Here is a 169,813-nt window from a genome sequence, read left to right as displayed (position 1 = left end):
GACTAGATTTTTTTGCTTCTTTTTTCATCAATGGAAAAAAGAATTAAAGATTTGTTTCATTATGAGAAGTAATAGAGATTCCCGCCTGCGCGGGAATGACAGTTTGGTTTGAAAGATTGTTTCATCCCGATACTTCGGGATTCGTAATGACGTTGGGTTCATATTATTTGTCATTAATAACTTCCCGGTGTTGAACTTGTTTCATCAATGGAAAAAAGAATGAAAGAGAACATTCTTTATAAATAGAATGAGATTCCCGCCTGCGCGGGAATGACAGGGAAAATGAGAGATTACTTCGTTACTAAATCCAGTATAGTATAAACTTCGCAATGATGTTTGGCTCTTATGACTAATTTCGATACTACTATGCTTAAATACCCTATACTCATGGTTTTAATAATGAAATCAGGTTGATTTTTTTACAATTTTGATGTGCACACTACCATAATTTACTTTCTATCAAATGTTTAGTGCGAAAGGGGGAATCTGAAAAACCTATTTTAAAAGAGTAGGAATCATTAAAAAACGACTACAAATGAGTATAAAATCTTTAAATGTTACTGTTGCTAATAATTTGAATGCTATAGTAAAAGACGGAAAAAATGTGAATGCAGTATTAACTTTCTATCCTGATGATGCATTGGAAGCATCAACTCCTCAAATTGGTGGAGGACAAAGCTACAATTTGCCGAAAGGCTTAGAATTTAATACAGATAATCCAAAAATGAGAATTCATCTTCACGCAAATCGATTTGGTGATATGGATGTTTTTAAGGAAATACCTGTTAATGCGAAAGAATTATACATTAATCTTCAAGGAACTTATAACGGTGAAGCCGATATAGAGTGTAATTTTAGCTAGTAAAGTTTATTTAAATGAAAAGCTGTTCTATTGAGCAGCTTTTTTTCGTAATTCATAGAATTTTCTAAATCTCGGGATTTTCAATGATGAGATTCCCGCCTTCGCGGGAATGACAGTGAGAACGAGAGATTGCTTCATCCCGAAACCTCGGGATTCGCAATGACGACATTCGTTTTACTCTTCATTACGAGGCTTGTGTCAAATATAATTTGACAACATGACGAAGTAATCTGTTCTTCAAAAAAAGGATTGCTTCATCCCGAAGTTTCGGGAGTTTCGAACTCCCTTTATAGGAATTAAAAAGATTCCCGCCTGCGCGGGAATGACAGTTTGGTTTGAGAGATTACTTCTTCCCTAAACCTCGGGATTCGCAATGACGGACTTGTCACATTGAGTTAAATTATGAGCAACAACGTGAAACATAATTTTGTATCGAGATGTGGTTTAGAACTTACAATTGGTTCTCGATACTCCCCGAAGCTTCGGGGTTCTCTCATTATCATTCAAGAAATTCACTCGAACTGACAAGTGAGTCCAAATTCTATTAAAACTGCTAATCAGGTTCTATCATAGAACAGTCAAAAATTATCATTCATGACCTCGAACGCTACTTCCATGATTAATTTACTTATAACCATGGCATTAAAAATAAAAGCTGCCGTTTAATTCATGATTTTTGATATGTACAATACACATTTGGCTGAAATGCTTGGTGTTTGTATGCTACTAGAATAATGTTTTAATAACGTATTTCTATTCTTCAAAACGCTAATGCTCTTCTTACGTTCGTTGGATTTTGAAGTAATAAAATCAATAACCATCTAACACATCCTTTCATTATGAAACACGAAAAATCTACATCAAAAGAACCGCAAAAATCTTCGGTAAGACCTTACAGAGAATGGGAGCCTGGACTTCCTAAAGGCGGTGAGTATAACGGAGCGCAATTTGGACTTTTATCAAAGCTCCACGGAACTTGGGTTAACTGGAAAGGCGGCCCAACAGGTTTGCATACAACACCGATGCCATCGCCAGGAACTTCTTCGGAAACAGTATTCGGAGTGTTCCATTTTAAATCTCAAGAATATAGAGAGCAACTTAAATTTACTCAAGTAAACGCTCCAGTTCGAAATAGAGGTGGATCAAACGAACAGTTTAATGCTGCAGTTAAATACGAAACCGCCATTATTGACAATCAAAATTTACTACAACACTTTGAAGACGGAATGTACCTTTGGCTTGGTGATAATATAATGCCTTGGAGTGAAGACAGTCCTTACCAACACCCACCAAACTTATTTAAACATCCATCTGATGAACAATCGGTAAAGGAAGATGGTGCAGAACCTGTTATGGGTCCAGGAGAATTAGGGCCTCAATTTATTCCGCCATACACAATTTCACGTTCAGGTGTTATTCCTCACGGAACAACAATACATATAACGGGTAATGCGCAACCACCAGTTGAAGGTAAAGCTCCGCATATTGCAGATTTGTGGGAACAACAATATTTGTCTGTATCTCCGACTATGGGAATTAATCCTGAAAAAGATCTTATTGCAGGATCTCGTCAAAAACCAGAATGGACAAAACTTCCTCGTGAAGCCCAAAATCCAGAAGGTGGACCAAGAGAAAGCGGAGTAAACAGTGGACGAGCGTACTTTGAAAAAATATTTAATTACGATAAGTATGGTGCAGAATTTCCATATACAGTTCAGCCAAACTTGAAGTTAATTGATGCTAACAAAGACCTAAAATTTAAAAAATACCAACTTATTGAACTAGACTCATTCCACGATACTGGTGTTCAAGGTGGAACCATCAATAATGTGATGATTCATCGTTATTGTAAAGTTACAAGAATGCGTTTCCGTATGTGGTTGGAAGAAGTTTATGACGAAGATTTTGGTGGTATTATTGAGCAATTGCAATATGAGCAAATTGTTGATTTTGAATTTATGTTTGGATCTGATGGAGGAACCACAAAATGGCCTCATATTCAGGTAAACACCTTACGAAGATTAAAAGACATTCCAGAAGATAGAAGATTACCAGGAATAATTATTCCATCGGAATCAGATCATAAAGTAAAAGGTGGTCCGGCTCCTATTGTTTGTCCAATGGGTCATTCAAAATAAATCAAAAAGCTCAACCTTAATAATTTACTACGGTTGGGCTTTTCTTACATCAACTCTTAATCATTAAACATGAAATCAATACCAAATAAAACAGATATACTTATTGTCGGTGCTGGAGTTTCAGGACTCTATGCTGCTTGGCGTTTATTAAAACAAGATTCTTCGAGAACAGTAACTATAGTAGAGCGACTTAACAGAACAGGAGGTCGTTTAGATACTGATTTAGTGAAAATTAACGATGATATAAATGAAACTGTTGTTGTAAAAGATGAAGAAGGTGGAATGCGTTTTACGTACGAAATGGAAGAACTAATGTCATTATTTTATGGACTTAAACTATGTAACCAAATAGTTGATTTTCCTATGACCACCAATCGTTTTTTTGTTCGTGGACGCAGTTTTACTGCAGATGAAGCTGCAGCTAATAACAATGCTATTTGGAGTGAGTTATACAACCTTGCACCAGCTGAACAAAACCAAAGCCCAGGAACTATATTAAACGTAATTTACAATCGCATTTTAAAAGCTAATAAAATAGATCGTGCTCCGGCAAATCCAACGCCTGAGTTTTGGCAAAAATTCCGACTTAACTTTACATGGAAAGGAGTAAAATTAAATCAATGGCAAATGGGCGGTTTATTAAGTGACATGGGATATACGAAAGAATGTATTTCTATGTTGGTTGATACCGTCGGATTTCAAGCTCCATTTTTATCGACTGTAAATGCGGGAGAAGCATGGCAAATTCTTGAAGATTTCCCGAAAAACCCACATTACAAAACATTCAAATTTGGATTTAGCACGCTAATTAATGCCTTACAAAAAGAGGTAGAAAATATGGGTGGTCAGATTTTTCTCAACACAAACTTAAACCAAATATCTTCCTCGAAAGAAGGAGGTTATGAGCTAGTGTTAAGTGAAGCTATTTCTAACAGCAAGAATACTTTTGAATCTTTAAAAGAAGAAAAGAAAACAACTATAAAAGCTTCAAAAGTAATTTTAGCCATTGCGAGTAAAGCAATGCAAAATGTTTTCTTAAACTCGCCGGTATTAAACAATGCGAAAAATGCAGCCCAAATCTGGGAAGATATTCACTCTGTAGTTAATATGCGTTTGATGAAAATCAACTTATATTTTGACAAACCTTGGTGGAAAAACGGCGAAACAGGTCAACCAGAAATTACTTTTGGTCCTTCTTTTACCGATCTTCCTATTAATGCAGTATATCCTTTTTATCCAGTAAACGGACCTTCTGATAATGAACCTGCTGCTCTTACTATTTATTGTGACTATAATAACACGAATTATTGGCAAGGTTTACAAAATGTAGGACCATTATTTGATTCCGAATTACAACGAGAACATAGTAAAGAACCGCAAACTTTATTTGCCGCCTCTCAAGAAGTGGTAAATGAAGCTTTAAAGCAATTTAAGTTGTTGTTTAAAACTCATTATGTTCCAGATCCTGTATTAACAAGTTATCGAAACTGGGATGGTGAAGATAATTTTGGATATGCGTATCATCAATGGGCTTTAAATGCCGACGATAAAAAGGTTATTGAACGAATGACAAAATTAATAGACGATGAGGAAATTTATACCTGTAATGAGTCATGGTCGGACATGCAAGGTTGGGTTAATGGTTCGTTGCGTTCTACTGATTTAGTACTTGCAAATTTTGGATTGAACAAAATAAATGAAGAGTATTTGGGATGCCCAAATCCTGATGCTTAAGCTTAACCATGTCTCAACGAAGTTCGTTGATGGGATTGTTGTAAAACAAATAGTTTGCTTCATTTGATTTGCAATGACGAAATTGTTACTTTAAAATACATTAATAAAAAAGCTGTCCGATTGGACAGCTTTTCTTTGGTTGATACTATTATACAATATGTGGTGTGTCGGTTATACATCCTCTTCCATTCCATGCACATTGCGGACTAGCAATACATTCTTGCTCCGTTTTTCCCGGGCAAGTGTTAAAAAACACTCCAAATCCTCCTGAAACCTTTTGTTGTTCTTGTTTACTTAATGTTTTTCCTAAATTTAAAATTGATTTTTTCATTTCATCTTTTATTTAAATGATACTTTAATTGAATATTTTAGAGTTTGTCAATAGCGCTGCATTATTTTTTTGGAGGTTCTTCTTCTCCACATGGAACACAGTTTGGAATTCCGTTTGAGTAGCCAGACAAACATAAGTCTCCTGAACAAGTTTTCCTGCTTCCGTTAATTGATTTTAGTGCTTTTTTATCAAGTACTATTCCTAAGTTTTTTAAATTATTCATAATTAAAAGTGTTTATGTTATTATTATTTCTTCACTGAAAAAAATTGTACAAAAAGTTGCTTTTTTATATAGTTCAGATGAGTTTGATATCAATTCGAAAACGTAAAAAAAGCGAACTAAATCCTGCTATATTATAATCCGCATGGATGTACATCCCCAAAAATTCCAGGTGCGCATGTTCCGTTATAACACAAGTATCCATACGAGCTATTATGCTTGTAATTACAACAGTCACTATCCGTTCGACATCTTAAAGAAGCTCCCCCTCCATGAACAGCTCTTTGTGCAGTTCTGTCTAATACTTTTCCTAAGTTTAAAATTGTTTTTTTCATATGTAAATGTTTTAATCAGTGGTTATATTCACTGCGATTTTGAAATGAATTTAGTCTGAAAAAAACAGGTATTAGAGTCAAATTCAAATTTGTAAGCGATTACTTCATAAACGATTTGTATTTAGCTACTTTTTAACACTTCACTTTACAAAAATTAGTAACTTTAGGAATATTTTATGTTTTATGAAAAAGGGAATTTGGTTGTTTATACTGCTGATGATAATTGTTGCTTGTGAAAAAGAGAATAAATCGTTTACCTCTCAACCACCCGATTTTTTCTATAAAAAAACTAAACAAGGTTTATCGAAAGATTCTTTAACGCATTACCTCGGTATTTTAAAAGAAATTCCAACTGAGCAGCTTTCCGATTCTTTGCAGGCTGAATATGCTTACATGACTTCCCGGTTTTATGACCGCTTACAGAATTACGATGCTTCCATTGAACAATTGATATTTGCCACTTCATTTACCGAAGAAAAAATAAAAAACAATAGAGAGATTCGTTTTTTCCGAGCTTTAAAAGAAACATATCTTCGACGAAAAAATGATTATTTAAATGCTGCTGGAGTTAATGAAAAGATGCACAAATTGCTCGACAGTTCTGACTATAAAAATAAGGCGTATGTGTTTCACTTTAATCAGCGTATTCAAACTGCTTTGGGGAAACCAGAAAAAGCTTTGTCGGCAAACAGAAAGAGTAAAAATCTGTTTTTAAAAGCAAAAGATACTACCAATTATTTAATAGCAACACTTGATGGTGCATCAATTTTAACTAGCTTGTCTAGAAATGAAGAAGCCGAACAGGAATTAAACAAGGTAGTGCCATTTAAGCGTTTATTATCTGCTGATATGGTATATCACCTTTACAGTTCACAAGGTTATACTTATAATAGTAAAAAAGAATATATCAAAGCTTTAAATGCTTATAAAAAAGCATTGTTATACGCTAAACAATTAAATCCTAGAACAGGTTTACAACGCGTTGCTCATTCGTATTTGAATATTGGTGTGATGTATTCGAAGTTGAATGATTTACCGAAATCAAAAGTGTATATCGATTCGGTTTTTCATAAAGGCATACAACATTTACGATTTACCGATCAACAAGAAGCATTGCGCACAAATCTTGAAATTTCTTATAAAGAAAGCGATAATTTTGATGCCGTTTCTTCTCGAATAGATTCACTCTTTTCATTTTTACAAAAAAGCAGTGATAAAAGAATTAATAGTGAACTTCAAGTTTTAAAAGAATCGTTTAAAAAAGAACGCAATTTACAAGTAGAGAAAAATGAGGCTGAAGTAAAAAGTTTAAAATTTCAACGTAATCAATATATCTTAATCGCATTACTTTTAATAGTGATTGTTTTGACTGTTTTAATTCTTAATTTTTATAGACAAAGGCGTTTTAAAATAGAAAAACAAAACTTCTTGTTACAACAACGATTATTGCGCTCACAAATGAATCCTCACTTCGTATTCAATAGCCTAAGTATGATTAAACAAAGTGTGGAAAACAATCAAAATCAATACGCAAAATACATTGTTAAATTCTCTAGATTATTACGAACTATTTTTGATAATTCTACACAAGATTATGTAGCTCTTGAAGATGAGCTTCAATCCATTGAAGATTATATCGAATTACAACAATTCAGATTCCCAAATCGTTTTGACTATACCATAGAAAATAAAATTTCATCGGAAAACGAATTATTAATTCCACCGATGTTATTGCAACCTTTCGTAGAAAATGCCGTCATACATGCGTTTGGGAAACTCAAAGAAAAAGGGAATTTATACATTGAGCTTTCTAAACAGCCAGATTTTATTACCTGTATTGTTGAAGATAATGGTGTAGGAATGAATAAAAACGATCTTAAAAAGAATTCTTCTATGTATTTGATTGATCAGTTTTTATTTAAAATGACTGGGAAAAAATTGATTATTACAAATCAAGAAGGAGCGATAGGCACTAAAATAGAAATTAAAATTCCTTATAAAGAATTGTAGATTATGCTAAGAGGATTGATTATAGAAGACGAACAGCACGTAAGAGAAGAATTACAAAAGTTATTAGTTAAAAACTTTGGTAATCACATAACAATTGTTGGAGAAGCTGCTTCGGTCAAAGAAGGTGTAAAATCGGTTTTAGCCCATTCTCCTGATTTAGTTTTTCTTGATGTGGATTTGGGAGATGGTTCTAGCTTTGAAATTCTAGAAATGCTTCCGAACATAAACTTCGATATTATTTTTGTAACGGGTTATGATTCACACGCTATCAAAGCGATTAAATTGGGCGCGCTAGATTATCTTTTAAAACCCATTGACGAAGATGAGTTTGTAGAAGCAGTTACCAAAGCAATTGAGCAAAAACAAGAAAAAATAAACAAGTCCAATTTAGTAGATATTGCCCGTAATTACTACAAAAACAATGAGCATACTAAAATTGTAATTAAGACTATAGAAGCGCAACATATCCTAAATTTTGAAGATATTATTTTTTGTAAATCTGAAGGTAATTACACTACTTTTTACACAATGGATGAACAAGTTATGGTATCAAAACCTATGAAAAAAATTCAAGCTTTGTTAGATGAGCGTATGTTCATAAAATGCCATCAATCGTACTTAGTAAATACAACCTACATTTCTAAATATTTGAATGATGGTTTTTTAGTAACTAAAAATGGTCATCAAATACCTGTAGCTACAAGAAGAAAAGACGAAGTTTTGAAGTTACTTTTTTAAACGGTAAACAAATTTGAAATAGTTGTACGCGAATTTGAACTCTTTTCTTTTCACCCAAAAATCAATGTTATTTTTATTCTCAACCTAAAAATTAAAGTAATATGAAGAATGTAAAATTAGTTATGCTAAGCTTGTTACTAGTTTTCTTGTCTTGTAGTGACGAAAAAGAAAACTTGCATGTCTTGGAATCACATGAAAAAGAAACGTTACATAGTGTGCGTGCAAAAGGGGGTGATAAAATAACATCAAATAATACTCCTTATTCTTTAAACGAAGAAGAAAACATGATGTATATGACCTCTTATCTTATCGGATTAACATTATTACAAGATCAAGCAGCAAGAGATTACTTTTATCAAGAACTAACGGGAAAACCGCTAAAAATTAGTTTAAGAGCTTTGTTAGATGGTACAGACAATCCATTTGAAATAGCTTTTAGAGCTCGTTATTATATTTATAATTGGAATACAGATCCAAAAGGAGAGCCAACTCCTCCTATCTCTTCTGCTGTACCGGATCCTTTAGAAAGAGATTATGCAGTGTTACACATGGGATATTTCACCTATTTCCATTTAATTTCTAACACCTATGATTGGGATATCCACTTACCTAACAAAAGTCTATTATTTAATTATTTCAACTTCAATCAATACTTAAACGATAAAGAATATATCATCAATTTATGGGATATGGATACTGGTTTATACGATGATGGTTTAAAAATGTCCAACGGAACTAAAACTTTTATTCCAAGTGGTTTTGACTACTCACAAGAGTTGAACAACTTATTAATTTTAACCTTACGAAATGCTGGCTCTTATTCCATATAGCTAATTATGTAAGAGAACTCATATAACCGTCTTTTTTAAAAAAGGCGGTTTTATTTTTTTACCTTAAAAATCCCAAATAGTTCATTTCCTTGTCTGGGTGGAATAGAATTATAGCATGGTTCAAAAGTTTGAACTTTAAAATATGATGAGAAGTAACTCAAATATTCTTGCATATTACCACCAAAAGGTCTGTTTTCCATATCTCCCGTTAGTGGAAAATTAAACCATAACCCTACTAGCTTTCCATTTGGTTTTAACAGTTCGTGCATCTTTTTTGCGTAGGCCTTTCTTGTTTCTGGTAATGGTGGAAACGAACAGAAAAAAGTTTGCTCTAAAATTAAATCGAACTGACCTTCAAATTCAAAAAAATCGTTCTCATGTAATTGTTCTAAAGGAAACTTCGGGTTTCTCTTGGCAAAAGCTGTTAAGGGTTCATTGGCTATGTCCAACACATGAACATTTGTAAATCCGTTATTGAATAAGTATTCAGCTTCATAAGAGTTTCCTGCACCAGGAATTAGTATTTTAAGACTCCTATCCGTTATCTGGTCGATATAATTCTGTAACGGAGGAGATGGTGCTCCTAAATCCCATCCAGTATTGTTTTCGTTATATCGTTGCGACCAATATTCTTTTGTTGTACTCACGTTGTTTAGTTTTTAATAGGTGATTCTTCATCTTGAGTTACCATTGGTCCTAATTTTTTTCCTCCTAGCAAATGCATGTGTAAATGAAAAACTGATTGACCAGAATCTTCGTTGATATTCATCGACAATCTATAGCCTGTTTCAGCAATTCCTTTTTCTTTAGCGAGCTTCTTTGCTATTAAAAACATCTTTCCTAAAACTAATGTATCTTCTTCAGTAACATCATTTATCGTCGGAATCTCTTTTTTAGGCACGATTAACAAATGAACAGGTGCTTGTAGTCTATTTGGTACAAAAGCAATAATATCGTCGTCCTCATAAGCTATATCGGCAGGAAGTTCTCTGTTTATAATTTTAGTAAAAACAGAACCTGCTGCTAATTTTTTCGCTTTCTTCTTTTGGTATTCTGCACTTTGGGCTGGTAACATAAATGATGTTATTAAGAATACAACAAATAAGATGTTTTTAAAATTCATTGGAAATAGATAAGTGTTTGTAAGTGATTTCAATTTAGAAATTATCGGATAAACTAAGTCATACATTATTGTTAAATATCTTTGTAAATAAAAAATCCAGTGAAGCTAACTTCACTGGATTTATATATTGTATTGAGTTTCCTTCTACGAGAAAACTTCAACTTTTAATTAGTCATTGATAATCCAAGACACATAATAAGTTTGTCCGATTTGACCAGTTCCTGGTGCAACAAAGTACTCGTCTCCGAATAAGTTTGTTCCTCCAATTTTGAATCTAGATTTAATTGATGGAATTCTATAGTTTAATTGCGCATCAATTACTGTTCTTGAATCAACATCTCCTTTTACAAATGTAGATACCCATCTGTATTTATCTAGCCATCTTCCGCTTACATTAAACCCAAAGTTTTTGAATACGTTTTCATTTCCTAACTGTGCTTTGAATGTATGCTTTGGTGTGTTAAAGTTTGGCTCGAAAAGACCTAAATCTTTATCATCAAAAGAGAAGTTAATATAATCATAACTTAATCCTAAATCAAAACGATTAAACACTTTTGTATTCACCGCAATACTTGCTCCGTAAGAATTTACCACAGATTTACTATTTGTAACAATGTTAAACTCTTGTAAGTTAGAATTTAATGCTTCTGCATCTAAAACTAAAATATTTGTGTCAGGATCGATAAATCCGTTAGCAACGTTTGGATCTTGTAACTGAGCAGCTGTTACTGGAGTATTTCCAAAAGGAAGTACTTTACCAGCTGTAGGAGTTAAAATATCCTGGAAGAATACAAAATCATTGTGGATACTGTAGAAACCGTTTACATCGATACTGATGTTATTTGTATCGGTAATTGGAAACATACTTCTATATCCTAATTCAATTGTTCTTACTTCTTCTGGTACAATAGCTGTATATGTTGACTTTTGGTAAAGTGGTCCTTGATAGTTTGTATCATCAGGGAATACCGTACGAGTTAATAATGAGTTGTTCATTACATCATCTCCTGTAATTCCTTGTACATCTAAAGTATTTAAGTTACTCCAAGCTGTTCCTAAGTTAATTTTTCTACCAGGTTGGTTGAATAAATACTGCTCTTGAATTGTAGGGTTTCTAAAACCTGTTTGATAAGATGCTCTAATAATATGGTTTTTATCTGACCCTAATGCATAGTTTACAGCAAAACGAGGTGAGTAATTTCCATCGAAGTTTTGAGACTTATCGTAACGAACAGATGCCGTTAACTTTAATCTTTCATCAAAGAATTTCTTTTGAATCTGAGAGTAAAAACCATATTCTTCTACACTAATAGTTTGATTTGCATCATTAAAAATAGTTCCGTTTGAATCAGGATTATATTGTCTATATGATCCACCTACTTGAATATCTGCCCAATCATTAACTAAACTTCTGAAGTTATAGTTACCATCTGCATGAACATAAGAACTTCTATCAAAAATTCTACTTCCTCCTTCAGTAATTAAAGTTGCTCTTACATCATCAAAAGCTTGTCTAAATTCAGATGTTCCAGGTTGTAATCCAAAACTATCAGCATACTCTCTTGCAGCTTCTAAGATTGAAATATCTCCTGTTATATTGTTCCAATCGACTCCGTTATTACTTAAACCAAGTAAATAATCAACACCCCAGCTACCAACTAAATTATTCTGTTGAGATCTAGCTGTAAGTACTGCTCCTGTAGCATCTATGTTATAACTATTACCAGCATCATTTCTTGTATGGTATGCTCTTACATAGAAGTTTTCTCCTTTTACTTCAAATTTAGATTGACCTATAGAATAATCTCTTTGTGCATATCTAGAATCATTTCCTTGTAATAAGCTATTTCCTCTAGCCATTCTAGTTGTAAAGATTAACTCTAATCTTTCATCTTCAAAAGGTCTGTAATGAAAAGATGCTGAAAACTTTAAGTTTTTAGATTTTTCATCTACTAATAAATCTCTTTCCGCATAACCAGTTCTGTACACTAAAGCATCTTGTGGTAATAACACATTAAAGAAATTAATTCCTATGTTTTGGACACTAATACTGTTATTAAATTCATCTCCATAAGTATTAATTCCATTGTAGTTTAATGGGTTATTAATACTACCCTCAGCGATTTCTCCTGTATCAATTAATTTATTTCTAGTATCATTCGCTAACCACTCGTGTGCTTCGAAGTAAGAAAAGTTTACTTTCGCTGCAAAATCTTCACCGAATTTGTATGCCATTCTAGCTGCAAAGTCATAAAATTTATTTGTTCCAGCTAATTCTTGATTGGTAACACCTGATTTAAACATAGTGCTGATTCCAGTAAAGTCAAATGGATTTTTAGTGTTCATTAATAACACACCATTATAGGCATTCGCCCCATATAATGCAGAAGATGCACCTGGTAAAATTTCAACATTATTAATATCTAATTCAGAAACACCTGATAGGTTACCCGCACTAAAGTTTAATGCTGGAGCAGCAGTATCCATTCCATCAACCATTTGCACAAATCTCGAGTTTGAGAAGTCAGAGAAACCTCTAGTGTTTACAGATTTAAATCCGTAACCTAATTCTCTAGATTGAACTCCTTTTAAATTCACTAATCCATCGTAAAAAGAATTAGCCGATGTTTTTCTGATATCCGTTAAACCGAAACGCTCAATGGTTACTGGCGATTCAATAATTCTTTCCGGAACTCTCGATGCAGAAATTACTACTTGATCTAAAAGAAAATTTTCTTTTAAAATTACATTTACTTTTTGGTTCGCTCTTGTAATTTCAACTGTTTCTGTTTGATGACCAAAAGCCGAAACTGTGATTGTCTGTGGGAAATTACCATTAATTGTAATAGTAAACTCTCCGTTGTCATTTGATGCAGTTGTTTCTGAACCACTTACAATTTTAGCTCCATAAAAAGGCTCTAAATACTCATTGTAAACTACACCATTAATTTTTACCTGTGCAAAATTTGCAATAGCACTCAAGGTAAAAACAATTACTAATAATTGTTTTTTAAACATTTTGGATTGTTGTTTAGGGATTGTAAATTATTATTCTTCTAATGAAAAGTTAATTGGGAAACCGTACTTAACAGCAACAGGCTTTCCGTCTTTTTTAGCTGGAGTAAAGCTTGTTAATTGCGTTACCACGCGTTTAGCTTCTTCATCTAAGATTTCCGCATTTTCAGGTCCTAATGTTTTAATGTTTCTAACATCTCCATTAGAATCAATAATAAAACGAACCCACACTTCACCTTGAACCATGTTTGCAACGGCTTCAGCTGGGTATCTGAAATGCTTTTGGATATGCTTAATCATTTCTTCATTAAAACAATCAACCATGTCTCCTTTCTTAGCTTTTTTACATCCAGTAAATAAAGGTAATTCATCTACTGTTGTAAATCTTTCTGCTTTTCTAACTTCCTCTAAAGACATGCTGTTTGTTAAAGCTGCAATGTCGGTAGCGGCACTTTTTTTCTTTAAAGAAAGTGAACTAGAAATACTAGGAGTTGTTTCGATTTCCGAAACTCCAGAAGTATTTAACGAAGTTGAACTAGCAACTGCTTGCTTTTTCTTTACTGCTTGTCTTTTCTTTAAAAATCTTTTAGAAGCAGATACTCTTACTGTAATCTGTCTAGATCTTTTACTTTTTCCTTTTTTCGAAGGTTTAATTGAGCATTTAGTAATACTAATGCTGTTAAGGTCTTCAACTGCGTTCTCTTTTGGAGTATCACAAGTTTCTTGACCAAATAGGTTTAGGGAGGCTAACAATACGACTACTAGTACTTTTATTTTCATATTCTATAAATTAATGCGTAGTTGTTAGTTTTGGGTTAAATTTTCGACTGCAAAAGTACTATATTTTTGAATATCTTTTACTTTTTAAGTTTTTTTTAACAAAAAAAAGGCTAGTACATTGGCTAGCCCTTATTCTGTCTATGTTTTTGACTATTAATTATTTATAGTCCAAGAGATATAATACTGAGATCCTATGATACCTGCTCCTGGTACAGTGGTGTAATTTTCTCCTGTTAGGTTTGTTCCACCCAATTTAATCTGAGATTTTAATTTTGGAATACCTAGACTTAATTGAGCATCTAAAACAAGTCTGTCTTCCACTATTGCATCAATAAATCTCGATTGATACAAGAACTCATCTTGCCATCTTGCATTTATTCCAAAACCAAAGTTCTTGAATAATCTTTCATGTCCTAACTGCAGCTTCACCTGATGCTTAGGAGTATTAAATGATGGTTTAAAGTCGATATTATCTGCATCTACTTTAAAATCAGAGAATGTATAGCTTCCTCCAAAATCGAATCCTCCTAATATTTTTGTTGAGAATCCAGCAGCAAAACCATAAGTATCAATTTTTGAGCTTGTATTTGTTCTTAAGATATAGCGCAGCATATCGTTTCTCACAACTGCCGTTGATGCCTCAGTTCCTGGAGTAGAATCTGGAGTTGCAGGATTGTCAACATCTCCATAAAAAGGAGCAAATACTTCTTTTGTTGTAATAAAGTCTTCATGGAAATTGTAGTAACCTACAAGGTCAAATTCAAAAAGTTTTCCTGCTAAATCTACTGCTCCCCTGTAACCTAATTCAAATGACTGCACTGTTTCTGGTCGTAAAACCTCTAACTCTGCTTTTTGTAACAAACTCAAATCTGGTGCATTACCTAATCTTACATCTGCTAAAAACGCATCTACTGATTCTGCTGTAAATGAGTTATTAAATGCGTTTTCACCTGTTAATGTTGCAGATATTGTAGGGTTCGAACGATATGGAGTTACTGTTACTTCTCTTGTTAAATTTTCTTCTACTGTTCCTAAAAACACTCTATCTCCCAGTTGTAATCCTAAATACTGATCTTGCGAAGTTGGGTTACGGAAGGCTGTTTGGAAACCGATTCTAAAGTTATGATCTCTTCTTTCTCCTACAGCATAAGAAAGTGTTGCTCTCGGTGAAAACTTACCTTCAAAGTTTCTTGCTTTATCAAAACGAGCTGTTGCAGTAAGTTTTAATCGATCGTCATTAAATGTTTTCTGAATCTGAGTATATATACCATACAAACGATGTCTAATTACTCCATCATCATCAGTATAAACTTGACCTTGAGAATCTAATGCAAAACTTCTAAAACTTCCTCCTATTTGAATATTTGCAAAATCAATATAATCTGACAGGTTTAAGTTAGCATCTGCATGATAATATCCTGTTTGGTCTATTAATTTCGCACCTCCGTTACTTAACGTAGTGTTTTTTGCTCTGTTTAAACTAGCCTCATATTCAGGTGTTCCTGGTAAAAATCTTCCTGTTTCTGCAACTTGTCGAGCAAAAGCGTGAGCTTGTTCATTTGTTGCTCCGGTAAATACAGATGCCAAATATGCCACACCATATTCTCCGAAATACGTAGCATGATCTTTCCAATCATTCGCCACATAAATACCTGCAAGTCTTGTATCTGTTGTTTGTCCCGCATCATTTTCCGAATAATAACCTCTAACGAAATAGTTTTTACCCTTTACCTCTACCTTATATTGTTGCATAAAACCTTGACGTTGGTCGTATCGGTTACTAGCATGAATTACATTGTCTGATAAATGGAATTTCGAAGCTAAAATTATCTCAGCTGATTCTTTTCCCCATGGTCTTACATGTAAAGCTCCATCAAAAGTTAAGAATTTCGTTCTGTAATTATTTAAATCCTCTTCTCTATAACCTACTCTTGAAACGTTAACATTGTCAACATTTAACCAACTTCCTGCTGGAATTGGTTGACCGTTTGGTAATAATTGGCCTCTATTTTCAAGACTTCTAATAATATCTCTTAGGTTAAACCCAATTTCATCACCGTATACATTTACACCATCATAACCTACATCATCTGCATGACTAAATCCATCTTTGATAACACCTCCTTGACCAGTAGTATTTCTATAATCTCTGGCGTACCAATCCTCACCATTAGTATAAACAACGTTCGCTTTCGCCGCAAAGTGCTCGCTAAATTTATATGCCATTCTTGCTCCAACATCATAAAAGGCATAAGCTCCTCTATCATCTTGCGTAGTCGCACCAGATTTAAAGTAAGTACTTACTCCAGCATCATCAAAAGGATTCTTACTTGTCATTAATAAGATACCATTAAATGCATTGGCACCATATAAAGCAGAAGCTGCACCCGGAAGAATCTCGACATTTTTAACATCAAGCTCGTTCAAACCAAATAAATTTCCGAATGAATATTCGAATACAGGAATAGAACTTTCGGCACCATCAACTAATTGTACAAATCTGTTATTAAGGGTGTTTCCAAAACCTCTGTTTGAAGTAATGATCTTTGTAGAAAAACTATTACCTAAAACATCAATTCCTTTTAAGTTACCCAAACTTTCGTAGAAATTAGGAGATGCTGTTCTTTTGATATACTTACCATCAATTCTTTCAATGGTTACTGGCGATTCCATAACTCGTTCAGGAGTTCTAGAAGCCGAAATAACAACCTGATCTAATACAAATGCTTCTTTCAAGATAACATTTAAATCGTCAGATGCACTGGTTACCTCAACAACTTCTCTCTGAAACCCAACAGAAGACACATTTAGTGTAACTGGAAACTTTTTAACATTAATAGTAAACTCACCATCTATGTTAGATGTTACCGATTTTCCTTCACTTGATGTAATAGTTGCACCTGGAAACGGTTCCAAATACTCATCAAATACTAACCCTGACAATTTGTTTTGTGCCACGAGTGTTAAATTTACTGCGCAGAAGAACAGTAGAAGTAATTTTCTAACCATAATAACTAGTTTGATTAATTGATTTTTGCTTTCTTAAAGTAAGAAAAATTTAATTATCTTCCAAAGAGAAGTTAATTGGGAAGCCATATTTTACAGAAGTAGGCTTTCCATTTTTAACTCCCGGGATAAATTTTGGCAAGTTAGAAACTACACGAATAGCTTCATCATTTAATATTTTCGCTCCTTTTGGACCAAGTGCTTTTATATTGGTTACATTACCATCTTTGTCAATTATAAAACGTACCCATACTTCACCTTGCACTTTGTTTACCAATGCGTCATCTGGATACCTAAAATGCTCCTGAATATGCTTCATCATTGCATTGTTAAAGCAATCTAGCTGATCATCTCCTTCCTCTCCTTTACAAGAAGGAAATAAAGGAATATCATTTACAGTACTAAATTTTTCAGCACTTCTTACCTCTTCTTTTGATAACGTATTTGTAAGTGCTGCTAGATTTGTTTTTAAGGCCACAGTTTTAGAAATACTGGTAGACTCATTGGTACTCGATAATCCAGAAGTACTTAAATTACTGGCACCAGCTACTAGCTTTTTTCTTTTCTTTAAAAAACGTCTTTTCGGAGCAGATACCCTTACAGATATTTGTCTAGCTCTCTTATCCTTTGACTTTTCTGATGGTTTTATAGTACACTTAGTAATACTATTTAAATCTTCAACTGCATCTTCCGGTGTTTCACAAGTGTCCTTTTGTGCATATAAATTAACTGATAAACCAATCAATGCAAAAACTATAAATTTTTTCATAATTTGGGGAATGACTCCTTGCATCAAAAAATTCTATACAAGGGAATTAAATATCAACTTTACACTAAATATGTTCCGAAGCAAAATTAGCAAAAAATCTACTACGAAATTTTAGCTATTGTTTTTTTGCTTTTTTTTAACTGTTTTCAATAAATTATTAACAATTATAGTGCCAGATAAATAGTATTAATACAAAAAATTGTTGTAAGGAAAGATTTTGGTGTGAATTTTAATTACCTCATCGTAAACCTTCTCCTTAAATTCTTCAATATTTGTTTTCTCTCCAGCAGAGATAAAACATACTTTATCACTTAAATCGTTAACCCATTTATGCTTCCAGTCGTCTAATGTAAAATGAGCTTTAGTCTTTTCTGTAACTAAATCATCTTCATCTATTGTCTCACAAATATAGGCGTCAATTTTGTTGAAGACCATGATTGTAGGCTTATTAGCGCTGTTTATTTCGACCAAAATATCGTTTACTGACGATATATGGTCTTCGAAGTTGGGGTGAGATATATCAACTACATGTATAATAAGGTCAGCTTCTCTTACCTCATCTAAGGTAGATTTGAACGATTCAACCAACTGTGTAGGAAGTTTTCTGATAAAACCAACCGTATCGGTAAGTAAAAAAGGAATATTCTTTATAACCACTTTACGCACAGTTGTATCTAATGTAGCAAACAATTTGTTTTCAGCAAAAACATCACTCTTACTAATTAGATTCATTAAGGTAGATTTACCCACATTTGTATAACCAACTAACGCAACTCTAACCATTTTACCTCTGTTTTTTCTTTGAACAGACATTTGTTTGTCAATAGTTGCGAGTTTCTTTTTTAGTAAGGTGATTTTATCGCGGATGATACGTCTATCGGTTTCTATTTCTGTTTCACCGGGACCTCTCATACCAATACCTCCTTTTTGTTTGTCAAGGTGTGTCCACATTCTTGTTAAGCGCGGCAATAAATATTGGTATTGAGCAAGTTCAACTTGTGTTTTCGCAGAACTAGTTTGTGCTCTTCCAGCAAATATATCTAGGATTAAATTGGTTCTATCAAGAATTTTACAATCTAAAACTCTCTCTATATTTCTTAATTGCGCAGGTGACAACTCATCATCAAAAATAGCTGTTCCTACATTGTTTGCGTCAATATAATTTTTTACATCTTCTAACTTACCTGATCCTAAAAAAGTCTTAGGATTTGGTTTGTCTAGTTTTTGTAAAAATCTTTTTACAGGAACACCTCCAGCAGTTATTGTTAAAAACTCTAATTCATCTAAATACTCCTCTGCCTTCTCTTCGTTTTGTAATTGAGTAATAACTCCAATTAACACTGCTTTTTCAGAAATTGCTTCTCTTGTTTCTATCATACGTCACAAAAGTACAAATTATAAGAATTGAAAAGGAAGTAATATGTTATAATAAGGAATTAATTCTTGGTACATTGGTACACAAATGCAGGAGGAATATTAATTGCTTCAAATTGAACAGACACATTCTTCTTACCAAATACCTTCTTCAAGTTTTTTAAATAATTTAATGAATATTGGAACTGAATATACTTACCTCCTTCTTTTAGAATTTCATGAGATTTATCTAAAATACTCATTGAAATTTCTTTTGGGATAATTGATAATGGAAGGCTAGAAACAACATAATCTGCTTCACTGAATGAAAGTTTTTGTATTTCCTTTTTGACATTTTCTGCAGAAACTTTCAGTACAATTAACTGAGGATGATTAATTTTTTGCAATTCATTATAGAAGTTTTCATTTATTTCAAAGCAAATTAATGTGGTATTTGGATTAATTTTTTGAAGTAAATGCTTTGTTATAGCACCGTTACCAGGACCGAGTTCGACTATAACATTTGCTGATGCAAAATCAATACCTTTTAACATCCTATCAGCTAAAAATCTTGAGCTTGGTGCTATGGTACCAGATGTCTTGGCAGTAGCAATCGCTTCTTTAAAAAAATTAAACTTTTTCCCCAAAAAAAATGATCTATTTGTATATTTATAAAAAATTGCTTCGCAAATATGCGTATTTTTAAAGACTTTTTAAGGGTATTTTTCCCTAATTTATGTGTTGGATGCTCCAACGAGCTACTTTATTCAGAAACTATTCTGTGTAATTTCTGTAGTAACGATTTACCTATTTTAAAAATAGACGACTACACAGATAATATTGTTACAAGTTCTTTTTACGGCAGAATTCCGATTGAAAAATCAGTTTCTTTTCTCTTGTTTCACAAAAAGAATTTGGTACAAAAATTAATTCATGAATTAAAATATAAAAACCGAGAAGATATTGGAGAGTATTTAGGAAATTCCTTTGTGAACAGTATTCAAGAGGGACAATTCATGAGAGATATTGACTACATTATTCCTGTGCCAATTCATTCAAAAAAACTAAAAAAGAGAGGCTACAATCAAGTTATGAGTTTCTGTGAAAGTCTTAGTTCTGAGTTTAACATTCCTATACAAAATGAGATATTAGTTCGATTAACAAACACAAAATCTCAAACTTCTAAAACAAGACTAGCAAGAGCCGAAACCATTGGTGGCGACTTTTATTTACAAAACAAAAGTTTATTGGAAAACAAACACATCTTGTTGGTTGATGACGTAATTACGACGGGAGCAACTATAGAGGCATGTTGTAAAGAATTGTTAAAAACTGAAAAATTAAAAATAAGTGTTTTAAGTATTGCGTTTACAGAAAATACATAGCTCGTTTTTTACTACTTTTGAACTTACTTAAAATACATTTCTTGTGAGGTTTTTTAAATACTTGTTTTTATTATCATTCATTTTAGTTGCGCAGAGTTGTGCGAGAAAAGGTACTCCCAACGGAGGTCCAAAAGATGAAGATGCTCCAATTATGGTAATTGCAAAGCCTGCATATGAGAGCCTTAATTTTAAAGGAGATAATATTAGAATTTATTTTGACGAGTATGTTGTACTTCGCGATTTAAATAAAAAACTAATCATTTCTCCTCCTTTTAAAACTCCTGCTCTAATTACACCACAAGGAACTCCGAGTAAGTATATAAACATCAAAATTTTGGACACTTTAAAAGAAAATACTACGTATACTTTTAATTTTGGGGATGCTGTTCAAGACAACAATGAAAATAATAAAATCGAGAATTTTAAATATGTTTTTTCTACAGGAGATTTTATTGACTCTTTAACTGTAAAAGGTTCTGTAATTGATGCTTTGGCTAAGAAAAAGGATAAAAATTATAATATACTTTTATACAAAATTGATTCAACCTACAACGACTCAATTATTTACAAAAGAAAGCCTGATTATGTAACCAAAACTTTTGATTCTATAAACTTTAATTTTACTAATATTAGTGAAGGAAAATATAAAGTTTTTGCCTTAGAAGAAGAAACTTCAAATTATCTATTCAACTCAAAAACAGATCGTATCGGTTTTCTTGAAGGTGAAATTTCCTTACCAAAAGACAGTATTATTAGCAAATCTTTGGTGCTTTTCAGTGAGAATCAACCTTATGAATTTAAAAGAGGTAAAGAAATTAAAAAGGGGAAAATTCAGTTTGGTTTTACTGGAAAACAAAAAAACATTAAGGTTCAATTAATATCTGATGTTCCGAAAGATTTTTCTTATTTCACCAAGCTTACCAAAGAGAAAGATTCTTTGAATTTTTGGCATACTCCAATTGAACTTGACTCATTAAATTTTATAATTACCAATGATAAGAGCATTGATACAACTCGCGTCTTATTAAGAAAAAAACAAATTGATTCACTTTCTGTTTCTACGAATATTAAGAGTAGAAGTTTACACTTCAAAGACACTCTTAAATTAACAACCAATACTCCAATTGCGAGTTTTGATAAAGAAAAGTTTAAACTTACAGTTGCAGACTCAATTGATTTAGATTTTGAAGTTAAAAAACTAGACTTTGATCAGCTTGCCGTTTTATTTGACATGAAAACGCAATCTAAATATAAATTAAAAGTGTATCCGAAGGGTATCGAGGATTTATATAAAACACAAACAAAAGACACCTTAAATTACCTTTTTATTACCAAACAAGTGGAAGATTATGGTGCAATAGCAATTGATATTCAAAAAGAAGTTGAAAAACCTCTAATTGTGCAATTACTAGCCAATGACAAGGTGGAAAAAAGTGTTTACATTACATCATCTCAAAAAATAGAGTTTAAGCTCTTAGACCCTCAGAAATACACCTTAAAGGTTATTGTTGATGAAAATGAAAATGGAGTATGGGATACTGGTAATTATTTATTGAAAAAGCAACCTGAAAGAATTGTCTATTACGAAGAAGTCTTAGAATTACGAGCCAATTGGGTTATTAATGAAACGATGACAATAAAAAAAGAGAGTCCCTAAACTCTCTTTCGTTTTACCTTCTCCTATTTCTCAATCTTTTAAAGAGAGAAATCTAGAGAAAGTTCGTACGATAAAGGAACCGTTATACCTTTTTTCTTTGCTGGTGTAAACTTTGGAAGTTTAAGTATTAAATTCTTGGTATAATTTCCTAATATTTTATCTTGATTTTCATCAATTACTTCTTCAATTTTAATCTTTCCATCTTTATCAAAAAGAAATTTAACTGTAATTTTACCTGTAATATTTTCATCTATCGCTTCTTCTGGGTATTCAAAATTATTTTGAATATGTTTTGCTATTTCACCTTTAAAACATTTAAGAATTGAGATGTCATTTATTCCATTACAAGTATCAAAAACAGGAATAAAATCTACTTCGGTAAGTCTAAAAGCAGACGAACTTAGTCTATCTGTAACAAGTTTACTTGATGGAATGCTAGATTTAGTGTATGTTTTTAAACCTTTTGCATCTAATTCACTAACGGCTTTTACAGCCTCCTTCGCTTTTGTTATTGAGACAACGTCTGGTTTTCTTTTTCGGAGAAACCTGTTATTATCATGACTCAATTTTAAAAAGATTTGGCGTTCAGGCTTATCTTTCGCTTCAAGTTTGTTGTTAATAGCCTTACATTTATCAATAGTATTTAAATCTTCTACTACTACAACTTTGGAAGTACAGGTGTTATTTGTTTGTGCGGTTATGATGTTTACTAAAAACAAGTAAACTAACAATCTTAAGGGGGTTTTCATTTTCGGGGGGGATGTTAAATTGTTGTTTAGTTATTTGGTAAATACTTAAGTCGTATTTTAAAATCTAATATTTCCTTCTATCTAATACGTTTTTTATTTGGTTAAAGAGAAAAATCTAATTGAAACTCGTAAGATGCAGCAACAGCTTTACCATCTTTTTGAGCTGCCTCAAGTTTAGGTAACTTTGATATCAGTTCTACACTATAATCTGTTAGTGTTTTAATATTATTTGCATCAGTGGCAATAACATTTACCACTTTACCTTCTTTATTTATGGTGAATTTTACAGTAACTTTTCCAGTAGTTCCATCTTCTATTGCTTCTTCTGGGTATTCAAAATTTTCTTGAATGAACTTACTAATTCCAGATTTGAAACATTTATTTGATGATTTTTTACCGTTAACCTTACAACTTGAAAAAACCGGAACTCTATCAACTTTATCAAACGTAAAAACAGAGGTGTTTTCAACTTTCTTTTCTGATTTTACCTTAACCGGCTTAGAAACCACTTTCTCCTCCAAAGGAATATCAGTAGTTATTTCTTTTCTTTTAATTAGGAAACGTGTTTTGTCTAATGAAGACGCTTCTGGTGTTATTGTAGTAGGTTTTTCAACTGTTTTTTTCTTGTAAACAATTTCTACTTCAATGTTTTTAGAAGAGTTCTTGCTTTTTTTAATTTTAACAGTATGGTCGTTGTCGCTCTGGCCAAAAGCCGAATTAATCATAAATAAACTAAAGAGCAACCATGTAACTTTTTTCATTTCTGAGGGGATTAAAAGTTTTTGGTCTTTATAATATTGGGAATACTAAGATACTAAAAAAAATAAAATTTTAACATTTTTGTTGTTTAAAAATCAACATTTTAAACTAAATCAGACAAAACATTAGGAATAATCACTTGTTGACCTTCGCCCAAGTGTCTCTTAATCCTACCGTTTTATTGAAAACTAAATTTTCTTTTGAACTATCATCATCAACATTAAAATATCCTAATCTTTGAAATTGGAAACGATCTCCAATCTTAGCTTCTTTTAGACTTGGCTCAACAAAAGCTTGAATTTTTTCAAGAGAATTAGGATTTAAAAACTCCATAAAGTCTTTGTCTTTGTATGAATCAGGAGCTTCATCAGAGAATAATCTATCATAGACTCTAACTTCTGCTTCAACAGCATGTTTCATAGAAACCCAATGTAATGTTCCTTTTACTTTTCTCTTACTTTCTTCTGTTCCACTTCCAGATTTACTTAAAGGATCGTATGTACAATGAATCTCAGTGATGTTTCCATCTTCATCTTTTACACAACTCTCTCCTTTAATAATATAAGCGTTCTTTAAACGAACTTCTTTGCCTAGTGCTAGTCTAAAGTACTTTCGGTTAGCTTCTTCTTTAAAATCGTCTCTCTCAATGTATAATTCACGAGAAAAAGGCACTTCCCTTGTTCCTGCATCCATTTCTGGATTATTTTCCGCAATTAATACTTCTTCTTCTCCTTCAGGATAATTTGTGATTACAAGTTTGACAGGATTTAAAACTGCCATTACTCTATTTGCAGTTTTATTTAAATCTTCACGTATTTTAAACTCTAAAAGTGCTACATCAATAACATTCTCTCTTTTAGAAACACCCACAGTTTCTATAAAATTACGAATTGAAGCAGGTGTGTAACCTCTTCTTCGCAAACCAGAAATAGTTGGCATTCTTGGATCGTCCCATCCAGAAACAATACCTTCTTCCACTAACTTTAAAAGTTTTCGTTTACTCATGATTGTATAACTCAAGTTTAAACGAGAAAACTCTCTTTGCTTTGGCATTAAAGGATAAGCTTCTTTACTAAATTCGTAAACATTATCTCTAAACCAGTTATACAAATCTCGGTGAGGCTTGAACTCCAAAGAACATAAAGAATGTGAGATTTGCTCTATATAATCACTTTCACCATGTGTCCAGTCATACATTGGATATATCACCCAATCAGTACCAGTTCTATGATGTGCTTTTTTTAAAATTCTATACATGATTGGATCACGTAGCAACATGTTTGGGGAAGTCATATCGATTTTAGCACGTAAAACATGAGCGCCTTCATCAAATTCACCTTCCTTCATTCTTGTGAATAAATCAAGGTTTTCCTCAATACTTCTATCTCTAAATGGGCTAGCAACTCCAGGTTCTGTAGGTGTTCCTTTTTGTTCCGCCATTGCTTCAGAAGTTTGGCTATCGACATAAGCTTTTCCATCTTTAATAAGTTGAACTGCCCAATCGTATAACTGCTGAAAATAATCAGAAGAATAACACTCATTTTCCCATTGATATCCTAACCAAGCAACGTCTTTCTTAATAGCATCAACATACTCTTGCTCTTCTTTTGCTGGGTTTGTATCATCGAAACGTAAGTTTACTGGAGCATTATACTTTTCTCCTAAACCAAAACTAATCCCGATTGCTTTTGTATGACCAATATGAAGATATCCATTAGGCTCTGGTGGAAAACGAAAACGTAAATTTTCATTTTTCATTCCATTAGCTAAATCTTCTTCAATGATTTGCTCTATAAAGTTTAGTGATTTCTTTTCTTCTGACATGTTCACTTTTAATTTACACGCAAAAGTAATTATTTTAAAAAGAAAAAAGCAGTGAAAAACATTCCGTTTTTCACTGCTTAAATAATATCTTTAAAAATAGATTATTCTATCGAAAATGTATTGTTCAAAGGGTTAACATCTGCCATTAAACCACTTTTATCAATTCTTACAGACTTAACCGTTTTGTTTGCTGTGAATGTATAGGTTGGATATGCCCATCCCCAATCTTTAAGCACCATTGCATTTGTAGGTTTTGCTCCACGCATAATTTCTAAAGGAATGTAAAAAGACTCTGTTGAACCATCCGTATATTCTACTTCAAGATCCATCGGCATCGGCATTGCACCGATTCTTTCTAAGGTAATTTCTTTGTTCTTTACTTCTTTTACGCCGTAGTCAATAGTATGTGTTGTCTGAGTCCATTCATTCAAATACCAATCTAAATGAATTCCAGAAACTCTCTCTGCACTTCTTTTGATGTCGTTTGGCGTTGGATGTTTAAATGCAAAATCGTTGTAATATTTCTTTAAAGTTTTAGCTACATTGTCTGCTCCAATAATATACTCTAACTGACTTAAAAATATATTCCCTTTACTATAACTACCTATTCCATAGGCAAAGTTTGTTTCGTATCTATCAGCGTGAGTAGAAAGTGGTTTCTCTTTACCAGATTTTACTAGATATACATATCCCCTGTAAGAACCTGTATGAGGATTCTCACTACCTTGTTCTAAAATAACATTCTCCGCTTTATTAGAAATATATGTTGTAAACCCTTCGTCCATCCATGGGTGTTTGCTTTCATTTGTTGCCAATAAAAATTGAAACCAAGTATGTGCTAATTCATGAGCCGTAACTCCAAATAGACTTCCCCATTTTCTTTTTCCTGTAATTAAAGTACATTGCGCATATTCCATTCCGCCATCTCCTCCTTGAATTACACTATATTGCTTATACGGATATGGACCAATATTTTCACTGAAATATTTCATAAGTTCAGCTGTTTTAGGCTGTAATTTTTTCCAATTTTCAATGTACTGAGCATCTAATGTTTTCTTGTACAAGAAATGTAAATCGATTCCGTTTTCCATTTTAAAAACATCGTGTTGATATTCTGGATCAGCTGCCCAAGTAAAATCATGTATGTTTTTACCAACGAAATTCCACGATAATTTATCTCCTTTAGGAAGTTTTAAGCTCTTTTCCTTGTTTTCATATCCATGTCCTACTTCTTGTGGGTTTTGAAGTGTTCCTGTACCTCCAACGACGTAGTTTTTATCAATATGCAAAGTAACATCAAAATCACCCCAAACGCCATGAAACTCTCTCGCGATGTATGGAGGAGTGTGCCATCCTTCAAAATCATATTCAGCCATTTTAGGATACCACTGTGTCATAGACAGCGCCACACCTTCTTTGCTATTTCTTCCTGAACGTCGAATTTGTAAAGGAACTTGAGCATCAAAATCCATTACGAACGTCACTTTTTTCCCAGGTTTAATAGGCTTTACTAAAGTTACCTCTAAAATTGTTCCTACGGTTTCATAACGTACGTTTGTCCCGTCTTGAGTAAGTGAGTTTACTTTGATATATCCAACCTCTGATGGACTTAACTTTGCAATTCTACTTTCTACAACAGGATTATCTTCAGTTCCAGATCGGTTCACCATTCTTCCATCTGGATCATCAATTGTGTGCAAACGCGCATCCATTTGAGAGTTTGGTTGAAAAGCATTGAAGTATAAATGATAAAACACCTTGTCTAACTCATCGGGAGAGTTATTTGTGTACACTAATTTTTGCTTTCCTTTATACTGATATGTTTTTACATCCATATCAATATCCATTGTATAGTCAACTCTTTGTTGCCAATAATTCTTTTGGTTTCCAGAATTCTGGGCTATGCTTCCACAAGACAATAAAAGCATACTACTTACTAAAAAAATTACTCTTTTCATTTTTTATAATTTAATCAAAAAAAGAGCATTTAATAATGCTCTTTTTTGTTTGTTCATTTTATTGATTATTTACCATTTACCAATCTGTCAGCCATACGTAATGCATTGTATGCATTTACAACACGACCTGAAACTGATAAATCCGAAAACGGCACTAATTCTCCTTTACCTCCTGGTTTAAGAACTTTAAAGTCTATTTTAGTACCTGAATTCATTAAAATTCTTTTTACCTGACTCGCCGTTAATTCTGGATAGTAAGAACGAATTAATGCAGCAACACCAGCCACGGCAGGAGAAGCCATAGAAGTTCCACTTTTCTTACCGTACTCACTATCTGGAGTAGTTGAATATATTGCTACCCCTGGAGCAAAAACATCTACATTAACCTTACCATAATTTGTAAAACTTGCTGGTAATTCTTTGTTATAGTTAGCACTCATTGCCCCAATAGTAATAAAGTTATCTGCAACTTCATTAATCCCATCAGGTGTGTCATTTGGGAATGATTTATCCACATCAATGTTCTCGCTTGAATTTCCTGCAGCGTTTACAATTAACACATCTTTTTCAGCTGCATATTTAATTGCATCATAAATCCATTCTTTATTCGGTGAAAAACCTTTACCGAAACTCGTGTTAATTACTTTCGCACCGTTATCAACTGCATAACGTATCCCTAAAGCGACGTCTTTATCATACTCATCACCATTTGAAACAGAACGAACCGCCATTAATTTCACGTTAGTAGCTACTCCATCGATTCCTTTTCCATTATCTCTTTTAGCACCAACAATCCCAGTAACGTGTGTTCCGTGAGACTCTTCTTTTACAGTATGACCAATATTACCATCACCATATCCAGGCTTGTCATTTATGTCATAAGCATTATCACCAACTACTTTTCTATAATCAGTTTTTAAATTATCACCGTTAATCGTTTTAATAGATTTTTCTATTTCATCTCTTAGAGCCTTTTCCATCGATTCCATTGTCATGCCATTTGCCTCAACAAAATTCAATGCAAAACCTATGGCTTGTTTAAGCTCATTGTTTTCTGTTTTAATAGATCTTATATCGTCAAAAGTATACGTTTCTTTCTTAAAATGATTATCTAATGCGTTTTTTGAAAAAACCACGCCTGATAAAAAGTTTTCATATCTGGCTTTGGTCTTTTTTGCTTTAGTCACCTGCTTTTCTTGATACTTTTTTACTTCAGACAGTGTTTCTTCATCTGCAATAGAAGGATTCATTAAAATACGCTCATACTCCAAGTGTTCTTCATATGACTTCCCTAAAAAGTTCCATCCGTTGATATCATCAACATATCCGTTTTTATCATCATCAATTCCGTTTCCAGGAATTTCATCTTCGTTTACCCAAGCAACATCTTTTAAATCTTCGTGCTTTAAATCAGTACCACTATCAACAACTCCTACAATAACCTCAACTCCCTTTTTTCCTTTTAAAAACTCGTATGCTTTGTACACACTCATTCCAGGAATAGTATCAGTAGCTAAGTCATAATGTTGCCAATTTTTACCTTCTTCTTCTGTTAACTCAGCTTTTTTCGCTGGAAGATCAATTACTACATTTGGCCCTTGTGGCACTTCCTTCTTTGCAATATTTCCTGCTGTAGAACAACTTGCTAATGCAACTGCTACAGTTGAATATAAAATTGGTTTTATTAATTTCATGTTTGTTAATTAAATATGTCTGTAAATTTGTAAGTTTCTTTTAATCGCACACCTTTTTCAGTGTGTTTTACTGTGATAACCTCATTGTGAGCATCGTGCTCTAAGAAGAGGAAAAATTCTTTATCCGCTGCTTCTGTTAAAAAAGCCTCCTTTTCTTTTAGGGTTAGTAAAGGTCTTGTATCGTAACCCATTACATACGGTAGTGGAATATGACCCGCCGTAGGTAGCAAATCCGCCATAAACACAAGTGTTTTCCCTTGATATTCGATTTTTGGCAACATTTGTTTTTCGGTATGGCCGTCTTTAAAGATTACATCAAAACCAACATAGTCTTTTGCGTTTAAATGTAGGAAGTTAAGTTGTCCGCTCTCTTCTATGGGTAAAATATTTTCTGAAAGAAATGATGCCTTTTCTCTTGCATTCGGATTTACTGCCCAATCCCAATGACGACTATTGCTCCAAAATCTAGCATTTTTAAAAGCCGGTTCAAAACCGGTTCTATCATTATTCCATTGAATGGCTCCACCACAATGATCGAAATGTAAATGAGTTAAAAACACATCGGTAATATCATCACGATGAAAACCGTATTTAGCTAGAGAAGCATCTAATGAAAAATCTCCATACAAGTAATAGTAACCAAAAAATTTATCGGATTGCTTGTTTCCAATTCCAGTGTCAATTAACGTTAATCGATCTCCGTCTTCAATGAGCATGCAACGCATTCCCATTTCAATCATGTTATTGGAATCTGCTGGATTTGTTCTTTCCCATAAAGACTTTGGGACTACACCGAACATTGCTCCACCATCAAGTTTAAAATTACCTGTTTCTATTGGATATATACGCATAGAAAACAAATATCTGAAATTTTAACCAAACTTGAAGTTAATAATTTGATAATAGTGAATCGTACTAAAAAAGGGTAGTCAAATTTGACTACCCTTTTTTTATTATTGAGTTTTTAACTCTAATTTATCTATCACTCCTCGTTCAATCGAAGTGAAAGTTACATTTTCGGTATCAAAATGTTTTTTTATGATTTGCTTTATTTCACTAGAATCAAAATTTTTACAAGAAAACAAATCTAAAGCAGCATAACCATGTTCCGGCCAAGTGTGAATACTCAAATGACTTTCTGAAAGCAAATACACTCCAGTTACTCCGTAAGGACTGAACTGCTTATAGCTTCTTGATAAAACAGTTACATTAACCGCATTGGAAATAGCATCCATAAACGGTTTAATTGTTTGTTCAAATTTTAATAATTCTGCTGGACAATCTTTAATTTCCCATAGTCCGTGATAACCTAATCCTTTCAAATTATTTTTCTTTAACGTTATTCACTAATTTCTTCTTTTTCTGCTCTTTTATTTATTTCTTCAATAAATTCATTAACATCCATCAATTTATATAAAGTTGTATAAGATTCACCCTCTTCTACTTGTACCATTGAAGGCAGCGACTCACGTGGCCCATAATCCCAAGTAACTGTGTTTACAAGGTCTTTAATAACTTTATAGTCTCCAACAAATTCAAAACCATAGAAGTTAACGGTATCTTTACTTCCAAAACCAAATTGAGCCATAGGATTGGATCCGTATACTTCTCCGTATTTTAGATATTGAGAGAATGTTGGGTTCAGCATGTAAACTGATTTTTGAAAATCATAATTTACGATACTGTCATTAGGTAATGTAATTTTTCTAGGACCTTTACCCATTTCAACCCAAACAACTTCTTTAGCAGGTACTTCTACAGTCAATGTATCAATCGATACAAGAATTGGTTTTTCTGATGGATTGTCTATTGCTACATCTACTTTAGGACTACAGCTAACCACTCCTAAAGCAATACTTAAAATCATAAATAACTTTTTCATAATGTACTATATTATATAATGAGACATGAACTCGGCATCTTCTGTAATAATTGGTTGTTCTTGACATCTTAAATTTATAGCCAAGGGTTTATCAGAAAAGAAGATACCTATTTGGTAATAATAATTTTCCAAATCTTTAGCTAAAGGAAGATATTCTTGATAAATCGTATTTTGATTTTTATAATCTCCTTTGCTTTGATAGGTGTTTTGTTTATTTTTAATTGTAATATTTTCACCAATCCTACCTAAAATTGGTTTTTCAACCCAAGATTCTGTGTTAGGATTGTTATTATATGTTTTAGCGATTACTTCATTTGGAAAAAAATCGGTTATAAATACTAAAAACTGTTTGTTCTGCCAAAGTGATGTATAAGGAGGATTTAATACAATTACCTTATCATTTCTTATCAAATGTGATAAGTCACTTAGAAGATCAGGTTCTTCATTGTAAATCCAATCCCATGGAAACATCTTAAAAAGGACATCAACAGGTTCGTATTCATCTCCAAATTGTATAAATACTCCATCATCACCAAAAATTACATTTGGTAAATCGGCATATCTTGGTGTAAATCCAGCTTTTCTTGCAGCATCAAGAATTATGTTACAGTTTAACTGATCTTCAATATAACCTAATGAAGTTGCTAAAAAAGTTGCATTTTCATGGGGGATTTTAGACCTTAATTCAGTTAACTTATTCACTAAACCTTGTTCTAACTCATTAAAATGCGTTTTTCCCTTCAGTTGTTGCATTTGCAAATCTTGCCACAACACAGTTTCAGGAAAAGTAGAACAGGTGTCAGCATTAAATTCAATTGTTTTAGCTCTTAAATTATCTAAACCTCCATTAATGTCGAACCTACCGATTAAAAAAGGATACTTCTCTTTGTTGTTCCAAGTATATTTGACTAAATCATACATTTCACTTGGAATTCCAAAAGAATTACCTCTTTCAAGATATAAAGACGTTGCCTTTTCAAATAAAGTGTAAGATTGAGAAGCAATAGTTTTATAGCTATTCACTTCTGCACTAAAAAAGCCAAAAAGTTCTTCAGTAAAAACATCTTCCTTAATGAACCAGTGCAATGGATGTGGAGCGTCTTTTTTCTTGATTCTTTTAATTTCGGTAAATCTACTATCCTCCATATGAACGGAATGATTTCCCTGAACCATAACCTCTAGAACGCATACCTGGTGATTTTACTCTTCTTGTACGTGCTGAAGACTTCATTTCATTTTGTAAACCTTGAGACTTTTGGAATGCTTTGTCGTCTGCATAATAACTTCTTGCACCAGAAGAACTAGGAACTCTATTGTTAAAATAAGAAGAAGCTAAAGAATAAAAAAGTAAACCTCTTAAAGGACTGTAAGATCTTGTTCCGCTAGAATGATCTTTTTCAATAGTTCTTAGACTAAGAGTGTCAGTAGAACCATTTAAGTTGTGAACAATAGCATAAGAGTCTTCTTTTTTCTCAATAAGTCTCTCATCTAAAATTTTGTACTTATTACCTGGGTCAACTTCTTTAACCTCAGTAACAGTTCCTTTAGTTGGTTCGTAAATAGTAACTTCAGTGGCATCTTTAATTCTTGGAGTACCATCTCCACCACAAGAAACTAATAAAGGTAACATGGCGATAGTAATTATCGAAGTAGTTTTTTTCATAGTCTTTTGAAATTCGTTAAACTTGCATGCAATATATATTTTATTTTTGAAAAAAAAACTATGAAAGTTAAAAACTACTTGATTTTAACCGTTATAATAGCGGGATTATGCTCTATTGTTTATGAATTGTTAGTGAGCGCAACAGCATCTTATTTTTTAGGGGATGGGGTAAAACAATTCTCTATTTTAATTGGTGTTTATTTATTTTCTATGGGAATAGGCGCTTATGGTTCCAAATTTTTCACGAAAAACTCATTAAAAACATTTATTTACCTAGAGTACATTTTAGGGCTTATAGGAGGGTTATCGGTTCCTATCTTGTATTTTTTGTTTGTAAAGGTTTCGCCGACGTCTTTTCAGTTTTATAGCATGTTTATTATTTTTTTAATTGGGCTTTTAACAGGAGCAGAAGTACCCTTATTAACTTTTGCTTTTGAAAACACCCAGGTAAAAGAAAAATTATCACTGATACTTTCATTAGATTATATTGGAGGACTCTTCGCAACATTATTATTCCCTTTTATACTACTACCTTTTGTAGGGCTATTTTATTCCTCTTTATTGTTTGGAATTATAAATATTCTTTTGGGCTTAATTGTAGCTTTATTTGTATTGAAATTAGAAAAGAAATTTATTTGGTGGGGAGTAGCATCTTGTGGCGTTTTACTAACCGTAGTTTTTTATGCTGGTAATTTGTTAAACATTTGGGAAAACAAAATATACAAACACCCTGTTGCATTTGAAAAACAAACTATTTATCAAAAAATGGTTTTAACAAAGAACAAACATAAAGATGTTCGTTTGTATTTAAATAGAGCGATTCAGTTTTCATCTTTAGACGAGCACCGATATCACGAATTGTTGGTTCATGTACCAATGTGTTATAAAAAAGATGTAAAGAACGTCTTGATTTTAGGAGGTGGAGAAAACTTAGCTAGTAGAGAGGTATTAAAGCATAGTCAAGTTGAAAGTATCGATGTTGTAGATATCGATCCAGATATTTTTAAACTAGCTCAAACAAATAGTGATTTGCTTGAAATAAATCAAGGAGCAGCAAATAATGAAAAGGTAAATTTAATCGCTAATGATGCGTTTAATTATTTATATCGAACTGAAAAAAGATACGATTTGATAATTGCAGATTTACCAGATCCTGCCAATGAAAGTATTGCGAGGTTATACTCGAAGGAGTTTTATTCATTAGTTAAAAGATGCCTAAAACCAGACGGAATATCGGTAACACAAGCAGGGGAAATATATTTTTCTAATAGAACTTTTTCATGTATTTACAATACGATAGGTAGTGTTTTTGATTACCAAAAAGAATATCAAGTTTATATTCCGTCATTTGGAAACTGGGGGTTTGTAATAGGAGCTAATACAGAGTTAGATAATTTATCAGCAGAAAAATTACCGTTAGAAAAACTTAAATTTTTAGATAAAAAAGAATTAAACTACGCACTAACCTTACCAAAGGATATAGAGATTCAAGAAACAAAAATTAATAAGTTAGACAAACCAATAATATTAAATTATTTCAGCGAAGATTGGCAACGTTGGAAAATTGAATTTGAAGCTGGTAGTGGTTCATTTTGAACATAAGCCCAAATTATTTAATGTTTATGTCGTCATTACTTCAAAATTAAAAACTTACTTCGCTATTTGTAAACATAAAACAACTAATAGCCCAAGCATTTATACTTGTAAAAACTCGAATGCGACAAACCGTATTTTTTAGAAAATCGGTTATGTATTTTACAGGTCTAATTTTTTAAACGGAAAAAAATAAACTTTAAGAAAACGATTTTATCTTTCTTTCTCTTTTTTCCTAAAAACAAAAAACCTCTTAAAATCAAATGATTAAAGAGGTTTTGAGGTGTCGAGCGGATTCGAACCGCTGTAGATGGTGTTGCAGACCACTGCCTAGCCACTCGGCCACGACACCTTAAGTGAGAGTGCAAATTTAATACTTTTCTTAGTTACGGCAAGTATTTTTTAATTTTTACGTTTTTTTGATAAAACTATAGTCACCTCTCCGACATTTCCTCCAATCGGAGGGTTTAGTTTTGAGACACTTACAGTTGCTTCATCAACTAAACTAATTTCTTTAAAAATTCGATTAATCATTCTTTTAGCAACATGTTCTAGCAACTTTGAACGAATTGCCATTTCCTCTTTAGCAATATTATTCAAATGAACATAGTCAACCGTATCACTTAAATCATCAGTTTCTGCAGACTTCATTAAATCTGCTTTTACCTCAATATCGACTCTATATTCTGAACCAATTCTTGCTTCCTCATCTAAACATCCATGATTGGTAAACAATCGAATGTCTGTCACTTTAATAATTCCCATTCAATCTACTTAATTTCAAAAGTCTGTTCTTCTCCTGCTAGTTTAACAGTGTACTTTCCTTTTGGTAAATACGTTACACCATTTTTAGCTTTCGAAATAATTACTTCTTTTTTTGCTTTTTTAAACTCTTTTAATCCTTTTTCGTTAAATGAAACATCAAACATTGCCTCATTGAATCCTCTCTCTGCATTTACTGTTAACGAGTTGACTTTGATATCATCACTGTAAATATCAATCGTAACTCTTCCGTTTTTATTTGCGTAAAAAGGAATTTTTAATTCTGGTGTGTTTGGCTCTAACCATTTGCTCCAAGAGTTACCCCAAAACCTTCCTTTTCTGATGTTCTCAATTGAAAACAACTCGTTCATATCATTCTTACGAATTCCTTTAGCGAATTCTTGTAAAGATTTAATACTTGCCTTGTATAAACTTCTTCCGTGAGTACCAACGATTAACTCCTTTGCTTCTGGTTGAATTACAACATCATGAACTGCAACATTTGGTAAATTCTTATGGAAAATTTCCCAAGAACTTCCTCCATTAAAAGAAGTATATAATCCATTATCAGTTCCGAGATACAAAATATTATGTCTTTCAGGATCTTCTTTAATTACATTTACTGGAGAAGCAGGTATTGTTTTCCCTATGTTTTCCCAAGTTTTACCGTAATCATTTGAAACATACACATACGAATTAAAATCATCCCATCTGTATCCGTTTAATGTAACATATACACGTTCTTTCTTATGTTTTGAAGCAATTACTCTACTTACCCATAAATCTTTTGGTAATGAATTAGAAATTACTTCCCAGCTTCCACCTCCGTTTTTAGTAATATGAACTAAACCATCGTCGGAACCTGTGTATATTAATCCAAATTGAAAAGGACTCTCACTGATTGTTGTTAATGTTCCATAAGCAACATTTCCTTTTTTACCTCCTTTTGTTAAATCATCAGAAATAGTCTCCCAATCATCTCCTTGATTTAAAGAACGATGCAATTTATTTCCTCCTAAATATAGGATATCTTGGTTGTGTTTTGACAGATGAATTGGTGTTTGCCAATTGAAACGATATGGACTTTCACCTAACACATGTTTTGGCTGAATATACGTTTGCTTTCCTGAAGCTCTATCAATTCTGAAGTAATTTCCAAATTGATAACCTGTATACACAATATTAGGGTTTCTATCATCTACCTGAACTTGCATACCATCACCACCCATAATTGATTCATATGGATTTTTTCCCGACTGTAACCAAGCTTTATTAATTTTTGCATTGTTATTTGCTGTCCAAACTCCGTTGTCTTGCAAACCTCCATAAACATTGTAAGACTTTTGATTATCCGCATAAACTGAATAAAACTGTCCAACTGGTGGTGTATTTAATTTTAACCAACTCTTTCCATCATCATAAGAAACATTTAAACCACCATCATTTCCATCAATTAAATGACCTTGAACTTTAGAATTCACCCATAAGGCTTGATGATCTGCATGTACATTTTCTCTACTGATAGATGTAAAAGTTTTTCCTCCATCTTTTGATTTTAAAATTGGAACTCCTAAAATATAAATCCCGTCTTTATCCTGAGGATCAACTCTAATTTCTCCAAAATAATATCCGTAAGAATAATATAAATCATCTAAATAACCGTCGTGAGTTTTTTTCCAAGATTTTCCTCCGTTCGTAGTTTTAAAAACCTCAGCTCCTACAACCGGAGTATCAAACAATAATGAATTTGCATCTTCTAAATATTTTGCTAAATCAATAGGTTTTACGGAACCTGCACGTACCATTTGCTTAACATTTTCAGCACGATACTTTTCTTGAAAACCATTCATTTTCAAATAAGAATTCAATTTTTTATCTGATAACGCTAAAAACGATTCTACTGACATTGTTTTGAAATCTTCTTTCGTTAATGCATTCGTAGATGACTTTTTCTTTCCTTCTTCCTTTCTTCTAAACTGACTATCATGTGAAGCATACACGGTATTTTCATCATAAACCGCTAATCCAATTCTACCAACACCATCTCCATGTGGAAATCCATTATTCTCAGAAATTTTCTTCCATGAATTTCCTCCGTCTTCAGATTTATAAATAGCTGAGTTTTTTCCATTTCCTTCAAAGTTCCATGCTTTACGTTCCCTTTCCCAAGAAGCCGCATACAGTACATTAAAATTATTTGGTGCATGTTGCAGATCTATAATTCCTGTATCTTCATTTATGAATAAAGTTCTTTTCCATGTTTTACCTCCATCGGTAGTTTTGTAAATTCCTCTCTCGTTATTTGAAGAGTATAAATGACCTAAAACACCAACAACTACTTCATCTGGATTATTCGGATTTATAAGTAATCTACCAATATGATGAGAATCGAACAAACCAACATTTTCCCAACTTTTTCCTCCATCAGTTGATTTCAAAATTCCAATTCCAGCATATGATGATCTTGAAGAATTGTTTTCACCTGTTCCAACCCAAATTGTATTACTTTTCCAATCAACAGCAATATCACCAATGTTTTGAGTATCGGTGGTATCCATAACTGGCGTAAACGTATTCCCGTTGTTCTCTGTATGCCATAATCCACCAGATGCATAACCAACATAAAACTCATTTGTGTTTTCTGGATTAACATCAATATCAACAACTCTTCCACTCATAATTGTAGGACCAATATTTGTAAATGGAATATTTTTAACTAGGGAGTTTTTAGTCATAACTCGCTTCTTTGCCAAAGCGTCTTTTACCACTTCAGACGAAGTCGCATTTTGTTGACCGTAAACTGTTGCACCCAAAAGCAGTAAAAAGGAAAGTGTTTTTTTCATTTGGTTTGATTTAAGTAATCTCAAAAATAAACAATAGTTTTCACCTGAAACTACTTTTTTGGTAATCACGAGTGTTCTAAAGTGTTAAAGTTTCAAGTTTTACTTAGGTTTTAATAATTATATTTAACCTGTAAATTTCGCTCTATATTTTAATTAGATTTGTAAAAAAAGCCACATGAACATTTTTATTCTTTCCGTCGGTGAACACGTTTATTCTACAAAACGTTTGTATGACGAAGCCGCCAAAAGAGGTCATGATGTGAGTATCATCAACCATATGAAATGTTCTATTAAGCTTAGTGGAGGGAAACGAGAAATTATCTATGATGGTGAAAATATTATTGACGAACCTGATATAATTATCCCAAGAATTGGGGCATCCGCAACGAGACATGGAGCTGCAGTTGTAAAGGAGTTTGAAATGAATGATGTTTTTAGTTCTGCTCGCTCTTTAGGAATTATAAGAGCTCAAAATAAAGTTCGTACACTACAAATAATGAATCGCAAAGGAATTCCTATTCCCGACACTTTATTTTCAGTAAACCCAGAAAACATCAAAGAACAAATTGAATTATTAGGCGGTGCACCGGTAATTATAAAACTGCAAGAAGGAACTCAAGGAATGGGAGTAATGTTGGCAGAAAGTAAAAAGTCTGCAAAATCAATTATTGATACTTTCTACAGAATGAACATGCATATTTTACTGCAAGAATTTGTGAAAGAAAGTAACAGCGAAGATATAAGAGTAATCGTCGCTGGAGATAAAGTAATTACTGCAATGAAACGAAAAGGGTTAGATGATGACTTTAGATCTAACATTCACAGAGGTGGTTCGGGTTCAAAAGTTGAATTAAGTAATCAAGAGAAAACCATGGCTATAAAAGCGGCAAATTATTTGGGATTGCCTATTGCTGGTGTTGATTTAATTAGATCGAAAAGAGGTCCGTTATTAATTGAAGTAAATTCTACTCCAGGTTTGCAAGGAGTTGAAGCCTATACAAGAGTTAATGTTGCAGAAGGAATTATTAAATATTTAGAGAAAAAATGTTCGACAAAGAATTCAAGAATGAAGAGGTAAGTATCAGAAGTGAAAAAATTGGTTTAGGAGAATCGAAGCTCATTAAAATTCCTGTTGACAGATTACCTACTGGAACTGTAATTGAAATTCCGGTATATGTTTTTAATGGAAAAGAATTAGGTCCCACAATTTTATTGCAAGGTGGTTTGCATGGTGACGAAACGAATAGTATTGAATTAGTTCGTAGAATGTTGATTGACAAATCGTATAAAATTCATCGAGGTTGTGTAATTGTCGTGCCGCTCTTAAACATCTTTGGTTTCTTAAGTTTTTCTCGTGAATTACATGGAAAAGATGTAAATCGAAGTTTTCCAGGTTCAAGAAAAGGTTCGTTGGCAAGCAGACTTGCCTATTATTTAATGAAAGAAATTACAAAGAATGTTGATTTCGCTATTGATTATCATACAGGAGGCGCACAACGTAGTAACTTTCCTCAAATAAGATACACTCCACAAGACGAAAGAGGTAAGAGTTTGGCAACTATTTTTAATGCACCTTTTAAATTCGGATCTAAAGTAATTCCTAAATCTTTTCGTAATGAATGTTTTAAACACAATATTCCAGTAATTGTTTATGAAGGAGGAGAATCTTTACGCTTAAATGAACGTGCCATAAATGAAGGTATCAATGGAACACTTCGAATTCTAAAATATTTCAATATGATAAATGAATCTATTGTAATACCTGATAATAATACTTCTATTGAAATCGAAAAACGAAGCTGGATTCGTGCAAAAGATGCGGGAATATTTAATTCAAAAGTTGAAAATGGAGCCGCAATTTTAAAAGGAGATATTCTTGGATTTATTATGGATACTTATGGTGAAACTAAGTTTCCTGTAAAAGCTCCGAAAGATGGATACGTCATCGCAAAAAATAACTTTCCTGTTGTAAATTTAGGAGATGCTCTTTTTCATATAGGTTCTTAGATTTGTGTTATTTGTTAATTTTTTGTTAATTTATTAACTAAATAACAAATTTTAAATCTAAAAATTATGGAATTAATTATTAGCTTACTTACAGGTGCCTTAGGTGGAAATATTGCTGGAGCTTTATTAAAAAAGTTCTCAATGGGTACATTATGGAATTCAGTTGTTGGAATTCTTGGTGGTGGTCTTGGAGCTCATTTATTAGGAATGCTTGGCTTGGATTTATCAGGTATCATTGGAAGCATTGCTGGAGGAACTGTTGGTGGTGGAGTATTAATGGCTATAATTGGAGTTATTAAAGGAGCAATGAAGAAATAAACAATCCAATTAATACAATTTAAAAGCGTCTATAATAAATGTTTAGGCGCTTTTCTCATTTACAAAAACTATAACCGTACCTTTGTGCCCTATTCAGAAATAAAACTTAATTTATTTCTATACACATATTTATGACATTCGAATCGTTAGGGTTAAAGAAAGAGCTATTAAAAGCAGTAGAGGAAAAAGGATATACAACCCCATCCCCAATACAAGAAAAAGCAATTCCAGTAATATTAGAAGGAAATGATGTTCTCGCATCCGCACAAACCGGAACTGGTAAAACAGCAGGTTTTACTTTACCAATATTACAAATAATTACAGACACTAAAAACCCTAAATTTAGGCCAATACGTGCATTAATACTAACTCCAACTAGAGAGTTAGCAGCACAAATTTATGATAATGTAAGAGATTACAGTAAACATATTAATATTCGATCGACTGTAATATTTGGAGGTGTAAAACCGCAAAAGCAGATTGCTGCCATTAGAAATGGAGTTGATGTTTTAGTCGCTACACCCGGAAGACTTTTAGATTTGCATGACCAAAAAGCGCTATCGTTAAAACGAGTTGATATTCTAATTCTTGATGAAGCGGATAGGATGTTGGATATGGGATTTGTTCGAGATATTAAAAAAATCATTGCTTTGCTGCCCAATCAAAGGCAAAACTTACTTTTCTCAGCTACTTTTTCTAAAGAAATAAAAAAATTAGCACAAGGAATTTTAACAAATCCTTCGTTAGTTGAAGCAGCGCCAGAAAATACAACTGCAGAAATGGTAACACAAAAGATTTATCGTGTTCCAAAAAGTAGAAAAGCAGCAATGGTTATTGAATTGATTTCAGAAGGAAAATGGGATCAAGTACTGATTTTCACCAGAACCAAACATGGTGCAAATAGGTTAGCTGAGAAACTTCAAAAGAAAGGTATTTCTTCGGCCGCAATACATGGAAATAAAAGTCAAGGTGCACGTACGAAAGCATTAAAAGGATTTAAAGAAAATAACATTCGTGTTTTAGTTGCTACTGATATTGCCGCACGAGGTTTAGATATTCCGCTATTACCACATGTTATCAATTATGAACTGCCTAATATTCCTGAAGATTATGTACACAGAATAGGAAGAACTGGTAGAGCTGGTGCAAGTGGAGAAGCAATTTCTTTAGTAAGTAGAGAAGAATTAGAATATGTAAAAAATATTGAGAAGTTATTACAGCAAAAATTAAAAATTGTTGAATTAGAAGGTTTCGATCTTACTCCGACGGAACAATCTCAACCAAAACAATCTTCACCAAAAAAAACTAAAGCATCTCAAAGCAATAAACCTAAAAGAAACTTTGGTCGTAAAAAGAAATCTAACGAGACTAAAGAAAACAATTCTAAATCAAGCAAAAACAGGAGAAATAATAATAAGAGAAGGTTTAAAAAAGGACCTAGAAAAGATAACGGATAATCTTTTTTAGATAATAATTAGGAATTCAAAGTAAACGAATATGCCTTAATTTGTAATATGAATTTAGAGGAATATCTAAAACATATCATAAATGACTCAAGCTTGTATAAAGCTTTACCTGAAGTATTGAACTCTTTTGAAAAAAAATCAATTCGAAAGAATGAATTATTCGTGGCGTCAGGAACGGTCTGCGAATACTTTTGTTACATTGAAAGTGGAGTTTTACAGCATTCTATTCAGGTTGGACTTGAAGAAAAAACGACCTATTTAGCTTTAAAAAATTCTTGTACTGTTGCTTTAAAAAGCTTTTTAAATCAAACTGTTTCAAGAAAGAACGTCAAAGCATTAACGGATTGTTCTTTGTGGGTAATTTCTGTGGATAAATTCAAATATCTTCTTGAAAAGAATACGGCATTTTTCATGTTTTATCATAAGCTCATCGAAAACCAAATTTTTAGAATCGATGATTATAGAATAGACTTGCTCACACTTTCACCGGAAGAACGTTATCAAAAATTACTTAAAAACGACCCTCAACTTCTGCAAAGTATTCCTCTTCATTATTTGGCTTCTTTTTTAGGAATTTCAACAAGACACATGAGTAGAATACGCAAAAACGTAAAATAAAGCCATTTGGCTACTTCTTGTAACTATTTCTTTAATTATTTTTGGAAAACACAAACATGTAAACGCCAAAATTAAATGAAATATTTACCAATAAACAAAGAACTATTTATAAAAAACAGAAAGAACTTCATGGCTCAAATGAAGCCAAATAGTTTAGCTGTATTTAATTCTAATGATATTTATCCAGTTAGTGCAGATTCTACACTTCCTTTTGAACAACACAGAGATATTTTCTTTTTAAGTGGTGTAGATCAAGAAGAAAGTATTTTAGTAGTTTTTCCAGACTGTCCTAAAGAAAGTTTAAGAGAAGTCTTATTCTTAAGAGAGACAAATGAGCATATCGCGGTTTGGGAAGGTGAAAAGTTAACTAAAGAAAAAGCTTTTGAAACTAGTGGAGTAAAAACTGTTTTCTGGTTACAAGATTTAGAAAAAGTATTGGCAGAAATGATGGCGTATGCTGATACTGTTTATATCAATACAAATGAGCATTATCGTGCAAATATTGAAACGGAAACTAGAGAAGCACGTTTTACAAAATGGTTACTAAATAAATACCCTGCACATTCTGTTGCTAAAAGTAATCCTATTTTACAACGCCTGCGTTCTGTAAAAGATCAAATTGAATTGGATTTAATTCAAAAAGCTTGTGATATTACAGAGAAGGGGTTCCGAAGAATTTTAAACTTTGTACAACCTGGAGTTTGGGAATATGAAATTGAAGCGGAGTTTTCTCATGAGTTTTTAAGAAATCGTTCTAAAGGGTTTGCTTATACTCCAATTATCGCCAGCGGAAGCAATGCCAACGTTTTACACTACATTGAAAATAACCAACAATGTAAAGCTGGTGAATTAATTTTACTAGATGTAGGTGCTGAATACGCAAATTACTCGAGTGATATGAGTAGAACAATTCCTGTTTCTGGTCGTTTTACGGACCGTCAAAGGGATGTATATAACGCGGTAAATCGTGTTAAAATTGACGCAACAAAAATGTTAGTTCCTGGCGCAGATTGGACGAAATATCATAAAGAAGTTGGAAAATTAATGACATCTGAATTGCTTGGTTTAGGATTATTAGACAAAGCCGATGTTCAAAATGAAAATCCAGATTGGCCAGCGTATAAGAAGTATTTCATGCACGGAACTTCTCATCATATGGGATTAGATACGCATGATTATGGATTATTACATGAACCAATGCAAGCGAACATGGTGTTTACTGTTGAACCAGGAATTTATTTGCCAGATGAAGGTTTTGGAATTCGTTTGGAAGACGATGTTGTAATTCAAGATAACGCAGAACCATTCAATTTAATGCGAAACATTCCTATCGAAGCAGAAGAAATTGAAGATATTATGAACAGTTAAATATCTTTTTTGTCAAGTCGAGCGCAGTCGAGACTTTATTCAAATATTATATTCACTTATTTCTTCTCGACTGCGCTCAAAGTGACATTCTAAAATAATTTCATACTTTTACCAAAATTGCACACTGAAAATCAAATTGCTATATATTCATGTCAACACATTTTGAACTGAACAATATCTTGTTTTTAGATATTGAAACGGTTCCTCAGTACGAACATTGGAATGATGTTCCCGAGGAAACACAACATTTATTTGAACTGAAAACTCAGTATCAACGAAAAGATGAATTTACACCAAAACAGTTTTACGAACGTGCCGGAATTTGGGCAGAATTCGGGAAAATCATCTGTATTTCTGTGGGATACTTTGTTGAAAAAGAAAACAATCTTCAACTACGAGTTACCTCTTTTGCAGGAAGTAATGAAAATGAAATTCTATTAGATTTTAAAGATTTATTAGACACGCATTTTAATCACAAAAAACACTTATTGTGCGCCCATAATGGTAAAGAGTTCGACTTTCCTTACATCGCTAGAAGAATGGTAATTAATGGAATTACATTACCGAAAAAACTCAATTTATTTGGAAAAAAACCATGGGAAGTTCCGCATTTAGACACCATGGAACTTTGGAAGTTTGGTGACTTTAAACATTATACTTCGTTAAGTTTACTTACGCATATTTTAGGGATTCCTTCTCCGAAACAGGATATTGATGGTAGTGAGGTCGCTAATGTATATTTTAAAGAAAAAGACATTACTAGAATTATTCGTTATTGCGAAAACGATACGATTGCTGTAGCGCAATTGCTTCTTAAATTCAATAATTTGCCTATTTTAGAAAAGAAAAATATACTTCAGGTAAGTCTACAACTTGAAAATAGCGATATAGACTAACTTATGTGGTATAGGTAAAACCCTAACTATTAATAATGAAGCCAAAATATCTAGTCGCTTTCGACCAAGGTACAACCAGTACTCGAACTATAATATTTGATGAAAAAGGACAAATAAAAGCCATTGCTCAAAAGGAATTAACGCAATATTATCCGAAATCAGGATGGGTTGAACATAATCCGAATGAAATTTTTAATGATCAAAAAGAAACGTTTCATGAAGCAGTAAAAAAATCAGGCATAAAACCTGAGGAAATCGCAGCTATTGGAATTACCAATCAACGTGAAACAACCGTAGTTTGGGATAAAGAAACTGGAGAACCTATTTATAATGCTATTGTTTGGTTAGATAAAAGAACCAAAGATATTTGTGATGATTTAAAGAATCGCGGTTTATCAAATTATGTAAAAGAACACACAGGTTTAGTTATCGATTCTTATTTTTCTGCGACAAAACTAAAATGGATTCTTGAAAATGTTGATGGAGCAAAAGAAAAGGCAAACGCAGGTAAACTTTGTTTTGGAACTGTTGATAGTTGGTTGATTTACAAATTCACTAATCATCAAAAACATGTTACCGACCATACCAATGCGTCTCGTACAATGATTTATGATATTAAAAATCTAAGTTGGGATGATACCTTACTAAAAGCTCTAGATATTCCAACTTCATTATTACCAGAAGTTCAAACCTCATCGTCACATTTTGGAGATATTGATTTCAACGGAACTGTCATTCCAATTTATGGCGTTGCAGGAGACCAACAAGCATCTTTATTTGGTCAGGGCGGTTTTAAAGCAGGAATTGCTAAAAACACGTATGGAACAGGATGTTTTATGCTACTAAACACAGGAACAAACCAAGTGCTTTCACAAAGTGGGTTACTCACAACATTAACTTGTAGTTTAGAATCTGAGGCTGTTCAATACGCATTAGAAGGAAGTATTTTCGTAGGAGGAGCTTCAATTCAATGGTTACGAGATCGCATGAATCTTATTGATAATGCTTCCGATACAGAAGCTATTTGTAATAGTATTCCTCCTTTAAAAAACATTTATGTTGTTCCTGCTTTTGCTGGATTAGGCGCACCTTATTGGGATGCAGATGCCAAAGGAAGCATCTATGGAATGACCTTAGATACTGGTAAAGAAGAAATCATCAAAGCCACAGTTGAAGCATTAGCGTATCAAACCAAAGATGTAATTACCGCTATGATGAAAGATAGTGGGAAAGAAATGATTTCACTTAAAGTAGATGGTGGTGCAAGTGCTAATAACTACTTAATGCAGTTTCAATCTGATATTTTAAATGTATCTGTTGATCGACCAAAAATGATTGAAGTTACCGCTTTTGGAGCTGCATTATTAGCTGGAATAAAAGCTGGTGTTTGGACTAAAGAAGATATTGAAACCATTAGAGAGGTTGATACTATTTTTACTACAAAAATGAAACCTAAAGTTCGTAAAAAGAAATATAAGGGATGGCTAAAAGCTATCGAACGAACGCAAACTTCAAAAAAGAAAAAAGCCAAACCCGATCCAATTCGTTTCTCAGTTTTGGATCGCGATAAACATTTGAAAAAGTTAAAGTCAGAGACTTTTGATTTATTGGTTATCGGAGGAGGAATTACAGGAGCTGGAATTGCATTAGATGCTTCTTCTAGAGGAATGAAAGTTTGTTTGGTTGAAAAAAACGACTTTGCCTCGGGAACAAGTAATAAATCTACAAAACTCATTCATGGTGGACTACGATACCTAAAACAATTAGAAATAGGATTGGTAAGAGAATCTGGTTCAGAACGTGCAATTGTACATAAACTTGCTCCGCATTTAGTAATTCCTGAAAAGATGTTATTGCCTTTGATTGAAGGCGGAACGTATGGAAAAATGATGACTGCCATTGGTTTAAAAGTCTATGATTTATTAGCAAATGTTGGTGGAGATGATGCTCGTAGAATGCTAGATAAAAAAGAAACCATGGAAAAAGAACCAATGCTAGATGACAAAATCACATTGGGTAGTGGATACTATGCTGAATATAGAACAGACGATGCTCGTTTAACAATTGAAATATTAAAGAAAGCTTCCGAATTTGGGGCAACAGTTGTGAATTACTGCGAAATGGATTCATTCGTTTATGATAAAGAAGGAAAAATTGAGCATGTTGAATGTATTGACATCAACACTGGGAAAAAGTTCAGTGTTAAAGCGAGAAATTATGTTTCTGCTGCAGGTCCGTGGGTGGATTTATTGCGTGAAAAAGATACTTCTAAAAACAATAAACATTTACACCTAACCAAAGGTGTTCATATTGTTTTTCCGCATGAAAAACTGCCAATTAAACAATCTGTTTATTTTGATGTTCCAGATGGAAGAATGGTTTTTGCCATTCCTCGAGGAAGATGCACTTATGTTGGAACTACCGACACCAATTATTCTGGGAATTTAGATCGTGTAGTTGCTACTAAAGAGGATGCAGAATATCTTCTGGAAGCTGTGAATAATACATTTCCTGATGTCGACTTAACAGTTAACGATATTGAATCTAATTGGGCAGGATTACGACCATTAATTCACGAAGAGGAAAAAGATCCTTCAGAACTCTCAAGAAAAGACGAGATTTTTATTTCTAAAAGCGGATTAATTTCAATTGCTGGAGGAAAGCTAACTGGTTACCGTAAAATGGCACATCGTGTTATTGATGCCGTGCTAAAAACCATGGATGAAAAACGAAGAAATTCTTATAAAAAATCACAAACTGAAAATATTTTATTGGTAAACCCAAGTATGCATTCAGTTGATGAAGTGGAAGCTTATCAAAAAGAATTAGAACAACAATTACGTGATTTAGGAATGGAAGATTCCTATTATGCTTGGCATTTGTGTACCACTTATGGAAAAAGAGCGAATACAATTTTAGAACGAACTTCTTATTTTGCTTCAGGAACTATTGAACAACGATTAATTCGTGCAGAATTATGGTATTGTATCAATTTTGAAATGACTAATAGTTTGGCTGATTTCTTTGTGCGTAGAACAGGTCGTTTGTATTTTAATATTAACAGTATCACGAAACATTTAGATGTTATTGTTAATGATTTTATCAAAAGTTTAGATTGGGATGAGAACCGAATCGCTGAAGAAAAGAATTTACTAAATCAGTTACTAGCGGATGCAACAACTTATTATGAGACAGAGTTTTAATTTACTTTTTATAACTTTAAAGTAAATGATATAAACATGAAAAATCTTGTACCTTACCTTGTTTTCTCAGGAAATTGCTTAGAAGCTTTAACTTTTTATACTGATGTTTTTCAGGGAGAAATTATCTCTACAACTACTTTTAAAAATGCTCCAATGCCCGTTCCATCTGAAGTAGAGCATCGTGTTTTTGATTCTGAATTTAAAGCTGAAGGAGTCCATTTTAAAGCTTCTGACGATTTACCTAACCATATGGTTACAAAAGGTACTAATATGTCCTTATTTGTGTCTTTTTCGAATAAAAAAGAAAGAAAAGATGTCTTTGATAAACTAGCAAAACAGGGAAAAGTATTATTCCCTTTAGACGATAATTTCGGAATGGTAAAAGATCAGTTCAACATTCAATGGATGTTAGTTAATGGAAAGTAAGTATACCGAAACCATAAAAACTTGGAATAAAGTAGCCAAATTGTATGAAGATAAATTTATGGATTTGGAACTTTATAACGATTCTTATCAAAAGTTTTGTGAATTACTTATTAACGAAAAACCTTCTGTTCTCGAGATTGGCTGTGGTCCTGGAAACATCACCAAACAACTTCTTAATTTAAAACCTCAGCTTTCAATATTAGCAACTGACGTCTCTGAAAATATGGTTGCCTTAGCAAAAAAGAACAATCCAACTACCAGAACTCAACTTCTTGATATTCCAAGTTTATCCGATTTAAATGAATCTTTTGACGATATCATTTGTGGTTTTACAATACCATATCTATCAAAAGATGACTTAGAAAAATTATGGAATGAATTCTACTTCAAACTCAATAAAAAAGGAATCATATACCTAAGTTTTGTTGACGGAGATTATACAAATTCAGGTTTTCAAACTAGTAGTTCCGGAGATAGGGTTTATTTTCACTATTACAAACCTAAGTTTATATCTCAACTATTAGTAAATCATAACTTCGTACTTCTTAAAGAACTATCTATTCAATATAAAAAATCAGATGGCGCCATAGAAATACATTCCATCCTTATAGCGCAAAAAGCATCGTAAGCTCTCCTTACTTTTTACTTATTTATAGGGATAAAACAAACCTCTTTTTACTAGTAATTTTGAACAACACTTGTTTCTGTTCTAATTCATTTTTTATCAATCTAAATTATGTTACAACATTAATCAACGTAACTCTTTAATGGAAAGAGCCTCTATTGAATGCGGACTAAAAACAAGTGAGTAATCATTAAAACTAACTTTAAATTTCAAAACGATGAAAGCCAAAATTTTAATTATTATCAGCGTAGTATGTTTTCTTCAAAGTTGCATAAAAAGTTCGCATTCAGAAAACCTGAGTTCTGAAAAAATTCAAAAAATAAAAGAATCAGAAGAATTTAATAGTTTATCTGAATCTGAAAAAAACCTTGTTTCTATGGATTTACAATCTTTAGAAACTAAGGAAAAGGTATCGAAAGAAAAAGCAGTTGATGCTTGGTATAATACCAAATGTAGAAGAGACGGGCGAGTTTGTTGTAGTCGATGCACAGCCAATGGTGATCCTAATAGATGTGCAAAAACACGTTTTTCTAATTGCAGTGTTTGTGGACATAGCAGAGGAAGTCACTATGCTCAAAGAAGGTAATATTTATTTGAAAATTGAGTATTACAATCAGTTACTTTACTAATGATTAAGAAACATTAATCAATTGTAATGCTCAATTTATACTTCAATTATATTTCTCCCATACCCAAAACAAAGCCATTTATACACTAATACACAAGTGTTAGGGTATTTTTTGATAAAACAAGAAGTGTTTTTAAGAACTTTAATGTGAATAATTAACCTCACATAAAATGGAAACACTAACTCTGAACAAAAAACACGAACCAGTTGTAACCTCTTTACAAGAACTTTTAGCAGATGATCCTGCAATGGCTGCTGCTTTAACTGCATCTTTGAATGTTGCTGTTGCTGCTGCTAAGAAAAATTTAAACTCAGATTTGTACAACGCAATTAACAATGAGTTTAAAGGAAACGGATGGCCAACTTCAATTAATGCGTATTTGGATTATTTAGATTTATATGTGAGAATGGTACCAAATGAACGTAACGATCCTGAATATCCTAATGCTTGGAAAAGTAATAATCAGCAAAATGGATACAATCAAAAGGTATATGATTTATTATGTCAATCTTATTGGTTAATTGATCAAAAAATTCCTGGTACAAATACCACGATGCAAAGCTTTGAAAAATTTGCAGCTTGGTTGGTAGATTTTGCTCAAGCTTGGGGAAGATTTTTAGACACACCAGCTTCTCTGACTAAGGAAAGTTTACACTCCTTTAAATATGATAGAATGTACAACTTCCCTTTATATGCTAAAAACGAAGCATCTTGGAAAACATTCAATCAATTCTTCTTTAGAGAATTTAACGATGCTGATCCTGATAGAGGAATTAGTCCTTTACGTCCTATCACTGCGCCACACGATAACAAAGTTGTTGTTTCTCCTGCAGATTGTACGTACAAGCAATTTTATCCAATCGATCAAGAAGGAAATGTAATTGGTCTTGAAGGAGATAAAAAACAATTAAAATTAAAAGGGACGCATACCATTGGAACCATTAGTGACTTATTACAAGATAGTCCATACGAAAACGACTTTAATGGTGGAACTTTCGTTCATTATTTCTTAAGTCCGTTTGATTATCACCGATTCCATACACCAGTTGCTGGAAAAGTTTTAGAAATAAGACCAATTGAAGGAAAAGTGTATTTAAATGTAGAATTAAAACCAGACGGACAATGGGACGCTCCAGATGGTGCTGGAGATGGTTATGAGTTTACACAAGCAAGAGGTTTAATAGTTATGGATGCTGGACCAGAAGTTGGTAAAGTTGCCATTCTACCTATTGGAATGTGCCAAGTTTCAGGTGTAAATATGTACGAAAATTTACAAGATGAGACTGTGGTAAAAGGTCAAGAATTTGGTAAGTTTAGATTCGGAGGTTCTGATATAATCATGTTATTCCAAAATCCACCAAAAGATCTTTACATGTATAAATACAGTCCTGGTCAAGAGCCAATTCATTTTCAATACGGACAAGCTTCGGTATTGTTTGATAAATAAAAAAACCTGTTCTCTTTAATCAATTATAAGCCTTCAAATATTTGATGGCTTATTTCTTTCATTCCATATTAAACCACATTTATGACTAAAAACATTTCGGTTATGAATTTCTTAACAAATAAACCCTTGTTTCTTAATAAATTTGATATATAATCAAACTTTAAAACAATGAAAACAAGAATCTTAACTCTGTATATCATCGTGCTATCAACTATATCATACGCACAACATGTTCCAAGTTTCAAAATCAAGGACAACCCTACGTTTGGTATGAAAGCAGAACCAAATAATAGTATTGAAAACGGAAAAAAAACATTCAATTACTATTTGACCTTAACCATGATTGAGAAATTAAAGCTCGAAAAAAAAGAAAAGAAATTCGATTCTATTAGCAAAAATGCGCTAATACAATTACATAATGAGGTAATTGGTGCTGTAAATCTCTCATCTGAACAAATAGATGCTTACGAAAAGCAATTAAAAAGCGCTCAAGATTCTTTAGCAATAATACAACCTAAACTTGATACCTTATCGAACAAATATCAAATGGAAGAATTGCAATTAAAGAAAGCTTCAATTCTAAGTTTTAATGCAAAAAGAGCTCGAGCATTTTTTGATATTTTACACGATAACCAAGGGAAGCGATTTAGTGTACTAAATAATACAGGCTTTACTATTGGAAATAACTCTGGATCTATTTATTCAGAATTGGTAAGTGGAAACCTTTCTGTTTTACGTGTAAGCTTGGGCGCTATGATTTCGAGTAGTTCTTCTGATAACCAAGATAATGCTCAGCAAGAAGAAGCTTATCAAAGATTAGTTTCAAATGGAGGAAATACAGTGTTAAATATTCAATATCCACTAGCATATATTCACTCAAGTAATAATCAATTTAATTTTATTTCGAGATTACAAGCAAAAGGAACTGCCGATTTTCCTGAATTCGGAACTACAACAGATGATTTTGCTGGAAGTGCTTCTTTTGGAATCGATTTTTATGCAGATGCTGCTTTAACAAATAATCAATTGCGTTTTTTTGGAACATTTAATTATAATCAGGTTTTTGGTACTGGAGAATTTTCAAAAAACTTGGGAATAGATAATTCTAATTTCACCTTTGGCCAACTAACTTTAGGATTGGTTTTTAATAATATTAAACTTTCATTTATTGTTGCTACCCTAAGTTCAGAGAGTAGTTTAGAAAACAAAAGTGTAGTAGCAGGAGGGCAGGTATTGCATTAATTACAAACAAAAAAACATAAATTATCAATTCGGTGAATGTACTTTACCGAATTGATGATTTAAATCTAAAGTTCTTCTTTATTCAAACTCAATTCTTTTACTAAAAAATCGAAACAAAGTTCTTCTAATCTTTTACCGTTTACTGTCGCATTCCAAGCACTGTGAGGTTGATTTTGTAATGGATAAAATTCATAATTTACTCCAGAATTGATATAGTTACCCCGCAATTTTTCAGCTTCAGCAAAATCTACTATAGCATCATTAGTTCCGTGGATAATAATAATAGGCGCATCATTGGCCCCGAAACGTTGTTTCCCATACAAATCATTTATCAAACTAGCTGTAACTCCACTTCCCCAAAAATCTAAAATTGCTCTAACTTTTACATCTTCTGTTGCATTAGTAGTTGTCAAAGTTGGATCTGTTGCTACCGAAATTTCGCTGTAATAATCCTCTGCTTCTGTTACACCTAACATAATTGCTGAAACTGCGCCGGCAGAGCCACCGCCAACTGAAACATAGTTAGAGTTTATTTTATAAGTTCCTAAGTTTGCAAATACCCAACGTAATGCTGCTTTTGCATCTCTACTTGCAGGATATAACGCATATGCTTGGTCTTTGTCAGCCACATTATTTGCATTCTCAATGTAGTTTACCCATTCTTGTGGAACCGTTCCTAAGTCATTTTGTAATCGATAATTAATCGAAAAAGCAACCCATCCTCGCGCCGCAAAATAATTGGCTAAGTAGGTCATTGAACCTGATTCTTTAGAACCTGATTTAAATCCACCACCATGAATAAGCATAATTGCAGGTCGATTATCTGATGAGTTTTTGGGAACGTATGCATCTAAAGTTAATTGCTTTACAACTGAATTCTGACTATTAATGCTTTCATGACTTAATCCTTCTGCATAAACAATATCTTTAGTAATCTCAACTTCATAAGTTGCTTCAGTTGTAATAATAGGGGCATTATTTTCCTGATTAGGAGTTTCATTAGTTTTAGATGAACTGCAGGCAGCTGAGAGTGCAACAAAAGTTAAAATGTATAGTAGTTTTTTCATGATTCGAATTTATAAAATTAAGACTTTAAAAGAGGGTAAAGGTTTAACGTGGAACATTTTAGCTTGAATATAGTTAAATTAAACACCACTAAATGTGACTTTTTAAAGTTTTATTCATCTAAAAATATAGAAGAATCGTAAATTTATAAGAACAAAAAAAATAAAGAATTATGTCTATATCTGATTTATATTCAAGCGGAAAACACAAACAAGAAATTGGACATTTTGCAAGTGTAGTAAAAATGGCTCTTATTGATAATACTATTACTGAAGGAGAACAAAAACTGTTAGATAGAACAGCAAAGAATTTAAACATAAGTGAAGAAGAATATAAAACTATTCTTAAAAACCCAAGTGCTTATCCATTAAATCCACCTGTTGGATACGATGAAAGTATTGAACGTTTATATCGTTTAACAAAAATGATATTTGCTGATGACGAAGTTAGCAAGGATCAGGTTATTCTTATGAGAAAAATTGCCACTGCCTTAAGCTTTCCTATGGATAATGTTGAAAAAGTATGTGATGAGGCTATCCATTTGGTTATGAATGATAATGATTTAGATGATTTCACCGAAGCAATCAAGAAAGTAAACGAAATATAAAAGACAATAAAATAAAATTTTACTAGTTTAGTACTTTAACTAATTCCCCTAATTATGGTTTTAAGAAGAACTATTCTAGTTTTATTTTTACTGTTTTTTTCATCAAAAATAATAGCGCAAGTTCAAGAGCAAAGTAGCCAATGGCAGTTTGGTCTTGGTTTTGGTATTGCTAAGTTTTCGGATGCAGACGCTGATTATATTGGTGATAAATATTTATTTCAAATTCCAAGATTAAACTTAACGATTCCAATCTCAGATAAGCTTTCTGTAGACGGGGCAATGTCTTTTAATACGTTTGATGTTGGTTTTATCAGTAATAATGTAAAGTATTTCTCTATGGATGGGTCTTTACGTTACAACTTCAAAGATTTAATAGACAAATTTGAACCATACGTTTTTATAGGTGGAAGCTTAGTTGACTCGGAAAGAAAAATGACCCCAACAATGAATATTGGAGCAGGAGCCACGTATTGGGTTACCGACAACATTGGTTTAAATGGTCAAGTTTATTACAAGCATTCTTTAGAAATATATGAAAGTATGCGATCGCATATTCAATTGACAGGGTCTATTGTTTTTGCTTTCGACGGATTATTCGGAAGTGCTGGTGGTGGAGTTAGTAGAAGAAAATCGTTGACTGGTGGTGCATGTTTTCATAATCCAAATGATTAGAAACTGTAAAGTAAACCATTTGTTAATACATATTGTTCCTTCGGAATTCCAATTACCGGAAACTCATCATATTGATAGGTAAAATTTGTAGTAAATCTTAAATTTTTAAATACTTCAAGAGCAATTGTAGTTTGGCTTGAAACTCTAAAATCTGAAAACATACTAAATCTTGGTTGAAAGTAGGTAGTACTAACAATCGAGATATTATTTTTAGGAGCTAAGCTCATTGAAAAATAAGAACTACTTCTCCAATGTCTATTATTTTCTTCTACTGTTGAAATTATATCTTCATGCTCATACATTACTAAACTACCCAAATAAAACTTGTAATCCTCGTTTTTAGACAATTTAAAGCGTAAGCCAGTTCCAATTAGACCTCTGAATCGAATTGCCGATATTTCATCGTTCTGAGACTGTAAAAATGCCTCCAGAGCGATTTTTTCATGAAATCTATAGTTATATCTGAAATGCTGAGCGCTTTTATTTACAAATTTATTAGAATTTGCTTCTCTAAAATCTAAATCATTTACAAATAACCATAAGTGCTTTTGTGTTTTATATTGAATACGAGTTCTATTCGAAATTCCAAAAATGGTGTTCTTATTTTTGATTAAATGTAAATCTAATCTCGTAAAACCAGACCAACCAATAGTGTCGGTAACTCGGCGTAAATTCTCAACATTAATTATTTGAGATTGAACTACGAATGGTAAAAATACTAGAGCAATAAAAATATACTTTCTCATGCTTTTTATTAACTTATTTTATGAAATGCTTGATAAAACTCTTCTTTTAATTGATTGATTTGCTCGGAACTGTACTTTCTTGAAAAGTGCACTGGAATTGCTTTTTTTACCTGAGCCTTTCTTGTAATTTTTCCTGATTGCTCCGCATAACTATGAAAATTTTTCAAAGCTAACTCTTTATCCTCATTCAAATAAAACGACTCAATCAAAACCGTTTCGCACAATTTGAAATGCGCTTCAATTTTATCGTGATTTTCTTTGCTTGGTGAATGATCCATAATAATTCCAACTGTATCACCTTTTTGAACCTCCAATAAATAAAACAAGTCTTTGGCAAGGTATGAGGTTTCTCCTACAACAATGTCAGTATTAAATTCTTGTTTTTCAAAAGCATCTTTTAATTCTTTTACCCATTTTCCTGGTTTGAAAGTAGCTTTACTTAAATCAATTTTTATCTTTTCTTTTTCCTCAAATTTATAAGCAACTGTGGGAATTTTATGATTCAATAATACAGCCGAAACTTCAAAGTCATCATTCTTATAAATAAACTCACTTCTTACCTCTGATTGCTTTTTCAATTCCCAAAGTGGAGGTTGAAATTCGAAAACCTCATATTCATTTTCAGATTTCAACTCGCGAACCTCATAAATAATAGACTTTTCTTCGATAAGGTTCCACGTATAACCTAATAACTTTGCTTGTACTTGTTTTGAGATTCCTTCTGGACCACAGATAATTACGCGTCTTTCAATTCCTATTTGATGACGAATAATATTATCAAAATTTATGAAGTGATCTATATGTGTGTGGCTGATAAAAACAGCCTTCGTGTTTTGTATTTCCTTTACGGATAATCCACTAGCTTCTCCACAATCGCACAAATAGTTCCACGTGTGATTATCCTTTTGAATTAGAATAGAAATATCTTCATCTTGCGAACTCTTAACTGTAGCCGTAAACATGTTTTCTTTTTCTTGGTTTCATTACAAAGAAACAAAAAATAAAGCGCTACTAAGAAATTCTCAGTAGCGCGTAATATATTTTCATTTTCAATTGAACTTAACCTAAGTTCGAAATTGCATTTTTTATTCTCTCGATGGTCGTTTCTTTACCAATCATTGTCATAATTTCAAATAAATCTGGACCAGCCAATTTTCCAACTAAGCTTAATCTTAAAGGCTGCATAACTTTACCAAAACCAATTTCTTTAGAAGTAATCCATCCTTTAATTTCAGTTTGTGCGTTTTCAATGGAAAAATCTTCAATTCCCTCAATCACAGAAACTAATTCCGTCATTAATTCTCCGGTATTTTCTTTCCATTGTTTCTTAGCCGCTTTTTCGTCGTAAGTTGTTGGATTCGTGAAGAAGAAATTAGACAATTCTGTTAAATCATTTACAAAATTTGCTCTTTCTTTAACTAAAGTAACCACTTTTATAATGTAATCTTTATCAGCTTCAACTCCATTTTTAGTAAGGATTGGTAAGAATAAATCTGTTAATTCTTCAGCTGATTTTTGTTGTAAATATTGTTGATTGAACCATTTTGCTTTGTCCGGACTAAACTTCGCTCCAGATTTACTTACTCTAGATAAATCAAATGCTTGCGTCAATTCTTCTAATGAGAATAATTCCTGCTCAGTACCAGGATTCCAACCTAATAAAGCTAATAAGTTTACAAAAGCTTCAGGGAAATATCCATCTTCTTTGTATCCACGTGAAACATCACCTGATTTTTCATTTGTATATTCCAATGGAAATACTGGAAATCCTAATTTATCCCCATCTCGTTTACTTAACTTTCCTTTACCAACTGGTTTTAAAATCAGTGATAAATGCGCAAATTTCGGCGCTTCCCAATCAAAAGCTTTGTAAAGTAACGTGTGCAATGGGAGAGAAGGTAGCCACTCTTCACCACGAATTACGTGTGAAATTTTCATTAAATGGTCATCTACGATGTTCGCCAAATGATATGTTGGCATTCCATCAGATTTAAATAAAACCTTATCATCCAACGTGTTAGTATCAATTTTAATAGTTCCACGAACTTCATCTTCTAAAATTAAAGTCTCATCTTGTGGAGTTTTAAAACGAACTACATATTTATCACCATTATCAATTCTTTCCTGAACTTCTTCTTTAGATAAAACCAATGAGTTAACTAACTTTCCTTTTTCGCGATTGTGCCAATTATAAATGAATGTTTTACCATTTGCCTCGTGATCTTTTCTATGTGCGTCTAACTCTTCAGCTGTATCAAACGCGTAATAAGCCCAACCATTTTCTAATAATTGGTCAGCGTATTGTTTGTATAAATGTTTTCTTTCCGATTGTCTGTAAGGTCCGTACTTTTCATTCTTTCCTGGTCCTTCATCAAAAGGAATATTACACCATTCTAAAGAATCGATGATATACTGTTCCGCATTAGCAACATAACGAGTTTGGTCGGTATCTTCAATACGTAACACAAAAGTTCCGTTGTGTTTTTTTGCAAATAAGTAGTTGTACAAAGCGGTTCTAACGCCTCCCATATGTAATGGTCCTGTTGGACTTGGTGCAAAACGCACTCTAACATTTTCAGACATTTCTAATTTTTTAAAGCGCAAAGATAGTTTTAAAACATTAAGAAAAAAACAGAAAGTAGGGCACAAAAAAAAGGTTTCTTGTGAAACCTTTTTAGATTTATTTAGGACAATTAATAATTAGAGCTTGTAATATAACCCTAATGATAATGCTGGAGATTTAGCTACGTTTCGCCCGTCGAATGCTCCCCCGAAACCGGCATTAACTCCAAAATTTTTATCGAATTCACCAATGAGCTTTACACCAAATGCAGCATAACTCTGATTATTAACGTATAAACCTGTTAATCTATTGTTTCGAGGATCAATAAAATCTCCATTTTGAAAAGATGCGACTCCATCTAAGAAACCAGCAACCCACAACCAATCCAATGCTTTATATCCTGCTTCACCACCAAGTTTAAATGCTGAACTATATTCATTTGTTCGAATATCAACTCCTGTAAACGCTTGTATATACCAGTCATTAAATCCACGACCAAGAATAATCGTTGGTGTAAATGTCCATGCATCATAACCAGTTCGTAAACCAGAATCGTCTTCATAAGTTCCAGTATTTGCTTCAACCAGTAATTGACCAGAAATCAACCATTTTTTATTATAAAAATTATGCTTTATTCCTACTTGTACATTACCTAAAGCGGTTTGTGAATCTTCCGTTGTAAATGGAGTAATTGTTGGGCTTGTAACTTCATTACTTGCAACCATTTTAAGAGGTAAATTGGCAATTAATGTTGTTTTATCTGATAATCCAAATTCTCCATAAAATTGTAAAGTATTGTCGTTGATCTTTCGTTCCGTATTGTATTCAGGATTTCCGAAAAGGGTAGAATAAGAAGGTATCGTTGTAAAGCTTAACTGTACGTAAGATTTTCCTTTTTTCTGGGTCCAAGGACTTTGTGAATAAGCGACTAATGAAACTGATAACAGTAAAAGGCAGGCTAGTTTTTTCATGTTTTTAATATTTCAGACTTAGTTTAATTAAAAAAGCAATCCTTACAAAAAAATGTAATTTTTTACAAAAAAACCATCCTTTTAAGGATGGTTCTATTTTTCTCTACATTATAAAAAGAGTTTCTAATGGAAAGAACCAATACAGCATTTACCTTGACGTAACGTTCCTATAGATGACTGTCCTTCCGGTGATGCAATTGAACAAGGTCCACCTTCTTCAAATCCAACAATTCCATCTAAAGGGCTTCCTGGATAATGATCATGACAACCTGTAATTAAGCAGTTTGAGCTTCCCCAGATTCCTCCGGTAATGTTTTTTTGATCTTTTTTTGATAAAACTTTAGTACTTGAAATGTTTAAGAATTTGGTTTTTATAATTTTTAGATTTTTATGATTAAACGATATTCGGGGTTGACTAAAAATAGCCAATATTTGTTTTAAAGGAACGAATTAGCTGTTTTTTAGCTAAGTTTTAACAATGCCTAATTCTTTTTAAAAAGAAACTGACTATTTCAAGTAGTTTTTATTACTTAATTTTACAGTAGAAGGCATTCATTATGAGTAATTTTTCTTTAATAGAGCAAAAACTTCAACAATTCAGTAAGAAGTTTTATACAAACGAACTAATAAAAGGTAGTATTCTATTTACTTCACTGGGTCTATTGTATTTATTAATTACACTATTTATCGAGTACTTTTTGTGGTTACGACCTACAGCCCGTACAATTTTGTTCTGGCTTTTTGTTATTGTTGAATTCACATTACTAGTGCGATTCATATTATTCCCGTTATCGAAATTATTTGGCTTAAGAGCAGGGATTTCGAAAGAAAAAGCATCTAAAATAATTGGTAATCACTTTCCTGAAGTTAAAGATAAACTACTGAATATCATTCAGTTAAAAGAAAATAAAACTCAATCAGAACTTCTTGCAGCAAGTATTGAACAAAAAGCAAATCAATTAGAACCAATTCCTTTTTCTAAAGCAATTAATTTCTCAGTTAACGTTAAATATTTAAAATATTTAGCGATTCCTCTACTCATTTGGGCAATTATTCTTTTCTCCGGAAATTCAAATAAAATTAACCAAAGTTTTGATAGGGTAGTCAATCACAGTATAGCATATCAGCCACCAGCTCCTTTCAGTTTTCATTTAACAGTTCCTAAATTAGAGGTAATTCAAGGAAAATCAATTACAGTTTACATCGAAACCAAAGGTGAAATTATTCCGGAAGAAGTAAAAATTAACTACAACAACGAAGAATATTATCTAGAAAATAACGGGGGTGGCCTTTTCTCTTACACTTTTGAGGAAGTAAAAGATCCTATAGAATTTTATGTTGAAGCAAACTCAATTACTTCAGGAAATTATCAAATTGATATTATTAAGACTCCAAATATTCAAAACATAAGCCTTTCATTAAACTATCCAAAGTATGTAAGTAAAAAAAATGAAGTGCTTCCGAACGCTACAAATATTACTGTTCCACAAGGAACAATTGTTAAATGGACTGTTAAAACAACTCAAACTAAAGAAGTTAAGTATATTCTAGATAACAAAAATCCTGTTTTATTCATTCAAGATAGTATAGATAAGTTCAGTTACAATAAACAGATATTACGAAATACAAATTACGCAATTAGTACTTCTAATGACGCTTTAAAAGATTATGAAAAACTCCAGTTCTCCATAAATACCATTCGTGATGAAGCTCCAACTATTTCAGTAAAATCGAATATTGACAGTATTTCAAGAGGACCTGCATATTTTGCTGGACAAATTGGCGATGACTATGGTTTTACCAAGCTAGAAATGATTTATTACGATATTCAAAATCCTACAAAGCAAGAAATTAAAAAAATTTCCATAACTAAAGAAAATGTGCAGAGTTTCTTCACATCATTTCCAAACGACATTCAACTAATAGAAGGTATAGAATATGAGATATATTTTAAAATTTATGATAATGACGGTATCAATGGTTCCAAAAACGCAGTAAGTAGAAAGTTTTCGTATCGTAAAAAAACTGAGGAGGAAATTGAGAACGAATTATTACAGGAGCAACAAAATTATTTGGAGAACATCCAAAACTCAATTGATAACCAAGAAAAGAATAAACAAGAATTAGAGAAAATTCAGTTTGATCTTCAAAATAAGAAGAAAATGAACTGGAATGATCAAAAGAAAATTGAAAATCTCATCAAACGTCAGGAGCAATATAAAAAAATGATGGAGCGTCAAACAGATAAACTTCAGGAAAGTTTCTCTGAGAAAAAAGAAAAAAATGAAAGCTTACAAAAGAAAAAAGAACAACTTCAAAAACGAATAGAAGAATTAAAGAAGTTGGAGAAACAAAAGAAGCTTCTTGATGAAATCAAAAAAATGGCTGAAAAACTTCAGAAAGAGGATTTATTAAAAAAGAGTAAGGAACTGGCACAACAAAATAAACAACAAGAAAAGAGTTTAGAACGAGTATTAGAATTAGCAAAGCGTTATTATGTTGAACAAAAAATGAATCAGATCTCCGATAAACTTGATAAACTTTCGAAAAAACAAGAAAATCTAACTGATAATAAAGAAGAAAAAAATAACGAGAAGAATGATTCAACTCAGCAAAAAGTAAAAGACAAGGAAAATAAAGAACTGCAAGAAAAACAAAATAAAATAAAAAAAGAATTTGACGATATTAAAAAAGATATTGATGATTTAAAAAAGGAAAATGAAAAACTAAAAGAACCTATGGAGATTCCGAAAATGGAGGAATTGCAAAAGGAAACTGATAATGAACTTAAGAATGCAGAAGAAAATTTAAAGAAGAACGACAAAGACAGTGCAAAACAAAATCAAAAAAAAGCATCTCAAAAAATGCAAGAAATGAGCAAAAAGATGCAACAATCTATGCAAATGATGAGTAGTGCCATGCAAGAAGAAAACATGGAAGACTTAAGAAGTGTTGTTGAAAATTTGATAACATTTTCATTTGACCAAGAAAAACTCATGGACTGGTATTCTAAATCTAGTTCATCTCATCCAGAGTTCGGAGAAAAAATTCGTAAACAAAATCAATTAAAAACATATTTTGAACATATCGATGATAGTCTGTATGTTTTATCAATGAGAGTTCCAGAGATTAGTTCAGAAATACAAGAGCATTTAGCTACTGCACATTACAATCTTGATTTGAGTTTAGAAAATTTTTCTGAAAGCAGATTTAGAAGAGGAACTTCAAATCAACGTTATGTTATGACCGCTAGTAATGAGCTCGTAAATATGTTGAGTAATACTTTAGATGCAATGCAAAATCCTCAACCTGGAAGTGGTTCAGGAAAAGGTAAAAAAGGTGAGTCATTTAGTTTACCAGATATTATTCAAAAACAAAAAGGATTATCTGAACAAATGAAACAAGGCATGCAACAGAAAGGCCAAGAAGGAAAACCAAATAATGGTAAAGATGGAAAGGAAGGAAAAAAAGATGGTAAACAAGGACAAAAAGGAGAAGGTAATCCTAATGAAGATTTAGATGGAGATCTCTATCAAATATATAAAGAACAGTCAAAATTAAGACAAGAACTAGAGAATGCAATCAAAGAAGGCGGTTTAAAAGATGGCAATGCTAAGAAAGCTTTAAAAGAAATGGAGCAATTAGAGAATGAAATTTTAGAACGTGGTTTTAATCAAAACACCTTACAAAGAATGCAAAGATTAAACTACGAATTATTAAAATTAGATAAAGCAACATTTGAACAGGGCAAAGAAAAGAAAAGAAAATCAAATACTAATATTATTGAATACAACAGAAATCGTGCAAAGGAAATTGAATTTAAAAAGCTTTACTATAATCAGAATGAAATATTGAACCGACAATCATTACCTTTGCGCAAAGATTACAAAAAGAAAGTTCAAGAATATTTTAATAATCAAAACGAAACAAAAAAATAATGATTGCTTTTAATTACGAAACTGATTTCACTATAGATAATGAAGAAGAGTTACAAAAATGGATTACTAGTTGCGCAGAAGAAGATGGATTTGAAATTGGAGAAATAAATTATATTTTCTGTGACGACGCCTATTTACATAAAATAAATGTAGAATTTTTACAGCACGACACACTTACAGATATCATTAGTTTTGATTACACTCTTGGAAAATTAATTGGAGGTGATATTTTTATTTCAATTCCTAGGGTAGAGGAAAATGCTAAAACATTTAACGTCTCTTTCAAAGAAGAATTACATCGAGTAATGATTCATGGTGTTTTACACTATATGGGATTTAAAGATAAGACCGATGACGAAAAACAATTAATGAGAGACAAAGAAAATAGTTGTTTAAAAACCGTAAATTTGTAGTCTGTTCCACGTGGAACAGACTTTTTTATTTTATATAAACAGTACTTATAACAATGAGTTTATTCACAACAACGTATGATGTCATCGTAGTAGGAGGAGGACACGCAGGAAGTGAGGCAGCAGCAGCCAGTGCCAACATGGGCGCAAAAACGTTATTGATTACAATGAATTTGCAAAACATTGCTCAAATGAGTTGTAACCCTGCTATGGGTGGAATAGCAAAAGGACAAATCGTTAGAGAAATTGACGCCCTTGGTGGATATAGTGGAATTGTAACTGATAAAACTGCAATCCAGTTTAAGATGTTAAATAAATCAAAAGGACCAGCAATGTGGAGTCCAAGAGCACAATCTGATAGAATGCAGTTCGCAGAGTGTTGGAGAACAATGTTGGAACAAACAGAGAATTTAGATTTTTATCAAGACTCTGTTAATGGTCTTATATTTGACGGAAATAAAATCACCGGAGTTAAAACAAACCTAGGATTAACAATTAAAGCTAAGACTGTAATTGTAACAGCAGGTACATTTTTAAATGGTTTAATTCATATCGGTGAAAAAACATTTGGTGGTGGTAGAGCAGGAGAAGGAGCATCAACTGGTATTACAGAAGATTTAGTAGAAAAAGGTTTCGAATCAGGTCGAATGAAAACAGGAACTCCACCAAGAGTCGATGGAAGATCTTTAGATTATAGCCAAATGACCGAACAACCAGGTGATGACAATCCTGAGAAATTTTCATACTTACCAATCACTCGACCACTAACTCAACAACGTTCTTGTTATTTAACATACACGAATCAAACAACTCATGATTTATTGAGAGAAGGTTTTGATCGCTCACCTATGTTTAATGGAAGAATCAAGTCTACAGGTCCGAGATATTGTCCATCAGTCGAAGATAAAATTAATCGTTTCGCTGAAAAAGATAGACATCAAATTTTTGTTGAACCAGAAGGTTGGAATACTGTAGAGATTTATGTTAATGGCTTCTCAACATCGCTACCTGAAGATATTCAAGATAAAGCAATACGTTCAATTCCTGGATTTGAGAATGTAAAATTCTTTAGATATGGTTACGCCATTGAATATGATTATTTTCCACCAACTCAATTAACACATTCCCTAGAAACTAAATTAATTGAAAACTTATTCTTCGCTGGTCAGATAAATGGAACTACCGGATATGAAGAAGCAGCTGCACAAGGTTTAATGGCCGGAATAAATGCTGCATTAAAAACACAGAATAGAGAACCATTTATATTAAAGAGAAGTGAAGCGTATATTGGAGTCCTAATAGATGATCTAATTACAAAAGGAACAGAAGAACCATATCGAATGTTTACTTCTAGAGCTGAGTATAGAACACTCCTTCGTCAAGATAATGCTGATTTAAGATTAACACCAAAATCTTTTAAACTAGGATTAGCATCTAAAGAACGAATGGAAAGAGTAGAAGCAAAGAAGAAAAATACTGAATCACTAATAGAGTATTTAAAAAATTTAAGTGTATCAAAAGAAGAAATCAACCCTGTACTAACGAGTAAAAATCTTACACCTATTTCTCAATCTATGAAATTATACAAGATTGCCGCAAGACCTCAATTAGTATTCAATGATTTATTATCTATTGAAAAACTAAACAATTATATCTACACAAACAATATCGATAATGAAATTATAGAACAAGTAGAAATTCATTTAAAATATTCAGGATATATCGAGAAAGAAAAGAGTAACGCCGATAAATTAAACAGATTGGAAAATGTTCCAATTCCATCTAATTTCGATTATACAAAGGTGAAATCTCTTTCATATGAAGCAAGAGAAAAACTTACAAAAATAAAACCTACGAGTATTTCACAAGCAAGTAGAATAAGTGGAGTTTCTCCAAGTGATGTCTCCGTTCTACTAGTTTATATGGGTAGATAAAATGACTATAAAAAAAACGTTCCATGTGGAACGTTTTTTTTATTTTCACCACTAAATTACCAAATGTTCCACGAGGAACATATTTAAATAATAATCTAATTGTTCCATGTGGAACATAAATTAACAAGAACTTGATTACGCAAGAAAATATAATAACTAACTCATCCGAATATATAATAACCGAGGATTATTCATTAACAGGAGAGAAGTTTCAATTGAAAAAGAACTCTGAATATGACATGTTAATTACAAATCCAATTCCTGATAATTTAGATAAATATTACGAATTTGATGAGTATATTTCTCATACCGATAGTACGAAATCTGTCATAGATAAAGTGTATCAAATTGTAAGAAACTTTACTCTCAAGAAAAAACTTAAACTTGTTAATTCATTAGTATCTGATTCAAAAAAAATATTAGATATTGGATGTGGTACAGGTGACTTTTTATCTGTTTGCCAAAATAATTCTTGGACCACAATTGGTGTTGAACCAAATAAAAAAGCTCGTGATATAGCTCAAACTAAAAACTTAGTTATAAAAGAAAAATTAGATGACATTGTCCAATTAAATGAAAACTTTGATATTATCACTTTATGGCATGTATTGGAACATGTTCCAAACTTAACAGAATATATTGAACAATTAAAAAATCTTCTGAACGATGATGGAACTCTTCTTATTGCAGTTCCAAACTTTAAAAGTTACGATGCAAAATATTATAAAGAGCATTGGGCAGCTTACGACGTACCAAGACACATTTGGCATTTTTCTAAAATCTCAATTCAAAAAATATTTGCATCATATAATCTAAAGCTCATTAAAACAATTCCAATGAAATTCGATTCATTTTATGTTTCATTACTTTCTGAAAAATATAAATCAGGTAAAATGAATCCTTTAAAAGCATTTTTTGTCGGTTTAACATCTAATAGAAAAGCAAAACAGACAAAAGAATACTCTTCCCATATATATTTACTTAAAAAAGCAATTTAATAAGGTATAATTAATTTATATCAAAAAGATATAATATCTACTTACTAAAAAAATAAAACCCTTTAAAACGTCGATTTTAAAGGGTTTTGAAATAAGATAAATTTATAAATTATAATTTTATTATATATTTTATTTATTTAGTAAATACACGCCAAAAATCGCTATCATAAAATAAACTGCTAATGTCATCGCTCCTGCATAATCTTTTGCCAAACGTTGACCTACTAATAAAAATATTAAACATAGAGCAGATAACTCTACACCCAATAATGCCAAATTAGTTTGATCAGTTGTTGCTAATTGAAATACTCCAACAAACATTAAAGCACCAGCCATTAATTCTAAAATAAGAATTACAGCCAATAACGGTGATACCATATTTTTCAATGGCGAACTTTTAAAGTGATCTTTAATAAAAGATAAATTTCCATTCCAATCTGTCACCTTATCAATACCTGATTGCAGAAAAGTAACAATTAAAAAAAGTAATAATAAAATTTCAGTTACGTGCTTTTGTATAAGTTCCATATAGTTGATTTAGTTTTAGTAAAATTAGTACTATTTGTAACAAATTAAAAAAATTGCGTCATATAAGTAACTATTAAAGTATATTTATATACAAATCAACATTAAAAAAATTAAACTATGTATTTATTACCATTAGCTATTTTCATTGGGGTAATCCTTTTGATTTCGGCATTCTTTATCGTAAAACAACAAACAGCAGCTGTAATTGAACGTTTCGGACGATTTCACAGTATTAGACACTCAGGGCTGCAATTAAAAATACCATTAGTAGACAGAATTGCTGGTAAATTGAGTTTGAAAATTCAACAGTTAGATGTCATCGTTGAAACAAAAACTTTAGATGATGTATTTGTTCGTTTAAAAGTTTCTGTTCAGTATAAAGTTATTAGAGATAAAGTGTATGAAGCATTTTACAAATTAGATTATCCACATGATCAAATTACAAGTTACGTATTTGACGTTGTTCGTGCGGAAGTACCAAAAATGAAATTAGATGACGTATTCGTTAAAAAAGATGATATCGCTATAGCTGTAAAAGCAGAATTAAATGATGCTATGATGGAATATGGTTATGATATTATTAAAACACTTGTAACAGACATTGATCCTGATGCTCAAGTAAAAGCCGCAATGAACCGTATTAACGCCTCTGAACGTGAGAAAATCGCTGCTCAATATGAAGGAGATGCACAACGTATTTTAATCGTAGAAAAGGCAAAAGCAGAAGCTGAAAGTAAACGATTACAAGGACAAGGTATTGCTGATCAAAGAAGAGAGATTGCAAGAGGTTTAGAAGAATCTGTAGAAGTTTTAAATAAAGTAGGTATCAACAGTCAAGAAGCTTCAGCATTAATAGTTGTAACGCAACATTATGATACTTTACAAGCAATTGGTGAGGAAACGAATAGTAACTTAATCTTACTTCCTAATTCACCTCAAGCTGGTAGCGACATGTTAAATAATATGGTTGCTTCATTTACGGCAAGTAATCAAATTGGTGAAGCTATGAAAGAAGCTAGAAACAAAAAGAATAATGAAGATAAATAGTATTCTTCATTACTTTATAAAAATAAAAAAACCGAGTAGTTTACTCGGTTTTTTTATTTATTCTTTTTTATCAGATGAATCTTCTTTGGTTGCATCTTTAAACTCTTTAATACCTGAACCTAATCCTTTCATTAATTCCGGTATTTTCTTACCACCAAATAATAAAAGTACTACTACTAATACAATTAATATCTGATATCCTCCTGGTATTCCTAAAAATATAGTTAATGCATTCATGTTTCAATAATTTGAGCTACAAAGATAGGAAAAACTTTAGTTTCGTTCTTCAACTGTACCACCAATAACCTTTTTTTCTGTAAAAAATTCTGGTTGCCCTTTATATAAAATAGTTCCTCCAAAAGTTACTTTAGCCTTTAAAGTTTCTCCAGCTAATATTTCAGCTTTCGATCCAGAACCTGCTTTTACATTCGTTACGTTCTCCGTTTCTAGGTTATATCCGTGATAAGTAGCACCTAGATCTAGCTTAATATCTTCATTTTTCGTCTTTCCGCTAAGTTTAATAACTCCACCTGAAGAAGATTTCACACTTAAATGCTTCGTATTAACAACCATGTTAACAAATGCACCTTCTTGAGCTTTTACTTCAATATGACCTTGTTCGATACTTTTACATGTTAAAGTAACACCCTCATTTGCATCAATAACAGAAATATCCTTATTGAAATATAAAACCACTTTTACTTTTCCATCAGCAGTAGTTTCAGGAAAACGCATCATAATCTTTAAGGTTTTTCCACCTTCTTTAACTTTAACCTTTTCTGCTTTTTCTCCAGTAATAATTAACTCCTGCTTATCAGACTGAATTAATTCTATATCGATACCATTGTAAACTTTTAATGTTTCAAAATCTCTTACTGATCTCTCAATTCTTTGTGCCGAACTAACAATAGTAAAAAACAAGATTGATATATAAATAAATCGTTTCATTCTAGATGGTTATATTAATTAAGTATTAACTAATAAATAAATTAAAAAGTATTTTAATAATGTTAAAATTACGAGTTGCGCTCTATTAGTACAAAATCTAAATGCTTACGCTCTAAATCCGTGTGTTTAACTTTTACAGTTACGTAGTCACCCAACTGAATCATAGCGTTCGTTGCTTGACCAATAACCGCATATTGTTTTTCATCGAATATGTAATAGTCATCTTTAATATCTCTAATTCTCACCATTCCTTCGCATTTATTAGCAAGTATCTCAACATAAATTCCCCATTCGGTTACTCCCGAAACAACACCTTCAAACTCTTCATCTTTATGGTCTTGCATAAACTTAACCTGCATATATTTAATAGAATCACGTTCTGCTTTTGCAGCCAATTCTTCCATCTTAGATGAATGTTTACATCGCTCTTCATATACTTCAACTTTTGGTGAATTTCCACCATCAAGATAATGCTGTAATAATCGATGTGTCATTACATCCGGATAACGACGAATTGGAGAAGTAAAATGACTATAATAATCAAATGCCAAACCATAATGACCAATATTCTGAGTAGTATATTCAGCTTTACTCATTGATCGTATAGCTAAAGTTTCTACCATATTAGCCTCTCCTTTACCGTGAACATCTTCTAATAATTTATTCAACGACTCTGAAGTAGATTCTCTAGTTTGTGTATCTATTTTGTAACCAAACTTGCTTATGATATTTTGAAGAGCAGCTAACTTTTCAACATCTGGTTCATCATGAACACGATAAATAAATGTCTTTTTAGTTGGTCTTCCACCTTTTGCTCGTCCAATAAATTCTGCAACCTTTCTATTAGCTAATAACATAAATTCTTCAATTAATTTATTAGCGTCTTTAGATTCTTTAAAATACACTCCAATAGGATTCGCTTCTTCATCTAAATTAAATCGTACTTCAACTTTATCAAAAGAAATAGCTCCAGCTTTCATACGTTTCTTACGCATTTTCTTAGCTAGTTCATCCATCTTTAAAATAGCCTGAACAATATCATCAGAAACTTCATATTCTTCTCCAGAAAGCGATACTTCACTTGGAATTACACTCTCTTTAGTTTCGATGATGACTTGCGCTTCTTCATAAGCAAAACGTTTATCAGAATAGGTTACAGTTCTTCCAAACCATTGATTTATAATGTTCGCTTTTTCATCCATTTCAAAAACTGCAGAAAATGTTAACTTCTCCTCATTCGGACGTAAAGAACACACTCCATTTGAAAGCATTTCTGGTAACATTGGAACAACTCTATCTACTAAATAAACAGAAGTCGCTCTATCATAAGCTTCATCATCTAAAATAGTTTTTGGTTGTACATAATGGGAAACATCAGCAATATGAATTCCGATTTCATAATTACCATTTTCTAATACTTTAAAAGACAATGCATCATCAAAATCTTTAGCTGTAATCGGATCAATTGTAAAAGTTAAGTCAGCTCTCATGTCTCTTCTTTTACTAATCTCTTCTTCTGTAATTTCTATTGGTAACTTCTTTGCTTCCTTCTCAACTTCCTCTGGAAATTCATAAGGTAAACCATACTCTAATAAAATAGAATGAATCTCAGTATCGTGTTCTCCAGGTCTCCCTAAACTCTCAACTATTTTACCAAAAGGATTTTTGGAGTTATCTGGCCAGTCTGTCATTTTTGCCAACACCTTATCACCATCTTTTGCTCCATTAATTTTTCCTCTGGAAATAAAAATATCAGCGTACATTTTTGGATTATCAGGTACAACAAAACCAAAGTTTTTACTCATTTGTAACGTACCAACAAACTCTTGTTTTGCTCTTTCTATGATTTCAACAACATCTGCCTCTAGTTTTTCAGACTTTCTTTTGTTATAAACATAAACACGAACTAAGTCGTTTTGTAAGGCTTTATTTAAGTTAACTGATGGTACAAAAATATCATCATCAAAATCTTCACAAATAAAATATCCATTACCGTTACTGGTTAAATCCATTGTTCCGATATGATATTTACGCTCTTCGTTTATTTTATACTTTCCTTTTTCTACTTGAACAATTTTATTATTAGCAGCTAATTCTCCCATCTTTTTAATAATCTGATTTTTACCATCAGTATCATTAATTCCATATCTATCTGCTATTTGTTTATAAGTAAAGCCTTTAGTTGCATCTTCATTTAGTACTTTAAAAATCTTACGAGTTAGATCTTTAATTACTTTTCCTTTTTTCTTATATATTTTCTTTTTTCTTGGCATAAAAAACTTGTTTGTTTTACAGGAAGCAAATTACAAAGAAATAAATTGATTCAATTTTTCTTAAAAAAAACTTAAAGAAAATGTAACATCTCTTAAAATTACTCGTCTTTACTATATACAAGCAATTACTTAACTTTGAAAAACTTACGCAAAATAATCATCTTATTCTTATTCATATTCCTAGCAGGAATAGTGATTACGGCCGTGAGTATTAACACTACACTCAACCAAAAACAGCCTTCAAAAAACTTGAAGACAAAACAGGATACTGTTTACTTACTAAAAAAGACTAAAAAATTAGCTTAGTTAAAAATTAGACTTCAAAAAGAAACGTTCGCACTTTTTTACAGTTATCAACACTTTATATTATTATATATTTTCTTCTTTAAAATTTAAAAAAAGAAATGTTGGTTATAATAGTGTGTTAATTTGTGGAATTGTTTTTTGTTTTCAAATTTTGATTTTTGACTTATTAAATATAATGAACAAATTATCCTTATAAATATGTATTGAAAATCAACTATTAAATAAGGTTATTAACAATTTTTATTAACAAGAGTTCACGTAATTTTATGGAAAGTTAATTTAATGTTCATTGTAAATAAATTGTAAATTTTATGTTGATAAATGTTCATTAAAAACTCAAAAAAAAAGTTGCATAATTCACCTACTCCGCTGTATTGAAAAAAAAACAAGAAATCGCAAATATTCTTTTTAGAATCTTATGATTAGTTCTTAACAATTTAGAAATATAGGTTAATAGTTTCGTTTGTAGTTATTTATGCTACTTTTCAAAAAAACGATTGTTAATTACTGTTGATAACCGTTAATAACTGTATTTTTGTGACCAATAACACAACACAAATCAACACATTATGACAATTGCGATAGGAAATGACCACGCTGGAACTGAATATAAGTTCGAAATCATTAAAATTTTAGAAGAGTTAGGTCATGAAGTAATCAATTTTGGAACGGATGATTCTAATAGTATGGATTATCCAGATACTATTCACCCAACAGCTGATGCAGTAGAATCAGGAAAAGCTTCTTTAGGTATTATTTTATGTGGAAGCGGTAATGGTGCTCAGATGACAGCTAATAAACATCAAGGAATTAGAGCTGCTTTATGTTGGAATAATGAATTAGTTGCTTTATCAAGACAACATAATAACGCAAATATTTTAACCATTCCAGCTCGCTTTGTTTCTTTACAACAAGCTATAGGTTTTGTAAAGATTTTCCTTTCAACAGAATTTGAAGGAGGTCGTCACCAAAATAGAGTTTCTAAAATTGCTTGTTCATAACACATGGAATTTATAGTTAAATCTTTTGATCAACTAACTACTTCAGAATTGTATGCAATTTTGCAATTACGTTCTGAAGTGTTTGTTGTTGAGCAAGATTGTGTGTATCAAGATATTGATGGAAAAGACCAAAAAGCATTACATGTTTTAGGATTTAAAAACAGTCAGCTAATTGCATACACGCGTTTATTTAAGCCTGCTGATTATTACGAACTTGCGAGTATAGGAAGGGTTATTGTAAAACAGAATGAACGTAAATATGGCTACGGTCATGATTTGATTCGTTTTTCAATTGATACAGTTGAAAAAGAGTTTTCAACAAAAACAATTAAGATTGGTGCACAAACCTATTTGAGGAAGTTTTACGAATCACATGGTTTTAAAAAAGTTGGTGAAGATTACATAGAAGACGGAATTCCACATATTTATATGATAAGAGAATAGTTTTTAAACTATATTCATTAAATCTTTAACTTCCACCACTCCACCAGATTCTAAATCATTTAATAAAACATTTCCAATTCGTACACGAACTAAACGTAAAGTTGGAAAACCAACAGCCGATGTCATTTTACGAACTTGTCGGTATTTTCCCTCTTGTAATGTTATTGAAATCCAAGATGTTGGTCCGTGACGTTCATCTCTAATTTTCATTGATCTATCTGGAAAATTCGGAGTTTCAATAATGTTAACTTTACAAGGTTTGGTCAAATATTTTTCACCTTTAATACCAATTTTAACTCCGTTTTGAAGTTGTTCAATTTCAGTAGCAGTAATGGCTCCATCAACTTGCACATAATATTCTTTTTCTACTTTACCTCTTGTGGTGATAAAATCACTTACTTTTCCGTCGGTTGTTAACAATAATAAACCTTCCGATTTTACATCTAATCTTCCAATTGCCATAGTACCTTCAGGGAAATCATGTAATTCTCCTAACATTTTCTTCCTTCTTTTTGTTTGATTGTTAATAAACTGAGAAAGGAATCCAAAAGGTTTATGAATTATAAAATGACGATGTTCTTTCATTGAAAAAAGTAAGATTACTTCACTAAAAATATGATGCAAGTATATAACTACTTTCTCAATAATGAAAAACTACCCATTTTTGATGTATTATCCTCGAATATTACTTTATACCAATAGGTATTAGAAGGCATTTTTTTTCCATTTGATAATCCATCCCAGCCTAGATTTTTTGGAATAGTAGCTATTAATAATCCAAAACGATTAAATATTTGAATAGATTGAATGGGTATATCGGATTTTATTTTCCAAAAATCATTAATTCCATCCTGATTTGGAGTAAAAAATGTCGGAAAATTTTGATTGATATTAACAGTACAAATGGTCACCTTAAAATTTGTTTCTCTAAAACAATTTGCGTCGTCTGAATCAATATTAAAAATATAGACGGTTTGAGATTCAGAAATCAAATCTCCAGGAAATAATTCATCTCCTTGCCCACCCGATTCTGTATAATATTTACCATGAGTTAAGCTAGGAAGCTCATAAGGTTCACATATTTCAATATTTTCTAAAGTATCGATTTCTGTTCCACATGTTAGATTATAACATTCTCTCTCAGTTTCAACGTAGAAAGAAGTAGCATCTTTATTCGTCCAGTTTGTAGTACTATAAGAAGCATTATCAACAAAAATACATTCTAGGTTGTTATTGGTTAAACTAATACTTTCAATAAGTGAATTATTCTCGTTACGTAAATCTAAAAAAGTTAGACCATTATTATCTAATTCTAGAAATTGTAAATATTCACTTCCGCTTAAATCTAAACTTTGAATTTTATTGTTTTTAATGGTAACAAAAGCTAAGAATGAATTATTGGTAGTATCTAATATTTCTATTTCGTTATCATCTATAAATAAATTTACAAGTAAAGTATTCCAAGAAATATCTAAGGTAGTAAGTTGATTATTTCTACACGACAATGTTTTTAATTTTGTAAGAGAGGAAATATCAATTTCTGTAAGGTTATTATTATTCACTTGTAAGTGTTCCAATCCTCTAAAATCTTCAATTCCTGTTAAATCGGAAATATTAAAATTTAATAGAAATAATTCATTAAGATCTTTAATATTATCAGTTGGTACAAAATCATCTAAAGGTGGAGTATCTAAACCTTTATCTATAAGTACTTGTTCGAAATTATCATCGGGAACATAAGTCATATTTTGAGCGTTTAGTATCGAAACAATAAACAATGATAATATGACTGTTATTTTTTTCACCTCAATAATAATAAGTTATCTAAGATAGGCATTATAAAGCTCATTAGAGCTTTAGTCTCTATAAACACCAAATAATTACAATTCAATTCAATAAAAAGAAATTTTATTGTTAATTACTTCTTCTAAATTGAGAGTAATTGAGTGTTTTTTAGTCTACTTTTTTCATAACTTAGCAGTTCTTATTTTGATAAATTTTTAGCTTAACTTATGGCAACAGATAAAGAAAAAGAAGCGAAACTAAAAGCGCTTCAACTTACTCTAGATAAATTAGACAAGTCCTATGGAAAAGGGACTGTAATGAAGTTAGGAGATAAAGTAATTGATGATGTAGATGCTATTTCTTCTGGATCTTTAGGATTAGATTTAGCTTTAGGAGTTGGAGGATATCCAAGAGGAAGAATCATTGAAATATACGGACCAGAATCTTCTGGTAAAACAACATTAACATTACATGCAATTGCAGAAGCTCAAAAAGCTGGAGGAATTGCTGCTTTTATTGATGCAGAGCACGCTTTTGATCGTTTTTATGCAGAAAGCTTAGGAATTGATGTAGATAACTTAATTATTTCTCAACCAGATCACGGAGAGCAAGCATTAGAAATTGCAGATAACCTAATTCGTTCAGGTGCAATTGATATTGTAGTTGTCGATTCGGTAGCAGCATTAACTCCAAAATCTGAGATTGAAGGAGAAATGGGAGATTCTAAAATGGGATTACACGCTCGTTTAATGTCTCAAGCATTACGTAAATTAACAGCTACTATTAGTAAAACAAATTGTACGGTAATTTTCATTAACCAGTTACGTGAAAAAATTGGTGTAATGTTCGGAAATCCTGAAACCACTACTGGTGGTAACGCATTAAAGTTTTATGCTTCTGTACGTTTAGATATCCGTAGAAGAACACAAATTAAAGATGGTGATCGCGTTATTGGGAACAGTACTAAGGTAAAAGTAGTTAAGAACAAAGTTGCTCCACCTTTCCAAACTGCCGAGTTTGATATTATGTATGGTGAGGGAGTTTCTAAAGTTGGTGAGATTTTAGACATCGGAGTTGAGTTAGGTATTGTTAAGAAAAGTGGATCTTGGTTTAGCTACGGAGACACAAAATTAGGTCAAGGTAGAGATGCAGTGAAAGGCTTAATTAAAGACAATCCTGAATTAATGGAAGAGTTAGAAACTAAGATTAAAGATGCCATCGAAAATCAAGAATAAACAGATATAATAATCTTGTTGTATATATAAACAGTTATAGGTTCTCCTGTAACTGTTTTTTATTTTTACAATGAAATATGATTTATATAAATTCTCAAATATCATTACAACCTATTCAGTTAGAAGATTCAAAACTATTATTTGAATTAATGCAACAGGTATATCCTTTAGCTTATGATTATTTCTGGGAAGATGCAGGGAATTGGTATGTGAATTCTCAGTATTCAAAAGAAAATATTCATAAAGAGTTAGCACAAAAAAATGCAGATTATTATTTTGTTGTCTACAAGGGAGAAATTGTTGGAAATTTTAGAATTATCTGGGATGAGTTTATTCCTGATTTTGAAGATAAATTAAAACCAGTAAAGCTTCACAGAGTGTATTTACATGCTAAAACACAAGGAAACGGTATTGGAAAAATGCTATTAACTTGGTTAGAAAAAGAAGCTATAAAAAAACAATATGAATTGATTTGGTTGGATGCTATGGATGAAAAACCACAAGCGTTTAACTTTTATAAAAAGTTAGGATACCAATATCATTCACATTGTTTTTTACCTTTTGACTTATTACATGATAAATACAGAAAAATGAGTCAATTGTATAAGAAGTTGGTTTAAACTCCAGTACTTCCAAATCCACCGGCTCCTCTTTCAGTTTCATTTAATTCAGAAACTTCTTGCCAATTTACGCGTTCGTGTTTTGCAATTACTAATTGAGCTATTCTTTCACCATCATTTATTGTAAAATCTTCATTAGATAGATTTACTAAAATCACACCGATTTCACCTCTGTAATCAGCATCAACAGTACCAGGAGCATTTAAAACTGTAATTCCTTTTTTAGCAGCTAAACCACTTCTTGGTCTTACTTGAGCTTCATATCCGTTTGGTAAAGCAATAAATAAACCTGTTTTAACAATTGTTCTTTCAAGTGGTTTTAAAACAATTGCTTCTTCAATATTCGCTCTTAAATCCATTCCAGCAGAACCTTCGGTTTCATAAGCTGGAGTTTGATGTTTTGACTTATTAATTATTTGAACTTTCATGGGGATAAATATCGTATAAAAATGTTATAACTTCTAAAAATTCCTGTCTCCAAAAAGTTTCGTTATGCTCTCCACCAGGTACAATTTTCGAGACTAAGTTCTCTTCAGGAAATCCACTTGTTAAAAGTAAATTGATTGTATTGTTAAAATCTTCTGTCATACCTTCTTTTTCTCCTAGTAAAAAGTACATTTTAACATCCGATACATTTCCTTTAGATGTTGTGAAAGGAATAACTTCTTTTGAAAACCAAAAAGATGGAGATAAAACACCTATTTTACCAAATGTTGAAGGATATTGAAGTCCTCCATAATAGGAAATTAAACCTCCTAAAGAACTACCTACTAATCCTGTGTTTTTTTGATCAGATTTTGTTCTGTAGGTTTTATCCACATAAGGTTTTAAAACTTGGGAAATAAATGTAATGTAAGTATCACCTTTTCCACCACCATATTTTTTATGAGTCCAAGGAGTATATTCATCAGTTCTTTTTTCTCCTCCATTTTCGGGTGCTACAACAATAAAACCTTTACCTGTTTTTTGATAAAGTGAGTTTAAAACTTCATCAATTCCCCATTCTCCAATAAAAGAAGTAGCGTCATCGAATAAATTCTGACCATCATGCATATAAATTACAGGATAATTTTTATCAGAATTTTCATAGTCCGGCGGTAAATACAACCAAACTTTTTTCGGTTTTGAACTTATTTCATTAATCATAAAAGTGGTATCTAAAACTCGAACATTTGTTGATTTTGTTGAGGTTGTAGCAGTACTGCTTTTTTTATCTTTAATTTTAGGTTTACAAGCAAAAAGACTAGTAATTATTAATATGATTAATATTTTTAAGACTTTCATTATGAGTAAATTTTATAGTATGTTTTAGAGTAAAGGAGAGTTTTTGGGTATTAAGTAATACTAAATTATTAATTTAGTATTTAATTATGTATGAAAAACAAACAAAATGAGTGATTTTTCTAAAATAGCTGTTCTTGGTGGTGGAAGTTGGGCAACAGCCATAGTAAAAATGCTTTGTGAGAATTGTGAAACTGTTGGTTGGTATATGAGAAGCATTTATGCCATAGAGCATATTAAACGTAATAAACACAATCCTAATTATTTAAGTTCTGCAGAACTGCACCCCGAACAATTAGATCTTTCAAATAATATAAATGAAATAGTAAAAAACTACGAGGTTTTAATTTTTGCTATACCTTCAGCATTTTTAAATACTGAATTAGAAAAACTTACAGAAAGTTTAGACAATAAAATCATCTTTTCTGCGATTAAAGGTATAGTTCCTGAATCTGGTTTAATTGTCGGAGAGCATTTTCATCAACATTATGATATTTCTTATGAAAATATTGGTGTTGTAGCCGGTCCTTGTCATGCTGAGGAAGTAGCAATGGAACGACTTTCTTATTTAACAATTGCTTGTCAAGATCAAGAGAAAGCAAAAGAGTTAAGTAAGTATATTAAAAGTAGATACATTAAAACAAAAGTATCAGACGATATTTTCGGTACTGAGTATGCAGCAATGCTGAAGAATATTTATGCCATAGCAGCAGGTATTGCTCATGGTTTAGGTTACGGAGATAATTTTCAATCGGTATTAATGAGTAACGCCATACGAGAAATGAAGCGTTATATTAAAAAGGTTCACCGAATGAAACGTAATATTAATAATTCTGTGTATCTGGGAGATTTACTGGTAACTGGTTACTCTATTTTTAGTAGAAATAGAATGTTCGGAAATATGATTGGTAAAGGTTATACAGTTAAATCAGCAATGTTAGAAATGAATATGGTTGCTGAAGGATATTACGCAACTAAAAGTGCCTATAAAATTAATAAAGAAAATGGTGCGAAAACGCCAATAATAGATGCAGTATATTCTATTTTATATGGAAAAAAAGAGGCGAAAGATGTGTTCGAGAAATTAACTAATATGTTAGACTAATTATTTCATTCTTAAAAGTATAAAAACCCTTCAAAATAATACTTTAAATGAAACTCAAACGACCTCTAACGCCTTAAGTTTTAAATTTTACAAAACTCGGGGCAAATGTAAGTTAAAATGAAAAACTGACAACATATAAAGGTTATTAAATTTTTTATTAAAAGTTAAATAAAAATTAACAACTTTTCATATTTTTACAACAAATAGTATATTTTTAAACAACCAAATGAAAACAATTCAAGAAGCTGTTGAAATTACTATCAGAAAAACCCCTTTCATTGAAGAAGCTCTTAACGAAAAATTAATTAATGTTTCATCTTTAGCTAGGGTTATTTTACCTGAAGTAGCACAGCAATTAAAAAAAGAAGTAAAAGTAGGTGCAGTTATGATGGCAATCAATAGATTGTCTCCTGTAAATGAACTTCGTATACGAAAAAATATAAAAAAATTAGCATTAAATCTCGGAGATGTAATTGTCCGTTCTGATTTATGCGATTTTACCTTTAAAAACACACCCACTCTATTTAAAAGAATCGCTAAAATATTAGATAAAGCTTCTGAGAATAATGATTTATTCTTAACGATTTCTCAAGGTATTTTTGAGACGAATATTGTGGCTAGTGTTATTCTACAACCATTTATTGTTGAGATTTTTGAAGATGAAATTTTAATAAATAACGTAACAGATTTAGCTTCAATTACCATTAAATTACCAAAAGAAAATTTAGAACAATCTGGTATTTATTATTTCATTTTAAAGCAATTTGCATGGGCAAATATTGCGGTACAAGAGGTAATTTCTACGACACATGAAATGACGATTGTAGTAAAAGAATCTGATGTGAATGAAACCTTTGGTATCCTAATGGATTTAAAGCTGAATTAACTGTATGAGTAAAGTAGATCCTTATGCATCGCTGAGATACAAAGAGTTCAACATTTTTTTACTAGTTCGCTTTTTATTGGTTTTTGCATGGTCAATGCAATTTATAATCATTGAATGGCAAGTGTATTCAATAACAAAAGATCCTTGGAGTTTAGGTTTAATAGGAGCTTTTGAGTTTGTTCCAGCGTTTACAATGGCTTTGTTTGCGGGGCATATTGTAGATCAAAAGGAAAAAAGAAATTTATTAGCTTTATGTATAGGTCTTTTTTCTTTAATTAGTCTAGGATTGTACTTTTTAACAAACCCCAATTTCGTTGAAAGTTGGAGCTCAAATAGTGTTTTATATTCAATTTATGCACTTGTGTTTTTTGGAGGTTTTTTACGTTCCTTTTTTGGTCCAACAATCTTTTCCTTAATAGCATTAATTGTTCCTAAAAAATTATACCCAAATGCTGCAACTTGGAGTAGTTCTACTTGGCAAATTGCATCAGTTTTAGGTCCAGCTTTTGCTGGTTTTACTATTTACAAAATTGGTGTAAATCTTTCATTATGTATTGTTTTTGCTTTGGTGATATTCTCATTTTTAATGGTATTCTTTATTAAGAAAAAACCAATTATGAATCCAAAGAAAAATGAACCTGTAGGCAGAAGTTTAAAAGAAGGAATTTCATTTGTATTTAAGACGAAATCTATATTAGGAGCTATAACTTTAGATATGATTTCAGTTCTATTTGGTGGTGCAATTGCTCTTTTACCAGTTTTTGCTCAAGATATTTTACAAGTAGGTTCCAAAGGATTCGGAATGTTGCGTGCTGCACCAGCAGTTGGAGCTTTTTTAACAATGTTAATTACAGCATATATTCCGGTAAGTAAAAATGCAGGAATGAAATTATTAGCCGCAATTTTTGGTTTTGGAGTTTGTATTATCATTTTTGGGTTGTCAGAAATATTTTGGATATCAATTGTAGCTTTATTCTTTAGTGGAGTTACAGATGGAGTTTCTATGGTTATTAGACAAACTATTTTACAATTAAAAACTCCCGATCATATGCGAGGAAGAGTTGCTTCTGTAAATTCAATGTTTGTTGGTTCTTCGAATGAATTAGGAGCTTTGGAAAGTGGAGTTACGGCTAAATTAATGGGTACAGTTACAGCTGTTGTATTTGGTGGAACAATGACACTGATAACAGTTATAACAACTGGAATATTAAATCCTACACTTAGAAAGCTTGACTTGACAGAAGATTTTCAAAATCAGGAAAAATAAAAAAGAATCCAAAAGCGGATTCTTTTCTTTTATATAAACGATCTTGTAATTAAGTTATATTAGTTCTCCTTCTATTATTAATTGGTTATTTCTTTATAGATAACCAGTTTTTATCTGCTTTTACTTTTAGTTCTTCAGGGTTTTCATCCAACCATAATTTTAGAGTATTTGTTCCCCAAGAATTGTAAAATAAGTATAATTTTCCGTCTCTAATTTCAAATGTTTTTGGGTTGATTCCTACTTTTTCGCCTTTCACTCCAATGGCATAAGCACAATATCCTCCATATTGCGGAATATACTTTTTTGGATTCGCCTTAAAGGTATTTAAGTTCTCGGTTGAAGAAAATTGAAAAACAACATCATCATAAGTGTAAGATAATTTTTTACTTCCTTTTACAGCCTTATTTGAGAAATAAGCCACAACATCATAGCCATTAGCAACAGCTCCTTTTTTAAGATTGTAGTTTTCTTCCTGAGAGAAAGCAGTAAGTGATATAAATAAAATAACTGCAGTAATAATACGGTTCATGTGTACATAATTTTCAATGTAGTCGAAACAAATAGTAAAAATTTACAGCACCATTAAATTGCAGCCTCTAATATCAGAGTTATCAAAACGACCAATAATTTCAAAGGAATTGTTTTTATGTACCTTTCCAAGGTCTTGTGTGGCAATGAACGAACAAGAATTGTAATTGGCTAAATCAATCACATTTATTCCACCTGTTTTTCCTTGTTTTTGAACAGATAATGGATCCTCAGTGTCACGAGTTAATATTTTCATCCAAGGCGGACAATCAAAAATTCCATTTCCATTCGAGTATCCTTGACTTAAAAGCTCCGTCATTCCGTATTCAGAATGAATATTTTCAACACCAAAACCATCAGAAAGTAATTGGTGTAATTCTTTTCTAATTAATTCTTTTCTTCTTCCTTTCATTCCACCAGTTTCCATAATAGTAGTATTCTGAAGATTAAAAGAATAATTTTCTACCATGTCAAGTAAAGCGAAAGAAACTCCGATCAGTAATGTTTTTTTACCACTTTTATCTAAAGTATTCAGTTTCTTCGATAGCTCGTCTATATTATTTAAATAAAATCCGCTTTCAGGATGTTTTGATTTTTTAATTAAATCATCCACCATGTACACTAAAGAAGAACCTTCTCTTTCTAGATAATTTGGTAATAAAGCCAAGATGATATAATCCTCAATATTTCCATAGAAATATTCAAAACCTTTTAGATAACTTTTTTCATAATATGACAGGTCTGTAATAAGGTGCTTACTTGTAACACTTCCTGTTGTTCCTGAGCTAGAAAAGGTCATTTTTATATCTTCCGAAGAAGAAAGAATTCGTTTCGATTTAAAAAATTGAATAGGTAAAAAAGGAATTTCCTCAACAGTTTTTATATCGCTTGGATGAATATATAGTAAGTCACAAAATGAGCGATACACAGGATTATTTTCAAACTGATGTTTAAATACCTGAAATGTCGCATCATTAAATTGTTCTTCGGATTGTATGTTAAAAATGGTGTTTTTCATTTTTCAAAAACAAAAATAAGAGTATTTCACGCAACCTTTTAAGAAATGTTTCATCTTAATAATAAATAGCAAAAAATAAAAGCAATGAAAACACTTTTAAAATTAGTAAGTTTTTTACTCTTAGTTAGCGCATGTACAAAGGATGAGGAATTAAATGAGTTTTGTGTATTAGAGAATCCTATTGAAGAGTTAGCATGGTTAAAGAATATTAAAACTGGTTTAGAGCAATCTGCATCAGATAATAAAGTAGAAATTTACGAATACAGTTATAAACAACAACGCGTTTTTTGGGTTGACACTTGTGTTGGATGTGCAGACAATTTAATTACAGTTTATAACTGTTCTGGAAATGTGATGTGTGAGTTTGGAGGTATTACTGGAGTTAATACTTGTATTGATTTCTCTAGTGAAGCAAGCGGCAAAAAATTACTTTGGAAGAATTATGACCAGGCTATTATTAATAAAGAATTGTACGATACTGTTAATACCGATAACTATGTAATTAATAATATTTTAATAGATGGAGATTTAATAAAAATTAATATTTCCTTCAGTGGATGCTCTCCAGACTCTGATAGCATTAAACTTATAGATTCTTCTGCAATTTTAGAATCTGCTCCTCCAAGAAGACTTTTAAAACTTGAGTTTCTTAAGAATGAAGCATGCTTGGCTCATTTTACGAGAGAGTTAGTTTTTGATATAAGTAATTTAAAAATTGGCTCCACTGGTGAATTGATTTTTCTATTTGAAGAGTGGAATGATGAAATAGTATATCAATATTAAATAAAATAAAACAAAATGAAAAGAGTATTTATAGCTTTAGTTGCATCGTTCATTGTATTTATGTCTTGTACTAAAAATGAGGATAATATCGATTTCAACCCGAATAATCTTTTATTAGGACATTGGAAATTTGAAACTTCTAAATACGGAGAAACAGTTTTTAAAAGAACTTCTTCTCTTCCCTCTGAAGAATATGGAGTATCCTTTTTGGAAGAAGGAAAATATATTGAAAGAACTTCTGGATTTTGTGCAACACCTCCCTTATCATACTGGAGTATTGAAGGTACTTACGAGGTAGAAAGTGAAATCATTAAAGTTCTGAAGGAACACTATCCAAACAGTTTTATTTGGAAAATAGAGTTACTTACAAATGAAAAATTGGTCGTAAGTTATGCTCAGTCAGACCAAGAAAAAGATTATGAAGACTTGATGGATTTGTTTACTGAAATTTATAATTTGGCGAACAGCGTAGATTGTACAGATGCTAATAATTGGTTAATTACACAGTACGGATCCAAAGCTTGTGGTGGTCCTCAAGGATATATAGCCTATCCAAATTCAATAGATGTAAATTTATTTCTAGAAAAAGTTAGTAATTACACTCAGAAAGAACATGAGTATAATATAAAATGGAGTATAGTTTCAACTTGTGATGTTGTGGCACAACCAAATGGAGTAGATTGTGAAAATGGAAAACCAGTATTAACTTATTAAAAGAAAAAGAAATTAAGTTAGAAAAACTCATACAACAGTGTAAGGAAAACAACCTTAAAGCACAATCTCAAGTTTATCAGCTTTTCGCTGGTAAACTTTTCGCATTGAGTTTAAAATATTCTAGAAATCAGCAAGATGCAGAGGATATTTTACAAGACAGTTTTTTAACTGTATTTAATAAAATTTACCAATATAAATTTAAAGGTTCTTTTGAGGGTTGGTTAAAGCGAATTGTAATTAATACAGCTTTACAGAAGTATAGAAAAGAACCTTCACTTTATTTGGTAAAAGAAGAAATAATCTTTGAGGAAGATGAGGTGGATTTTGACGAAAGTATTATTGGAGTGAATGATTTATTAGCAATGATTCAGGCATTGCCAGACCGATATAGATTAGTATTCAATTTATATGTTTTAGATAGTTTTTCTCATAAAGAGATTGCAGAAATGTTAAATATTACTGTGGGAACATCAAAATCTAATTTATCAAGAGCAAAACAAATATTGAAGGAAACAATTGAAAACAAAAAGGATAAACTAGAAAAGGCTTAATGATGGAAGACAAAAAAATAGAACGATTATTTCAAGAAAAATTAAAGGATTTTGAAGTAGAGCCTTCATCTTTTGTTTGGGATAATATTGAAAATAAATTAACAAATAAGAAGAAAAGAAGAGTGCTTCCTATTTGGTGGTTTACAAGTGGAATAGCATCTTTTATAATTCTAGGATTACTACTTTTTCCGAAAATTGATAAGGTTAATAATGATATTCAAACTGAGGTAAACTCTAATAAATCGAATGAAGTTATAAGCACAGATAATATTATAACTGAGGTAAAGATTCAAAATAAGTCAACTGAAAATAAAGAATTTATAAAAAATAAACCAACATCATCAAGTCAGCATAAATATACTGGGAGTCGTGAAAACTTAATGGTTAGTAAGAAAATTGAAATGTATGAGAGAAGGTTGGCTAAATCGACAGTTTCATTGAAGGGTTTACAAGTCGATAAAAAAATTGCTATGGAAAATGTTTTTACAGAATTGCTAGTTTTTAAAACACAAGATTTAGGAAAAGAGGATTTTATTGCCGAGATAAACAAAAAGGAAGATAATAACAAAGAAGATTTTGAAGATTCAAATTGGAGTATTTCTCCAGTTGTAGGAATTTTAAGTTCACAATCGTTTAGTAAATCATCATCAATTGATGCTGGTTTAAATGAAAATGAAATATCTAATCCTGGAACACTATCCTATGGAGTAAGTATTACCTTCGATATTAATGAAAAGTTGTCAATTAAATCAGGAATTCAATTTCAAAACATGAGTTACAACACAGAAAATGTTGGAATTGTTTCAAGCACAACGATCTCTAATAATTTAGAGAATATTGACTTTAATGGAACGGATAACTTCTTATATGTGAGTACTTCTGATCAAAGTTTTATAGAGGATTTAGGATTAACTTCATTTGGTACTATTAGCGAAGGAACGATAGAACAAGATATTAATTACATGGAGTTTCCTGTTGAATTAAAGTATAAGTTATTCACTTTTAGTAAATTTCAAACTAGTTTAATTTCAGGTTTTAGCACCTTATTTTTAACTGATAATTCAATTACGACTCGCACATCAACTTTCTCAAGAGAAATTGGTGAAGCAAATAATTTAAATAAGTTGAATTTTAGCGCGAATTTAGGTTTAGATGTGGAGTTTAATATTAATGAAAAAGTGAGGTTTAATATAAATCCAATGTTTAAAACTCAATTAAATACTTTTTCGGATAATTCTACCAATTTCAGACCTTATATTATTGGAGTGTATTCTGGTTTCAGGTATAATTTTTAAATTAGCATATCAACCATTAAATAACCTCAATGAAATATGTATTAGTTTTTTCTTTGATCTTAATGATGTCATGTGAACCACAGAAAGCTTCTTCAAATAAAGAAAACCCACTAGAAGATATCGCTTGGATTAAGGAATATATAGAAAACACTGAAAAAAGTCCTTTTCCTACAAAAGCCAAAATCACCCAATATAAATTTAACGGAGAAGTAGTGTATTTAGTAAACGGATGTGTGGATTGTACAGATGCACCATCAATTTTGTATAATAAAAAGAAAGAACAATTGTGTGTTTTTGGTGGTTTGATAGCAAACTCGAATAATTGTCCCGATTTTTTAGATAAAGCATCTGATAAAAAAGTTATCTGGAAAAGTTTTGACTAATTATGAATTTGACAGTTAGAGAAATAGAAGTAAAAGATATAGATTTGTTATTAGATTATTGGTATAATTCTAGTGATGAACATTTTTTAAAAATGGGTGCAGATTCCAGTAAACTTCCATCACGAAATGACTTTTATAATGCACTGGTTGAGCAAATAAAATCACCTTTTACAAAGAAAAAATCATATGCCGTAATTTGGGAAGAAGATGGTGTACCAATTGGCCATTCAAACGTGAATAATATTGATTTCGGTAAAGAAGCATTTATGCATTTACATGTCTGGAATATTGGCAGAAGAAAAAAAGGATTTGGAACAACGTTAGTTCAAAAATCCCTTCCTTTTTATTTTGAAAAGTTACAGTTAGAAACTTTGTATTGTCAACCTTATGCATTCAACCCTGCTCCTAATAAAACATTAGAGAATGTCGGTTTTGAATTTGTAAAAAAGTACACAACTATTCCTGGTTCAATAAATTTTGAACAAGAAGTAAATTTATGGAAAATGAGTCGTGAGCGTTTTCTATCAAAAGCTTAATTGAAAACAGATTTTTCTATTACTCTTTATAAATTTTAACTTCAACTTCTCCTTTATCATTCATAGAAGCTCTATACATGCCAGCTGTGTTAAATTCAAAAACCATATTTCCGTTTTTATCTACAGCAATAATACCACCAGTACCACCTAGTTTAGTTAGTTTATTTTGAATAACTTCTTTTGCTGCTTCTTTTAATGAAAGTCCTTTATAGTCCATTAAAGCAGAAATATCATGAGCTACTTGAGCTCTAATAAAATATTCTCCCCAGCCAGTAGATGAAACTCCACAAGTTGCATTATTTGCATAAGTTCCAGAACCAATAATTGGTGCATCACCAATTCTATTCCAACGTTTATTTGTCATTCCACCAGTTGAGGTTCCTGCGGTAATATTTCCATCTTTATCTAAAGCAACACAACCCACAGTTCCAAATTTAGAATCTTTAATTATAGGATCATAAAAAGCTGATTTTCCGTCATGGTCTAGCTCCGCTTTCATTTTTTCTTTTACCCGTTGTAATGATTTATATCTGTTTTCCGTAAAAAAGTATTTCGGATCTACAATTTCCACTCCTTGTTCTTTGGCAAATACTGAAGCTCCTTTACCTGAAAGCATAACATGTTCAGAGTTTTCCATTACTTTTCTTGCAAGAGTAATCGGATTTTTAATGTCAGTAACACCGGCTACAGAACCTGCATTTAAATCAATTCCGGTCATAATAGAAGCATCCAATTCATTTGTTTCTTCATGAGTAAATACCGCTCCTTTACCTGCATTAAATAAAGGTGAATTTTCTAAAATATGAATTGTTTGTTCTACGGCGTCGATACTTTTACCTCCATTTTTAAGAATATTATACCCAACTTTAATAGCCTCCTCTAGTTTTTCTTTATAGGCTTTTTCTTTTTCAGGAGTCATATTTTTCTTTAAAATTGTTCCAGCGCCACCATGAATAACAAGCGCAAACTCGTTTGTTTTTACATTTTCGGTAGTTTTAGCTTTCTCGGTATTGTCACAACTTAGGAAGGAAATTGTTGTAAAAAGCAGGAGATAGATAAGATTTTTCATAAAAAGTTTAATTTCAAACAAAAAACAAGTGATTTGTTTAATTTATTAATTTAGAATTATTTGTAAATTTGACTTTTCAATTTAAACAACTAAAACGTAAATACAAAATGGCAGATTTTGGTATTCAAGAAGCATTACAAACCCTTGGGTTAAAAGAAATAAACGAAGGAACATCAACAGGAACTAAGTGGTTCTCTAATGGAGAAATCATTGAAAGTTATTCACCAGTAGATGGAAAATTAATCGGAAAAGTAAAAGCATCTACTAAAGATGATTACGAAAGTGTAATGAAATCGGCAACAGAGGCTTTTAAATCTTGGAGAATTTTACCAGCTCCTCAAAGAGGAGAGATTGTTCGTCAATTTGGTGAGAAATTAAGAGAAAAGAAGGAAGCTTTAGGTAAATTAGTTTCTTATGAAATGGGTAAAAGCTACCAAGAAGGTCTAGGTGAGGTTCAAGAAATGATTGATATCTGTGATTTTGCTGTTGGTTTATCTCGTCAGCTACACGGTTTAACAATGCACTCTGAAAGACCAGGACACAGAATGTACGAACAATATCATCCATTAGGAGTTGTAGGAATTATTTCTGCATTTAACTTTCCGGTAGCAGTTTGGTCATGGAATACAGCTTTAGCTTGGATTTGTGGAGATGTTTGTGTTTGGAAGCCATCTGAGAAAACTCCATTATGTGGTGTAGCTTGTCAGAATATTATTGCAGAGGTATTAAAAGAAAATGATTTACCAGAAGGTATTTCTTGTTTAGTAAACGGAGATTACCAAGTAGGTGAGTACATTTCTAAAGATACAAGAGTTCCTTTAGTATCTGCAACAGGTTCTACTCGTATGGGTAAAATCGTAGCGAAAGAAGTTGCAGGTCGTTTAGGTAAGAGTTTATTAGAATTAGGAGGAAATAACGCAATTATTGTTACTCCGGATGCTGATATTAAAATGACTGTTATCGGTGCTGTTTTCGGCGCTGTTGGAACTGCTGGTCAACGTTGTACTTCTACACGTAGATTAATTGTTCACGAGTCTATGTATGACAAAGTAAAGAATGCTTTAGTAGATGCTTACAAGCAATTACGTATTGGAAATCCATTAGATGAGAACAACCACGTTGGTCCATTAATCGATACACAAGCTGTTGAAATGTATAAACAAGCATTAGAAAAGGTTGTTGCTGAAGGAGGAAATATTATTGTTGAAGGTGGAGTTTTAGAAGGAGAAGGATACGAAAGTGGATGTTATGTAAAGCCTGCAATTGCAGAAGCTGGAAACTATTATGACATCGTACAACACGAAACGTTTGCACCAGTATTATACTTATTAAAATATACAGGAGAAGTTGAAAATGCAATTGCTTTACAAAATGGAGTTGCACAAGGATTATCTTCTGCTATTATGACGAATAATTTACGTGAAGCTGAGCGTTTCTTATCTCATGCAGGATCTGATTGTGGTATTGCAAACGTAAACATCGGAACTTCTGGAGCTGAAATTGGAGGAGCATTCGGTGGTGAGAAAGAAACTGGTGGAGGTAGAGAATCAGGATCTGATGCTTGGAAAATTTATATGCGTCGCCAAACAAATACGATTAATTATACGACCGAGTTACCTTTAGCACAAGGAATTAAGTTCGATTTATAATTCGTAGTGAACTAAATAAAAAAAAGAGCCGCAATTTGCGGCTCTTTTTTGTGTGTCTACAGCCCCCCCGAACTATAAACGAAAAATCTAAATAACTTTAGATATATCTTAAAGATACATCGTACTTTTTAAGTTTTGAGACTATTGTCGATGAATGGAAGCTTTTTAAAGATGATTATTTATGAATTTGAGATAAGGTTTTAAAACGAAGTATTTTAAAAAAGATTGAGCCGCTGATAAGCGGCTCTTAACTCTTTGTGTTCACAGTCCCCCCGAACTATAAACGAAAAATCTAAATGAAACTTTTAGTTATATGATAAAGATACAAGTGTTTTCTCTAGATATAGTTCAATATCGACGAATGGAAGATTTTGTTAGTTGATTCTTTATTAACATAAGTTAATTAACATAGGTTAATCTACAAATCTTAGTATTTAAACAACATTATATGTTTGTTTATTTGTTTTAATTTAGATTTGCATTTGAAATTTATCATAATGAGTATCCTTTCATTTTTTAATAATTTATTTAGTGTTAGTAAAGAAACACAAGAAGAAATCATGAAAAAGTTTTTAGTAGTAGGTTTAGGTAATGTTGGTGAGAAATATAATAACACGCGTCATAATATTGGATTTAAGATTGCGGATGCATTGGTAAAAGAACATGAAGGCTCTTTTTCGACAGAAAAGTTAGGTGACTTAGCAAAACTAAAAATTAAGGGTAAAACTGTATTTGTCTTAAAACCTAATACTTATATGAATTTAAGTGGAAAGGCGGTTTTATATTGGATGAAGAAAGAGAATATTCTTATTGAAAATATTTTAGTTATTACAGACGATTTAAATATTGATTTTGGTAAAATAAGAATTAAAGCAAGAGGCAGTGCTGGAGGACACAATGGTTTAAAAGATATTCAAGACAAGCTAAATACAGGATCTTATCCACGTTTTAGATTCGGTGTAGGATCAGATTACCGAAAAGGAGGTCAGGTTGATTTTGTTTTAGGTACATGGAGTGATGATGAAGAAAGTGCTTTAATAGAAAGGATTCCTACTAGTATAAAAGCTGTTGAATCTTTTGTAAATGCTGGACTAGCAAATACCATGAATACTTTTAATGGGAAGTAATAGAAACTATTTACTAATTAAAGATTATCACTAGCAAACCACTCTGCGTAACTCGTATCTGTTTCCTGAAGTTTTATCGAATGAAGCTTGATGTTATCGGGTAATCTATTTTTAATTTTTTTAGCAAAATCGATCACCATCATTTCACTTGTAGGTTGATAATCGACCAGAATTACATCATGTCCACGGTCTTTGAGCTCTTTGGCTAATTCAATATGAGGTGTGTTTTTGTTGAAAACTGTAGCATGATCGAAAACATCTACGATTTCTTCTTTTACAATTTTTTTTAAATCACCAAAGTCAATAACCATTCCGTATTTAACATTCGAAGTGTCAGATATTGGTGTACCTACAACAGTAACAGAAAGTTTATAACTATGTCCGTGTACATTTTTACATTTTCCATCATAACCATATAAGGCATGCCCTGTTTCGAAATTAAATTGCTTGGTAATTCTAATTGTACTCATAATTAGAAGCAAAAGTAGATAAAATTGTATTACGTTTTAAAATAATAAATTATTTATTCCGCATAAAAAAGATGAGTGACTGGTTCAATTTCAATCACTCATCAATACAAAAGAATCCCCATTAGGATTGGTTACATAAAACCTGACAACATAAAAAATGTCTTCTATAAAGCTTACTCTTCAATTTCGATGTAAATTTTACTTTTAATAGTAAGCTTTTTATCTTGTAATCTAGCTTGAGAGAAAAACTCCTTCGCTATTTGTTGTTCGTTTAATAACTCATTAATTCTTCCACTATCATATTCACAAGCATCATTTTCATTTCCTTCGGTAATCGAAAGTCTTTTCAGTTTGTGGAAGTTAATTTTCACTTTAAGTACATCATTAATAATATTTGCTGCTTCACTAGCAGTAAACACATTGTCGATAAGGTTAATTTCTTGTTCTGTTTTTACTGCATCTAATGTGTGTACCATTTTCATAAGTCTATGTTTTAAATTGTGAATGTAAAGGTCTTACATCTTTTTTATTAATTTTTATTTATGTTACTTATTATATATATAACTTTTTATTATGATAAATTTATAACGCACAGATATAGAGGTATTCCTAATGTTATATTAAAAGGAAATGTAATCGCCAGTGCCATTGGAATGTATAAACTAGGATTTGCTTTTGGATTCGCGAGTTTCATTGCTGCGGGAACTGCGATGTAAGAAGCACTTGCGGCAAGAATTGCAAATAACAATCTGTTTCCTACTCCAGATATAAAGAAACTAGTTAAGAACGCCACTAAGCACCCATTTAATATTGGAATTACAATGGAAAAAACAAAAGCAAATCCACCCTTTTTTCTAAAGTCAGATAACTTCTTTCCACTCGTAATTCCCATATCAAGTAAAAACACAGCTAAAAAACCTTTAAATATGTCAGTAGTAAACGGCTTAATTCCTTCAGCTTGAGCTTCACTTGCAAGAAATCCAACAATTAAACTTCCTATGATTAATAATACGCTACCATTGGTAAGTGAATGATGTAGTACTTTTGTCACAGATATAGCATCGTTGTCCTTCTCTTTTTTATTGAAAATAGACATTAGTAAAAGTCCAATCATAATTGAAGGAGCTTCCATTAATGCCATAACAGCTACCATATGTCCGCTAAAAGGAATTTGTTCCATTTCTAAGAAAGAAATAGTTGTAACAAAAGTTACAGCGCTTACCGAACCGTAGGCAGCGGCAATAGCACCTGAATTTTCAATAGAAAACTTTAAACGCAAAACAAAATAGGTATATAAAGGAACTGCAATAGCTAAGAAAATTCCAAATACTAATGACCATAAAATTTCCATTGAAAAATCACTATGAGATAGTTCCTGTCCTCCTTTAAAACCAATTGACAATAGTAGGTATAAGGAAATAAATTTTGAAGAGTTTTCTGGAATGGTAAGATCGCTTTTTAGTTGAACGGCTAATATTCCTAGGAAAAAGAAGAGTAAAGCAGGGTTAGTTAAATTGTCTATTAATAAATGTAAATCCATTATTATTTATTGTTTTACCGATAAAAGATTAGATATTAAAGTCATTAAGATGATTCCTGCTGCTAGAAGCATTTCAGATAAAAAAAGAAGTTCATTCTTGAGAGAAAGCGAAATGAAGAATGAAAAAATCAGGATAAAACTCAGTGTGTTAGTGGTTTTTACAATTTTGTTATTTCTACTAGTTTTTAAATGAATTACTTTTGAAGACTTGTTACGTTTCATTTTAAAATTATTTTTTTTGCAAATATGTGAGCTATTATTCATATATTTTTATTTATATTTATAATCTATTATATAAACAATTGTTATGCATTATACACTTCATCAACTAGAAATCTTTCAAAAAATTGCCGAATTAAAGAGTGTTACCAAGGCATCAGAAGAATTATATTTAACTCAACCGGCTGTCTCGATTCAGTTAAAAAAATTCCAGGATCAGTTTCAAATACCTCTTTTTGAAGTGGTAGGAAGAAAACTATACATTACAGAGTTTGGTGAAGAAATTGCTATTGCCGCGGAAAAAATTTTAAGTGAAGTTTCTCAAATTAATTACAAGGCAATTTCTTTTCAAGGAGCCTTGGCTGGTAAGTTAAAAATAGCAATAGTTTCTACTGCAAAATATGCGATGCCTTATTTTTTAACTGGATATTTAAATAAACACAAGGGAGTTGATTTGGTTATGGATGTTACTAACAAATCAGAAGTTGTTCGTTCTTTAGAAAATAACGAAGTAGATTTTGCGATGGTTTCTACGATACCTAAGAACTTAAAAATTAATAGAATTCAATTAATGGAGAATAAGTTGTATTTAGTTGGAGGTAAGCAATACAAAGCCACTAAAAAGAACTTATCTATTAAAGAATTTGAACAACTACCATTAATTTATAGAGAACAAGGTTCAGCTACAAGAAATGCTATGGAACGCTTTATCGCTTCTCAGAAAATTTCTACGTACAAGAAAATGGAATTAAAATCTAACGAGGCGTTAAAACAAGCAGTAATTGCAGGTTTAGGATATTCAATAATGCCTTTAATTGGAATAAAAAACGAATTAAATAATGGAGATCTTCAAGTAATTCCAGTAAAAAACTTGCCTATTACCACCAATTGGAATCTGATTTGGTTAAAATCAAAAAACTTATCAAATGTGGCTAAAGAGCTCATCAGTTACATTAATGAAAGCAAAACTGATATTATGAATGAGCACTTTAATTGGTTTGATAAGTATTAACGAGTTAGTTTAGTTATCGTTTGTTTCTAATTTTATTGTAGAAGTATACCACAACAAGTACAACAGCTAATACAAGAAATAAATATTGATCCATTTTTAATTTAATTTTTTTTCAAAACATAAACTCTCTTCAACACCAGCATATTGACCATAGTTGTCTATGAGTTGATAGTTATTTTTTTTATATAGTTGAACCGCTTCAACTTGTCTAATTCCGGTTTCTAAAATACACCTTTCAAAAGATAATTCAACAGCCCATTTTTCAAGTTCTTTTAAAACCTTAGAAGCGATTCCTTTACCTCTAGATTTTTCCGAAGTAAACATTCGTTTAATTTCCATGGTTTTGGCATCAAATTGTTTTATCGCCCCACATGCAACAGGAATATCATCCATATAACCAACTATAACATATTTGATATTGTCTAAACCATTGTACTGGTTGTAAAAGTCATGATCATCGCCATCAGTAATAGCCAAAAAAGCATCGAGTTGTTTTACCAATTCGATAAAATCTTTGTTTTTAGAGTCTGTTCGTATTAAGGAAATCACTTTTTAAATTTTGCTAAGGCATTTTTTGTGAATTCAGATAGTACTAGTTTTCCAGAAGTTTCCGCTCGGTCAATTAGTAACGTATCCCAATGTTCTGTTCCTAACCATAAAGCTCTTTTCATTTCATCTAAAGCTTCAGGATTGTATGAAGCTAGCTTTTCAGCTAATAATACTACTTCTGTATCTAATTCAGAAATTGACTCAAAAACACGTGCATATAATCCTTTATCTTTTGCCCAATATGCGTTTTTCCAACTTGTTGCGTCTAATGTTAATTCTGCTAAACCGCTAACACCAACTTTACGTTCCACAGCTGGAGCAATTACAAAAGGTCCAATTCCAATTGTTAACTCAGAAAGTTTAATGGAAGCAGCTTCTGTTGCTAAAACATAATCACATGCTCCGGCTAAACCAACACCGCCGCCTACAACTTTTCCTTGTACACGCCCAATTACTAATTTTGAACATTTACGCATTGCGTTAATCACGTTGGCAAATCCTGAAAAGAAAGCTTTTCCGTCTTCTAAATTATCAATTGCTACCAACTCATCAAAAGAAGCTCCAGCGCAAAAGGCACGTTCTCCTTCAGATTTTAAAACGATAACTGAAACGTTAGTGTCATCAGAAAGTTTATCAAATTCTTTAGCTAATCTATCTAATAATTCACTTGGAAATGAATTACTTGCTGGATGACCAAATTCAATAGTTGCAACTTTATTATCAATTTTAGTATATAAACTTCCGTTGGGTCTTGTTGTTGTAGTCATTATTTAGTTGTTTGTTCAAAAATAGTGGTAATTTTAATTTTTGAGAAATTATGAAAGACGAAAACATAAAAATTAAGTCAATTCAAGGAGTTCCAAGTAAAGAAGTCTTGGATGATTTATTGATCTTGTACAGTTCTATTTTTGAAGATGCAATAGTCGATTTTTTTATGGAAAGGATTTCAACTAAAGAAGATGTAGTTTCAATAATTGTATATAAAAATGAAGTTCCTGTTGGATTTAAAATTGGATACCGATACAATGAAAGTACTTTTTACAGCTGGGTTGGTGGTGTTTTATCAAACCATAGAAAAGAAGGAATTGCTAAACAATTAGCAGCAGCACAAGAATCAATTGCGAAAGAAAAAGGGTATACCAAATTAAGAACAAAATCTATGAACAGGTTTAAACCTATGTTGATTTTAAATCTTAAAAATGGATTTGATATAGTTCAAGTGTATACCAATGAAAAAGGACAACAAAAGATTGTTTTTGAGAAGGAGATTTAATGTGTTTTCGTCAATGCTAAAAACTTCTTTCGAAATACAATAATCAAAGGTAAACCACGAGCTATTATCCAAGCAAAGAAAGCAATCCATATTGCATATAATTTATACTCTAAAGCATCAAAAAACAGCAGTGTTGGAATAAAGATTATACCAGTTGATACCAAAAGTAAATTACGCAGATATTTCATTTCTCCCATTCCTTTGAACATTCCATCGTAAATAAAAGCTAAGGAACAAAAAGGTTGCATTAAAAGGATTATCCAAAATGATTTGTAGAATGTATTTAGAACTTCAGTTTCTTGTGTAAAAATTCTTCCGATAGGTTCGTAGAAGAGCCCGCCAATTATAGCCATTAGCATACCTAATAAAAACCCGTATAACAGCAGTCTATTTCCTAACTGAACTAAAGTATCATAAGCTTTAGCACCTAATAATTTTCCTGATAAAATATTCCCTGCAGATGCATAACCATCAATAATAAATGCTCCCATTAACCAAATGTTTAAACCAATGGTATAAGCGGCAATATATTCGTTTCCGTAAGCAGTAGCATAGGAAGTACCAAAGTATAGAGCAGTATTTAACGCAATGGTTCTAACAAATAAATTTAAAACCATATTGATAAATCGAGGTACTTCATGATTAAATGGTAAACTGAATTTTAAAGAAATATTGGTTTTCTTGTATAAAAGAATTAAGGATAAAACAGCCATTACAACTTGTGCAATTACACTAGCATAAGCAGCTCCTTGAATGTGCATAGCTGGAATATAACCTTCTATTCCATAGACAAAAATTACATCCAAAACAATATTTATAATAGTTCCTACAATAGCAATAATCATGGGATAAAATGTGTTTTGTAAACCTCGAAATGTCCCGTAAACAGCAATAGTAAATAAGGTAAAAGGAAATCCAAAAACTCTGATTTTATAATACTCAACGGAGTAATCCAATACTTGTCCAGATGCATTATAGAATTGAAAAATTTCTTTTGCAAAAGGATAACTCAAAGCAAGAATTAGGATACTGGTTGATACAATAATTACAGTTGCTTGAGCAGGCAAGTTTTTGATGTCGTCTAACTTTTGAGCACCAACATATTGTGATACAATGGAAGAAATTCCGCTACGTGTTTGACCAAAAACCCAAATCAACATAGATAAAAAAGCACCTACAATTCCAATAGCGGCAATACTTTCGGTAGCGTTTTCAGGAATGTTTCCTATAATGGCCAAATCAGTTGTAGAAAGTAGTGGTTCTGCAACACCAGTAATTAATGCAGGAATTGCTAATTTATTGATATATTTAAAACTAATATCGTGTTGCATAATGGTCAACAAAAATAGGTATTATTGAAATTGAAAAATGAAATTGTAATAAATTGTTTTTATGTTAGAATCAATAGCTAATATTTTAGAATTCTTTAGCTCTATTGCTCTCGATATTCAAGAGTTTTTCTTTAGAAGAAAGAGAGAAAAAAGGAGAAGATTTGAGAAAGAAAATAACTTACCAAAAAAACGAATGATATCACCTTATCTGAGGTTTGACATATTATTGGGAGTTTGTTTGATTATATATATTATTGGAAAAGTGTTTGTAGTTCCGTCAATAGTATCTGAAAATAAAACGAACAAAAGGGCTACTGAAATTAAAGAACTATTAGAGAAAGAAAAAGAGGTATTTGGAAAATACCCGTTACAATTGTATATCATTAAAAGAGGAAATCCACTTAGAGAAAACTTATTAATTGATGGCTGGGGAACCCAGTTTAAGTATAAAATAGTAAACAATTCCTACAGTTTGATTTCAGCTGGAAAAGATAGAAAATTTGACACTAAAGACGATTTACAATTAAATTAAGCGCAATCTCCGCACTTTCCAGTTAAAAAGATGGTTGCATTTTCTATTGTGTGGTTTTCTACTTTCGGAATTGAAATTTCAACAGATAAACAAGTCACTTGTTTACAATTAGTACATTGAAAATGAGGATGAATGTCGTTATGATGATGTGAAGAACAACTAGTACATTTAGCATACCATTTAATCCCTTCTTTACCCATAAAAGAATGAATTATACCATCATTTTCTAAGCGATCTAAAACTCTATAAACCGTAGTTTTATTCATTTCTTGATCCAGCTGATTAACTAAATCCACAGCAGAAATTGCCGAAATTCCTGGCTCAAATAAACTTAATAATCTTTTTACTGCTTTTGTTTTTCTAACTACTCCCATAAATCAATAACGCAACTTTGTTGCAATTAAAAAATTAGTGTACTTTTGTTGTTTCAAAATACTAAATTAAGAAAATCAATGGTACTCAAGCAAAACTCAGATACGTTAGGAGCTTTATCAAGCGGTTTATGTTTGGTGCATTGTGTATTTACACCGTTTTTATTTGTTATTCAATCTCACGCTGCATGTTGTAATCATGAAGAGATTCCTTTATGGTGGAAAAGTATTGATGTTTTATTTTTAATAATTTCATTTTTTGCAATTCAAAAATCAGTGCAAACAACATCTAAAAAATGGATGAAGTATGCTTTGTGGATTACATTTACAATTTTGTTTTTTATTATTTTAAATGAGCACGTTCATCTTGTGGAATTACCAGAGGAAAGTATTTACCTTCCAGCAATAAGCCTGGTTTTTTTACATATATACAATAGTAAATATTGCCAATGCGCTAACAATACATGTTGTGCGACTAATTAAAAGATTAAGAAATGGAAAAACATGATCATATAGGAGATAACCATATTGCAACCAGTGTTGAAACACCTTTAGTGCCAAATGCTTTTGATAAATCTGACGATGATAAAATAGCAAATATTCAAGAGTATTTCACAAAAATTATGGAGGAGTTAGGTTTGGATTTGACAGATGATAGTCTTTCTGGAACGCCATATCGTTTTGCAAAAATGTATGTAAAAGAATTATTCTACGGTTTAAATCCGGCTAATAAACCAAAAGCTTCTACTTTTGAAAACAAGTATGGTTATGGCAAAATGTTAGTCGAACAAAATATTACCATTGATTCTTCATGCGAGCATCATTTTCTTCCAATTACGGGTTATGCTCACGTGGGTTACATTCCAAAAGATAGCGTTATCGGGCTTTCGAAAATCAACAGATTGGTAGATTATTATTCACACAGGCCACAAGTACAAGAGCGTTTATGTTTACAAATTCTCAAAGATTTACAAGAGACATTAGGTACTGAAGATGTGATTGTATTGGTAAATGCCAAGCATTTATGTGTTTCTTCTCGAGGAATTAAAGACAAAAATAGTTATACAACGACTATCGAGTACGGAGGAAGTTTTAATGATTTAGCCGTTCGTAACGAGTTCTTTAAAATTTGTGAGTTTGAAAATAGAGAGTAGATACTCCTGTCATTCCGAAGGAGTGAAATGCATGAAGGAATCTTTGGATTAAGATTAATATTAAGTAGGTCACTTCTTTCATTCTTCAATCACAATGACGTTTTAGAGTTTATTTCTTCACCAACATTCTCTTAATCTCATTTAGTTTCATTAATGCTTCAATCGGTGTTAAAGTATCAATATTTGTAGTTAAAATTTCTTCTCTGATGTCTTCTAATAAAGGATCATCTAATTGGAAGAAACTCATTTGCATCTCCTGATTTTGAACATCTTTTAAAGTCTCTTCAACTTCTTTATGTGAGTGACTTTCTTCTAGTTGTTTTAAAATTTTATTGGCCCTATGAATAACTTGATTTGGCATACCTGCAAGCTTTGCTACGTGAATTCCAAAACTATGATTACTTCCACCAGCAACCAACTTACGTAAGAATATAATACTATCTTTTAGCTCTTTAACAGAAACATTAAAGTTTTTTACACGTTCAAAAGTTGTTGTCATTTCATTTAACTCATGATAATGCGTTGCAAATAAGGTTTTTGCTTTTGCTGGGTGCTCATGTAAATATTCGGATATGGCCCAAGCAATTGAAATTCCGTCATAAGTAGATGTACCCCGACCAATTTCATCTAATAACACTAAACTACGATCTGAGATGTTATTTAAAATTGAAGCTGTTTCATTCATTTCTACCATGAATGTAGATTCCCCCATTGATATATTATCACTGGCACCAACTCTGGTAAATATTTTATCTACAATTCCAATTCGAGCTTGTTGCGCAGGAACGTAACTTCCCATTTGTGCTAATAATACAATCAATGCAGTCTGACGAAGAATTGCCGATTTACCCGACATGTTTGGTCCGGTAATCATGATGATTTGTTGCTGATTTCGATTTAAAACCACATCATTTGCAATATATTCTTCTCCGATTGGAAGTTGTTTTTCAATTACAGGATGACGACCATTTTTAATTTCAATATCTGTCGTTTCATCAACTGTTGGTCGAACATAATTATTGTCAATTGCCAGTTTAGCAAATGATAATAAACAATCTATTTTAGCAATAGTTTGTGCGTTTTCTTGAATTGGCTGAACAAAGTCAATAATATATTGTACCAATTTCCCAAACAATTCAACTTCCAAAGCCTGAATTTTTTCTTCAGCTCCTAGAATTTTTGTTTCGTATTCTTTTAGTTCTTCAGTGATATAACGTTCTGCGTTTACTAACGTTTGTTTTCTAATCCACTCTTCAGGAACCTTATCTTTATGAGTATTTCTTACTTCTATATAGTAACCAAAAACATTATTAAAGGCAATTTTTAATGTTGGAATTCCCGTTCGTTCCGTTTCACGAGCCAACATATTATCTAAATATTCTTTTCCAGAATTTGCGATACTTCTAAGCTCATCTAGTTCTTCTGAAACTCCACTTGCAATTGCATTTCCTTTATTAATATTTACAGGAGCATCTTCAAAAACAGTAGTGTTTATTTTTTCAATTAAACCCTCACAATTGTGTAATTGACTTCCAAGGATTTTAACTGCTGCGTTTTTAGTGTTTTCCGCAGCAGTTTTAATTGGTAAAATAGCTTTTAAAGAATTCTTAAGCAACACAACTTCTCTAGGTGATACTTTTCCTGTGGCTACTTTAGAAACCAACCGTTCGATATCAGAAATCTGTTTTAATTGATACGATACAGTTTCAAAGAAATCATCACTGTCAATTAAGAATTTAACCAATTCGTGACGATCTTTTATTTGTTCCAAATTTTTAAGTGGTAAAGCCAACCAACGTTTTAATAAACGTCCTCCCATTGGAGAAATCGTTTTATCAATAACATCAAGTAGTGAAACTGAGTTTACAGAATTTCCACCGTACAATTCTAAATTACGAACTGTAAAACGATCCATCCAAATGTAATTGTCTTCAGCAATTCTATTAATTCTTTGAATGTGTTCAATTCTGTTATGCTGTGTTTCCGATAAATAATACATAACAGCACCAGCCGCTACAACACCATAAGTAATATCTTCAACACCAAATCCTTTTAAGTTTTTTACTTTAAAATGTGAAGTTAAAGTTTCATAACCGTAGTCTTTTTGAAAGACCCAATCTTCTAAATAAAATGTATGAAAACGGTTAGTGAATTGTTCAAGAAAACGTTGTTTATATTGTTTTTGAACTAAAACCTCACTTGGCGAAAAGTTTTGTAATAATTTGTCAATGTAAGATTCATTTCCTTGTGCAACTAAAAACTCTCCTGTTGAAACATCTAAGAAAGAAACACCTAATTGCTTTTTGTCAAAATGAATAGCTGCTAGGAAATTATTGGTTTTCGATTGCAAAACTTCGTCGTTTAAAGAAACCCCTGGAGTGACCAATTCGGTAACGCCACGTTTTACAATTTTCTTAGTCATTTTTGGATCTTCTAATTGATCACAAATAGCAACACGATGTCCTGCTTTTACTAACTTTGGCAAATATGTATTTAAAGAATGATGAGGAAAACCAGCCAAAGCCGTTTCACTTTCGCTTCCATTTCCTCTTTTGGTTAAAACAATTCCTAAAACTTCTGATGCTTTTATAGCATCTTCTCCAAAGGTTTCATAAAAATCACCCACGCGAAATAGCAACATCGCATCCGGATATTTTGCTTTAATTCCGTTGTACTGTTGCATTAATGGAGTTACCTTTTTTGCCTTTGTTTTTGCCAAGTTTATAGATTTTAAGTTAGTTTTGCGAAGATAGAAAAAATACTCAGGGAACAGTTTTCAATTATCAGTTATCAATTAACAATTGCCCATAATTTATAACAAAATTAAAACTGTCATTCCGTACTTGATACGGAATCTTATTAATGAGATACTGAAACAAGTTCAGTATGACTCAAACTTGATATATAATGCGTAAATTAAAAAATAACGAATTAGGAAGAATTTCAGTAGATGAGTTCAAAGAAGCAGAAAAAACTCCAATAATTGTAGTACTTGATAACATTCGAAGTTTAAATAATGTAGGTTCAGTTTTTAGAACTTCTGACGCTTTTTTAATTGAGAAGATCTATTTGTGTGGAATTACCGCGACACCTCCAAATAAAGAAATTCATAAAACAGCTTTAGGTGCAACCGAATCGGTAAATTGGGAATATGTTGAAGATACGATACCTTTAATTCATAAACTTAAAGAAGACGGTGTAAAAGTATTTTCTATTGAACAGGCTGATAATAGTACAATGCTGGATGAACTTTCTGTTTCAAAAAAAGAAAAATATGCGGTTGTTTTTGGGAATGAGGTAAAAGGTGTTCAGCAAGAAGTAGTAACTGCTTCTGATAATTGTATTGAAATTCCTCAGTTAGGAACAAAACACTCCTTAAATATTTCCGTAAGTTGTGGTGTTGTTCTTTGGGATTTATTTGTAAAGTTGAGGAAATAGAAACCTCGTCATTACGAGGAGATACGACGAAATTGTCACGTCGAGTGAAATTATGAGTAACAAAGTGAATCATAAATTTTGTATTGAGACGTGGTTTTTTACTCAAAAAATAGTTCTCGATACTCCCCGAAGCCTCGGGGTTCTCTCATTGTCATTCGAGAAATTCACTCGAACGGACATTTAGGTAATTACACTCCACTATATACCATTCGCAATGACGTTTCAGAATGTTATTCTGGTGAAGGTGGGAGTTTCATTATGCGATGCTGAAACAAGTTCAGCATGACAAAACCCAATCTATAACGTCATTCTGTCCAGAAGCTTCAGGATATTTCAGAATCCCATTATAATTTAGCATCAACAGATTGTTTTATTTTTATTCGCAAAGACTTTTTACTACGTCATTCTCGCGTCTTGTGCTGAACTTGATTCAGTAAGGCGGGAATCTCATCAAGTGGCGAAAAAAAATGGATTCCCATTTTTCATGGGAATGACAACGTTGAATGATTCTGTCATTCCTGCGGAGGCAGGAATCTCATGATACAATGCTGATACACCAATTTTTCGGGACAGTATAACAATAAAATTAGTTTATAATTTCATTTTTAATTTGCTACAGAAAATAAAATCCTTCCAAAAACCTACTAAAAACAGGCTATTACTTACTAAATTTAAGTTAAAATGCTAAATTTTGTTTAAAAAATGTTTTAGATTTATCAAATATTGTGTTTTTAAATTAAAATGTTTAATTTAAGACATTGAATACATAAACATTAACAACAAAAAATTTTTACGATTATGAAAAAAATTACTTTTATCCAGAAAACAGAAATGATTAAATTCCCTGGAGGAGATTCTACTGACGATAACGGTGGCGGAATGACTGGTGGTGGAGGAAACGATGGTGGAGACGGAAAAAAATAATTAACAAAATAATATTTTTAAATTACAGCCTCTTTGTTCATATAAACTAAGGGGCTGTATTATTATTTTATGAGGCTTATTCTTTTGTATTTTGTAAGTTTTTTCTTTTGTATTGAGATTTGTCAATCACAAGAAGATTTATTGAATCTTGAAACTAGAGATAACCTTTTTAATAAAGGTAAAGAATCTTATTTTAAAAAAGATACCAACTCTCTTAAAAAAGTTTCGAAAGAAACGTACGCTATATTTAAAAAGTTTAATGATTCAATTAGTCTGGCAAAGTATTATCATTTTAAAGCTATGTTGAGTAAACTTAACTATTCTACAGATAGCGCTTTTTATTTTTACTACAAATCAAAAGAAATTTCAAAATCTTTAAATGACTCACTTGAAATAGGAAGAAGATTACTTAGTATTGCAAACTTACAAAGAGAAGCAAGGGATTATTTAGGCAGTGAAATAAGTTCAATAGAAGCTTTACAGTATTTAGAACCGATAAATTCATATAGATACATTGTGAACTTATACAATAACTTAGGATTGGTATCTGTAAATTTAGGTCAAGAAAAACAAGCATTAATTTATTATGAAAAAGCGATTGAGATTAATTCCTTAATTAAGGATCAAGAAAGAAAAGAAAGGTCTTATCTACATATAATTAACAATTTAGGTTTATTATATCAAACAAAAAGTCAACATAAAGAAGCAATTAATTATTTCAAAAAAGGGTTAAAATTTGATAGTATAAAAGAAAAATATGCTTTGCATTATGCATTGCTTCTAGAAAATTTAACCCACAGTAATGTAGAACTCAATAATAGAGATTTTGCAGTTAATCATTTTGATGAGGTAATTCGGATTAGACTTAAAGAAAAAGATTTAAGTAACTTAAGTATTACTCATAATTTAATGTCAGAATATTATATCCATATAAATAATATTTCTAAAGCAAAATTCCATGCAAATAAAGCGCTACAATATGCAAAACAAACGAACAATAATAGAAGGTGGTTAGAAGCCTTAAAAAATTTAGCTGATTTATCTTCAGGAAACAAATCTAAAGCATATTTGGAAGAATATATTTCATTAAACGATAGTTTATTTCAACAAGAACGTCGTTTAAAAAACCAGTTTGCTAAAATTCGTTATGAAACAGAGAAAACAGAGAAAGAGAATGAAAACCTTAAAATAGAAAACGAGAAAACCTTAGCGGAAGCAGAAGCTCAAAAGCAACGTGCTACTATTGGATTATTATTGTCGGGTATTAGTATTATGTTTTTATTGTCGAGTATTTCGTTTTTTAGATTTAGAAGAAAAAAGATTCTATTCTTGGCGCAATTACAAAAAATTGAAGCGCGCGAACAAGAAAGAAGACAAATAGCAAAATCATTACATGATGAAGTGGCTGGAGATTTGCGTTTACTGCATAGAAAGCTAGAAAACTCTTTGTTACTGGAAGAAGCTCAAAAATTAGAACTAGTAAAAGACAATGTTCGGAATTTATCTCACCAATTAAGCAGTGTAAGCTTCGAAGAGGTCCCGTTTAGAGATCAAATACTAAATTTGGTCAGCGACTATTTTTCTCCTGAGTTTATTATTAAAGTAAACGGATTAAAAGAAATCGATTGGTCTCAGGCAAACAATTCTATAAAAAGAATGTTGTATTTGAGTTTACGAGAATGTATTCAAAATTGTCAGAAGTATGCAGAAGCTTCTAAAATGACAATAAGTTTCTCAATACATAAAAAATCTGTACTTTTGGATGTAGTAGATAACGGTAAAGGTTTCGATACCACTACGCAAAAAAAGGGAATTGGACTATTAAACTTACAAGAACGTGTTCAAGAATTAAACGGAACATTAACCATTGAAAGTGAAGTAGGAAAAGGAACTCATATAATCATCCAAACACCGCTAAATGTCTGAGAAAATTAAAATACTTATCGCTGACGATCATCAATTAATTATAGAAGGTATTTTATCCTACATTAAAGACGTTGATAATCTAGATATAGAAACCACAAATTCTTGCGATGAAGCTTATTCAAAAATTAAAGTAGCACTTACAGAAACTCCTTTTCAAATTTTATTTACGGATTTAAGTTTTGATAATGCTACAGAGAATTCAAGAATTGATAGTGGAGAAAACTTAATTAAAACAATTAAGCAGGAAGATATACCTATTAAAGTTGGTGTAATTACTGGTCATTCTGAAACGAACAGAGTGTTTAATGTAATTCAGAATTTAAATCCGAATGCTTATTTATTAAAAGGAAAGTGTAATACAGCTGAGTTAACTTTTGCAATTGATAAAATGTTGTCTGGCGAAGTGTATTATACACACGAAATCCACCAAAAACTTTTAAAGAGAGCCTTGATAGACATTCAAATGGATGATGTGGCGATTCAAATTTTAAAAGAACTTCCAAAGCATCCAAAAATTAGTAATCTAGAAGGAATTATTACAAAAGAAGACGGTAGTTTACTTAAAATAAGATCTATAGAAAATAAACTAGCAAAATTAAGGACGGATCTTCAAGCAAATAACAATACAGATTTAGTATTAAAAGCGAAAGAGTTAGGTATATTAGATTAACTTTTGCGGAAAACCACATTTTACAATACAGATATCCCTTTTTCAGTATTCCTATTGTGTTTTACATTTGTATCACTTACATAACAAATTCTTTAGGGAAGAATTACTGAAAAGAGTAAAAGAAAGAAAAAGACCTCTTAGGCAAATAGCTTAAGAGGTTCTTTTTTTGCAATTAATTTTAAGCTACATAAAACCACATAGATCTTTGCGGATATCCCATTTCTAAAAACGATTTACTGCATTAGTTTTGTAATCAAATCAACCAAGTAATTCAATTTGGGGATGAGAATTACTTAAAGAGATTAATAACTATGAGCCTTTTAAACTTTTGTTTGAAAGGTTCTTCTTTTTACAAAGAACTTCAAAGATATTCAGGTTCATAAATCCACATTTGAAATTGCGGTAAACCCTTTTTTAGAAAATTTTTATTGAAATAGATTTGTCTTGATCAATCGAGTAATTCATTTGGGGGAAGGAATTACTTTTAGAGATTAGTAACCGTGAACCTCTCAAGCTTTTGTTTGAGAGGTTCTTTTTTATTGAGATTTAAGGTTTTGCATAAATCCACATTTGAAATTGCGGAAATCCCCTTTAGTAAAATGTGACTTTAATATACATTTGTATCAGTGATCATCCGCGGAAACAAAAGGGTGAAAACATTTTAGGGGATTATATGGCCTTCTAGGAATTTTTTCTAGAAGGTTTTTTTATGAGTTTAAATTAAGTTGTAATTGAATTGATTTTCTGTTACATTTGAGTATACTAACCATTAAACTACTTCATAATGAAAGGAAAAGAAGGAATTATCAACTTCATGGTAGTTGTTGCCTTATTAGGTTACATTATTTGTTCATTACTACTTTTTAAAGAGGCTTTTGAATTAAAAGGTCAAGAAGACCCAAAAACAAACCCAGCTCTAATGTATTTAGCTAGTGCGCTAACAGGACTTGTTGGTGGTATTGTTGCTGCTGCATTTGGTGTTAAAACCAAAGGAGATGGCGTTGAAACTTTAAATAGCTCAGGAAATCCAACATCATCTGGAAAATTAAAAATTCAAAGAGTTGGCGAATTTGCCATGGGAGCAAACGAGGAGAAAATTAAAGAAAAACTAGGAAACTTATATGCTTGGGCGTATATCTTAGTTGGGGTAACGTCAATTGTAATTTGGGCAGTTTTGAGTACAGATGCTACGCAGAGTATTACTACAAATGCAACCACTTTTATTGGAATGATGTTAGCTATCGTGAGTGCTTTTTTCAAAGAGTAACTTTATTATTTGCAGATTTTATTTTGTTTACCGAGAAATTGAATGTGTTTGTCTAAAAAAGTTTTAGATGAAAAGTTTCAGACGTTCTTTTGAAACGTAAAATTTTAAATTTGAACAGTATGAAAACAAAACACATTATTTTAGTTTTAAGTTTAATTGTATTCAACTCATGTATTGTTAAATCATTAAACCCATTTTACACAGATGAAGTTGTAGAGTTCTCTCAAGACTTTGTTGGTGAATGGAAAGATAATAACAAAGATGTTTGGAAAATAACCTCAATAAAACAAGAGTACATAAACCTTAAAAAAAGAGAAGGAAAAATTTCTAAAGAAGATGAAGCGTTTTTTAAAAAATATGAGCATTCATATTCTATAGAATACAGTGATAAGAACAAAAAGTCGTTGTTCATAGCAACACCTTTTAAACTAAAAAATCAACTTTTCTTGGATTTCATTCCCTATAGTGATCAAGGAAGCGAAATGAATAGTTTATTGCAAATTCATAACATTTATCCACATTCATTAGTAAAGTTAGATATTTTAAACACTAATGAAGTGAGCATTAAATGGTTTGATGAAAAGCGATTGAAAAAACTATTTACTGAGAAGAGAATAAAAATTAAACACCAAAAGATTGGTGTAATGAAAGAAGATATTTTACTCACTGCTACATCTGAAGAATTACAGCAATTCTTGAAGAAATATATGTCTTCTGATTCAGCAAAGAAATGGGAAACAGAAACTAAGTTTACATTAAAGAAAAGTTAATGAAGTTTGGTTTTAAATACAATACCCAAAACAATCATAGTATAGTTATTTTCAATACTATATTATGGTTGTTCTTTTTTAGTGTTTTATTAATGGTTTTTTCTGATTTTCCAATCGAGAAAATAGATGTCATTTATACACTGAGTTATTTAGTTACACTCGTATTACCAGTTAGTATCGCTATATATTATTTAAAACCAAAATATTTGGAAACAGGAAAAAATATTACTTTTTCAATCCTATTATTTTGTAATATCTTAGTCTTTTGTGTTTTAAATATTTTGTTTCATAACAAGATTATAGATGTACTATTTCCAGAATACTATTTTATTTCTTACGTAAATAGTTTTAAAACGATATTGTTGTTTTTTGGTGTGGTTGTTTTTGCTCTTATGGTAAAATTATTTGAAGATTGGATATATCTCAACCAAAGAGAAAAACTAATGTTAAAGCTGGAACTATCAACACTAAAAAATCAAATTAACCCTCATTTTTTATTTAATGCTTTGAATGTTGTTTATTCATTAGCAATTAATAAAAAAGAAGAAACTACAACGGCTATTTTGAATCTTTCGGATATTTTGAGATATGTAATATACGAGGTTGGTGATTCAAAAGTTTCTATTAAAAAAGAAATAGACCTTATAAACAGTTATATTGCTTTTGAAAAAAACAGGAGTGTATTAAATTCAAAAGTAGATTTTACATATACTGTCAAAAAAGAAATCGATGTGTATCCAATGATTTTACTTCCGCTTGTCGAAAATGCATTTAAGCATGGATTAAAAAGTGGTGTAGAACATCCTTATATTAAAATAAATTTAGATGCTAGTGAGAATGCTTTGTTTTTTGAAATAGAAAATAATTTTGCACCGATTACGAAAGAAGATAATTATTTCTCAGGAGTTGGACTGGAAAACGTGCGTAAACATTTGCAGTTATTATATACAAATACACATCAATTTACAATCAGCTCTACAAATAATGTGTATATAGTAACATTAAAAATCACCTTTTAATTATGAAGATAAACTGTATCATAATTGACGATGAACCTACATCTCAAGATGTACTAAAGAAATTTGTGTCAGACATTTCGTGGTTAGAAATAAAAGGTGTTTGTAATAATGCTATTGAAGCTATTGAAATAATTGAGAAAGAAAAGATTGATTTACTTTTTCTCGATATAAATATGCCTAAAATATCGGGACTCGATTTTTATAAATCATTAAATAATCCGCCATTAGTAATATTTACAACAGCGTATTCCGAGTATGCAGTTGATGGATTTAATCTAAATGCGGTAGATTATTTATTAAAGCCTTTTTCATTTGAAAGATTTTATCAATCTGTTCAAAAAGCTCGAAGCATTATCAACAAGAATAGCAATCAGATCGTTTTAAAATCAGATAAGAAGTTATTTTTGATTCAATATGATGACATATTATATATCGAATCTTTAGGAGATTACATTAAAGTTAATACTCAGAATCAAAGTTTGGTAGTTTATAAAACTATGAATACAATTATTGATTTGCTTCCTGATAATAAGTTTATGAGAGTTCATAAATCTTTTATAATTAATTTGGAAAAGATGAATTATATAGAAGGTAATCAGGTTGTTATTGAGGATTATAAAATTTCAATTGGGCAGAAATATAAGACTACATTCTTAGACAGAATTAAAAATATTAATTGATAAAAAAATGCACTCAAATAAGAGTGCATTTTTTCGTTTAAGTTTATATTATCTCAAGTTCCAAAACCAATCATTAGTTTTTAATAAGAAAGGCAAGTATCCTGAAATATGTTCACCAAGGGTATAATCAAAACTCACATTACCACCATTATTTCTATGTAAGTTATAATAATCATAAGCTTGATTTGTATAAACGGCATTATCAAGTTTTCCGTGAAACATTTTGAATTGACATCTGTTATTCCATGGTTTAATACTATTGTCTCTTAAAACTTTGAAAAAATTAGCATAATCTGAGTTTGCATCGTTCGGGTTTGCATTAATAAAATCACTCATTAATAATTTACTCGGAATATTTGGTAGAGCGAACTGTAATTTAAGTATGGAATTTGAACCATCATAGAGTGCTTTTATTTGGTTATAATTATCATAAGTTCCACCAGCAAATTTGTTTAATTGAATAATACGATCTTCACCTATAGAAATGAGGTTATTCTCTTTCATTCCATAATATGCGTAAGGAAAGAAAAACGGATGAGGGTGAAAACTTTCTGAACGAGCTTTTATGATAAATTTATCCAATAAAGCTGGTGTTCCTCCTGCTGATAAACCTTTTACTTTTTTAAGATTGTTAGTTTCTAAATATCGCGCAAATTGAACTGCAGAAAACGCTCCTTGAGAATACCCTTGAATTAATAGTTCGTCTTTTAATTTGTATCCCATATTTTCTAACTGACTAATTCCTGCTTTTAAAAAGTCATAATTAGAACGGTTGTGAGCATCTTTGTTTACAAACGGAGGAAAACAATCACCGTAAGAATCACCAAATCCTGGATAATCTGGAACGAAAACAGCAAACTTTCCTGTCCAAGCTTGAGCGATCATTGTTAATGGTACCAACTGATCAATCTCATCAGGAATACTAAAAATATTACTATAAGATACAGAGGCAGCTGATGAATTACTGGTGTAAGTAAATGGAGTTACAAAACGAACTCGATACGGAATTTTCTCTTTTTTAAACCATACAATGCGGTCTTTATATTTAGGAATTAACACAACACCCGAAATAGTAATTGAGCGACCAGAACCATCAGGATGAGGAGACTGTGTAGATATTTTATAAATATTTACATTGATTCCAGAATAAATTTTTTCAGAAGATCTTTCTGTTCGAATAAACTCTTCAGTTTTTAAACCATACTTTTTTCCTACCCTGTTATAAACTTCGTTTGGTGGTTGGAAGTTTTTTTCATTTACAGTTGAAATTAAATTTACTTCACTTAATTCTTGAGACAAGTCTTGATTGGTAATTTCATCATCAGAACAAGCGTAAAAAAAGCATAAGAAGATAATAGAAGCTGTGAGAAACAGCCCCTTTTGAAAGGGTTTTAATAGATTCATAATTTGAAAGGTTGAAATTTGTTACTTCGATAAAAATACTAAAAGAAAATTATTATAAACCAAAAATGTTAACAAAAAACTACTCTCTTTTACATCGCTACAGGAAAAACACTTATGAATAATTCGGAAAAATGCAGCTTAATTTGCGGCTATCCCCTTTTAAGAAACATGGATGCTATTATATATTTGCAGTGTTATTCTTTAATAACAAAATTTTTAGGGATTATTTTATATGTTAAAAAATGGGAAAGTTATTAATTAAAAAAGTTAAGCGAATTGTGAAGGGTATCGTTTTAACTTTAAGCGAATGGGGGAAAGCAGCAAGCTATGCGATTCAACATTAAAAAGATTTAACCAAATTTTAGAGCCATCAATTTTGATGGCTTTTTTTTGAGATAAAAAGAGGTTTCGGAAAATTACATTTTAAGTTGCGGATATCCCTTTTTTTCAAGAAGATAGCTAACATATCTTTGTAATGTAATTAACAAGATACTATTAACAAACAATATAAAAATATAGGGATTATGACAACATTATTACTTAACAAATTAGACAAGGCAGTAAAAACATTTTTAGTAACATTATCAGAATGTGCTAAAGGAGCAAGCTATGCAATACATCATTAAGAAAAATTAAAATTACGACTCTGAAAAAGCTACTTATTTAAGTAGCTTTTTTATTGGCTAAAATATTTAGGTTTTACGGAAAATTACATTTTAAGTTGCGGACATCCCTTTTTATTAACTGATTATCAGTAGTATATTTGTATATATAATTAAAAGACAACTAACAAACAATATTTAATAAAGGGGATTATGGGGGCTATATTAACTACTAGAATTAATCGAATTTTGAAGGGGATTATATTAGCTCTAATTGAATGTGGTAAAGGTGCAGGATATGCAATTCATCACTAAAAAGTTAATAGCCAAACTGAGAAAGCTGCTTTTATTAAGCAGCTTTTTTTATGAAATAAAAATTCGCTACGGAAAATTACATTTTAAGCTGCGGATATCCCTTTTTTTCAACTAGATAGGTGTTATATCTTTGTAATGTACTTAACAAGATACTACTAACTAACAATATAAATTATAGGGATTATGGGAAAAATATTACTTATCAAATTAGACAAAATTGTAAAAGCGTTTTTAAAGACTTTAGCAGAATGTGCAAAAGGTGCTAGCTATGCAATAAATCACTAAATAAATTTAAAATCACAATTTAGAAAAGCTGCTTTATTAAGCAGCTTTTTTTATAACTAATTTTTTGAGTTTCGGAAAATTGCATTCTAAGTTGCGGATATCCCTTTTTTTCAACAATATACCTGCTATATCTTTGTAGTATAAATATTAGATACTACTTACTAACAATAAAATATAGGGATTATGACAACATTATTACTTAACAAATTAGACAAAGCAGTAAAAACTTTTTTAGTAACATTAGCGGAGTGTGCAAAAGGCGCAAGCTATGCAATACACCACTAATTCACCCTCCGACACTAAATAAATATGAAGAGTTGCTTAATAGCAACTCTTTTTTATTTGAATGCATTTAGTCCTGTAATATCTAAACCTGTAATTAATAAATGAACATCGTGAGTTCCTTCGTAGGTTACTACACTTTCTAGGTTCATTGAGTGTCTCATGATTGAATATTCACCTGAAATACCCATAGCGCCTAGAACTTGTCTAGCTTCTCTAGCAATATCTAATGCCATAGCAACATTGTTTCTTTTCGCCATAGAAATTTGTGCAGACGTAGCCTTCCCTTCATTTTTAAGAACTCCTAATCTCCAAGCTAATAACTGAGCTTTTGTGATTTCTGTAATCATCTCAGCAAGTTTCTTTTGTTGAAGTTGAAACTGACCAATAGGTTTTCCAAATTGAGTTCGTTCTTTTGCGTAACGTAAAGCAGTATCGTAACAATCCATTGCAGCTCCGATTGCTCCCCAAGCAATTCCATATCGTGCATGATCTAAACATTTTAAAGGAGCACTTAATCCAGATTTGTTTGGAAGTAAATTTTCTTTAGGAACTTTTACATTATCAAATATCAATTCACCAGTAATAGAAGCTCTTAAAGACCATTTATTTTTAGTTTCTGGAGTAGAGAATCCTTCCATTCCACGTTCAACTATCAATCCATGAATTCTTCCTTCTTCATTTTTTGCCCAAACTACAGCAACATCACAAATTGGAGCATTAGAAATCCACATTTTTGAACCATTTAAAAGATAATGATCCCCCATATCTTTAAACTTGGTTTCCATTCCACCAGGATTTGACCCATGATTTGGTTCTGTTAAACCGAAGCTTCCAATCCATTCTCCCGAAGCTAATTTTGGAAGATATTTTTTCCGTTGTTCTTCATTTCCGTAGTTATAAATTGGTCCCATAACCAATGAAGTTTGAACAGAAGCTGTTGAACGAATTCCACTATCTCCACGTTCCAATTCTTGCATGATTAAACCGTACGAAATTTGATCTAAACCAGCACCGCCATATTCTTCAGGAATATAAGAACCAAAGGCTCCAACTTCTGCCAATCCATCAACTAAGGTTTGAGGAAATTCAGAACGTTGCGCATATTCTTCGATAATTGGTGACAGGTGTTTTTTCACCCAATCTCTAGCTGTATTTCGAACTAATTTATGTTCATCAGTTAAAAGATCATCTAATTGATAGTAATCGGGTGCTTGAAATAAGTCTGGTTTCATAAAAATGCTTTCCTCAAAAATAAGTAAAAAATCAAATGATAGCTTTAGTTTGCGTATGTTTGTATTAATGAAGTTTACACTAGGTAAAGAAGAAAGATTAAAAAGCAGAAAGCTAATAGGAAGACTATATACTGAAGGAGAAACAATTAAAAAATTTCCTTTAAGAATGGTTTATTTACAAACCGAACACACTTCAAATTATCCTGCTCAAGTAGGAGTTTCTGTTCCTAAAAGATTGTTTAAAAAAGCGGTTGATAGAAATAGAATTAAGCGTTTATTAAGAGAATCGTATCGTTTACAAAAGCAAATCGTTTATTCAGAAGTTGACAAACCTTATGTGTTTATGATTTCTTATCTTGCAAAAGAGGAGTGGGCATATGCAGATATTGAGGATAAAATGAGAAAATTATTAACTTTATTTATAGAAAAAACAACTAAAAATGAGGAATAAAAAAAACATTATCGTACTTGTTCTAGCTGTAGTTGTAGTTTCTTTTTCTTTTCAAGATCGTTTTTTTGAAATAGCGAAACAGATTCAGATTTATAACAATCTTTATAAAACGCTAAACATAAATTATATAGATGAATTAAATCAAGGTGACTTAACTTCAAAAGCAATTAATAACACTTTAGAGAACCTTGATCCGTATACTCGTTTTTATAATGAGCAACAGGTCGAAGATGCTAAGATCAGAAGAGAAGGAGAATATGGTGGAATCGGAATATCATCAAAATACATCAAAAAAGGAATTGTAATTGTTTCTATAAAAGAAGGATTTCCTGCAGATAAATCTGGATTAAAAGCAGGTGATATTATTACAGTCGTAAACAACCAAAAATTAGCAGAGTTAGAAAGAGAACAATTGTCGCAAATTTTAAAAGGAACACCAGGAACTCCTATCTCACTGAAAGTAGAGAGAGGAGATAAAACACTAGATTTCGGATTAAAGTTAGATAAGATTATCGATGATCCTGTTCCGTTTTATGATATGATAAATGAAGACACGGGTTATGTGATCCTTACAAGATTTACAGTGCGTAAAGCTACAGATGGTGTAAGAAATGCCATAAAAAAGTTACAGGAAAGAGGCATGAAGAAATTAGTTTTTGACTTACGTAGTAATCCTGGAGGATCTTTATTCGATGCGGTAAATATTACAAACCTTTTTATTCCAGCAGGAAAAAAAGTGGTAGATACTAGAGGAAAAACAAAGAAGAATTCTAGAACTTATAGAACTAGTCAAACACCGTTAGATACAGAAATGCCAGTAGTAGTATTAATTAATAGAAGGTCAGCTTCGGCTTCTGAAATCGTGTCTGGCGCTCTACAAGATTATGATCGTGCAGTTGTTATGGGGCAACGTTCTTTTGGAAAAGGTTTGGTACAACGTTATTTCGATTTGAGTTATGGAACCCAAATGAAAGCGACTATTTCTAAATATTATACTCCAAGTGGCAGATGTATTCAAGAATTGGATTATGCGAATCGAGATAAAAAAACAGGTAAGGTTCCTAAGTTTTCAGACAATATTGTAAACTCTTTTAAAACAACTAACGGAAGAATTGTTAAAGACGGTGGAGGTGTTACGCCTGATATTATTATTGAGACTTCAAATAGAACAGATGAAACTAAAAAGTTATTAAACTCTTTTGCGATTTTCAACTTTGCCACTAACTACGTTCGAAAGAATCGAAAACCAACTATTGATAATTTCTCATTTGGAAATTCTGAATTCAATTCGTTTAAGAATTATTTAAAATCCCAGGACACCACTTTTGTTAGCAAACAAGAAGATTTGTTTCAAAAAGCTTATGAATCAGTAAAAGACAGTAAAGAGATTTCTTCGGATTACAAGAAATTACTAGAAGGATTAGAGAATCAGAAAATAGAGGCGATATCTAAAAATAAAGATATAGTGATGTCGGAAATTGAAGATGAAATTTTAGAACAGTATTTCTATAAAAAAGGAGTGTATCAATATCACCTAAAAAATGATTCAACCATTAAAGAAGCGGTTGAGTTATTAAATGACCCGAGTCGTTACCAAAGAATTTTAGCAAACGGAAAGTAAACATATGAAAGTATATAAAGAGAGAACAAGAGCACAAGAATCAACAAACGCAATAGAAAGATTATACATTTCTATGCGCCATTTATTTAGTAGAGGTTTTTATAAACCAATGGGAGTTTCTGGAGAAACATTGCGTAAATCATTGTTATTATTACGTCCGGAAATTTATGGTTCTATTGCTGAAGAGAAATCCGAATTAAACGGATTAACATATATAATTGAACGTTTACCAGAAGGAATTGAAGAATGTCAGTTTATCAACTTAACTGCTGATGAAGGGTATAGAAATTCACATTTTAAATGTATAGTTCCTCCAAAGCGTAGAAGAAATTGTTATCGCATCGATAAAGATCAGATGAATATCGAAATTACTCGAGGAAGATCTGATATTTATGATATTCTAACACACCTTACTTTTTTATTCATTGAATCTCACAAGATCAAAGAAAGAGTATTACTTTCTGATACTGGAAAAACTACCAGAGAATGGTCAAACTTAGAAGAAGTAGTTGTAAATAATACAGCTTTATCAGATAAGGAAATAGATGTTTTAATGGTTCACCTTGGAAGTATTTTAGGTAGAACTTATGATGAGGTTTATCAATCATACAAGACATTTTCGACAGATGAAAATCCACATCGTTTCTTTCATTTAATTTATTGGTTAGGTAAACTGGCCATCAATGAAGAATTACACGATAAAAAGAGATCCATTCGATTTAGCTCTGTATTATCAGAAGAAATAGGAAGACACTATCATGGCGAGCGTTGGGCAAATGATATTAAAGAGGTTCTTTTAAAAGAAGATTTAATTACACGACCAATTCACATTATTAGTGCGAATATGCATAGTGTATTAAACTCGATTTACGCAAAAAAAGCTATTCCAAAAGAGGCTGAGAAAAATGTAGGGTTTTCATTGTTTGAACTGTTAAGCAATAGCAATAGCAAAACGTTACAAACGGCCGTTAAGAATTTCGCTTCTGAGAATGGATTGTTCTACATCAAAGATCAATCAGGAACCAATATCAATGTGCAAGTTATTGATACAGGAAAAATTTCTTTCGATTCAGAATTTATTGCAGATAAAAACAAAGATAATGCTCCGGTTATTATTGTAATGGATTATGCTTTTGGTGAGCAAGCTTATGAAACAATGGATGAATTGTTAAAACCTTACAAAGAAGGAACAAACATTCATCATTTAAATGTTGATTCAGTTTCTATTATGGGTAAAGCCGGAATTTTAGAAGGAGGAAAAGGAGATATTATGATTCCTACTTCACATATTTTCGAAGGAACGGCAGATAACTATCCATTTAAAAATGAGTTAGCAAAAGAAGATTTAGAAGGATTTGGCGTAAAAGTATTTGATGGTGCAATGGTAACTGTGCTAGGAACCTCACTTCAAAATAAGGACCTTTTAAAATTCTTCCATGATTCTACTTGGAACGTTATTGGATTAGAAATGGAAGGAGCTCATTACCAAAAAGCAATACAATCAGCTTCTAGAATTAGAGGTAATATCAGTGAAAATGTAAAAGTAAGATATGCGTATTATGCTTCGGATAATCCATTAGAAACAGGGGCAACATTAGCCTCAGGAGGTTTAGGAATGAGTGGTGTTACTCCTACCTATGCAATTACACAAAAGATACTTGAACAAATATTAAAATAAGTTAGGATGTCAAAGCAAGTAAAAGACAACGAAGAAGTTGATTTAGGCTCTTTATTTATAATAATAGGTAAGGCTTTTTCTAAAGTAGGAAATTTTATTGCTTCTATTTTTAAAGGATTATTTAATTTTTTGATTGAGACTCTTTTATTTCTGAAAAGTAATAGCATTAAGATTGGGATTGCAACTTTGATTGGTGTAATTATTGGATTTTTCTTCGAGTTTAAGTCTGAAACACTTTACGAGGCGAACCTTTTTGTAAAACCGAATTTTAGCAGTTCAAGACAGTTATATAATAACATCAATTTTTATAACGATTTGGTAAAACAGAAAGAGGTTGAACAAATAAAAACTATTTTCAATATTACCCTTGAGGAGGCCAAATCACTTAAAAAGTTTGAAATAAATCCAATAGTTAACGAGAATGATATTCTAAACTCTTATGACGATTTAATTCAATCAATTGATACATCTACTGTAAAGAGTTATTCATATACAAAGTTTAAAAATGCTTTTACTCAATTCGATTATAAAATTCATGAGATAACAGTTAATGCTACAAAAAACAATGTTTTCGCTAAATTGGATAAAGCTATTATTGAATCAATTGTAAACAACGATTATTTTAAAACACTTAAAAAAACCAACAAGAGTAATTTGTTAAGAACAGATTCATTGTTGAGAAGGAATCTACAACAGGCAGATTCTCTTTATTACATATACAAAGAGGTATTAATCGAAGAAGCGAAGAAACCAAATTCATCAACAAGTATAAATTTATCAGGAAATACTCCTACATCCAACAACAAAGAACAAGAGTTGTTTAATGCTAAGATGAGGTTGAATGATAATTTAATAGATGTAAACAAAGATCTTTCTGAAAAATCAGAAGTAATAAATATAGTCTCTAATTTTGAACCAATTGGACACAAAGTTAAAGCGATTCAAAAAAACAAGGCATTTCAATTCGGGTTGTTAGGTTTTGTTTTAATGATAATTGCGCTGCTTCTATTAAAGTTAAATTCTTACCTAGACTCATATAAAACGAAGAAGGAATCGCATTAAACCTTTACAAAGATTATTAAACCAAAGAAATGAAAAAAGTAGCGTTAATTACGGGAATTACAGGGCAAGATGGTGCATATTTAGCAGAGCTTTTATTAGAAAAAGGATATATAGTTCATGGTATAAAAAGAAGAGCGTCTAGTTTTAATACACAACGTATAGATCATTTATATCAAGATCCACATACAACAAATAGAAATCTAATTCTCCATTACGGAGATATGACAGATGGAACAAATCTTATAAGAATTCTACAGGAAGTACAGCCAGATGAGATTTATAATTTGGCAGCCATGAGTCACGTTCACGTTTCTTTTGAAACACCAGAATATACTGCTAATGTTGATGGTTTAGGTACCTTAAGGTTATTAGAAGCAATTCGAATTTTAAAACTTGAGAACAAAACAAAAATTTACCAAGCATCTACATCTGAACTTTATGGAAAAGTACAGGAAGTTCCGCAATCTGAAACAACTCCTTTTTATCCTAGAAGTCCGTATGGTGTTGCAAAAATGTATGCCTATTGGATTACCGTAAATTATAGAGAAGCTTATAATATTTTTGGTTGTAATGGAATCTTATTTAATCATGAGTCTCCCATTAGAGGAGAAACATTTGTAACTAGAAAAATTACCAGAGCAGTTTCAAAAATTGCACATGGTTTACAAGATAAATTATACCTAGGAAATTTAAACGCTCAAAGAGATTGGGGACATGCAAAGGATTATGTTCGTATGATGTGGATGATTTTACAAGCAGACAAACCTGAAGATTGGGTAATCGCTACAGGTAAAACAACTACGGTTAGAGATTTTGTGAGAATGGCCTTCAATGAAATAGGTGTTGAGTTATCTTTTGAAGGAGAAGGAAAGGATGAGAAAGGAATTGTTAAATCATGCAACAATCCGAATTTTAATTTAGAAATAGGAAAAGAAGTTGTTTGTATAGACCCTCATTATTATCGTCCTACTGAAGTTGATTTATTAATTGGAGACGCGTTAAAAGCAAAAGAAAAGTTAGGTTGGATTCCTGAATATAAACTAGAAGATATGGTAAAAGAAATGATGGAAAGTGATTTAAAGTTAATGGAAAGAGAAACCTATTTACAAAAAGGAGGGCACGATATTTTAAATAATTATGAATAAATCTTCTAAAATATTTGTAGCTGGCCACAGGGGTTTAGTAGGAAGTGCAATCGTTAAGAATCTTCGAGAAAAAGGATTTACAAATATTGTTACAAGAACCCATAAAGAACTTGATTTAACTAATCAGGAAGCTACTGCGGACTTTTTTGAAAAAGAACATCCAGAATATGTTTTTCTGGCAGCTGCAAAAGTGGGAGGTATTATTGCAAATAATACGTATAGAGCTGATTTTATTTATGCTAATCTAATGATTCAAAACAATGTTATTCATCAGAGTTATAAGCATAACGTTAAGAAACTTCTTTTCTTAGGAAGCACATGCATTTATCCAAAAAATGCACCACAGCCGTTAAAAGAAACCTCATTATTAACTGATGAGTTAGAATATACCAATGAACCGTATGCGATTGCCAAGATTGCCGGAATTAAAATGTGTGAAAGTTATAACTTACAATACGGAACGAATTTTATTTCGGTAATGCCAACAAATTTATATGGTCCGAATGATAATTTTGATCTGGAAAAATCACATGTATTACCGGCATTAATTAGAAAAATTCACTTGGCAAAGTTATTATCTGAAGGAAAAAACACAGAGGTTATTAGTAATTTAAATGTAAGTTCTATTGAAGAAGCCAAAAGCTACCTACAAGATTTTGGTGTAAGTGAAAATAGTGTTGAAATTTGGGGCTCAGGAAAACCAAAACGTGAATTTTTGTGGAGTGAAGATATGGCGGATGCTTGTGTTCACATTATGGAAAAAGTTGATTTTAAAGAAACGATTAAAGATTTTAAAGGAGACATTAAAAACACACATATAAATATTGGTACTGGTAAAGAAATCTCTATTAAAGAACTTGCTGAATTAATAAAACTAAAAATAGGTTACCAAGGAAAATTAGAATTTAATACTGAAAAACCTGATGGAACCATGAGAAAGGTTACGGATGTTTCTAAATTAAATAATTTAGGTTGGAAACATGCTGTTGAACTGAGTGAAGGAATAGATAAGATGTACAATTGGTACAAGAATCAGATGGTATGAATAGAAGAAATATCATCTTCAAAAATGTTTCTTTAAGCCTTATTTTTAAAACAGTAAATATGGGAGTAGTTTTTTTAACTATCCCAATTTTACTTGAGTATTTAGATAAAGAACAATACGGTGTTTGGGCAACGTTATTTTCATTGGTAAATATCATTTTTTTTGTTGACGGAGGAATTGGGAATGGTTTAAAAACCAAGCTTTCGGAAGCAATTAGCAAAAATCATATTGTACTAGCAAGACAATATATATCCACTGCATATTTTTCTATTTTTATAATAGCAATTGTCGTTTTTTTAATCGGTTTAATAGCTATATACAATATTAATCTTCAGAGTTTATTTAATACAACTTTAAATACAAATGAGTTAAGAATAGTGTTAACTTCGTTACTAAGTTTGGTAAGTTTAGGCTTCTTATTGAGTTTGTATAAGTCGCTCTTTTATGCTACACAAAAAGCAGCAAAGGTTGAGTTATCCATGCTTATTTATCAAGTACTAATATGTATTACCTTATTTTTATGTGTTAAGTTCTTTGAAAGAAGCTTGCTCTTTGTAGCATTAATCTATGGAATTTCAAATGTTTTAACAGGCCTTGTTTTTACAGTTTTATTCTTTAAAAGAAGAAAGGATTTGGTCCCTTCAATCAGATTTTTTTCGCGCTCAAAAATTAACGACTTATTGGCTTTAAGCATGGGCTTTTTTGTAATACAACTATGTATGATAGTCATTTTTACTACTGATAATTTGATTATTGCAAACCAAATTCATCCATCGGAAGTAACTAGTTACGATATTGTATATAAACTGTTCCAAGTATTAATAATGTTATCATTAATTGCGCAAGATCCACTATGGGCTTTATATACTGATGCATATCAAAAAGGTGACTATCATTGGATTAAGAAAACGATCTTTCGACTAAATAAGTTATTTCTACTTTTTTTAATAGTTCTTTTAGCTTTGTACTTTGTAGCTAACTCAATCATAAAAATTTGGACACAAAAAGATCTTGAAATCTCGCAATCGCTTTTGGTTTTAATGGCAGTTTTCGCTGGTATTCGAGTGTATGGCATTATTTACATGAACTTTTTAAATAGTATTGGAAAAATTAAAATACAAATGTGGTTGTATATTTTTGGTGCTCTTATAAATATTCCGATTTCTATTTATTTAGTGAATACTACTACATTAGGAAGCGGCGGAGTTATTTTAGGAACGTGTATAAGCATAGTAAGTTTATCTGTATTATTACCAATTCAAACCTTTAATATTTTAAAGCGAAATGAGATTAATTGAAATTATTAGAAAATTAATTAATCCTCTGGGTATGGATTTACAAATACATCCTACTCAAGATTTAAGAAGAAGATTAAAGTTATTTAATCATTTTGGTATTACTAAAATTTTAGATGTTGGAGCGAATGCAGGGCAATATGCTCAAGAGAATTTTAAACTAGGTTTTAAAGGGCATATAATTTCTTTTGAGCCGTTGAAAAATGTATATCAAGAACTAGAAAAAAAAGTTATTAAAAGTAGAAATTGGAACAGCTTTAATTATGCCTTAGGAGATGAGAATAAAGAAATAGAAATCAATGTTTCAGAAAATACCTTTAGTAGTTCAATTCTGGAAATTTTACCAAGTCATGTAGAAAGTGCTCCAAATTCAAAATTCATAAAAAAAGAAGATATTATTGTTAAAAAGCTTGATGATATTTATGAAGATTTAGTTGAAGAGAAAGAGGTAGTATTATTAAAAATAGACGTTCAAGGATTTGAAAAACAAGTTTTGGAAGGAGCAATAGAATCTTTAAAAAAGATCAAAGGAATACAAGTAGAAATGTCTGTAGAAGAGCTGTACCAAGGAGAAATGATTTTCTCTGAAATGATTTCTTACCTTAACGAAAAAGGATTTTCTTTACATAGTTTAGAAAATGGTTTTTATAACGAAAACACAGGGAAACTTTTGCAGGTTGACGGAATCTTTTTTAGAGAATAAAAAATGAACAAACAGTTATTAGCATCGGTAATTACAGTTAGTTTTAATAGTGAAAAAACTATTGAGGCGACAATCAAATCAGTATTAAATCAAAATACGACTGATTTTGAATACATTATTATTGATGGGAATTCTACTGATACAACTGTTGAAATTATAAAATCATACCAAGAAAAGTTTGGTGAAAAAGGAATAATCTATAAATGGATTAGTGAACCGGACAAAGGAATTTACGATGCTTTTAATAAAGGAGTCGAAAAAGCTAAAGGACAATGGATTTCTTTTTTAGGTTCTGATGATATGTATTTAGAGAATGCACTAAATCATTATTTTGAAGCATTAAATACTGTTTCTGAAACGACAGATTTCGTCCATTCCAACGTTAGTTTAGCGAATAGAAAGTTGTTTTCTGGAAAATGGAAATGGAGTGAATTTAAAAGGAGAATGACAATTCCGCATGTTGGAGCCTTTCACAATAAGAACTACTTCGAAAAGTATGGTTTATTCGACACAAGCTACAAAATTGCTGGTGATTATGAAGTTTTACTAAGAGCAAAAGAAAAATTAGAAACGTATTGGATGGATAAAACAACAGTTTTAATGTCTGATGGAGGTGTAAGTAATCTTCAAATTAAAAACACATACTTAGAAACTACTCGAGCAAAAATAGCGTCAGGAGGAGTAAGTGTTTTTATTGCCAAGTTCGATTACTATACATGGATGTTTAAGGGTTGGGTAAAAAAAATGATCTATGCGATTATTGGATAAATATTTAATATTCAGCAGTATTTTTGCACTCTTTACTGAAGATTTTTCTTTTCATTACGGAATAGATTTAAAGCTGTTTTATATAATACTATTATTAAACTTTGTCATTTTAGCTTTTACGAAAAGAATTACAATTCATAAAAACCTGCTTATTTTACTTGGTTTTTTTTTGATTCATGGTTTAGTGTTTTATTTATGGAGATTAAACCCAATTAAATCTCTGATTGCTCAACTAATAGGCGTTAGTATTTCTAGTATTTACTATTACAATTTTTTAAAGGAATATGGTAGTTCAAAATTGTTTAGAGTATATAGTCAGTTTTCATTCTACATTGCAATTTTAGCAATACCAATGTTTTATCTTGGTATTAATTCCTTTTCTCCATACAGATTAAATGGAATTCTATCTGAACCTGCACATTATGCAGCAATTATGTTACCAGCTACATATTATTTTTTTCGAGAAAGAAAGTATATTAAGCTTTTAGTAATAGTTCTAACAATCTTTTTATCTAGATCATCAATTGGTTTTATTGGTTTGGCTCTTATTTTGGTAGTACCGCTTTTAAAAGCAAAGTTTTTTATCAAGTATTCATGGATTGTGCTAGTACTACTTATTATAAGTGGCTTCTATTTAAAAAATGAATGGAATAAACCAGTTGATGAAAATAACGGGAATCAATTGGTTAGACGGTTAAAAGAAACTAATAAATCATTGCGGGCTGTAGCAACAGGAAAATTTGATAAGTATACCAATTTGAGTTCCTATGCTTTTTTAAGTAATAGTTTTATAACCAGACAAGTTTTTTTAAATAATCCTTTAGGAACCGGATTAGGAAGTTACCATCATGAATATGATAAGTATTATAGTGAATTAAGTCCGCCTGAATATCTTATCCAATTAAAGCAATCAAAAATTAACAGAACTGATGCTAACTCATTATTCCTAAGAATGGTGGCAGATTTTGGTTTGTTTTCTTTGTTGTTTTTTGGATACTTTTTTTATAGATTATTGAGAGTTTTTTCGGATGAAAATAAAGTGAAAGAGCAAAGCACTTCTTTTTATTTAATGGTAAAACTTATTAGAGAAGGACATTATTTTCCTCCCGAATTTTATTTCTTTTTATTAATTTTTTTAAAGGATTTTGATGAAGATACTGCACATAGTTGAAGATTTTTCTATTAAAAGTGGAGGCCTAAGAACTGTGGTTCTAAACTTAGACTTTTTCCTTAAACAAAATGGATTTGAGTCGTATATTCTTTCTTCTGACAAGGAGAAAGGAGATAATATCTTTACAGTGTCTTCAAACAATGGTTGGTTGTATTCAAAAGAATGGAAACATAAAATAAAAGAGATTGTAGACGCCTATAATATCAATGTAATTCATGTTCATGGAGTATGGTTATATCCACAACTAATAGGAGCTAAATTTGCGGTTAAAAACAATATTCCGTTAGTTCTTAGTTGTCACGGTATGTATCAACCTTGGTTGTGGAAGAAAGGAACACTTAAGAAAAAAATATATCTCAACTTAGTAAGTAAAAAATGGTTTAAAAAATCTAGTTTAATACATTCAATTACTTCCGATGAAACTCAAAATATTAAAAAGTATTTTCCAAAAAACAACTATTTTGAAATACCAAACCTGATTTCATTTACGGAAAATCAAAAGGTTCCTGAATTTGAAGAAAAGTACATTTTGTATTTAGGAAGATTGAACAAAACTAAAGGGATAGATTTATTATTAAAGGCCTTTGCTCAACTAAATCTAGAAGATGTAAGCTTAAAAATTGCTGGTGGTTTTAATGAGTATAAGCCAGAACTTGAAAAGTTAATAAATGAGTTAGGAATTCAACGGAAAGTAAACTTTTTAGGAGAGGTTAAAGGAAACGAGAAAACAACATTAATTCAAGAGGCTTGGGTAATGGCAAGTCCAACTTTTTCGGATGTTATTGGAATGGTGAATTTAGAAGCGGCGTTACATAAAACACCAATAATAACTACTTATAAAACAGGTTTACATAAAGATTGGAATACAAATGGAGGTTTTTTAATTAACCCGAATGTTAATGAACTAAAAGACAAACTTGAAGAAGCGATAAATTGGAGTGCAGAAAAACGTTTATTACACGGACAACAACTGTTTAACTTTGCGAAACAAAATTACTCATGGAATGAGCAGTTTTTTAAGTGGGAAAAACTTTATAATTCGATATTAAAACAAGAAAAAAAATGCTGAATAAAATAACAAAAGGTTGTTTCATATTACTCGCAACTATTCCTTTGTTAAAAGAGAATTTTAATTCAATGATTATTATTCTTTGTGTGCTTTTTACTTTAATAAGCTTTTTTACTAAAAAAGAAAAAGTAATGCCTAAAAAAAGCACATTTTTGCTTATGGCTCCTTTTTTTATGTTTTTGATTTATGAGATATTTTCAGGAAGCATGAATGATAAAACAATATCTAAATGTTTACCATTTCTAATATTCCCAATTATATACGACATAGGCTCTTCAAACCTTTCGATAGATAAAGATTTAAGAAGAAAAACACTATTCGCATTTCAAATAAGCACCTTGTTACAAAGCATAATTTATGTGGTGTTTTTTTTAATCAATAATCCAATTAATAAATTTTTCGCATCAGATAATAACATTCCTTTTTTTAGAGAATATGTAGCAGGTCATTATTGGTTTAATATACACCCAACCTATTTTAGTTCTTTTCTTTTAGTAAGCTTTACTGTTTCTTTAATTGCTCTATTTTACAACAAAGAGAAGAAGTTATTTGATATTATAAATAGCTTTTTAATGGTGTTTTTTATTCTTCTTTTTGCATCAAGAATGATATTTATTTTGATGCTTCTAACCTTTTTAGGTGTATTAGGTCTGAGAATTTTAAAAGCCAATAGAAAACAAAAAACAATTATAGTTTCTAGCTCAATTGTTATCGGGTTACTATTGATTTATCCTTTCCAAAAAATGCTAGGAAAACGATTAAAGGAAATAACAACTGAAATTAACAAACCCGTTTCTGGAGAGTATTATAACTCTACAAACACCAGAGTTGTGATTTTTCAATGTACATATAGCTTATTAAAAAATCTTCCGTTTTTTGGTTATGGAGATAGTCTTCAAAAAGAATTAGATACTTGTTATAAAGAGAATTACCCGAACAGTGTTTTTTATAAGAAACAACAGTTTAATACTCATAACTACTACTTACATCTTATTGGTTATGGAGGATGGTTGTTTTTTGTCGTTTTTATGTTATTTCTTTTCTATGTTTTCAAACGAATAAAAGGCTCAGTTTTGGGCATAATTTTAGTATTTCAATTTTTAATTATTAACCTAACAGAAAATTATTTATCAAGACATTACGGTATAGTTTTATTCTGTTTTATCACATCGTTACTTATCTTTACCGACGTAAAAAATAAGAAGATTACAGTTTGAAAAATATAACTATAATTACCCCTTTCTTTTTTCCTGAACCTATTTCTACTGGAAAGTTTAATACCGAAATGGCGATTGCTCTTAAAAAAAGAGGACATAATGTTCGTGTTTTATGTTTTCATCCGTTTTATCCTAGTTGGAAAATACAGAAAAGCACAGATAGTCTTGAAGGAGTTGAAATCATAAGAGGTGGAAGACTTTTAAAATTCACCAATAATGCAACAATTCGCAGGGTAATTTTAGAGCTGAGTTTTACGTTTTTCTTATTAAGAAACATATCGAAATTAAGAGGAAATACTGATATTGTCATTCCTGTTTTTCCTCCTAGCTTAGGGTTTTTAGCAGCAAAATTATTTCTTAAGAAAAGAACTAAAAAAGTAGGAATGGTTCATGATTTACAAGAAATCTATGCAAACCAAAAAACAAGCCTTGTAAGTACTATTATTTCTAAACTTATTCATATAGTAGAAAAAGGATGTTATAAATCTTGTGATACGTTAATTTTCTTATCTGAAGAAATGAAAAATACTGCGCAAGAAATATACAAACTGCCTTCTTCTAAACTAAAAGTACAGTACCCTTTTGTCACTATCAATTCAGAAAGTAAAACCAATGATTTAGAAGAAATATTACCTGGAAACTTTAAACATATTGTATATTCAGGAGCTTTAGGAGAAAAGCAACATCCAGAAGGTCTTTATGAGTTGTTTGATTCTTGTAGTAAAACGTTAACTGGAGTTATGTTTCATATTTTTTCTCAAGGAAACCATTTTGAATTATTAAAAGAAAAAAACAGAAATAACAAAATTCAATTTCACCCTCTAGTTCCAAAGAACAATATAGAAGAATTATATCAGAGGAGCCATATTCAAGTTGTACCTCAGCTTCCAGGAACTTCTAAAGGATCATTACCATCAAAATTACCAAACTTATTAGTTAGCGGTGTAAATGTATTATGTATTACAGATGAGGGAAGTGAAATACAAGAATTGTTTGAAAAAAATAACTTTAAAACAATTATAACATCTTGGGATACCGAAAAAATTAAGAATATATTTGAAAAGTTATTGCTAGAAGATAACAACAACGGCCATCAAATAGAAATAAGTAATCAGTTATTTCAGATGGACTCTATGATTGATAAAATATTAAATTAATAGAAGTATTGGTTACTAAGCTTTTTAAAAACACTACGGCTTTACTTATGTTAGTAGACTTGCTACTAATAAATATTGTTGTGTTTTTTGTTTTTGAAAAAGTACATCAAAGTTTACAATTCCATGCGTATATTTCTATTTTTTGGTTAATAACATCTGTTATTACCAACTATTACAAAGTATATCGATTTACCAATGTATATAGATTACTGAAGCTCACAGTAGTCCAGGCTCTTTTTTTTATACTTGGTTTTTTTGCCTATTTCGGAATTTTTAAAGAAGGAGAAATTGTAAACACTCAATTTAAAACCTTAGTGATTACTTTGGGTTCTTTAGCTTTAATTAAAGTAGCATTTTTTATTTTACAAAAAAAGATTAGACAATCTGGAAGTAATTTCAAAAGAGTCATCTTTTTTGAAAAAGATGATACGGCTAAAAAAATGATAAAGCTTTTTCAAAATAAATCAAGTTTAGGATATTCTTACTTAGGTTTCTTCTCAAGTAAGATCTCAGAAGACACAAACTATTTAGGAAATGAGGAAGACTTTTATGGTTATTTAAAGGTTGAAAAAGTAGATGAAGTTTATGCTACATTGTCTCATTTAAAAAAATCTCAACTTAAAAAATTGACCAAATATTCTAGTTTACATAACATTACTTTAAAGTTGATTCCAGACTCTAAAGAATTTTATAGTAAAAGTAGAAATGTTGAGTTTTATGATGAAACATTAAAAGTATTAAGTGTAAAAAAGCTTCCATTTGATTTACCAGAGAACAAGATTATTAAACGTGCTTTTGATATTATTTTCTCTTCATTTGTATGCTTATTTATTATTTCGTGGTTATACCCGATTTTATGGGTTTTAATTAAACTAGAGTCAAAAGGTCCCGCAATTTTTAAACAAGAAAGAGAGGGTTTTAATGGTGAAGAGTTTGTGTGTTATAAATTCAGATCTATGAGAATGAATAACCAGGCAGATAAAATTCACGCAACTAAAAATGATAGCAGAGTAACTAAAATTGGTAGTTTTCTCAGAAAAACAAGCTTGGATGAAATTCCGCAATTTTTTAATGTATTGTTAGGAAGTATGAGTGTAGTTGGTCCACGTCCTCATTTAGAGAGTTTAGCCATTGAATATCAAAAAGACGTAGATAACTATTTAGAAAGACACGCCGTAAAGCCTGGAATTACGGGATTGGCACAGATAAGTGGGTATCGAGGAGAGATTAAAAAGAAATCAGATATTAAAAATAGAGTGCGATTAGATATTTTTTACATCGAAAATTGGTCGTTTATGTTAGATGTGAAAATTGTTGTAAGCACAGTTCTAAGTATTTTTAAAGGAGATGAAAACGCATACTAATGCATCATAAGATTCAAATATCTGCCACCATTGTATTGTATAAAGAGCAAGAAGAAGTCTTACTTCGAGCTGTTCATTCTTTTCTAGGAACTTCATTAACCAAACATCTCTTTTTAGTTGATAATTCTCCGAAACCTTTATTAAATCGGTTTCTGCAAAATCATCCTGAAATTACCTATATTTTTAATGAGAAAAACCTAGGCTTTACCAAAGCACAGAACCTCATAATTCACCAAATTGAAGAGCACTCGAAATATCATTTAGTACTGAATCCAGATACTAACTTTACTTCAGAGATTTTGGAAGAATTGGTAAATGAGTTGGAGCGAAACGAAGAGGTAGCTCTTATTGCTCCTGCAGTAAAATTTCCTAATGGAAGCCATCAATATTCTGTTCGAAAATACCCTTCATTTTTTGATTTAATAATTAGAAAGTTCAATATTTATAAAAGTAGGATTCACAAAGGAGAGTATAGAAACATAGATTTATCGAAACCTTTTTATCCTGATGCAATTCATGGAAGTTTTTTGTTATTCAAAACCAAAGATTTTATAAATATTCAGGGATTCGATGAACGATATTTTATGTACTTAGAAGATATCGATATCTGCAAAAAGATAGATACATTGGGTAAGAAAAAATTATATTACCCAAAGGTTTATATTACTCATGTTCTTAGGAAAGAATCAGCTAAAAGCAGTAGGTTGTTTTTCTATCATTTCTCATCTGCAGTGAAGTATTTTTTAAAATGGTTATAGCTATATTTGCAGCTCAATAACACACAACACACACATGAATATTTTAGTTTTAGGTTCTGGAGGAAGAGAACATGCTTTTACACACAAGCTATTACAGAGTAAAAAAATCAATAAACTTTTTGTAGCTCCTGGAAATGCAGGAACAAATGAAATCGCAATAAATATTGAAATTAATCCAACGGATTTTAACGCGATAAAAAAAGTAGTACTAGAGCAAGATATTAACATGGTTGTAGTGGGACCAGAAGCTCCTTTAGTTGAAGGTGTACATGATTTCTTTTTAGCAGATGATGAGTTAAAATCAATCCCAGTTATTGGCCCTAAAAAAGACGGGGCTTTATTAGAAGGAAGTAAAGATTTTTCAAAGCAGTTCATGGAAAAACACAATATTCCAACTGCAAAGTACCAATCATTCACAAGCGAAACTTTAGAAGAAGGATATGCCTTTTTAGAAACCCTAAATCCACCGTTTGTTTTAAAAGCTGACGGATTAGCAGCAGGAAAAGGAGTGCTAATTTTAGATGATTTATCAGAAGCAAAAGCTGAGCTAAAAGAAATGCTTACAAATCAAAAATTCGGAGCAGCTTCTGCAACAGTTGTTATCGAGGAATTTTTAAAAGGAATTGAATTGTCTGTTTTTGTTTTAACAGATGGAAAAAATTATAAAGTATTACCATCAGCAAAAGATTATAAGCGAATTGGAGAAGGAGATACTGGTTTAAATACAGGAGGAATGGGAGCCATTTCGCCAGTTCCATTTGCAAATGATGATTTCCTATCTAAAGTTGAAGAACGAATTATAAAACCAACTGTAAACGGGTTACAAAAAGATGGCATTGATTATAGAGGTTTCATTTTTATTGGATTGATGAATGTAGCTGGAGATCCTTTTGTTATTGAATACAATGTTCGTATGGGAGACCCTGAAACAGAAGTTGTTTTGCCAAGAATCGAATCTGATTTATTAGAGTTATTTGAAGGAGTGGCGAATCAAAACCTTGAAGAAAAAAGCTTTAGTGTTACTGACAAAACAGCTACTACTGTAATGTTAGTTTCTGGCGGTTATCCTGAAGCGTATGAAAAAGGAAAAGAAATTGCAGGTTTAGAGAATGTTGAAGGTTCCTTAGTTTTTCATGCAGGAACAAAAAATGACGGGGATAAAATAGTTACAAATGGAGGACGTGTAATTGCGGTTACATCTTTTGGAGATACGATTGAAGAAGCATTAAAAATCTCGTATAACAATATCGATAAAATCTCATTTGAAAAAATCAACTACCGAAAGGATATTGGTTTTGATTTGAAAGCATAAATATAAAACAAAAGCTCCTTAGAATTCTAAGGAGCTTTTGTTTTATAAATTGTCAATTAGTGAGTTATACTCCCTCTAAAAATTATTTGGAAACTTTTTAAATTTTACCATTCCGAAAGTACTTGTTGTAGTCAATCCATACTTGTCGTACATCTGAATACTTTGTATATCTCCCCATCTAGAAGTATGAAATATTTTTCTCCAATTATTACCGTTGTCGGTACTTATATACCTAGATTTTAAATCTATATTATTAGTATTTGTAAGATATTGATGTAGAATAAATTGATCTCCTCCTAAATATTCAACAAAAATGTTATCATTGGTTGGAATCCCTAAATTATAGGCTGTCCAAGTCTTTCCATAATCTGTGCTTTTGTATATCTTTTGTTCAGCGCTGGAGTAAAAAGCACCATTGTTTTTATAAAATTTTGGTGTAATAAATGTGTTATCAAAATTGTTGTAATAATTGGTTTTACCACCAAAAGTAGTTTCACTCACTCCATCATCATTTATTCTGATAATATAATTTTGATTCTGAGGAGCAATTATTATAGAATTGTCATCTAAAACTTCGAAAGTATCGATTGTTTGACTTTGGTATACTGGGTTTAAATAAGATGTATTATTCAATTCAGGATATAAATTTTGTAGCGGTGTTACAACTTCATTTAAAACTTGAAACATTTCTCCTGAACTTGTCATTACATAGACTAAACTTTCTGAAATGAATTTAATTTTACTTATACCAGAGCTGTTAATATCTTCATGTTTAATACTGAACAAAAAACTTTTATTGTTTATATCTCCATTAAAAGAATAAATGTCATCAGCTAAACTATAATCAGTACTACTTAAAATATATCCTGAGTTTTCATCAGCATAGTAAATACGGTTATAGTTATCAGAATTATCAGAAGGTAAATTAACAATATTATTATAATTGTTGATTAGTTTGAATCTTCGATTAGTATTGTCATCGTAACAAAAGGCAATATTATCATTTAGTATTTGGGATACCTCGGAATATCGATAAATACTTCCGTTATTTTCGAATTTGTAAGGGATATAGCCAAACAAATTAAAGTTAATAGGTTCCGTATCAGAATTGAAATAAATAGTTGCTATCTCGTCATACAAAAAAGGGACAATAAATTTAATTTCCGTATCACTCTTAGAAATCACTTCTGGTTCTGTACTAAAAATAGGATCAATACTTTCATTATAAATACTAATTTTTCCTAGTTCATTTAGATTTGTTCCTTTAATTGTTAGGGTATCTCCTATAAAACTGTTATAAGAAGAAATGGAAAATTCAGGCTTTGGTTTTATTGTTTCTTCATTTGAGCAGCTGGAAATGAAAATAACAAATACTAAAAAGAAAAAGTAATACTTCTGATTCATAGATTTTTTTAAAACAAAGGTATAACAAAACCAACATAGAGAAGAATTTTAATATTATAAAATATGACGTTGTTTTTTGTTTCAAAAAGAATATTAAAAATCTAAATAATTCATAGTAACATTTACTCAAATTTAAGAACTTAAATAAGCACCTACAGTTAGGTTTAAGAAACTGTTTTTACTATAAAAAGCAAGGTTCAATCTATGCTTTCTGTTAAAGTATCGTTATAGTTATACTAAAATTCTAAAAGCAAAAAGATTAATTGTTAATGTTGTTATAAATTAAGTTAAACAAATAATAGAAAAACATGTTTAACGTATAAGATGAATAAAAAAATTATAATCAACCATATAGTTACGAAAAAGAAATGAAGCTACATCCCCACTTTTTTACAGGCGCTCTTTTATGTATAATCTTTATTTTGTTGCCCAGTAATCTAAACTCGCAAGCAAGTAAAGATTATAAGTTAGCACAATTGGTTATAAAACAATACTTCAAAAATAACGTTCCAAAATCGTATGTGCTTGTCTCAATTGAGAATAAAGAATATCTAATTATTGAAAAGAATAAACTTTTAAGCAGCAAGTCTAAAATTGATAATGACAATACTGTTTTAAATCGTGCTTTCAATCGGCATATTTATCATAAAAACTATATTAATTGGGATTCTGATTATGCTATTTTCAGAAATGCTTTTTCTGCAGGAAAACCAATGTATTTTTATTATCAAAGTGAAGATGGAACCTTGTATGGAGAAACAAATTTAAGTACCATTGTTCATCCAAATCCAATAGATGTTTCTGTTTTCGGATATGTATTAAATGAACTTTCAAACAATATAAATTAAAAGGAGTTTAAATAACAACAAAGTTATAGATCAGGAACTCTCATCTTTTATTTTTTTCATCATAATCGTATTTTTACAAATGTGAAATATGCAATTATTGACATAGAAACAGATGGTGGTGTAAAAATTACAGAGATAAGTATTTTTGTTTTTGATGGAGAACAGGTTGTAGACGAATTTACAACCCTGATAAATCCGGGAACTTTCATTCCAACATATATTACACGGCTTACAGGTATTAACAATTTCATGGTAAAAGATGCACCACGATTTGAAGAGGTTGCCAAACGAATTTACCAGATAACTGAAGGTTGTGTTTTTGTAGCTCACAACGTAAATTTTGATTATGGAATTATAGGTAAAGAATTCAAATCGTTAGGACTTACGTATCGCAGAAAAAAGTTATGTACAGTTCGTTTATCGCGAAAATTACTACCTGGTAAAAGATCTTATAGTCTTGGGAAATTGTGTATTTCTGAAGGAATAGAAATTAAAGCGCGACATAGGGCAAGAGGAGATGCTGAAGCAACGGTAATTTTATTCAAAAAACTATTAGCAATAGACAGTGCAAACGATTTTGAAGTAATTAATTCATTTTTAAATCCGCGCTCAAGAGAAGCAACATTACCGCCACTTTTACCTAAGAAAGTTTTTGATGGTTTATCAGAAAAGCATGGAGTCTATTATTTTTGGAATAAAGACAAGGAGGTAATTTATGTAGGAAAAGCGAATAATATAAAACAACGAGTTGTTAGTCATTTTCATGATAAAAAGAAACGTGAAATAGAAATGTGTTTAGCAACTGCAAACATAACTTTTACCGAAACGGGAAGTGAATTAATTGCCCTATTGGAGGAATCAGCAGAAATAAAAAGATTGTATCCAAAGTTTAATAGAGCTCAAAGAAGAACAGCATCAAATTATGGGCTGTTCAGTTATAAAGACCGAAAAGGAATAATGCATTTGGCTTGGAACAATGTAAAAATGATTAGTCAACCTTTAATGAAGTTTTACTCTGTTTCTCAAGCGAGAAGTTTCCTCGAGTATTTATGCAAAGAGTTTGAGTTATGTCCTAAATATTGTCATTTACAAACCAATGTAAGCAGTTGTTTTCATTATCAAATAAAGCAGTGCAAAGGAGTTTGTAGGGAAGAAGAAGACGTTGAAGAATATAACAATAGAGTACTAGAAGCGATAGCTTCAATTTCTTTTGAAACAGATAATTTTATTATTAAGGAAGAAGGAAAAACGAAAGATGAATTTAGTTACGCGTTAGTTTTAAATGGAGCATACGAAGGATACGGTTATATGCGTAAAACAGAAAATTCTATCACCTCAAAAGTATATTTAGAACACTTAAAACCGCAAAAAGATAATCAAGATATTCGACGTATTTTAAACTCTCATTTAAGAAAGAAACCAGAATCAATTTATTATTTAGAACATAAAGAATTAGGTAGCCTATTTTAAATATGAACAAGAATAAATTTACATTGCTTATGAAATACATAACTATTATTGTTTTTCTTATTTCCAGTAGTTTAACTTTTTCTCAATCAAGAGTAAGGGATAATTGCACTTCAACGTTTGAAAGTTTTTTTGAAAAGTTCTCGATTAATGAAAAGTTTCAAAAGGAAAACATAAAATATCCTTTAAAATTGACTTATGTTAAAGATTTAGAAACAAGTTCAATTGAAACCAAAGTTTATAAAAATCAAACTGAATGGAAGTTCATAGATTTCACTGAAGATTCAAAAGCTAAAGATAGAGAGTATGATCAATATGAAGTAATAATAGTAACAAGTAACCAGAAAAAATTATACAAACTAATTGGAATTGATAATGGAATTAATGTTGTGTATCAGTTTGAGAGAATAAAAGGATGTTGGAAATTAACTTTAATAAAAGATGAGTCAGCTTAATTTTTTAAGTAGCCTTTTCTAAAGTAAATGAAAACTCAGAACCTTCACCAAAAGTACTTTTAAGTAAAATGGTTTCGTTATGTGCTTCAATAATGTGCTTAACAATAGATAAACCTAAACCAGAACCACCTTGTTCTCTTGATCTACTTTGGTCGACCCTGTAAAAACGCTCAAACAGTCTAGGGATATGTTCTTGTTTAATTCCCTCACCGTTATCAATAATTTTAATAACGTACTTGTTTTCGTTATAAGCTTCTACAGAGGCTGTTGTAACTCCACCTGCTTTTCCATATTTAATGGAGTTTACAACTAAGTTAATTAGTACTTGCTCTATGCGTTCAACATCACCTTTTACAAAAATTGGGAATTCGTAAAGTTTATCAAAAACCAATTTTATATTCTTTTTCTTAGCTTTCATTTCAAACAAATCAAATACCGTTTGAATTAATTCCAGAATATTAAAAGGCTCAATTTTCATTTTCATTCCATCCGTTTCTAATTTGGCAATCATATCCAAATCTTTAACGATAGAAGTTAAACGTTCTACTCCTTTATTTGCTCGTTCTAAATATTTATCACGAATTACTTTATCTTCAGCAGCACCTTCAATTAAAGTTAAAATATATCCTTGAACAGTAAACAGAGGGGTTTTTAATTCGTGAGCAACATTTCCTAAAAAATCTCTACGAAAAGAATCTCTCTCAGTTAAGTTAGCAATTTCTTCTTTTTTATCTTCTACATAATCCTGAACGGTTTTAGTAAAAGCCTCGATGTCGGTTGTTACCTTATCGCGTTTTAAATCCTCAACATCTAGAATAGAAATATCTTTATATAGTTTTTTAACTCTTTGATAAATAAAGTGCTCCGCTCTGTATTGAATTACAAAGAATGAAATAATAAAAAGAATAATTCCAAAAATAATTATGGATACTAAACCAAGCGATTGGAAAAAGTATAGGTATGAAAAAACGGCAATAGTTACCGATAATATTGTTAAGTATAACGCTGATATAAATGCGTAATTATATGTCTTTTTTAGTTTTTTCATAAAAAGCAAGAATGCCCTTTAAGGGGCAAACTCATAAATAATAATATAAAAATTAACTGATTATTTGTCGGTGTCAAGCACAAACTTATAACCCACTCCTTTTACTGTTTTAAAGTAGTGATCGCCAATTTTTTCTCTTAGTTTTCGAATATGTACATCAATGGTTCTTCCTCCTACAACAACTTCATTTCCCCAAACGCTATCTAAAATAGTTTCCCTTTTAAACACTTTTCCAGGTTTTGAAGTCAATAAAGAGAATAACTCAAATTCTTTTCTTGGTAATGTAATTTTCTCTTCTCCTTTAAACACTACATACTCATCTCTATTAATAAGAATATCACCAATTTTAGTAGTTACTTCAGAAACAGTATCGGTTTTTAAACGTCTTAAAAGCGATTTAATTTTACTAACCAAAACCTTAGGTTTAATTGGTTTTGTAATGTAGTCATCAGCACCAGCGTCAAAACCAGCAACTTGAGAATAATCCTCTCCTCTAGCAGTTAAGAAAGAAATGATTACGTTTTCTAAAGGTTTAATATTTCTTATTTTTTCACAAGCTTCGATACCGTCCATTTCCGGCATCATTATATCTAACAAGATTAAATGAGGAGTAATTTTTCGCGCTATTTTAACACCTTCTGCTCCGTTAGTTGCTGTAAAAACCTGATAACCTTCTGATCTAAGATTGTAACCAACAATCTCTAAAATATCTGGTTCATCATCAACTAATAAAATCTTAATGTCGTTAGTATTCATAGGTTTAAATTTGATTTAAAATCAACCCAAAAGTAACGATTTAATAACAAAAATGGTTAATGGCACTTTAACTTAATGTTGATTTAATATTAATAATAATTTATTGAATCATTTTAAAAAAGAGATACTTAACAGTAAATTAATCTAAAAAAACTAACAATAAGTCAGATAATTCCCTAATTTTGAGAGCTTCTTTTAAATTAAATGAAAATATGAGAAAAAATTACTTTTTAAGTTTAACATTACTGTTTTTAATGAATACAGTATTTGGTCAAACTACACTTTTCCAAGAATCTTTTGAAACAGGAAATAGTGGTACTTCTTCTATAACTTGTAACGATGGTTCAGGAGATTTCTTTACAAGAACTGACGGTAGTGATATAGGTTCTTTCTATGAAGTATCTGGTCAAGATGGCAGCTTCTATTTTGCAGCTATGGACATAGATGCAACTGAATGTGGTGCTGGTAATGATATTCAAACGTTAACTTTTGATGATATTGATATTTCAGGTGCAACAAACTTGAATTTAGCTTTATTATTAGCAGAAGACCAACCTAGTGATACTAATTTTGATTGGGATGGTGGCGATTTATTTTACGTCGAGGTTGATTATGACAATTCTGGAAGTTTTACGAAAGTATTACAGTTTGCTACTAATGCAGCTTCAGGATTTAATGTTTCTGCACCAATGCAAGACACTGATTTTGATGGTATCGGTGATGGACAAGCTTTGACAGCTGCCTTTTCGGAATTTATTATTTCTCTAGGAACAGGTAATCTTATTGATGTTAGACTTGTTTTTGACGGCCTAGGTGCAGGTGATGAGGATATTGCAGTAGATAACATAAGACTGGTTGATGGTGCAATTACTTCACCACCAACATTGGCAATCTCGTCTCCATCCGATAATACTACTTTTTCTCCTGAAACTACTAGTGTTGATGTAGCACTTTCAGTTAATAACTTTAACGTAGCTGCTGGTGGAGCAGGAGATGGTTTTATTAAATACACCGTGAATTCTGGAACTCCTACAGATAAATTTGACACAACAGATATTGCATTAACATCATTAACTCCTGGTGCTTATGCAGTAACTGCGGAATTAGTTGATAATTCTGGAGCTTCATTAAATCCAGCTGTTTCTGCTACAGTTAACTTTACAATTGCTTCTTATACTCAAGTAGCAAATTTAGCTGCTGTTAGAGCTGGAACAGAGGGTGATTATTTTGAAGTTACTGGTGAGGTAATTCTTTCATACAATACTGGAAATAGTAGAAACCAAAGATATATCCAAGACGCTAGCGCAGGAATTTTAATTGATGATAGTGCTGGAACTATTACAACAACATACAATATATACGATGGAATCACAGGTTTGAAAGGTCAGTTAACTTCGTTTAATGATGTATCGCAATTTGTACCAGCGGAGGACCCAGGAACAGCTTCTTCAACGGGAAACACTATTACACCCGAAGTAGTTACTTTAGCTGATTTTGAAGCAAGTTGGGACAATTATGAATCAGAATTAATTACAATACAAAATGTTGTTTTTACTGATGGAGGAGCAACTTTTGCAGCTGGTCAAAATTATGAGATTACAAGTGGAGGTACTACCTCTACTTTTAGAACTAATTTTTCAAGTGCTGATTATATAGGAACTACAATACCATCAACTGGTGTTGATATGACTGTTTTAGGCGGAGAGTTTAGAGGAGACCCACAAGTTACAGCTATTGAATTAGCTGGTTTAGTTTTAGGATTAAAAGATAATAATATAGAAGGCTTCAGTGTTTATCCTAACCCAGTTGAAGGAAAAACATTTAAAATAACGACTTCTTCGTTTACAACTAAGTCGGTTCAAATTTTTAATGTTTTAGGGAAAAAGGTTTATACTACCGAAGTTAATGGACTAAACAATGATATTAGTGTTCCTTCTTTAAATGCAGGAATTTATATTTTAAAAGTTGTTGAGGAAGGTAAAACAGCTTCTAAAAAGTTACTTATTAAGTAATTTTTATCTTATAATAGAAAATTAAAAGAGCCTTTATTTTTATAAAGGCTCTTTTGTTTTTAAGACACTTTTCCAAACTAATGATATTTAACTTTTCTTAGAACTCTTATTACATCTTTGTATTTTATGTAAGTCGTTTTATCATCTAAGTTGCGAATATATTTTTTTGCTTTTTCTAGCTGTTCCTTTGCGTCTAAATATCCGTTTAAATAACAAATCAAATAATTATTTGGAAGCCTAGAAACGTCTTCATGCTCCGTAACAGACAATGGAATGTTATTTTCAATATTAGAAATGATATTGTTACTGCTTTCGTATATATGTTCGATAATATTACTATCGAAAACTGGAGGTTCAAACAAAAACTCTTTTATAAGTTCTAATTTTCCGTTGTTTTTAAAATGAATAATTGTTTTTTCCAGAGGATAACGAGCTTCTTTTTTCTCTAACCCCAATAATACATATTCAACAATAATAAAAGAATGATCATTTATTTTAATTTGAACTTCATCTAGGGCAGAGTAGAATAATTGTACTTGCTCATTTATTAACTCAATATCTACTCTCGAATAAAACTCTTCGTCGTTAATAATAGTTTTTTTTCCAGCCCAGCATAAAACAAACTGTTCTTTAAACACTTTATATTGTGGATTATATTCTTCTTTATGCCGATTGATAAAATCGAAAACACCATCTAATGTTAATTGAATATTATTACTAGCATTTTTTTCAATAGCTTCAACAATATCGCAATTTGTGTTTTTTAATTCGAAATCATCATTAATAGGAACCGAATTACTTCCTCTTCTATAAAATGTTGAACCTTTTGGATATTTCCAAGCTGTTTTAGCCAAACTAGAGGTTTTTTGATTTGGTAAAATAGTTACCAGGCCAACAACTTTATATCTTGGTAAACCAGGAAAAGGAATGTTTTCGTACTGAATTTTTGGAGGATTTATTAAGTAAGCATTTACTAAATTCTGAATTTTACTATCATCGAAAAAATCAACGCCCATGATTTCATTGTCTTCATCTCGAATACCTATTAAAATATAGGAATTATTATCAGGGTTCGAATTTGATAAAGCACAAACATGTTTTATAAATTTAGCTTTTCCTTCTTTAGAACTTAGCGTTAGTTTTTGCTTCTTATCATAAAAACTATTTTCATCATTATGAGAAAGAAGATTTTTAATAAGTAAGCGTTTGTTTACCATTTTAAGCTACTTTATGTCCTCTGCTAGCTTCATAAAGAATGAACCAATCTTGTAAATCTAATTGAATTTCTTTAGCAGCATTCGCAATTTTTATACGTTCTATATTCGAAGTTCCAACCACGGGAATTACATTGGCAGGATGTTTTAAAATCCAAGCTAACAATAATTGATCTTCTGTAGCATTATATTTTTCTAACATCGGTTGAAGAGCTTCTTTTATTCTTGAAGCTTGTTCGTTATCAAGTGAAAAGAATCCTCCAAGTGGACTCCAACTCATAGCTGTGATATTGTTTCTTAAAACATAATCTAAAGTAGCATTGTCAATTGCAGTGTTTTGAACCAGAGAAAATTCAAATTGATTACAAGTAATTGAAATTTCCTTTTGAATTAATTCCATTTGGCTGGGTAAAAAGTTCGATACACCAAAATCAATTATTTTGCCTTGTTTTTGTAATTGTGAAATTGCTTCTAAAATTTCATCCGCTTGCATCAATGGACTAGGTCGGTGAAGTAATAGGACATCTAAATAATCAGTTTGTAAATTTTTTAGAGATTGCTCAACACTCCAAATAATATATTCTTTCGAATAGTCGTAATGCTTAATTCGATTATCTCTATTTTCAGTTTTATACTGAATTCCACATTTTGAAATTAATTGAACTTGTTCACGTTTAATTCCGCTTTGTGAAAAAGCCTTTCCGAAAGCAGCTTCTGTAGTATAACCACCGTAAATATCTGCATGATCGAAAGTTGTATTACCTTGGTCAATACATAATTGGATAAGTTCATCCATTTCTTTGGTTGAAAAATCTTTTCCCCAAATTCCCCATGACATACAACCAATAATAATATCTGAAAGTTTAGTCTTCATTTTTATTAAGTAAAGTAGCACTTGCTTGTGCTGTAGGATAAACAATTAAATCTTCAATATTCACATGATAAGGTCTGGTAACTACAAAATGAATAATATCTGCAATATCTTCAGGTTGCAAAGCTTTATAACCCTGATATACTTTTTTCGCTCTGTCAGTATCTCCTTTAAAACGAACATCAGAAAATTCTGTTTCTACCAATCCAGGATGAATGGCACTAACGCGAATATTATATTGGTTTAAATCTAAACGCATTCCTTTATTTAAAGCGTTTACAGCGAACTTTGATGCGCAATATACATTTCCCTTGGCATACACCTCTTTTCCTGCAATAGAACCAACATTTACTATAAACCCGTTATTTCTTTCGATCATATTAGGAATAATTGCTTTTGAAACGTAAAGTAAACCTTTAACGTTCCCATCAATCATAGCATCCCAGTCATCAATACTTCCATCTTGAATAGTTGCTAATCCATGAGCATTTCCAGCATTATTAATAAGTATATCAATATCCTTAAATTCTTTAGGTAAGTTTTCAATAGCAGAAAAAACGTGTTCTTTAAAACGAACATCGAATTGTAATGTGTGAACTTCGGTAAGTTTCGAAAGCTCGTTTTTGATTTCTTGAAGTTTCTCTTCTCTACGACCACATAACACTAATCGTATTTTATTTTGAGCAAACAAATATGCCGTAGCTTTCCCTATTCCAGAGGTAGCTCCCGTAATAAAAGCAGTTAAAGACATGTGTAATTTTAGTTTTTTATAAAGGTATAGAAATTGACCTAATTGATGAAAAAAACTATTTGTTGAATCAACAATTTTCAGAAAAAAAACTTTTAATTGAAACAGGCATTTAGAAAAAATAGATGATACTAAACATAAAAACCTAGAGCAAGTCTAGGTTTTGTTTTTAATATTTTAAAGTGCAGAGACTAAAGCAAAAGTTGAATAGTAGTGCACTATTGTAATCATAATAATTACTATGCAAAAGTACAAATTTTTTTAGATATCTAAAAATAATACTTAGATGTCGAGATAATTTATCTTCTCTTTTATGATTTTTTTAAGGTTTTCATTTTTGTTAAACTTATCAAATGAACTTTTAGCTCTTGTTCTAAATCGTTTTGCCTATTAATAGAAATTTTACCTAGAAAATATAAAATAACTTTAATACTTGCATCTAATGAATTTCTATCCCCTTTATTGAATGTGATATCTGGTATTACTGATAATCCTTTTGGAGCCCTAAAGTCAAACATTATATCACCATGAGCACATAAGTTTCTAATTAATAATGTATTTGACATTAGATTGATGAATTTTTTAACATCCTTAACCCCATAAACATTTGATATTCTTGCTTTTATTCCTTCATCTTTAATGTTTTGATATATTGTTAATATAGTGCCAAAAGTGAAAAATTCAAGAGTTTTCCATGCTGGTGCATATTTATCATTTATATACTTCCTGTGATGCATTTTAATTGGTTTATTATTACTAATAAACTTTGGATTATAATACTTTTCGGGTTGAGAAACAAAAGAAGCCATCATTATTGCAGGATCAAAAAACCAAGTTGGTGAACCTTTAAATTTATTTGATACATAATAAATAATTTTAGCTCTGAAGTTTATCTCAATCCTATTGATATATCTAGATAATATATTTCTTAAATCTACATCTAAATAATACAATTTAATAATATCCGAAAATTTAGTTCCTTTTTGAAAATTATGTTTATCATCAATTTCAAAAGGATTCCAATAAAATCCTAAACGATAATAACCAATATCCAATAGAAATTCTTTTACTTTTTCTTCTGAATAATCTAATTCCATTCCTCGACTCTTCAAAAGCTCAATTTGTTCATTAAAATTAGTAGCAATTATACCCATAAGTTTAAATTTAGTAGGAACTTCATACTTTCAGATATCTAATTATTAATTTCAGGGAATCATAGCAATAATCTAAACACATGTGTTGAAGTCTAGTGTAAAGTTAATTAATTGATCTATAATGCGAAACTTTATTTTTAAACAAAAGGAAATAAATTGTCAATAAATAATATACTTTTTATGTAAACAGTATGTTATAAAAAAGAGAAAACCGCCTTCTGATGAGGCGGTTTCTTCAATTGGTTTTTTTAAAAAACCAACCAAAAATCAACTAACCAAACTTTATTTTAAAACTCTTCTATTTATCTTCTTTCTTTCTATTTTAGTACGTTTTCTTCCACTATTCCTTACAGCTGGTTTCGAGTTTGTTTCACCTCCTCTTAAATATTGGATAAATCCTCTTCCAGTGAAAACGTATGTTGTGTTACTATTTAAGTGAAATAACTCTATCGCTCCATCATTAATAACGCTTAATTCAAATTCCTCAGTATCTCCTCCATCATAATAAAGTGTTAAAAACTTTAAATCATCATAATCAATTATATCATCAATTTGATAGCTACCTACATAGTCCCAATTAATTAAATCAACATTTGTGCCAAAACTATCATGAGACGAATAAAACGTTGTATTGTTTTCTGGTGTAAATTGTAGGAAATGCTCACTGTCAAAAGGGTTTGCAGTTCCGTTTGCCGCGCCAGTTCTTTCCCATGCTACATACTCTTGTAAAAAGTATTCAATGTTGTCATAGAATAACATATCGTAATCGAAATTACTTCTTTGATATCCAACTAAAATATAACTAACATTACTTTGCAAATCGTTTAATCTAATTTCATTAGCTGAAATTTGAACAACTTCAAAACTATAGTTACCATCTAAGTCATGTCTTGTTTCTAAAACTCCATCATTAAAAGTTCTGTAACTACCAACATGAATTCCTAGTCCGTTTCCTGTATGTCCGATATCAACAATGTTATTGTTTGCGTATAATGCACCATTAAAAAATGATACTGTAAATGCTTTTGATAAATATGGTATCTCTGCAGTTCCTGTTGTTCTGTGGTAATCCACATACCATAAATCATATCCTCCTACAATTTCTTCAAGTGATACATAATTGTCTATAATTGGATCGTCATTTACAACAACACAAGAAGTGATTGAGACGGATATTATAAGTGCGAAAAGTAATTTTAATGTTTTCATATGTATCAGTTTTTATGGTTATGCTAAATACATTTCAAAATGCATGCCAAAATAAAAAAGCCGCTTAAATAGCGGCTTCCAGATATATTTATTAATAGTGTTATTGCATGATAATCGATTTTCCTTTTTTCACAGGACCAGCTTTAAAGTATTTTGTTTTATTTCCTTCTATGTAGCTAATAACTAGTTCATCACCTTTTAAAGTAAAAGGAATTTCTTTATCATCATTTGGCGCTGAATTTCCATATTCTTTTGTTGTATCACTATGCATTTGAATATCTTTAGGAACGGTTGAATTATAAAAAATTGCTGAAACAACTTTTTCTTTATTTTCTGTAAAGGTTCTAGTTTTTGCTTTTTTGTTTTGGTAATAAATGCTGTCAAATGTAATATCTGTATCAGCGGTATATACAATTTTAAGTTCTGTACCTCCTGGAGAACCTGGCATTCCTCCAACTCTTGAATAGGATGTGGTAGAAACTACGTTAAAAGGAGCTGTACTTTCTAATTTATAACTTGCACATTTTGTTAGTGTAATTAATAATATTGGAAGTGATATGATTTTAAAAAATTTCATGTCGGTAGTTTTTCTAATGAGTTTTCAACATTTATACCAAAGTACAAATTTATATGAAACCTTTTTTATAGTTTTAAATTATGAATCAATTAAGTTACTGGGAAATAAAACAGTGGTTTCAACAGGTAGATTTTACCATTGTAGGAAGTGGAATAGTAGGGTTGAATTGTGCTCTGAATTTAAAAAGCAAATATCCAAATGCTAAAGTTTTAGTTTTGGAAAAAGGAATGTTGCCTCAAGGAGCAAGTACAAAAAACGCAGGCTTCGCTTGTTTTGGAAGCCTATCGGAATTAATTGATGATTTAAATTCACATTCTGAAGAAGAAGTGGTAAACCTCGTAAAAAGAAGATGGGAAGGATTACAATTTTTACGTCAGAATTTAGGTGATATGAATATAGACTTTCAACAAAACAATGGATATGAATTATTTGATGACAGTCAATTATATGAGGAATGTTTATCTCGAAAAGAGGAGATTAATAAACTATTGAAACCTGTATTTAAAAATGATGTGTTCTCTGAATGTGAGAATGTTTTTCAGTTTGAAAACATTCAAGGAAACTATATAGTAAACAATTTTGAAGGTCAGATTGATACTGGAAAAATGATGTTTCATTTAGTAAAGAAATGTCAAGAGAATGGGGTTTCAATATTGAATAACACCACTGTTTTAAATTTTGAAGACGTAGGCAATCAAGTTACTATAGAAACTAAAGACGTAACCTTTACGACCAACAAACTATTGATAGCCACTAATGGCTTTTCCAAGCAATTAATTTCAGAAGAGGTTAAACCCGCTAGGGCGCAAGTGCTAATTACAAAACCGATTAAAAATTTACATATAAAAGGAACTTTCCATTTAGAAAAAGGATACTATTATTTCAGAAATATAGATAATAGAATTCTTTTTGGTGGTGGAAGAAATTTAGATTTTAAAGCCGAAGAAACTACGGAGTTTTCATTAACAGAATTAGTTCAAAATAAGCTTGAAGAATTATTAAGCACTACAATTTTACCAAATACAAATTTTGAAATCGAGCATAGATGGAGCGGAATTATGGGAGTTGGAAATCAGAAGAAGAGTATTGTAAAACCTATTTCTAACAATGTTTACTGTGGTGTTCGCTTAGGTGGAATGGGAGTTGCTATTGGAAGTTTAGTAGGGAAAGAATTAGCAGATCTTGTATGAGTGTAAAAAAACAACTTTTTGAAGAGTGTCAGTTGTATGTTGAAAAGCGCGAACAGACAATTCGTGAAATTATGACTTCAAACAAAAAAGCACTGCTTTCAGAAACAAAAAGTTCTGCTGGTGATAAACATGAAACTGGAAGGGCGATGTTACAATTAGAAATGGAAAAAGCAAGTCAGCAAATTGAGCTAGTGCAGCAAATGAAAGAAGTATTACATCGAATAAATATTGAGGACTCTTCTGATGTGGTTCGCTTAGGAAGTTTGGTTCATACAGATAAAGCAACCTATTATTTAAGTATTAGTATTGGTGCAGTTTCTGTTGAAAATAAAATGTACTTTGTAATTTCTAGTTCTTCACCAATCGGAAAATTACTTTTGGGAAAGAAAGTAAATGATGCAATTCATTTTAACGGACAGGAAATAACAATTACTCAGATATTTTAAATGTAAGGTAGATTTCTGAACCAATTGTTAATGCATCGGGGTGCGATAAGAATAAAACTTGATTATCCATCAATATTTCAATTAACCAAAAGCTTCCTTTGAAATAGTTTTTCTTAACAATAGCTTTTGTGTCAGAATTATCTGTTACCTTAATCTGATGAGGATACAATAGTTTTTTTTCACCATTAACTTTAATTTCATTAACATCGTCAAATAATGCCGCAACGTATTTATTTGACGGAAGCTGATAAAGCTCATTAGGTTTTCCTTCTGAAAGAATTGAATGATCTTTAATCACAATTAATTGATCTGAAAAAGAAAGTGCATCACTTCCATCATGAGTTGCCACAATACAAGCAATGTTTTTCTCCTTAAGATATTGAAATAATTTTCTTCGTAACGTATTTTTTTTAAAGTTATCAATTTGACTAAAAGGCTCGTCAAGTAATAATAATTCTGGCTCTTTTGCTAAAGCTCTTGCAATAGCAACTCTTTGTTGCTGTCCGCCGCTCAAGGTTTTTACTTTTACATTTGCGAACTTTTCCATTTCAATAACTTCAAGTAATTCTTGAGTTCGCTGTTTTGCTTCCTCAGGAAAAAAACGAGAAAGATGCTTTGAAATGTTTTCTGCAACCGTAGTAAAAGGCATTAATTCAAAATTTTGAGGAACGTATTTGAAGAATTCCATTCCGGGAATCAAATGGTATTCAGGACCTAAAATTTGATGGTCGTTCCAGAATAATGTGCCTTTATCAACATCGAGTAAACCATAAATAACTTTTAATAAAGTTGATTTACCGCAACCACTTTCCCCCATAACACTTAAATGCTCTCCAGGTTTTAACGAAAGACTTATATTATTAAGTGTTGGTTTATTCTTAGTGTAAGAAAAAGAAATGTTGTTTACTTTTAGCATAGGTGCAAAAATAAAAATAACCGACACTTTCGTATCGGCTATTTTAAAATATTGTTGAAATGTATTACCAGATTTTAACTCTGTCTTCTGGTTTTAAATACATGTTATCTCCTTCTTTAATACCGAAAGCTTCATAAAAAGCATCTACATTTCTTAAAGGAACATAAGCTCTAAAGTTTCCTGGAGCGTGAGGATCTGTTTTAATTTGATTCTTAATTGCTTCAGGACGTGCTTTAGTTCTCCAAATTGTTCCCCAAGAAAGGAAGAAACGTTGTTCAGGAGTAAATCCATCAATTTTACCAGGACGACCATTTTTCTCTAAGAAAATTTGTAATCCTTCGTAAGCAGCATTTACACCACCTAAGTCACCAATGTTTTCACCTAATGTGAAAGTTCCGTTTACATGAACATCATCAATAGCAACTAAATTATCATATTGTCCGATTAATGCTTTTCCTTCAGCGGCAAACTTTGCAGCATCTTCTTCAGACCACCAGTTATTTAAGTTTCCATCTCCATCGAAACGTGCACCCGAATCGTCAAAACTATGAGAAATTTCATGTCCAATTACAGCTCCAATTCCACCATAGTTAACCGCTTCATCAGCTTGATAGTTATAGAATGGAGGTTGTAAAATAGCCGCAGGGAAAACAATCTCGTTATTTACAGGATTAAAATATGCATTTACAGTTTGAGGAGACATTCCCCATTCTGTTCTATCAACAGGTTTTCCTAATTTTGCGATATCTTTTTCATAGTTCCATTTTGAAACATTAATCGCATTTTCGAAATAGCTACCACCTTCTTTTACTCCTTTTACTTGTAATGCAGAGTAGTCTTTCCATTTATCTGGATAGGCAATTTTAACTGTTAATTTGCTTAATTTTTCTAGAGCTTTTTGCTTTGTAGAATCGCTCATCCAAGTTAAACCATTGATACGCTTTTCAAATCCTAAAAGCACATTATCAATCATTTCTCTAGCTTTTTGTTTAGCTTCTGGTGGGAATTTTTTATCCACATATAGTTTTCCAATTGCTTCACCAATTGAACCATTTACAGAAGCTAAAGCTCTTTCGTTACGAGGTCTTTGCTCTTTTGCGCCTCTTAAATCTCTGCTATAGAACTCCCAGTTAGCAGTTTCTAAATCAGTAGATAATAATCCAGCAGCTCCGTTAATAGCATTCCAACGTAAAAGAGTTTTCATGTCTTCAACAGAACGTTCTGCAAATATTGTGTTGAATTCTTTGAAGTAATTTGGATCTGTTACAATGATTTTGTCTAGTACTTTACCACCGTTTTCTGTTTTTTCAGAATTTAAAACTCCAATTCCTTTTAAGTGTGCATTCCAATCAATAGCAGGAACTAAAGCCTGTAATTCTTCAACAGACATTGGGTTGTACATTTTTCTTGTATCACGTCTGTCTTCTTTAGTCATCATTGGTTTTGCTAAACTACTTTCGAAAGCCACAACAGTTGCTGCATTTTTGGTAGCTGTAGCTTCATCTTCTCCTAGTTTTTGGAACATCTTAGCTACAAAAGCTTCATATTTTTTAAGCTTTTCTTTTGTGTCCTCATCTTCATCAACATAGTAATCTCTAGATAATCCTAAACCACCAGAACCTAAGTAACCAGCATTTACTTTACTATCTTTTAAATCATTAAAAACTCCAAAACCGTAAAAAGCACCACCACCATAAGGAGCCATGTTGGTAATATAATCTTCTACATCTTTTTTAGTTTTGATTTCATCAATCTTAGCTAAATAAGGTTTTAGAGGATCGATACCTTGTTGGTTACGTGTAACAGTATCCATAATACTTTCGTAATAGTTTACTGCTTTTTGTTGATCGCTATCAATTTCGTTTCCTTGAGTGTCTTTAATTTTTGGAAAATTACCTTGTTCAATAGCTTCATTTAAAATTGCTAATACGTCGGCATCCGTTTTTTTACGTAGTTCTCCAAATCCTCCCCATCTTGTTCTATCAGCAGGAATTTCAGTTTTATCTAGCCAACTTCCGTTTACATATCTAAAGAAATCATCTGAGGGTTTAACAGATGTATCCATGTTTTCTAAAACAATTCCAGGGATTTTTTCAGCAGTTTCTGCTTTTTCTGTTTTACAGGCCATCATACCAATTGAGGCAATAGCACTACAAACCAGAGCTTTTTTAAGTGTGATCATGTTGAATTAATTTATTAAGGTTATTAAGGCTTAATTTTTTCAGTTTTAGGATTCGGTAAATCTTCGAATCCCATATTATATAACGTAAAACCGAAAATATCGGCATATTGTTCTATAGTTTTAGCAACAGGTGTACCTGCTCCGTGACCAGCATTTGTCTCTATTCTAATCAATACTGGGTTTTCTCCTTTTTGTTTGTCTTGAAGTTCCGCAGCAAACTTAAAACTGTGCGCAGGAACCACACGATCATCATGGTCTCCAGTTGTTACCATTGTTGCTGGATACTCAACTCCTTGTTTTACATTGTGGACAGGAGAGTACCCTTTTAAATATTCAAACATTTCTTTACTGTCTTGAGCTGTACCATAATCGTACGCCCATCCAGCTCCAGCAGTGAAAGTATGATAACGTAACATATCTAAAACACCCACAGCAGGTAAAGCTACTTTCATTAAATCTGGACGTTGAGTCATTGTTGCTCCTACTAAAAGTCCACCGTTTGAACCACCTCTGATAGCTAAAAAATCAGAAGAAGTATACTTATTGTTGATTAAGTATTCTGCTGCTGCAATGAAATCATCAAATACATTTTGCTTTTGCATTTTAGTTCCTGCAATATGCCATTCTTTACCGTATTCACCACCTCCACGTAAATTTGGAACTGCATAAACTCCGCCTTGTTCCATCCAAACAGCATTGGCAATACTAAAACTTGGAGTTAAACTGATGTTGAATCCTCCGTAACCATAAAGAATAGTTGGATTTTTTCCGTTTAATTCTAATCCTTTTTTATAGGTAATAATCATTGGAACTTTTGTTCCGTCTTTTGAATTATAAAACACCTGTTTACTTTCATAGTCATCTGAGTTAAAAGAAATGTTTGGTTTCCAATATAATTCATAAGTACCATCTTTAGGGTTGAACTTATAAGAAGAACTAGGTGTGTTATAATTAGTAAAAGAAAAATACAATTCTTCAGCTTCTTTTTTACCACCAAAACCACCAACAGATCCAACTCCTGGTAAATCAATTTCTCTAATTAAATTACCATCATAATCATATTGTAATACTTTTGATACTGCATCTATCATATACTCTGCGAAAAAATATCCAGAGCCTGTTGATGAACTTAGTACATTTTTGGTTTCAGGAATAAAATCTTTCCAGTTTTCTGGAGTTGGGTTAGATGCGTCAACAGTTACAACTTTTTTGTTTGGTGCATTTAAGTTTGTAACTAAGTATAATTTGGTTCCTTTGTTATCTGTTACATACGTATCACTATCAAAATTATCTAGAATAGTTATAAAAGGACTATTCGGTTGTGATAAATCTTTAATAAATAATTTGTTTCCAGAAGTAGAAGTAGAGGCAGATACAACTAAATACTTATCATCATCGGTTAGATAACCACCAACATATCGATGCTTTTCTTCAGGAGTTGCGCCAAAAATAACCTCATCAGTTTTTTGAGGTGTTCCTAGTTTGTGATAATATAATTTATGCTGATCTGTTTTTGCAGAAAGTTCACTTCCTTTAGGTTTATCATAACTAGAGTAATAAAAACCTTCATTTCCTTTCCAAGAAATTCCTGAAAACTTAACATCAACTAACGTATCTTCTTTGATTTCTTTAGATTCAACGTCCATAACAATTATTTTTCGCCAATCACTTCCACCTTCTGAAATTGCATACGCTACAGTTTTTCCGTCCTTAGAGAAACTTAGGCTGCTCATAGATGTTGTCCCGTCTTTTGAAAATGTGTTTGGATCTAGAAAAACTTCCTCTTCTCTTTCTTTACCTTTTCTATATACCACATAATGGTTTTGTAATCCATTGTTTTTATAGAAGTAGGTGTAGTCACCTTCTTTGAAAGGAACTCCTACTTTTTCGTAATTCCAAAGTTCAGATAACCTTTCTTTTAATTGAGCTCGATAAGGAATTTTATCCAGATAGTTAAAGGTAACTTCATTTTCTGCTTTTACCCAGTTTTCAGTTTCTTTACTTCTATCATCTTCCAACCATCTGTAGTTGTCTGTTATTTCAGTACCGAAATAGTTGTCTACGACAGGCTGTTTTGCTGTTTCAGGATAATTCAATGATATATTGTTTTTAGGAGATTCATTCTTACATGCGGTAAAAAGTATAACCGTAAGTGTAGATAAGATTAATTGTTTCATATTTATTTGGGTTAATCTTTTCAAAATTAGATTAAAAAAACAAAGAAATGTTACAATTTAAGATGATTTTAACATAAAAGAATAGATTTGTAATGTTTAGAAAATACAACGTCTAATAAATAAAAACATAGAAATAAAACAAATGACAGAATTATTAACAAAGAGTGAGTTCTTAGAAACAATATTTGACTATGAAAACAATAAGGAGTGGAGTCTTAAAAGTGAAGTTCCTGTACTAATTGATTTTTATGCAGATTGGTGCGGGCCTTGTAAGATGTTAGCTCCAGTATTAGAACAATTGAGCGAAGAGTATAAAGGAAAAGTAAAAATATATAAGGTAGACACGGAGGCTGAAAAAGAATTATCTGCTGTTTTTGGTATTAGAAGTATACCATCAATGTTATTTTGTCCTGTAGGTGAAGATCCTCAAATGGCACATGGAGCATTACCTAAAAATCAAATAGAACAGATAATAACGGATGTATTAAAAGTGTCTAAATAAGGCGAATTACTGTGTTATTAATAATTATTTAAGTAAATACATGCGGTTTATTTAATAATTGTTTACCAAACACACAAAAAAACGAACCATTTATACAAAATGTAATTGAGACATTTTAAGATGTATATATATTTGCTACGTACTTTTATGTATTCAACATTTACACAATCATAAATCGTAATATTGGGGATTATTCGAATTATGGAATCAAAAACGACGTTTCTCAGACGTCGTTTTTCTTTTTTTAAAGACTTTTTCAAATCTATTTTTTTAATAACAATTCTTGCTTTCTAGAATCCTAGTAAAATTAACTGCTACAGAATTATTTGGTTGTTTAAAAACCTGACAAACAAGCATTTAAACAATGTGTTTTTTTATGTTAAAAATTCATGACTTTTAGCTTTTTGTTAAAAACTTCAAGGAGTTTGTGGAAAAGTATAGCTTTATTTTAGACGTAAAATTTCCAATCTTTGTACTTCGCCCCCACAAGACAAAAAACACGTAATAAAATTATCAGATGGCTACTATTATAGAACCTATTTTACAAGAAAACAAGGACAGATTTGTTATTTTTCCAATTCAACATGATGACTTATGGGAATGGTATAAGAAACAACAAGCATGTTTTTGGACGGCTGAAGAGATAGATTTACACCAAGACTTAGACGATTGGAATAATAAACTTTCTGATGATGAACGTTATTTCATTAAACACATCTTAGCATTTTTTGCTGCATCTGATGGAATCGTTAATGAGAATTTAGCTGAAAACTTTGTAAATGAAGTACAATATAGTGAGGCTAAATTTTTCTATGGTTTCCAAATTATGATGGAGAACATTCACTCAGAAACGTATTCTTTATTAATTGATACATATATCAAGAATGATGATGAGAAAAACAAATTGTTTAAAGCAATTGAAGTTTTTCCTGCAATTAAAAAGAAAGCTGATTGGGCATTAAAATGGATTGAGTCAGATTCCTTTGCAGAAAGATTAATTGCTTTTGCAGCAGTTGAAGGAATTTTCTTTTCAGGATCATTCTGTTCAATTTTCTGGTTAAAGAAAAGAGGTTTATTACCAGGATTAACGTTCTCAAACGAATTAATTTCAAGAGATGAAGGAATGCACTGTGATTTTGCTGTGCATTTACACAATAATCACCTAAAAAATAAAGTTTCTAAAGAAAGGATTAAAGAAATTATTATTTCTGCTTTAGATATTGAAAGAGAATTTATTACTGAATCATTACCAGTTAGTTTAATTGGAATGAACGCTAAATTAATGACGCAGTATTTAGAGTTTGTTACCGATAGACTTTTATTAGAATTCGGTTGTGAGAAAGAATACAATGCAACAAATCCTTTTGATTTTATGGAGATGATTTCTCTAGAAGGAAAAACAAACTTCTTCGAGAAAAGAGTTTCTGAATACCAAAAGGCAGGAGTTAAATCAGGGGGAACAGGTTCAATCAGTTTTGATGCTGATTTTTAAGACCTATTAAACATATATAAATACATCAACTAAAATAATTAAAATCTCGAGGGAGTTTTTCCCTTGGGTGTAATCTATATAAAACCAAAATTCATATGTATGTAGTAAAAAGAGACGGGAGAAAAGAACCTGTGATGTTCGACAAGATCACAGAAAGAGTAAAAAAGATGTGTTACGGGTTAAACAGTATTGTTGATCCAGTTAAAGTTGCAATGCGTGTAATCGAAGGATTATACGACGGAGTTACCACTTCAGAGTTAGATAATTTAGCGGCTGAGGTTGCGGCAACAATGACTACTGCACATCCTGATTATGCTAAATTAGCAGCAAGAATAGCCGTCTCCAATTTACACAAAAACACGAAGAAGTCGTTTACTGAAACAATGACTGATTTATATGAATACGTAAATCCACGCACAGGAAAAAAAGCACCGTTACTTGCAGATGATGTATATGAGATCATCATGAAGAATGCTGATAAGTTAGATTCTACAATTATATATAGTAGAGATTTTAATTATGATTATTTTGGTTTTAAAACTTTAGAGCGTTCTTATTTATTAAAGTTAAACGGACAAATTGCTGAAAGACCACAACAAATGTTAATGCGTGTTTCTATTGGGATTCACAAAGAAGATATTGACGAAGCAATTGCTACATACGAGTTAATGAGTAAAAAATACTTTACTCACGCTACACCAACATTATTTAATTCTGGTACACCAAAACCACAAATGTCATCTTGTTTCTTATTACAAATGCAAGATGATAGTATTGATGGTATCTACAATACATTAAAGCAAACAGCAAAAATTTCTCAGTCTGCTGGAGGAATAGGATTGTCTATTCATAACATCCGTGCAACAGGAAGTTATATTGCTGGAACAAACGGAACATCAAATGGTATTGTTCCTATGTTACGCGTGTTTAATGACACTGCTCGTTATGTAGATCAAGGAGGAGGAAAGCGTAAAGGTTCTTTCGCAATGTATTTAGAGCCTTGGCATGCTGATATCTTTGATTTCTTAGATTTAAAGAAAAACCATGGTAAAGAAGAAATGCGTGCACGTGATTTATTCTATGCAATGTGGATTTCTGATTTATTCATGAAGCGTGTTCAAGAAGATGGAACTTGGACGTTAATGTGTCCACACGAGTGTCCTCATTTATATGATACCTACGGAGAAGAATTTGAGCGTTTATATACAAGCTACGAACAAGCTGGTAAAGGAAGAAAAACAATCAAAGCTCGTGATTTATGGGAGAAAATCTTAGAATCTCAAATTGAAACAGGTACACCGTACATGTTATATAAAGATGCTGCTAACCGTAAATCGAATCAAAAGAATTTAGGAACAATTCGTTCTTCAAATTTATGTACAGAGATTATGGAGTATACAGCAGAAGATGAGGTTGCTGTATGTAACTTAGCTTCTATTGCTATTCCAATGTTTGTTGCAGAAGATGAAAACGGAAATAAATTCTTCGATCACCAAAAGTTATTTGATGTAACAAAAAAGGTAATCAGAAACTTAGATACGGTTATTGATAGAAATTACTATCCTGTTGTTGAAGCTGAAAACTCTAACATGCGTCACCGTCCTGTTGGTTTAGGTATTCAAGGATTAGCGGATGCTTTTATCATGTTACGTTTACCGTTTACAAGTGAAGAGGCGAAGAAGTTAAATCAAGAGATTTTTGAAACATTATATTTTGCCTCTGTAACTTCTTCTATGGAAGTAGCAAAAGCAAAAGGAGCGTATTCAACTTACGAAGGTTCGCCAATGTCGCAAGGAGAATTCCAACACAATATGTGGGGAATTAATGATGATGAATTAAGTGGACGTTGGGATTGGAATGCATTACGTAAAGAAGTGAAGAAACATGGAGTTAGAAACTCGTTATTAGTTGCTCCAATGCCAACAGCTTCTACATCTCAAATTTTGGGAAACAACGAAGCATTTGAACCTTACACTTCTAATATTTATACTCGTAGAGTGTTATCTGGTGAGTTTATCGTTGTAAACAAACATTTATTAGAAGATTTAGTTGAATTAGGTTTGTGGAATAACGATATGAAAGAGGATATTATGCGTGCAAACGGATCTATTCAACATATTGATTCAATTCCACAAGATTTAAAAGAATTATATAGAACGGTTTGGGAAATGAGTATGAAAGATATTATCGATATGGCTCGCCATAGAGGATATTTTATCGATCAATCTCAATCGTTAAACTTATTCATGAAAGATCCTGACTTTGCAAAATTAACTTCAATGCACTTCTATGCATGGAAGAGTGGATTAAAAACGGGAATGTATTATTTACGTACAAAATCTGCAGTAAATGCAATTCAGTTTACTTTATCAAAAGACAAAAAACAGGAAGAAGACAAGCCAATGAGCCCAGAAGAGTTTAAGGCAATGGTTGAAGCTTCTAAAAATGCAGGACCAGATGACTGTTTGATGTGTGGTTCTTAATTAGAGTTAAATTAAAAGGGAAGAAAAGAGAGGTCGAAAGGCTTCTCTTTTTTGTTTTTTTATAAAATATTACTGATAAAAAATGTTAGATTAATTATCTAAATAAATAACGCATTACTAAAATAAAAATCCCGACAATACTTGCTAATGAAGAAGTAATTAGTGAAATCAATACTGTGTTATCTAATTTAAATTTTATTGCTTCAGAAAAACCAGCCCCAATAATAATTAAAAGAATAATAGACGTAAAGCTACTTAAAAATATAAACGTTCTATACGCATACTTTTTACGCTCTTCTCTATCTTGAATTCTGTCTGAAATTTCTTGTTGTGTAAGATCAATATTCATATCAATCTCATTAGCATCTATTCCAGATTTTTTAGAATCTCTAATTAAATCGTCTAAATCTGAATTATGCACTTTGTAAGTAATTTCTTAAGCTAGTTATAAATTTATCGTAGTATCTTTTAATAACTCTATTGTCTATAACACTATTTTTACCCTGGGCATACGCTAAACTCCAAGGAGTTCCTGGTCTATGAGTAGAAACGACTAAATCTTCAGCAGAACTATCTTTGTATAAATTCCATGTTAACTGAACTATTTTCCTATCATCATCTGATGTTAATTCTGGTTCAGAAGAATGCGCCCAATTACTATCTAGCGTTACAGATTTAGAAGTAATAGGGTCCGATTTAAAATGTTTAAACTCATGATAAATACTTGGTACAACAGGACCGTATTTCCAAGCTTCAATTTTATCATCCTCAAAAAGAGGTCTTTCTAACAAGGCTAAAGAAAGTCCATGAGCAATGTACATTAACTTTACTAACTTCATGTTAGTAATTTCAATGCCTTCTTCGTTTGAAAGTTTTATAAACTCGTTAGCTACTGAACTCGCCGTTCCCATACGTTCAATTATCTGATTATACAAAATATAGACAATTTTTTAAATTTTCAATTTCACTTTTTACAAAACTACCATTTTAATATTAAAAATCAAATAGTTAAAACGTAGTTTTATAATATAAAGTTAGCACTTTTATTCTTTTAAAACATAAGACAATAAATAAAAAGATTAAATAACTTTGCTACATATTGATTTGTAATTACAAAATTAGAAGATGAACTGGGAACAACTGCTTTCTTTAAAAAGATTTGGAGATACACAAAAAAGAGCTCGAGCAACACAAGATGAAACGAGATTAGGATTTGAAGTAGATTTCGATAGAATCATATTTTCATCAGCTTTTAGAAGTCTTCAAGACAAAACGCAAGTGATTCCTTTATCAAAAACAGATTTTGTTCATACCAGATTAACACATAGTTTAGAGGTTTCAGTGGTAGGAAGAACTTTAGGAAGAAGGGTTGGAAAAGTACTTTTAGACCGTCATCCTGAATTAAAGAGTTTAGGCTATACTTTTAATGATTTCGGTGCTATTGTTGCGGCAGCATGTTTAATGCATGATATAGGTAATCCACCTTTTGGGCATTCTGGAGAAAAGGCAATTGGCGAGTATTTTAAAACAGGAAAAGGAGTAAAGTATAAAGAACAACTAACTGAAAAAGAGTATCAAGATTTAGTTGATTTCGAAGGAAATGCAAACGGACTAAAAATAGTAACAGAAAGTAATGAGGGTACGCCTGGAGGTTTACGATTATCATATGCAACTTTGGGAGCTTTTATAAAGTATCCAAAAGAGAGCTTGCCAAAGAAACCTACATCACATATTTCCGATAAAAAATATGGTTTTTTCCAATCTGAAAAGAGAACTTTTTTAGATGTTGTTGAAGAGTTAGGAATGATAAAAAAAGACGCTGATAGCATTGCATATTTTCGTCATCCTTTGGCTTATTTAGTAGAAGCAGCAGATGATATTTGTTATACAATTATTGATTTTGAAGACGGAATTAATCTTGGTTTGATTGATGAAGAATATGCTTTAGAGTATATGATTAAATTAGTGAAGGACACTATAGATATCAAAAAATATCATTCATTAAAACACACAAAAGACAGAGTAAGTTATTTAAGAGCTTTGGCTATTGGAGTATTAATAAATGAAGCTGTCGATATATTTTTAACTCATGAAGAGGATATTTTAAAGGGTAGGTTTAACAAATCATTATTAGATAAGTGTAAATACGAAGCTCAAATGAATGACATCATAAAACTGAGTATTGAAAAAATATACCGAAGTAATGATGTAATTGAAAAGGAAGTAGCTGGATATAAAATTATAGCTGACTTATTAGATGTCTTTGTTACTGCTTTAAATAATAAGTACTCAGGAAATCAATCAAACTTTGATAGATTGGTTTTAAACTTACTTCCAGAAGAGTACAGGACATTAAAAGACGACCTTTACGAAAGAATTTTACAAACATGTAGTTATGTAGCGAGTCTTTCAGATGGTTATGCAATTCGTTTACACAAAAAGATTTCAGGAAATGTTATTTAAAAATGTAGCTGTCTTTTATAATTAAAAGACAACTACATAAGATAACAAAGTTTACCAAGAACTGGTAATTGGTGATCCTGCAGTATATGTTGTAATACTGCCATCACCGTTTTCATCCCACAAATATTTTACTAGTAAATTTGTATTATCAAAGAGTTCAATTTCTCCTGATTTGTTATCTAGATTAGCATCTAACTTGTACTTGAAATTTTGATTGTTTACTATCTCTGTTTTCACAGAAGATTTCTCGAACCACCATTTCGAAGTTAAATATACATTTCCATCTTGATCGTTTTTAAGTGTAAATGCTGCGTAAGTTTCATCTTTTAAAATATATCCACTTAACACTTCCCCTGAATATTCAGTACTATTTATAGAATATAAAAATGTATATCTGTCAGCTAATTCAGTGATGGTATACGTAATTGAAACATCTCCTTCTGACCAGGTAAATGTTTTAATTGCGTTAACAGCTGTATTTTTCGCACTACTATTAGAAGTTGAGGCATTATCTGGAATAGTTAAGTAATTAGAAAAAATAGCTCCATAATTTTTAATTGTATTAAACTGATTGGTTACGGTTAACGCATCGACATTTGAATTTTCTTTGAGAGCTTGTGGAATGTCGATTAGTTCAATCTTTTCCTGAAAAGGCTGCATTATTTCTGATAATGTATCTGAATTATCAATTATTTGTTCATCATTTTTACTACAAGAACTACTTATAATTAGTGCAGCTAACATTATGATAGAGAGTGATTTTTTCATGTTTTTATAATTTTGAATTACCATGTGAACTCATTTTCGTTTTCATCAATTTTTTTTCCGCTTCCATCGGAAAACCATTCATAACTGATACCTGAACTATAGGTGATTTTTCCAGACTTATCTAAAGTGTTTATTTGTAAGGTGCTTTTGGTTATAAAAAAAATCTCTATAGTAAGTTGATTTCCTGAAACCTCCCAGGTTAAAGAGCCTGAAGTATTACTCTGAGTGATGACTATAATTCCACTTTTTTGATCGATAGAAGTATTTCCTTTTAAAAAATCTAGTGACTGACTTCCCGCAGATATATTGTAAACAAATGAAAATTTATCAGCTTCCTTTTCAATAGTATAGTCAACCTCAACAGCATCTCCTAAAACAATATCTAACCAATTATATTGTTCTTTGTTATCAGTAATGGTTGAGGAAATGGTGTTTTTAGGAACCTCTAAATAACCAAGGACTTCATTGGTAATATCTTTAAAATCAGTAAGCCCAGAAACAACATTTTTGGCATTTTCATCTGAGTTTGTTAGTATCGCTTCTGGCAACATACTATTATTGATTTTTTCTTTCAAAGTCTCGTTAACCTTTTCATGTAATAGTTTATTTTCCTCTAAAATTTCGTTATCATCACTGCAAGCAGAAAACAATACCGAAATCATTAAGGCAAAAATGTAAATGATGTGTTTTTTCATGTGTTTTTATATTTAGTTTTTTTAGTTAATGTGATAAAAACAAAAAGGTTAACATTTTTATGAAAAAACCCAACTCTAAAAGAGCTGAGTACGATAGCAGAAACAGAACTTATTATAATTACTCTACTATTAATTTTTTTATGTAAGAAGTAGATGCTGTTTTAACTCTTACAATGTAAATACCACTGTTTAATTGGTTAATAGAAGTATTAAATTGATAATCTGAAACATCTTTTTTGAATACTAGTTGTCCGGCAATAGTATAGAGCGATACATTTTGTATTATGGACTTGTCTTTTGAAACTACAGTAATATCGTTTAAAGCTGGGTTAGGAAACAAATTGATATTATTGGAGTTTATTGGTATTTCATCTTGAACAGATAAAACACTGTTGTGTTTTAAAAACAAATAGGCTTTACTTGCTAAGTTAACACTTACACTTACTGTTTCATTTACTTCATCAAAAGCATAAGGAGTAATTTCTTGCCATGTGTCATTTTGGTAAATAAGAACTGAAATATCACTAGCATTGACCGTAGCATTTTGAAAAGCATTTTTATCAAAAGAAAGTTCAATATCAAAAGTATTTGTGTTTGCAGATGCTTCTAAACTATTGATGTTGTAAAAGACGTTTGCAACTCTTTGCTTATCTGCTGGATTTGGTAAGTTTGTGATTTCGTTTTGATAGATAGAAGACAAGGTATCTAACACTTGAATTTTCACTTTTTGAACATCAGTACTTACGGAATTTATGGTGGCGTTATATAGAACAGTATCATATTCTAATGAAGTAGTATTTGTTGCTAATGAACTTCTGTTCGCATTATTTGGAGTTAAAACATCGGCTCTTTTTTCAGCGTTTAAAGAATATAGTTTTCCGTCGTTGGTAGTAAATACAAAACCAGCATTGTAGGCGTAAAAATTATTCAAATTTAAATCGACACCTTCAGGAAAGGAGAACTCAATTGAGATGGGTAAATTTTCTTTCGGATCATAAGACAAAAGTTGATATCTCGAACTTCCTGATAGTGAATATTGCGCTAAGAAATACAGTTTGTCGTTGTTAATCTTTATATTTCCGAAGTTGTTTGCAAAAGCTGTGTTAAACGGTGGTAAATCGGCAAAATCTGTTTCGCTGGCTTGTCCATTCGTTTTGTATAAACGTATTGTTCCGTTACTAGTTTTTGAAAGTATAAACACCTCGTTTTCAAATTGAATAAACTTGAAAGAGTTTGATGTTTGTGTGTTAATTCCTAAATTTTCGTCAGCCGGAGCAGAGTGAAAAGATCCGCCAAAACTTCCCGTTTTATAGTATAAAATTTGCGAATTTATTTTACCTAAAATTAAAGAGGAAAATTCTGTATTAGAGTACGCTTTATAACCAAGTGAACCATCGTCTCCATTATAGATAGCGGTTTCTGTACTTCCAAAGTCAATATCTCCATTCGTGTAACATATAGCAGTAGGATAATTTCGTTCAACTGGTCCTGGTGTAACATTTGTATAAAAGCCATCTCTACCTGTAAAATAAATGTAATCTTTTAGCAGAAAATTATTTGGAGTTACTCCTTTAAAGGTAGTTGGTTTACTTACTCTATTTTGAGTTACACGAACATCTGTTAAAGCATCTATTTTATAAATATCTCTTTCGCCCAACACATTCGCAACAAAAAATACTTTTCCATTCCAATTAAAGAAATTAGCAGGTTTTGAGTTAAATAGCTCAGCATCTAATTTATACTCTCTAGATTCCGAATCTGCTGAGTTGGCAACAAAATGACGTAAAAGCAGCTTGTTATTTCCTCCTTCTGAGATGGTATCAATGGTAATAACACCGTCGTTAGCGACTAACTGAATATTTTTATTTCCACTTGGTTTTTCATTAGTAAATCTTCCATCTGGAATTAATAAAGTGCGTAAATCATTAAGTTTTGCAACATAGGTATCTTGTCCTGTTTGAAAAATCTTAGCATAAATATCTTTTCCTGCAGAGAAATTACCTTCTCCATATAAAGCATAATTGGCATTTGATATCGTTTCATGATATAAAGCTCTTTTATTCGCGCCAGGAGTTAAATCGATTCTAGTTTGATTGTCTCCGTTACTAATGTAAGTGCCATAAGTTCCCGTTGTACTGTTATCAACAAAAGTGTATAAAATATCATTATCATAAACAGCAACCGATTGTACAAAACCCGAACCTCCTCCAGCAGGTTCATCCACCAACTTCAATTGCCCGAATATTGGTAAAAAACCGAACAAACAAAAAACAAAATGAATTATAGTTGTTTTCATGTGGTTACATTTTAGATTGATTTGCTAAGAATTCAACTGTAACTTTAGTATGGATAGTTTTTTTAGAACCATCATCATTTGTAATTTCAAACGTGATGTTATCAGAAAATTTACCAGCTACTTTTCTTCTGTATTTAACAGTACTTTTTTTCCAAGGAGTTACTTGCGTAATTTGAGTAGTAGAGCAACCCGTAAAATCTCCATCAATTCTTTTATAAGTTTGATTGTTCTTTAAATCGATAAAATTTAAATGTCCACAACCTTCAGTATATTTTTTGGTAGTTTGATTTCCTACAGCTGCATCTCCCATGAAACCTCTAGAAATAGTATGAATTTGAATACCACTTTCCGAAACAATTTTTGAGGAGTTTAGAGTGCTAACTCCATCATGATAACCAACATTTATCTGACTCAAATAATCGCCTTTTGGAGGCATAAAAGTATGAGTTCCTTGAAAGGGTCCGCCTTCGAAAGTAATTTTAATATACGGTTTTTTCTTTGCTATATTTTCACTCGAACTTTCTGTTGTTGAAGTTGTTTTAGCTATTGATTCTGGTGCTTTGTCTTTTGGACAAGCGCTCAATATTAGTAGGGTGAATAAGTATATGATAGTTTTCATTTTAGAACATTGATTTGTAGTTAGCAGAATTAATTTTTACGTTTTTGTCTTTTTCAATTTTTGTCACTTTAACCATAGCCTTTTCCCCAGAATTAGATTCATAATCAAGCTCTAAAACAAAACCTTTTATTTTGGAATTTTTGGTCATTCCCAGTAAAGGAGCATAGTTTGATTTTATTGGGAATTTTTTTGTAACCCAAACCCTTGCAGATCCTCGTTCGTGCTTGTATAAGTATTCACTGCATATATAACCGAGAATGTTTTTGGTGTTTCCTGTTTTAACAAAATCGCCTTCTTTATTCGGAAGCTTATCGGTATTATCGAAATTCAAATCATCGACTTGTTTTTTAAATTTCATACCACCTACATCCATAAAAGAAATAGCACTAGAAGGTGTTATTACATTATAAATCTGATTGGTCTTATCTACGCTCATATGCATGCAAAAAACATCTGAATCTTCGTTGAAAAGAACATTGAATTCTGCTGTTTCATTAGTTTCATTTGAAACTTCTACGGTAACACTTCCTTTAAAAAAGTAATTGGATTTTGAACTCTTTGTTTTTGTAGCCTTCTTAGGTTTTTTTTCTAGAGCTTCATCTAAAGTTTTGTCTGTTTTTTCATCTACTTTATCCAGAACTTTATCTTCTGCTTTAGACTCAATTCTTTTTTTAATTTTTTTCCAAAATTGTCCATTTACTGTCGTAGGATAAGCAGTAAAAAGACCAATCCATACAGCGGTTGTTAATAGTTTTTTAGTAATCATAATAATATCTGTTTTATTACTTAATGGATATTATCATGATAGGTTAACATTTTTCAGAATTTTTTTTAATTCATGAATATAAAAGCCTACTACTTTTTACTTTTAATTCCTTTTTTAATCTTTTTGTAGCCTTTTTTCACATATTTTTTAAGTAAGTCTTTTAGATCTTTTTCGAAATCTGTTTCAGCTCCCAAATTGTTAATTTCTAAGGCAACTAAACGATATAATTCTGCTAAAAACATTCCATATAAAGCAACAATTCCCATTGCCATTCCACCTTTTGTAACTTTTACAACTTGATTTGTCCAAGCTTCCCAAACTTTTAAAGCCAGTTCCATACGTTCTTTTTTAACAATTGCTCCTCCACCAGACCCATCGGGTAAAATACCAAGTAAAGCTCCGGTAGACTTATTAATTTGCCAGTAAGAATTGGTAGTTAAACTTTCATCAATAAGTAAATGATAATAGTAGTCTTTAGAATATTGAAGAATCGGATACAAAGGATGTTTCTCATCAGCCCTAAACAGTTTTAAAGGTTTGGCTTTCAAATCTGAATAAGTACTGTTGTTAAAAATGTTGGCTTCTGATAAAGCTAATAGAATTGATTGCTCTAATGTTTTATGAAATGCTTCTTTTTTAGTTGGTGCAAATGTTCTTATATCGCTTGTTGGAAGCATATCAATTTTTCTGATGGAAGATTCCGTATTTATATTATAGTACTCAGAATACAAACAAGTTTGAAACCTGTTTTCGAAGGTTACTCGATGTAAGCTTACATCATCTTGAATACCAGTGAAAGTTGCAATTGCTTCTGAAGGTAAAGGCTGTGAGTTTTCTAATTTTTCTAATAGAGAATCAACGGTGTCATTTTCATTTAATACCAAAGGGACTTCTGAAAGATACGCTGATAAAGTATCGTCGAGTAAAACTGGAAAAGTGGGTTGATCAGCTTCTAAACATAAATAATGAGTTCCTAGTATATAACTTTTGAAGTCGTTTTTAAATTGTTTTAAATTATTGGAATTGCTTTCGTCTTTTCGAATATCAAAACCTACTAAATGTTGTTCAATACTTTTTGTGTCATATCCTTCTTTCCATTGAATTTTAAGAGATAGTCCAACAGGAAAACTGTGGTCTTTATAATTGTTTTCTTGATTTACAGTATACTCAAGAAGAACAGGTGTAACATCATTAGCAGTAATTCCGACTTCAACTTTGTGTTTAGAATCGTTACTTTTAGTTGACATGTTATAAGTCAAAGAGTACGGATATAAAGTGCTTTTTTGAACGGAAGAAATAATATTTGGAAGTGATTCATCAATAGCTGTAATAGGAGAAACTTTGTAGCCAGCTTTATAAAAGACATTTTTTACGGTAGCATCAGTTTGATTACTATAGCCATTTTCGACAAAAAAGTAATGAGTTGGAGTTCCCTGTAAAACTTCTAAAAGAGCGTTTGGGGTAACTTTCTCAAAAGCTTCTCCATCGCCAAAGCATAATACAGCATCATATTTTTCAATAGGAACAGTTACTAAATCTTGCAAAAACTCTGTACTAAAACTTACAACATTTATTTGTGTGGTTAAAGATTCATTTTCAAAGGATTTAGAAATCTTCTTTTTTATTTCTTCGGGAAATTCTAAGGAAGCATATGGTCTTGGCATACTAGCAGTAGCATCATAAAAAATTAAAATGGATACTACTGAAGTATTTTGAGTAATCATAGCTAGTTGATTATTTCCTTGGTCTTTAATAGAAAAACTGTTTCCTGAAAGTCCTAAAACAACATTTTCCTTTTCATCTAGTGGAGCAACTTTTACAGTTACTTCTGGAAAGTTATTCGCAACTACTTTAGCTTTGATCGATTTAACATTCGAGATTTTTGAGTCATCAATTGAATTCATTTTGATTCCGTTTACTCGTAAATCATCGTTGCTGTCTTTTTCAAAAGTATTTCCAAACATGTCAAAACCCTTACCTTGAAACGAATTGTTTTTTCGTTCTTCGGCAGTCATGTTTAAATCTCTAAGTGTTAAAAATGGCACAAATGAATTAATGTCGTTAACAATACTTTGCAATTGTTGTTTGGTGGAAATAGTAGGAGCAAACTGAATGGCAAGCTGTCTTCCAATAAGTGTTTCTAAATCCCATTCACCTTGCACTAAATCTACTGGGTTATTAAGGTTGTCATTGTAAGTAGCTTTTAAAGTTACACGAACTTGTTCGATATTGTTTTTAGCTGAAGTAGTTTCTAAATCAAATAGATGATGTTCATTTTTGGTTTTTGAAAATGCTTTGTACGATTTGTTTTCTAATAAGTTGAGGTCTTTAATCGTTTCTTTGTCTTGAATTCTAATTACAGGAATTTCAATTCCATCTGCAGCAAGCCAATCAAAATTTCGAATGTTTTCATAAGCGTTTTCAGGTAGTAATTTCAATAATTGATTTTTTAATTCAGCACTTTTTTCCTTGCTATTTTCTATATCAATAGTAAGCTCATCAACCACATGTTCTTTGAAGGTCTCTTCCCATTTGTCAAGATATTTTTGAGAAACATGAAATTCGTTATTATTTGTTTTTTTAATACAGAAAGCGTTTTGAAGAATATCTGGCGAGACTGAAAAATTTTGTCTGTAATATTTAGGAGAAAACCCAGCTTGATCTAACATATAAAATAGCAAGTCAGATTTTTCTCTAATAGTTCCCTTTCCGCATCGTAACAAACCTCGAATTCCCCATCTTTTAGCATAAGCAGCATTTGTAATACTATTTCCAAAAGAAGGTATTGTGGAGAAATGATTATGGACAAAACTGTAAATTTCTTCTGCGTTTTTGCGAGCAATTATTCTTTTCATCTCTTCAGATAAATGTCCTGTACATAACAAAGAAGCATTTCTCATTTCTTCGATACTAGCATAAGGTTCAATCTGAAACTTTCCTGTGAGAGAAGGTTGTTTTTCTGTACTACAAGCTGAAAGAAAATTTGGAGCGATTAAAACACCACCGCTACTCAAAACTAATTGCTTTAAAAGTGTGCGTCTATCCATTGTTATTTGATTTCAAAGGTTAACGGAACTCTTGCAGGTTTTTTTCTTAAAACACCTGTAAATTCAGGGTTTGTTGGTTTTATTTGGAAATCAATTTCGTAGTTTCCTTTGTCAAGTTTTGTAAATAAATCTCCCGGAAAAAATATGTTTCCCGGAAAAAACAAATCTCCTGGAAAAATGGTTTTTTTAATAGGTTTAGATGTATAAACATATTTACCGTTATCCTTTTTTAAAGTGGCAACGAGGTAAATATCTAAACCTTCTTTGTAGAACACTTTTGGGACTGTTTTAGAAAATGAGGTAGTTAATTTTAAACTCTTTTTATGCTTGGAAATATAATCTTTAAAGCGTTCAATGTTGTTGCTTGCATATTCAATAGATTGAGTGTCGAAGTTAAGTTCTGTAGTTACCTGCGCATTTAATAAAGCAGAGAAGAAAAGTATAAATGGTAGAATAAAATTTTTCATTGTTATTTGTATTTAGAGAAGTTTATTGGTGCAAAATTTGGAGCTTCTTTGTACATCATAGCTAAAAAGAAAAAGTCTCTAAAATATTGGGCTTCCTTTTTGTATACGCGTTCACAAACTTTAACCTGATGAGATTTTTTATATTTAATGATATAGCGTTTGATGTCTTTGCTCCAATATTCTAATCTGTTAGAAGCAAGCTCAATTTTAGGTCTCTCATTTTTTCGTGACCAATCTCTTACCTTTTTTAAATTAGAACGATGTTGATCTAGAAACCTTATTAATTCATCAAGGTTTGAAATTTCTTTTTGGTTGGAACAATTTTGTCCCTGAAGGTTTAGCAATCCAAATGTTGAAATGATGATTAGTAGTAAGAGTTTAATAGTTTTTGTTATTAACATAATAAGTAAAGTTTACTTATTTAATGTTCCTTTTTTGCAGAGGTTAACACTTTTAGAAAAAATAATTTTTCAGTTTTTTGTTTACTTTTAGAAAAAAAAGACATTAATGAGTGACGAGGATATACTCCCATTAATAAAAAAAGGAGATACCAGAGCATTAAAAGAGTTTTATGTAGCCCATAGAACATCTTTCTTAGAATTTGGAAGAAAGTATTCCAGTTCTGAAGAAGATATTTTAGATGTATATCAGGATGCTATCATTGTTTTTCAAGAGCAAACTATGATTGGTAAAACTGAGAATTTAACCTGTACTTTAAAAACGTATTTATTTGGTATTGGAAAATACATGTTGTTTGAAAAGAATAGAAAATCAAATAAACAATCCGAATTGCCAAATAATTTAAAAGAAGAGATAGAAATGATAATTGTAGAGGATGATTCAACAGTGAATTTACAACAAAGGAAAATTCAAGAAGGATTAAAATTGTTGGGGAAAAAATGTAGAGAAATCCTCACACTCTTTTATTACAACAACTTAACAATTGATGAAATAAAAGAGTATTTGAAGTACGATAATAAGAATGTAGTAAAGAGTCAGAAATCGAGGTGTTTAAAACAATTAAAATCAAAAATAAATGGATAAGTTTTCATTAATAGAAAAGTATTTCGAAGAAACCTTATCTGCTTCAGAGCGAAAAGAGTTTGAAGAATTACTAAATGTCAATACCGAATTTAAAAAGGAATTTGATTTTCAATCGAATCTTCAAAAAGCAATACGAAATGAAAAGAAGATTGAGTTAAAGAAAGAGTTACAAGAGTTAGAGAAAGAGCTTTTTACTAATAAAACTAGAAGGGTTTCTTATTTTTTAAGAATTGCAGCTTCTATTTTACTGTTAGTTTCAGTTGGTGGATATTTTTTACTGAATAGTTCAAGTACTTCACCCGATGATTTATTTAATGATTATTACGCGCCCTACCGAAATGTAATTCACCCTATAGTTCGAGGAGAATCATCGGAGGATTTAGAATTCAAAGCTTTTTTAAATTATGAGAATAAAGAATATTCAAAATCATTAGAACTTTTAGATTCGTTGTATGTAAAATCTAAAAAATCTCATTTGTTATTATATCAATCGAATTGTTTGTTGTCACTTAATAAACCAGAAGAAGCAACTATATTCTTAAAGGAATACCTTTTAAAAGAAGATGCTTTTAAGGACAAAGCTTATTGGTATTTAGGATTAGCTTATTTAAAATTAAACGATACTAACGAAGCTAAAAAGTATTTTGAATTATTACAAGAATTAGGATCGTTTAAGAAAAATGAAACAACTAAAATTCTAAAGCAATTATGATTTTATTTTTCTGATTATAAATAGAATACCAACTAAAACAACGAATCCTATTAGAAAGATTGTATATAGATTTTGTTCGTTGGTAACAGGTGAAACATCACCGTTTATTACAAATCCTGCCCAATAAAAAGGATGTTTTAAATTATCATCGTCTATGGTG

At 31.3% G+C, this 169,813-nt stretch carries 159 protein-coding genes and 1 tRNA gene (1 of these 160 cut by a window edge); 85 read left to right on the top strand and 75 right to left on the bottom strand.

Annotated features, from left to right (window positions below):
* The first annotated feature begins 535 nt into the window (after positions 1-535).
* The 3 genes from ACOSP6_RS06500 (at position 536) to ACOSP6_RS06490 (ending at position 4,734) form a co-directional block, all read left to right on the top strand.
* On the top strand, positions 536-862 hold the full coding sequence (locus ACOSP6_RS06500; protein WP_422094763.1) for a hypothetical protein: 327 nt from the start codon (positions 536-538) through the stop codon (positions 860-862).
* 839 nt (positions 863-1,701) lie between these two features.
* Positions 1,702-3,000: a peroxidase, FMP-type gene (locus ACOSP6_RS06495; RefSeq protein ID WP_422094764.1), complete on the top strand. Its 1,299-nt coding sequence runs from the start codon at positions 1,702-1,704 to the stop codon at positions 2,998-3,000.
* A gap of 69 nt (positions 3,001-3,069) precedes the next feature.
* On the top strand, positions 3,070-4,734 hold the full coding sequence (locus ACOSP6_RS06490; RefSeq protein ID WP_422094765.1) for a flavin monoamine oxidase family protein: 1,665 nt from the start codon (positions 3,070-3,072) through the stop codon (positions 4,732-4,734).
* 148 nt (positions 4,735-4,882) lie between these two features.
* On the opposite strand, the gene ACOSP6_RS06485 is transcribed toward ACOSP6_RS06490, so the two are convergent.
* The 3 genes from ACOSP6_RS06485 to ACOSP6_RS06475 all read right to left on the bottom strand — a co-directional run bounded on the left by ACOSP6_RS06485 (position 4,883) and on the right by ACOSP6_RS06475 (position 5,620).
* Entirely contained in the window at positions 4,883-5,065 is a 183-nt protein-coding gene (locus ACOSP6_RS06485) for a hypothetical protein (protein ID WP_422094766.1), read from the bottom strand.
* Positions 5,066-5,126: 61 nt separating this feature from the next.
* Positions 5,127-5,288 (bottom strand): hypothetical protein, encoded by a 162-nt coding sequence (locus tag ACOSP6_RS06480; protein WP_422094767.1) that lies wholly within the window; start codon positions 5,286-5,288, stop codon positions 5,127-5,129.
* Between the two features lie 131 nt (positions 5,289-5,419).
* Positions 5,420-5,620 (bottom strand): hypothetical protein, encoded by a 201-nt coding sequence (locus ACOSP6_RS06475; protein WP_422094768.1) that lies wholly within the window; start codon positions 5,618-5,620, stop codon positions 5,420-5,422.
* A 183-nt stretch (positions 5,621-5,803) separates the two neighbouring features.
* Here ACOSP6_RS06475 and ACOSP6_RS06470 point away from each other — a divergent pair, with 183 nt between their 5' ends.
* From ACOSP6_RS06470 to ACOSP6_RS06460, 3 genes are all read left to right on the top strand, one after another.
* The gene (locus ACOSP6_RS06470; RefSeq protein WP_422094769.1) at positions 5,804-7,630 is read left to right on the top strand and encodes a histidine kinase; all 1,827 of its coding nucleotides are present in this window, start codon (positions 5,804-5,806) and stop codon (positions 7,628-7,630) included.
* A gap of 3 nt (positions 7,631-7,633) precedes the next feature.
* Positions 7,634-8,368 (top strand): LytR/AlgR family response regulator transcription factor, encoded by a 735-nt coding sequence (locus ACOSP6_RS06465; RefSeq protein ID WP_422094770.1) that lies wholly within the window; start codon positions 7,634-7,636, stop codon positions 8,366-8,368.
* Positions 8,369-8,469: 101 nt separating this feature from the next.
* A complete protein-coding gene (locus ACOSP6_RS06460) occupies positions 8,470-9,198 on the top strand; it encodes a hypothetical protein (protein WP_422094771.1) in 729 nt (242 codons plus the stop codon).
* Positions 9,199-9,248: 50 nt separating this feature from the next.
* Here ACOSP6_RS06460 and ACOSP6_RS06455 read toward each other — a convergent pair whose 3' ends face one another.
* The 8 genes from ACOSP6_RS06455 to ACOSP6_RS06420 form a co-directional block, all read right to left on the bottom strand.
* Positions 9,249-9,845, bottom strand: a complete 597-nt coding sequence (locus tag ACOSP6_RS06455; protein WP_422094772.1) for a methyltransferase — start codon at positions 9,843-9,845, stop codon at positions 9,249-9,251.
* Positions 9,846-9,850: 5 nt separating this feature from the next.
* Positions 9,851-10,273, bottom strand: a complete 423-nt coding sequence (locus ACOSP6_RS06450; RefSeq protein ID WP_422095586.1) for a histidine triad nucleotide-binding protein — start codon at positions 10,271-10,273, stop codon at positions 9,851-9,853.
* Positions 10,274-10,489: 216 nt separating this feature from the next.
* The gene (locus ACOSP6_RS06445; RefSeq protein WP_422094773.1) at positions 10,490-13,339 is read right to left on the bottom strand and encodes a TonB-dependent receptor plug domain-containing protein; all 2,850 of its coding nucleotides are present in this window, start codon (positions 13,337-13,339) and stop codon (positions 10,490-10,492) included.
* A gap of 30 nt (positions 13,340-13,369) precedes the next feature.
* Complete coding sequence (locus ACOSP6_RS06440) at positions 13,370-14,116, bottom strand: energy transducer TonB (RefSeq protein WP_422094774.1); 747 nt, start codon at positions 14,114-14,116, stop codon at positions 13,370-13,372.
* A 153-nt stretch (positions 14,117-14,269) separates the two neighbouring features.
* Positions 14,270-17,074 (bottom strand): TonB-dependent receptor plug domain-containing protein, encoded by a 2,805-nt coding sequence (locus tag ACOSP6_RS06435; RefSeq protein WP_422094775.1) that lies wholly within the window; start codon positions 17,072-17,074, stop codon positions 14,270-14,272.
* A gap of 100 nt (positions 17,075-17,174) precedes the next feature.
* Positions 17,175-17,891, bottom strand: a complete 717-nt coding sequence (locus ACOSP6_RS06430; RefSeq protein ID WP_422094776.1) for an energy transducer TonB — start codon at positions 17,889-17,891, stop codon at positions 17,175-17,177.
* Positions 17,892-18,077: 186 nt separating this feature from the next.
* Positions 18,078-19,268 (bottom strand): GTPase HflX, encoded by a 1,191-nt coding sequence (gene hflX / locus ACOSP6_RS06425; RefSeq protein WP_422094777.1) that lies wholly within the window; start codon positions 19,266-19,268, stop codon positions 18,078-18,080.
* Between the two features lie 59 nt (positions 19,269-19,327).
* The gene (locus tag ACOSP6_RS06420) at positions 19,328-19,891 is read right to left on the bottom strand and encodes a class I SAM-dependent methyltransferase (protein ID WP_422094778.1); all 564 of its coding nucleotides are present in this window, start codon (positions 19,889-19,891) and stop codon (positions 19,328-19,330) included.
* Positions 19,892-19,936: 45 nt separating this feature from the next.
* Between ACOSP6_RS06420 and ACOSP6_RS06415 the strand changes: the two genes are divergently transcribed.
* Positions 19,937-20,629 carry a ComF family protein gene (locus tag ACOSP6_RS06415; RefSeq protein ID WP_422094779.1) on the top strand — a complete coding sequence of 231 codons (693 nt, stop codon included), beginning with the start codon at positions 19,937-19,939 and terminating at the stop codon, positions 20,627-20,629.
* Between the two features lie 43 nt (positions 20,630-20,672).
* Positions 20,673-22,286 carry an Ig-like domain-containing protein gene (locus tag ACOSP6_RS06410; RefSeq protein WP_422094780.1) on the top strand — a complete coding sequence of 538 codons (1,614 nt, stop codon included), beginning with the start codon at positions 20,673-20,675 and terminating at the stop codon, positions 22,284-22,286.
* A 38-nt stretch (positions 22,287-22,324) separates the two neighbouring features.
* Here the strand turns inward: ACOSP6_RS06410 and ACOSP6_RS06405 are convergent, their stop codons facing one another.
* The 10 genes from ACOSP6_RS06405 to ACOSP6_RS06360 form a co-directional block, all read right to left on the bottom strand.
* Positions 22,325-23,035, bottom strand: a complete 711-nt coding sequence (locus ACOSP6_RS06405; protein WP_422094781.1) for an energy transducer TonB — start codon at positions 23,033-23,035, stop codon at positions 22,325-22,327.
* A gap of 101 nt (positions 23,036-23,136) precedes the next feature.
* The gene (locus ACOSP6_RS06400) at positions 23,137-23,796 is read right to left on the bottom strand and encodes an energy transducer TonB (RefSeq protein ID WP_422094782.1); all 660 of its coding nucleotides are present in this window, start codon (positions 23,794-23,796) and stop codon (positions 23,137-23,139) included.
* A 133-nt stretch (positions 23,797-23,929) separates the two neighbouring features.
* Positions 23,930-25,618, bottom strand: a complete 1,689-nt coding sequence (locus ACOSP6_RS06395) for a glutamine--tRNA ligase/YqeY domain fusion protein (protein WP_422094783.1) — start codon at positions 25,616-25,618, stop codon at positions 23,930-23,932.
* Between the two features lie 101 nt (positions 25,619-25,719).
* Positions 25,720-27,576 (bottom strand): M1 family metallopeptidase, encoded by a 1,857-nt coding sequence (locus ACOSP6_RS06390; protein ID WP_422094784.1) that lies wholly within the window; start codon positions 27,574-27,576, stop codon positions 25,720-25,722.
* Between the two features lie 65 nt (positions 27,577-27,641).
* On the bottom strand, positions 27,642-29,270 hold the full coding sequence (locus tag ACOSP6_RS06385; RefSeq protein WP_422094785.1) for a S8 family peptidase: 1,629 nt from the start codon (positions 29,268-29,270) through the stop codon (positions 27,642-27,644).
* A gap of 5 nt (positions 29,271-29,275) precedes the next feature.
* Complete coding sequence (locus tag ACOSP6_RS06380; RefSeq protein WP_422094786.1) at positions 29,276-30,121, bottom strand: MBL fold metallo-hydrolase; 846 nt, start codon at positions 30,119-30,121, stop codon at positions 29,276-29,278.
* Between the two features lie 102 nt (positions 30,122-30,223).
* Positions 30,224-30,592, bottom strand: coding sequence for an adenosylmethionine decarboxylase (gene speD / locus ACOSP6_RS06375; RefSeq protein ID WP_422094787.1), 369 nt, complete (start codon positions 30,590-30,592; stop codon positions 30,224-30,226).
* A gap of 17 nt (positions 30,593-30,609) precedes the next feature.
* Positions 30,610-31,152: a hypothetical protein gene (locus ACOSP6_RS06370; protein WP_422094788.1), complete on the bottom strand. Its 543-nt coding sequence runs from the start codon at positions 31,150-31,152 to the stop codon at positions 30,610-30,612.
* Positions 31,153-31,158: 6 nt separating this feature from the next.
* Positions 31,159-32,298: a glutathionylspermidine synthase family protein gene (locus ACOSP6_RS06365; protein ID WP_422094789.1), complete on the bottom strand. Its 1,140-nt coding sequence runs from the start codon at positions 32,296-32,298 to the stop codon at positions 31,159-31,161.
* Positions 32,288-32,815 (bottom strand): hypothetical protein, encoded by a 528-nt coding sequence (locus tag ACOSP6_RS06360; RefSeq protein WP_422094790.1) that lies wholly within the window; start codon positions 32,813-32,815, stop codon positions 32,288-32,290. The genes ACOSP6_RS06365 and ACOSP6_RS06360 overlap by 11 nt, the downstream gene beginning before the upstream one ends.
* Before the next feature lie 60 nt (positions 32,816-32,875).
* Between ACOSP6_RS06360 and ACOSP6_RS06355 the strand changes: the two genes are divergently transcribed.
* Positions 32,876-34,411 (top strand): polyamine aminopropyltransferase, encoded by a 1,536-nt coding sequence (locus tag ACOSP6_RS06355; protein WP_422094791.1) that lies wholly within the window; start codon positions 32,876-32,878, stop codon positions 34,409-34,411.
* 278 nt (positions 34,412-34,689) lie between these two features.
* Here ACOSP6_RS06355 and ACOSP6_RS06350 read toward each other — a convergent pair.
* The 3 genes from ACOSP6_RS06350 to ACOSP6_RS06340 form a co-directional block, all read right to left on the bottom strand.
* A tRNA-Cys gene (locus ACOSP6_RS06350) sits at positions 34,690-34,760 on the bottom strand.
* A 50-nt stretch (positions 34,761-34,810) separates the two neighbouring features.
* Positions 34,811-35,173, bottom strand: a complete 363-nt coding sequence (gene folB / locus ACOSP6_RS06345; protein ID WP_422094792.1) for a dihydroneopterin aldolase — start codon at positions 35,171-35,173, stop codon at positions 34,811-34,813.
* A gap of 5 nt (positions 35,174-35,178) precedes the next feature.
* A complete protein-coding gene (locus ACOSP6_RS06340) occupies positions 35,179-38,013 on the bottom strand; it encodes a WD40/YVTN/BNR-like repeat-containing protein (RefSeq protein WP_422094793.1) in 2,835 nt (944 codons plus the stop codon).
* Between the two features lie 175 nt (positions 38,014-38,188).
* Here ACOSP6_RS06340 and ACOSP6_RS06335 point away from each other — a divergent pair, with 175 nt between their 5' ends.
* From ACOSP6_RS06335 to ACOSP6_RS06275, 13 genes are all read left to right on the top strand, one after another.
* Positions 38,189-39,091: a RimK family alpha-L-glutamate ligase gene (locus ACOSP6_RS06335; RefSeq protein ID WP_422094794.1), complete on the top strand. Its 903-nt coding sequence runs from the start codon at positions 38,189-38,191 to the stop codon at positions 39,089-39,091.
* A complete protein-coding gene (locus ACOSP6_RS06330) occupies positions 39,058-40,020 on the top strand; it encodes a succinylglutamate desuccinylase/aspartoacylase family protein (protein WP_422094795.1) in 963 nt (320 codons plus the stop codon). The genes ACOSP6_RS06335 and ACOSP6_RS06330 overlap by 34 nt, the downstream gene beginning before the upstream one ends.
* Positions 40,021-40,086: 66 nt before the next feature.
* On the top strand, positions 40,087-40,338 hold the full coding sequence (locus ACOSP6_RS06325) for a hypothetical protein (protein WP_422094796.1): 252 nt from the start codon (positions 40,087-40,089) through the stop codon (positions 40,336-40,338).
* 131 nt (positions 40,339-40,469) lie between these two features.
* Positions 40,470-41,795 (top strand): DEAD/DEAH box helicase, encoded by a 1,326-nt coding sequence (locus tag ACOSP6_RS06320; protein WP_422094797.1) that lies wholly within the window; start codon positions 40,470-40,472, stop codon positions 41,793-41,795.
* A gap of 57 nt (positions 41,796-41,852) precedes the next feature.
* Positions 41,853-42,422, top strand: coding sequence for a Crp/Fnr family transcriptional regulator (locus ACOSP6_RS06315; protein WP_422094798.1), 570 nt, complete (start codon positions 41,853-41,855; stop codon positions 42,420-42,422).
* A gap of 75 nt (positions 42,423-42,497) precedes the next feature.
* Positions 42,498-43,790: an aminopeptidase P family protein gene (locus ACOSP6_RS06310; protein ID WP_422094799.1), complete on the top strand. Its 1,293-nt coding sequence runs from the start codon at positions 42,498-42,500 to the stop codon at positions 43,788-43,790.
* A 149-nt stretch (positions 43,791-43,939) separates the two neighbouring features.
* Entirely contained in the window at positions 43,940-44,686 is a 747-nt protein-coding gene (locus ACOSP6_RS06305) for a 3'-5' exonuclease (protein ID WP_422094800.1), read from the top strand.
* 35 nt (positions 44,687-44,721) lie between these two features.
* Positions 44,722-47,889, top strand: coding sequence for a glycerol kinase GlpK (gene glpK, locus ACOSP6_RS06300; RefSeq protein WP_422094801.1), 3,168 nt, complete (start codon positions 44,722-44,724; stop codon positions 47,887-47,889).
* Between the two features lie 36 nt (positions 47,890-47,925).
* Positions 47,926-48,315 carry a VOC family protein gene (locus tag ACOSP6_RS06295; RefSeq protein WP_422094802.1) on the top strand — a complete coding sequence of 130 codons (390 nt, stop codon included), beginning with the start codon at positions 47,926-47,928 and terminating at the stop codon, positions 48,313-48,315.
* On the top strand, positions 48,305-48,943 hold the full coding sequence (locus ACOSP6_RS06290; RefSeq protein WP_422094803.1) for a class I SAM-dependent DNA methyltransferase: 639 nt from the start codon (positions 48,305-48,307) through the stop codon (positions 48,941-48,943). The genes ACOSP6_RS06295 and ACOSP6_RS06290 overlap by 11 nt, the downstream gene beginning before the upstream one ends.
* A 214-nt stretch (positions 48,944-49,157) precedes the next feature.
* The gene (locus ACOSP6_RS06285) at positions 49,158-49,526 is read left to right on the top strand and encodes a hypothetical protein (protein ID WP_422094804.1); all 369 of its coding nucleotides are present in this window, start codon (positions 49,158-49,160) and stop codon (positions 49,524-49,526) included.
* A gap of 212 nt (positions 49,527-49,738) precedes the next feature.
* Positions 49,739-51,016, top strand: a complete 1,278-nt coding sequence (locus ACOSP6_RS06280; protein WP_422094805.1) for a phosphatidylserine decarboxylase — start codon at positions 49,739-49,741, stop codon at positions 51,014-51,016.
* 168 nt (positions 51,017-51,184) lie between these two features.
* Positions 51,185-52,258 carry a hypothetical protein gene (locus ACOSP6_RS06275; protein ID WP_422094806.1) on the top strand — a complete coding sequence of 358 codons (1,074 nt, stop codon included), beginning with the start codon at positions 51,185-51,187 and terminating at the stop codon, positions 52,256-52,258.
* A 65-nt stretch (positions 52,259-52,323) separates the two neighbouring features.
* On the opposite strand, the gene ACOSP6_RS06270 is transcribed toward ACOSP6_RS06275, so the two are convergent.
* A complete protein-coding gene (locus tag ACOSP6_RS06270) occupies positions 52,324-53,325 on the bottom strand; it encodes a carboxylesterase family protein (RefSeq protein ID WP_422094807.1) in 1,002 nt (333 codons plus the stop codon).
* 170 nt (positions 53,326-53,495) lie between these two features.
* Here ACOSP6_RS06270 and ACOSP6_RS06265 point away from each other — a divergent pair, with 170 nt between their 5' ends.
* Positions 53,496-53,930 carry a TerB family tellurite resistance protein gene (locus ACOSP6_RS06265; RefSeq protein ID WP_422094808.1) on the top strand — a complete coding sequence of 145 codons (435 nt, stop codon included), beginning with the start codon at positions 53,496-53,498 and terminating at the stop codon, positions 53,928-53,930.
* Positions 53,931-53,984: 54 nt separating this feature from the next.
* On the top strand, positions 53,985-54,602 hold the full coding sequence (locus ACOSP6_RS06260) for an outer membrane beta-barrel protein (RefSeq protein WP_422094809.1): 618 nt from the start codon (positions 53,985-53,987) through the stop codon (positions 54,600-54,602).
* Here ACOSP6_RS06260 and ACOSP6_RS06255 read toward each other — a convergent pair.
* The 5 genes from ACOSP6_RS06255 to ACOSP6_RS06235 form a co-directional block, all read right to left on the bottom strand.
* Positions 54,599-55,348, bottom strand: a complete 750-nt coding sequence (locus ACOSP6_RS06255) for a DUF481 domain-containing protein (RefSeq protein ID WP_422094810.1) — start codon at positions 55,346-55,348, stop codon at positions 54,599-54,601. The genes ACOSP6_RS06260 and ACOSP6_RS06255 overlap by 4 nt on opposite strands.
* Positions 55,349-55,356: 8 nt before the next feature.
* The gene (locus ACOSP6_RS06250) at positions 55,357-56,310 is read right to left on the bottom strand and encodes a peptidase (protein ID WP_422094811.1); all 954 of its coding nucleotides are present in this window, start codon (positions 56,308-56,310) and stop codon (positions 55,357-55,359) included.
* A 97-nt stretch (positions 56,311-56,407) separates the two neighbouring features.
* Positions 56,408-57,931, bottom strand: coding sequence for a glutamate--tRNA ligase (gene gltX / locus ACOSP6_RS06245; protein WP_422094812.1), 1,524 nt, complete (start codon positions 57,929-57,931; stop codon positions 56,408-56,410).
* 117 nt (positions 57,932-58,048) lie between these two features.
* Positions 58,049-58,882 carry a transporter gene (locus ACOSP6_RS06240; protein WP_422094813.1) on the bottom strand — a complete coding sequence of 278 codons (834 nt, stop codon included), beginning with the start codon at positions 58,880-58,882 and terminating at the stop codon, positions 58,049-58,051.
* A 123-nt stretch (positions 58,883-59,005) separates the two neighbouring features.
* The gene (locus tag ACOSP6_RS06235; protein WP_422094814.1) at positions 59,006-59,311 is read right to left on the bottom strand and encodes a hypothetical protein; all 306 of its coding nucleotides are present in this window, start codon (positions 59,309-59,311) and stop codon (positions 59,006-59,008) included.
* A 128-nt stretch (positions 59,312-59,439) separates the two neighbouring features.
* Here ACOSP6_RS06235 and ACOSP6_RS06230 point away from each other — a divergent pair, with 128 nt between their 5' ends.
* From ACOSP6_RS06230 to ACOSP6_RS06215, 4 genes are all read left to right on the top strand, one after another.
* Entirely contained in the window at positions 59,440-62,820 is a 3,381-nt protein-coding gene (locus ACOSP6_RS06230) for a DUF4175 family protein (RefSeq protein ID WP_422094815.1), read from the top strand.
* Positions 62,820-63,233 carry an rRNA maturation RNase YbeY gene (ybeY, locus tag ACOSP6_RS06225; RefSeq protein ID WP_422094816.1) on the top strand — a complete coding sequence of 138 codons (414 nt, stop codon included), beginning with the start codon at positions 62,820-62,822 and terminating at the stop codon, positions 63,231-63,233. The genes ACOSP6_RS06230 and ybeY overlap by 1 nt, the downstream gene beginning before the upstream one ends.
* Positions 63,234-63,286: 53 nt before the next feature.
* Positions 63,287-65,164: a tRNA uridine-5-carboxymethylaminomethyl(34) synthesis enzyme MnmG gene (gene mnmG / locus ACOSP6_RS06220; protein ID WP_422094817.1), complete on the top strand. Its 1,878-nt coding sequence runs from the start codon at positions 63,287-63,289 to the stop codon at positions 65,162-65,164.
* Between the two features lie 131 nt (positions 65,165-65,295).
* A complete protein-coding gene (locus ACOSP6_RS06215) occupies positions 65,296-66,162 on the top strand; it encodes a class I SAM-dependent methyltransferase (RefSeq protein WP_422094818.1) in 867 nt (288 codons plus the stop codon).
* A gap of 129 nt (positions 66,163-66,291) precedes the next feature.
* Here the strand turns inward: ACOSP6_RS06215 and ACOSP6_RS06210 are convergent, their stop codons facing one another.
* The gene (locus ACOSP6_RS06210; protein ID WP_422094819.1) at positions 66,292-66,690 is read right to left on the bottom strand and encodes a DoxX family protein; all 399 of its coding nucleotides are present in this window, start codon (positions 66,688-66,690) and stop codon (positions 66,292-66,294) included.
* A 117-nt stretch (positions 66,691-66,807) separates the two neighbouring features.
* On the opposite strand from ACOSP6_RS06210, the gene ACOSP6_RS06205 reads away from it, so the two are divergent.
* Positions 66,808-67,737, top strand: a complete 930-nt coding sequence (locus ACOSP6_RS06205) for an SPFH domain-containing protein (RefSeq protein ID WP_422094820.1) — start codon at positions 66,808-66,810, stop codon at positions 67,735-67,737.
* Positions 67,738-67,794: 57 nt separating this feature from the next.
* Here ACOSP6_RS06205 and tatA read toward each other — a convergent pair whose 3' ends face one another.
* From tatA to rnr, 3 genes are all read right to left on the bottom strand, one after another.
* Positions 67,795-67,974: a twin-arginine translocase TatA/TatE family subunit gene (gene tatA, locus ACOSP6_RS06200; protein WP_422094821.1), complete on the bottom strand. Its 180-nt coding sequence runs from the start codon at positions 67,972-67,974 to the stop codon at positions 67,795-67,797.
* 36 nt (positions 67,975-68,010) lie between these two features.
* Positions 68,011-68,685: a head GIN domain-containing protein gene (locus tag ACOSP6_RS06195; RefSeq protein WP_422094822.1), complete on the bottom strand. Its 675-nt coding sequence runs from the start codon at positions 68,683-68,685 to the stop codon at positions 68,011-68,013.
* Between the two features lie 68 nt (positions 68,686-68,753).
* The gene (rnr, locus tag ACOSP6_RS06190) at positions 68,754-70,958 is read right to left on the bottom strand and encodes a ribonuclease R (RefSeq protein ID WP_422094823.1); all 2,205 of its coding nucleotides are present in this window, start codon (positions 70,956-70,958) and stop codon (positions 68,754-68,756) included.
* A gap of 875 nt (positions 70,959-71,833) precedes the next feature.
* On the opposite strand from rnr, the gene rpiB reads away from it, so the two are divergent.
* Both rpiB and ACOSP6_RS06180 read left to right on the top strand, forming a co-directional pair.
* On the top strand, positions 71,834-72,265 hold the full coding sequence (rpiB, locus tag ACOSP6_RS06185; protein ID WP_422094824.1) for a ribose 5-phosphate isomerase B: 432 nt from the start codon (positions 71,834-71,836) through the stop codon (positions 72,263-72,265).
* Positions 72,266-72,268: 3 nt separating this feature from the next.
* On the top strand, positions 72,269-72,709 hold the full coding sequence (locus tag ACOSP6_RS06180) for a GNAT family N-acetyltransferase (protein WP_422094825.1): 441 nt from the start codon (positions 72,269-72,271) through the stop codon (positions 72,707-72,709).
* A gap of 3 nt (positions 72,710-72,712) precedes the next feature.
* Here ACOSP6_RS06180 and ACOSP6_RS06175 read toward each other — a convergent pair whose 3' ends face one another.
* Both ACOSP6_RS06175 and ACOSP6_RS06170 read right to left on the bottom strand, forming a co-directional pair.
* On the bottom strand, positions 72,713-73,294 hold the full coding sequence (locus tag ACOSP6_RS06175; protein ID WP_422094826.1) for a pseudouridine synthase: 582 nt from the start codon (positions 73,292-73,294) through the stop codon (positions 72,713-72,715).
* Between the two features lie 47 nt (positions 73,295-73,341).
* Positions 73,342-74,454 carry a T9SS type B sorting domain-containing protein gene (locus tag ACOSP6_RS06170; RefSeq protein WP_422094827.1) on the bottom strand — a complete coding sequence of 371 codons (1,113 nt, stop codon included), beginning with the start codon at positions 74,452-74,454 and terminating at the stop codon, positions 73,342-73,344.
* Between the two features lie 267 nt (positions 74,455-74,721).
* On the opposite strand from ACOSP6_RS06170, the gene recA reads away from it, so the two are divergent.
* Both recA and ACOSP6_RS06160 read left to right on the top strand, forming a co-directional pair.
* On the top strand, positions 74,722-75,729 hold the full coding sequence (gene recA, locus ACOSP6_RS06165) for a recombinase RecA (protein ID WP_422094828.1): 1,008 nt from the start codon (positions 74,722-74,724) through the stop codon (positions 75,727-75,729).
* A gap of 77 nt (positions 75,730-75,806) precedes the next feature.
* Positions 75,807-76,349 carry a GNAT family N-acetyltransferase gene (locus ACOSP6_RS06160; RefSeq protein ID WP_422094829.1) on the top strand — a complete coding sequence of 181 codons (543 nt, stop codon included), beginning with the start codon at positions 75,807-75,809 and terminating at the stop codon, positions 76,347-76,349.
* Here the strand turns inward: ACOSP6_RS06160 and dut are convergent.
* Positions 76,346-76,777: a dUTP diphosphatase gene (gene dut, locus ACOSP6_RS06155; protein WP_422094830.1), complete on the bottom strand. Its 432-nt coding sequence runs from the start codon at positions 76,775-76,777 to the stop codon at positions 76,346-76,348. The genes ACOSP6_RS06160 and dut overlap by 4 nt on opposite strands.
* On the bottom strand, positions 76,758-77,633 hold the full coding sequence (locus tag ACOSP6_RS06150; RefSeq protein WP_422094831.1) for an alpha/beta hydrolase: 876 nt from the start codon (positions 77,631-77,633) through the stop codon (positions 76,758-76,760). Before ACOSP6_RS06150 ends, dut begins: the two co-directional genes overlap by 20 nt.
* 106 nt (positions 77,634-77,739) lie before the next feature.
* Here ACOSP6_RS06150 and ACOSP6_RS06145 point away from each other — a divergent pair, with 106 nt between their 5' ends.
* The 3 genes from ACOSP6_RS06145 (at position 77,740) to ACOSP6_RS06135 (ending at position 80,888) form a co-directional block, all read left to right on the top strand.
* On the top strand, positions 77,740-78,735 hold the full coding sequence (locus ACOSP6_RS06145) for an NAD(P)H-dependent glycerol-3-phosphate dehydrogenase (RefSeq protein WP_422094832.1): 996 nt from the start codon (positions 77,740-77,742) through the stop codon (positions 78,733-78,735).
* A 226-nt stretch (positions 78,736-78,961) separates the two neighbouring features.
* Positions 78,962-79,621, top strand: a complete 660-nt coding sequence (locus ACOSP6_RS06140) for a hypothetical protein (RefSeq protein ID WP_422094833.1) — start codon at positions 78,962-78,964, stop codon at positions 79,619-79,621.
* Between the two features lie 4 nt (positions 79,622-79,625).
* Positions 79,626-80,888 (top strand): MFS transporter, encoded by a 1,263-nt coding sequence (locus ACOSP6_RS06135; protein WP_422094834.1) that lies wholly within the window; start codon positions 79,626-79,628, stop codon positions 80,886-80,888.
* Between the two features lie 85 nt (positions 80,889-80,973).
* Here ACOSP6_RS06135 and ACOSP6_RS06130 read toward each other — a convergent pair whose 3' ends face one another.
* Positions 80,974-81,417, bottom strand: a complete 444-nt coding sequence (locus ACOSP6_RS06130) for a YHS domain-containing (seleno)protein (protein ID WP_422094835.1) — start codon at positions 81,415-81,417, stop codon at positions 80,974-80,976.
* 42 nt (positions 81,418-81,459) lie between these two features.
* The gene (locus tag ACOSP6_RS06125; protein WP_422094836.1) at positions 81,460-82,434 is read right to left on the bottom strand and encodes an acyl transferase; all 975 of its coding nucleotides are present in this window, start codon (positions 82,432-82,434) and stop codon (positions 81,460-81,462) included.
* An 84-nt stretch (positions 82,435-82,518) separates the two neighbouring features.
* Between ACOSP6_RS06125 and ACOSP6_RS06120 the strand changes: the two genes are divergently transcribed.
* From ACOSP6_RS06120 to ACOSP6_RS06095, 6 genes are read left to right on the top strand one after another with little or no spacing between them, the layout of a single operon-like run.
* A complete protein-coding gene (locus ACOSP6_RS06120) occupies positions 82,519-83,217 on the top strand; it encodes a DUF6970 domain-containing protein (protein WP_422094837.1) in 699 nt (232 codons plus the stop codon).
* 15 nt (positions 83,218-83,232) lie between these two features.
* The gene (locus ACOSP6_RS06115; protein WP_422094838.1) at positions 83,233-83,931 is read left to right on the top strand and encodes a hypothetical protein; all 699 of its coding nucleotides are present in this window, start codon (positions 83,233-83,235) and stop codon (positions 83,929-83,931) included.
* A gap of 11 nt (positions 83,932-83,942) precedes the next feature.
* Positions 83,943-84,482 (top strand): RNA polymerase sigma factor, encoded by a 540-nt coding sequence (locus tag ACOSP6_RS06110; RefSeq protein ID WP_422095587.1) that lies wholly within the window; start codon positions 83,943-83,945, stop codon positions 84,480-84,482.
* Positions 84,482-85,777 carry a hypothetical protein gene (locus ACOSP6_RS06105; RefSeq protein ID WP_422094839.1) on the top strand — a complete coding sequence of 432 codons (1,296 nt, stop codon included), beginning with the start codon at positions 84,482-84,484 and terminating at the stop codon, positions 85,775-85,777. The genes ACOSP6_RS06110 and ACOSP6_RS06105 overlap by 1 nt, the downstream gene beginning before the upstream one ends.
* A 29-nt stretch (positions 85,778-85,806) precedes the next feature.
* A complete protein-coding gene (locus ACOSP6_RS06100; RefSeq protein WP_422094840.1) occupies positions 85,807-86,160 on the top strand; it encodes a DUF6970 domain-containing protein in 354 nt (117 codons plus the stop codon).
* 2 nt (positions 86,161-86,162) lie between these two features.
* Positions 86,163-86,696: a GNAT family N-acetyltransferase gene (locus tag ACOSP6_RS06095; RefSeq protein WP_422094841.1), complete on the top strand. Its 534-nt coding sequence runs from the start codon at positions 86,163-86,165 to the stop codon at positions 86,694-86,696.
* Between the two features lie 19 nt (positions 86,697-86,715).
* Here the strand turns inward: ACOSP6_RS06095 and ACOSP6_RS06090 are convergent, their stop codons facing one another.
* Positions 86,716-87,765, bottom strand: a complete 1,050-nt coding sequence (locus ACOSP6_RS06090; RefSeq protein WP_422094842.1) for an isoaspartyl peptidase/L-asparaginase family protein — start codon at positions 87,763-87,765, stop codon at positions 86,716-86,718.
* A gap of 107 nt (positions 87,766-87,872) precedes the next feature.
* On the opposite strand from ACOSP6_RS06090, the gene ACOSP6_RS06085 reads away from it, so the two are divergent.
* Both ACOSP6_RS06085 and pth read left to right on the top strand, forming a co-directional pair.
* Positions 87,873-89,414 carry an aldehyde dehydrogenase family protein gene (locus ACOSP6_RS06085; RefSeq protein ID WP_422094843.1) on the top strand — a complete coding sequence of 514 codons (1,542 nt, stop codon included), beginning with the start codon at positions 87,873-87,875 and terminating at the stop codon, positions 89,412-89,414.
* A gap of 497 nt (positions 89,415-89,911) precedes the next feature.
* Positions 89,912-90,541, top strand: coding sequence for an aminoacyl-tRNA hydrolase (gene pth, locus ACOSP6_RS06080; RefSeq protein WP_422094844.1), 630 nt, complete (start codon positions 89,912-89,914; stop codon positions 90,539-90,541).
* A gap of 17 nt (positions 90,542-90,558) precedes the next feature.
* Here the strand turns inward: pth and ACOSP6_RS06075 are convergent, their stop codons facing one another.
* The 4 genes from ACOSP6_RS06075 to ACOSP6_RS06060 form a co-directional block, all read right to left on the bottom strand.
* Positions 90,559-91,011, bottom strand: coding sequence for a 6-pyruvoyl trahydropterin synthase family protein (locus ACOSP6_RS06075; protein WP_422094845.1), 453 nt, complete (start codon positions 91,009-91,011; stop codon positions 90,559-90,561).
* A 173-nt stretch (positions 91,012-91,184) separates the two neighbouring features.
* A complete protein-coding gene (locus ACOSP6_RS06070) occupies positions 91,185-91,493 on the bottom strand; it encodes a hypothetical protein (protein WP_422094846.1) in 309 nt (102 codons plus the stop codon).
* A gap of 89 nt (positions 91,494-91,582) precedes the next feature.
* A complete protein-coding gene (locus ACOSP6_RS06065) occupies positions 91,583-92,551 on the bottom strand; it encodes a sodium-dependent bicarbonate transport family permease (protein ID WP_422094847.1) in 969 nt (322 codons plus the stop codon).
* Between the two features lie 6 nt (positions 92,552-92,557).
* Positions 92,558-92,773, bottom strand: a complete 216-nt coding sequence (locus ACOSP6_RS06060; protein ID WP_422094848.1) for a hypothetical protein — start codon at positions 92,771-92,773, stop codon at positions 92,558-92,560.
* Between the two features lie 85 nt (positions 92,774-92,858).
* Here ACOSP6_RS06060 and ACOSP6_RS06055 point away from each other — a divergent pair, with 85 nt between their 5' ends.
* Positions 92,859-93,782, top strand: coding sequence for a LysR family transcriptional regulator (locus ACOSP6_RS06055; protein ID WP_422094849.1), 924 nt, complete (start codon positions 92,859-92,861; stop codon positions 93,780-93,782).
* Between the two features lie 96 nt (positions 93,783-93,878).
* Here ACOSP6_RS06055 and ACOSP6_RS06050 read toward each other — a convergent pair whose 3' ends face one another.
* Together ACOSP6_RS06050 and ACOSP6_RS06045 are read right to left on the bottom strand one after the other, a co-directional pair.
* Complete coding sequence (locus ACOSP6_RS06050; RefSeq protein ID WP_422094850.1) at positions 93,879-94,331, bottom strand: GNAT family N-acetyltransferase; 453 nt, start codon at positions 94,329-94,331, stop codon at positions 93,879-93,881.
* Complete coding sequence (locus ACOSP6_RS06045) at positions 94,328-95,098, bottom strand: enoyl-CoA hydratase/isomerase family protein (protein ID WP_422094851.1); 771 nt, start codon at positions 95,096-95,098, stop codon at positions 94,328-94,330. The genes ACOSP6_RS06050 and ACOSP6_RS06045 overlap by 4 nt, the downstream gene beginning before the upstream one ends.
* Positions 95,099-95,148: 50 nt before the next feature.
* Between ACOSP6_RS06045 and ACOSP6_RS06040 the strand changes: the two genes are divergently transcribed.
* Complete coding sequence (locus ACOSP6_RS06040) at positions 95,149-95,604, top strand: GNAT family N-acetyltransferase (RefSeq protein ID WP_422094852.1); 456 nt, start codon at positions 95,149-95,151, stop codon at positions 95,602-95,604.
* Here ACOSP6_RS06040 and ACOSP6_RS06035 read toward each other — a convergent pair.
* The gene (locus ACOSP6_RS06035; protein WP_422094853.1) at positions 95,601-96,935 is read right to left on the bottom strand and encodes an MATE family efflux transporter; all 1,335 of its coding nucleotides are present in this window, start codon (positions 96,933-96,935) and stop codon (positions 95,601-95,603) included. The two genes, ACOSP6_RS06040 and ACOSP6_RS06035, sit on opposite strands and share 4 nt — an antisense overlap.
* A gap of 61 nt (positions 96,936-96,996) precedes the next feature.
* On the opposite strand from ACOSP6_RS06035, the gene ACOSP6_RS06030 reads away from it, so the two are divergent.
* Positions 96,997-97,467: a hypothetical protein gene (locus tag ACOSP6_RS06030; RefSeq protein ID WP_422094854.1), complete on the top strand. Its 471-nt coding sequence runs from the start codon at positions 96,997-96,999 to the stop codon at positions 97,465-97,467.
* Here the strand turns inward: ACOSP6_RS06030 and ACOSP6_RS06025 are convergent.
* Entirely contained in the window at positions 97,464-97,841 is a 378-nt protein-coding gene (locus tag ACOSP6_RS06025) for a Fur family transcriptional regulator (RefSeq protein ID WP_422094855.1), read from the bottom strand. The two genes, ACOSP6_RS06030 and ACOSP6_RS06025, sit on opposite strands and share 4 nt — an antisense overlap.
* Before the next feature lie 78 nt (positions 97,842-97,919).
* Between ACOSP6_RS06025 and ACOSP6_RS06020 the strand changes: the two genes are divergently transcribed.
* Both ACOSP6_RS06020 and folE read left to right on the top strand, forming a co-directional pair.
* Positions 97,920-98,321 (top strand): MerC domain-containing protein, encoded by a 402-nt coding sequence (locus ACOSP6_RS06020; protein ID WP_422094856.1) that lies wholly within the window; start codon positions 97,920-97,922, stop codon positions 98,319-98,321.
* 11 nt (positions 98,322-98,332) lie between these two features.
* Positions 98,333-98,992 carry a GTP cyclohydrolase I FolE gene (gene folE, locus ACOSP6_RS06015; RefSeq protein WP_422094857.1) on the top strand — a complete coding sequence of 220 codons (660 nt, stop codon included), beginning with the start codon at positions 98,333-98,335 and terminating at the stop codon, positions 98,990-98,992.
* Positions 98,993-99,101: 109 nt separating this feature from the next.
* On the opposite strand, the gene mutS is transcribed toward folE, so the two are convergent.
* The gene (gene mutS, locus ACOSP6_RS06010; RefSeq protein ID WP_422094858.1) at positions 99,102-101,711 is read right to left on the bottom strand and encodes a DNA mismatch repair protein MutS; all 2,610 of its coding nucleotides are present in this window, start codon (positions 101,709-101,711) and stop codon (positions 99,102-99,104) included.
* Positions 101,712-101,899: 188 nt separating this feature from the next.
* On the opposite strand from mutS, the gene ACOSP6_RS06005 reads away from it, so the two are divergent.
* The 8 genes from ACOSP6_RS06005 (at position 101,900) to ACOSP6_RS05970 (ending at position 109,686) form a co-directional block, all read left to right on the top strand.
* Complete coding sequence (locus ACOSP6_RS06005; protein WP_422094859.1) at positions 101,900-102,430, top strand: RNA methyltransferase; 531 nt, start codon at positions 101,900-101,902, stop codon at positions 102,428-102,430.
* Positions 102,431-103,228: 798 nt separating this feature from the next.
* Complete coding sequence (locus ACOSP6_RS06000) at positions 103,229-103,354, top strand: hypothetical protein (protein WP_422094860.1); 126 nt, start codon at positions 103,229-103,231, stop codon at positions 103,352-103,354.
* A gap of 69 nt (positions 103,355-103,423) precedes the next feature.
* The gene (locus ACOSP6_RS05995; protein WP_422094861.1) at positions 103,424-105,280 is read left to right on the top strand and encodes a tetratricopeptide repeat-containing sensor histidine kinase; all 1,857 of its coding nucleotides are present in this window, start codon (positions 103,424-103,426) and stop codon (positions 105,278-105,280) included.
* Positions 105,273-105,950 (top strand): response regulator, encoded by a 678-nt coding sequence (locus tag ACOSP6_RS05990; protein ID WP_422094862.1) that lies wholly within the window; start codon positions 105,273-105,275, stop codon positions 105,948-105,950. The genes ACOSP6_RS05995 and ACOSP6_RS05990 overlap by 8 nt, the downstream gene beginning before the upstream one ends.
* A gap of 784 nt (positions 105,951-106,734) precedes the next feature.
* The gene (locus ACOSP6_RS05985) at positions 106,735-107,217 is read left to right on the top strand and encodes a hypothetical protein (protein WP_422094863.1); all 483 of its coding nucleotides are present in this window, start codon (positions 106,735-106,737) and stop codon (positions 107,215-107,217) included.
* Positions 107,218-107,336: 119 nt separating this feature from the next.
* The gene (locus ACOSP6_RS05980) at positions 107,337-107,987 is read left to right on the top strand and encodes a hypothetical protein (RefSeq protein WP_422094864.1); all 651 of its coding nucleotides are present in this window, start codon (positions 107,337-107,339) and stop codon (positions 107,985-107,987) included.
* Entirely contained in the window at positions 107,987-109,006 is a 1,020-nt protein-coding gene (locus ACOSP6_RS05975) for a sensor histidine kinase (protein ID WP_422094865.1), read from the top strand. The genes ACOSP6_RS05980 and ACOSP6_RS05975 overlap by 1 nt, the downstream gene beginning before the upstream one ends.
* A gap of 2 nt (positions 109,007-109,008) precedes the next feature.
* The gene (locus ACOSP6_RS05970) at positions 109,009-109,686 is read left to right on the top strand and encodes a LytR/AlgR family response regulator transcription factor (protein ID WP_422094866.1); all 678 of its coding nucleotides are present in this window, start codon (positions 109,009-109,011) and stop codon (positions 109,684-109,686) included.
* Between the two features lie 48 nt (positions 109,687-109,734).
* Here ACOSP6_RS05970 and ACOSP6_RS05965 read toward each other — a convergent pair whose 3' ends face one another.
* Entirely contained in the window at positions 109,735-111,090 is a 1,356-nt protein-coding gene (locus ACOSP6_RS05965) for an alpha/beta hydrolase family protein (RefSeq protein WP_422094867.1), read from the bottom strand.
* A 1,540-nt stretch (positions 111,091-112,630) separates the two neighbouring features.
* Complete coding sequence (locus tag ACOSP6_RS05960) at positions 112,631-113,809, bottom strand: acyl-CoA dehydrogenase family protein (RefSeq protein ID WP_422094868.1); 1,179 nt, start codon at positions 113,807-113,809, stop codon at positions 112,631-112,633.
* Positions 113,810-113,876: 67 nt separating this feature from the next.
* Here ACOSP6_RS05960 and rnpA point away from each other — a divergent pair, with 67 nt between their 5' ends.
* Genes rnpA through purD form a run of 16 tightly spaced genes read left to right on the top strand, consistent with a single transcriptional unit; the run spans position 113,877 to position 131,625 of the window.
* Positions 113,877-114,260 carry a ribonuclease P protein component gene (rnpA, locus tag ACOSP6_RS05955; protein WP_422095708.1) on the top strand — a complete coding sequence of 128 codons (384 nt, stop codon included), beginning with the start codon at positions 113,877-113,879 and terminating at the stop codon, positions 114,258-114,260.
* Positions 114,250-115,881, top strand: a complete 1,632-nt coding sequence (locus ACOSP6_RS05950) for a S41 family peptidase (protein WP_422094870.1) — start codon at positions 114,250-114,252, stop codon at positions 115,879-115,881. Before rnpA ends, ACOSP6_RS05950 begins: the two co-directional genes overlap by 11 nt.
* 4 nt (positions 115,882-115,885) lie before the next feature.
* On the top strand, positions 115,886-117,559 hold the full coding sequence (locus ACOSP6_RS05945; RefSeq protein ID WP_422094871.1) for a DUF6909 family protein: 1,674 nt from the start codon (positions 115,886-115,888) through the stop codon (positions 117,557-117,559).
* Between the two features lie 6 nt (positions 117,560-117,565).
* Entirely contained in the window at positions 117,566-118,621 is a 1,056-nt protein-coding gene (locus ACOSP6_RS05940) for a hypothetical protein (protein WP_422094872.1), read from the top strand.
* A 29-nt stretch (positions 118,622-118,650) separates the two neighbouring features.
* Positions 118,651-119,766, top strand: a complete 1,116-nt coding sequence (gene gmd, locus ACOSP6_RS05935) for a GDP-mannose 4,6-dehydratase (RefSeq protein WP_422094873.1) — start codon at positions 118,651-118,653, stop codon at positions 119,764-119,766.
* The gene (locus ACOSP6_RS05930) at positions 119,759-120,811 is read left to right on the top strand and encodes a GDP-L-fucose synthase family protein (protein ID WP_422094874.1); all 1,053 of its coding nucleotides are present in this window, start codon (positions 119,759-119,761) and stop codon (positions 120,809-120,811) included. Before gmd ends, ACOSP6_RS05930 begins: the two co-directional genes overlap by 8 nt.
* Positions 120,808-122,109 (top strand): lipopolysaccharide biosynthesis protein, encoded by a 1,302-nt coding sequence (locus tag ACOSP6_RS05925; protein ID WP_422094875.1) that lies wholly within the window; start codon positions 120,808-120,810, stop codon positions 122,107-122,109. The genes ACOSP6_RS05930 and ACOSP6_RS05925 overlap by 4 nt, the downstream gene beginning before the upstream one ends.
* A 31-nt stretch (positions 122,110-122,140) precedes the next feature.
* Entirely contained in the window at positions 122,141-122,809 is a 669-nt protein-coding gene (locus tag ACOSP6_RS05920) for an FkbM family methyltransferase (RefSeq protein WP_422094876.1), read from the top strand.
* Positions 122,810-122,812: 3 nt separating this feature from the next.
* A complete protein-coding gene (locus ACOSP6_RS05915) occupies positions 122,813-123,577 on the top strand; it encodes a glycosyltransferase family 2 protein (RefSeq protein ID WP_422094877.1) in 765 nt (254 codons plus the stop codon).
* On the top strand, positions 123,561-124,748 hold the full coding sequence (locus ACOSP6_RS05910) for a hypothetical protein (protein ID WP_422094878.1): 1,188 nt from the start codon (positions 123,561-123,563) through the stop codon (positions 124,746-124,748). Before ACOSP6_RS05915 ends, ACOSP6_RS05910 begins: the two co-directional genes overlap by 17 nt.
* Positions 124,726-125,817, top strand: coding sequence for a glycosyltransferase (locus ACOSP6_RS05905; protein WP_422094879.1), 1,092 nt, complete (start codon positions 124,726-124,728; stop codon positions 125,815-125,817). The genes ACOSP6_RS05910 and ACOSP6_RS05905 overlap by 23 nt, the downstream gene beginning before the upstream one ends.
* Positions 125,811-127,034 (top strand): O-antigen ligase family protein, encoded by a 1,224-nt coding sequence (locus tag ACOSP6_RS05900; protein WP_422094880.1) that lies wholly within the window; start codon positions 125,811-125,813, stop codon positions 127,032-127,034. The genes ACOSP6_RS05905 and ACOSP6_RS05900 overlap by 7 nt, the downstream gene beginning before the upstream one ends.
* Positions 127,031-128,191, top strand: a complete 1,161-nt coding sequence (locus tag ACOSP6_RS05895; protein ID WP_422094881.1) for a glycosyltransferase family 4 protein — start codon at positions 127,031-127,033, stop codon at positions 128,189-128,191. The genes ACOSP6_RS05900 and ACOSP6_RS05895 overlap by 4 nt, the downstream gene beginning before the upstream one ends.
* Positions 128,192-128,238: 47 nt before the next feature.
* On the top strand, positions 128,239-129,555 hold the full coding sequence (locus ACOSP6_RS05890) for an undecaprenyl-phosphate glucose phosphotransferase (RefSeq protein ID WP_422095707.1): 1,317 nt from the start codon (positions 128,239-128,241) through the stop codon (positions 129,553-129,555).
* Positions 129,555-130,313, top strand: a complete 759-nt coding sequence (locus ACOSP6_RS05885) for a glycosyltransferase (RefSeq protein WP_422094883.1) — start codon at positions 129,555-129,557, stop codon at positions 130,311-130,313. The genes ACOSP6_RS05890 and ACOSP6_RS05885 overlap by 1 nt, the downstream gene beginning before the upstream one ends.
* Before the next feature lie 34 nt (positions 130,314-130,347).
* Positions 130,348-131,625, top strand: a complete 1,278-nt coding sequence (gene purD / locus ACOSP6_RS05880; RefSeq protein ID WP_422094884.1) for a phosphoribosylamine--glycine ligase — start codon at positions 130,348-130,350, stop codon at positions 131,623-131,625.
* 75 nt (positions 131,626-131,700) lie between these two features.
* Here the strand turns inward: purD and ACOSP6_RS05875 are convergent, their stop codons facing one another.
* The gene (locus tag ACOSP6_RS05875; RefSeq protein WP_422094885.1) at positions 131,701-133,029 is read right to left on the bottom strand and encodes a hypothetical protein; all 1,329 of its coding nucleotides are present in this window, start codon (positions 133,027-133,029) and stop codon (positions 131,701-131,703) included.
* A 368-nt stretch (positions 133,030-133,397) separates the two neighbouring features.
* Between ACOSP6_RS05875 and ACOSP6_RS05870 the strand changes: the two genes are divergently transcribed.
* The 3 genes from ACOSP6_RS05870 to ACOSP6_RS05860 are packed head-to-tail and all read left to right on the top strand — an operon-like array spanning position 133,398 to position 135,799.
* Positions 133,398-133,877: a hypothetical protein gene (locus ACOSP6_RS05870; RefSeq protein WP_422094886.1), complete on the top strand. Its 480-nt coding sequence runs from the start codon at positions 133,398-133,400 to the stop codon at positions 133,875-133,877.
* 42 nt (positions 133,878-133,919) lie between these two features.
* Positions 133,920-135,347: an exonuclease domain-containing protein gene (locus tag ACOSP6_RS05865; protein WP_422095709.1), complete on the top strand. Its 1,428-nt coding sequence runs from the start codon at positions 133,920-133,922 to the stop codon at positions 135,345-135,347.
* A 29-nt stretch (positions 135,348-135,376) separates the two neighbouring features.
* On the top strand, positions 135,377-135,799 hold the full coding sequence (locus ACOSP6_RS05860) for a DUF4348 domain-containing protein (RefSeq protein WP_422094887.1): 423 nt from the start codon (positions 135,377-135,379) through the stop codon (positions 135,797-135,799).
* Between the two features lie 4 nt (positions 135,800-135,803).
* Here ACOSP6_RS05860 and ACOSP6_RS05855 read toward each other — a convergent pair whose 3' ends face one another.
* Both ACOSP6_RS05855 and ACOSP6_RS05850 read right to left on the bottom strand, forming a co-directional pair.
* Positions 135,804-136,847 carry a sensor histidine kinase gene (locus ACOSP6_RS05855; RefSeq protein ID WP_422094888.1) on the bottom strand — a complete coding sequence of 348 codons (1,044 nt, stop codon included), beginning with the start codon at positions 136,845-136,847 and terminating at the stop codon, positions 135,804-135,806.
* 60 nt (positions 136,848-136,907) lie between these two features.
* Positions 136,908-137,603, bottom strand: coding sequence for a response regulator transcription factor (locus ACOSP6_RS05850; RefSeq protein WP_422094889.1), 696 nt, complete (start codon positions 137,601-137,603; stop codon positions 136,908-136,910).
* Positions 137,604-137,857: 254 nt separating this feature from the next.
* On the opposite strand from ACOSP6_RS05850, the gene ACOSP6_RS05845 reads away from it, so the two are divergent.
* The gene (locus tag ACOSP6_RS05845) at positions 137,858-139,615 is read left to right on the top strand and encodes a T9SS type A sorting domain-containing protein (protein ID WP_422095706.1); all 1,758 of its coding nucleotides are present in this window, start codon (positions 137,858-137,860) and stop codon (positions 139,613-139,615) included.
* A gap of 77 nt (positions 139,616-139,692) precedes the next feature.
* On the opposite strand, the gene ACOSP6_RS05840 is transcribed toward ACOSP6_RS05845, so the two are convergent.
* From ACOSP6_RS05840 to ACOSP6_RS05815, 6 genes are all read right to left on the bottom strand, one after another.
* Entirely contained in the window at positions 139,693-140,832 is a 1,140-nt protein-coding gene (locus ACOSP6_RS05840; protein ID WP_422094891.1) for an ATP-binding protein, read from the bottom strand.
* A 1-nt stretch (position 140,833) separates the two neighbouring features.
* On the bottom strand, positions 140,834-141,703 hold the full coding sequence (locus ACOSP6_RS05835) for an aldo/keto reductase (RefSeq protein WP_422094892.1): 870 nt from the start codon (positions 141,701-141,703) through the stop codon (positions 140,834-140,836).
* Complete coding sequence (locus ACOSP6_RS05830; protein ID WP_422094893.1) at positions 141,693-142,451, bottom strand: SDR family NAD(P)-dependent oxidoreductase; 759 nt, start codon at positions 142,449-142,451, stop codon at positions 141,693-141,695. The genes ACOSP6_RS05835 and ACOSP6_RS05830 overlap by 11 nt, the downstream gene beginning before the upstream one ends.
* 308 nt (positions 142,452-142,759) lie before the next feature.
* Positions 142,760-143,602 carry an Abi family protein gene (locus ACOSP6_RS05825; protein WP_422094894.1) on the bottom strand — a complete coding sequence of 281 codons (843 nt, stop codon included), beginning with the start codon at positions 143,600-143,602 and terminating at the stop codon, positions 142,760-142,762.
* Positions 143,603-143,884: 282 nt separating this feature from the next.
* Positions 143,885-144,811, bottom strand: a complete 927-nt coding sequence (locus ACOSP6_RS05820; RefSeq protein WP_422094895.1) for a hypothetical protein — start codon at positions 144,809-144,811, stop codon at positions 143,885-143,887.
* 100 nt (positions 144,812-144,911) lie between these two features.
* Entirely contained in the window at positions 144,912-145,388 is a 477-nt protein-coding gene (locus ACOSP6_RS05815) for a hypothetical protein (RefSeq protein ID WP_422094896.1), read from the bottom strand.
* Positions 145,389-145,468: 80 nt separating this feature from the next.
* Here ACOSP6_RS05815 and ACOSP6_RS05810 point away from each other — a divergent pair, with 80 nt between their 5' ends.
* Both ACOSP6_RS05810 and ACOSP6_RS05805 read left to right on the top strand, forming a co-directional pair.
* Entirely contained in the window at positions 145,469-146,578 is a 1,110-nt protein-coding gene (locus ACOSP6_RS05810) for an NAD(P)/FAD-dependent oxidoreductase (RefSeq protein WP_422094897.1), read from the top strand.
* Positions 146,575-147,024, top strand: coding sequence for a 3-oxoacyl-ACP synthase (locus ACOSP6_RS05805; RefSeq protein ID WP_422094898.1), 450 nt, complete (start codon positions 146,575-146,577; stop codon positions 147,022-147,024). Before ACOSP6_RS05810 ends, ACOSP6_RS05805 begins: the two co-directional genes overlap by 4 nt.
* On the opposite strand, the gene ACOSP6_RS05800 is transcribed toward ACOSP6_RS05805, so the two are convergent.
* From ACOSP6_RS05800 to ACOSP6_RS05790, 3 genes are all read right to left on the bottom strand, one after another.
* Positions 147,008-147,940 (bottom strand): ABC transporter ATP-binding protein, encoded by a 933-nt coding sequence (locus ACOSP6_RS05800; RefSeq protein WP_422094899.1) that lies wholly within the window; start codon positions 147,938-147,940, stop codon positions 147,008-147,010. The genes ACOSP6_RS05805 and ACOSP6_RS05800 overlap by 17 nt on opposite strands.
* 64 nt (positions 147,941-148,004) lie before the next feature.
* On the bottom strand, positions 148,005-150,122 hold the full coding sequence (locus tag ACOSP6_RS05795; RefSeq protein ID WP_422094900.1) for a M13 family metallopeptidase: 2,118 nt from the start codon (positions 150,120-150,122) through the stop codon (positions 148,005-148,007).
* A gap of 23 nt (positions 150,123-150,145) precedes the next feature.
* Positions 150,146-152,299, bottom strand: coding sequence for a prolyl oligopeptidase family serine peptidase (locus ACOSP6_RS05790; protein WP_422094901.1), 2,154 nt, complete (start codon positions 152,297-152,299; stop codon positions 150,146-150,148).
* A 142-nt stretch (positions 152,300-152,441) separates the two neighbouring features.
* Here ACOSP6_RS05790 and trxA point away from each other — a divergent pair, with 142 nt between their 5' ends.
* The 3 genes from trxA (at position 152,442) to ACOSP6_RS05775 (ending at position 156,776) form a co-directional block, all read left to right on the top strand.
* Entirely contained in the window at positions 152,442-152,801 is a 360-nt protein-coding gene (trxA, locus tag ACOSP6_RS05785; RefSeq protein ID WP_422094902.1) for a thioredoxin, read from the top strand.
* Positions 152,802-153,318: 517 nt separating this feature from the next.
* Positions 153,319-154,293 carry a ribonucleotide-diphosphate reductase subunit beta gene (locus ACOSP6_RS05780; RefSeq protein ID WP_422094903.1) on the top strand — a complete coding sequence of 325 codons (975 nt, stop codon included), beginning with the start codon at positions 153,319-153,321 and terminating at the stop codon, positions 154,291-154,293.
* A gap of 95 nt (positions 154,294-154,388) precedes the next feature.
* On the top strand, positions 154,389-156,776 hold the full coding sequence (locus ACOSP6_RS05775; protein WP_422094904.1) for a ribonucleoside-diphosphate reductase subunit alpha: 2,388 nt from the start codon (positions 154,389-154,391) through the stop codon (positions 156,774-156,776).
* Positions 156,777-156,870: 94 nt separating this feature from the next.
* Here the strand turns inward: ACOSP6_RS05775 and ACOSP6_RS05770 are convergent, their stop codons facing one another.
* Positions 156,871-157,197, bottom strand: coding sequence for a hypothetical protein (locus ACOSP6_RS05770; RefSeq protein WP_422094905.1), 327 nt, complete (start codon positions 157,195-157,197; stop codon positions 156,871-156,873).
* Entirely contained in the window at positions 157,190-157,711 is a 522-nt protein-coding gene (locus ACOSP6_RS05765) for a Panacea domain-containing protein (RefSeq protein ID WP_422094906.1), read from the bottom strand. The genes ACOSP6_RS05770 and ACOSP6_RS05765 overlap by 8 nt, the downstream gene beginning before the upstream one ends.
* Positions 157,712-157,901: 190 nt before the next feature.
* Between ACOSP6_RS05765 and ACOSP6_RS05760 the strand changes: the two genes are divergently transcribed.
* On the top strand, positions 157,902-159,239 hold the full coding sequence (locus tag ACOSP6_RS05760; RefSeq protein ID WP_422094907.1) for a deoxyguanosinetriphosphate triphosphohydrolase: 1,338 nt from the start codon (positions 157,902-157,904) through the stop codon (positions 159,237-159,239).
* A 51-nt stretch (positions 159,240-159,290) separates the two neighbouring features.
* On the opposite strand, the gene ACOSP6_RS05755 is transcribed toward ACOSP6_RS05760, so the two are convergent.
* The 8 genes from ACOSP6_RS05755 to ACOSP6_RS05720 all read right to left on the bottom strand — a co-directional run bounded on the left by ACOSP6_RS05755 (position 159,291) and on the right by ACOSP6_RS05720 (position 168,298).
* The gene (locus ACOSP6_RS05755; RefSeq protein WP_422094908.1) at positions 159,291-160,007 is read right to left on the bottom strand and encodes a hypothetical protein; all 717 of its coding nucleotides are present in this window, start codon (positions 160,005-160,007) and stop codon (positions 159,291-159,293) included.
* 17 nt (positions 160,008-160,024) lie between these two features.
* A complete protein-coding gene (locus ACOSP6_RS05750; protein WP_422094909.1) occupies positions 160,025-160,702 on the bottom strand; it encodes a hypothetical protein in 678 nt (225 codons plus the stop codon).
* 118 nt (positions 160,703-160,820) lie between these two features.
* The gene (locus tag ACOSP6_RS05745) at positions 160,821-162,998 is read right to left on the bottom strand and encodes a T9SS type A sorting domain-containing protein (protein ID WP_422094910.1); all 2,178 of its coding nucleotides are present in this window, start codon (positions 162,996-162,998) and stop codon (positions 160,821-160,823) included.
* Between the two features lie 4 nt (positions 162,999-163,002).
* Complete coding sequence (locus ACOSP6_RS05740) at positions 163,003-163,617, bottom strand: hypothetical protein (RefSeq protein WP_422094911.1); 615 nt, start codon at positions 163,615-163,617, stop codon at positions 163,003-163,005.
* Between the two features lies 1 nt (position 163,618).
* Positions 163,619-164,383, bottom strand: coding sequence for a hypothetical protein (locus ACOSP6_RS05735; RefSeq protein WP_422094912.1), 765 nt, complete (start codon positions 164,381-164,383; stop codon positions 163,619-163,621).
* A gap of 89 nt (positions 164,384-164,472) precedes the next feature.
* Positions 164,473-167,430: a hypothetical protein gene (locus ACOSP6_RS05730; protein ID WP_422094913.1), complete on the bottom strand. Its 2,958-nt coding sequence runs from the start codon at positions 167,428-167,430 to the stop codon at positions 164,473-164,475.
* 2 nt (positions 167,431-167,432) lie between these two features.
* Complete coding sequence (locus ACOSP6_RS05725) at positions 167,433-167,897, bottom strand: hypothetical protein (RefSeq protein ID WP_422094914.1); 465 nt, start codon at positions 167,895-167,897, stop codon at positions 167,433-167,435.
* 2 nt (positions 167,898-167,899) lie between these two features.
* The gene (locus ACOSP6_RS05720) at positions 167,900-168,298 is read right to left on the bottom strand and encodes a hypothetical protein (protein WP_422094915.1); all 399 of its coding nucleotides are present in this window, start codon (positions 168,296-168,298) and stop codon (positions 167,900-167,902) included.
* Positions 168,299-168,404: 106 nt separating this feature from the next.
* On the opposite strand from ACOSP6_RS05720, the gene ACOSP6_RS05715 reads away from it, so the two are divergent.
* Both ACOSP6_RS05715 and ACOSP6_RS05710 read left to right on the top strand, forming a co-directional pair.
* Entirely contained in the window at positions 168,405-168,941 is a 537-nt protein-coding gene (locus ACOSP6_RS05715) for an RNA polymerase sigma factor (RefSeq protein ID WP_422094916.1), read from the top strand.
* Positions 168,934-169,653 (top strand): tetratricopeptide repeat protein, encoded by a 720-nt coding sequence (locus ACOSP6_RS05710; RefSeq protein ID WP_422094917.1) that lies wholly within the window; start codon positions 168,934-168,936, stop codon positions 169,651-169,653. Before ACOSP6_RS05715 ends, ACOSP6_RS05710 begins: the two co-directional genes overlap by 8 nt.
* Here ACOSP6_RS05710 and ACOSP6_RS05705 read toward each other — a convergent pair.
* Positions 169,648-169,813, bottom strand: partial view of a CHAT domain-containing protein gene (locus ACOSP6_RS05705; protein WP_422094918.1) — the end only. Its footprint extends 2,534 nt past the window's final position; 166 of the gene's 2,700 nt are visible here — the last part of the coding sequence; its start codon lies off the right edge, out of view; its stop codon occupies positions 169,648-169,650. The two genes, ACOSP6_RS05710 and ACOSP6_RS05705, sit on opposite strands and share 6 nt — an antisense overlap.

The organism is Tenacibaculum sp. MEBiC06402, assembly GCF_049239625.1.
GTDB lineage: Bacteria > Bacteroidota > Bacteroidia > Flavobacteriales > Flavobacteriaceae > Polaribacter.
Note: the sequence above shows the minus strand (reverse complement) of the source record. Positions and strands in the feature narration are given on the sequence as shown.

Coding starts and splice junctions, on each gene's coding strand:
- ACOSP6_RS05780 (WP_422094903.1), top strand. CDS start 153,319: ATGGCTACTATTATAGAACCTATTTTACAAGAAAACAAGGACAGATTT.
- ACOSP6_RS05980 (WP_422094864.1), top strand. CDS start 107,337: ATGAAAACAAAACACATTATTTTAGTTTTAAGTTTAATTGTATTCAAC.
- ACOSP6_RS05820 (WP_422094895.1), bottom strand. CDS start 144,811: ATGAAAACATTAAAATTACTTTTCGCACTTATAATATCCGTCTCAATC.
- ACOSP6_RS06025 (WP_422094855.1), bottom strand. CDS start 97,841: ATGGGAGTAGTTAGAAAAACAAAAGCAGTAAAAAGATTATTAAGTTTA.
- ACOSP6_RS05730 (WP_422094913.1), bottom strand. CDS start 167,430: ATGGATAGACGCACACTTTTAAAGCAATTAGTTTTGAGTAGCGGTGGT.
- gmd (WP_422094873.1), top strand. CDS start 118,651: ATGAAAAAAGTAGCGTTAATTACGGGAATTACAGGGCAAGATGGTGCA.
- ACOSP6_RS06480 (WP_422094767.1), bottom strand. CDS start 5,288: ATGAATAATTTAAAAAACTTAGGAATAGTACTTGATAAAAAAGCACTA.
- ACOSP6_RS05775 (WP_422094904.1), top strand. CDS start 154,389: ATGTATGTAGTAAAAAGAGACGGGAGAAAAGAACCTGTGATGTTCGAC.
- rpiB (WP_422094824.1), top strand. CDS start 71,834: ATGACAATTGCGATAGGAAATGACCACGCTGGAACTGAATATAAGTTC.
- ACOSP6_RS05915 (WP_422094877.1), top strand. CDS start 122,813: ATGAACAAACAGTTATTAGCATCGGTAATTACAGTTAGTTTTAATAGT.
- ACOSP6_RS06395 (WP_422094783.1), bottom strand. CDS start 25,618: ATGTCAGAAGAAAAGAAATCACTAAACTTTATAGAGCAAATCATTGAA.
- ACOSP6_RS06000 (WP_422094860.1), top strand. CDS start 103,229: ATGAAAAAAATTACTTTTATCCAGAAAACAGAAATGATTAAATTCCCT.
- ACOSP6_RS06145 (WP_422094832.1), top strand. CDS start 77,740: ATGAGTGATTTTTCTAAAATAGCTGTTCTTGGTGGTGGAAGTTGGGCA.
- ACOSP6_RS06075 (WP_422094845.1), bottom strand. CDS start 91,011: ATGAGTACAATTAGAATTACCAAGCAATTTAATTTCGAAACAGGGCAT.
- ACOSP6_RS05950 (WP_422094870.1), top strand. CDS start 114,250: ATGAGGAATAAAAAAAACATTATCGTACTTGTTCTAGCTGTAGTTGTA.
- ACOSP6_RS05905 (WP_422094879.1), top strand. CDS start 124,726: ATGAAGATACTGCACATAGTTGAAGATTTTTCTATTAAAAGTGGAGGC.
- ACOSP6_RS05805 (WP_422094898.1), top strand. CDS start 146,575: ATGAGTGTAAAAAAACAACTTTTTGAAGAGTGTCAGTTGTATGTTGAA.
- ACOSP6_RS05960 (WP_422094868.1), bottom strand. CDS start 113,809: ATGAAACCAGACTTATTTCAAGCACCCGATTACTATCAATTAGATGAT.
- ACOSP6_RS06230 (WP_422094815.1), top strand. CDS start 59,440: ATGAGTAATTTTTCTTTAATAGAGCAAAAACTTCAACAATTCAGTAAG.
- ACOSP6_RS06095 (WP_422094841.1), top strand. CDS start 86,163: ATGAATTTGACAGTTAGAGAAATAGAAGTAAAAGATATAGATTTGTTA.
- ACOSP6_RS06005 (WP_422094859.1), top strand. CDS start 101,900: ATGCGTAAATTAAAAAATAACGAATTAGGAAGAATTTCAGTAGATGAG.
- ACOSP6_RS05990 (WP_422094862.1), top strand. CDS start 105,273: ATGTCTGAGAAAATTAAAATACTTATCGCTGACGATCATCAATTAATT.
- ACOSP6_RS06240 (WP_422094813.1), bottom strand. CDS start 58,882: ATGAAAAAACTAGCCTGCCTTTTACTGTTATCAGTTTCATTAGTCGCT.
- ACOSP6_RS06205 (WP_422094820.1), top strand. CDS start 66,808: ATGTATTTATTACCATTAGCTATTTTCATTGGGGTAATCCTTTTGATT.
- ACOSP6_RS05945 (WP_422094871.1), top strand. CDS start 115,886: ATGAAAGTATATAAAGAGAGAACAAGAGCACAAGAATCAACAAACGCA.
- ACOSP6_RS06255 (WP_422094810.1), bottom strand. CDS start 55,348: ATGAGAAAGTATATTTTTATTGCTCTAGTATTTTTACCATTCGTAGTT.
- ACOSP6_RS06090 (WP_422094842.1), bottom strand. CDS start 87,765: ATGAAAAATCTTATCTATCTCCTGCTTTTTACAACAATTTCCTTCCTA.
- dut (WP_422094830.1), bottom strand. CDS start 76,777: ATGAAAGTTCAAATAATTAATAAGTCAAAACATCAAACTCCAGCTTAT.
- ACOSP6_RS06460 (WP_422094771.1), top strand. CDS start 8,470: ATGAAGAATGTAAAATTAGTTATGCTAAGCTTGTTACTAGTTTTCTTG.
- ACOSP6_RS05965 (WP_422094867.1), bottom strand. CDS start 111,090: ATGAATCTATTAAAACCCTTTCAAAAGGGGCTGTTTCTCACAGCTTCT.
- tatA (WP_422094821.1), bottom strand. CDS start 67,974: ATGAATGCATTAACTATATTTTTAGGAATACCAGGAGGATATCAGATA.
- ACOSP6_RS06210 (WP_422094819.1), bottom strand. CDS start 66,690: ATGGAACTTATACAAAAGCACGTAACTGAAATTTTATTATTACTTTTT.
- ACOSP6_RS05870 (WP_422094886.1), top strand. CDS start 133,398: ATGAAGCTACATCCCCACTTTTTTACAGGCGCTCTTTTATGTATAATC.
- ACOSP6_RS06140 (WP_422094833.1), top strand. CDS start 78,962: ATGAAAACAATTCAAGAAGCTGTTGAAATTACTATCAGAAAAACCCCT.
- ACOSP6_RS05930 (WP_422094874.1), top strand. CDS start 119,759: ATGAATAAATCTTCTAAAATATTTGTAGCTGGCCACAGGGGTTTAGTA.
- ACOSP6_RS05735 (WP_422094912.1), bottom strand. CDS start 164,383: ATGATTACTAAAAAACTATTAACAACCGCTGTATGGATTGGTCTTTTT.
- ACOSP6_RS06385 (WP_422094785.1), bottom strand. CDS start 29,270: ATGAAATTAATAAAACCAATTTTATATTCAACTGTAGCAGTTGCATTA.
- ACOSP6_RS05875 (WP_422094885.1), bottom strand. CDS start 133,029: ATGAATCAGAAGTATTACTTTTTCTTTTTAGTATTTGTTATTTTCATT.
- ACOSP6_RS06020 (WP_422094856.1), top strand. CDS start 97,920: ATGGTACTCAAGCAAAACTCAGATACGTTAGGAGCTTTATCAAGCGGT.
- ACOSP6_RS06335 (WP_422094794.1), top strand. CDS start 38,189: ATGAACATTTTTATTCTTTCCGTCGGTGAACACGTTTATTCTACAAAA.
- ACOSP6_RS05985 (WP_422094863.1), top strand. CDS start 106,735: ATGAAAGGAAAAGAAGGAATTATCAACTTCATGGTAGTTGTTGCCTTA.
- ACOSP6_RS05900 (WP_422094880.1), top strand. CDS start 125,811: ATGCTGAATAAAATAACAAAAGGTTGTTTCATATTACTCGCAACTATT.
- ACOSP6_RS06325 (WP_422094796.1), top strand. CDS start 40,087: ATGGAATTAATTATTAGCTTACTTACAGGTGCCTTAGGTGGAAATATT.
- ACOSP6_RS05885 (WP_422094883.1), top strand. CDS start 129,555: ATGCATCATAAGATTCAAATATCTGCCACCATTGTATTGTATAAAGAG.
- ACOSP6_RS05830 (WP_422094893.1), bottom strand. CDS start 142,451: ATGTCTTTAACTGCTTTTATTACGGGAGCTACCTCTGGAATAGGGAAA.
- ACOSP6_RS06250 (WP_422094811.1), bottom strand. CDS start 56,310: ATGTTTACGGCTACAGTTAAGAGTTCGCAAGATGAAGATATTTCTATT.
- ACOSP6_RS05825 (WP_422094894.1), bottom strand. CDS start 143,602: ATGGGTATAATTGCTACTAATTTTAATGAACAAATTGAGCTTTTGAAG.
- ACOSP6_RS06100 (WP_422094840.1), top strand. CDS start 85,807: ATGAAATATGTATTAGTTTTTTCTTTGATCTTAATGATGTCATGTGAA.
- ACOSP6_RS06275 (WP_422094806.1), top strand. CDS start 51,185: ATGAAAACAAGAATCTTAACTCTGTATATCATCGTGCTATCAACTATA.
- ACOSP6_RS06355 (WP_422094791.1), top strand. CDS start 32,876: ATGAAAGTTAAAAACTACTTGATTTTAACCGTTATAATAGCGGGATTA.
- ACOSP6_RS05760 (WP_422094907.1), top strand. CDS start 157,902: ATGAACTGGGAACAACTGCTTTCTTTAAAAAGATTTGGAGATACACAA.
- ACOSP6_RS05845 (WP_422095706.1), top strand. CDS start 137,858: ATGAATACAGTATTTGGTCAAACTACACTTTTCCAAGAATCTTTTGAA.
- pth (WP_422094844.1), top strand. CDS start 89,912: ATGAGTATCCTTTCATTTTTTAATAATTTATTTAGTGTTAGTAAAGAA.
- ACOSP6_RS05810 (WP_422094897.1), top strand. CDS start 145,469: ATGAATCAATTAAGTTACTGGGAAATAAAACAGTGGTTTCAACAGGTA.
- ACOSP6_RS06290 (WP_422094803.1), top strand. CDS start 48,305: ATGGAAAGTAAGTATACCGAAACCATAAAAACTTGGAATAAAGTAGCC.
- trxA (WP_422094902.1), top strand. CDS start 152,442: ATGACAGAATTATTAACAAAGAGTGAGTTCTTAGAAACAATATTTGAC.
- rnpA (WP_422095708.1), top strand. CDS start 113,877: ATGAAGTTTACACTAGGTAAAGAAGAAAGATTAAAAAGCAGAAAGCTA.
- ACOSP6_RS05835 (WP_422094892.1), bottom strand. CDS start 141,703: ATGAAGACTAAACTTTCAGATATTATTATTGGTTGTATGTCATGGGGA.
- ACOSP6_RS06475 (WP_422094768.1), bottom strand. CDS start 5,620: ATGAAAAAAACAATTTTAAACTTAGGAAAAGTATTAGACAGAACTGCA.
- ACOSP6_RS05710 (WP_422094917.1), top strand. CDS start 168,934: ATGGATAAGTTTTCATTAATAGAAAAGTATTTCGAAGAAACCTTATCT.
- ACOSP6_RS05790 (WP_422094901.1), bottom strand. CDS start 152,299: ATGAAACAATTAATCTTATCTACACTTACGGTTATACTTTTTACCGCA.
- ACOSP6_RS06035 (WP_422094853.1), bottom strand. CDS start 96,935: ATGCAACACGATATTAGTTTTAAATATATCAATAAATTAGCAATTCCT.
- ACOSP6_RS06060 (WP_422094848.1), bottom strand. CDS start 92,773: ATGAAACGTAACAAGTCTTCAAAAGTAATTCATTTAAAAACTAGTAGA.
- ACOSP6_RS06285 (WP_422094804.1), top strand. CDS start 49,158: ATGAAAGCCAAAATTTTAATTATTATCAGCGTAGTATGTTTTCTTCAA.
- ACOSP6_RS06295 (WP_422094802.1), top strand. CDS start 47,926: ATGAAAAATCTTGTACCTTACCTTGTTTTCTCAGGAAATTGCTTAGAA.
- ACOSP6_RS06260 (WP_422094809.1), top strand. CDS start 53,985: ATGGTTTTAAGAAGAACTATTCTAGTTTTATTTTTACTGTTTTTTTCA.
- ACOSP6_RS06040 (WP_422094852.1), top strand. CDS start 95,149: ATGAAAGACGAAAACATAAAAATTAAGTCAATTCAAGGAGTTCCAAGT.
- ACOSP6_RS05715 (WP_422094916.1), top strand. CDS start 168,405: ATGAGTGACGAGGATATACTCCCATTAATAAAAAAAGGAGATACCAGA.
- ACOSP6_RS06400 (WP_422094782.1), bottom strand. CDS start 23,796: ATGAAAAAAGTTACATGGTTGCTCTTTAGTTTATTTATGATTAATTCG.
- ACOSP6_RS06445 (WP_422094773.1), bottom strand. CDS start 13,339: ATGTTTAAAAAACAATTATTAGTAATTGTTTTTACCTTGAGTGCTATT.
- ACOSP6_RS06175 (WP_422094826.1), bottom strand. CDS start 73,294: ATGAAAGAACATCGTCATTTTATAATTCATAAACCTTTTGGATTCCTT.
- ACOSP6_RS06490 (WP_422094765.1), top strand. CDS start 3,070: ATGAAATCAATACCAAATAAAACAGATATACTTATTGTCGGTGCTGGA.
- glpK (WP_422094801.1), top strand. CDS start 44,722: ATGAAGCCAAAATATCTAGTCGCTTTCGACCAAGGTACAACCAGTACT.
- ACOSP6_RS06195 (WP_422094822.1), bottom strand. CDS start 68,685: ATGAAACGATTTATTTATATATCAATCTTGTTTTTTACTATTGTTAGT.
- ACOSP6_RS06115 (WP_422094838.1), top strand. CDS start 83,233: ATGAAAAGAGTATTTATAGCTTTAGTTGCATCGTTCATTGTATTTATG.
- ACOSP6_RS06130 (WP_422094835.1), bottom strand. CDS start 81,417: ATGAACCGTATTATTACTGCAGTTATTTTATTTATATCACTTACTGCT.
- ACOSP6_RS05795 (WP_422094900.1), bottom strand. CDS start 150,122: ATGATCACACTTAAAAAAGCTCTGGTTTGTAGTGCTATTGCCTCAATT.
- ACOSP6_RS05745 (WP_422094910.1), bottom strand. CDS start 162,998: ATGAAAACAACTATAATTCATTTTGTTTTTTGTTTGTTCGGTTTTTTA.
- ACOSP6_RS06065 (WP_422094847.1), bottom strand. CDS start 92,551: ATGGATTTACATTTATTAATAGACAATTTAACTAACCCTGCTTTACTC.
- ACOSP6_RS06085 (WP_422094843.1), top strand. CDS start 87,873: ATGGCAGATTTTGGTATTCAAGAAGCATTACAAACCCTTGGGTTAAAA.
- ACOSP6_RS05855 (WP_422094888.1), bottom strand. CDS start 136,847: ATGAAAAAACTAAAAAAGACATATAATTACGCATTTATATCAGCGTTA.
- ACOSP6_RS06405 (WP_422094781.1), bottom strand. CDS start 23,035: ATGAAAACCCCCTTAAGATTGTTAGTTTACTTGTTTTTAGTAAACATC.
- ACOSP6_RS06270 (WP_422094807.1), bottom strand. CDS start 53,325: ATGAAAAAACTACTATACATTTTAACTTTTGTTGCACTCTCAGCTGCC.
- ACOSP6_RS05890 (WP_422095707.1), top strand. CDS start 128,239: ATGTTAGTAGACTTGCTACTAATAAATATTGTTGTGTTTTTTGTTTTT.
- ACOSP6_RS06045 (WP_422094851.1), bottom strand. CDS start 95,098: ATGACTACAACAACAAGACCCAACGGAAGTTTATATACTAAAATTGAT.
- ACOSP6_RS05970 (WP_422094866.1), top strand. CDS start 109,009: ATGAAGATAAACTGTATCATAATTGACGATGAACCTACATCTCAAGAT.
- ACOSP6_RS06105 (WP_422094839.1), top strand. CDS start 84,482: ATGATGGAAGACAAAAAAATAGAACGATTATTTCAAGAAAAATTAAAG.
- ACOSP6_RS06180 (WP_422094825.1), top strand. CDS start 72,269: ATGGAATTTATAGTTAAATCTTTTGATCAACTAACTACTTCAGAATTG.
- ACOSP6_RS06070 (WP_422094846.1), bottom strand. CDS start 91,493: ATGAAAATGGTACACACATTAGATGCAGTAAAAACAGAACAAGAAATT.
- ybeY (WP_422094816.1), top strand. CDS start 62,820: ATGATTGCTTTTAATTACGAAACTGATTTCACTATAGATAATGAAGAA.
- ACOSP6_RS06370 (WP_422094788.1), bottom strand. CDS start 31,152: ATGAAAAAGTTATTTATGATTTTAAGTATTGCTTTAGGAGTGGTTAGC.
- ACOSP6_RS06120 (WP_422094837.1), top strand. CDS start 82,519: ATGAAAACACTTTTAAAATTAGTAAGTTTTTTACTCTTAGTTAGCGCA.
- ACOSP6_RS06430 (WP_422094776.1), bottom strand. CDS start 17,891: ATGAAAAAATTTATAGTTTTTGCATTGATTGGTTTATCAGTTAATTTA.
- ACOSP6_RS05925 (WP_422094875.1), top strand. CDS start 120,808: ATGAATAGAAGAAATATCATCTTCAAAAATGTTTCTTTAAGCCTTATT.
- ACOSP6_RS06360 (WP_422094790.1), bottom strand. CDS start 32,815: ATGAAAAAAACTACTTCGATAATTACTATCGCCATGTTACCTTTATTA.
- ACOSP6_RS06415 (WP_422094779.1), top strand. CDS start 19,937: ATGCGTATTTTTAAAGACTTTTTAAGGGTATTTTTCCCTAATTTATGT.
- ACOSP6_RS06280 (WP_422094805.1), top strand. CDS start 49,739: ATGGAAACACTAACTCTGAACAAAAAACACGAACCAGTTGTAACCTCT.
- ACOSP6_RS06465 (WP_422094770.1), top strand. CDS start 7,634: ATGCTAAGAGGATTGATTATAGAAGACGAACAGCACGTAAGAGAAGAA.
- ACOSP6_RS06170 (WP_422094827.1), bottom strand. CDS start 74,454: ATGACTTATGTTCCCGATGATAATTTCGAACAAGTACTTATAGATAAA.
- ACOSP6_RS06330 (WP_422094795.1), top strand. CDS start 39,058: ATGTTCGACAAAGAATTCAAGAATGAAGAGGTAAGTATCAGAAGTGAA.
- ACOSP6_RS06365 (WP_422094789.1), bottom strand. CDS start 32,298: ATGGAGGATAGTAGATTTACCGAAATTAAAAGAATCAAGAAAAAAGAC.
- ACOSP6_RS06450 (WP_422095586.1), bottom strand. CDS start 10,273: ATGTTACCAGCCCAAAGTGCAGAATACCAAAAGAAGAAAGCGAAAAAA.
- purD (WP_422094884.1), top strand. CDS start 130,348: ATGAATATTTTAGTTTTAGGTTCTGGAGGAAGAGAACATGCTTTTACA.
- ACOSP6_RS06055 (WP_422094849.1), top strand. CDS start 92,859: ATGCATTATACACTTCATCAACTAGAAATCTTTCAAAAAATTGCCGAA.
- ACOSP6_RS05740 (WP_422094911.1), bottom strand. CDS start 163,617: ATGAAAACTATCATATACTTATTCACCCTACTAATATTGAGCGCTTGT.
- ACOSP6_RS06380 (WP_422094786.1), bottom strand. CDS start 30,121: ATGCGTATATATCCAATAGAAACAGGTAATTTTAAACTTGATGGTGGA.
- ACOSP6_RS06030 (WP_422094854.1), top strand. CDS start 96,997: ATGTTAGAATCAATAGCTAATATTTTAGAATTCTTTAGCTCTATTGCT.
- ACOSP6_RS05815 (WP_422094896.1), bottom strand. CDS start 145,388: ATGAAATTTTTTAAAATCATATCACTTCCAATATTATTAATTACACTA.
- ACOSP6_RS06320 (WP_422094797.1), top strand. CDS start 40,470: ATGACATTCGAATCGTTAGGGTTAAAGAAAGAGCTATTAAAAGCAGTA.
- rnr (WP_422094823.1), bottom strand. CDS start 70,958: ATGCCAAGAAAAAAGAAAATATATAAGAAAAAAGGAAAAGTAATTAAA.
- ACOSP6_RS06150 (WP_422094831.1), bottom strand. CDS start 77,633: ATGAAAGTCTTAAAAATATTAATCATATTAATAATTACTAGTCTTTTT.
- ACOSP6_RS06500 (WP_422094763.1), top strand. CDS start 536: ATGAGTATAAAATCTTTAAATGTTACTGTTGCTAATAATTTGAATGCT.
- ACOSP6_RS05940 (WP_422094872.1), top strand. CDS start 117,566: ATGTCAAAGCAAGTAAAAGACAACGAAGAAGTTGATTTAGGCTCTTTA.
- gltX (WP_422094812.1), bottom strand. CDS start 57,931: ATGTCTGAAAATGTTAGAGTGCGTTTTGCACCAAGTCCAACAGGACCA.
- mnmG (WP_422094817.1), top strand. CDS start 63,287: ATGAGTTTATTCACAACAACGTATGATGTCATCGTAGTAGGAGGAGGA.
- ACOSP6_RS05840 (WP_422094891.1), bottom strand. CDS start 140,832: ATGGTAAACAAACGCTTACTTATTAAAAATCTTCTTTCTCATAATGAT.
- ACOSP6_RS05750 (WP_422094909.1), bottom strand. CDS start 160,702: ATGAAAAAACACATCATTTACATTTTTGCCTTAATGATTTCGGTATTG.
- ACOSP6_RS05995 (WP_422094861.1), top strand. CDS start 103,424: ATGAGGCTTATTCTTTTGTATTTTGTAAGTTTTTTCTTTTGTATTGAG.
- ACOSP6_RS06485 (WP_422094766.1), bottom strand. CDS start 5,065: ATGAAAAAATCAATTTTAAATTTAGGAAAAACATTAAGTAAACAAGAA.
- ACOSP6_RS06495 (WP_422094764.1), top strand. CDS start 1,702: ATGAAACACGAAAAATCTACATCAAAAGAACCGCAAAAATCTTCGGTA.
- recA (WP_422094828.1), top strand. CDS start 74,722: ATGGCAACAGATAAAGAAAAAGAAGCGAAACTAAAAGCGCTTCAACTT.
- ACOSP6_RS05850 (WP_422094889.1), bottom strand. CDS start 137,603: ATGAATACTAACGACATTAAGATTTTATTAGTTGATGATGAACCAGAT.
- ACOSP6_RS06135 (WP_422094834.1), top strand. CDS start 79,626: ATGAGTAAAGTAGATCCTTATGCATCGCTGAGATACAAAGAGTTCAAC.
- ACOSP6_RS06470 (WP_422094769.1), top strand. CDS start 5,804: ATGAAAAAGGGAATTTGGTTGTTTATACTGCTGATGATAATTGTTGCT.
- ACOSP6_RS06440 (WP_422094774.1), bottom strand. CDS start 14,116: ATGAAAATAAAAGTACTAGTAGTCGTATTGTTAGCCTCCCTAAACCTA.
- ACOSP6_RS06160 (WP_422094829.1), top strand. CDS start 75,807: ATGATTTATATAAATTCTCAAATATCATTACAACCTATTCAGTTAGAA.
- ACOSP6_RS06315 (WP_422094798.1), top strand. CDS start 41,853: ATGAATTTAGAGGAATATCTAAAACATATCATAAATGACTCAAGCTTG.
- folB (WP_422094792.1), bottom strand. CDS start 35,173: ATGGGAATTATTAAAGTGACAGACATTCGATTGTTTACCAATCATGGA.
- ACOSP6_RS05755 (WP_422094908.1), bottom strand. CDS start 160,007: ATGAAAAAATCACTCTCTATCATAATGTTAGCTGCACTAATTATAAGT.
- ACOSP6_RS05800 (WP_422094899.1), bottom strand. CDS start 147,940: ATGCTAAAAGTAAACAACATTTCTTTTTCTTACACTAAGAATAAACCA.
- ACOSP6_RS05860 (WP_422094887.1), top strand. CDS start 135,377: ATGAAATACATAACTATTATTGTTTTTCTTATTTCCAGTAGTTTAACT.
- ACOSP6_RS06125 (WP_422094836.1), bottom strand. CDS start 82,434: ATGAAAAACACCATTTTTAACATACAATCCGAAGAACAATTTAATGAT.
- hflX (WP_422094777.1), bottom strand. CDS start 19,268: ATGATAGAAACAAGAGAAGCAATTTCTGAAAAAGCAGTGTTAATTGGA.
- ACOSP6_RS05720 (WP_422094915.1), bottom strand. CDS start 168,298: ATGTTAATAACAAAAACTATTAAACTCTTACTACTAATCATCATTTCA.
- ACOSP6_RS06310 (WP_422094799.1), top strand. CDS start 42,498: ATGAAATATTTACCAATAAACAAAGAACTATTTATAAAAAACAGAAAG.
- ACOSP6_RS05910 (WP_422094878.1), top strand. CDS start 123,561: ATGCGATTATTGGATAAATATTTAATATTCAGCAGTATTTTTGCACTC.
- folE (WP_422094857.1), top strand. CDS start 98,333: ATGGAAAAACATGATCATATAGGAGATAACCATATTGCAACCAGTGTT.
- ACOSP6_RS06390 (WP_422094784.1), bottom strand. CDS start 27,576: ATGAAAAGAGTAATTTTTTTAGTAAGTAGTATGCTTTTATTGTCTTGT.
- ACOSP6_RS05920 (WP_422094876.1), top strand. CDS start 122,141: ATGGATTTACAAATACATCCTACTCAAGATTTAAGAAGAAGATTAAAG.
- ACOSP6_RS05725 (WP_422094914.1), bottom strand. CDS start 167,897: ATGAAAAATTTTATTCTACCATTTATACTTTTCTTCTCTGCTTTATTA.
- ACOSP6_RS05975 (WP_422094865.1), top strand. CDS start 107,987: ATGAAGTTTGGTTTTAAATACAATACCCAAAACAATCATAGTATAGTT.
- ACOSP6_RS06305 (WP_422094800.1), top strand. CDS start 43,940: ATGTCAACACATTTTGAACTGAACAATATCTTGTTTTTAGATATTGAA.
- ACOSP6_RS06340 (WP_422094793.1), bottom strand. CDS start 38,013: ATGAAAAAAACACTTTCCTTTTTACTGCTTTTGGGTGCAACAGTTTAC.
- ACOSP6_RS06265 (WP_422094808.1), top strand. CDS start 53,496: ATGTCTATATCTGATTTATATTCAAGCGGAAAACACAAACAAGAAATT.